The 223939-nt window shown below is 65.5% G+C and carries 205 protein-coding genes, 11 tRNA genes, 3 rRNA genes, 15 pseudogenes and 1 riboswitch (1 of these 235 only partly in view); of the genes and pseudogenes, 154 read left to right on the top strand and 80 right to left on the bottom strand.

All coding sequences use genetic code 11. The annotated features are described in order from the left end of the window. The 3 genes from ABKF58_RS04145 to ABKF58_RS04135 all read right to left on the bottom strand — a co-directional run. Positions 1–901, bottom strand: the 5' portion of a protein-coding gene (locus tag ABKF58_RS04145; protein WP_482583464.1) for a DUF3422 family protein. The gene continues 383 nt to the left of window position 1, outside the view; only the first 901 of its 1284 coding nucleotides appear in the window; it begins with the start codon at positions 899–901; the stop codon falls past the left edge of the window. 335 nt (positions 902–1236) lie between these two features. After that, positions 1237–2868: a methyl-accepting chemotaxis protein gene (locus ABKF58_RS04140; RefSeq protein ID WP_482583462.1), complete on the bottom strand. Its 1632-nt coding sequence runs from the start codon at positions 2866–2868 to the stop codon at positions 1237–1239. Positions 2869–2983: 115 nt separating this feature from the next. Continuing rightward, positions 2984–3415 carry a DUF721 domain-containing protein gene (locus ABKF58_RS04135; protein ID WP_008954753.1) on the bottom strand — a complete coding sequence of 144 codons (432 nt, stop codon included), beginning with the start codon at positions 3413–3415 and terminating at the stop codon, positions 2984–2986. Positions 3416–3585: 170 nt separating this feature from the next. Between ABKF58_RS04135 and secA the strand changes: the two genes are divergently transcribed. From secA to ABKF58_RS04120, 3 genes are all read left to right on the top strand, one after another. After that, positions 3586–6303 carry a preprotein translocase subunit SecA gene (gene secA, locus ABKF58_RS04130; protein WP_482583461.1) on the top strand — a complete coding sequence of 906 codons (2718 nt, stop codon included), beginning with the start codon at positions 3586–3588 and terminating at the stop codon, positions 6301–6303. A gap of 164 nt (positions 6304–6467) precedes the next feature. Continuing rightward, on the top strand, positions 6468–7241 hold the full coding sequence (locus ABKF58_RS04125) for a 3-hydroxybutyrate dehydrogenase (RefSeq protein ID WP_482583460.1): 774 nt from the start codon (positions 6468–6470) through the stop codon (positions 7239–7241). A gap of 202 nt (positions 7242–7443) precedes the next feature. After that, positions 7444–8364: a bestrophin family protein gene (locus tag ABKF58_RS04120; RefSeq protein ID WP_482583458.1), complete on the top strand. Its 921-nt coding sequence runs from the start codon at positions 7444–7446 to the stop codon at positions 8362–8364. Positions 8365–8511: 147 nt separating this feature from the next. Here ABKF58_RS04120 and aspA read toward each other — a convergent pair. Continuing rightward, positions 8512–9916 (bottom strand): annotated as a pseudogene (gene aspA, locus ABKF58_RS04115) (aspartate ammonia-lyase). A gap of 370 nt (positions 9917–10286) precedes the next feature. Continuing rightward, a complete protein-coding gene (locus ABKF58_RS04110) occupies positions 10287–11198 on the bottom strand; it encodes a LysR substrate-binding domain-containing protein (RefSeq protein WP_008954758.1) in 912 nt (303 codons plus the stop codon). A gap of 143 nt (positions 11199–11341) precedes the next feature. On the opposite strand from ABKF58_RS04110, the gene ABKF58_RS04105 reads away from it, so the two are divergent. From ABKF58_RS04105 to ABKF58_RS04015, 19 genes and pseudogenes are all read left to right on the top strand, one after another. Beyond that, the gene (locus ABKF58_RS04105) at positions 11342–11764 is read left to right on the top strand and encodes a hypothetical protein (RefSeq protein ID WP_482583457.1); all 423 of its coding nucleotides are present in this window, start codon (positions 11342–11344) and stop codon (positions 11762–11764) included. Positions 11765–12011: 247 nt separating this feature from the next. After that, positions 12012–12851: a CHASE domain-containing protein gene (locus ABKF58_RS04100; RefSeq protein ID WP_482583455.1), complete on the top strand. Its 840-nt coding sequence runs from the start codon at positions 12012–12014 to the stop codon at positions 12849–12851. After that, positions 12848–13528, top strand: coding sequence for a diguanylate cyclase domain-containing protein (locus ABKF58_RS04095; protein WP_482583453.1), 681 nt, complete (start codon positions 12848–12850; stop codon positions 13526–13528). The genes ABKF58_RS04100 and ABKF58_RS04095 overlap by 4 nt, the downstream gene beginning before the upstream one ends. Before the next feature lie 241 nt (positions 13529–13769). After that, positions 13770–13949 (top strand): DUF3460 family protein, encoded by a 180-nt coding sequence (locus ABKF58_RS04090; protein WP_008954761.1) that lies wholly within the window; start codon positions 13770–13772, stop codon positions 13947–13949. 69 nt (positions 13950–14018) lie between these two features. Further along, positions 14019–14684, top strand: a complete 666-nt coding sequence (locus tag ABKF58_RS04085) for a class I SAM-dependent methyltransferase (RefSeq protein WP_482583452.1) — start codon at positions 14019–14021, stop codon at positions 14682–14684. A 157-nt stretch (positions 14685–14841) separates the two neighbouring features. Then, a complete protein-coding gene (locus tag ABKF58_RS04080) occupies positions 14842–15210 on the top strand; it encodes a biopolymer transporter ExbD (RefSeq protein WP_232503510.1) in 369 nt (122 codons plus the stop codon). A gap of 638 nt (positions 15211–15848) precedes the next feature. Continuing rightward, complete coding sequence (locus tag ABKF58_RS04075) at positions 15849–16157, top strand: energy transducer TonB (RefSeq protein WP_482583451.1); 309 nt, start codon at positions 15849–15851, stop codon at positions 16155–16157. A gap of 28 nt (positions 16158–16185) precedes the next feature. Beyond that, a complete protein-coding gene (gene tolB, locus ABKF58_RS04070; RefSeq protein WP_482583449.1) occupies positions 16186–17472 on the top strand; it encodes a Tol-Pal system beta propeller repeat protein TolB in 1287 nt (428 codons plus the stop codon). Positions 17473–17597: 125 nt separating this feature from the next. Beyond that, positions 17598–18134 (top strand): peptidoglycan-associated lipoprotein Pal, encoded by a 537-nt coding sequence (gene pal, locus ABKF58_RS04065; RefSeq protein ID WP_482583448.1) that lies wholly within the window; start codon positions 17598–17600, stop codon positions 18132–18134. 166 nt (positions 18135–18300) lie between these two features. Then, positions 18301–19086 (top strand): tol-pal system protein YbgF, encoded by a 786-nt coding sequence (ybgF, locus tag ABKF58_RS04060; protein WP_482583447.1) that lies wholly within the window; start codon positions 18301–18303, stop codon positions 19084–19086. Positions 19087–19563: 477 nt separating this feature from the next. After that, complete coding sequence (purE, locus tag ABKF58_RS04055) at positions 19564–20052, top strand: 5-(carboxyamino)imidazole ribonucleotide mutase (protein ID WP_008954768.1); 489 nt, start codon at positions 19564–19566, stop codon at positions 20050–20052. Positions 20053–20074: 22 nt separating this feature from the next. After that, complete coding sequence (locus tag ABKF58_RS04050) at positions 20075–21181, top strand: 5-(carboxyamino)imidazole ribonucleotide synthase (protein ID WP_482583446.1); 1107 nt, start codon at positions 20075–20077, stop codon at positions 21179–21181. A 56-nt stretch (positions 21182–21237) separates the two neighbouring features. Next, entirely contained in the window at positions 21238–22116 is an 879-nt protein-coding gene (locus ABKF58_RS04045; RefSeq protein WP_008954770.1) for a phosphoribosylaminoimidazolesuccinocarboxamide synthase, read from the top strand. 267 nt (positions 22117–22383) lie between these two features. Then, positions 22384–22965 (top strand): GNAT family N-acetyltransferase, encoded by a 582-nt coding sequence (locus ABKF58_RS04040; protein WP_482583445.1) that lies wholly within the window; start codon positions 22384–22386, stop codon positions 22963–22965. Positions 22966–23002: 37 nt separating this feature from the next. Further along, positions 23003–23929, top strand: coding sequence for a lysophospholipase (locus ABKF58_RS04035; protein ID WP_482583444.1), 927 nt, complete (start codon positions 23003–23005; stop codon positions 23927–23929). Positions 23930–24131: 202 nt separating this feature from the next. Then, positions 24132–25220 (top strand): annotated as a pseudogene (locus tag ABKF58_RS04030) (MASE1 domain-containing protein); the annotation flags it as partial. Between the two features lie 67 nt (positions 25221–25287). After that, a complete protein-coding gene (locus tag ABKF58_RS04025; protein WP_482583443.1) occupies positions 25288–26565 on the top strand; it encodes a PAS domain-containing protein in 1278 nt (425 codons plus the stop codon). Between the two features lie 155 nt (positions 26566–26720). After that, positions 26721–27653 (top strand): annotated as a pseudogene (locus ABKF58_RS04020) (2,4-dienoyl-CoA reductase FMN-binding domain-containing protein); the annotation flags it as partial. 205 nt (positions 27654–27858) lie between these two features. Continuing rightward, entirely contained in the window at positions 27859–28743 is an 885-nt protein-coding gene (locus ABKF58_RS04015; RefSeq protein WP_482583442.1) for an FAD-dependent oxidoreductase, read from the top strand. Positions 28744–29004: 261 nt separating this feature from the next. Here the strand turns inward: ABKF58_RS04015 and xdhC are convergent, their stop codons facing one another. The 17 genes and pseudogenes from xdhC to gcl form a co-directional block, all read right to left on the bottom strand. After that, positions 29005–29988: a xanthine dehydrogenase accessory protein XdhC gene (xdhC, locus tag ABKF58_RS04010; protein WP_482583440.1), complete on the bottom strand. Its 984-nt coding sequence runs from the start codon at positions 29986–29988 to the stop codon at positions 29005–29007. Between the two features lies 1 nt (position 29989). Further along, positions 29990–33795 (bottom strand): annotated as a pseudogene (gene xdhB / locus ABKF58_RS04005) (xanthine dehydrogenase molybdopterin binding subunit). 466 nt (positions 33796–34261) lie between these two features. Beyond that, positions 34262–36598 (bottom strand): heavy metal translocating P-type ATPase, encoded by a 2337-nt coding sequence (locus ABKF58_RS04000; protein ID WP_482583439.1) that lies wholly within the window; start codon positions 36596–36598, stop codon positions 34262–34264. Between the two features lie 24 nt (positions 36599–36622). Further along, complete coding sequence (locus ABKF58_RS03995) at positions 36623–36898, bottom strand: DUF5676 family membrane protein (RefSeq protein ID WP_482583437.1); 276 nt, start codon at positions 36896–36898, stop codon at positions 36623–36625. Positions 36899–37018: 120 nt separating this feature from the next. After that, positions 37019–37426 (bottom strand): hypothetical protein, encoded by a 408-nt coding sequence (locus ABKF58_RS03990; protein ID WP_482583436.1) that lies wholly within the window; start codon positions 37424–37426, stop codon positions 37019–37021. 64 nt (positions 37427–37490) lie between these two features. Then, a complete protein-coding gene (locus tag ABKF58_RS03985; protein ID WP_482583435.1) occupies positions 37491–37766 on the bottom strand; it encodes a LysR substrate-binding domain-containing protein in 276 nt (91 codons plus the stop codon). Positions 37767–37869: 103 nt separating this feature from the next. Beyond that, positions 37870–38397, bottom strand: a pseudogene (locus ABKF58_RS03980) (LysR family transcriptional regulator); the annotation flags it as partial. 19 nt (positions 38398–38416) lie between these two features. After that, a complete protein-coding gene (locus ABKF58_RS03975) occupies positions 38417–39232 on the bottom strand; it encodes a thiazole synthase (protein WP_482583434.1) in 816 nt (271 codons plus the stop codon). 1 nt (position 39233) lies between these two features. After that, positions 39234–40670: a pyruvate kinase gene (gene pyk / locus ABKF58_RS03970; RefSeq protein ID WP_482583432.1), complete on the bottom strand. Its 1437-nt coding sequence runs from the start codon at positions 40668–40670 to the stop codon at positions 39234–39236. Beyond that, positions 40667–41086: a GlcG/HbpS family heme-binding protein gene (locus ABKF58_RS03965; RefSeq protein ID WP_236261593.1), complete on the bottom strand. Its 420-nt coding sequence runs from the start codon at positions 41084–41086 to the stop codon at positions 40667–40669. Before ABKF58_RS03965 ends, pyk begins: the two co-directional genes overlap by 4 nt. 209 nt (positions 41087–41295) lie before the next feature. Beyond that, positions 41296–42381, bottom strand: coding sequence for a glycerate kinase type-2 family protein (locus tag ABKF58_RS03960; protein WP_482583430.1), 1086 nt, complete (start codon positions 42379–42381; stop codon positions 41296–41298). A gap of 55 nt (positions 42382–42436) precedes the next feature. Next, positions 42437–42526: pseudogene (locus ABKF58_RS03955) on the bottom strand (glycerate kinase type-2 family protein); the annotation flags it as partial. Between the two features lie 52 nt (positions 42527–42578). Further along, positions 42579–43001: a DUF3830 family protein gene (locus tag ABKF58_RS03950; protein ID WP_008954788.1), complete on the bottom strand. Its 423-nt coding sequence runs from the start codon at positions 42999–43001 to the stop codon at positions 42579–42581. Positions 43002–43216: 215 nt separating this feature from the next. Then, positions 43217–44101, bottom strand: coding sequence for a 2-hydroxy-3-oxopropionate reductase (locus tag ABKF58_RS03945; RefSeq protein WP_482583428.1), 885 nt, complete (start codon positions 44099–44101; stop codon positions 43217–43219). A gap of 39 nt (positions 44102–44140) precedes the next feature. After that, positions 44141–44920 (bottom strand): hydroxypyruvate isomerase, encoded by a 780-nt coding sequence (hyi, locus tag ABKF58_RS03940; protein WP_482583427.1) that lies wholly within the window; start codon positions 44918–44920, stop codon positions 44141–44143. 27 nt (positions 44921–44947) lie between these two features. Then, positions 44948–45250, bottom strand: a complete 303-nt coding sequence (locus tag ABKF58_RS03935; RefSeq protein WP_482583426.1) for a thiamine pyrophosphate-dependent enzyme — start codon at positions 45248–45250, stop codon at positions 44948–44950. A gap of 88 nt (positions 45251–45338) precedes the next feature. Beyond that, a pseudogene (gene gcl, locus ABKF58_RS03930) lies at positions 45339–46715 on the bottom strand (glyoxylate carboligase); the annotation flags it as partial. 628 nt (positions 46716–47343) lie between these two features. Here gcl and ABKF58_RS03925 point away from each other — a divergent pair. The 3 genes from ABKF58_RS03925 (at position 47344) to puuE (ending at position 50702) form a co-directional block, all read left to right on the top strand. Beyond that, the gene (locus ABKF58_RS03925; protein WP_482583425.1) at positions 47344–48087 is read left to right on the top strand and encodes an aspartate/glutamate racemase family protein; all 744 of its coding nucleotides are present in this window, start codon (positions 47344–47346) and stop codon (positions 48085–48087) included. Between the two features lie 144 nt (positions 48088–48231). Then, positions 48232–49701: an NCS1 family nucleobase:cation symporter-1 gene (locus ABKF58_RS03920; RefSeq protein WP_482583423.1), complete on the top strand. Its 1470-nt coding sequence runs from the start codon at positions 48232–48234 to the stop codon at positions 49699–49701. A 65-nt stretch (positions 49702–49766) separates the two neighbouring features. Continuing rightward, positions 49767–50702 (top strand): allantoinase PuuE, encoded by a 936-nt coding sequence (gene puuE, locus ABKF58_RS03915; RefSeq protein ID WP_482583422.1) that lies wholly within the window; start codon positions 49767–49769, stop codon positions 50700–50702. A gap of 230 nt (positions 50703–50932) precedes the next feature. Here the strand turns inward: puuE and ABKF58_RS03910 are convergent, their stop codons facing one another. The 4 genes from ABKF58_RS03910 to ABKF58_RS03895 all read right to left on the bottom strand — a co-directional run bounded on the left by ABKF58_RS03910 (position 50933) and on the right by ABKF58_RS03895 (position 54518). Next, entirely contained in the window at positions 50933–51448 is a 516-nt protein-coding gene (locus ABKF58_RS03910; protein WP_482583421.1) for an AmiS/UreI family transporter, read from the bottom strand. 117 nt (positions 51449–51565) lie between these two features. Then, positions 51566–52069 carry an ureidoglycolate lyase gene (locus tag ABKF58_RS03905; protein ID WP_482583420.1) on the bottom strand — a complete coding sequence of 168 codons (504 nt, stop codon included), beginning with the start codon at positions 52067–52069 and terminating at the stop codon, positions 51566–51568. Further along, positions 52066–53103 carry an allantoicase gene (gene alc, locus ABKF58_RS03900; protein WP_482583419.1) on the bottom strand — a complete coding sequence of 346 codons (1038 nt, stop codon included), beginning with the start codon at positions 53101–53103 and terminating at the stop codon, positions 52066–52068. The genes ABKF58_RS03905 and alc overlap by 4 nt, the downstream gene beginning before the upstream one ends. An 83-nt stretch (positions 53104–53186) precedes the next feature. Then, positions 53187–54518, bottom strand: coding sequence for a C4-dicarboxylate transporter DctA (locus ABKF58_RS03895; protein WP_482583418.1), 1332 nt, complete (start codon positions 54516–54518; stop codon positions 53187–53189). A 551-nt stretch (positions 54519–55069) separates the two neighbouring features. Between ABKF58_RS03895 and ABKF58_RS03890 the strand changes: the two genes are divergently transcribed. Continuing rightward, complete coding sequence (locus ABKF58_RS03890; RefSeq protein ID WP_008954800.1) at positions 55070–55741, top strand: GntR family transcriptional regulator; 672 nt, start codon at positions 55070–55072, stop codon at positions 55739–55741. A gap of 216 nt (positions 55742–55957) precedes the next feature. Here the strand turns inward: ABKF58_RS03890 and ABKF58_RS03885 are convergent, their stop codons facing one another. Further along, the gene (locus tag ABKF58_RS03885) at positions 55958–57163 is read right to left on the bottom strand and encodes a urate hydroxylase PuuD (protein ID WP_482583417.1); all 1206 of its coding nucleotides are present in this window, start codon (positions 57161–57163) and stop codon (positions 55958–55960) included. A 2-nt stretch (positions 57164–57165) separates the two neighbouring features. Continuing rightward, the gene (gene uraH, locus ABKF58_RS03880; protein ID WP_008954802.1) at positions 57166–57519 is read right to left on the bottom strand and encodes a hydroxyisourate hydrolase; all 354 of its coding nucleotides are present in this window, start codon (positions 57517–57519) and stop codon (positions 57166–57168) included. 118 nt (positions 57520–57637) lie between these two features. Here uraH and uraD point away from each other — a divergent pair, with 118 nt between their 5' ends. Next, positions 57638–58156 carry a 2-oxo-4-hydroxy-4-carboxy-5-ureidoimidazoline decarboxylase gene (uraD, locus tag ABKF58_RS03875; protein WP_008954803.1) on the top strand — a complete coding sequence of 173 codons (519 nt, stop codon included), beginning with the start codon at positions 57638–57640 and terminating at the stop codon, positions 58154–58156. Between the two features lie 88 nt (positions 58157–58244). On the opposite strand, the gene ABKF58_RS03870 is transcribed toward uraD, so the two are convergent. Next, positions 58245–58991 carry a FadR/GntR family transcriptional regulator gene (locus tag ABKF58_RS03870; RefSeq protein WP_482583415.1) on the bottom strand — a complete coding sequence of 249 codons (747 nt, stop codon included), beginning with the start codon at positions 58989–58991 and terminating at the stop codon, positions 58245–58247. 231 nt (positions 58992–59222) lie between these two features. On the opposite strand from ABKF58_RS03870, the gene lhpI reads away from it, so the two are divergent. The 3 genes from lhpI to ABKF58_RS03855 all read left to right on the top strand — a co-directional run bounded on the left by lhpI (position 59223) and on the right by ABKF58_RS03855 (position 62603). Further along, positions 59223–60161, top strand: a complete 939-nt coding sequence (lhpI, locus tag ABKF58_RS03865) for a bifunctional Delta(1)-pyrroline-2-carboxylate/Delta(1)-piperideine-2-carboxylate reductase (protein ID WP_482583413.1) — start codon at positions 59223–59225, stop codon at positions 60159–60161. Continuing rightward, entirely contained in the window at positions 60158–61402 is a 1245-nt protein-coding gene (locus tag ABKF58_RS03860) for an NAD(P)/FAD-dependent oxidoreductase (protein WP_482583411.1), read from the top strand. Before lhpI ends, ABKF58_RS03860 begins: the two co-directional genes overlap by 4 nt. A gap of 82 nt (positions 61403–61484) precedes the next feature. After that, positions 61485–62603, top strand: coding sequence for a branched-chain amino acid ABC transporter substrate-binding protein (locus ABKF58_RS03855; RefSeq protein ID WP_482583410.1), 1119 nt, complete (start codon positions 61485–61487; stop codon positions 62601–62603). Positions 62604–62717: 114 nt separating this feature from the next. Here the strand turns inward: ABKF58_RS03855 and ABKF58_RS03850 are convergent, their stop codons facing one another. Further along, a complete protein-coding gene (locus ABKF58_RS03850; protein WP_014085704.1) occupies positions 62718–63212 on the bottom strand; it encodes a TlpA family protein disulfide reductase in 495 nt (164 codons plus the stop codon). A 119-nt stretch (positions 63213–63331) separates the two neighbouring features. Here ABKF58_RS03850 and ABKF58_RS03845 point away from each other — a divergent pair, with 119 nt between their 5' ends. The 5 genes from ABKF58_RS03845 (at position 63332) to ABKF58_RS03825 (ending at position 68044) form a co-directional block, all read left to right on the top strand. Further along, entirely contained in the window at positions 63332–64276 is a 945-nt protein-coding gene (locus ABKF58_RS03845; protein WP_482583409.1) for a carbohydrate kinase family protein, read from the top strand. Between the two features lie 92 nt (positions 64277–64368). Continuing rightward, positions 64369–65652 (top strand): glutamate--cysteine ligase, encoded by a 1284-nt coding sequence (gene gshA, locus ABKF58_RS03840; protein ID WP_014085706.1) that lies wholly within the window; start codon positions 64369–64371, stop codon positions 65650–65652. Positions 65653–65670: 18 nt separating this feature from the next. Then, the gene (gene gshB / locus ABKF58_RS03835) at positions 65671–66615 is read left to right on the top strand and encodes a glutathione synthase (protein ID WP_482583407.1); all 945 of its coding nucleotides are present in this window, start codon (positions 65671–65673) and stop codon (positions 66613–66615) included. Further along, positions 66603–67670 (top strand): FAD:protein FMN transferase, encoded by a 1068-nt coding sequence (locus ABKF58_RS03830; RefSeq protein ID WP_482583406.1) that lies wholly within the window; start codon positions 66603–66605, stop codon positions 67668–67670. Before gshB ends, ABKF58_RS03830 begins: the two co-directional genes overlap by 13 nt. Continuing rightward, a complete protein-coding gene (locus ABKF58_RS03825; protein WP_008954813.1) occupies positions 67667–68044 on the top strand; it encodes a diacylglycerol kinase in 378 nt (125 codons plus the stop codon). Before ABKF58_RS03830 ends, ABKF58_RS03825 begins: the two co-directional genes overlap by 4 nt. Positions 68045–68294: 250 nt before the next feature. On the opposite strand, the gene ABKF58_RS03820 is transcribed toward ABKF58_RS03825, so the two are convergent. From ABKF58_RS03820 to ABKF58_RS03800, 5 genes and pseudogenes are all read right to left on the bottom strand, one after another. After that, a complete protein-coding gene (locus tag ABKF58_RS03820) occupies positions 68295–68675 on the bottom strand; it encodes a hypothetical protein (RefSeq protein WP_482583405.1) in 381 nt (126 codons plus the stop codon). Between the two features lie 459 nt (positions 68676–69134). Further along, a complete protein-coding gene (gene topA / locus ABKF58_RS03815; protein ID WP_482583404.1) occupies positions 69135–71426 on the bottom strand; it encodes a type I DNA topoisomerase in 2292 nt (763 codons plus the stop codon). A gap of 150 nt (positions 71427–71576) precedes the next feature. Beyond that, positions 71577–72035, bottom strand: coding sequence for a Smg family protein (locus ABKF58_RS03810; RefSeq protein ID WP_482583403.1), 459 nt, complete (start codon positions 72033–72035; stop codon positions 71577–71579). Positions 72036–72077: 42 nt separating this feature from the next. After that, positions 72078–73179: pseudogene (gene dprA, locus ABKF58_RS03805) on the bottom strand (DNA-processing protein DprA). Next, entirely contained in the window at positions 73176–74210 is a 1035-nt protein-coding gene (locus ABKF58_RS03800; RefSeq protein WP_482583402.1) for a LysM peptidoglycan-binding domain-containing protein, read from the bottom strand. Before ABKF58_RS03800 ends, dprA begins: the two are co-directional and overlap by 4 nt. Positions 74211–74338: 128 nt before the next feature. Here ABKF58_RS03800 and def point away from each other — a divergent pair, with 128 nt between their 5' ends. The 8 genes from def (at position 74339) to ABKF58_RS03760 (ending at position 83035) form a co-directional block, all read left to right on the top strand. Continuing rightward, on the top strand, positions 74339–74842 hold the full coding sequence (gene def / locus ABKF58_RS03795; protein ID WP_014085713.1) for a peptide deformylase: 504 nt from the start codon (positions 74339–74341) through the stop codon (positions 74840–74842). 270 nt (positions 74843–75112) lie between these two features. Then, positions 75113–76033: a methionyl-tRNA formyltransferase gene (fmt, locus tag ABKF58_RS03790; RefSeq protein ID WP_482583401.1), complete on the top strand. Its 921-nt coding sequence runs from the start codon at positions 75113–75115 to the stop codon at positions 76031–76033. Positions 76034–76090: 57 nt separating this feature from the next. After that, the gene (gene htpX, locus ABKF58_RS03785; protein WP_014085715.1) at positions 76091–76945 is read left to right on the top strand and encodes a zinc metalloprotease HtpX; all 855 of its coding nucleotides are present in this window, start codon (positions 76091–76093) and stop codon (positions 76943–76945) included. A gap of 82 nt (positions 76946–77027) precedes the next feature. After that, positions 77028–78278 (top strand): 16S rRNA (cytosine(967)-C(5))-methyltransferase RsmB, encoded by a 1251-nt coding sequence (gene rsmB / locus ABKF58_RS03780; RefSeq protein ID WP_482583400.1) that lies wholly within the window; start codon positions 77028–77030, stop codon positions 78276–78278. Then, complete coding sequence (locus tag ABKF58_RS03775) at positions 78265–78834, top strand: DUF4390 domain-containing protein (protein ID WP_014085716.1); 570 nt, start codon at positions 78265–78267, stop codon at positions 78832–78834. The genes rsmB and ABKF58_RS03775 overlap by 14 nt, the downstream gene beginning before the upstream one ends. After that, the gene (locus ABKF58_RS03770; protein WP_008954824.1) at positions 78834–80942 is read left to right on the top strand and encodes a sensor histidine kinase; all 2109 of its coding nucleotides are present in this window, start codon (positions 78834–78836) and stop codon (positions 80940–80942) included. Before ABKF58_RS03775 ends, ABKF58_RS03770 begins: the two co-directional genes overlap by 1 nt. Beyond that, positions 80942–82213: a sigma-54-dependent transcriptional regulator gene (locus ABKF58_RS03765; RefSeq protein ID WP_014085718.1), complete on the top strand. Its 1272-nt coding sequence runs from the start codon at positions 80942–80944 to the stop codon at positions 82211–82213. The genes ABKF58_RS03770 and ABKF58_RS03765 overlap by 1 nt, the downstream gene beginning before the upstream one ends. Positions 82214–82264: 51 nt before the next feature. Continuing rightward, positions 82265–83035 carry a HesA/MoeB/ThiF family protein gene (locus ABKF58_RS03760; RefSeq protein WP_482583399.1) on the top strand — a complete coding sequence of 257 codons (771 nt, stop codon included), beginning with the start codon at positions 82265–82267 and terminating at the stop codon, positions 83033–83035. A 48-nt stretch (positions 83036–83083) separates the two neighbouring features. Here the strand turns inward: ABKF58_RS03760 and ABKF58_RS03755 are convergent, their stop codons facing one another. The 5 genes from ABKF58_RS03755 to ABKF58_RS03735 form a co-directional block, all read right to left on the bottom strand. Continuing rightward, positions 83084–83575 carry a TlpA disulfide reductase family protein gene (locus ABKF58_RS03755; protein WP_041702785.1) on the bottom strand — a complete coding sequence of 164 codons (492 nt, stop codon included), beginning with the start codon at positions 83573–83575 and terminating at the stop codon, positions 83084–83086. Continuing rightward, positions 83572–84018: an acyl-CoA thioesterase gene (locus ABKF58_RS03750; RefSeq protein ID WP_008954828.1), complete on the bottom strand. Its 447-nt coding sequence runs from the start codon at positions 84016–84018 to the stop codon at positions 83572–83574. Before ABKF58_RS03750 ends, ABKF58_RS03755 begins: the two co-directional genes overlap by 4 nt. Before the next feature lie 38 nt (positions 84019–84056). Further along, positions 84057–84431, bottom strand: a complete 375-nt coding sequence (locus ABKF58_RS03745; protein ID WP_482583398.1) for a VacJ — start codon at positions 84429–84431, stop codon at positions 84057–84059. Positions 84432–84448: 17 nt separating this feature from the next. Next, a complete protein-coding gene (locus ABKF58_RS03740; RefSeq protein WP_482583397.1) occupies positions 84449–85330 on the bottom strand; it encodes an energy transducer TonB in 882 nt (293 codons plus the stop codon). Positions 85331–85420: 90 nt separating this feature from the next. Further along, on the bottom strand, positions 85421–85885 hold the full coding sequence (locus ABKF58_RS03735) for a Dps family protein (protein ID WP_014085724.1): 465 nt from the start codon (positions 85883–85885) through the stop codon (positions 85421–85423). Between the two features lie 47 nt (positions 85886–85932). On the opposite strand from ABKF58_RS03735, the gene ABKF58_RS03730 reads away from it, so the two are divergent. Beyond that, a complete protein-coding gene (locus ABKF58_RS03730) occupies positions 85933–86226 on the top strand; it encodes a DUF167 domain-containing protein (protein ID WP_482583396.1) in 294 nt (97 codons plus the stop codon). A 36-nt stretch (positions 86227–86262) separates the two neighbouring features. Here the strand turns inward: ABKF58_RS03730 and ABKF58_RS03725 are convergent, their stop codons facing one another. Continuing rightward, positions 86263–86685 carry an FxsA family protein gene (locus tag ABKF58_RS03725; RefSeq protein WP_482583395.1) on the bottom strand — a complete coding sequence of 141 codons (423 nt, stop codon included), beginning with the start codon at positions 86683–86685 and terminating at the stop codon, positions 86263–86265. A 12-nt stretch (positions 86686–86697) separates the two neighbouring features. Here ABKF58_RS03725 and cutA point away from each other — a divergent pair, with 12 nt between their 5' ends. The 5 genes from cutA to ABKF58_RS03700 all read left to right on the top strand — a co-directional run bounded on the left by cutA (position 86698) and on the right by ABKF58_RS03700 (position 87991). Continuing rightward, positions 86698–87042: a divalent-cation tolerance protein CutA gene (gene cutA / locus ABKF58_RS03720; protein WP_482583394.1), complete on the top strand. Its 345-nt coding sequence runs from the start codon at positions 86698–86700 to the stop codon at positions 87040–87042. Positions 87043–87158: 116 nt separating this feature from the next. Further along, positions 87159–87234: transfer RNA gene (locus ABKF58_RS03715), tRNA-Lys, on the top strand. A 12-nt stretch (positions 87235–87246) separates the two neighbouring features. After that, positions 87247–87322 (top strand) — tRNA-Lys (locus ABKF58_RS03710). Positions 87323–87333: 11 nt separating this feature from the next. Beyond that, positions 87334–87409 (top strand) — tRNA-Lys (locus ABKF58_RS03705). A gap of 258 nt (positions 87410–87667) precedes the next feature. Continuing rightward, positions 87668–87991: a hypothetical protein gene (locus tag ABKF58_RS03700; RefSeq protein ID WP_482583393.1), complete on the top strand. Its 324-nt coding sequence runs from the start codon at positions 87668–87670 to the stop codon at positions 87989–87991. Between the two features lie 51 nt (positions 87992–88042). Here ABKF58_RS03700 and ABKF58_RS03695 read toward each other — a convergent pair whose 3' ends face one another. Both ABKF58_RS03695 and pyrE read right to left on the bottom strand, forming a co-directional pair. Continuing rightward, on the bottom strand, positions 88043–88636 hold the full coding sequence (locus ABKF58_RS03695; protein WP_008955843.1) for a DUF4124 domain-containing protein: 594 nt from the start codon (positions 88634–88636) through the stop codon (positions 88043–88045). A 2-nt stretch (positions 88637–88638) separates the two neighbouring features. Continuing rightward, complete coding sequence (gene pyrE / locus ABKF58_RS03690) at positions 88639–89283, bottom strand: orotate phosphoribosyltransferase (protein WP_008955844.1); 645 nt, start codon at positions 89281–89283, stop codon at positions 88639–88641. Positions 89284–89354: 71 nt separating this feature from the next. Here pyrE and ABKF58_RS03685 point away from each other — a divergent pair. Continuing rightward, a pseudogene (locus ABKF58_RS03685) lies at positions 89355–90130 on the top strand (exodeoxyribonuclease III). Continuing rightward, a complete protein-coding gene (locus tag ABKF58_RS03680; protein ID WP_482583392.1) occupies positions 90130–90726 on the top strand; it encodes an RBBP9/YdeN family alpha/beta hydrolase in 597 nt (198 codons plus the stop codon). Before ABKF58_RS03685 ends, ABKF58_RS03680 begins: the two are co-directional and overlap by 1 nt. 83 nt (positions 90727–90809) lie before the next feature. Here the strand turns inward: ABKF58_RS03680 and ABKF58_RS03675 are convergent, their stop codons facing one another. The 8 genes and pseudogenes from ABKF58_RS03675 to ABKF58_RS03640 all read right to left on the bottom strand — a co-directional run bounded on the left by ABKF58_RS03675 (position 90810) and on the right by ABKF58_RS03640 (position 103345). Continuing rightward, complete coding sequence (locus ABKF58_RS03675; protein ID WP_482583391.1) at positions 90810–91649, bottom strand: sulfurtransferase; 840 nt, start codon at positions 91647–91649, stop codon at positions 90810–90812. Between the two features lie 161 nt (positions 91650–91810). Then, positions 91811–92215, bottom strand: a complete 405-nt coding sequence (locus ABKF58_RS03670) for an HIT family protein (RefSeq protein WP_482583390.1) — start codon at positions 92213–92215, stop codon at positions 91811–91813. A 124-nt stretch (positions 92216–92339) separates the two neighbouring features. Then, positions 92340–93953 (bottom strand): methyl-accepting chemotaxis protein, encoded by a 1614-nt coding sequence (locus ABKF58_RS03665; protein ID WP_482583389.1) that lies wholly within the window; start codon positions 93951–93953, stop codon positions 92340–92342. A 150-nt stretch (positions 93954–94103) separates the two neighbouring features. Then, a pseudogene (locus ABKF58_RS03660) lies at positions 94104–94403 on the bottom strand (5-carboxymethyl-2-hydroxymuconate Delta-isomerase); the annotation flags it as partial. A gap of 191 nt (positions 94404–94594) precedes the next feature. Then, a pseudogene (locus ABKF58_RS03655) lies at positions 94595–98447 on the bottom strand (DUF3683 domain-containing protein). 406 nt (positions 98448–98853) lie between these two features. Beyond that, positions 98854–99852, bottom strand: coding sequence for a 4-hydroxythreonine-4-phosphate dehydrogenase PdxA (gene pdxA, locus ABKF58_RS03650; RefSeq protein ID WP_482583388.1), 999 nt, complete (start codon positions 99850–99852; stop codon positions 98854–98856). Continuing rightward, on the bottom strand, positions 99849–101135 hold the full coding sequence (locus ABKF58_RS03645; RefSeq protein ID WP_482583387.1) for a peptidylprolyl isomerase: 1287 nt from the start codon (positions 101133–101135) through the stop codon (positions 99849–99851). The genes pdxA and ABKF58_RS03645 overlap by 4 nt, the downstream gene beginning before the upstream one ends. Beyond that, a complete protein-coding gene (locus ABKF58_RS03640) occupies positions 101132–103345 on the bottom strand; it encodes an LPS-assembly protein LptD (protein ID WP_482583386.1) in 2214 nt (737 codons plus the stop codon). The genes ABKF58_RS03645 and ABKF58_RS03640 overlap by 4 nt, the downstream gene beginning before the upstream one ends. Positions 103346–103418: 73 nt before the next feature. On the opposite strand from ABKF58_RS03640, the gene amgK reads away from it, so the two are divergent. The 6 genes from amgK to ABKF58_RS03610 all read left to right on the top strand — a co-directional run bounded on the left by amgK (position 103419) and on the right by ABKF58_RS03610 (position 108292). Further along, on the top strand, positions 103419–104459 hold the full coding sequence (amgK, locus tag ABKF58_RS03635) for an N-acetylmuramate/N-acetylglucosamine kinase AmgK (protein WP_482583385.1): 1041 nt from the start codon (positions 103419–103421) through the stop codon (positions 104457–104459). After that, on the top strand, positions 104456–105157 hold the full coding sequence (gene murU, locus ABKF58_RS03630) for an N-acetylmuramate alpha-1-phosphate uridylyltransferase MurU (RefSeq protein ID WP_482583384.1): 702 nt from the start codon (positions 104456–104458) through the stop codon (positions 105155–105157). Before amgK ends, murU begins: the two co-directional genes overlap by 4 nt. After that, complete coding sequence (ruvC, locus tag ABKF58_RS03625; RefSeq protein WP_008955857.1) at positions 105154–105684, top strand: crossover junction endodeoxyribonuclease RuvC; 531 nt, start codon at positions 105154–105156, stop codon at positions 105682–105684. The genes murU and ruvC overlap by 4 nt, the downstream gene beginning before the upstream one ends. A 307-nt stretch (positions 105685–105991) precedes the next feature. Then, entirely contained in the window at positions 105992–106585 is a 594-nt protein-coding gene (ruvA, locus tag ABKF58_RS03620; RefSeq protein WP_482583383.1) for a Holliday junction branch migration protein RuvA, read from the top strand. Positions 106586–106588: 3 nt separating this feature from the next. Next, positions 106589–107335, top strand: coding sequence for an SDR family oxidoreductase (locus ABKF58_RS03615; protein WP_482583382.1), 747 nt, complete (start codon positions 106589–106591; stop codon positions 107333–107335). A gap of 177 nt (positions 107336–107512) precedes the next feature. Further along, on the top strand, positions 107513–108292 hold the full coding sequence (locus tag ABKF58_RS03610; RefSeq protein WP_482583381.1) for an NYN domain-containing protein: 780 nt from the start codon (positions 107513–107515) through the stop codon (positions 108290–108292). An 81-nt stretch (positions 108293–108373) separates the two neighbouring features. On the opposite strand, the gene ribB is transcribed toward ABKF58_RS03610, so the two are convergent. Then, a complete protein-coding gene (ribB, locus tag ABKF58_RS03605; RefSeq protein WP_482583380.1) occupies positions 108374–108991 on the bottom strand; it encodes a 3,4-dihydroxy-2-butanone-4-phosphate synthase in 618 nt (205 codons plus the stop codon). Between the two features lie 101 nt (positions 108992–109092). Beyond that, positions 109093–109240, bottom strand: a riboswitch (FMN riboswitch). A 78-nt stretch (positions 109241–109318) separates the two neighbouring features. Between ribB and ruvB the strand changes: the two genes are divergently transcribed. From ruvB to ABKF58_RS03590, 3 genes are all read left to right on the top strand, one after another. Further along, positions 109319–110353, top strand: a complete 1035-nt coding sequence (gene ruvB / locus ABKF58_RS03600; protein WP_482583379.1) for a Holliday junction branch migration DNA helicase RuvB — start codon at positions 109319–109321, stop codon at positions 110351–110353. Between the two features lie 21 nt (positions 110354–110374). Beyond that, on the top strand, positions 110375–111091 hold the full coding sequence (locus ABKF58_RS03595; RefSeq protein ID WP_482583378.1) for a glutamine amidotransferase: 717 nt from the start codon (positions 110375–110377) through the stop codon (positions 111089–111091). A gap of 131 nt (positions 111092–111222) precedes the next feature. After that, positions 111223–111615: a hypothetical protein gene (locus tag ABKF58_RS03590; RefSeq protein WP_008955864.1), complete on the top strand. Its 393-nt coding sequence runs from the start codon at positions 111223–111225 to the stop codon at positions 111613–111615. A gap of 79 nt (positions 111616–111694) precedes the next feature. Here ABKF58_RS03590 and proB read toward each other — a convergent pair whose 3' ends face one another. From proB to ABKF58_RS03575, 3 genes are all read right to left on the bottom strand, one after another. Then, positions 111695–112813, bottom strand: coding sequence for a glutamate 5-kinase (gene proB, locus ABKF58_RS03585; RefSeq protein WP_014085745.1), 1119 nt, complete (start codon positions 112811–112813; stop codon positions 111695–111697). An 87-nt stretch (positions 112814–112900) separates the two neighbouring features. Then, entirely contained in the window at positions 112901–114427 is a 1527-nt protein-coding gene (locus tag ABKF58_RS03580; protein ID WP_482583377.1) for a hypothetical protein, read from the bottom strand. A 69-nt stretch (positions 114428–114496) separates the two neighbouring features. Then, positions 114497–115846 (bottom strand): adenosylmethionine--8-amino-7-oxononanoate transaminase, encoded by a 1350-nt coding sequence (locus tag ABKF58_RS03575; RefSeq protein ID WP_482583376.1) that lies wholly within the window; start codon positions 115844–115846, stop codon positions 114497–114499. 290 nt (positions 115847–116136) lie between these two features. On the opposite strand from ABKF58_RS03575, the gene ABKF58_RS03570 reads away from it, so the two are divergent. The 4 genes from ABKF58_RS03570 (at position 116137) to ABKF58_RS03555 (ending at position 120343) form a co-directional block, all read left to right on the top strand. Beyond that, positions 116137–116577, top strand: a complete 441-nt coding sequence (locus ABKF58_RS03570) for a pilin (protein WP_482583375.1) — start codon at positions 116137–116139, stop codon at positions 116575–116577. Between the two features lie 162 nt (positions 116578–116739). Next, positions 116740–118461 carry a PglL family O-oligosaccharyltransferase gene (locus ABKF58_RS03565; RefSeq protein ID WP_482583374.1) on the top strand — a complete coding sequence of 574 codons (1722 nt, stop codon included), beginning with the start codon at positions 116740–116742 and terminating at the stop codon, positions 118459–118461. Between the two features lie 101 nt (positions 118462–118562). After that, positions 118563–118694 carry a hypothetical protein gene (locus ABKF58_RS03560; protein WP_482583373.1) on the top strand — a complete coding sequence of 44 codons (132 nt, stop codon included), beginning with the start codon at positions 118563–118565 and terminating at the stop codon, positions 118692–118694. Continuing rightward, entirely contained in the window at positions 118682–120343 is a 1662-nt protein-coding gene (locus ABKF58_RS03555; protein ID WP_482583372.1) for a PglL family O-oligosaccharyltransferase, read from the top strand. Before ABKF58_RS03560 ends, ABKF58_RS03555 begins: the two co-directional genes overlap by 13 nt. Positions 120344–120531: 188 nt before the next feature. Here ABKF58_RS03555 and rpoH read toward each other — a convergent pair whose 3' ends face one another. The 5 genes from rpoH to ABKF58_RS03530 form a co-directional block, all read right to left on the bottom strand. Beyond that, on the bottom strand, positions 120532–121395 hold the full coding sequence (gene rpoH / locus ABKF58_RS03550) for an RNA polymerase sigma factor RpoH (RefSeq protein ID WP_482583371.1): 864 nt from the start codon (positions 121393–121395) through the stop codon (positions 120532–120534). A 132-nt stretch (positions 121396–121527) separates the two neighbouring features. Next, complete coding sequence (gene ftsX, locus ABKF58_RS03545) at positions 121528–122436, bottom strand: permease-like cell division protein FtsX (RefSeq protein WP_482583370.1); 909 nt, start codon at positions 122434–122436, stop codon at positions 121528–121530. Then, positions 122433–123086: a cell division ATP-binding protein FtsE gene (gene ftsE / locus ABKF58_RS03540; protein WP_014085752.1), complete on the bottom strand. Its 654-nt coding sequence runs from the start codon at positions 123084–123086 to the stop codon at positions 122433–122435. The genes ftsX and ftsE overlap by 4 nt, the downstream gene beginning before the upstream one ends. A 225-nt stretch (positions 123087–123311) precedes the next feature. After that, on the bottom strand, positions 123312–124244 hold the full coding sequence (ftsY, locus tag ABKF58_RS03535) for a signal recognition particle-docking protein FtsY (protein ID WP_482583369.1): 933 nt from the start codon (positions 124242–124244) through the stop codon (positions 123312–123314). Then, positions 124241–124387: a hypothetical protein gene (locus ABKF58_RS03530; RefSeq protein ID WP_482583368.1), complete on the bottom strand. Its 147-nt coding sequence runs from the start codon at positions 124385–124387 to the stop codon at positions 124241–124243. Before ABKF58_RS03530 ends, ftsY begins: the two co-directional genes overlap by 4 nt. A gap of 72 nt (positions 124388–124459) precedes the next feature. On the opposite strand from ABKF58_RS03530, the gene ABKF58_RS03525 reads away from it, so the two are divergent. The 51 genes and pseudogenes from ABKF58_RS03525 to rplQ all read left to right on the top strand — a co-directional run bounded on the left by ABKF58_RS03525 (position 124460) and on the right by rplQ (position 160482). Continuing rightward, on the top strand, positions 124460–125830 hold the full coding sequence (locus ABKF58_RS03525; RefSeq protein ID WP_482583367.1) for a M16 family metallopeptidase: 1371 nt from the start codon (positions 124460–124462) through the stop codon (positions 125828–125830). Next, positions 125820–127139 (top strand): M16 family metallopeptidase, encoded by a 1320-nt coding sequence (locus ABKF58_RS03520; RefSeq protein WP_482583366.1) that lies wholly within the window; start codon positions 125820–125822, stop codon positions 127137–127139. The genes ABKF58_RS03525 and ABKF58_RS03520 overlap by 11 nt, the downstream gene beginning before the upstream one ends. A 228-nt stretch (positions 127140–127367) precedes the next feature. Continuing rightward, complete coding sequence (rsmD, locus tag ABKF58_RS03515; RefSeq protein WP_482583365.1) at positions 127368–127928, top strand: 16S rRNA (guanine(966)-N(2))-methyltransferase RsmD; 561 nt, start codon at positions 127368–127370, stop codon at positions 127926–127928. Between the two features lie 101 nt (positions 127929–128029). Continuing rightward, positions 128030–128281 (top strand): YfhL family 4Fe-4S dicluster ferredoxin, encoded by a 252-nt coding sequence (locus ABKF58_RS03510; protein WP_008955878.1) that lies wholly within the window; start codon positions 128030–128032, stop codon positions 128279–128281. Between the two features lie 152 nt (positions 128282–128433). Continuing rightward, positions 128434–128518: transfer RNA gene (locus ABKF58_RS03505), tRNA-Tyr, on the top strand. A gap of 55 nt (positions 128519–128573) precedes the next feature. Further along, positions 128574–128647, top strand: a tRNA-Gly gene (locus ABKF58_RS03500). A 22-nt stretch (positions 128648–128669) separates the two neighbouring features. Further along, positions 128670–128744 (top strand) — tRNA-Thr (locus tag ABKF58_RS03495). A 36-nt stretch (positions 128745–128780) separates the two neighbouring features. Continuing rightward, complete coding sequence (gene tuf / locus ABKF58_RS03490; protein WP_008955879.1) at positions 128781–129971, top strand: elongation factor Tu; 1191 nt, start codon at positions 128781–128783, stop codon at positions 129969–129971. A gap of 14 nt (positions 129972–129985) precedes the next feature. After that, positions 129986–130061 (top strand) — tRNA-Trp (locus ABKF58_RS03485). A gap of 68 nt (positions 130062–130129) precedes the next feature. Next, the gene (secE, locus tag ABKF58_RS03480; RefSeq protein ID WP_008955880.1) at positions 130130–130483 is read left to right on the top strand and encodes a preprotein translocase subunit SecE; all 354 of its coding nucleotides are present in this window, start codon (positions 130130–130132) and stop codon (positions 130481–130483) included. Positions 130484–130485: 2 nt separating this feature from the next. Further along, on the top strand, positions 130486–131019 hold the full coding sequence (nusG, locus tag ABKF58_RS03475) for a transcription termination/antitermination protein NusG (RefSeq protein WP_008955881.1): 534 nt from the start codon (positions 130486–130488) through the stop codon (positions 131017–131019). Positions 131020–131118: 99 nt separating this feature from the next. Continuing rightward, positions 131119–131550 carry a 50S ribosomal protein L11 gene (gene rplK / locus ABKF58_RS03470; RefSeq protein ID WP_008955882.1) on the top strand — a complete coding sequence of 144 codons (432 nt, stop codon included), beginning with the start codon at positions 131119–131121 and terminating at the stop codon, positions 131548–131550. Then, on the top strand, positions 131550–132245 hold the full coding sequence (rplA, locus tag ABKF58_RS03465) for a 50S ribosomal protein L1 (protein WP_008955883.1): 696 nt from the start codon (positions 131550–131552) through the stop codon (positions 132243–132245). The genes rplK and rplA overlap by 1 nt, the downstream gene beginning before the upstream one ends. A 161-nt stretch (positions 132246–132406) precedes the next feature. Then, positions 132407–132481, top strand: a tRNA-Thr gene (locus ABKF58_RS03460). A gap of 86 nt (positions 132482–132567) precedes the next feature. Next, positions 132568–133065 (top strand): 50S ribosomal protein L10, encoded by a 498-nt coding sequence (rplJ, locus tag ABKF58_RS03455; protein ID WP_008955884.1) that lies wholly within the window; start codon positions 132568–132570, stop codon positions 133063–133065. 36 nt (positions 133066–133101) lie between these two features. After that, positions 133102–133473 (top strand): 50S ribosomal protein L7/L12, encoded by a 372-nt coding sequence (gene rplL, locus ABKF58_RS03450; RefSeq protein WP_008955885.1) that lies wholly within the window; start codon positions 133102–133104, stop codon positions 133471–133473. A gap of 157 nt (positions 133474–133630) precedes the next feature. Next, positions 133631–137807, top strand: a pseudogene (rpoB, locus tag ABKF58_RS03445) (DNA-directed RNA polymerase subunit beta). A 60-nt stretch (positions 137808–137867) separates the two neighbouring features. Beyond that, a complete protein-coding gene (rpoC, locus tag ABKF58_RS03440) occupies positions 137868–142061 on the top strand; it encodes a DNA-directed RNA polymerase subunit beta' (protein WP_482583364.1) in 4194 nt (1397 codons plus the stop codon). A 161-nt stretch (positions 142062–142222) separates the two neighbouring features. Then, on the top strand, positions 142223–142594 hold the full coding sequence (gene rpsL, locus ABKF58_RS03435; protein ID WP_008955888.1) for a 30S ribosomal protein S12: 372 nt from the start codon (positions 142223–142225) through the stop codon (positions 142592–142594). Positions 142595–142701: 107 nt separating this feature from the next. Beyond that, positions 142702–143172, top strand: a complete 471-nt coding sequence (gene rpsG / locus ABKF58_RS03430; RefSeq protein ID WP_008955889.1) for a 30S ribosomal protein S7 — start codon at positions 142702–142704, stop codon at positions 143170–143172. Positions 143173–143199: 27 nt separating this feature from the next. Further along, positions 143200–145299 carry an elongation factor G gene (gene fusA, locus ABKF58_RS03425; protein WP_008955890.1) on the top strand — a complete coding sequence of 700 codons (2100 nt, stop codon included), beginning with the start codon at positions 143200–143202 and terminating at the stop codon, positions 145297–145299. Positions 145300–145372: 73 nt separating this feature from the next. Continuing rightward, complete coding sequence (gene tuf, locus ABKF58_RS03420; RefSeq protein ID WP_008955879.1) at positions 145373–146563, top strand: elongation factor Tu; 1191 nt, start codon at positions 145373–145375, stop codon at positions 146561–146563. Between the two features lie 14 nt (positions 146564–146577). Next, a complete protein-coding gene (gene rpsJ, locus ABKF58_RS03415; RefSeq protein ID WP_008955635.1) occupies positions 146578–146889 on the top strand; it encodes a 30S ribosomal protein S10 in 312 nt (103 codons plus the stop codon). Between the two features lie 144 nt (positions 146890–147033). Then, positions 147034–147678, top strand: coding sequence for a 50S ribosomal protein L3 (gene rplC, locus ABKF58_RS03410; protein WP_482583363.1), 645 nt, complete (start codon positions 147034–147036; stop codon positions 147676–147678). Beyond that, entirely contained in the window at positions 147678–148298 is a 621-nt protein-coding gene (gene rplD / locus ABKF58_RS03405; protein ID WP_008955637.1) for a 50S ribosomal protein L4, read from the top strand. The genes rplC and rplD overlap by 1 nt, the downstream gene beginning before the upstream one ends. Then, complete coding sequence (gene rplW / locus ABKF58_RS03400) at positions 148295–148597, top strand: 50S ribosomal protein L23 (protein ID WP_008955638.1); 303 nt, start codon at positions 148295–148297, stop codon at positions 148595–148597. The genes rplD and rplW overlap by 4 nt, the downstream gene beginning before the upstream one ends. A gap of 11 nt (positions 148598–148608) precedes the next feature. Beyond that, a complete protein-coding gene (gene rplB / locus ABKF58_RS03395) occupies positions 148609–149442 on the top strand; it encodes a 50S ribosomal protein L2 (RefSeq protein ID WP_014085761.1) in 834 nt (277 codons plus the stop codon). A 7-nt stretch (positions 149443–149449) separates the two neighbouring features. Further along, positions 149450–149728 (top strand): 30S ribosomal protein S19, encoded by a 279-nt coding sequence (gene rpsS / locus ABKF58_RS03390; protein WP_008955640.1) that lies wholly within the window; start codon positions 149450–149452, stop codon positions 149726–149728. A gap of 9 nt (positions 149729–149737) precedes the next feature. Next, on the top strand, positions 149738–150067 hold the full coding sequence (gene rplV / locus ABKF58_RS03385; protein ID WP_008955641.1) for a 50S ribosomal protein L22: 330 nt from the start codon (positions 149738–149740) through the stop codon (positions 150065–150067). Positions 150068–150077: 10 nt separating this feature from the next. Further along, positions 150078–150779 (top strand): 30S ribosomal protein S3, encoded by a 702-nt coding sequence (rpsC, locus tag ABKF58_RS03380; RefSeq protein ID WP_008955642.1) that lies wholly within the window; start codon positions 150078–150080, stop codon positions 150777–150779. Continuing rightward, entirely contained in the window at positions 150763–151179 is a 417-nt protein-coding gene (rplP, locus tag ABKF58_RS03375) for a 50S ribosomal protein L16 (RefSeq protein WP_008955643.1), read from the top strand. The genes rpsC and rplP overlap by 17 nt, the downstream gene beginning before the upstream one ends. Continuing rightward, on the top strand, positions 151179–151367 hold the full coding sequence (gene rpmC, locus ABKF58_RS03370) for a 50S ribosomal protein L29 (protein WP_008955644.1): 189 nt from the start codon (positions 151179–151181) through the stop codon (positions 151365–151367). The genes rplP and rpmC overlap by 1 nt, the downstream gene beginning before the upstream one ends. A gap of 1 nt (position 151368) precedes the next feature. Beyond that, on the top strand, positions 151369–151632 hold the full coding sequence (gene rpsQ, locus ABKF58_RS03365; protein ID WP_008955645.1) for a 30S ribosomal protein S17: 264 nt from the start codon (positions 151369–151371) through the stop codon (positions 151630–151632). A gap of 197 nt (positions 151633–151829) precedes the next feature. Next, positions 151830–152198 carry a 50S ribosomal protein L14 gene (gene rplN, locus ABKF58_RS03360; RefSeq protein WP_008955646.1) on the top strand — a complete coding sequence of 123 codons (369 nt, stop codon included), beginning with the start codon at positions 151830–151832 and terminating at the stop codon, positions 152196–152198. A 9-nt stretch (positions 152199–152207) separates the two neighbouring features. Further along, positions 152208–152522, top strand: coding sequence for a 50S ribosomal protein L24 (gene rplX, locus ABKF58_RS03355; protein ID WP_008955647.1), 315 nt, complete (start codon positions 152208–152210; stop codon positions 152520–152522). A gap of 9 nt (positions 152523–152531) precedes the next feature. After that, on the top strand, positions 152532–153071 hold the full coding sequence (gene rplE / locus ABKF58_RS03350; RefSeq protein ID WP_008955648.1) for a 50S ribosomal protein L5: 540 nt from the start codon (positions 152532–152534) through the stop codon (positions 153069–153071). Positions 153072–153075: 4 nt separating this feature from the next. Continuing rightward, entirely contained in the window at positions 153076–153381 is a 306-nt protein-coding gene (rpsN, locus tag ABKF58_RS03345) for a 30S ribosomal protein S14 (RefSeq protein WP_008955649.1), read from the top strand. Between the two features lie 13 nt (positions 153382–153394). Then, positions 153395–153788: pseudogene (gene rpsH / locus ABKF58_RS03340) on the top strand (30S ribosomal protein S8). Positions 153789–153800: 12 nt separating this feature from the next. After that, complete coding sequence (rplF, locus tag ABKF58_RS03335) at positions 153801–154334, top strand: 50S ribosomal protein L6 (protein WP_008955651.1); 534 nt, start codon at positions 153801–153803, stop codon at positions 154332–154334. 13 nt (positions 154335–154347) lie between these two features. Continuing rightward, positions 154348–154701, top strand: a complete 354-nt coding sequence (gene rplR / locus ABKF58_RS03330; RefSeq protein ID WP_008955652.1) for a 50S ribosomal protein L18 — start codon at positions 154348–154350, stop codon at positions 154699–154701. 13 nt (positions 154702–154714) lie between these two features. Further along, on the top strand, positions 154715–155233 hold the full coding sequence (gene rpsE / locus ABKF58_RS03325) for a 30S ribosomal protein S5 (RefSeq protein WP_008955653.1): 519 nt from the start codon (positions 154715–154717) through the stop codon (positions 155231–155233). Further along, complete coding sequence (rpmD, locus tag ABKF58_RS03320) at positions 155226–155411, top strand: 50S ribosomal protein L30 (protein WP_008955654.1); 186 nt, start codon at positions 155226–155228, stop codon at positions 155409–155411. The genes rpsE and rpmD overlap by 8 nt, the downstream gene beginning before the upstream one ends. Positions 155412–155414: 3 nt before the next feature. Further along, positions 155415–155849: a 50S ribosomal protein L15 gene (rplO, locus tag ABKF58_RS03315; RefSeq protein WP_008955655.1), complete on the top strand. Its 435-nt coding sequence runs from the start codon at positions 155415–155417 to the stop codon at positions 155847–155849. Between the two features lie 11 nt (positions 155850–155860). Further along, a complete protein-coding gene (secY, locus tag ABKF58_RS03310) occupies positions 155861–157180 on the top strand; it encodes a preprotein translocase subunit SecY (protein ID WP_008955656.1) in 1320 nt (439 codons plus the stop codon). A 23-nt stretch (positions 157181–157203) separates the two neighbouring features. After that, a complete protein-coding gene (gene infA / locus ABKF58_RS03305) occupies positions 157204–157422 on the top strand; it encodes a translation initiation factor IF-1 (protein WP_008955657.1) in 219 nt (72 codons plus the stop codon). A 36-nt stretch (positions 157423–157458) separates the two neighbouring features. Further along, the gene (gene rpmJ, locus ABKF58_RS03300) at positions 157459–157572 is read left to right on the top strand and encodes a 50S ribosomal protein L36 (RefSeq protein WP_011137711.1); all 114 of its coding nucleotides are present in this window, start codon (positions 157459–157461) and stop codon (positions 157570–157572) included. A 70-nt stretch (positions 157573–157642) separates the two neighbouring features. After that, positions 157643–158005: a 30S ribosomal protein S13 gene (gene rpsM, locus ABKF58_RS03295; protein WP_008955658.1), complete on the top strand. Its 363-nt coding sequence runs from the start codon at positions 157643–157645 to the stop codon at positions 158003–158005. A gap of 18 nt (positions 158006–158023) precedes the next feature. Then, complete coding sequence (rpsK, locus tag ABKF58_RS03290; protein WP_008955659.1) at positions 158024–158419, top strand: 30S ribosomal protein S11; 396 nt, start codon at positions 158024–158026, stop codon at positions 158417–158419. 18 nt (positions 158420–158437) lie between these two features. After that, entirely contained in the window at positions 158438–159058 is a 621-nt protein-coding gene (gene rpsD / locus ABKF58_RS03285; RefSeq protein ID WP_008955660.1) for a 30S ribosomal protein S4, read from the top strand. 22 nt (positions 159059–159080) lie between these two features. Further along, positions 159081–160064 carry a DNA-directed RNA polymerase subunit alpha gene (locus ABKF58_RS03280; protein ID WP_008955661.1) on the top strand — a complete coding sequence of 328 codons (984 nt, stop codon included), beginning with the start codon at positions 159081–159083 and terminating at the stop codon, positions 160062–160064. A 25-nt stretch (positions 160065–160089) separates the two neighbouring features. Beyond that, entirely contained in the window at positions 160090–160482 is a 393-nt protein-coding gene (gene rplQ, locus ABKF58_RS03275; protein ID WP_008955662.1) for a 50S ribosomal protein L17, read from the top strand. 65 nt (positions 160483–160547) lie between these two features. Here rplQ and ABKF58_RS03270 read toward each other — a convergent pair whose 3' ends face one another. Together ABKF58_RS03270 and ABKF58_RS03265 are read right to left on the bottom strand one after the other, a co-directional pair. After that, positions 160548–161462 carry a glutaminase gene (locus ABKF58_RS03270; RefSeq protein ID WP_482583362.1) on the bottom strand — a complete coding sequence of 305 codons (915 nt, stop codon included), beginning with the start codon at positions 161460–161462 and terminating at the stop codon, positions 160548–160550. 78 nt (positions 161463–161540) lie between these two features. Then, positions 161541–162338, bottom strand: a complete 798-nt coding sequence (locus ABKF58_RS03265; protein ID WP_482583361.1) for an MOSC domain-containing protein — start codon at positions 162336–162338, stop codon at positions 161541–161543. A 531-nt stretch (positions 162339–162869) separates the two neighbouring features. Between ABKF58_RS03265 and ABKF58_RS03260 the strand changes: the two genes are divergently transcribed. Then, on the top strand, positions 162870–164513 hold the full coding sequence (locus ABKF58_RS03260; protein WP_482583360.1) for a methyl-accepting chemotaxis protein: 1644 nt from the start codon (positions 162870–162872) through the stop codon (positions 164511–164513). Between the two features lie 45 nt (positions 164514–164558). On the opposite strand, the gene lnt is transcribed toward ABKF58_RS03260, so the two are convergent. The 7 genes and pseudogenes from lnt to ABKF58_RS03225 form a co-directional block, all read right to left on the bottom strand. Beyond that, positions 164559–166052, bottom strand: a complete 1494-nt coding sequence (lnt, locus tag ABKF58_RS03255) for an apolipoprotein N-acyltransferase (RefSeq protein WP_482583359.1) — start codon at positions 166050–166052, stop codon at positions 164559–164561. 3 nt (positions 166053–166055) lie between these two features. Then, on the bottom strand, positions 166056–166907 hold the full coding sequence (locus ABKF58_RS03250) for an HlyC/CorC family transporter (protein ID WP_482583358.1): 852 nt from the start codon (positions 166905–166907) through the stop codon (positions 166056–166058). 4 nt (positions 166908–166911) lie between these two features. After that, positions 166912–167418 (bottom strand): rRNA maturation RNase YbeY, encoded by a 507-nt coding sequence (gene ybeY, locus ABKF58_RS03245; RefSeq protein WP_482583357.1) that lies wholly within the window; start codon positions 167416–167418, stop codon positions 166912–166914. Further along, positions 167405–168376, bottom strand: a complete 972-nt coding sequence (locus ABKF58_RS03240) for a PhoH family protein (RefSeq protein ID WP_482583356.1) — start codon at positions 168374–168376, stop codon at positions 167405–167407. The genes ybeY and ABKF58_RS03240 overlap by 14 nt, the downstream gene beginning before the upstream one ends. A gap of 21 nt (positions 168377–168397) precedes the next feature. Further along, positions 168398–168694, bottom strand: coding sequence for a YciI family protein (locus ABKF58_RS03235; protein WP_008955670.1), 297 nt, complete (start codon positions 168692–168694; stop codon positions 168398–168400). A 64-nt stretch (positions 168695–168758) separates the two neighbouring features. Then, a pseudogene (miaB, locus tag ABKF58_RS03230) lies at positions 168759–170094 on the bottom strand (tRNA (N6-isopentenyl adenosine(37)-C2)-methylthiotransferase MiaB). Between the two features lie 23 nt (positions 170095–170117). Further along, positions 170118–170480, bottom strand: coding sequence for a hypothetical protein (locus tag ABKF58_RS03225; protein WP_014085770.1), 363 nt, complete (start codon positions 170478–170480; stop codon positions 170118–170120). Between the two features lie 220 nt (positions 170481–170700). Between ABKF58_RS03225 and ABKF58_RS03220 the strand changes: the two genes are divergently transcribed. Then, positions 170701–172233 (top strand): PAS domain-containing protein, encoded by a 1533-nt coding sequence (locus ABKF58_RS03220; protein WP_482583355.1) that lies wholly within the window; start codon positions 170701–170703, stop codon positions 172231–172233. Beyond that, positions 172118–173365: a putative bifunctional diguanylate cyclase/phosphodiesterase gene (locus tag ABKF58_RS03215; protein ID WP_482584328.1), complete on the top strand. Its 1248-nt coding sequence runs from the start codon at positions 172118–172120 to the stop codon at positions 173363–173365. The genes ABKF58_RS03220 and ABKF58_RS03215 overlap by 116 nt, the downstream gene beginning before the upstream one ends. Before the next feature lie 26 nt (positions 173366–173391). On the opposite strand, the gene ABKF58_RS03210 is transcribed toward ABKF58_RS03215, so the two are convergent. The 4 genes from ABKF58_RS03210 to antA form a co-directional block, all read right to left on the bottom strand. Next, entirely contained in the window at positions 173392–174402 is a 1011-nt protein-coding gene (locus ABKF58_RS03210; protein ID WP_008955674.1) for an AraC family transcriptional regulator, read from the bottom strand. Positions 174403–174492: 90 nt separating this feature from the next. Next, positions 174493–175524 carry an anthranilate 1,2-dioxygenase electron transfer component AntC gene (antC, locus tag ABKF58_RS03205; protein WP_482583354.1) on the bottom strand — a complete coding sequence of 344 codons (1032 nt, stop codon included), beginning with the start codon at positions 175522–175524 and terminating at the stop codon, positions 174493–174495. A gap of 16 nt (positions 175525–175540) precedes the next feature. Further along, positions 175541–176029, bottom strand: a complete 489-nt coding sequence (gene antB / locus ABKF58_RS03200) for an anthranilate 1,2-dioxygenase small subunit (RefSeq protein ID WP_482583353.1) — start codon at positions 176027–176029, stop codon at positions 175541–175543. Positions 176030–176032: 3 nt separating this feature from the next. Further along, positions 176033–177421, bottom strand: a complete 1389-nt coding sequence (gene antA, locus ABKF58_RS03195) for an anthranilate 1,2-dioxygenase large subunit (RefSeq protein ID WP_482583352.1) — start codon at positions 177419–177421, stop codon at positions 176033–176035. Between the two features lie 514 nt (positions 177422–177935). Between antA and ABKF58_RS03190 the strand changes: the two genes are divergently transcribed. From ABKF58_RS03190 to ABKF58_RS03165, 6 genes are all read left to right on the top strand, one after another. After that, a complete protein-coding gene (locus ABKF58_RS03190) occupies positions 177936–179045 on the top strand; it encodes a muconate/chloromuconate family cycloisomerase (protein WP_482583351.1) in 1110 nt (369 codons plus the stop codon). A 48-nt stretch (positions 179046–179093) separates the two neighbouring features. Beyond that, positions 179094–179384 (top strand): muconolactone Delta-isomerase, encoded by a 291-nt coding sequence (catC, locus tag ABKF58_RS03185; RefSeq protein ID WP_482583350.1) that lies wholly within the window; start codon positions 179094–179096, stop codon positions 179382–179384. Positions 179385–179494: 110 nt separating this feature from the next. Beyond that, positions 179495–180415 carry a catechol 1,2-dioxygenase gene (gene catA / locus ABKF58_RS03180; RefSeq protein ID WP_008953947.1) on the top strand — a complete coding sequence of 307 codons (921 nt, stop codon included), beginning with the start codon at positions 179495–179497 and terminating at the stop codon, positions 180413–180415. Positions 180416–180560: 145 nt separating this feature from the next. Next, entirely contained in the window at positions 180561–182147 is a 1587-nt protein-coding gene (locus ABKF58_RS03175) for a methyl-accepting chemotaxis protein (protein WP_482583349.1), read from the top strand. Between the two features lie 179 nt (positions 182148–182326). Next, positions 182327–183070 carry an IclR family transcriptional regulator gene (locus ABKF58_RS03170; protein ID WP_482583348.1) on the top strand — a complete coding sequence of 248 codons (744 nt, stop codon included), beginning with the start codon at positions 182327–182329 and terminating at the stop codon, positions 183068–183070. A gap of 205 nt (positions 183071–183275) precedes the next feature. Continuing rightward, positions 183276–185183 (top strand): diguanylate cyclase, encoded by a 1908-nt coding sequence (locus ABKF58_RS03165; protein ID WP_482583347.1) that lies wholly within the window; start codon positions 183276–183278, stop codon positions 185181–185183. Between the two features lie 258 nt (positions 185184–185441). On the opposite strand, the gene ABKF58_RS03160 is transcribed toward ABKF58_RS03165, so the two are convergent. Together ABKF58_RS03160 and ABKF58_RS03155 are read right to left on the bottom strand one after the other, a co-directional pair. Beyond that, positions 185442–185518: transfer RNA gene (locus ABKF58_RS03160), tRNA-Met, on the bottom strand. Positions 185519–185788: 270 nt separating this feature from the next. Continuing rightward, a pseudogene (locus ABKF58_RS03155) lies at positions 185789–186941 on the bottom strand (class I SAM-dependent methyltransferase). Between the two features lie 64 nt (positions 186942–187005). On the opposite strand from ABKF58_RS03155, the gene ABKF58_RS03150 reads away from it, so the two are divergent. The 18 genes from ABKF58_RS03150 to ABKF58_RS03065 all read left to right on the top strand — a co-directional run bounded on the left by ABKF58_RS03150 (position 187006) and on the right by ABKF58_RS03065 (position 206342). Further along, entirely contained in the window at positions 187006–187785 is a 780-nt protein-coding gene (locus ABKF58_RS03150) for a pteridine reductase (RefSeq protein ID WP_482584327.1), read from the top strand. A gap of 71 nt (positions 187786–187856) precedes the next feature. Then, the gene (ttcA, locus tag ABKF58_RS03145; RefSeq protein ID WP_482583346.1) at positions 187857–188819 is read left to right on the top strand and encodes a tRNA 2-thiocytidine(32) synthetase TtcA; all 963 of its coding nucleotides are present in this window, start codon (positions 187857–187859) and stop codon (positions 188817–188819) included. Positions 188820–188865: 46 nt separating this feature from the next. After that, positions 188866–189609 (top strand): polyamine aminopropyltransferase, encoded by a 744-nt coding sequence (locus ABKF58_RS03140; protein WP_482584326.1) that lies wholly within the window; start codon positions 188866–188868, stop codon positions 189607–189609. A 120-nt stretch (positions 189610–189729) separates the two neighbouring features. Then, complete coding sequence (locus ABKF58_RS03135; protein WP_482583345.1) at positions 189730–190794, top strand: Gfo/Idh/MocA family protein; 1065 nt, start codon at positions 189730–189732, stop codon at positions 190792–190794. Positions 190795–190855: 61 nt separating this feature from the next. Continuing rightward, on the top strand, positions 190856–191392 hold the full coding sequence (locus tag ABKF58_RS03130) for a DUF4337 domain-containing protein (RefSeq protein ID WP_008955704.1): 537 nt from the start codon (positions 190856–190858) through the stop codon (positions 191390–191392). Between the two features lie 18 nt (positions 191393–191410). Further along, complete coding sequence (locus ABKF58_RS03125) at positions 191411–191977, top strand: acyltransferase (protein WP_008955705.1); 567 nt, start codon at positions 191411–191413, stop codon at positions 191975–191977. Positions 191978–192028: 51 nt separating this feature from the next. Next, on the top strand, positions 192029–193126 hold the full coding sequence (locus tag ABKF58_RS03120; protein ID WP_482583344.1) for a DegT/DnrJ/EryC1/StrS family aminotransferase: 1098 nt from the start codon (positions 192029–192031) through the stop codon (positions 193124–193126). 13 nt (positions 193127–193139) lie between these two features. Then, the gene (locus ABKF58_RS03115; RefSeq protein ID WP_482583343.1) at positions 193140–194429 is read left to right on the top strand and encodes a lipopolysaccharide biosynthesis protein; all 1290 of its coding nucleotides are present in this window, start codon (positions 193140–193142) and stop codon (positions 194427–194429) included. After that, on the top strand, positions 194419–194949 hold the full coding sequence (locus ABKF58_RS03110) for an acyltransferase (RefSeq protein WP_482583342.1): 531 nt from the start codon (positions 194419–194421) through the stop codon (positions 194947–194949). Before ABKF58_RS03115 ends, ABKF58_RS03110 begins: the two co-directional genes overlap by 11 nt. Beyond that, the gene (locus tag ABKF58_RS03105; protein WP_482583341.1) at positions 194943–196160 is read left to right on the top strand and encodes a DegT/DnrJ/EryC1/StrS family aminotransferase; all 1218 of its coding nucleotides are present in this window, start codon (positions 194943–194945) and stop codon (positions 196158–196160) included. The genes ABKF58_RS03110 and ABKF58_RS03105 overlap by 7 nt, the downstream gene beginning before the upstream one ends. Continuing rightward, positions 196157–197221, top strand: a complete 1065-nt coding sequence (locus ABKF58_RS03100) for a glycosyltransferase (protein ID WP_014085791.1) — start codon at positions 196157–196159, stop codon at positions 197219–197221. The genes ABKF58_RS03105 and ABKF58_RS03100 overlap by 4 nt, the downstream gene beginning before the upstream one ends. Then, the gene (locus ABKF58_RS03095; RefSeq protein ID WP_482583340.1) at positions 197218–200025 is read left to right on the top strand and encodes a glycosyltransferase family 4 protein; all 2808 of its coding nucleotides are present in this window, start codon (positions 197218–197220) and stop codon (positions 200023–200025) included. The genes ABKF58_RS03100 and ABKF58_RS03095 overlap by 4 nt, the downstream gene beginning before the upstream one ends. Before the next feature lie 8 nt (positions 200026–200033). After that, positions 200034–201092, top strand: coding sequence for an acyltransferase family protein (locus ABKF58_RS03090; RefSeq protein WP_482583339.1), 1059 nt, complete (start codon positions 200034–200036; stop codon positions 201090–201092). A gap of 170 nt (positions 201093–201262) precedes the next feature. Next, entirely contained in the window at positions 201263–201907 is a 645-nt protein-coding gene (locus ABKF58_RS03085; RefSeq protein ID WP_482583338.1) for an alanyl-tRNA editing protein, read from the top strand. An 80-nt stretch (positions 201908–201987) separates the two neighbouring features. Next, the gene (locus tag ABKF58_RS03080) at positions 201988–203151 is read left to right on the top strand and encodes a DegT/DnrJ/EryC1/StrS family aminotransferase (protein ID WP_482583337.1); all 1164 of its coding nucleotides are present in this window, start codon (positions 201988–201990) and stop codon (positions 203149–203151) included. Continuing rightward, the gene (locus tag ABKF58_RS03075; RefSeq protein WP_482583336.1) at positions 203148–203786 is read left to right on the top strand and encodes a sugar transferase; all 639 of its coding nucleotides are present in this window, start codon (positions 203148–203150) and stop codon (positions 203784–203786) included. The genes ABKF58_RS03080 and ABKF58_RS03075 overlap by 4 nt, the downstream gene beginning before the upstream one ends. 2 nt (positions 203787–203788) lie before the next feature. Next, on the top strand, positions 203789–205693 hold the full coding sequence (locus ABKF58_RS03070; protein ID WP_482583335.1) for a polysaccharide biosynthesis protein: 1905 nt from the start codon (positions 203789–203791) through the stop codon (positions 205691–205693). A 40-nt stretch (positions 205694–205733) separates the two neighbouring features. Beyond that, positions 205734–206342, top strand: a complete 609-nt coding sequence (locus tag ABKF58_RS03065) for a DUF1294 domain-containing protein (protein WP_482583334.1) — start codon at positions 205734–205736, stop codon at positions 206340–206342. Between the two features lie 230 nt (positions 206343–206572). On the opposite strand, the gene ABKF58_RS03060 is transcribed toward ABKF58_RS03065, so the two are convergent. Then, a complete protein-coding gene (locus tag ABKF58_RS03060; RefSeq protein WP_482583333.1) occupies positions 206573–207784 on the bottom strand; it encodes a GGDEF domain-containing protein in 1212 nt (403 codons plus the stop codon). A 240-nt stretch (positions 207785–208024) separates the two neighbouring features. Here ABKF58_RS03060 and ABKF58_RS03055 point away from each other — a divergent pair, with 240 nt between their 5' ends. Beyond that, complete coding sequence (locus ABKF58_RS03055; protein ID WP_482583332.1) at positions 208025–209077, top strand: NADP(H)-dependent aldo-keto reductase; 1053 nt, start codon at positions 208025–208027, stop codon at positions 209075–209077. A 64-nt stretch (positions 209078–209141) separates the two neighbouring features. On the opposite strand, the gene ABKF58_RS03050 is transcribed toward ABKF58_RS03055, so the two are convergent. Together ABKF58_RS03050 and ubiD are read right to left on the bottom strand one after the other, a co-directional pair. Beyond that, positions 209142–209510 carry a YggL family protein gene (locus ABKF58_RS03050; RefSeq protein ID WP_008955722.1) on the bottom strand — a complete coding sequence of 123 codons (369 nt, stop codon included), beginning with the start codon at positions 209508–209510 and terminating at the stop codon, positions 209142–209144. Positions 209511–209661: 151 nt separating this feature from the next. Beyond that, positions 209662–211137 carry a 4-hydroxy-3-polyprenylbenzoate decarboxylase gene (gene ubiD / locus ABKF58_RS03045; protein ID WP_482583331.1) on the bottom strand — a complete coding sequence of 492 codons (1476 nt, stop codon included), beginning with the start codon at positions 211135–211137 and terminating at the stop codon, positions 209662–209664. Between the two features lie 149 nt (positions 211138–211286). Here ubiD and ABKF58_RS03040 point away from each other — a divergent pair, with 149 nt between their 5' ends. The 3 genes from ABKF58_RS03040 (at position 211287) to ABKF58_RS03030 (ending at position 214262) form a co-directional block, all read left to right on the top strand. Further along, entirely contained in the window at positions 211287–211886 is a 600-nt protein-coding gene (locus tag ABKF58_RS03040) for an OmpW/AlkL family protein (RefSeq protein ID WP_482583330.1), read from the top strand. An 89-nt stretch (positions 211887–211975) separates the two neighbouring features. Next, positions 211976–213031: a PLP-dependent cysteine synthase family protein gene (locus ABKF58_RS03035; protein ID WP_008955725.1), complete on the top strand. Its 1056-nt coding sequence runs from the start codon at positions 211976–211978 to the stop codon at positions 213029–213031. Positions 213032–213152: 121 nt separating this feature from the next. Continuing rightward, on the top strand, positions 213153–214262 hold the full coding sequence (locus tag ABKF58_RS03030) for a VanZ family protein (RefSeq protein WP_482583329.1): 1110 nt from the start codon (positions 213153–213155) through the stop codon (positions 214260–214262). Here the strand turns inward: ABKF58_RS03030 and ABKF58_RS03025 are convergent. After that, positions 214239–214871: a pyrimidine 5'-nucleotidase gene (locus ABKF58_RS03025; RefSeq protein ID WP_482583328.1), complete on the bottom strand. Its 633-nt coding sequence runs from the start codon at positions 214869–214871 to the stop codon at positions 214239–214241. The two genes, ABKF58_RS03030 and ABKF58_RS03025, sit on opposite strands and share 24 nt — an antisense overlap. Positions 214872–215280: 409 nt before the next feature. Between ABKF58_RS03025 and ABKF58_RS03020 the strand changes: the two genes are divergently transcribed. The 5 genes from ABKF58_RS03020 to rrf all read left to right on the top strand — a co-directional run bounded on the left by ABKF58_RS03020 (position 215281) and on the right by rrf (position 220499). Then, a 16S ribosomal RNA gene (locus tag ABKF58_RS03020) occupies positions 215281–216816 on the top strand. 92 nt (positions 216817–216908) lie between these two features. Continuing rightward, positions 216909–216985, top strand: a tRNA-Ile gene (locus tag ABKF58_RS03015). A gap of 11 nt (positions 216986–216996) precedes the next feature. Beyond that, positions 216997–217072 (top strand) — tRNA-Ala (locus ABKF58_RS03010). A 304-nt stretch (positions 217073–217376) separates the two neighbouring features. Next, positions 217377–220267 (top strand): 23S ribosomal RNA (locus ABKF58_RS03005). Between the two features lie 118 nt (positions 220268–220385). After that, a 5S ribosomal RNA gene (gene rrf / locus ABKF58_RS03000) occupies positions 220386–220499 on the top strand. Together the 16S, 23S and 5S rRNA genes with 2 tRNA genes alongside form the textbook arrangement of a ribosomal RNA operon. A 119-nt stretch (positions 220500–220618) precedes the next feature. Here rrf and pdxR read toward each other — a convergent pair. After that, a complete protein-coding gene (pdxR, locus tag ABKF58_RS02995) occupies positions 220619–222091 on the bottom strand; it encodes a MocR-like pyridoxine biosynthesis transcription factor PdxR (RefSeq protein WP_482583327.1) in 1473 nt (490 codons plus the stop codon). Positions 222092–222185: 94 nt separating this feature from the next. On the opposite strand from pdxR, the gene ABKF58_RS02990 reads away from it, so the two are divergent. Genes ABKF58_RS02990 through ABKF58_RS02980 form a run of 3 tightly spaced genes read left to right on the top strand, consistent with a single transcriptional unit; the run spans position 222186 to position 223877 of the window. Further along, entirely contained in the window at positions 222186–222593 is a 408-nt protein-coding gene (locus tag ABKF58_RS02990) for a rhodanese-like domain-containing protein (protein ID WP_482583326.1), read from the top strand. 47 nt (positions 222594–222640) lie between these two features. Then, positions 222641–223237 carry a GNAT family N-acetyltransferase gene (locus tag ABKF58_RS02985; RefSeq protein WP_482583325.1) on the top strand — a complete coding sequence of 199 codons (597 nt, stop codon included), beginning with the start codon at positions 222641–222643 and terminating at the stop codon, positions 223235–223237. Position 223238: 1 nt separating this feature from the next. Continuing rightward, the gene (locus ABKF58_RS02980; RefSeq protein WP_482583324.1) at positions 223239–223877 is read left to right on the top strand and encodes an FMN-binding negative transcriptional regulator; all 639 of its coding nucleotides are present in this window, start codon (positions 223239–223241) and stop codon (positions 223875–223877) included. Positions 223878–223939 lie beyond the last annotated feature (62 nt).

Genomic DNA, 223939 nt, shown 5'->3' with positions numbered 1-223939 from the left:
ATTCGTGGAACGGCTGCATGCCGGGCAGGCGGCTCTCGCGCAGCTCGCCGATGCGGCGCTCCACCAGCGAGTAGTAGGCGCGCGTGGCGGAAATGCGGTACTGGCTCTCCGAGATCAGCTGTTCGGCGCGCGTGGAGAGGTCTTCCAGCTCGGTGAGCAGCTGGGCGTCGCCGCTGTCCGGCTTGCCCATGCGCTCGGTCAGCGAGCGCAGCACCACGTCGAGCCGGTCGAGCTCGCGCATCTGCTCCTTGGCGATGGGTAGCGCCAACAGCGCCAGCATGCGGTAGGTCTCGATCTCGAACAGGCGCTGCAGCATGCGTCCGGACTGGTTCGGTCCCATTTCCTCGTCCAGCACCACGTAGCGCGAGAAGCCCTCCGGCAGGCGCGGGTCGGGGTGCAGCTGCAGGTCGGTGTAGGCGATGCCGTTGCCGTCGCCGATGCGCGAGCCGATCAACTCGCCGCCGCCGAACCAGCGCGCCGCGATCTCGTCCGGGGTGCTGGCCGAGCCGCCCTTGAGCAGCACCGCGTGCAGTGCCACCAGCACCGTGCCGGGCAGGCGGTCGAGCCAGCTCGAGGGCAGGCGGTCGAGCGCGGTGCGGTCGAAGGGCTCGGAAAAATCGCCGGAGAGGATGAAGGTGTAGCGCGCGAACTCGGCGTGTAGCGACCAGCGTACCGTCAGGTCGCCGGCATTCGCGGTGTAGTGCGCGGCGTGGCCGAGCGGGGCCGGCAGGGCCAGCATCTGGGCCAGCTCGGCCAGTGCCTCGCGCTGGCTGGCGTCGTCGTAGTCGTAGTACAGGGTCAGCGAGGTCAGCCGTGCCGGCGACGGAATCGAGGCGTAAGGGCGGGCGTGCGCCTCGTCGTTGAGCACGCGGCGCAGCGGGTGCGGGGTGAGGGTGAGCATGGTGGGTCCAATAGGCAAACGGTTTTAAAGATGCGTGGCGCATGTTTAAAACCGCTTGCCGTACAGCATACCTCAAGCGCGCGCCCGGCTGTCCACCACTTCCGTATTACTCCGCCGTCGCGGCCGGGTGTCGGGGTGGCGCGTACCGCAGGGGCACGAAAGCGCCGCCCTGCCGATCTGATGGCCAGTCCGAACTGCGCCTGTCCGGGCCGAGGCATGCGAGAGGGGCCTGATAATCCTCCGCGTCGTAAAGGAAACAGCCCCGCAAGCATCGCCTGCGGGGCTGTTGGATACAGTGGACCTTCACCTTGACGCCCCGGCGGGGCCGGGGGCGTTCAGACGCGGAAGCGCCGTACGCTGTGGCCGAGCTGGTGCGCCAGTTCGACCAGCTGCGTGACGCCGCCGGCGAGGTTTTCCGCCACCGCCGCGCTCTGCTCGGCGGCACCGGCCACGCACTCCATGCTGCCGGCGATGTCGCGGCTGGCGACGTGCTGTTGCTGCATGGCGCTGGCGATGCCCTGCGCCTGGTCGCGCGAGGCTTGCGCCGCGGTCTCGTTGCGCTTGAGGCCGTCGCCCACGCTCTCGACGTAGCGGCGGCTGCTCGCCAGCGCCGCCAGGCCTTCGGCGATGGACGCTTCCAGGGTGTGTGACTGGCTGTCGAGCAGCAGCGTGACGCGGTCGATCTCGTTGGCCGAAGCCGCCGACTTTTCCGCCAGCTTGCGCACCTCGTCGGCCACCACGGCGAAGCCGCGCCCCTGCTCGCCGGCGCGCGCCGCCTCGATCGCGGCGTTGAGCGCCAAGAGGTTGGTCTGGTCGGCGATGTCGCGCACCTCGCTGGTCATGCCGGCGATGTCGCGGCTCTTGGCGAGGAAGGCGCCGACCAGCTCGGCGGTGCGGCCCACCACCGCTTCCACCCGCCCCACCTCGTCCACCAGGGTGGCGAGCTGCGCCGTGCCCTGGCGGCTGCTCGCCAGCGCATGGTCCGCCGCCTGGTGCATGGCGTCGCTGACGTCGGCCACCGAAGCCACGCTGACCGACAGCTCCTCGATGGAACCGGCCGATTCGGACGAGGCCCGCGACTGCTCGCGCGCCGCGCCCAGGAGCTGTGCCGACATCTGCGCCAGCGTCTCGGCCAGCCGCTCCAGTTCGCCAGCGCTGTGTTGCACCGTCGCCACGCTGCTGGCGAGGTTGCCGCTCATCTGCTGCATGGCGCCCAGCACCTGGCCGGTCTCGTCGCGTCCTGCGGGCGGCAGCGTGACACTGAGGTCGCCGCCGGCGATGGCGCGTACCGCGCCGACCATGCGCCGCATCGGCACCGTGATGCCGCGGGTGATCAGCCAGCCGGCCAGCAGGCTCAGCAGGATGATGCCGCCGCCGGCGCCAAGGCCGATCCATTTGGCCTGGGCGTAGGCCCGCGCGGCGTCGTCCAGCGCGGCGCGCGTCCTGGCCTGTTCCGCGGCGATCAGCGCTTCCAGCGCCTCGCGCCAGGGGCGCACGGCGGGGATCAACTGCGCGTTCATCACCGCGATGGCGCCGGGCACGTCGTTGGCGAGCCCGAGCTGCATCATGCGGTCGATCACCGGTTCGGCCTGGCGGCGCTGGCGGGCCGCCTGCTCCAGCAGCGCCCGCTCCGCGGCGCCGGGGGTGTAGCGCTGCCAGTGTTGCTCCAGTTCGTGCAGCGTGGCGTCGTAGTCGCGGCGCGCCGTGGCCATCTTGGCGACGGCCTGACGCTTGCTGGGCTCATCCGGAAACATCACGGCGTCGCGGTAGACGGTGCGCTGGCTTTGCAGGTTGTAGGTAAGGCGGGTAGTCAGCTCGACGGTGCGGTTGTGGTCGAGCGCCACCTCGTCGAGATGATCGCGCAGTCGGCTAAGGCCGGTGAGCTGGACCGCCAGCAGCAGCGCCACCAGCAGGGTCATGCCGCCGAAGCCGAGTGCCAGCCGCTGGCCGATACGGAGATGGTTCATTTTCTTGAAGAGAGCCTGAAGCAAACAAAGAAAATGATTCTGGCATGCGCGGGCGCTGCGCCGGTTGACGCAGGTCAAGGGGGCGGTCTGGTCGGCGGGAGTGCGGCGGAAGGACTCAGCCGCGGCGGTGGTGCGCCAGCAGTCGCGACAGCGCCGCGCTTACCAGCGGGTTGCTGACGCTGGCGGCGGCTTCCTCGATGCGCTCCAGCGCCGCCGGGCTGATCGCCAGCGCCTTGGGCGGCTTGACCGGCGGCTTGAAGCGGATGTCGACCTTGACGCGGATCTTGCTCGCCGGATAGCCGCGGTCGGTCAGCGCCGGCAGCAGGCCCGGGCCGATCATCTTCAGCCGCGCCGCCACCACGCCGTTGTCGGCGTACACCACCAGCTCGCCGTCGCGGATGCGCACCGCGCGGCAGTAGTCGGAGAGGGGCGCCGGCAGCAGGCGGCGAAAGGCCGTGTCCAGCGCCATCAGCGCCTTGGCCTCGCTGGCCAGGCGCGACAGGCGGCTGTCCTGGCGGGCAATGTCGCGGAAAGAAAGACTGCTCATGGCGCGAATTCTAGCCGATTGCCGCCATGATGGGCGATTCGCGGCGCGTGCGACCGGTTTTTCCGGGGTTCCCTTGACGCGCCACAACTTTGCCCCCATTACGTGGTCAGTGCTTGTGCTACACTTTTCCCCATTTTTCCGGCCCGCTTGGCCTCTGGATTCGAAAACCGATGATTTCCACGCTTCTCAAGAAAGTGTTCGGTAGCCGTAACGACCGGCTGCTGAAGCAATACCGCCAGGTAGTGGCCCGTATCAACGCGCTGGAAGACGGCCTGCGCGCGCTGTCGGACGAAGACCTCGCCGGCAAGACCCCGCACTTCCGCCAGCGCCTCGCCAGCGGGGAAAGCCTCGACGCGCTGCTGCCGGAAGCCTTCGCGGTGTGCCGCGAGGCCTCGCGCCGGGCGCTCGGCATGCGCCACTTCGACGTGCAGCTGATCGGCGGCATGGTGCTCAACGACGGCAAGATCGCCGAGATGCGCACCGGCGAGGGCAAGACCCTGGTCGCCACGCTGCCGTCCTACCTCAACGCGCTCACCGGCAACGGCGTGCACGTGGTGACGGTCAACGACTACCTGGCCAGCCGCGACGCCGGCATCATGGCCAAGCTGTACAACTTCCTCGGCCTGACCGTGGGCGTGAACCTGTCGCAGATGCCGCACCACCTGAAGCAGGAAGCCTACGCCGCCGACATCACCTACGGCACCAACAACGAATTCGGCTTCGACTACCTGCGCGACAACATGGTGTTCAGCACCGAGGAGAAGGTGCAGAAGAAGCTGGCCTTCGCCGTGGTCGACGAGGTCGACTCGATCCTGATCGACGAGGCCCGCACGCCGCTGATCATCTCCGGCCCGGCCGAAGACAACGTCGAGATGTACCAGCGCATGAACGTGGTGCCGCCGCTCCTGGAGCGCCAGCAGGAAGAAGAGGGCGAGGGCGACTACTGGGTGGACGAGAAGGCGCACTCGGTGCTGCTGTCCGAGCGCGGTCACGAGCGTGCCGAAGAGATCCTGACCCAGATGGGCCTGCTGAAGGAAGGCGACAGCCTGTACTCGGCCACCAACATCACGCTGATGCACCACCTGATGGCCGCGCTGCGCGCCCACGCCCTGTACCACCGCGACCAGCACTACGTGGTGCAGGACGGCGAGATCATCATCGTCGACGAATTCACCGGCCGCCTGATGCCGGGCCGCCGCTGGTCCGAGGGCCTGCACCAGGCCGTCGAAGCCAAGGAAGGCGTGACGGTGAACCGCGAGAACCAGACGCTGGCCTCGATCACCTTCCAGAATTACTTCCGCCTGTACGGCAAGCTGTCCGGCATGACCGGCACCGCCGACACCGAGGCGTTCGAGTTCCAGAGCATCTACAACCTGGAAACCGTGGTGATTCCGACCAACAAGCCGATGATCCGCAAGGACGCGCACGACAAGGTCTACCGCACCGCGCAGGAGAAGTACGACGCCATCCTGGCCGACATCAAGGACTGCCACGAGCGCGGCCAGCCGGTGCTGGTCGGCACCACCTCGATCGAGAACTCGGAGCTGATCGCCGCCCTGCTGAGCCAGGCCAAGCTGCCGCACAACGTGCTGAACGCCAAGGAACACGCGCGCGAAGCCGACATCGTGGTGCAGGCCGGGCGTCCCGGCGTGATCACCGTCGCCACCAACATGGCCGGTCGCGGTACCGACATCGTGCTGGGCGGCAATCCGGAGCCGGAAATCCGCGCGATCGAGAACGACGAGAGCCTGTCCGAACAGGACAAGACCGCGCGCATCGCCGCCATCCGCAGCGAGTGGTCGCTGCGCCACGAGCAGGTGCTGGGCGCCGGCGGCCTGCACATCGTCGGCACCGAACGCCACGAGTCGCGCCGCATCGACAACCAGCTGCGCGGCCGTTCCGGCCGCCAGGGCGACCCGGGCTCCTCGCGCTTCTACCTCAGCCTGGAAGACCCGTTGCTGCGCATCTTCGCCTCCGACCGCGTGTCGGCGATCATGGAGCGCCTGAAAATGCCGGTGGGCGAAGCCATCGAGCACCCCTGGGTGAGCCGTTCCATCGAGAACGCCCAGCGCAAGGTGGAAGGCCGCAACTTCGACATCCGCAAGCAGTTGCTGGAGTACGACGACGTCGCCAACGACCAGCGCAAGGTGATCTACCAGCAGCGCAACGAAATCCTCGACGAGGAAGACGTCAGCGCCATCGTCACCAATATGCGCGAGGGCGTGCTGTCCGACCTGGTCGACCTGCACCTGCCGCCGGAATCGATGGAAGAGCAGTGGGACCTGCCGGGGCTGGAGAAGACCCTGGAGAGCGAGTACCAGCTCGAGGCCCCGGTGGCGGACTGGCTCAAGGCCGCGCCCAACCTCGACATCCCGGAAATCCGCGAACGCATCATCAAGCAGGCCGAGGCGATCTACCAGGCCAAGGTCGAGCTGGCCGGTGAGCCGGCGATGCGTCAGTTCGAGCGCTCGCTGGTGCTGCAGATGCTGGACAACCACTGGCGCGAGCACCTGTCGTCGATGGACCACCTGCGCCAGGGCATCCACCTGCGCGGCTACGCCCAGAAGAACCCCAAGCAGGAGTACAAGCGCGAGGCCTTCGAACTGTTTGCCGACATGCTCGAGCGCATCAAGAAGAGCGTGGTCAGCGTGCTGATGACGGTGCAAATCCGCAGCCAGGAAGACATGGACGCGGTCGAGCCGCACGAGCTGCCGGAGGTCGAACTGCAGCACGCCGAGCCGGGTTCGGCACTGGCCGCGGCGGACGACGAGAACAATCCGTACGCGCCGGCGGCACTGGCGGCGCAGGGCCTGCGCATCGGCCGCAACGACCCGTGCCCGTGCGGCAGCGGCCAGAAGTACAAGCAGTGCCATGGCCGCCTGGCCTGAGAGGTCGATCACCGCTGAGTCAGCGGGCTCGACCTGAGCGCAACAACAACGCGCCCGATGCTGCATCGGGCGCGTTTTTTCTTGCCTTGGCCGGCGCTGCCCTCGCTTAGCCACTGGCGCGATAGCGGCTAAGCTTGAGCCATCGCCACGAGAGGAGATCGTCCATGACCCGCACCGCCTTCATCACCGGTTCCACTTCCGGCATCGGCCTGGCCGTCGCCTGCCGTCTCGCCGCCAACGGCTGGGCCATCGGCCTGCATGGCCCGGCGACTCCCGAGCAGCGCGACGAGGCGCTGGGCATGGTGCGCCAGGCCGGCGCCGCCGACGCCGCGTTCTTCGACGGCGACCTGCGCGACCCCGCCGCGGTGCAGGGGTTGGCCGAAGCGGTGCAGCGCTGGCGTCCCGTCGACGTGCTGGTCAACAACGCCGGCATGCAGCACACCGCGAGCGTGGCGGCGATGCCGGCCGAGCTGTGGCAGGCCATCCTCGCCGTCAACCTGTCGGCCGCGTTCTTGCTGATGCAGGCGCTGCTGCCCGGCATGGCGGGGCGCGGCTGGGGGCGCGTGGTCAACATCGCCTCGGTGCACGGGCTGGTGGCGTCGGTCAACAAGGCGCCGTACGTGGCGAGCAAGTTCGGGCTGGTCGGGCTGACCAAGGTGGCGGCGCTGGAATACGCGCAGAGCGGGGTGACGGTGAACGCGATCTGCCCGGGCTGGGTGGAGACCGCGCTGATCGAGCCGCAGATCCAGGCGCGCGCGGCCGCCTTCGGCGGCGACCGTGACGCCGGCCTGAAGGCGCTGGTGCTGGACAAGCAGCCGTCCGGACGCATGAGCCAGCCATCCGACATCGGCGAGGCGGTGGCGATGCTCTGCGGCGACTGGGCGCACAACCTGACCGGGGTGGCGCTGCCGATCGACGGCGGCTGGAGCGCGCAGTAGCGGCCATCGCGCCACGTTGGCCGAAGCGCGTTGCCCTGCGTCTTCGGCCAACCTGACTGCCCCGGCCGCAAGGCTGTGGACAACTCTGTGGATGGCCTGAGGGTAAGCTGTGGAGCGGCGGTGGATGGTCAATACGACCAATGTTGCAGTGCACGAAAAGGCGATCCGGGGCTAGAATGGCGCTTTGCCCGCTGAACCCGCCATGATCGTCCGTCCTGCCTCGCCCTCCACTTTCTCCCTGTTATTTTCGATGCGCGGCTCGGTGGTGCCGGTGGTGTGGCGCCGCGTGCTGTTCACCGTCGGTGTCGCGGTGCTGGTGACGGTGGTGCACGGCACGCTGGGGCCGCTCAAGATCACCCTGACGCCGACGCCGTTTTCGCTGATCGGCCTGACCCTGGCGATCTTCCTCGGCTTTCGCAACAGCGTCAGCTACGACCGCTTCTGGGAAGCGCGCAAGCTGTGGGGCGAAGTGCTGGTGGTGACGCGCAACCTCGGCCGGCAGACCCTGACGCTGGTCGACCATCTCGAGGCGGAAGAGAAGAAAGTCCTGCTGTACCGGCTGGCGGCGTTCTCCCATGTCCTGCGCCACCAGCTGCGCGGCAGCGACCCGTCCGCCGACCTGGCCCGGCTGCTGCCGGCCGGCGAGTGCGCCGCGGTGCTGGCGCAGCCCAACCGCCCCAACATGCTGCTCGAGCGCATCGGCGCCGCCTACGCCGCGCTGGGCCGCGCGGGACGGGTGTCGCCGCAGCTGCTGGCCAACATCGACGAGCAGATTTCGCTGCTGTCGCACGCCTACGGCGGCTGCGAGCGCATCCGTCACACCCCGATCCCCTACGCCTACATCCTGCTGCTGCACCGCACCGTGCACCTCTACTGCTACCTGCTGCCGTTCGGCCTGGTGGACAGCGTCGGGGTGATGACGCCGCTGGTGGTGGGCATCGTGTCCTATACCTTCTTCGGGCTCGATACCCTGGGCGACCAGATCGAGGACCCGTTCGATACCCTGCCTAACGACCTGCCGCTCAACGCGCTGTGCCACACCATCGAAAGCAACCTGCTGATGCTGCTGAACGAGCCGCTGACCACCGCGCCGCAGCCGGACGCCAGCGGCGTGCTGCTGTAACTACCCCTGCGCGGTCTTGCGGCACCCCTCATCAGGGTCGCCGTGTTGTTCGCATCCTCCAGACAAAAAAGGGTTGCCCCGGAGGGCAACCCTGCAAGTTCTGCCATGGAGGCAGGTCGCTTCACACTCCATCCAAGGAGATGTCGGTTACAGCGTGACCCAGCGCGGTTGGGTCAGCGCGGCCGGATTGAGCACGGCGTCGAGCTGGTCGCGGCTCATCAGGCCGCGTTTCAGCACGATGTCGTAGACGCCGCCGCCGCTGGCGTGCGCTTCGGCCGCCACTTCGGTGGCCGCGGCGTAGCCGATGTAGGGGTTGAGCGCGGTGACCAGGCCGATCGAGTTTTCCACCTGGCTGCGCAGGAAGTCGCGGTTGGCGGTGATGCCCTTGACGCAGTTGTCGGACAGCGTGCGGCAGGCCTGGGTCAGGTGGTTCACGCTGCGGAACAGGCTGTAGGCGATGACCGGCTCGAAGGCGTTCAATTGCAGCTGGCCGGCTTCGGCCGCCATGGTCACGGTGAGGTCGTTGCCGATCACTTCGTAGGCGACTTGGGTCACCACTTCGGGAATCACCGGGTTGACCTTGCCCGGCATGATCGACGAGCCGGCCTCGGCGTGCCGGCAGGTTTATTTCGCCCAAGCCGGCGCGCGGGCCGGACGACAGCAGGCGCAAGTCGTTGCAGGTTTTGGAGAGCTTGACCGCGACGCGCTTGAGCACGCCCGAGAGCTGCACGAAGGCGCCGCAATCCTGGGTGGCTTCGATCAGGTTGGGCGAGGTGATCAGCTCCAGGCCGGTCAGCGCCGACAGCTGGCGGCACACCAGGGGGACGTATTCCGGGTGGGCGCAGATGCCGGTGCCGATGGCGGTGGCGCCGAGGTTGATTTCCAGCATCAGGCGCGAGGCTTCCTGCAGGCGCAGCTCGTCCTCGCCCAGCATCACCGCGTAGGTCTGGAATTCCTGGCCCAGCGTCATCGGTACCGCGTCCTGCAGCTGGGTGCGGCCCATCTTCAGCACGTCGCCGAACTCCTCGGCCTTGGCGGCGAACGATTCACGCAGCTCGGCCATCGCGGCCAGCAGCTGCTGCACGCCCCAGTAGGTGGCCAGACGCAGCGAGGTCGGGTAGACGTCGTTGGTGCTCTGGCACAGGTTGACGTGCTCGTTGGGGTGCAGGTGGCGGTACTCGCCCTTGGCGTGGCCCATCAGCTCCAGCGCGCGGTTGGCGATCACCTCGTTGGCGTTCATGTTGGTCGAGGTGCCGGCACCGCCCTGGATCACGTCCACCACGAACTGCTCGTGCAGCTTGCCGGCGCGGATTTCCTCGCAGGCGGCGACGATGGCGTCGGCGCGCGGGGCGTCCAAGAGGCCCAGCTCGCGGTTGCTCAGCGCGGCGGCCTGCTTGATGGCGGCCAGCGCCGCGATCAGGTTGACGTAGCCGGCGATGGTCTGGCCGGTGATCGGGAAGTTCTCGATGGCGCGCAGGGTATGCACGCCCCAGTAAGCATCGGCGGGTACGTCGCGGTCGCCGAGCAGGTCGTGTTCGCTACGAGTAGTCATGGGTTTTGTCGTTGTCGTGTTGTGGTAAGGGACAGGGCGCACTGTAGGCGAGGGCGGTGCCGGCTGGCCAATTCCGAATGCCGATCGCGTCATGCTTTTTTTGCATAACCTGGCCGGCGGCGGCCCGGATACTGGCGCTGGGGGATAAAGGCGCAGGGCAGGGGGTGGCCTGCCCGGGGCTTGTCGGTGAGGCGGCGGCAGTGCGCCGGATGGGTGGAGACACCATGGCCTTGTGAGCGCTGTGCTGCCTTGCTCCGCCAGTGTCGGAGCCCGTCGGCGATGGGGCGCTGCGCGTCACTCTTGCGACGCGAATCCCTGCGGACAGGTGCCGTTTGGGCAAGGTGTTGGGTTGTGGCTGGTGCGCCCGCTCTCAGATCGCCGGGTATTCGGTGGCGAGGTACTGCCAGAACGCTTCCAGCACCGGCCGGTTGCGCTTCTTGCTGCGATAGAGGCGCAGCTCCATGTCCACCCCCCAGCGCTCGTCGGCGGCCGGGGCGAGCTGGCCGTAGCGCACTTCGCGCGCCACCGCGCTTTGTGGCAGGAACGCCACGCCGTGCCCCTCCAGCACCATGTTCTTCAGCCCCTCGGCCATGTCGGTCTCGTAGCGCAGGTGCAGATGGCAGGGTTCCGGCGCATCGGCCAGGATCTGCTCGGTCATCAGCCGGAAGTAGGCGCTGGCGGCGTAGCCGAGGAAGGGCACGGGTGCGGCCGCGCTGCCGGGCAGGGCGAAGCGCGGCTGGCGCTGGCGGTCGGCGCGGGCGTAGGGGCGCAGCCGTTCCACGCCGAGCCGGAGCCCGAGGTAGCGGCCGTCCTCCAGTTCCACCGGCTGCTTGGGATGGTGGTAGCACATCAAGAGGTCGCTGCCGCCCTCGACGAAGGCCAGCAGGGCGTCGTGCACGTTGCTCGCCTGCAGCCGGCACGACAGTTGGCCGAAGCCCTGTTCCACCCGGCTCAGCCACTTGGGGAAGAACGAGAACGACAGCGTGTGGGGGACGGCGAACTCCAGCGTGTCTTCCGGCAGCGGGCGCATGCCCTGCAGCAGTGCCCGGGTGGCGTGGATCTGGTTGAGCATGGCGGCGGCGTGTTCGCGGAACACCTCGCCGGCCGGCGTGAGCCGCGTCGGGTACGAGGTGCGGTCGATCAGCTCGGTGCCGATCCAGCCTTCCAGGGCGCGGATGCGGCGCGAGAACGCCGGCTGGGTCAGGTGGCGCGCCTGTGCCGAACGGGTGAAGCTGGCGGTTTCCGCCAGCACCAGAAAATCCTCCAGCCATCGTGTTTCCATGCTCGTGCTCCAGCGTCCGGGGCGGTGGGAAAGAACGGGGTGCATGGTAGCACCGTGATGAACGATTGGTGCGCGTGGCGGTCTGTTGCCTGTTGTCCGCTTGCGCGGAGCAAGATCGTGAACCGGTTCCACAGGAGTGCGCCATGAATCCACCCCGCTTGACCCGTCTCTGCGCCGTCGTGCTGGCGCTGACGCTTGCCGCCTGCGCCACGCCCCAGACGGCGGGTGGCAAGCGTGCCGCCAGTCCGGCCCCGGCGCCCGCCGCCCAGGCCGCCGCCGTGCCACCGGCACCGAGTACCGCCCCCGCGCCGCGCCTTGCCGCGGCGGCCGACTGCATCCAGGGCGGGGCGCAGAAATGGGGTATTCCCGCCAATTACCTGACGCGGCAGACCCGCGCCGATGGCGGCATCGTGCTGACCCTGGTCAATCCGTATTCCGGCAAGCGCGGCCTGAGCATCGAGTTGACGCCGGATGGCCGCCACACCGAGGCCAATCTGGATGAAAACGGCACCGTGGTCTCGGCAAAGTGGCGCGGGCTGGTGAGCCGCTGTACCGACGGCGCCTGACCCGGCCGGGCGCGTTTTCATGACGTGCAGGCAATGTGCCTGCCTGGTCATGTCGTTGTCTTTAACGGTGCCGTTTGCGTGTTGGAAGCCGTGACGGCGCCCGGGGAGTCCGGTAGCATGTCGGCGCTCGCGGGACGGTCCGCGGCGTTCTGAACAGGGCTTCCCACGGGGAGCCCTATGGTTTTCCCGCCTGCCGTTCCCCTGTTTTCCGACTTCGCCCCGTTCTCTTGTTGGCAACACGATGAAGATGAAATGGTTGTATCCGGCTGCCTTGCTACTCTGGTTGGTGCTGTGCGCACTGATCGGGGTGGCGTTCGCCAGCCGTGCCGTTCATCAGGCCGAAAGCGAATTGGAGCGCGTCACCGGACGGCTCGCCGAGGACATCGCGCAGCGCCTGAACGCCACCGAGGCGCAGCTCGACAGTTACGCCGGCTTCTCGACCTTTGGCCAGCATCACGGGGAGCTGACCGAGCACAGCCTGCTGCTGCGCCAGTTCAAGCGCCATCGCGCGATTGTGCTGGGGCTGCGCGTGCGGCGCGTGAACGAGGACGAACGCGCCGCCTTCGAGCGTGAGTTGAGCGCCCGCCGCGGGCGCCCCGTCGCCATCCACGGCTACGACCCGGGACGCCAGCCGCCGCGCTACACGCTGGAGGGCGGCGGCTATTACCCGGTGGTATCGATGGTGCCGGCCGGCGAGTTGCCGCCACCGTTTTCGCCGGCCTTGGGCATGGACGTCAGCCGCGTCGATTTCCTCTACGACGCCCTGCGCCAGTCGCAGCGGCGCGAGCTGCCGGCGTTGTCGCGTCCATTCGCGCTGGGCGACGGCCGTCTGGGCTACCTGATCATCCGCCCCGCCGACGAGTTCGTGTTGCAGCCGGCGCCGGCGCTGTTGCCCGACCGCCAGTTCGTGGCGCTGGTGCTGCGCGTCGACGATCTGCTGCCGCGGCCCCTGAATCTCCCCCCGGGATGCGGGTGCAACTGTGGCATCAGCGCTACGGCCAGCAGGACCCGCAAGGGCGCTTCCTCGATACCGGCCGCGTGGCGCGGGGGCCATTCGAGACGCTGCTGTTTCCGAGCCTGGAGTTGAGCCGCAGCACCGGAGGTTCGACCCCGAGCCTGATGCTCAAGGTCAGCTGGCAGCTGGGCTGGGCGCAGATCGGGCTGTTCGAGTGGCTGGTCATGGCGCTGTTGGCGCTGGTGCTGCTGGCGGTGCTGTTGTTCGGCGTCAACAACCTGCTGCGCTGCCATGTCGACCGGGTCGCGCGTGAGCAGGAGCTGTTCCATCTCGCCAACCACGACGCCCTGACCGGGCTGGCCAACCGCAACCTGTTCGAGGACCGGTTGCAGCACGCCATCCGCCGGGTACGGCGCAACGGCAAGCGTCTGGCGCTGCTGCTGCTCGACATGGACCGCTTCAAGCCGGTCAACGATACCTACGGCCACGCTGCCGGCGACCGTGTGCTGCAGCTGATCGCGGCGCGTCTCAACGAGGTGCTGCGCGGCGAGGACACCGTGGCGCGGCTGGGCGGGGACGAGTTCGTGGTGCTGCTCGAGGACGTCGACGCCGATGCCGACGTGGCGCAGGTGCTCGAACGGCTGCAGCTGGCCCTGCAGGAACCGTACGACATCGACGGCGGCACGGTGACGCTGGGCGTCAGCATCGGCACCGCGTTTTATCCGGACGACGGCGACGCGATCGAGGGGCTGCTCGCGGTGGCGGACCGCACCATGTACAGCGCCAAGCAACGGGCGGCGGAGCGTTAGCGCTGCCAACGAGCGGCGCCGGCGCCCGCTCCCGCAGGCTGACGAGCTCAGGCCGGCTGCGTGCCGCCGGCGCACAGAGTCGGCATGGGTGCCTGAGGATGTCGCTTCGCTGCGCCGCGCTCTCCGCCGCCGGCCGTCGGCGCTCACGATGGGAAGGCGTAGCCGCCTATATGGAACAGACACTTATCCACAGGCCGGTTTTTGCAGTACAATGCCCGCCAACGATCCGAGGAAAGCCCGCATGTACCAGTCCGAATTCACCGATTTCATGACCCAATTTCTCGATAAGAACCCGCAAGTGGACAGCGAGCGCCGCGAGCTGCGCCTGACCTGGTGGGACCGCAAGGTCGATCTCGACGACCAGCGCCGCTGGAAAGAGGCGCGTGTGCCGCAGAAGCCCTACGTCTACCAGCCGGAGTGAGCCTGTCCCGGTCGTTCCCCGCTACGCCCGTGTTCACGGGCGTTTTGCCGTCTAGATGCCGTTCCTGACATGACCAGCCGCACCGTACCACTCGATACGCCCCTGCACGACTACCTGATGGAGATCGGCGTCACCGAACACCCGGTGATGGCCGAGCTGCGCGCCTTCACCGCCGGCCATCGCCTGGCCAAGATGCAGATCGCCCCGGAGCAGGGCCAGTTCATGGCCTGGCTGGCGCAGCTGATCGGCGCGCGGCGCTACCTGGAGATCGGGGTGTTCACCGGCTACAGCGCGCTGGCGGTGGCGCTGGCGATGCCGGACGACGGCGAGGTGGTGGCTTGCGACGTCAGCGACACCTTCACCGCCATCGCCCGCGAGTACTGGCAGAAGGCCGGCGTGGCCGGGCGCATCCGGCTGGTGCTGCAGCCGGCGTTGGCGACGCTGGAGGCGCTGTTGGCCGAAGGCCGCGCCGGCAGCTTCGATCTGGCCTTCATCGACGCCGACAAGCCGGCCTACCCGGACTACTTCGAGACGTGCCTGAAGCTGGTGCGGCCGGGCGGGGTGATCGCCATCGACAACATCTTCCTCAGCGGCCGCGTGGTTTCACCGCGCCCGGAAGACCCGCCCGGGGTGCACATCATGCACGCCTTCAACGCCGGCCTGAAGCACGACCCCCGCATCCGGCTCGCGGTACTGCCGGTGGGCGACGGCCTGACGCTGGCCACCCGCTTGTAATGCCGATCGGCTCCCCGGCTGAACTTTCCGCCGTGCGGGCCGGTCTTTACCGTTTCTGTCATCAAACCCCTGCGGCCGCGATGGTATCATCCGGCCTGACGCCGTTATTCGCTACGCTGCCATGCTCAATCGACGCCCCCGCCGCCAGATGAACCAGATGAACGTCGTGCCTTACATCGACGTGATGCTGGTATTGCTGGTGATTTTCATGGTCACCACGCCGCTGTTCACCCCCGGCGTGATCGACGTGCCGAGCGTGTCGCACGCCGCCGCGCTCAACGAGCAGCCGCTGGAGGTGATCGTCGAGGCCGACAAAACGATGCAGCTCAAGGCCGACGGCAAGGAAACGCCGTTGGCCGGCAAGGACGAGCTGATCGCGCGCTTGCACGAACTCAACGCCACCGAGCGCCCGGTCGCCATCACCGCCGACCGCGACCTGAAGTACGCCGAGGTGGTGGAGATCGCCGACGACCTGCACAAGGCCGGCATCAAGCGTGTGGCGCTGACGGTGAAACAGGGCAAATGATCGCCGTGGCCGAACAACGCAATTCACCGTGGCCGGTCGTCCTGTCGCTGCTGCTGCACGCCACGGTGGTGTTGCTGCTGGTGCTGGGCGGACTGAGTTCGAACGACAAGCCGCAAGACGCCCCGGTCGCCGTCGAACTGTGGAGTAGCGCGCCGCCGCCTCCGCCGCAGGCGCCGAGCGTGGCTGTGCCGCAACCTGCGCCCCGCCCGCAGCCGGCACCCCCAAGGTCGCGCCGGCGCCGGTCGAGCCGCCGCGCGCCGAGGTCAATCTCGGCGAGAAACGCAAGCCGCTGCCGCCGGTGAAGAAGCCGGAACCCAAGCCGGAGCCGAAACCCGCACCGAAGCCGGAACCGAAACCCGAACCGAAGCGCGAAGCCAAGCCGGAGGTGGTGAAGCAGGCCAAGCCGCAGCCGGCAGCCAAGCCGGTCGAGAAGGCACCGCCCGTGAAAACCGCCAAGGCCGACAGCGTGCCCGACAAGCATGCCGAGAAGAAGGCGGCGGCGCTGCCGCCGGGCAAGGGCAGCAAGGCGGCGCCGCGCTACAACCCGGAAGCCGACGACCTGCTGGCCGATCTTGGCAGCAGCAACACCACCAGGAAGGGCAACGCGCGCAGCGACCGAGGCCGGTCAGAAAACCGGCGTGGTCGGCGGTTCGGCCAACGGCACGTCGCTGAACCTGGACGGCTACGCCAGCAAGGTCCAGGCCAAGGTGAAGCCGCTGGTGCAGGTTCCGCCCGAGCTGTCGGGCAACCCCAAGGCGGTGGTGCAGGTGACGTTGCTGCCGTCGCTGGAGGTACGCGCGGTGCGCCTGCTGGCGTCGAGCGGCAACTCCGCCTACGACGAGGCGGTGCAGCGTGCGATCTGGGAGGCCAAGGTCTTCCCGTCGCTGCCGGCCGGCGCCAGCTTTACCGATTTCCGCCAGCTCAAGCTGGAATTCCGCCCCCATTGAGACCCCCATCGCACCACTGAGGAAGCCGATGCCCATCGTCAAAACGCTGATCCGAGCAATGTTGCTGCTGTGCCCGGCTGCCGCCGGCGCCGCCCGCGCCGACATGACCATCGAGATCGTCGGCGGCGGCGCCAACCGCCACGCCATCGCCGTGCTGCCGTTCCAGAACGAAACCACGCAGGTGCGCGAGGCGCTGACCCCGATCATCCGCAACGATCTCTTGCTCACCGGCGCGTTCCGCATGGTCGACCCGGCCAGCGCCGCCAACCCGGCGTTCGAGCCGGCGCAGATCAACTACCCGGCGTGGCGCGGCGCCGGTGCCCAGTCGCTCGCCATCGGCAAGGTCGAGGCGGCGGGCGGCCAGGTGAAGATCAGCTTCCGGTTGTTCGACGCCGCCCAGCAGAAGCAGCTGACCTCGGGCGAATTCACCGTGACGCCGGAGCGCTCGCGCGAAGTGGCGCACACCATCGCCGACATGATCTACGAGGCGATCACCGGGCAGAAGGGCATCTTCAACACTCGCATCAGCTACGTGCTCAAGTCCGGCCGCGACTACCTGCTGCAGGTGGCCGACATGGACGGCCGCGGCGCCCAGACCGTCCTGCGCTCCAAGGAACCGATCATCTCGCCGGCGTGGAGCCCTGACGGCGGCAAGATCGCCTACGTCTCGTTCGAGGCCAAGAAGCCGGTGGTGTGGGTGCAGAACCTCGTCACCGGCCAGCGCCGCATCGTCGCCAATTTCAAGGGCAGCAACTCCGCGCCGGCGTGGAGTCCGGACGGGCGTCAGCTCGCCGTGGTGCTGACCACCAGCGGCACCTCGCAGATTTACGTGATCGACGCCAACGGCGGCGGCGCGCGCCGCGTCACGCACAGCAACGCCATCGATACCGAGCCGGCATGGAGTCCGGACGGCAGCCAGCTCTACTTCGTCTCCGACCGCGCCGGCGGCCCGCAGATCTACGTGCAGCCGGTGGCCGGCGGCAGCGCGCGCCGCCTGAGCTGGGACGGCAGCTACAACGTCTCGCCCAAGGTGTCGCCGGACGGCCGCACCCTGAGCTACATCCGCCGCCAGGGTGGCCAGTTCCGCGTCGTGGTGCAGGACCTCGCCAGCGGCGACAACCGCGTGCTGTCGAGCGGCGCCTACAACGAGCGGCCGAGCTTCGCCCCGAACAGCCGCATGGTGCTGTTCGCCAGCGACGAGGGGGGCCGGAGCGTGCTGTACGCAGCCACCCCGGACGGCAGCAGCAAGGTGCGCCTCGCCGTGATCAACGGCGACGTGCAGGACCCGGCGTGGGGGCCGTTCAACCGTCCCTGAGGATTTTTTCCGGATATCGCGATGACGGGGGAACCCTGAACGGTTTTCCCTGTCCGCTATCAGTTAGCGGATTGCCTGTTGCGCAGTCGCTTGCCCACTTTGACCAATACCTTAGGAGTCATTGCATGAACCTGAAACACCTGCTGATCGGTACCGCCACCGTCGCCCTGCTGGCCGCCTGCTCCAGCACCAAGCCTCTGGAGACTGCCGCCCCGACCGAGAACGGCAGCGCCGGCGCCGGTCAGAGCGCCACCCTGCCGGCCGACACCGGTGCCGCCGGCCAGGGCTCCGTGGCTGTCGACCCGCTGAAGGATCCGAACAGCCCGCTGTCCAAGCGCAGCGTGTACTTCGACTTCGACTCCTCCGCCGTCAAGCAGAGCGAACAGCAGACCGTGGCCAACCACGCCGAGTACCTGAAGTCGCACCCGGCCCGCAAGGTGGTGATCCAGGGCAACACCGACGCGCGCGGCAGCCGCGAGTACAACCTGGGCCTGGGCCAGCGTCGCGCCGAGAGCGTGAAGAACGCCATGCAGGTTATCGGCGTCAAGGAAAACCAGCTGGAAGCCGTCAGCTTCGGCAAGGAAAAACCGAAGGCGACCGGCAACACCGAGGCCGATTACGCGCAGAACCGTCGCGCCGACATCGCCTACGACGGCGAGTAACCGCCTATATTCAGCTGGCGGGCGAGCCCTGGCGGCCTGAGTGTCGCCGCGGCGCGCAACAGGCGATGGCCTGGCCGTCATACTGGAATGGGTGCCACGTTGCTCCCCCCGGGCCGTTCCGGATGACGTATCCTGAGCGGCCCGATTGCCTTCAAGGAACACGATCATGAAACGGCTTGCCCTCGGTGCGCTGTTGCTGACCCTGCTGGCTGGCTGCGCCACCACCACCGAGCTGGACGACACCCGCAGCCGCCTGGAAGATACCCGGCGCCAGCTCGACCAGATCAATCGCCAGGCCAACACCCGCCTGACCGACGTCGAAACCAAGCTGTCCAACGACAAGCTGCTGGCGATGATCAGCGAGCTGGAAAGCCTCAAGGCCGAGCAGGCGCGCCTGCGCGGCGAGCTGGAAGTGCAGGGCTACAACCTGCAGAACACGCAGAAGCGCCAGAACGATCTCTACGCCGACCTGGACGCCCGCCTCGCCAAGCTGGAAGGCGGCGCACCGGCCTCGTCGGCCTCGCCGGCTTCGTCGGGCGCTACCGACGGCGCCGCGCCGAGCTCATCGGCGCCAGCGGCGACGCCGGCCAGCTCCGACTACGACAAGGCCATCGCCCTGCTGCGTAACCGCGACTTCCCGCACGCCACCGAGGCCTTGAAGCGCTTCATCGACCAGAACCCCGGCGCAGTGGAGGCGGTCGACGCCATGTACTGGCTCGGCGTCGCGCACGCCGCGCAGCGCCAGTACGATGCCGCTATCGACATCCATCGCCGTTTCGTCGAGCGCAATCCGAATCATCCCAAGGCCCCCGACGCCTTGCGCAACATCGCCAATTGTCAGCGCGACCTGGGCCAGGTCGACGTGGCCAAGGCGACCCTGCACCGCCTGATCAAGCTCTATCCGAAGAGCGCCGCGGCGGTGAAGGCCAAGGAGCAGCTCAAGCAGATGTGAGAGAGCTTGTGATTACGTTCACAAGTTCCGAGAATCGGCCCACAAATCTCCTGTATGCCTATGAGGTCAGGGCTCGTGTCCGCTGCGCGGACGATGTTTCGGGTGCGGTGCTGACCGCTGGCAGGCAAGGGGGCTGCGTCGCCAGCCCCCTTGCAACCCCAGTCGACCCCGACGGCCCGTGAATTCCCGCATGGTCCGGATGGGGCAAGGTGCCGCCGAACTCCATGCGTGCCAATCCATCGCTGGGCCGATCGGAGATTTGCTCAGCGGACGCATTTGCTAACGTCAAATCGCTCAAACCAGCGGCGGCTTAAAACCTTGCCCCATCCAGCCCAAGCGGCACGGGCCAACGGGGAGTGGGACGAGTCGCTTCGGTCTTGGCTTCTGTCGTTTCATTTGAATGCGAGAAAAGGTTCCGGCCTGACGCGGCATTCGGGTAAAATCCCGTTTTTTCCATACCTTACAGGCTCTTCCGCCATGATCGAAGTCGGTATCGTGATGGGTAGCAACAGCGACTGGGACGTCATGCAGAACGCCGCCCGCGTTCTCAAGGACTTTGGCGTCGCGTTCGAAACCCGCGTCGTCTCCGCCCACCGCACTCCTGACCTGCTGTTCGACTACGCCGCCAGCGCCGAAGCGCGCGGGCTCAAGGCGATCATCGCCGGCGCCGGCGGCGCCGCCCACCTGCCGGGCATGCTGGCCGCCAAGACCCACGTCCCGGTGCTGGGCGTGCCGGTGCCGTCCAAGTACCTGCGCGGCGAGGATTCGCTGCTGTCCATCGTGCAGATGCCCAAGGGCATCCCGGTGGCCACCTTCGCCATCGGCGAAGCGGGGGCCGCCAACGCCGCGCTGTTCGCGGTGGCGATGCTGGCCAATGCCGTGCCGGAACTGGCCGCGAAGCTGAAGGCCTTCCGCAAGAAGCAGGAAGACACCGTGCTGGCGATGACGCTGCCGGAGGTCGAATAATGGCGGCGATTCTCCCCCGGCGATGCTGGGCATTCTCGGCGGCGGCCAGCTGGGCAGCATGTTCACCGTGGCGGCCAAGACCATGGGCTACCGCGTGACCGTGCTCGACCCGGACGCCAGCGCCCCGGCGGCGCGCTTCGCCGACGTGCATTTGTGTGCGCCGTACAACGATCCGGACGCGCTGAAGACCTTGGGCGAAACCTGCGCCGCCGTCACCACCGAGTTCGAGAACGTCAACGCCGACGCCATGCGCACGCTGGCGCAGAAGACCCGCGTGTCGCCGTCCGGCGACTGCGTGGCGATCGCGCAGGACCGCATCGTCGAGAAGGGCTGGATCAACAAGGCCGGGCTGCCGACCGCGCCGTATCTCGCGATCGAGTCGGTCGAGGAGATCCAGGTCGATCTGACCCCGTACCTGCCCGGCATCCTCAAGACCGCGCGTCTGGGCTACGACGGTAAGGGCCAGGTGCGTGTGCAGACCGCCGACGAGGCGCGCGCCGCCTACGCCGACCTGGGCGGCCAGGCCTGCGTGCTGGAAAAGATGCTCGACCTCCAGCTCGAGGTCTCGGCCATCGTCACCCGCACCTCGCCGGCGCAGGTGGCGGTGTTTCCGGTAGCGGAGAACCGTCACGCCGGGGGCATCCTCGACGTCTCCATCGTGCCGGCGCGCATCGCGCCGGAACTGGCGGCGCAGGCGCAGGACATGGCCAAGAAGTTGGCCGAAGCGCTCGATTACGTCGGCGTGCTGGCGGTGGAGTTCTTCGTGCTCGCCGACGACACGCTGGTGGTCAACGAGATCGCGCCGCGCCCGCACAACTCCGGCCACTATACGCTGGATGCCTGCCTCACCGACCAGTTCCAGCAGCAGGTGCGCGCCATGTGCGATCTGCTGCCGGGCCGCACCGACCTGCTGAGTCCGGCGGTGATGGTCAACCTGCTGGGCGACAGCTGGCGCGAGGACGGCGGCGAGCCCAACTGGGCGGTGCTGGCCGAGGCGCCCAACGTCCATCTGCACCTCTATGGCAAGCAGCAGGCGCGTGCCGGCCGCAAGATGGGCCACTACACCGTGCTGTCGGCCAGCGCCGACGCCGCGCTGGAGCAGGCCGAGGCGCTCAAGGACACGCTGTAATCATCGGATTTCGGGCGCCCCGCCACGGGCGCCCGGCTTGTTTTCAAGGAAGCAACATGACCGGCATCACCACCACCAACCTCACCAGCCTGAAGAAGATCTACTCGGGCAAGGTGCGCGACCTGTACCAGATCGACGACAAGCGCATGCTGATGATCGCCACCGATCGCCTGTCGGCGTTCGACGTGATTCTCGACGACCCGATCCCGGGCAAGGGCCAGATCCTCACCGCCATCTCCAACTTCTGGTTCGAACGCCTCAAGGACCTGGTGCCCAACCACCTCACCGGCGATAAGCCGGAGGACGTGGTGAGCGCGGAAGACCTGCCGCAGGTGGAAGGCCGCGCCGTGGTGGCCAAGCGCCTGAAGGCGGTGCCGATCGAGGCGGTGGTGCGCGGCTACCTGGCCGGCTCCGGCTGGAAGGAATACCAGCAGTCCGGCACCGTGTGCGGCATCAAGCTGCCGGAGGGCCTCAAGGAAGCCAGCCAGCTGCCGGAACCGATCTTCACCCCGTCGACCAAGGCCGCCGTCGGCGACCACGACGAGAACATCAGCTACGAGCGCTGCGTCGAGATCATCGGCGCCGAGCTGGCCGAGAAGGTGCGCGACACCGCGATCACGCTGTACAAGGCGGCCGCGTTCTACGCCGCCACCCGTGGCATCATCATCTGCGACACCAAGTTCGAGTTCGGCCTGGACGAGGACGGCACGCTGACGCTGATGGACGAGGCGCTGACGCCGGATTCCAGCCGCTTCTGGCCGGCCGACAGCTACGTCGCCGGCAGCAACCCGCCGTCGTTCGACAAGCAGTTCGTGCGCGACTGGCTGGAAGCGTCCGGCTGGAACAAGCAGGCCCCGGCCCCGGCGGTGCCGCTGGACGTGCGCGAGAAGACCGCGGACAAGTACCGCGAGGCGCTGGAACGTCTGACGCGCTGAATCTACTGCATTAGGCGGCTACGCCTGCGGATCTTGAGCGCCGGCGGACTGCAGGCGATGCGGAATCCTCATGGACGACGTGTCCATTCCGGTCCCCGTGTTCCGGCGGCACTCAAGCTGCTTTGGCTCGCCAGCCTACTGCAGCAGATTTCCCCTTGGTGCCGAGTACTTTATGCCCCGCCAACCCGCCTCCCGGCGGGTTTTTTCATGGCTGCCAACGCGAGCCCTCTGTCATACTGGTGCGTGCCGCTTTCCGACGGAAACCCGATGACCGTGCTGCAACCCACCCTGTCCACCGCCCGCCTCTTGTTGATCCCGGCCGACCCCTCGTGGGCGCTGGCGCTGCTCGACTACCAGCACCGCAACCGCGAGCATCTGGCGCGCTGGGAGCCGCGTGGCGGAGACATGTTCTACAGCGAGCTGTACTGGACCATGCGCCTGCGCCAGCGCTGCCGTGACTGGCAGGACGGGCGCGGCGCGGCGTTCCTGCTGGTGCGCGAAAGCACGCCAGGGCGGGTAGCCGGCACCGTGACCCTGTCCAATATCGTGCGCGGCAGCTTCCAGGCCTGTCACCTCGGGTACAACCTGGACCAGGCTGAGCAGGGGCGCGGGCTGATGCACGAGGCGCTGCGGGCGGTCATCGCCTGTGCGTTCGAGACGCTGCAGCTGCACCGCATCCAGGCCAATTACCAGCCGGACAATGTGCGCAGCGCGGCGGTGCTGCGCCGCCTCGGCTTCGTCGTCGAGGGCCACGCCAAGGACTACCTGTTTCTCGACGGCGCCTGGCGCGATCACGTGCTGACGGCGCTGACCAACCCCGATTTCGACCCGGCGCGCATGCTGGCCTGAGCCGGCGGCGCGCCTTTGCCGTTCTGGAGCCCGGACGATGCAAGCCTTTACCCTCGACGCCGCCGACGGCGAAACGATCCGTGGCTGGTGTTGGCTGCCCGCCGCGGCGCCGCGTGCGGTGGTGCTGATCGTGCACGGCATGGGAGAGCACGCGGCCCGTTACAGGCGCTTTGCCGACAGCTTGGCCGAAGCCGGTTACGCGGTGTACGCGCACGATCAGCGCGGCCATGGCGAGCGGCCGCGGCGGCGCGGCTGGTTCGCCGCTGAACAGGGCTGGAACAAGGTGGTGGACGACGTCGATACGGTGCGCGCCCACGCCGCGGCGCGGCACCCCGGGGTGCCGCTGCTGCTGTTCGGCCACAGCATGGGCAGTTTCGTGTCGCGCGCCTACCTGCTGCGTCACGGCCAGGGCTTGGCCGGGCTGGTGCTGTCGGCCACCGGCTACCGCCAGGCCTGGCTGGCGCGGCTGATGCGCCGCGTCGCCGGCCTGGCGGGCCGGCTGGGGGGACGGCTGCAGCCGAACGCCTTCATGAGCCGGCTGGTGTTCGGCAGTTTCAACCTGTCGTTTCTGCCGGCGCGTACCGCGGTGGACTGGTTGAGCCGCGATGCGGCCGAGGTCGATCGCTACCTGGCCGATCCCTTGTGCGGCTTTCACTTTACCCCGGCGCTGTGGCAGGACCTGTTCGGCGGCATCATCGCGCTGGAGGCCGGCGAGCAGCGCGGCCGCAACCTGCCGCGTTGCCCGGTGCTGCTGATGACCGGCAGCCGCGATCCGGTCAGCCTGGGGCACTGGGCGCTGCGGCAGCTGGCGCGCCGCTACCGTCGCGCCGGGCTCGACGACATCACGCTGCGGGTCTACCCCGGCGGGCGTCACGAGATGCTCAACGAAACCAATCGCGAGGCGGTGACCGCCGACATCCTGGCCTGGATGGAGCGTGTCGGCGTGGCCGGACGGACCGGCTAGCGCGCCCGCGGGGCGGCTTGGTGTTCTCGTTCCGTCTCATCTATTCTTCATAATAGCTGCCGGGTATGCCGGTATTCATCATCACGCCCACCCTGGCACCGCCTGCTCCCGGCCGTGCGGGTTCGCGTGCGCCGGGAGAGTCGACTTGTCTACGCTGTCGCCACCCTCCGTTTCCACCTTTGTTCCGCTCCCGCGCCGGGGCATGGGGCTGTGTGCGCTGGCGATGGGGCTGGCCAGCCTGGCCCTGGCCTGGCTCGGCATCTGGCTGCTGCGCGGGCCGGGCGACGTGGCCGCGATCTGGCTGGTCAACGGTTTTGCCATGGCGGTGCTGGCGCGGGCTCCGGCGACCGCGCGTCTGCCCTTGGCGCTGGCCTTTCTCGTCGGGGTGGGGCTGGCCAATGTGCTGGCCGACAACACGCCGCTGCTGGCGTTCGGGCTGGGCCTCGCCAACTTGGCCGAGGTGGCGCTGGGGGCGCTGTTGCTGCGGCTCATCCATCATGGCGAACCCTTCCTGTCGTCGCTGCGCCTGACGGCGCTGAGCCTGCTGGCGGTCGGTCCGTGCGCCGCCGTGGTGGGGGCCAGTGCCGGCGCGCTGGTGGTGGCGCTGGAGCTGGGCGTGCCGTTTGGCACCATCTGGCCGAGCTGGTGGTTCGCCGACGGCATGGGCGCACTGGTGCTGGTGCCCTTGCTGCTGCTGAGCGACCGCTCGCGCTGGCGCCAACTGCTGGCTCCGACGAAATGGCTGCGCGTGCTGCCGCTGGCGCTGCTGGTGGCGCTGACCTGCTACGTGGGCGTGCGCTACCTGCCGTACCCGTTCATCTTCGCCGAGATTCCGCTGATCGCCAGCGCCATGCTGCTGGGCCTGTTCCCCGCGACCCTCCTGACCCTGCTCGCGGCGGCGCTGATCGTGGCCGCCACGCTGGATGCCCCGGAGATGGTGCTGGCCGGCTTGCAACGCTGGGGCCCGGCCGGGTTCAACCTGCCGCTGGCGGTGACGGTGTCGCTGCCGGTGATGGTGGGGGCGCTGATGGATGCGCTGGAGCGTCAGCAGACGGCGCTCGAGCTCAGCCGCAAGGAACTCAGCGACACCATGCAGGCGGCGGCGATCGGCATGGCGCTGGTGTCGACCAGCGGCCACTGGATCAAGGTCAACCCGGCGTTGTGCCAGCTGTTGGGCTACCGCGAGGAGGAATTGCTGCCGCTGACGTTCCAGGACGTCACCCATCCCGACGACCTGGAGCTGGACCTGGCCAACGTCCACGCGCTGCTGGAGGGGCGCGCCGACACCTATCGCATGGAAAAGCGCTACCTGCGCCAGGACGGCCGGGAATTGTGGGCGCAGCTGGCGGTGTTCTATCGTGCGCGACCGCGATGGGCGGCCGCTTTACTTCGTGGCCCAGGTGGAGGACATCGACCAGCTGAAGCGGGCCCAGGAAGCGCTGCGCGAGAGCGAGGCGCGCTGGAACTTCGCGCTGTCCGGCAGCGGCCAGGGGGTGTGGGACTGGGATCTGGTGAGCGGCACGGTGTTCTTTTCCGATACCTGGAAGAGCATGCTGGGCTATGCCCCGGGAGAGATCGGCCAGGATATCGAGGAGTGGTGGTCGCGCATCCACCCGCAGGACGAGGAATGGGTACGCGTGGTGCTGCAGCGCATCGCGCAGGGGCGCGATAGCCGTTACGCCATCGAGTACCGCCTGCTCGACAAGCGCCACAACGCCCTGTGGATCCACGACCGCGGCGTGGTGATCGAGCGCGACGCCGCCGGCCAGCCGCGGCGGCTGATCGGCACCCACACCGACATCAGCGCCAGGAAGCGCGACGAGGCCGAGCGCCGACGCCAGAGCGAGCGCATGGCGTTGGCGGTGGCGGCGGCGCGGGTGGGCATCTGGGAGTGGCACATCGGCAGCAACACCTTGATCTGGGACGAGCGCATGTACGAGTTGTACGGGCGCCAGCCCGGCGACGGCGATCCGCCGCTGGAGTACTGGTACAACAGCCTGCACCCGGACGACAGCGAGCGGGCGCTGCAGGAAGTGGTGCTGGCGCAACAAGGCAAGAAGCCGCTCGATACCGAGTTTCGCGCGCTGTGGCCGGACGGACAGGTGCGCCACATCCGCGCCCTGGCGACGGTGCGCTGCGACGAGTACGGCGTGCCGGTGGCGATGACCGGCACCAACTGGGACATCACCGAGCAGCGCCGGCTGGCCGATGCCCTGGCCGAGGAGAAGGAGCTGTGGCGCGTCACGCTGCACTCCATCGGCGACGCCGTGATCGCCACCGATACCACGCTCGTGATCAATTACATGAACCCGGTGGCGGAGCGGCTGACCGGCTGGCGCCAGGCCGAGGCGCGGGGGTGGCCGCTGAGCACGGTGTTGGTGCTGCGCGATCAGGCCAGCGGCCAGCCGCTGGCCGACCCGGTGGAAGCCTGCCTGCACCAGGGCCAGCCGGTGTTTCTCCAGCCCGGCGCGGTCCTGATCGGCCGCGATGGCCGGGCGGTGCCGGTGCTCGATTCGGCCGCCCCGGTGCGGGCCGGCAACGGCAGCGTCATCGGCGCCGTGCTGGTGTTGCAAGACCTGCGCGACCTGCCTCCTTCGCGGCCCGGCGCCATCCCCCCGCCGCCGCCCGCCCGCTGAGGCGCCCCCCGCCGTCGCGCCATCCCTCTCGGTCATTTGCCCCTGGCGCAGCAAGCCCGGTCAGGTGCTGGTTTGACAACTTACTTACTAGTAAGTATTGTCGTGGCACAGGCTAACACGATAAAAAACCGCCACACCAACACGAGGAATTTCCCATGACGGCTTACCCGCGGCTCTTGGCCCCGCTCGATCTCGGCTTCACCACGCTGAAGAACCGTGTGCTGATGGGTTCGATGCACACCGGACTGGAAGAGGCGCCGCAAGGCTTCGAGAAGATGGCCGCGTTCTACGCCGAACGGGCGCGCGGCGGGGTCGGGCTGATCGTCACCGGCGGCGTCGGCCCCAACCCGGAAGGCTGCGTGGCCGAAGGGGCGGCGATGCTGGCGCATGAAGCCGAGGTGCCGCAGCACCGCCTGGTGACCGAGGCGGTGCACGCCGAGGGTGGCAAGATCTGCCTGCAGATCCTGCATTCCGGCCGCTACAGCTTCCAGGAGCAGTGCGTGTCGGCCTCGCCGCTGATCGCGCCGATCAATTTCTACAAGCCGCGCGAGCTCTCAGAAGACGACATCTGGCGCACCATCGCCGACTTCGCACGCTGTGCCCGTCTGGCGCAGCAGGCCGGCTACGACGGCGTCGAGGTGATGGGCTCGGAAGGCTATCTGATCAACCAGTTCATCGCCCGTGCCACCAACCAGCGCAGCGATGGCTGGGGCGGCAGCTTCGACAACCGCATCCGCTTCGCCATCGAGACCGTCAAGGCGGTGCGCGCCGCCACCGGCCCCAACTTCATCATCATTTACCGCCTGTCGATGCTGGACCTGGTGCAGGACGGCAGCACCTGGGACGAGGTGGTGCAGCTCGCCAAGGCGATCGAAAAGGCGGGGGCCACGCTCATCAACACCGGCATAGGCTGGCACGAGGCGCGCGTGCCGACCATCGCCACCATGGTGCCGCGTGGCGGCTTCGCCTGGGTGACCAAAAGGCTGATGGGGCAGGTCGGCATCCCGCTGATCACCACCAACCGCATCAACACCCCGGAGGTGGCGGAAGAGATCCTCGCCAGCGGCTGCGCCGACATGGTGTCGATGGCGCGGCCGTTCCTGGCTGACCCGGAGTTCGTCAACAAGGCGGCGGCGGGGCGGGGCGACGAGATCAACACCTGTATCGGCTGCAACCAGGCCTGTCTCGACCACATCTTCCAGGGCAAGCTCACCAGCTGCCTGGTCAACCCGCGCGCCTGCCGCGAGACCGAGCTGAACCTCGGCGCCGGCGGCGACGCCGAAGCGACTGGCGGTGGTCGGCGCCGGCCCGGCCGGACTGGCCTGCGCCACCGCCGCCGCCGAACGTGGCCACGCCGTGACGCTGTTCGACGCCGCCGGCGAGATCGGCGGCCAGTTCAACGTCGCCAAGAAGATCCCGGGCAAGGAGGAGTTCCACGAGACGCTGCGCTACTTCGCGCGCCGCCTCGAGACGACCGGGGTGGCGGTGCGTCTCAACACCCGCGTGCAGGCGGACGACCTCGAGGACTTCGACGAGGTGATCCTCGCCACCGGTATCGCGCCGCGCCTGCCCGCCATCCCCGGCATCGAGCACCCGAAGGTGTTGAGCTACCTCGACGTGCTGAAACACGGCAAGGAGGTTGGCCGAAGCGTGGCGATCATCGGCGCCGGCGGCATCGGCTTCGACACCGCCGAGTTCCTCACCCACGAGGGCACGTCGAGCTCGCTGGATGCTGTGGCGTTCATGCGCGAGTGGGGCGTCGACATGTCGGGCGAGACGGCCGGCGGCCTCGCGCCGCAGGGGCCGCAGCCGCATCCCAGCCCGCGCCAGGTCTACCTGCTGCAGCGCAAGACCAGCAAGGTGGGCGAGGGACTGGGCAAGACCACCGGCTGGATCCACCGCGAGAGCCTGAAGATGAAGCGGGTGCAGATGGTGTCCGGGGTGAGCTACGACAGGATCGACGACGCCGGGCTGCACGTGACGATCAAGGGTGAGGCCCAGCTGCTGCCGGTCGACAACGTGGTGGTGTGCGCCGGGCAGGACCCGCTGCGCGAACTCGTGGCGCCGCTCCAGGCCATCGGCAAGACCGTGCACCTGATCGGCGGCGCCGACGTGGCGGCCGAGCTCGATGCCAAGCGCGCGATCGATCAGGGGGTGAGGTTGGCGGCGGTGATTTGAGCGCTTGCGAATAAGAGCCGCTAGCAAACCCCTCTTGGCGTTGTTGCGCGGCCTTGCCGTACTAGGTGTACTGTCTGCGGCCGCGCGCCTAGCCAAGACCGCTACGCTGGGGTTTGATAGCGGCTCTGCATCGCCCTCGTCCCGATTCCGGCCCTGTGATGCTCGCTACGATTTCTTGCGCAAGCTCGGCTGGTTTCCTTCTGGGTAGGTTGGGTTGAGCGGAGCGAAGCCCAACAATCCGCCTCGGAAGGGGACGATGGGTTACGGCATGGCCGCCTTCACCCATCCTACGGAATCGGTGGACTGCGTACTGTCACGCCAGCGCAGCAGCTGCGCCGCCACCGCGATGGCGATCGAGGTCGGGTCCTTGGCGCTGATGCCGGGCAGGCCGATCGGGCAGACCATGGCGGCGAGCCGTTCCGGCGCGATGCCGCGCGCGGCGAGGCGGTGTTCGAAGCGGGCGCGCTTGCTCTGCGAGCCGATCAGGCCGAAGAAGCCCACGTCGTCGCGGCGCAGGATGTGCCAGGCCAGTTCCAGGTCGAGGTCGTGGCGGTGCGTCATCACCAGGTAGGCGCTGCCGGGTGCGGCGCGCGCCACTTCCTCCGTTGGCTCGTCGCTGACGATCGCGTCTACGTTGTCCGGCAGCGGGGCGGCGAAGGCGTCTTCGCGCTGATCGATCCAGCGGGTATGCAGGTCGCTGCCCGCCAGCACCCGCACCAGCGCCTGGCCGACATGGCCGGCGCCGAACAGCGCCAGCTCCCGGCGCCAGGCGCGGTAGCGCTGCTGCCAGTGCCCGTCGTCCGCGCCGCCGGACAGCCGCGTGGTGCTGTCGCCTTCCGTTTCCACCGTCCAGTCCGAACCCGCTGCGCCGGCGGCCAGCGCGCGCGCCAGCGTGGCGCCCTGGCGTAGCGCCTCGGCACGCCGGCGCCAGGCGTCGCGTTCACGTGCCGCAACGCGTTCGAACAGCAGCCACACCACGCCGCCGCAGCACTGCCCCAGGCTCGGCCCGAGGGCAAAGCGCAGGACCTCTGGCGCTTGTGGCGCGCTGAGCAGGCGGGCGCGGGCGTGGGCGATGGCTTCCCATTCCAGATGGCCGCCGCCCAGGGTGTCGGCGCTGTCCGTCAGGTTCAGCGCGAGCGTGGCGCCGGCTTCGCGCGGCGCCGAGCCGGCCACCTTGAGCACGCTCACCAGCTCGGCGTCGCCGTCGGCGAGCAGGGTGGGCAGGGCGGCGAGCCAGGGCGGCATGTCAGGCTCCCGGGCGGTAGCCGATGGCGTCGAGCGCATCGAGCACCGCCTGCGGCGTGGCCGGGGCGGCGAGCGGCACGCGCTGGCCCGGCGCGGCGCAGTAGCCCAGGGCGTCGCGGATGGCGAAGAACACCGACAGCGCCAGCATCAGCGGCGGCTCGCCCACCGCCTTGGAGTGGTGCAGGCCTTCCTCGATGTTGGCGTTGTCGAACAGCGTGACCGTGAAGTGCTCCGGCACGTCGTAGGCGGTGGGAATCTTGTAGGTGGACGGCGCGTGCGTGGCGAGCCGCCCGTCCGGCTGCCAGCAGAGCTCCTCGCTGGTGAGCCAGCCCATGCCCTGCACGAAGCCGCCCTCGATCTGGCCGCGGTCGATGGCCGGGTTCAGCGAGCGGCCGACGTCGTGCAGGATGTCCACCGCCAACAGCCGCGTCGCCCCCGACAGCGTGTCCACCGCCACCTCGCTCACCGCCGCGCCGTAGGCGAAGTAGTAGAACGGCCGGCCCTGGCGCGTGTCGGCATCGTAGTGGATCTTGGGCGTGCGGTAGAAGCCGGCCTCCCACAACGGCAGGCGGCGGCGGTAGGCCAGCGTCACCAGTTCGCTGAAGTCGAGCCGGTGTTCGCCGGAGCAGACCTGTCCCCCTTGAATTCGACCGTGGCGGCGTGGCAGCCGTAGAGCACGGCGAACAGCGCGGCCAGCCGGGTGCGGATCGCCCCGGCGGCCTGGCGCGCGGCCTGGCCGTTGAGGTCGGCGCTGGAGGAGGCGGCGCTGGCCGAGGTGTTGGGCACCTTGGCGGTGTCGGTGGCGCCGATGCGCACCCGCTCCAGCGGCAGCCCCAGTTCCTCGGCCACCACCTGCTGCACCTTGATGTGCAGGCCCTGGCCCATCTCGATGCCGCCGTGGCTGACCAGCACGCTGCCGTCGAGGTAGACGTGCACCAGCGCGCCGGCCTGGTTGTAGTGGGTGGCGGTGAAGGCGATGCCGAACTTGACCGGGGTCAGCGCCAGGCCGCGCTTGAGCACGGGGCTGGCGGCATTGAAGGCGGCGATGGCGTGGCGGCGTTCCGGGTAGTGGCTGTCGCGTTCCAGCTGGTCCACCAGCTCCGGCAGCACGTTGTCCGCCACGGTCATGCCGTAGTGCGTGGTGTCGCGCGGCGCCGCGCCGTAGAAGTTGGCGCGCCGCACCACCAGCGGGTCGCATTGCAGGGTGCGCGCGATGTCGTCGAGCACGCTCTCGATGGCGAACATGCCCTGCGGCCCGCCGAAGCCGCGGAAGGCGGTATTCGACACGGTGTGGGTTCTGAGGCGCAGGTTGTGCAGCGTCACCGCGTCCAGGTAGTAGGCGTTGTCGACGTGGAACAGCGCGCGGTCGTTGACCGGGCCGGACAGGTCGGCGGAATGGCCGCAGCGCGCCGCCAGGGTCAGCTCGAGGCCGTGCAGGCGGCCGCTGTCGTCGAAGCCGGCGTCGTAGTCGTAGGCGAAGTCGTGGCGCTTGCCGGTGACGGCGATGTCGACGTCGCGGTCCAGGCGCAGCTTGACCGGGCGGCCGGTGCGCTGCGCCAACAGCGCCGCCAGGCAGGCCCACTGCGCCGACTGCGTTTCCTTGCCGCCGAAGCCGCCGCCGATGCGGCGGCACTCGACCGTCACCGCGTGCGCCGGCAGCCCGAGCGCCTCCGCCACCAGTTGCTGCATCTCGCTCGGGTGCTGGGTGGAGCAGTAGAGCTGCAGGCCGCCGTCGTCGCGCGGCACGGCGTAGCTGACCTGCCCCTCGAGGTAGAAGTGCTCCTGGCCGCCCACGCTCAGCTGCCCCTGCAGGCGGTGCGGCGCCTGTTGCAGGGCGGCCGCGGCGTCGCCGCGTTGCATCTCCACCGGCGGCAGCACGTAGTCGGCGGCGGCGCGCGCGCTGGCGATGTCGAGGTGCGCCGGCTGCGTCTCGTATTCGGCCCACGCCAGCCGTACCGCGCGCCGCGCGATCTCGACGCTGTCGGCGGCGACGGCGAACAAAGGTTGGCCGAAGAAGCTCACCTCGCCCGCGCACAGGATCGGGTCGTCCGGCTCGATCGGGCCGCAGCTGGTGCCGTGGCACAGGTCGGCGGCGGTGAGCACGGCGCGCACGCCCGGCAACTGCCGCACCGTGTCGAGATCGAGCGCGCTGAGCCGGCCGTGGGCGACCTCGGCGCAGCCGAGCGCGGCGTGCAGCGTGCCGGGCAGTTCCGGCAGGTCGTCGGTGTAGCGGGCTCGGCCGGTGACGTGCAGCCGGGCGCTGTCGTGCGCATAGGGCAGGCCGACGTGGTCGTGCGCGGGCGGTGGTGGCGTGCTCATAGGGTTTCCTCCGGCGCGGGCAGCGCGATCGGCTCCAGCTCGTCGAGCCGCAGTGGCGTCATCCCCTGGCTGTCGAGCCAGTGCCCGCCACAGCAGCCGGCGTGCCAGGCGCTGGCGGTGGTCGGCGCGGCCGCGCAGGTCCGACAGCGGCGAAAAGTCGTGCTGCAGTTCGTTCATCGCCGCCTCCACCGCCACCGCATTCCACGGCCGCCCGATCAGCGCCGCCTCGGCCTGGGACGCGCGTGCCGGCACCGCCGCCATGCCGCCCAGGGCCAGTCGGGCGTCCTGCACCACGTCGCTGTCGTCGCGCGTGATGGCCAGCGCCAGGAACACCGTGGCGATGTCCTGTTCGTAGCGTTTGGACGCCTTGTAGGCGCGGATGAACGGGGCAGCGTTGGATGGCCTACGGCGCGGTACCAGTACGGCGCGCACGAACTCGCCCGACGCCAGGGCGTTGTGCTGGTAGCCGAGGTAGAAGTCTTCCAGCGCCAGCTCGCGTTCGGCGCCGAGCCGGTGCAGCCGCAGCCGTGCCCCCAGCGCGATCAGCGCCGGCATCGAATCGCCGATCGGCGAGCCGTTGGCGACATTGCCGGCCAGGGTGGCGGCGTTGCGGATCGGCGGCGAGGCGAAGCGCCGCGCCAGTTCGGCCAGCTCCGGGTACTCGGCCACGAGCGCGGCGAAGGCGTCGGTCAGCGTCACCGCGGCGCCGATGCGCAGCCACTCGGGATCGTGCTCGATGGTTTTCAGCTCGTCCACGTGCGCCAGCGCAATCAGCTCGGGCAGCTCGTGCAGCTGTTTGGTGACCCACAGCCCGAGATCGGTGCCGCCCGCCAGCAGCCGCGCCTCGGGGACGGCGGCGTACAGTTCCGCCAGCTCGGCCAGGGTGCGGGGGCTGCGCAAGCGGGCGCCGCCGGCGCGGTAATCGAGCGCCGGGGCCGTGGCCAGCGCCTGCAAGGCGGCGACGATCGGCTCCGGGTCGGGCAGGCAGGGCGGCGCGGCGCAGGCGGCGACGCCGGCGTCGATGATGGGGCGGTAGCCGGTGCAGCGGCACAGGTTGCCGGACAGCGCGTCGATCACCTCGGCGCGCCCGGCGCCGGGGTGCTGGCTGGCGAGCGCGAACAGCGACATCACGAAGCCCGGGGTGCAGAAGCCGCATTGCGAGCCGTGCTGCTCGACCAGCGCCCGCTGCACCGGGTGCAGCCCGTCCGGTGCCAGCGCGGCGAGGTCCTCCACCGTCAGCAGCGCCTTGCCGTCGAGCGCCGGCAGCAGCATCAGGCAGGCGTTGACGTTGCGCCAGAGCAGCTTGCCGTGGCGCAGCTCGCCCACCGCCACGGTGCAGGCGCCGCAGTCGCCCTCGGCGCAGCCTTCCTTGCTGCCGGTGGCGTGCCGCTCGTCGCGCAGGAATTGCAGGACGGTGCGGGTGGGGGGCTGCTGCTGCACCCGCACGATGTCGCCCTGGTAGTAGAACTGGATCGGCCGTTGTTCCATGCTGTGCTGTCCGCTGGGCTGCCGGGCGGCGGCCCGGTTTCTATAAAGATAGTCGGGCAGGCGAGGCTTGCCAGCTCGGGGCGCTGCCCGGCCCGGCTGCCGGGCGGCGGGTCAGTGGGGGACAGCGCCTCGGTAAACGTCGTGCGCCGTACCCGGCAAAAGATGAGCCACACCACCCGCACGGGACAAGCAACAGCGCCAGCGCCATGGCCAGCGTCGCCGGCGCGACGCCATGGACGTAGAGCACGCCGCCCGCCACCGCGACCGAGAGCGCGGCGCAGCCCAGGTAAGTCAGCCGTTTCATCGCCATGCCCTCCTGCGCTAAGAACCTGTTCCCGCTCTTGCTGCGCATCTCTGATCGGGGCTCATGTGCTGCTCGGAATCCTCATGTACTGCAGTACATTCCGGTTCCTGCGCTGCTCTTCACCCCGCTGAGGGCTGCTCGCGACAGATCGTGAACAGGTTCTCAGAGCCCGATACGCGCCCGCTTGAGCAGCGCCGAGTTGACGATCACCGACAGCGAACTGAGCGCCATCGCCGCCGCGGCCAGGATGGGGTTGAGCAGGCCCAGCGCCGCGACGGGAATCCCGATGCTGTTGTAGATGAAGGCCCAGAACAGGTTCTGCTTGATCTTGCCCATGGTGGCGCGCGACAGCTGGATGGAGGCCACCACGTCGCGCACGTCGTTCCGGATCAGGATGATGCCGCCGGTCTCCTTGGCCACGTCGGAGCCGGAGCCGATGGCGATGCCGATGTCGGCGGTCGCCAGGGCCGGCGCATCGTTGACGCCGTCGCCCACCATCGCCACCACCTCGCCCGCGTCGCGCAGCTGGCGGATCACCTTGGCCTTGTCCTCCGGCAGCACCTCGGCGATCACCTGCTCGATGCCGATCTGCCGGGCGATCGCCTCGGCGGTGCGCCGGTTATCGCCGGTCAGCAGCACGACCTTGATCCGCCGCGCCGCGAGGGCGGCCACGGCCTGCGCGGCCTCCGGCTTGAGCGTGTCCGCCACGGCGATCACGCCGATCAGGCGGCCGTTGTCCCCTACCAGCATGGCGGTCTTGCCGTCCGCCTCCAGGCGCGCCAGGGTCTCTGCCGCCGCGTCGATCGCGATGTTTTCCCGGGCGAACAGGCGGCGGTTGCCGAGCAGCACCGTGCGGCCCTCCACCACGCCCTGGATGCCGTGGCCGGCGATGCCGGTGATGGCGCCGGCCGGCGGCAGCGACAGGCCGCGCTGCCGTGCCGCCCTCACCATGGCCTGCCCCAGCGGGTGCTCCGAGCCGGTTTCCACCGCGGCGGCCAGAGCCAGCACCTGCGCCGCGTCGTGAGTGTCGAATGGCACGATATCGGTGACGTTCGGCTCGCCGCGCGTCAGGGTGCCGGTCTTGTCGAACACGATGGTGGTGAGCTTTTCCGCCCGCTCCAGCACCTCGCCGCCGCGGATCAGGATGCCGCCGTCCGCCCCCTTGCCGACGCCGACCATCAGCGCCGCCGGCGTGGCGATGCCCAGCGCGCACGGGCAGGAAATGATCAGCACCGCGATGAAGGCCAGCAGCCCTTGCGGGAAGTGGCCGGCCAGCCACCAGCCCAGGAAGGCGAGCACGGCGACGCCGACCACCGCCGGCACGAAATAGCCGGTGACGGTGTCGGCCAGGCGCTGGATCTGCGCGGTGCTGGCCTGGGCCTCTTCCACCATGCGGATGATCTGCGCCAGCGCGGTGTCGGCGCCGATGCGGGTGGCGCGGAAGGCGAACACGCCGGCGCCGTTCAGGGTGCCGCCGATCACCGGTGCGCCGGGGCGCTTCGCCACCGGCATCGATTCGCCGGTGAGCATCGACTCGTCCACGTTGGACTGCCCTTCGATCACCTCTCCGTCGGTCGGCACCTTCTCGCCGGGCTTCACCAGCACCGTTTCGCCCACCATGATGCTCTCGGCCGGGATGTCCGTTTCCACGCCGTCGCGCCGCACGTGCGCCGTGGCCGGCTTGAGGTCGAGCAGATGGCGCACCGCCGCCGACGACTTCTTCTTGATGATCTCCTCCATGTAGCGCCCGAGCAGCACGAAGGCGATGATCACCGCCGACACTTCGAAATAGACGTCGCGCTCGGCCACCTTGACCGGCAGGATGCCCGGGAAGAACAGCACCGCCACGCTGTAGAAGTAGGCCACCGAGGTGCCCAGCGCGATCAGGAAATCCATGTTGATGTTGCGGGTGCGGATGGCGTTCCAGGCGCCCTTGTAGAAGCTCCAGCCGCCGATGAACTGCACCGGCGTGACCAGCAGGAACAGCCACATGCCCCAGGTCAGCCAGGGCAGGGCCGGAATCGGTGCCCACGACAGCAGCGTGGCGCCGGCGGCGAGCGCCAGGAAGGCGCCGGCGCGCAGCATCGCCAGCGCCAGCACGCCGGTCAGCGCGATGGTGACCCGCGTCTTCATCGCCTTCAGTTCGTGCTCGGGCGACTCGAAGGTGCGCAGGCAGCTGTCGCTGCAGAAGTAATAGGTGCGGCCGCCGCGCTGGGTGCTGAGCGCGCTGGCCTTGTCCACCAGCATGCCGCAGATCGGGTCCTTGGCGCGGCCGCTGGCTCCGCTCGCTGCGGCCGGTGGCATCGCCGCGGCCGCGGGCGGGGGCGTGCTGGCGCCGCCGGTGGCGCTATCGGGGGCGTAGCGCTCCGGCGCGGCGGCGAACTGCTGCTGGCAGTGCGCCGAGCAGAACCAGTAGCGTTGCCCGCGGTACTCCTGGCTGGACTGGGCCGTGGCCGGGTCGATCTGCATGCCGCAGACCGGGTCGCTGACGCGTGCCATCGTCATTCTCCTTTCATTGCGCCGCTAGCGGCGGCCGTGCAGCCGCGTGTGCAGCCACGCGAACACCGTGCCGACCACGAAGCCCCATACCGTCAGCACGACCAGCGGGTAGAGGAAGACGGCGAGCGTGAACGGGGCTGGGCTGGCCAGCTTGTGAAAGTCGAGGCCGTGGAACAGGGCGTTGAGGAAGTCGATGCCCTGCACGGGCCACTGCCGGTAGAGAAGGGCGCACACGATGTAGCTGAACGCCATGGTGAGGGCCAGGGCGAGGCCGGTTTTCCAAGGGGGGAACAGGGCCATGGCAGACTCCTTGCCTGGTGAGGGTGGCAACAGGCCGGGCGGCGCCACGCATCGTCGCGGCATGAGCTTGCCGCCGACGGCAACACAGCACGCGCTCCGGTCATCCGGAGGGCGCGGACGCTACTGGTTGAAACGCTGGAACAACCGGAGCAGGAAGGAAGGGGGCGGGGCGGCCGGCCACGCCGCCCGGCGCGGCCGGGAGGCCTGGCCGTGGCGGCAGAGGGGCGGGAGGATCATGGGCAGCAGCAGCCACAGCAGCAGCACGGGGGTCGCCAAGGGAGCGGCCGGCGCCGGCTGGGAGGCGCTGGTCGCGCTGCCCAGGCTGGCGCACCAGGACTGGCAGGCGGCGTGGTGCGAGGCCGGCGCCGGAGCGGGCGCGTCCGACGGGGCGGCGTTCAGGACGGCCGGGCCCGCCGCCAACGGTTGCTCGGCCAGGCAGCCCTCGAGAGCGCCCGCCGCGCAGGCAAATACCCACAGCGCCAGCAGCAGGCGGCAGAGGAGCTGCAGGGGGCGGCGGGAGAGGAACATGGCGGGGCCATCGGCAGAGGGGTTTCCCTCACTATAGACACCGCGGCGGCGTGCATCGCGCCGTCTATCGTTCCCAATAGCCGGGGGTGTTGTAGGTCTTTTTCAGGTAGTCGATGAAGAAGCGCACCTTGGCCGGCAGGTGGCGCTGTTGCGGGTAGACCGCCTGGATGTCGTAGGCCGGCACCGCGAACGCGTCGAGCACGGTGACCAGTTCGCCGCGCTTCAGCTCGCCCTCGATCTCCCAGGTGGAGCGCCAGCCGATGCCCAGCCCCTGCTTCACCCAGTTGTACAGCAGCTCGCCGTCGTTGCAGTCCAGGTTGCCGCCGACCTTTACCGCCACCAGCCGGCCGTCCTTCAGGAAGGACCAGCCGCGCGGCTGGCCGCCCTGCAGGTTGAAGGCCAGTGCAGTTGTGCTGGGCCAGGTCTTCCAGGCTGTGCGGGACGCCGTGCTGCGCGAAGTACGCCGGCGTGCCGCACACCACGCGGCGGTTGCTGGCCAGTTTCACCGCGACGTAGTTGGGGTCGGTGACCTCGCCGATGCGGATCGCCATGTCGTAGCCCTCGCGCACCAGGTCGACCACGCTGTCGGTGAGGTTGAACGAGAGCTTCAGGTCGGGGTAGAGGGTCTGGAAGGTCTGGCCGAGCGGCGCCACGTGGCGGCGCCCGAACGCCGCCGGCGCCGACACCACCAGGTGGCCGCGCACCAGGTTGCGTCCGGCCAGCAGCGAGGATTCGATGTCGTCAAAATCCTTGAGCAGCTGGCGCGCCTGGTCGAGGAACTGCTCGCCGAGGTCGGTGAGGTGTAGGCCGCGCGTGGAGCGGTGCATCAGCTTGACGCCCAGGCGATCCTCCAGGCTGTCGAGGCGGCGCCCCATCACCACCGGCGTCACCCGCTCGGCCTGCGCCGCGGCGGCGAAACTGCCTTTTTCGGCCACCAGCACGAAGCTCTTGAGTTCCGTGTATCGGTCCATCCTCACCTCTCCTCGGGGGCTAGCGGCTTCGGCCAACCGCGATCAGGCCGTCGCCGGGCGAACTGGGCGAGGCCGCGTAATGCTTCATCGGCATGCGTCCCGCCTCGTGGGCGAGCCGTCCCGACGCCACGGCCAGGCGCATCGCCCGCGCCATGGCGACCGGGTCGCGGGCCTGGGCGATGGCGGTGTTCATCAGCACGCCGTCGCAGCCCAGCTCCATGGCGATGGCGGCGTCGGAGGCGGTGCCCACCCCGGCATCCACGAGCACCGGGATGGAGACGGCGTCGATCACGAGGCGCACGTTCCAGGGGTTGAGGATGCCCATGCCGGAACCGATCAGGCTGGCCAGCGGCATCACCGCCACGCAGCCGATATCTTGCAGGCGGCGCGCCTGGATCGGGTCGTCGGCACAATACACCATCACCTGAAAGCCGTCACGGACCAGCACCTCGGCGGCCCGCAAGGTTTCCGGCATGTTGGGGTAGAGGGTGCGCTCGTCGCCCAGCACCTCCAGCTTCACCAGCGCGTGGCCGTCCAGCAGCTCGCGCGCCAGGCGCAGGGTGCGCACCGCATCTTCTGCGGTATAGCAGCCGGCGCTGTTGGGCAGGTAGGTGTAGCGCTCCGGCGGCAGCACCTCCAGCAGACTGGGGGCCGCCGGGTCCTGGCCGAGGTTGGTGCGGCGCACGGCGACGGTGACGATCTCCGCCCCCGAGGCTTCCACTGCCTGCCGCGTTTCCTCCAGGCTGCGGTACTTGCCGGTGCCCACCAGCAGGCGCGAGGCGTAGGCCCGGCCGGCGATGACGAGCGGCTGCGGGGTGTTGTCCTGCGGTGCCATGTCAGCCTTCCCCTGCCACGCCGCCGGGCAGGTGCACCACGTGCAGCAGGTTGGTGCTGCCACGTTGGCCGAAGGGAATGCCGGCGATCACCACCACGGTATCGCCGGGCGCCGCGACCTGCTCGCGCAGGGCGGCGTCGCTGGCGTGGGCGATCATCTCGCCCACGTCCTGTACCTCGTCGAACGGCACCGGATGGACCCCCCAGACCAGGGCCAGGCGGCGCGCGGTGGCGAGCTGCGGGGTGAGCGCCAGGATCGGCGCCACCGGGCGCTCGCGGCTGGCGCGCAGCGCGCTGAAGCCGGAGGAGGTGAAGGCCACCGTGGCTGCGGGCTGCAGCAGCTCGGCGACGCGGCGCAGGGCGCAGCAGATGGCGTCCGGGGTGTTGGGCCGGGCCGGGGTGTGGCCGGCCGCCAGTTCGTGGCGCCAGGCCGGGTCGTGCTCCACCTCGGCGATGATGCGGTCCATGATGGCGACCGCCTCCACCGGGTACTGGCCGGAGGCGGATTCGGCCGACAGCATCACCGCGTCGGCGCCCTCGTACACCGCGGTGGCGACGTCGGAGGCTTCGGCGCGGGTCGGCACCGGGGCCACGATCATCGACTCCAGCATCTGGGTGGCCACCACCACCGGCCGGCCGGCGGCGCGGGCGGCGCGCACGATGCGCCGCTGCAGCACCGGCACCTGCTGCGGCGGCAGTTCCACCCCGAGGTCGCCGCGCGCCACCATGACGCCGTCGGCCAGCGCCACGATTTCCTCCAGATGCTCGATGGCGGCCGGCTTTTCCAGCTTGGCCATGATCCAGGCCTGGTTGCCGATCAGCGCGCGCGCCTCGGCGATGTCCTCGGGGCGCTGCACGAAGGACAGCGCCACCCAGTCGACTCCCAGTTCCAGGCCGAAGGCGAGGTCGGCGCGGTCCTTCGCCGTCAGCGGCGAGATCGGCAGCACCACGCCGGGCACGTTCACCCCCTTGCGGTCGGACAGCGTGCCGCCCACCAGCACCGTGGTGTCGGCGAAGTCGGGGCCGAAGGCCTCGACGCGCAGGCGCAGCTTGCCGTCGTCGAGCAGCAGCTCGGTGCCGACCTCGAGCGCGGCGAAGATTTCCGGGTGCGGCAGGGTGGCGCGGCCGGCGTCGCCCTCGGCGGGGTCGAGGTCGAGGCGGAAGCGGGCGCCGGGCTCGAGCAGCGCCTTGCCGCCGGCCATGCGGCCGATACGCAGCTTGGGGCCTTGCAGGTCGAGCAGCACGCCGATCGGGCGGCCGAGTTCCTGCTCGACCTCGCGGATCAGGCGCAGGCGTGCGGCGTGGTCCTCGTGGCTGCCGTGGCTGAAATTGAGCCGGAACACGTCGGCGCCGGCTTCGGCCAACGTGCGGATGCGCTCGAGGGTGGAACTCGCCGGCCCGAGCGTGGCGAGGATGCGGGCACGACGCTGGCGTCTCATGCGACCTCCCACTGGCCGATGACGGCGGCCACCCCGGCGCGGGCGACCTGGGCGTCCTCGCCGGCCTTGACGCCGGAAACCCCGACCGCGCCGATCACCTGGCCGCCGACGACGATCGGCTCGCCGCCTTCCAGCGGCACCACCGGCATCGCCAGCGCGGCGAAGCGGCCGTTGTTCACCATCTCCTCGAACGCCTTGCTCGGCTTGCCGCTGAGCACGCAGGTGCGCGCCTTTTCCGGCGCCACCGCGGCGCTCATCAGCGGCGCGCCGTCCATGCGCTGCAGCCACAGGGCGTGGCCGCCAGCGTCGCACACCGCGATGCTGACCGCCCAGCCTTGTGCCGTCGCCTCGGTTTCGGCGGCGGCGGCGATACGCTTGACCTCGTCCAGGGTCAGTGCCTTGGTGTCTCTCATCATCAGTCTCCTCTTCGAGTCCATCCCATTAGGCGGCTGCGCCTTCGCAGTTTGAGCGTCGGCGGACTGCGTGCGAATTTTCAATTCGCTCAGCGATGCGGAATCCTCATGTACTCCGTGTACATTCCGGTTCCTGCGCTCCGGCGACACTCAACCTGCCTTGGCTCGCTCACCTACTGGAATAGACTTTGTAGTTAATAATGGCTTGCCGCTCAGGTGAGCAGGATGGCGCGGAAGTCGTTCACATTGGTCAGCGTCGGGCCGGTGATCAGGGCGTCGCCCAGCGCTTCGAAGAAGCCGTGGCCGTCGTTGTCGTCGAGGCGGTCGCGCGGGCGGATGCCGGCGGCCCAGGCGCGCGCGAGGGTGTCGGGGGTGATGAAGGCGCCGGCGATCTCCTCCTGCCCGTCGACGCCGTCGGTATCGCCCGCCACGGCGTGGATGCCCGGCGCGCCGTTCAGCGCCACCGCCAGCGACAGCAGGAACTCGACGTTGCGGCCGCCGCGGCCCTGGCCGCGCACCGTCACCGTGGTCTCGCCGCCGGACAGCAGCACGCACGGCACCGCCGCCGGCTGGCCGCGGTGCTTCACCTGCAGCGCGATGCCGGCCATGACCTTGCCGACGTCGCGCGCCTCGCCCTCGATGCTGTCGCCGAGGATCAGCGCCGGCAGCCCGGCTTCGGCGGCGACCGTGGCGGCGGCCTCCAGCGCCATCTGCGGCGTCGCCACCAGGTGGGTGGTGACGCGCGCCAGGCGGTCGTCGTCCGGCTTGACGGTCTCGCCGTCGCCGGACTCCAGCAGGCGGCGCGCGCCGGCGGGCAGGGCGATGCCGTAGCGGCGCACGATCTCCAGCGCGTCGGCGCAGGTGGTGGGGTCGGCCACCGTCGGGCCGGAGGCGATGTCCATCGGGTTGTCGCCGGGGACGTCCGAGATCAGCAGGTTCACCAAGCGCGCCGGATGGCAGGCGGCGGCGAGCCGTCCGCCCTTGATCGCCGAGAGGTGGCGGCGCACGCAGTTCATTTCGGCGATCGTGGCGCCGGAGGTCAGCAAGGCGCGGTTGATGGCCTGCTTGTCCTCCAGGCTGACGCCGTGGCCCGGCAGCGGCAGCAGCGATGAGCCGCCGCCCGAGATCAGGCAGATCACCAGGTCGTCGGGCGTCAGGCCGCGCACCGTGTCCAGCAGGCGGCCCGCCGCGGCCAGCCCGGCGGCGTCCGGCACCGGGTGGGCAGCTTCGACGATCTCGATGCGCTGGCACGGCACGGCGTAGCCGTAGCGCGTCACCACCAGTGCCGGCAAGCTCACCCGGCCAGTGCCGCTCCAGCGCTTGGGCCATGGCGGCCGACGCCTTGCCGGCGCCGATGACGATGGTGCGGCCGCGTGGTGGTTCCGGCAGGAAGGGAGGTATGCAGTGCTCCGGCTGGGCGGCGTTGACGGCGGCGGCGAACATCTTCGCCAGCAGGTCGCGGGGAGGCGTGTTCATCGGCGGGTGTCCTTTGCTATCAGAGCTCACCGAGGTCGGTGAAACGGATCGGCTGCGCGCCTTTCCACAGCACGGTGCGGCCCATGTCCATCAACTGATCGGCGCCTTCGACCACGGTCAGGAAGTGGTTGCCGGCCAATTGGCCCATCTTGCTGGCGAACTGGCTGCTGCCGTAGGCGAACAGGATCTCGGTTTCGGAAAAGCCGCCCGGGTAGAGCAGCAGGTCACCGCGCGAAGGGTGGCTGGTGTGGTTCTCGAAGCCGAGCCCGGTGTCGAAGTCGCCGAGCGGCACCCACACCGCCTCGCCGCTCCAGCGCGAATGGATCACCTGGTTGGAGAAGGGCAGCAGCTTCAGGAAGGCGGCGCAGGTGCGCGGCGCGGCCTCCTCTTCCAGCCGCGCGACGAAACGGTAGGAACCGACATCGATGGACAGGTAACGCATGGGGTCTCCTGGGGGCTATGGGGCCGGTCGATGCCGGCCCTTCTTGGAACCTGTTCACGATCTTGCCGCGCATCCCTGATCGGGGCTCATGTGCACGCAGTGATTGGCTCAGCGATCGGGAATCCTCATGTACTGCAGTACATTCCGGTTCCTGCGCTGCTCTTCACCCTGCTGAGGGCTGCTCGCGACAGATCGTGAATAGGTTCTTACAACACTTATTGGCCGATCTCGAAGTTGGCCAGCTTCTCCAGCGCGCGCACCATCGCCGAATGATCCCAGCCGGCGCCGCCGTGCGCCGCGCAGGCGTTGAACAGCTCCTGGGCGGTGGCGGTGTTGGGCAGCGACACGCCGAGCTGGCGGCCGGTGGTCAGCGCCAGGTTGAGGTCCTTCTGGTGCAGCTCGATGCGGAAGCCCGGCTCGAAGGTGCGCTTGACCATGCGCTCGCCGTGCACCTCCAGGATGCGCGAGTTGGCGAAGCCGCCCATCAGCGCCTGGCGCACCTTGGCCGGGTCGGCGCCGGCCTTGGCGGCGAGCAGCAGCGCCTCGCCCACCGCCTCGATGGTGAGCGCCACGATGATCTGGTTGGCCACCTTGGTGATCTGGCCGTCGCCGTTGCCGCCCACCAGGGTGATGTTCTTGCCCATCAGCTCGAACAGCGGAAGGACCGTGGCGAAGGCGGCCTCGCTGCCGCCCACCATGATGGTCAGCGTCGCCGCCTTGGCGCCGACTTCGCCGCCGGATACCGGCGCGTCGAGGTACTCGCAGCCGAGCTCGTTGATGCGGCGGGCGAACTCCTTGGTGGCCACCGGCGAGATGGAACTCATGTCCACCACGATCTTGCCGGCGCTGAGGCCGGCGGCGACGCCGTTGGCGCCGAACAGCACGTCTTCCACGTGCGGGGTGTCGGGCACCATGGTGATGACGATGTCCGCCTGGCGCGCCACTTCGGCGCCGTTGGCGCAGACCCTGGCGCCGGCCTCGAGGATGGCCCCCGGGGTGTGGCCGCGGGTGTAGGTGAAGACGGTGTGCCCGCCGGCGATGAGGTGGCCGGCCATGGGGGCGCCCATGATGCCAAGGCCGATGAAACCGATGTTTGCCATGATGTAGTCTCCTGTTATGTTCCGGTTCTCTGCTGGGGGTCAGGCGACAAGGGCCTTGATCCAGCCCAGCCCGTCGCGGGTGCTGCTGGCGGGCTTGTACTCGCAGCCGATCCAGCCGTCGTAGCCGAGCTGGTCGATGTGACGCAGCAGCCACGGGTAGTTGATCTCGCCGCTGCCCGGCTCGTGGCGGCCGGGGTTGTCGGCGAGCTGGATGTGGGCGATGCGCGGCAGGTATTTCGCGATGGTGCCCGCCAGTTCGCCCTCCATGCGCTGGGCGTGGTAGATGTCGTACTGGATGAACAGGTTGTCCGAGCCCACCGCGTCGAGGATCGCCGCCGCCTGGGCGGTGCGGTTGAGGTAGAAGCCGGGGATGTCCCAGGTGTTGATCGGTTCGATCAGCAGGCGCAGGCCCGCCCGCTGCAACTGAGCGGCGGCGAAGCGCAGGTTGGCGACGAAGGTCTCCTGCAGCGTGTCCTGCGGCACCCCGGCCGGGGCGATGCCCGCCAGGCAGTTGAGCTGGGTGCAGCCCAGGGCGCGGGCGTAGTCGATGGCGCGGCCGACGCCGTCGCGGAACTCGTCGACCCGGTCCGGATGGCAGGCGATGCCGCGCTCGCCGGCTTCCCAGTCGCCGGCGGGCAGGTTGTGCAGCACCTGCACCAGGCCGTGGCGCGCCAGCTGCTCGGCCAGGACCTCCTTGGCGAAGGCGTAGGGGAAGAGGTACTCGACCCCCTGGAAGCCGGCCTCGGCGGCGGCCTGGAAGCGCTCGAGGAAAGGCAGCTCGGTGAAGAGCATGGTGAGGTTGGCGGCAAATTTCGGCATGGTGTCCTCCTGATGTCTGGGCGCGGCTCAGTCGAGCAGCGCGATGGCGGTCGGGGCGTCGGCGCCGCGGGCGGCCAGTTCTTCGAACTCGTTGACGGCGTTGATCTCGGTGCCCATCGAGATGTTGGTGACGCGTTCCAGGATGATCTCCACCACCACCGGCACGCGGAACTCTTCCATCCAGGCGCGGGCCTGGGCGAAGGCGGGCTGGATTTCCTCCGGCCGGCGCACGCGGATCGCCTTGCAGCCGAGGCCCTCGACCACGGCCACGTGGTCCACGCCGTAGCCTTCGGTCTCGGGAGCGTTGATGTTCTCGAAGGCCAGCTGCACGCAGAAGTCCATGTCGAAGCCGCGCTGGGCCTCGGCGGATCAGCCCCAGGTAGGCGTTGTTCACCACCACGTGCAGGTAGGGCAGCTTGAACTGGGCACCGACGGCCAACTCCTCGATCATGAACTGGAAGTCGTAGTCGCCGGAGATCGCCACCACCTTGCGCTCGGGGTCGGCGGCGCACACGCCCAGCGCGGCCGGGATGGTCCAGCCCAGCGGGCCGGCCTGGCCGCAGTTGATCCAGTGGCGCGGCCGGTAGACGTGGAGGAACTGGGCGGCGGCGATCTGCGACAGACCGATGGTGCTGACGTAGCAGGTGTCGCGGCCGAAGGCGCGGTTCATTTCCTCGTATACCCGTTGCGGCTTCATCGGCACGGCGTCGAAGTGGGTCTTGCGCTGCAGCGTGCGCTTGCGGTCCTGGCACTCGGCGACCCAGGCGCTGCGGTCGGGGAGCCAGCCGGCCAGCTTCATCCCCCGCGCCACTTCCAGCAATTGGTCGAGCGCCGCGCCGGCGTCCGAGACGATGCCGTAGTCGGGGCCGAACACCCGGCCGATCTGGGTCGGCTCGATGTCGATGTGCACGAAGGTGCGGCCTTCGGTATAGACCTCCACCGAGCCGGTATGGCGGTTGGCCCAGCGGTTGCCGATGCCGATCACGAAGTCCGACGCCAGCATTGTGGCGTTGCCGTAGCGGTGTGAGGTCTGCAGGCCGACCATGCCGGCCATCAGCGGATGGTCGTCGGGGATCGTGCCCCAGCCCATCAGGGTGGGGATCACCGGCACGCCGGTGAGCTCGGCGAATTCCTGCAGCCGCGCCGCGGCGTCGGCGTTGATCACGCCGCCGCCGGCGACGATCAGCGGGCGTTGGGCGGCGTTGAGCATGGCCATCGCCTTCTCGGCCTGTGCACGCGTGGCGGCCGGCTTGTGCAAGGGCAGGGGCTCGTAGGTTTCGATGTCGAATTCGATCTCGGCCATCTGCACGTCGAAGGGCAGGTCGATCAGCACCGGGCCGGGACGGCCGGAGCGCATGATGTGGAAAGCCTGCTGGAACACGCGCGGCACCAGCGCCGGCTCGCGCACCGTCACCGCCCACTTGGTGACCGGCTTGGCGATAGATTCGATGTCCACCGCCTGGAAGTCCTCTTTGTACAGGCGGGCGCGCGGCGCCTGGCCGGTAATGCACAGGATAGGTATCGAATCCGCCGACGCCGAATACAGGCCGGTGATCATGTCGGTGCCGGCCGGGCCGGAGGTGCCGATGCACACCCCGATGTTGCCGGCGCGCGCGCGGGTGTAGCCCTCCGCCATGTGCGAGGCGCCTTCCACGTGGCGCGCCAGCACGTGCTGGAAGCGGCCATCCTTCTTCATGGCCGAATAAAGGGGATTGATGGCGGCGCCGGGTACGCCGAACACGGTGGCAACACCTTCCTTGCGCAATACCGCCGCGGCGGCATCCACTGCTCTCATTCGGGCCATTTGTCTTCCTCCTGGGGTGGGTTTGCTTGACTGATGGTCACAGCATAGGGAGAAAGACTAAGTGGTTGAATTGCCGGGGGTCTCGGTTCTGTCGATACTTTTAGTATTTACTCGCCCGGCCGCGCCTCCCCGTGTCGGTGAAAACGCCGGTGCTGCTGTCGCGCACCGTGAACGCCGTGCGGCCGCCTTGCCGCCGCAGGCGTCGTCCTGCAGCGGGAGGCGTCCTGCGATGCGGGGCGCCCGCCCTTGCTGGCGATACCGCTCCAGCGCGTGCTGTCGGGGCGAGCGCTGTCATCGCAGGAAAGTGAGGCGTGTGCGTACAAAAATTGTATACGTATATAACTGAAATTGTTTTTAGTTGATGCTGGGTAGGCGGCTTGCGGCGTGTCTGCAGCAGGCTGGCCTCGAGCGCAGCGCAAGGCAGGAGGTGCGCACCGGCAACGCGTATCGTAGGTAACTATTGTATGTACACAAAAAATCATTGAATTGTGTACAAGGCAATTCTAGACTGTTGGCAACGATGGGCCGTCCGAGCTTGTCCCACTGGAAGGCGGAAGATGGGAAAACCGGCTTTCGCCGACCGAGGACGGGCTCCCGCCTACATACCAAGGAGACAACCATGCTGATACGCGTCATCAACCCCAATACCACCCGCAGCATGACCGAAAAGATCGGCGCGTCTGCCCAGCGCGTGGCCGCGCCCGGCACGCGCATCGTCGCGGTGAACCCGGACAGCGGTCCGGTCTCGATCGAGAGCCATTTCGACGAGGCGATCAGCGCGGTCGGCGTCGCCGAGGAGGTGCGCAAGGGCGAGCGCGAAGGGGCCGACGCCTACGTCATCGCCTGTTTCGGCGATCCGGGGCTGCTCGCCGCGCGCGAGCTGACGCGCGCCCCAGTGATCGGCATCGCCGAGGCCGCCTTTCACCCGGCGACCATGATCGCGACGCGCTTCTCGGTAGTCACCACGCTCGGGCGCACCGGCATCATCGCCGAGCACCTGCTGCAGTCCTACGGTTTCGCCCACCACTGCCGGCGCGTGCGCGCGGCCGAGATCCCGGTGCTCGACCTCGAGGACGACGGCGCCTGCGCGCTCGAGCGCATCGTGGCGGAATGCCGCCGCGCCAAGGCCGAGGATGGCATCGGCGCGATCGTGCTGGGCTGCGGCGGCATGGCCGATCTCGCCGACGAGATCCGCGAGGCGGTCGGCCTGCCGATCGTCGAAGGCGTCACCGCCGCGGTGAAGCTTGCCGAGACGCTGGTGAGCCTCCGGCTCGGCACCAGCAAGCACGGCGATCTGGCCTTCCCACCCGCGAAGCGCTTCACCGGGCAGTTCGAACACCTGAGCGCCCAGCCGGGTTCCTGAGCCTCTCCCGCCGAGGCTGTCGTCAACGGGGCCAGCATTTGCCGTCTCCGCCGTCTATTAACAACGGTATGAGCCTGCACGCGTCAGCGTGCCGGCCCCGGCCCCATCGGCACCACGACGACGCATCGCGAGGAGGAACCCTTCATGACCACCACCGCCCACAGCGCCACCCGCAGCACTCCGCAACCGGTCATCACCGGCGCCGACCCGCGCCTCTACAACGACGACCTCGCGCCGGTGCCGCAGAGCGCGCGCACCTGGAACGGCTACAGCATCTTCGCGATGTGGATGTCCGACGTGCATAGCGTGGGCGGCTATACCTTTGCCGCGAGCCTGTTCCTGCTCGGGTTGTCGGGCTGGCAGGTGCTGGCGGCGCTGACGCTCGGCATCCTGCTGGTCAACCTGCTGATGAACTGGGTCGGCAAACCCAGCCTGGTGCACGGCATCCCCTTCCCGGTAATGGCGCGCGTGAGCATGGGCGTGATGGGGGCGAACCTCGCGGCGGTCATCCGCGGCGTGGTCGGCATCGTGTGGTACGGCGTGCAGACCTACTTCGCCTCCAAGGCGGTGGCGACGCTGGTGCTGCTGTTCTTCCCCGGCGCCGTGGCGCTGCGCGACACAAGCTTTCTGCGGCTCGACCTGCTCGGCTGGGCCTGCTTCATGTTCATGTGGTTCTTCCAGCTGGTGATCTTCCAGCGCGGCATGGAAACGATTCGCCGATTCGTCGATTTCTGCGGCCCGGCGGTGTATGTCGTGATGTTCGTGCTGATGGGCTGGATTCTGTCGCAGGCCGGCCTCGGCGCGCTCGACCTGACGCTCGGCGACAAGGTGCTCAGCGGCAGCGAATCGGTCACCGCGATGGGCAGCGCGGTGCTGCTGGTGGTCAGCTACTTCGCCGCGCTGCTGCTCAACTTCGGCGACTTCTCGCGCTTCGGCAAGAACGAGCGCCAGATGAAGATCGGCAATTTCCTCGGCCTGCCGGTGAACTTCATCGTGTTCTCGATCATCACCGTGATCGTGACCGCCGGCAGCTCGACGGTGTTCGGCGCGATGATCATGGACCCGGTCGACATCGTCTCGCGCATCGACAACAAGGTGGCCGTGGTGATCGGCAGCCTGACCTTCGTCGTCGCCACGATGGGCATCAACATCGTCGCCAATTTCGTCTCGCCGGCCTACGACATCGCCAACCTCTTCCCCAAGCACGTCGACTTCAAGCGCGGCGGGCTGATCGCGTCGATCCTCGCGGTGCTGGTGTGTCCGTGGATCTTCGTCGACAGCCCGAAGGCGATCACGGTCTTCGTCAGCGTGTTCGGCTCCATCCTCGCCCCGCTGTACGGCGTGATGATGGCCGACTTCTACCTCGTCAAGAAGCAGGTGGTGCAGGAGGCCGAGCTGTACACGATGGCGCCCACCGGGCGCTATCACTACGACGGCGGCTGGAACAAGGTCGGCCTGGCGGCGCTCACGCTGTCCGGCACGCTGTCGGTCGGCTGGGAGCTGGCGACGCAATTTTTCCATCTGTTGCCCGAGAACAACTTCGGCTGGGTGATCGGCGCGCTGGCCGGCGCGCTGATCTACCCGGCAGCGATGCGCGCCGCGCGGCGCACCTGAGGCAACGGCAATCATGACACCGGGCACCGCATGGTGCCGGGCGCGCAACAATGCAGGAGAAACACATGGCCATCACCAAGGATTACCCCCGCGACCTGGTCGGCTACGGTCGCAACCCGCCGTACGCCAACTGGCCCGGCCGCGCCCGCGTCGCCGTCCAGTTCGTGCTGAACTACGAGGAGGGCGGCGAGAACTGCGTGCTGCACGGCGATCCGGCGAGCGAACAGTTCCTGTCCGAACTCTTCAGCCCGCCGGCCTTCCCGGACCGCCACATGTCGATGGAAGGCGTCTACGAATACGGCTCGCGCGTCGGGGTGTGGCGCTTCCTGCGCGAATTCGAGCGGCGCGGCCTGCCCTTGACCGTGTTCGGGGTCGCCATGGCGCTGGAACGCCACCCCGAGGTCACCGCGGCCTTCCGCGAGCTGGGGCACGAGATCGCCGGTCACGGCTGGCGCTGGATCCACTACCAGAACGTCGACGAGGCGACCGAGCGCGAGCACCTGCGCATCGGCATGGAGATCATCGAACGCCTCACCGGCGAGCGCGCGCTGGGTTGGTACACCGGGCGCGATTCCCCCAATACCCGCCGCCTGGTGGCCGACTACGGCGGCTTCCTGTACGACTCGGACTACTACGGCGACGATCTGCCGTTCTGGATGGAGGTGCAGAAGACCGACGGCGCGACGGTGCCACAACTGATCGTGCCCTACACCCTCGACACCAACGACATGCGCTTCTCCCTGCCGCAGGGCTTCTCGCACGGCGACGAGTTCTTCGACTACCTGCGCGACGCCTTCGACGTGATGTACGCCGAAGGCGACGAGCGTCCGGCGATGATGTCGGTCGGCATGCATTGCCGGCTGCTCGGCCGTCCGGGACGCTTCCGCGCCCTGCAGCGCTTCCTCGACCACATCGAGAAGCACGACCGGGTGTGGGTGTGCCGCCGCGTCGACATCGCCCGCCACTGGCATCAGCATCATCCCTACGCGCCGCAGGGCTGAGTTCCCGCCGTCGAAAGGAAAAAGCCGGCCGTCGCGAGACGGGCCGGCTTTGTTTTGGCCTGCGGGCGGCGTCGGGTGCCGTTGTCCTTAGAACCTGTTCACGATCAGTCGCGAGCAGCCCTCAGCGGGGTGAAAAGCAGCGCAGGAACCGGAATGTACTGGAGTACATGAGGATTCCGAGCAGCACATGAGCCCCGATCAGGATGCGCAGCAAGATCGTGAACAGGTTCTTAGCGCATTGCCCCGGTCAGGAGCAGGTAGCCCGGCAGCCAGCCGGTCAGCACGCCCTGGACGATGGCCATGCCGGCGGTGAGCCCGGCCACCGGTTTCTGCAGCGCCAGCAGCAGGAAGAACAGCAGCCACAGCACGGCCCACGCCAGCCAGGACAGGCCGAACCACCAGTCCCAGGTGGACGCGGCAAGGCGCAGGGTATCCACCGCCACCGGCAGCGCGGTGATCGCCACGAACAGGCTGAACCAGCCCAGTCCGCGGCCGTCGGCGCCGTTGTGGCGGTTGATGGCGACCCACAGGTAGGTGAAGGAAAACAGCAGGGAGAGGGCGCCCGCCTTGATCGACGCGGCGTTAGCCCCCTCGCCGAAGGCGAGCTTGAGGGCCACCAGCAGGGTGAGGCCGCCGGCGAACAGGTTGATCACGGAGATCTCCCTGTCGCCGATGCGGCCCAGCATCCACAGCCCGTTGAGAATCAGCACGGCTCCTACGTAGAGGAGCGCCAGACCGAGCAACATGGCGCGCTACCTTTCGCGGTTCGGCCAACCTGCGCCCGGAGCGCCCCCGCCTTGGCGGGCGGGGCTGGCGCGGACGCCGTCGGCAACGATGTCAGGCATGATCGGTGCTCCCGCTGCTCAGGCCACGCCGGGAATCACCCCGACGGTGTCGAGCTGGACTTCGTCGCAGTTGTGGCCGGGGCCGCTGCGGTCCACCACCAGGAAGTCGCACACCGCGTCGAGCGCCAGCAGCGGGTGGTGCCACACCCCGGTGCGGTAGTTGACGCCCTGGTCGGCGCGGGCGAGGAAGACCCGCAGGTCTGCCGCCGCCGGAGGCGCTCCCGCCGGGGCCACCACCACCAGGTAGGGGCGGCCGGACAGGGGAATGAAGGCCTGGCTGCCCAGCGGGTGGCGCTCCATCATCTCCACCCGGAACGGCAGCGCGCGCGGCTGGCCGCGAAAGATGGACACGATGGCCCGGCCCTCGGGCCCCGGCTCGACGCTGGCCAGGTCGTGGTAGCGCTCGGTGTTGCCGCCGTTGATGGGGAAGTGGCGCACCGCCTCCGACGCCTCGATGACGTCGCCGAAGGGGGCGAAGGCTTCCCGGCTGAGCGGCTCCACCCTGAGGTCGAGGGTCTTCATTTGGCCACCCGGCCCCACAGGCGCAGGCGCGAGACGCCGCCGTCGGGGAAGATGTTGAGGCGCACGTGCGTCACCGGGCCGAGGCTGGCCAGGTCGGTGAAGGTGTGCACCGCGTCCATCGACAGCTTCTGCTCTGGCAGCAGCACCGGCCAGAACATGCTCTGGGTGGTGGCGGACTGGTCGGTGCCGCCGCTGACGAAGGCCGCCTGCAGCGAGAAGGCATCGGGATAATTGCCTTTGTAGAAGGCGGTATCCAGCTCGATCTTCTCGATGATGCCGGGCGCGCCCAGTTCCAGCACGCACCAGTCGTTGCCCGGTTCGCGGCGGCGGCGGGTCTCCCAGCCGTCGCCCATGTTCAGGCCGCGGCCGGGCAGCAGCATATTGCTGGCGGAGGAACCGAAGCTGGCGTCGTTCCAGGCCACCGGGCGGCCGCCGTTTTCCAGCGCGACGAGGTCGACCAGCTGGTCCGGGCCGGCGCTCTCCAGGCCGCCTACCGGCTGGCCGTACACGCGCAGGCGGGCGATGCCGCCGTCCGGGTAGATGTTGACGCGCAGGTGGGTCCAGACGTCGCCGTTGGCGCATTGCAGCAGGTGATGGCTATTGGGGCCCAGCGCGGTGGCGGGCAGGATCTCGGTCCAGGCGGCGGCCTTCAGCGCTTCCACGTCGTCGCTGGCGGACACGGTGGCCTCGATCGACACCGCCGGCGGGTAGTTGCCGGTGAAGTGGCTGGTGTCCACGTCGAAACCGCGGATCACGCCCTTCACGCCGAGCTTCACCAGCGCCCAGTCATAGCCGGCCACACGCTTGCGGCGCGACTCCCAGCCATCCATCCACTTGCCGTTCTCGTCGAACTTGCCGGGAACGAACTGGGCCGGTTCCGGGTTGAGCATGCGCGAGACGTCGGCGAAGAAATCGTCGGACGCGTACAGGGCCTGGGCGCCCAGGCGCGGGTTGGCGAGGTCCACCGAGCGGCGCGCCCAATCGGGCAGCTCGGCGGGCGGGGCGATGACGGTGGGTCCGGTGGCGTGGGCCATGATGGGTTCTCCTTGCAGTGTTCAGTGAAAGTTCGTGAGGGACGCGCCGGCTTGGCGTGTCCCTCGGGGTGTCGAGCGCTCGATCAGAGGCGTGTCTGGGGCGCGGCTTCGGCCAACATTTCGGCACGGGCCGGGGCGCGCAAATCGACCTTGATTTCGCCGTTGAGCACCTGGGTGGCGCGTTCGCGGTCGATATCCTTTTCCCACACGCCGACCACCACGGTCGCCACGCAGTTGCCGATCATGTTGGTCAGCGCGCGCGCCATGCCCATGAACCAGTCCACCGACAGTACCAGCACCAGGCCGATGGCGGGTATGGCCGGGATGGCGCTCAAGGTGGCGGCCAGGATCACGATGGCCGAGCCCGGCACGCCGTGGGCGCCCTTCGAGGTCACCAGCGAAATGGCGAGGATGGTGAGGAGGTCGGTCAGCGACAGCGGCGTGTTGGTGGCCTGGGCGATGAACACCGCGGCCAGGGTCAGGTAGATCGAGAAGCCGTCGAGGTTGAAGGAGTAGCCGGTGGGGATCACCAGGCCCACGGTCGAATCCTTCACCCCCATCAGCTCGAGCTTGCGCATCACCTGTGGCAGCACGGCGTCGGACGAGGCGGTGCCCAGCACGATCAGCAGTTCCTCGCGCAGGTAGCCCAGCAGCTTGAAGATGTTGAAGCCGGCCAGGCGCAGGATGATGCCGAGGATGCCGACCACGAAGATGCTGCAGGTCAGGTAGAACAGCGCCACCAAGAGGCCGAGCTGCTTGAGCGAGCCGATGCCGTACTTGCCGACGGTGAAGGCGATGGCGCCCATCACGCCCAAGGGGGCGAGCTTGACGATGAAGCCGATCAGTTTGAAGAACACCTGGCCGAGGTGGTCGATGGCGACGGTCACCGGGCGGCCGCGCTCGCCGAGCGCCGCGACGGCACAACCGAACAGGATGGCGATCAGCAGCACCTGCAGGATGTCGCCCTTGGCGAAGGCGTCGCCGAAGGTGGCGGGAATGAGCTTCATGATGAAGTCCACCGCCGTCAGGTGGCCCACCTGGGACACCCGCTCGCTATAGTCGGCCAGCGCCGAGGCATCGAGGGTGTGGGGGTCGATGTTCATGCCCGCGCCCGGCCGCAGGGTTTCGGCCAGCAGCACGCCCAGCGCCAGGGCGAAGGTGGTGACGATCTCGAAGTAGAGCAGGGCCTTGACGCCGACGCGGCCGACCTTCTTCAGGTCGCCGGTGCTGCAGATGCCGTGCACCACGACGCAGAACACCAGGGGCGCGACCAGCATCTTGATGAGCTTGATGAAGCCGTCGCCCATCGGCTTGAGCTTGGTGGCGAAATCGGGCCAGACGATGCCGACGATCACGCCGAGAATCAGGGCGATGACGACTTGCCCGAACAGGGTCTTATGGAAGCGTTTGTACATGGTTCACCTCGCAAACCGGATCGAAAGGGGGTTGCCGTGCGCAACCGGGGTCTTGTCGAAGGGATGACGGGAGGGGGTGAGTTCCATGCTCACGGGGTTGTTGCGCAACGCCGCGGTGGCGGCATGCGCTGCTCTTGTTCGGGCCATCTGCTTCTCCTTGGTGTAAATAATTATTAGCTTGGTTGGGACAGCTTAGGGATAAAGCGCAAGCGCTTGAATTCCCTCCGGCATCGGTTCTGTCGATAGTTTTGCTATCGACTCCCGGCCGGTAGGCCTCTCCTCCCGAGCCGGCCGGGAGGGGGTGCTGAGCCACCTGGTGCTTGCCGAAGCGGGACGGATTCCGCGTCGGACGACTCACCGTTACCCGCCGGCCGGAGTACAGCGGCACCGGGGACGTGGTGTTATATTCTTTCTGACATGTTAGTTTGAATTTTTCGAGTTTTGCAACAAAAATGTCTTTATGGGTTTGCTTGGTGTGGCAGGTGGAATTTGCTGCCGGCGAAGCCTGATGTGACAATTGCCGCTCGACGAAATGGATGGGGACGAGAAACATGCAGGAGCCTGAAGGTTTGCTCTTGGCCGACAAGGCCTTCCTGGCGCTGCGGGAGCTGCTGACCGGCGGTGGCCTGCGGGCCGGGCAGTTCGTCTCGATGTCGGACCTGGTCGGGGTGATCGGGCTGCCGCTGGCGCCGGTGCGCGAAGCGGTCAAGCGCGCCGAGTCGGCCGGTTACGTCCGCGTCCTGCCCAAGCGCGGCGTGGCGGTGATGGAGGCGACGCCGGAGCTGGTGCGCGAGTGCTTCCACCTGCGCACCGTCTTCGACCAGGAGGGCGCCCGGCTGCTGGTGCGCCGGCACGCCGCGGACACGCTCGGCGAACTGCGGCAAAAGCATCAGCAGGTGCTCGACGCCGCGCGCGCCGGCATCACGCCCTCGCTGCAGCGCGAGGCGATGGCGGTGGACTGGGCCTTGCACAGCGCCCTGTCCAATGTTCTCGACAACGCCAGCATCCGGGAGATCTACGCACGCAACCGCGATCGCATCCTGGTGATGCAGCATTCCCGCCCGCTGCTGCCCGACCGCATCGTGCCGGCGATGCAGGAGCACCTGGCGATCATGGATGCGATCGCCGGCGGCGACGAGCAGGAGGCCGCCGGCCAAGTGCGCAACCATTTCCGCCAGACGCTGCGCTGGTGGGGCATCATCGACGCGGCCGAGGCGTCCTGAGTGTGACCAGCGCGCCGCTGCCCGCTTCGGCGGACGGCCCGCTTGCCGCTGGTGTCGCCACTCCTCCGTCCCTCCTTACCCACTTCCCCCGCGCCGCGGTCGCCAAGGCGGAGCCCGCGCTCCGGCCATGCCGTGTCGCTGGTCGGTCCCGCCGGCCCAGGTTGGCCGAAGCCGCTGCGGCCGGGTTCTCCGGGGCCCGGGGCGCCGGGCCGGCGCTCAGTCCGGCGCCCCGGCGGCGGCCCATTCGACGACCAGGCGGCGTTCGGCGTCGGTCATGTGCGTCAGGTTGCCGAGCGGCATGGTCCTGCTTTGCACTTGCGCGGCCAGGCGCGCGGCGTTGCGCTTGATCTCGGCCGGTTCGTCCAGCCGCACCCCGGCCGGCGGTGCCGAAAACCCGGCAAAGCTCGGCCGTGCGGCATGGCAGGCGACGCAGCGCTGCGCCAGGATGGCGCGCACCTGCTCCAGGTTGGCCGAAGACCGTTTTTCCCCGGCCGACAGCACGCCGGACAGCACGCCGGACGGCGCGCCGGCCAGCGCCACCAGCAGCAACAGCGCCACGCCGGCGGCGGGAAAGCGCCAGTCGACGATGCCACGGTGGCGCAGGTTGAAGAAGTGGCGGATCAGCACCCCGGCGGCGCCGATGCCGGCCAGCAGCGCCCAGCCGTAGCGGTGGCCGTAGGTGAAGGCGAAGTGCGGGCTGATCATGATGAACAGCACCGGCAGCGTGAAGTAGTTGTTGTGCACCGAGCGCTGCTTGCCGCGCCGTCCCGGCTCCGGGTCCGGCGTTTCGCCGCGTGTCAGGGCCGCCACCATGACGCGCTGGCCGGGGATGATGACGAAGAACACGTTGCCGGCCATCAGCGTGCCGATCACCGCGCCGCAGAGCAGATACACCGCGCGCGCCGCGAACAGCTGCGACAGCCCCCAGGCCAGTGCCACCAGCAGCAGGTAGACGCTCAGACCGAGCCTGCCGTCACGCCGTCCGAGCGGGCTGCGACACAGGCCGTGGTAGACCAGCCAGGCCCCGCCCAGCGTCAGCAACGCCACGGCCACCGCCAGCGCCGGGCTCAAGCGCGCCACGGCGCTATCGACCAGCATCACCTCGGCGCGCGCCAAATACAGCAGCGCCAACAGCGCGAAGCCCGACAGCCAGGTGGTGTAGGCCTCCCACTTGAACCAGTGCAGCCTGGACGGCAGCACGGCTGGAGCGACCAGGTACTTCTGCGGGTTGTAGAAGCCGCCGCCGTGCACCGCCCACAGCTCGCCGCCGACGCCGCGCCGCTGCAGTTCCGGGTCGGTGGGCGGGGTCAGGTGGTTATCGAGCCAGACGAAGTAGAACGACGCCCCGATCCACGCCACCCCGGCCACGAAGTGCAGCCAGCGCAGCAACAGCGCCAGCCAGTCGAGCAGGTAGGCAACCACGCTCAGCTCCCGCGGTAGCTGCTGTAGCCGTACGGCGCCAGCAGCAGCGGGATGTGGTAGTGCGCCGTGGTATCGCTGATGCCGAAGCGGATCGGCACCACGTCGAGGAAGGGCGGGTCGCCCAGGGCATGGCCCTGCGCGCGCAGGTAGTCGCCGGCGGCGAAGTGCAGCTCGTACACCCCCGGCTGCAGCGCCGCGCCTTCCAGCAGCGGGGCATTGCAGCGGCCGTCGGCGTTGGTGCGGGTAACCAGCAGCCGGCGTGGTTGCAGGCCGTCGATGCGGTACAGGCTCACGACCAGCCCGGCGGCGGGGCAGCCGCGCGCGGTATCGAGCACATGCGTGGTGAGACGGCCCATGGTGTGGCCTTTCTGTCGGTCATGACGATGCTGTCGGGAAAGCAGCGCAGTGGCCAGCTTCTATTATGGTTATAACCGCATGGTGATGATTCGCCGCGTTGGCGGCAGGAAGGACGCCATGGATAGCCCTGACAACCGGCGCTGGACGCCGGCGGACTTGTCGGCCCTGGAGCGCGACGCTTTCGTCGCCGCGCTCGACGGCGTGTTCGAACAGACGGCGTGGGTGGCCGAGCGCGCCTGGGAACAACGCCCGTTCAGCACGCGCTTTGCGCTGTGGCAGGCGCTGGTGTCCGCCATGCTGTCAGCCTCCCACGAGGAACAGCTGGCGCTGATCCGCGCCCACCCCGAACTGGGTACACGTGCCCCGCTGAGCGCGGCCTCGGGCGGCGAGCAGCAGGCCGCCGGCCTGCGCCAGGAGAGCGCCGACACCGCGCGGCTGGCCGAACTCAACGCCCACTATCGCGCGCGCTTCGGCCATCCCTTCATCGTCGCCGTGGCCGGGCTCGGCCGGGACGACATCCTCGCCCAGCTCGAGCAGCGCCTGCACGACCCCCCGCAACAGGAATTCGCCCGCTGTCTCGGCGAGATCGGCCGCATCGCCGCGCTGCGGCTGGCGCAGCGGGTGAGTAGTGCTTAGGCGTGCCGCCTCCGCCCCGCGGAGGCGTCCTTTCCCCGGTGAGGGGGCCGTCTGCAGGCAGCGGCTGCGCGGGTGGGCGTGCGGCCGGCTAGGCCGGCGTTTTCGGCGGCGAGGCGTCGCCGGTGGAAATGTCCCGGCCCACCCGACGCAGATGCTGCTCGACGTAGAAGGCCGCCGCCTGCTCGTCGCCGCTGACGATCGCCTCGTAGATCAGCTGGTGTTCCGCCACGTACAGGCTGATGCGTTCCTCGTCGTAGATCCCGTCGTCACGCAGCCGCTGCCACAGCGGCTGCTCCATGGCTTTCGCGATTTCGTCGGCGATGCGCACCATCAGCACATCGCCGGTCATCACGGCCAGCTGGCGATGGAACAGCCGGTCGCTCTCGCTCCACAGCGCCTGCTGTGCCTGGATGTCGATGTTCTTGACGTTCTTCATCAGCGCCAGGTAGTGCTCGGCCTTGTCGTCGCGCTGTCCGCGTCGTGCTGCCAGCCGCGCGATGGCGGGCTCCAGCAGCAGCCGCACCTCCAGCGTTGACAGCGGGCTGTCGTCGGCGCGTCGGTCCGTGTCGGCGAGCTGGGCCTGCTGCAGCCGCTGCAAGGCATCGGCACAGACGTAGGTGCCCGAGCCGCGGCGCGTCATCACCAGCTGCTGGTTCTGCAGCGACCCGATGGCCTCGCGTACGGCGGGGCGGCTGACGCGGAAGCGTGCCGCCAGCTCGCGCTCCGACGGCAGGCGGGATTCCGGCAGGAATTCGCCGTTGGTGATGCTGTGCTGGATTTGCTCGGCCACCTGCTGGTAGATCGGGCGCGGCTGGAAGTGGTTGGTCTCTTGCATGGTGGTCACTCAAATTGGTCTAAAAGCGGACATGAGTGTTGCGTATTGGTGACAAAGTTTACCAAATTCCCTGACGATGACGCGATAGGGTTGTGCCTTGCGTGGCTAATTGGTAATTTTTTTGACATAAACAGTGTGGTTGCTGTCCTACATCTGGCCAGTTTTGGATGGTTGATGTGAAAGCAACCAAAATCTGGTCGAAATTCTACCAATTCAGAGGTCTGACGCCCCATGAGCATGTCGACACCGCTACCGGTTCTCTCCGCCCGCCAAACCGCCGAGCTGTTGCCCTTCGATTCCTTGTGCCACGTGCTGGCGGACGCCGCCGAAGAGTACCAGGCCGGTCGCATCAGCAGCCCGGAACGCCAGGTGCTGCCGTTACAGGGGGAGGGCGTGCTGCTCTCGATGCCGGCCTCCGCCCACGATGTCGCCATGCACAAGCTGGTCAACGTCTGCCCGCACAACAGCCGCCACGGCCTGCCCACCATCCACGGCGTGGTCAGCGTCTACGACGCCGCCAGCGGCGTGCCGCTGCTGATCCTGGACGGGCCGACCGTCACCGCACGGCGCACCGCGGCGGTTTCGATGCTGGCGATGCGCTCGCTGCAAGAGGCGCCTCCGCGCCACGTTGCGCTGATCGGCACCGGCAAGCAGGCGGCCGGCCATGCCGAGGCGCTGGCGGCGCTGTATCCGGGACTGCGCGTCGACGTGCATGGCCACCAGAGGGCGGCCGCCGAGGCGTTCTGCCGCGAGCACGGCACGCTCGGCCTGGATCTGCAGCCGGCCACGGGGGACGTGGCCGAGGCGGCGCAAGTGGTGATCATGCTGACCACCAGCAAGGTTCCGGTGTACGACCAGCCGGCGCGTCCCGATCGTCTGCTGATCGGGGTCGGCGCCTTCCGTCCCGACATGGCCGAGCTGGGGCCGCACGCCATCGCCGGCAGCCAGCTGTTTTCCGACGACCCGGTCGGCGCGCGCCACGAGGCCGGGGATCTGATCCAGGCCGGGATCGACTGGTCCACCGTGGCGTCGCTGGCCGACGCCGTGGCCGGACGCTTCGACGCGGCCCGCCCGCGCCTGTTCAAGAGCGTCGGTACCGCCGCCTGGGATCTGGCGGCGGCGCGATGCGCGCTGGCCAACTGGCGCCTCGGCGTAGGCGAGGGGGCATGAGCCGCGCCGACGTCATCGTGGTCGGCGCCGGCGTGGTCGGCATCGCCAGCGCGCTGCAACTGCGCCTGGCCGGGCTCGACGTGCTGTTGCTCGACCGCGATCCGCCGGCGTCCGGCACCTCGTCCGGCAACGCCGGGGCGCTGGCGGTGAGCGAGGTGCTCCCGCTCGCCGAGCCCGGCGTGCTGCGCCAGGTGCCACGTTGGCTGCTCAATCCGCTCGGCCCGCTGGCGGTACGCTGGCGCCATCTGCCGGGTCTGATGCCGTGGCTCGGCCGCTTCGTGCTGGCGAGCCGGCCAGCGCGGGTGGCGGCGCTGAGCCGGCAGCTGGGACAGCTGCTGGCCCGGGTGAACCAGGACTACGCCCCGCTCATCGCCCGCTGCGGTCTGGAAGGGAGCTGGCGTCGCCACGGCGCACTGGCGCTCTATCCCGATCAGGGCGCCCTGCAGGCCGACCTGGCGCGCTGGCAGCGGCGCGGCGAGCAGGGCGTGCGCTGGCGGCGCTGCGACAAAGACCAACTGACACGGCTGGAGCCGGCCTTGCGTGCGCCGTGGCAGCAGGGGGTGCTGATTCCCGACTGGTCGCACGTGGACGATCCCTACTTGTTCAGCCTCGGCCTGTTCCAGCAGTTCCTGCGCGAAGGCGGCCGGTTCCTGCAGCAGCCGGTGACGGCGCTGCGTCAGCAGCACGGCGCCGTCAGCGGCATCACCCTGGCCGACGGCCGCGCGCTGAGCGCGGGGCAGGTCGTGGTGGCGAGCGGCGTGTGGAGCGACCGTTTCGCACGCCAGGCTGGCCAGGCGCTGCCGCTGGAGAGCGAGCGCGGCTACCACCTGACCCTGCCCAGGGCCGGCCGTCCGCTACGGCATTTCCTGCTCAACGCCAGTGAAAGCTTCGTCATCCTGCCGATGGCCGACGGCGGCCTGCGCCTGGCCGGCACCGTGGAACTGGCGCACCGCGACGCGCCGCCGGACTACCGTCGCGCCCACCTGCTGCTGGACAAGGCGCAGGCCATGCTGGGCGAACTCGGTACCGAGGGCATGAGCGCCTGGATGGGCAACCGCCCGTCGGTGCCGGATACCGTGCCGGTGATCGGCCCGTCCTCGCACCTGCGGCAACTGTTCTTCGCCTGCGGTCATGGCCATCTCGGCCTGACCCTCGCCGCCACCACCGGCGCGCTGCTGCGCGACCACCTCACCGGGGTGGCGGCCATTCCGCCAGAGTTCTGGCCCGACCGGTTTCGTTAGCGGCCCGGTCGGTGCCAACGCTGTCGCAATCAAGCTGTTGCTGTGCCCTTGTCGATTCAACAACCTCATCAGGATGCAAAACATGAAACACACCCTGCTCGTTACCCTGCTGGCCCTGGGGGGCATCAGCGCCGCTTCTGCCGCCGAGGTGGTGAAAATCGGTTTCATCGGCCCCTTGACCGGGCCGGACGCCCACTGGGGCAAGGACAACCAGAACTGTGCCCAGCTCGCCGTCGACACCCTCAACCGCAGTGCGCTGAGGATCAACGGCCAGCCGGTGCAGTTCGAACTGGTATCGCAGGACGACCAGGAAGACCCCAAGCAGTCCACCCTGGCCGCGCAAAAACTGCTGGATGAAGAAGTGAAGGCGGTGGTCGGCCCGTTCACGTCGGGCACCACCATTCCCGCCGCGCGCATCATCAACCAGGCCGGTCTGCCGCAGTTCTCGGTGGCGGTTAACGCCACCTACACCAACCAGGGCTACGGCAACGCCTTCCGCCTGAGCGCGGTGGACACCCGCATGGGACCGGCTATCGCCCAATACGCGCTGAGCGAATTGAAGGCCAAGCGCATCGCCATGATCGACGACCGCACCGCCTATAGCCAGGGCCTGGCCGACAAGTTCGAGGCCGAGGCCAAGCGCCTGGGGGCGCAGGTGATCCGCCGCGAATACACCACGCCGGGGCAGAACAACTTCAGTCCGATCCTGACCACGATCCGTGCCGCCAAGCCGGACCTGCTGTTCGTTGCCATGTCCGACAGCCGGGCGGCTCCCCTGGCGCTGCAGATGAAGCAGCTCGGCCTGTCCACCAAGGTGCTCAGTGGCGACATGATCCAGACCGATAACTTCATCAAGCTCTCCGGCAGCAACAGCGAAGGCTTCATGGCGGCGGTGGCCGGCAACGTGCTGGAAAAGCGCAGCCAGGGCCAGGACTTCATCAAGCGCTATCAGGCCAAGTACGGCAAGCCGCCCTTGTCCTACGGCCCGCAGCACTACGACGCGGTGATGCTGGTGGCGAAGGCCATGCAGCAGGCCAACAGCACCGAGCCCGGCAAGGTCACGGCGGCGCTGAAAAAGATCAGTTACGAGGGGGTGAACGCCAGCTACCGCTTCGATAGCCGTGGCGACCTGATCCAGGCGCCGATCACCGTCTATCAGGTGCGCCAGGCCAAGTGGGCGCCGGTCAAGGTGACCTTCTGAGATTTTCCCTGTTGTTGTCAGCTTGTGCCCGGCCTAGGCCGGGCTTTTTTTCGTCGTGGCGGCAGGTCGGGCGACGAGGCCCGGCACGGGGGCCAAGGGATCGTGAACAGGTGCCTAGAGATGCGGCTCGACCGCCTGCAGCAGGGTCTGTTCCGACAGCTTGCCGATCAGCGTGGCGACCTGCTTGCCGGAGCGGTCCAGCACCACGGTGTAGGGCAGGCCGCCGGCCGGGTTGCCGATGGCGCGCATCAGGTCGAGCGTGTTGCCGTCGCCCAGCACGATGGGATAGCTCACCCGGGTCGTGCGCAGGTAATTGCCGACCGACACCTTGTCGTCGAGCGCCACGCCGACCACCTCGACGCCGCGCGGCGCCAGGCGGGTGCGCACGGCGTTGAGCATCGGCATCTCCTCGCGGCAGGGCGAACACCAGGTGGCCCAGAAATTCACCACGGTGACCTTGCCCTTGTACTGGGTGAGCGCGGCGTTCTTGCCGGCCAGGTCGGTGAAGCGGGCGCGTTCCAGCGCTGGGTTGGCGGCGGCCGGCAGCGCTGTCAGCAGCGCGGCGCACAGTAGCGGCAGCACGCCGCGGCGCAGAGTGGTGGGTGTCATCGGATCATCCTGTAAAAACGTGGCAACAGCTTGGAGCGGGCGGCGCAGCCAGGGTTCGCCACGGGGGAGGGCGGTGTTTCGTGCTACACTTAAACGCTTGATTTCATAGCGGAGCCGGCATGTCCATCCTCGTCTGCGGATCGCTCGCCTACGATACCCTGCTGACCTTCGAAGACCGTTTCGACCAGCATATCCTGGCAGACCAGCTGCACAAGATCTCCACCACCTTCCGCGTGCCGACGATGCGCCGCGAGTTCGGCGGCTGCGCCGGCAACATCGCCTACAACCTCGCCTTGCTGGGCGAGCGGCCGCTGGTGATGGCCACGGTGGGCGAGGACTTCGACCCCTACCGCGAGCATCTGGCGTGCCTCGGCGTGGCGGACCGCCATATCCGCACCGTTCCCGGCCAGTATACCGCGCAATGTTTCATCATCAGCGATAGCGGCGGCAACCAGCTGATGGCGTTCCACCCCGGCGCGATGGAGCACGCCACCGACAACCACCTGTGCGAGGTCGAGAGCCCGGTGGAGCTTGCCATCGTGGCGCCGTCGGGCTACCACGGCTGCCTGCAGCACTGCCGCGAGCTGGCCGAGGCCGGCATCCCGTTGGTGTTCGATCCCGGCCAGGAGCTGCCGCTGTTCTCGCGCACCGAGCTGCGCGCGCTGGTCGAAATGGCCAGCTACGTCACGCTCAACGACTACGAAGCCGAACTGATGCGCGAGCGCGCCGGGCTCACGCTGGACGACATGCGCCGTCAGGTGCGCGCGCTGTTCATCACGCGCGGGGCCGAGGGGGCGGAGATCCACGTCGGCGACACGCTGCTCCCCATCCCGGCGGTGCCGCTGGACGGCCCCGCGCTCGACCCCTCCGGTTGCGGCGACGCCTTCCGCGCCGGCCTGCTGTATGGCATCCGGCACGGTCTCGACTGGCATCTGACCGGCCGCCTAGCCAATCTGTTGGGCGCCATCAAGGTGGTCAGCCGCGGCGCGCAGAACCATGTCTTCGATTGGGCCGGGCTGAAAGAGCGCTACCAGGCGGCCTATAACGAAGCATGGCCGGACTGAGCCCGCGCCGCTCCGCCACCCAGGGTTGAATAAGGCGCCTGTCATCCCCACCATTGTGCAATTCGACCCAAGATCATCCCAAAGGGGAAGACATGACCGTTCCTTACCTGTCCACCGCCCTGAAGGGCCCGTTGCTGGAGCTGGAAAGCCGCATCCTCGGCGCCCAGCCCCATATCGAGCACTGGTTCCGCAGCCAGTGGCACGCCCACCAGGTGCCGTTCTACGGCTCGGTCGACCTGCGCAACAGCGGCTTCAAGCTGGCCCCGGTGGACATGAACCTGTTCCCCGGCGGTTTCAACAACCTCAACCCGGAATTCACCCCGCTCGCGGTACAGGCCGCCACCAGCGCGGTGGAGAAGGTGTGTCCGGAAGCCAAGAACATCCTACTGATCCCGGAGAACCACACGCGCAACACCTTCTACCTGCAGAACGTGGCGGCGCTGGTGCACATCTTCGAGCAGGCCGGCCTCAAGGTCCGGTTGGGCTCGCTCAACCCGGAGATCACCGAGCCGACCGAACTGACCGCCGCCAACGGCGCCACGGTGCGGCTGGAGCCGATCGAGCGCCGCGGCAACCGCCTGGTGCTGGCCGACGGCTTCAGCCCGTGCGTGGTGCTGCTCAACAACGACCTGTCGGGCGGCGCGCCGGACATCCTGCAGAACCTGGAACAGACCCTGCTGCCGCCGCTGCACGCCGGCTGGGCGGTGCGGCGCAAGACCCACCATTTCAAGGCCTACGACCAGGTCGCGGACGATTTCGCGCGCCTGATCTCGATCGACCCGTGGCTGATCAATCCCTACTTCAACGCCACCAAGGGGCTGGATTTCCAGTCGCGCCAGGGCGAAGAAGCGCTGGCCGACAGCGTTTCCGGCCTGCTCGACAAGATCCGCGTCAAGTACCGCGAGTACGGCATCACCCATGATCCGTTCGTGATCGTCAAGGCCGACGCCGGCACCTACGGCATGGGCGTGATGAGCGTGAAGTCGCCGGACGAGGTGATCGGCCTCAACCGCAAGGCGCGCAACAAGATGGCGGTGGTGAAGGAAGGGCTGGAAGTGTCCGAGGTGATCGTGCAGGAAGGCGTGTACACCTTCGAGACGGTCAACGCCGCGGTGGCCGAGCCGGTGGTGTACATGATGGACCGCTTCGTCATCGGCGGCTTCTACCGCGTCCACACCGGGCGCGGCGTCGACGAGAACCTCAACGCGCCGGGCATGCACTTCGTGCCGCTGTCGTTCGAATCGGCCTGTCTGCCGGACAAGAGCGGCACCCCGGACTGTCCGCCCAACCGGTTCTATTCCTACGGCGTGATCGCCCGCCTGGCGCTGTTGGCCGCCTCGCTGGAGCTGGAAGCCACCGACCCCGACAACGCCTGAGCGCACTGGATCCCGCCTATGAAAATCCTGTTCATCGCCGACCCGCTGGACCACTTCAAGATTTACAAGGACACCACCTTCGCCATGATGGAGGAGGCGGCGCGACGCGGCCATGCGCTGGCGGTGGCCGAAGCGCGTCAGCTGTCGGTGGAAGGCGGACGGCTGCTGGTGGACGCGCGCGGCCTGACCCTCACCGGCGACAAGCACGACTGGTTCCGCCTCGCCGAGGTGCAGCGCCAGCCGCTCACCGCGTTCAGCGCGGTGATCATGCGCAAGGACCCGCCGTTCGACATGGAGTACCTGTACGCCTCGCAGCTGTTCACGTTGGCCGAAGCCCAGGGCGTCAAGGTGTTCAGCAGCGGCCAGGCGCTCAGGGACTACAACGAGAAGCTGGCGATCCTGAATTTCCCCGACTGCATCGCGCCGACCCTGATCTCCGGCGAGTCGGCCCGCCTGCGCGCCTTCGTGCGCCAGCACCAGGACGTCATCCTCAAGCCGCTCGACAGCATGGGCGGCGACAGCATCTTCCGCGTCACGCCGGACGACCCCAACCTGTCGGTGATCCTGGAAACCATCACCCAGCGCGAGACCCGCACCGTGATGGCGCAGCGTTTCATCCCGGAAATCCGCGACGGCGACAAGCGCATCCTGGTGATCGACGGCGTGGCGGTGGACTACTGCCTGGCGCGCATCCCGATGGCCGGCGAAACGCGCGGCAACCTCGCCGCCGGCGGTCGCGGCGAGGCGCGCCCGCTCACCGCGCGCGACCGCGAGATCGTGGCGGCGGTGGGGCCGGAACTGCAGCGGCGCGGCATCCTGTTCGCCGGTCTCGACGTCATCGGCGACTACCTCACCGAAGTCAACGTCACCAGTCCCACCTGCTTCCGCGAGATCATGGATCAGACCGGCATCAACGTCGCCGGGCTGTACATCGACGCGCTGGAGCGGCGGTGCGCGCACTGATCTCGCGGCTTCGGCCAACCTGTCTGGCCCTGTGTCTGCTGATCGGGCTCGCGGCGTGCAGCCGCGAGCCCGAACCGTTCCGCCAGGAAAGCTACGTGTTCGGCACGCGCGTCGAGGTCACCGTGCTGGGCGAGCCGGAGGCCCGCGCCCAGGCCGCGGTGGCGCAGGCCATGGCCGAACTCGACCGCCTGCACCTGCGCCTGCACGCCTGGAAGGGCAACGGCGAGCTGGTCGCCATCAACCGCGCCCTGGCGCGCGGTGAATCGGCGCCGCTGGCGCCCGACCTCGCCGAGCTGCTGCGCGCCGCGCAGCGCGACGAGGCGCTCTCCGACGGCCTGTTCTCGCCGGCGTTGGGCGGGCTGGTGGCGCTGTGGGGCTTCCACGCCGACAGTTTCGCCCCGGTCACGCCCGACCCGGCGGCGCTCCGGCAACTGGTCGAGGCCCGCCCGCGTATGGCCGACCTGAGCCTCGCCGACGGCCGCATCGCCAGCCGCAACCCGGCGGTGCAGCTCGATCTGGGCGGCATCGCCAAGGGCTGGGCGCTCGACCGGGTGCGCAACCAGCTCAAGGCCGCCGGTGTCCGTGCCGCGCTGATCAACATCGGCGGCAACGTCATCGCGCTGGGCAAAAAGCCGGACGGCACGCCGTGGAAGGTCGGCATCCAGCACCCGCGCCGCAACGAGGCGATGGCGGTGGTGGAGCTGGCCGACGGCGAGGCGGTGGGGACCTCGGGCGATTACCAGCGCTACTTCGAGCTGAACGGGCGGCGCCACTGCCACCTGATCGACCCGCGCGACGGCAGCAGCGACTGCCGCGCCCAGGCCGCCACCGTGGTGGTGGCGCCGGCCGCCGACGCCGGCCTGCGCTCCGATGTCGCCACCAAGCCGATTTATCTTGCCGACACCGCGCGCGCTTCTTACTATGCCAGCCGCTTCGGCATCCGCGACGTGCTGCTGGTCGATGGCCACGGCGAGGTCTGGCTGTCGCGCTCGATGCAGGCACGCCTGCACTGGCTGGGCGAAGCGCCACGTATCCATCTTCTGGGAGCCGCATGAAGCTGCAGGAAAGCCCGTTCAAGGGCAAGACCGGAATCACCCGGCTGATCAACGCCTTCGGGTACTCGCTGGACGGTCTCAAGGCCGCCTTTCGCCACGAGGACGCGTTCCGCATGCTGCTGCTGCTGGCCGTGATCCTGATCCCGCTGGCCTTCGTCATCCACGCCAGCGCGCTCGAGCGCGCCCTGCTGGTGGCCAGCTCGCTCGCCACGCTGATCATCGAGCTGCTCAATTCGGCGGTGGAGGCGGCGGTCGACCACACCTCGCTGGAGCGTCATCCGCTCGCCAAGCGCGCCAAGGACATGGGCAGCGCGGCGCAGCTGATCGGTCTGGTCAACCTGGCCGTGGTGTGGGGGCTGGTGCTGTTCGGCTGACAAGGTTGGCCGAAGCACGGGACAAAACGGCAGCATGCCTGGTGGCGCGCTGCCGTTTTTGCATTGGGCGGGACGGGAGCCTGTTTCAGTGGGAGAGCGAGCCAAAGCAGGTTGAGTGCCGCCAACGCACAGGAACCGGAATGTACACGGAGTACATGAGGATCATGGCTGAGCGAATCAGAGATTCGCACGCTCAGAGCATTGCCGGCGCTCAAGATGCAAGGGCGCAGCCGCCTAATGGATCAGGCTATCAATCGTCGAGGCGGCGGTACAGGTAGCCCGGCGTCACCCGGATCATGCCCGGGCCTTCCTTGACCTCGCCCTGCTTGCCGACCAGGAGCCAGCGCGAGTCGCGCGCGATCAGGTAGCGGTACACCGGCTGGCCGGCGTAGTAGAACAGCAGCTCGCGGCCACGAAAGGCATCCAGCGGCAGCAGCGGGCGTTCGTGCTGCATCAGGAACATCGCCAGCGCGTGGCTGTCGAGTGCCGCCAGCTGCTCGCGGTCGGCCACCATCATGCCGCAGAACGTGACGAGCAAGGAGACGGCCAGCAGCGGCCAGGTCGCGGAGGCGAAAGCCAGCAAGGTCAGCACGGCGCTGCCGGTGAAGTAGAAGCTGCTGTCGGCTTTCATGATCCGCCCTTTACCTCCAGCCCGCCTTGCAGGCACTGCGGCACAACACCCACCCCGGACAAACCGGGGAACGGGTACCCCGCCCTGTCTGCGCCGTGCCCGAAGCGTCGCCAGCGCCGCCGCAACCGCATTCCAGTGCGGCTTGCGGACATCTGCTCGAGGCGCTGCGGCTGTCAGTTGGAATGCGCGCGGCGTTCTGGCCCAATGGAAACGCCGCCTGGGGGCAGGCGGCGTTTTGCCCCGGAGGGCATTCCGGTCCGTCGCAGGTACCGTACTCGCCAGAACGAATCTGGCAGTGAAATCGGGCTGACTTCGCCCTTGACTCGAAGTATAAGCATTGCGCCGGGAAATGCTGAATAAAAGCCGGTGCCGGGTTATGACGAACGGGCGATATCGCGGGCCGACCGGGAATGAAAAACGCCACCTGGCGGTGGCGTCGGGGGTGAGGGCGGATGTGGCTCAGGCTTCCTTGGCTTCCGGCGGGGCGATCACCTCGCTGTAGCCACACTCCTTCTGCGGGCAGACCTTCTCGGTGCCGCGCCGCTTGGTGGTCTTGATGGTCAGGATCGGCCAGTGGCACTTCGGGCAGGGCTCGGCCACCGGCGGGTTCCAGGTGGCGTACTTGCACTTGGGATAGGTATTGCAGCTGTAGAACAGCTTGCCGTAGCGGCTCTTGCGCTCGATCAGGCTGCCCGTCTTGCATTCCGGGCAGGTCACGCCGGTGTCGCGCGGCTTTTCCAGCGGTTCGATGTGCTTGCACTTGGGGTAGTTGGCACAGCCGATGAACTTGCCGTAGCGGCCCTTCTTGATGTGCAGCGCGCCGCCGCATTCCGGGCAGGTGCGCCCCTCGATCACCGTCGGTTCTTCCGCCGCCGCCGCCGCGCTCTCGGCGGTCTCGCCGATGTCGCGGGTGTAGTCGCACTCGGGGTAGCCGGTGCAGGCGATGAAGCGGCCGCGCTTGCCGAACTTGATCTGCAGCGGCTTGCTGCACTTCGGGCAGGCCTCGTCCAGGCTCTCGGTGGTGACCTCGGCGCGCGACAGGCTTTCCTTCTCGCTCAGCTGCTTGGCCAGCCCCTTCCAGAACGTCTCCATCACCGGCACCCACTCGCGCCGGCCGTTGGCGATCTCGTCGAGCTGGTCTTCCAGCTTGGCGGTGAAGTTGTAGTCGACGTACTGGCCGAAGTGCTCGGTGAGGAACTTGTTGACGATCTCGCCGGTGTCGGTCGGCAGGAAGCGCTTCTTGTCGAGCACCACGTACTCGCGGTCCTTCAGCGTGGAGATGATGCTGGCGTAGGTGGACGGACGGCCGATGCCGAATTCTTCCAGCGCCTTGACCAGACTGGCCTCGGAGAAGCGCGGCGGCGGCTGGGTGAAGTGCTGTTCGCCGTAGAGTTTGTCCACCGGCAGCACGTCGCCCACCTCCAGCGCCGGCAGCTTGGCGTTGTCTTCGTCCTCGGCGTCGTCGACGTCTTCCTCGTACACCGCGAGGAAGCCGGCGAAGGTCTGCACCTGGCCGGTGGCGCGGAACACGCCCTCGCCGACGGTGATGTCGACGCTGGTGGTGTCGAACTTGGCCGGCGCCATCTGGCAGGCCAGGGTGCGCTTCCAGATCATCTCGTAGAGCTTGAACTGGTCGGTGGTCAAGAACGGCTTCATCGCCGCCGGGGTGCGCTCGATCGAGGTCGGGCGGATCGCCTCGTGGGCTTCCTGGGCGTTCTTCGACTTGTTCTTGAAGGTGACCGGGGCCTTGGGCAGGAAGGCCGGTTCGAACTGGCTCTCGATGTAGCCGCGGATTTCGGTCAGGGCCTCGTTCGACAGTACCACGGCGTCGGTACGCATGTAGGTGATCAGACCGACCGTGCCTTGGCCGATGTCGACGCCCTCGTACAGCTGCTGCGCCGTGCGCATGGTGCGGTCGGTGGTCATGCCGAGCTTTCGCACCGCCTCCTGCTGCAGCGTCGAGGTGGTGAACGGCGCGGCCGGGTTGCGGGTTTTCTTCTTCTTGTCGACGTTGCTGACGGTGGCCGGGTGACCGGCGAGCCGCGCCAGCGTGTCGGCCTGGATGGCCTCGCTCGGGATGTCGAACTGGTCGAGCTTGTTGCCGCCGAGCTCGAACAGCTTGGCGCCGAACTTCTGCCGGCCCTTGTGGCTGTCGAGGTGGATCGACCAGTATTCCTGCTCGGTGAAGGCGCGGATCTCGTTCTCGCGCTCGCAGATCAGGCGCAGCGCCGGGCTCTGCACGCGGCCGGCGGACAGCCCGCGGCGGATCTTCTTCCACAGCATCGGCGACAGGTTGAAGCCGACCAGATAGTCGAGCGCGCGGCGCGCCTGCTGCGCGTCGACCAGCTCCTGCGAGATGTCGCGCGGGTTGGCGATGGCGTCGAGCACCGCGTTCTTGGTGATCTCGTGGAACACCACGCGCTGCGCGGTCTTGCCCTTCAGCAGCTTCTTGTTGTTGAGGATCTGCACCAGGTGCCAGGAAATGGCCTCGCCTTCGCGGTCCGGGTCAGTTGCCAGATAGATGTGATCGGCCTCGGCCACCGCCTGGGTGATGGCGTCCACGTGCTTGGCGTTGCGCGGGATCAGCTGGTACTTCATGGCGAAGTTCTTGTCCGGGTCGACCGCGCCGCTTTTCGGCACCAGGTCGCGGACGTGGCCGTAGGAGGCGAGGACTTCGAAGTCCTGACCCAGGTATTTTTTCAGCGTTTTGGCCTTGGACGGCGACTCAACGATCAATAGGCTCGAGGGCATGTTTTGTTCAATCGTGAACCCGGCAGTCCCGGGCTGACATCTTGTGTATCTATCAAATAAAACAAGAGCGCAAGGGGGCGCTCTTGTCGGACGTGTCGTTAAGGCGTCGGAAGGGCGCGATGGTAAGCCTGTCGCAACGCCGTGACAAGCTCATTGCATGGTCGGTTCGCCGTTCACCACGTCGAGCAGCTCTTCGCCGAGCAGGATCGGCAGCTCGGCCTTCTGCACCCACAGCACCAGCAAGGTGACCAGTTTGGCCGAGGCGACGTTGACCTCGTCGTCGGGCATCGCCAGCAGGCGGTCGATCACCATCTCGCGCTGCGCCGGGGAGAGGGCGCCGTGGTGCTCGAGGAACTGCAGCAGGCCGCGCACTTCGGTCGGCAGGCGTTTCTGTTCGCTGTCGCTGTAGACGCGCAGGCCGTAGGACTCGTCCATCGCGGCGAAGGCACCCTCGTTGATGTTGCAGAGGATGTCGAGCCAGTCGAGGGCGTCGTTGATGTCGGTGTCCTCGAAGCCGGCGGCGGCGAGCGTGCGCATCACGCCTTCGCGGTCGTTGCAGGCTTCGGGGTCCTGGTATTCTTCAAACAGATAGGCAAGAACGTCAAACATGGTGCAGAGACTTTTAAGGATGCTGGCAGGGCGCGTCCCGCTTCAGGACAGGCGCTGGAAACGACCGCCCGGCAGGCTTGCCACCCGGCCTTCCAGTTCCAGCTCGAGAAGCATCGCGTAAACCTCCCCCGCCGTCAACTCGAGCCGCGCCGCCAGGCTGTCGACGTCGACCGGATCGTAGCCCAGCTGGACCAGCAGCGGCGTCTCCGCCACCACCGTTGCCGTGCCGTCCGCCACCGCCGTGTTGGTGCTGGCCGCCCCTGGTGCGTCGGGGGCGGGGCGGCCGATTTCGTCCAGCACGTCGTCCACCGTTTCCACCAGCTTGGCGCCGTCCTTGATCAGGCGGTGGCAGCCGCGCGCCTGCGGGTTGTGGATCGAGCCGGGAATCGCCAGCACCTCGCGCCCGACCTCGGCGGCGAGGCGCGCGGTGATCAGCGAGCCGGAGTTGACGTTGGCCTCGACCACCGAGGCAGCCGCGGCTGAGCCCGGCGATGATGCGGTTGCGGCGCGGGAAGTTGTGCGCCAGCGGTGCCGTGCCGAGCGGGAATTCCGACAGGATCAGGCCGCCTTCGGCCAACTGGTGGGCGAGCTGGCGGTGGCTGGCGGGGTAGACCCGGTCGATGCCGGTGCCGATCACCGCGATGGTCGATGCCGCCGTGCCCAGCGCGCCACGGTGGGCGGCGCCGTCGATGCCGCTGGCTAGCCCGCTGACGATGGTGTAGCCGGCCTGCGCCAGGCCGTGCGCGAACTCCTCGGCGGTCTGCCGGCCCTGCGGTGTGGCGTGGCGGCTGCCGACCATGGCCAGCATCGGGCGCGCCAGCAATTCGCGCCGGCCCCGGCCGAACAGCAGCGGCGGGGCGTGGCCGGCCTCGGCCAGCGCGGTGGGGTAGTCGTGATCGGCCAGGGCCAGCAGGAAACAGCCCGGCGCGTCGGCCCAGGCCAGCGCCGCCTCCACGTCGGCTGTCGCCACGCGGCCCGCCAGGGCGCGCGCCGCCTCGTCACCGAGACAACGCTGCAACTGCGAAAGGTTGGCCGAAGCCGCGGCGGCGGCGCTGCCGAAGGTGTCGATCAGGCGCAGCACGCCGACCGGGCCGATGCCCGGGGTCAGCGCCAGCAGCGCCCAGTCGGCGCGCTCGCGGCTCATTCCTCGTCCGGCGTGCGCACCACGTCGCCCACGCCGATCGGCACCGCGCTCTCCATCACCAGGCCGTAGGCGACGCGGTTGAACACGCGGTAGACGAACAGCGAGCCGGCTTTCTCGGTCGGCAGCAGCACCTTGGTCTCGCGGTTGTCCGGCGTCGTGACCTTGACCAGGCTGCCGTTCTTGAGGATGTCGAGCACGTGGCCGGTTTCCAGGCCGTCACGTTGTCCCAGGTTGATCGCCACGTTGTAGTACTGGGCCGCGCCGGCGACGCCGTTGGGGGTGGAGATGATCTTGCCCTGCACCATCTTTTCGGGCGGATGCGGCACGTAGCTGACGAAATAGTCGCGCGGCGCCTTGACCAGGCGGTCGCCGACCAGGATTTCCTCGGCCACCTTGCGCACCCGCAACGACTGTACCTGGTCGCCCATCTTCTCGACCGCCAGATCGCCGCCGTAAGTCACCTCGTAGCCCAGCGTCTCGCCGCTGTCCGGATCGCGCAGCGGCTTGTTGGGGCGGTACGACTGCCAACTGCCGCCCTGGTCGAGCCCCATGGCGTAGGCGCGGTCGCCGCTGCTCATCGCCACGTGTTCGTCGCTGCCGGCGACCAGGCGCGGTGCACGCGAGAAGCTGTCGATATCGACGATCAGCGGGCGCGACAGGAAGGGCTCGATGGCCTTGGCCGGGATGCTCGGCAGGGCGCGGTCCTGGTCCTCGATGCGCACCTGCGGCGACAGCTTCACCTCGCGGCGGTTGCGCTCCAGGCCGAGGCGCGGCTGACCGTTGACCCAGGTCAGCACCAGCACGTCGCCGGGGTAGATCAGGTGCGGGTTCTTCACTTCGTCGCGGTTCATCTGCCACAGGCGGGGCCAGTTCCACGGCTTTTTCAGGTAGCGGCCGGAGATGCCCCACAGCGTGTCGCCTTTGACCACCACGTAGCGCGCCGGGGCGTCAGGGCGCAGCGTCAGCGTGTCGGAAAAGGCCGGTGCCGCAAGGCCCAGAGCCAAGACTAGCGATATAATGCTTTTGCGCATGGAAAATGCCCCAATATTCATGGACGGGCGCGCCATTCCCGGCGCCCTCGAAGTAACGATATCTGCGTCAGACAGGTCTATTATCGACATGCTGATGGCAAAACTACAATCTGGAGTAACGGAATTAGATGGCGCTGCTAACTATTCTGCATTACCCGGACGAGCGTCTGCACAAAGTCGCGCGTCCGGTCGGCGCGGTGGACGAGCGCATCCGCCAACTGATCGACGACATGGCCGAGACCATGTACGAATGCAATGGCATCGGCTTGGCGGCCACCCAGGTCAACGTGCATGAGCGCGTGGTGGTGATCGATGTCAGCGAAGAGAAGTCGGCCCTGACCGCTTTCGTCAACCCGGAAATCGTCGAGCGTCGTGGCGATACCGTGTACGAAGAAGGCTGCCTGTCGGTGCCCGGCATCTACGACAAGGTGCACCGCTCGGAGTGGGTGCGGGTGCGCGCGCTCGACCGCAACGGCGAGCCGTTCGAGATCGAGACCGACGGCCTGTTGGCGATCTGCATCCAGCACGAAATCGACCATCTCGACGGCAAGGTGTTCGTCGACTACCTGTCCCAGCTCAAGCAGAGCCGCATCAAGGCCAAGATGAAGAAGCGCGAGAAGCACACGCTGTAAGAATCTGTCCCGATCTTGCTGCGCGTCCCTGATCGGGGCTCAGGTGCACTGCGTGCGAATCTATCGCCGAGCCAATCGAAGATTGGCACGCAGGGATTCGCTCAGCGATCGGAAATCCTCATGGACTTCATGTCCATTCCGGTTTCTGTGCTGCTCTTCACCCCGCTGAGGGCCGCTCACGACAGATCGTGAACAGATTCCAGGCCCGACCCGCGTTGGCCGAACCCCGGGGACACGCACACCGTGTCCCCTCGTTTTTGCAGGAATGCCATGAAACTGATTTTTGCCGGCACCCCGGAATTCGCCGCCGCCGCCTTGCAGGCCCTGCTCGACGCCGGGCACGACATCCCGCTGGTGCTGACCCAGCCCGACCGCCCCGCCGGGCGCGGCATGAAACTCAAGCCGAGCCCGGTCAAGGCGCTGGCGCTGCAGCACGGTCTGCGCGTCGAGCAGCCCTTGACGCTGAAGACCCCGGAAGCGCAGGCGCTGATCGCCGAGGTCGGCGCCGAGGTGATGGTGGTGGCCGCCTACGGTCTGCTGCTGCCGCAGGCGGTGCTCGAGCTGCCGGCGCAAGGCTGCCTCAACATCCACGCCTCGCTGCTGCCGCGCTGGCGCGGCGCGGCGCCGATCCAGCGCGCGCTGCTGGCGGGCGACAGCGAAACCGGCATCACCATCATGCAGATGGACGTCGGCCTCGATACCGGCGCCATGCTGTCGGTGCATCCGCTGCCGATCGCCGCGGACGAAACCGCCGCCACGCTGCACGACAGGTTGGCCGAAGCCGGCGCTCGCGCCATCGTCGACACCCTGGCGCGGCTCGACGAGATCAACCCGGTGGCGCAGCCGGAAGAAGGCGTGACCTACGCCCAGAAGCTCTCCAAGGCCGAGGCCGAGGTCGACTGGAGCCAGCCGGCGACCGACATCGCCCGTGCCATCCGCGCCTACAACCCGGTGCCCGGCGCCTTCACCCGTCTCGCCGGCGAACCCCTCAAGCTGTGGCTGGCCTCCGCCGAGGAAGGCCGCGGTGAGCCGGGCACGGTCCTGTCGGCCGACGCCGACGGCGTGCGCGTGGCGGCGGGGAGCGGCGTGGTGCGGCTCACCCAGCTGCAGGCTGCCGGCGGCAAGCGCCTGGCGGCACGCGACTTCGTTGCCGGCCGGCCGGATCTGACGGGGACCCGGCTCGGGGCTTGATATTCCAAGCCGGTGAACCATATCTAGGGTGGTGGATAACGCAAGGAGGCTGTGGCCATGACTTTCAACTGGTTCAAGACGACGCTGCTGATGGCCGCCATCGTGGCGCTGTTCGGCGTCATCGGAGCCATGATCGGCGGCAAGAGCGGCATGCTGCTGGCGCTGCTGTTCGGTGGCGCGATGAACGTCTTCGCCTACTGGAACTCGGACAAGATGGTGTTGCGCATGTACAACGCGCAGGAGGTCGATGCCCAGAGCGCCCCCGAGCTGTACGGCATGGTGGCCGAACTGGCGGGCCGCGCCGGGCTGCCGATGCCGCGCGTGTACGTGATCCATGAAGACCAGCCCAACGCCTTCGCCACCGGGCGTGATCCGGAGCACGCGGCGGTAGCGGCCACCACCGGCATCATGCGCATGCTCGACTACCGCGAACTGCGCGGCGTGATGGCGCACGAGCTGGCGCACGTGCGGCACCGCGACACGCTGATCTCGACCATCTCGGCCACCATGGCCGGCGCCATCTCGGCGCTCGCCAACTTCGCCATGTTCTTCGGCGGGCGCGACGAAGAGGGCCGTGCGGTCAACCCGATCGCCGGCATCCTGGTCGCGCTGCTGGCCCCCCTGGCCGCCAGCCTGATCCAGATGGCGATCTCGCGCGCGCGTGAATTCGAAGCCGACCGCGGCGGCGCCGAGATTTCCGGCGAACCGCTGGCGCTCGCCGCGGCGCTGCGCAAGATCGAGTACTACGCCCAGGGGCTGCCGATGCCCGCCGCCGAGGCGCATCCGGAGACCGCGCAGATGATGATCATCAATCCGCTCTCCGGCGGCGGCATGGACTCGCTGTTCCGCACCCACCCGCATACCGAGGAGCGCATCGCACGCCTCAACGAGATGGCGCGCGGCGGCGTCTAGCCGTATCATTCCGCGCAAACCGACCTACCCCGGGCCACAGCCGTGATACGCGGCTGTGGCCGGTTTTTTGGAACTGACCGCAATGCATCGAATCCAGCTCCTGGCCGCCGGCCTGCTCGAAAAAGTCGAAGGGGGCCGTACCCTGACCGAGGCCCTGGCCGACGCCCAGCGCCAGGCGCCCGATCTCACGCCGGCCGAGCGCGGCGCGCTGCAGGACATCGGCTACGGCGTACTGCGCCACCTGGCCGAGTGGCGTCGCGTGCTGCGCCAGCTGCTGCCCAAGCCCTTGCCCGAGCCGCAGCTGGAGCGTGTGCTGATCGTTGCCCTGCATCAGCTGGAATACACCCGTGCCGCTCAGTACGCCGTGGTCAACGAGGCGGTGACGCTGGCCGGACGGCTGGCGCGCGGGCGGTTCAAGGGGCTGGTCAACGCCGTGCTGCGCAACTACCTGCGCCAGCGCGACGAATTCAAGGCCGCCGTGGCGGCCGACGACGAGGCCCGCTACAACCACCCGCGCTGGTGGATCAAGGCCGTGCGGCGCCACTACCCGCAGGACTGGCAAGCCATTCTCGACATGGACAACCAACATCCACCGATGACCCTGCGCGTCAACCGCCGCCATATCGAACCGGCTGCCTACCTGCAGCGCCTGCGTGACGCGGGCATCGAGGCCGAGTGCCTGGGCGAGGAGGCGATCCAACTCGCCCGCCCGGTCGGCGTGCGCGAACTGCCCGGCTTTGCCGACGGCGACGTCTCGGTGCAGGACCAGGGTGCGCAGCAGGCGGCGTACCGGCTCGACCTGCATAACGGTCAGCGCGTGCTCGATGCCTGCGCCGCGCCGGGCGGCAAGACCTGCCACATGCTGGAACTGGCCGACCTCGACGTCACCGCGCTCGATGTCGACGAAACCCGGCTGGAGCGGGTCGCCGACAACCTTGCCCGCCTTCAGCTCTCGGCTCGCCTCGTCGCCGCCGACGCCGGCGATACGGCGAGCTGGTGGGACGGGGTGCCGTTCGATCGTATCCTGGCCGACGTGCCGTGTTCCGCCAGCGGCGTGGTGCGCCGTCATCCCGACATCAAATGGCTGCGCCGCCCTGGCGATTTCGCCGAGCTGGCGCGGCAGCAATCCGCCCTGGTCGATGCGCTCTGGCCGCTGCTCGCCAGCGGCGGCAAAATGCTATACGCTACCTGCTCGATTTTTCCCGAGGAGAACCGCGAACAGCTCGCGGCCTTCCTCGCGCGACATGCGGATGCGGTATGCCTCGACGACCAACAACTGCTCCCCAGCGAGCAACATGACGGCTTCTATTACGCGCTGCTTGCGAAGCGCTAGCCTTCTTATCTGGCTGATCGCCTGTGCCGTCCTGCCGGCATGGGCCGATTCCATTTCGGCCACCCGCTCCGAGGCCGAACTCCTCGATGGCCAGCTCGCCGTCAGCACCCGCTTCGACATCAAGCTCACCCCCGGCCTCAGCGATGCGCTGACCCAGGGGGTAGCGCTGCCGTTCCGTCTGGAATTCGAGCTGACCCGTCCGCGCAGCACAGCCTACCTGCTTAACGTCCGGGAGTGGTTCGAGCCGCATGCCGAGCTGCACTTCAAGATCGCCTACCAGTCGCTGACCAGCCGTTACCGCGTCAGCATCGGCAGTCTGTCGCGCTATTACGCGACGCAGGCCGAGGCCCTGAGCGCGCTCGGCGCGATCCACGGCTGGCGCGTGCTTGAAGCGGGGACGCTGAGCGGCGTGCCGGCCGACAAGGTCAAGGGGCGGGTGCGGCTGATGCTCGACATCGGCCAGCTGCCCAAGCCGTTCCAGCTCAACGCGCTGGGCAGCGCCGACTGGTCGCTGGGCTCGGGCTGGATCGATCTGAATGTGAAGGAAGGCGGCTGATGCGCTACGCCATGATCGCCATGGCCACCTTCGCCGCCATCCTGCTCTACCTCTTGGCGCTCGCTACCGGCAACACCTCCAAGCTGGCCGAGTACTACTGGTGGGTGTTCGGCATCAACGCGCTGCTCTTGGTGGCGCTGCTGGGCGTGGTCGGGCGCCAGCTGGTGCGCCTGCGGCGCCGGGTCAAGGGCCGCGTCTTCGGCGCCAAGCTGACCCAACGCCTGGTGATGATGTTCGCCGTGGTGGCGTTGGTACCCGGCCTGCTGGTGTATACCATCTCGACCCAGTTCCTCTCGCGCAGCATCGAGAGCTGGTTCGATGTGCGCGTGGAGTCGGCGCTGGATCGCGGGCTGGAGCTCGGGCGCAACGCGTTGGGCTACGTGCTGCAGGACGTCGGGCGCAAGGCGCGGGTGGTGCAGGACGATATCGACGCACTGCCGGACAGCGGTCTGCCGGCACGGCTGGAGCGGTTGCGCGAACAGCTTGGCCTCAACGAGGTTGCCATCTTCAACCGTCAGGGGCAGTTGCTGGCGTTCGCCAGCGGCGATCTGGCCGGGCTGCCGCAAACCCCTTCGCGCGAGGCCTTGCGTACGCTGCGGCCGCGCCAGCCGGTGCAGACCATCGAGAACGATCGGCGCAACCAGCTTGCGCTCAAGGTGCTGATGGCCTACCACGACCGGCATGATGAAACCCGCGTGATGCAGGTGATCCAGGCCGCGCCGGAAAGCATCGCCCACGATGCCGAGCTGATCGACACCGCCCGTGCCGACTATCGCCAGCTGCTGCTCTCGCGCGACGGCCTGCGCACCTTCTATACCCTGACCTTGACGCTGGCCTGTCTCTTGGCGCTGACCGCCGCGCTGGCGTTCGCGCTGTGGTTGTCGGAGCGGCTGTCGGCGCCGCTGTCCGAACTTGCGGCGGGGACCCGCGCGGTGGCGCAGGGCGACTTCTCCAAGCGCCACCCGGTGTACCGGCGTGACGAACTGGGCATTCTCACCACCATGTTCAACCGCATGACCCAGCAGCTCGACGAGGCGCGCCAACTGGCCGACGAGAACCGACTCAAGCTGGAGTCGGGCAAGCTCTACCTGGAAAGCATCCTGGTCAACCTGCGTGCCGGGGTGATGGCGTTCGACGACGGCTGGCGCCTGCGTGCCGCCAATACCAGTGCTTCGCGCATCCTCGGCGTGGACTTTGCCGAGTTGGCCGAAGCCCCGTTCCGCGAGTGGACCCGCTTGGTGCCGGCACTGGTGCCGCTGGTCGACAACGTCTGTGAGCATGCCGACAGCGAGCGCCAGCCCGAGTGGCAGACCCAGCTCGATTACACTACCGCGCAAGGGGAGCGTATCCTGCTGGTACGGGGGGCGCGCTTGCCGGAGGGTTCAGGCAGCGGCTACGTGGTGGTGTTCGACGACATCACCGAACTGGCACGGGCGCAGCGCGACGCCGCCTGGGGCGAGGTCGCCAAGCGTCTGGCGCACGAAATCCGCAACCCGCTGACGCCGATCCAGCTCGCCGCCGAGCGCCTGGCGATGAAGCTGGCCGACAAGCTGGAAGGCAGTGATGCCGATCTTCTGCGTCGAGCCACCGACACCATCGTCAAGCAGGTGTCCGCGCTCAAGGGCATGGTCGACGCCTTCCGCGACTACGCCCGCTCGCCGCGCATCAAGCTGGTGGCGCTGGATTTGAACCAGCTGGTACGCGAGGTGATGACGCTGTACGAATCCAATGCCGCTGTTAAGATGACGTTGTCTGAACAACCATTGATGATCATGGGGGATGCCGCCCTGTTGCGCCAAGTGTTGCATAATCTGCTGCAGAATGCGCAGGATGCGGTCCTTGACGTTGACATCCCGATGATTCACATTAGCAGCCGACAAGAAGGAAGAAGCGCGATCGTCTGCGTGCAGGACAACGGGGCCGGCTTCCCAGCCGACATCCTGCCGCGCGCGTTCGAGCCGTATGTGACCAACAAGCCCAAGGGTACAGGCCTTGGGCTGGCAGTGGTGAAGAAAATCATAGAGGAGCACCATGGTCAGATCGCACTGGGAAATGCCGGGCAGCAGGGCGCACGGATACTTCTCACCCTGCCATTGCTGGAGGCCTAATGCGTAGCAGCGACATTTTGATTGTGGATGACGAAATCGGCATCCGCGAACTGCTTTCGGAAATACTGCAGGACGAAGGGTACACCGTCGCCTTGGCCGAGAACGCCGAGGTGGCGCGACAACTGCGCAACCAGACCCGTCCGGCGCTGGTGCTGCTGGACATCTGGATGCCCGATTGCGACGGCGTGACCCTGCTCAAGGAGTGGGCCAAGTCCGGTCAGCTCAACATGCCGGTGGTGATGATGTCCGGCCACGCCAGCATCGATACCGCCGTCGAGGCCACCCGTATCGGCGCCTTCGATTTTCTCGAAAAACCGATCGCCCTGCAGAAACTGCTCACCACCGTGCAGCGGGCCGTCAAGTACGGCGACATGCAGGTCAACACCTCGCTCAACCTCGACAAGCTGGGAAAGAGTGAGCCGATCCAGGAGTTGAAACGTCAGCTCGAGCGGGTGGCCAAGGTCAAGTCGCCGGTGCTCCTGACTGGCGAGCCCGGGTCGGGCTTCGAGCTGGTCGCCCGGTTCTTCCACCAGGGCAATACCCCGTGGGTGACGCCGGCCAAGCCGGAGCAACTCGCCGACGCCCCGCTGGAACTCTTGCAGAAGGCCAACAACGGCGTGCTGTTCCTGCCCGAGATCGGCCAGTACAACCGCCGTATCCAGCAAGGGCTGCTGTTCCTGCTCTCCAAGCTGGACCGCTTCAACGTGCGCCTGTTGTGCTCGTGCAGCCGTCCGTTGCAGGAACTGCTGGTCGACCCGGAGTGCGACAACCGCCTGTTGACCACGCTCTCCAGCGTGATCGTGCCGATTCCGCCGCTCAGGGAGCATGCCGAAGACATCATCTTCATCGCCGAACAGATTCTTACCGAGCTGGTGGAATCCAAGCAGGTGTCGACGCACAAGCTCACCACTGCGGCGCTCAACGCACTGCGCCAGTACGACTGGCCGGGCAATCTCGAGCAGCTCAGGAGCATCATCAAGAGCTTGGCGCTGACGGCAGAATCGGTGGATATCGATGCACCCGAAGTCAACAAGGTGCTGGCGCAATTCCGTCACGAGAAGCCGGCGGCAGAGGAAACCGGCTTCGACTTCAACATGCCGTTGCGCGAATTGCGCGAGCAGCTGGAGCGTCGCTACTTCGAGTACCATATCTCGCTGGAAAACGGCAATATGAGCCGTGTGGCGCAGAAGGTCGGCCTCGAGCGTACCCATCTGTATCGCAAGCTCAAACAGCTCGGTATCAAGTTCGCGCGCAAGACCGCAGAAGAGTAATCCCCGACCGCCGGCGCTCCCGGCGGTTTCCCTGGCAGAATCGACCCCCCCATGACCGAACTGAGTGACCAGGCGCTGTTGCGCTACAGCCGGCATATCCTGTTGCCGGAACTCGATATCGCCGGGCAGCAGGCCCTGCTTGGCGCCCGTGCGCTGATCGTCGGCGCCGGCGGGCTGGGGTCCCCGGTGGCCCTGTATCTGGCCAGTGCCGGGGTGGGGCAGCTCACCATCGCCGACGACGACGTGGTCGAGCTGACCAACTTGCAGCGCCAGATCGTCCATGACATGGCAAGTCTCGGCCGCAACAAGGCGGATTCGGCGGCCCAGCGCATGCTGGCCCTCAATCCCGAGGTGATGGTGCGCGTCATCGGCGAGCGCCTCTCCGGCCAGGCCTTGGCCGACGAGGTGGCGCGCCACGATGTGGTGCTCGATTGCTCCGACAATTTCGCTACCCGCCATGCCGTCAACAGTGCCTGCGTGGAAGCGGGGGTGCCGTTGGTGTCCGGTGCCGCGGTGCGCTTCGACGGCCAGCTTGCCGTGTTCGATACCCGCCAGCCGGCCTCGCCGTGCTACCACTGCCTGTTCCCGGAAGAGGGCGAGGCCAACGACGGTCCGTGCGCGACCTTTGGCGTGCTCGCGCCGTTGGTCGGTGTGATCGGCAGCCTGCAGGCGGTGGAGGCCATCAAGCTACTAGCGGGGATTCCCGTCGCGTTGGGGCGGCTCACCCTGTACGACGCGCTGGAGAGTTCATTCCGCAGCATGAAGGTGCCGCGGGATCCGGCCTGCCCGGTCTGCTCCGGACGAAGCGCCGGTTCCGAATGAAAAAACCCGCCGGGAGGCGGGTTTTTTCATGGACACAGGCCAGGTGGTTCAGGACTGGAGCTGTTTCTCGATCAGCTGACGCACTTCCTTGAAGTCCATCACGCCGACGTAACGCTTGATGATGTGACCCTGCTTGTCGATCAGCATTGTGGTGGGGGCCAGCTGGATTTCACCAAAGGCCTTGGCGATGCTGCCTTGGGGGTCCAGTGCCACGAAGAACGGTAGCTGGTTCTTCTCGACGTAAGTCTTGACGTAGTTGGGGGGGTCGTAGCTCATCGCCACCGCCACGGTTTCAAAGCCGCGCGGCGCATACTGCTGGTACATCTTCTTGATTTCCGGCATTTCTTCGACGCAGCCGGGGCAACTGGTCGCCCAGAAGTTGACCAGAACCACCTTGCCCTTCAGCGAGCTGGTGCTGAGCTGTTGTCCCGTTATCGAGGTGTACTGCACTTCGGGAGCGCGGTCCTTGTTGAACAGCATGGTGTAGGCCAGCAAGCCGGCTACCAGCACCAGTGCCAACGCCATCAAACCTTTTTTCATGCCTTGTCTGTTCCGGTAATAGAAGCGAAAAGCGCTTGTTGGTCTTGCATCGCGGCCAGAAGTTCCTTGAGGTGGCCTTCCAGCGGTACCGCCTTGTCCAGCTTGGCATCGTACACCACGAAGGTGACGTCCGCCTCGGCCACGAGGGTTTCGGTGCCGGCCAGTTTCACCGCCTGATGCATCACCGCGCTGCGGTGGCCAATCGTCTTGACCGAAGTCTCGATGGCCAGCTCTTCGCCCATCGTCGCGGCGCGACGATAGTTGATATTGATGTTGACCACGACCAGCGCCAGTCCCGACTGCAGAAACCACGGCAAATCGCCGCACTCTTCGAAGAAGGTCCAGCGCGCTTCCTCGAGGAACTCGAGGTAGCGCGCGTTGTTGACATGGCTGTACAGGTCGAGATGGTAGCCGCGCACCTTGATGCGGGTGATGTGTTTCATCGCTTTGCCTTTATCGTGGAGCGGCCCGGCGGGGCGCTTCAGGCGTCCTGACCGAGGTCGAAGGGAACGAATTCGGCACGTTCCAGCGGCTTGTCGACGATGTCAGACAACACCGAGTGGATCTCCAGCTGGAACCACTCCTGGAACAGCTCCAGCGTCAGCGGAGTCGGCCACAGCGACTCGTCGTCGCACCAATCGGCCAGCTCGGCCTGGAACAGCTGCTGATACTGCTCCAGCACGGCCTGTTCGGCCGCGTCGTAATCATCGGCGCAGGGAATCAGCAGGGCGTTGCAATCACGGGTCAACGACGCCAGCGTGACGTTGTCGTTCAGCTCGCCCGGTAGTTGCTTGAGCCAGTCGAGAAAGGGAGGGCGCGGCCGGATGATGGCGACGCTGCGGTTGACTTCGTACATGACGATCCTTGTTCGGGTTAAGGGCTTGCCAGACGGCTATCCTGGGTGAACGCCCAGCGGCGCACGATTTCCAGCGCGCTGTATTTTTCCGCCAGCGATGGCGGGAAGGGGGCAAACGGGGCGGAGAGTCGGACGATATTCTTGGCGGCGTTGTCGAGCACATCGTGCCCGGAGCTGCGCCGCACGGTGACCGAACGCAGCGTGCCGTCGGCGTTGACCACGACGGTCAGCTCCAGCGAGCCGAAAATCTGCTGACGGCGAGCCTCGTCCGGGTAGTTGAGGTTGCCGATACGCTCCACCTTGAGGCGCCAGTCGTCAACGTAGCGAGCCCATTCCACGCCACGCGCCGTGATGCCGTAGACCCCCTTGGTGCGGCCGCTCTCGTCCGGACGGTTGACGGTGTCGTCATCCCCCTGCTGTCGTGCCACCACGCTCGCCTGGGCCAGCAGGGCCTGGGCGGTGATCGGGGGTGATGGTGGGGAGGATGGGGCCGGCGTGCGCACCGGGGCCTGCTTGTCGTTGGTGGGCGCCGTGAGCCGCTCGTTGGCCGCAGGGGGTTGCGGCGCGGCGGCGACGGCCTCTTGTTGATGGCGGGCCGGACCGGCGGTGCCAGGTGCTATGCGCTCGGGAACGTGACTCGCCAGTTTGCCAGGGGCCGGGGTATTGCCGGCGCCGACGGTGTTCTGTTCGGCCAGGCGCAGAGTGGGCGGGGGCGTTTTCTGGGGGCTTCCGCCAGCTTGATGCTGATGGTGCTGGTTTCCGGCAAGGGAATGGGACGGATCCAGGTGATGCGGCCGGCAGCGAACAGCAGCACATGCACCAGCACCGACACGGCCAGGGTGACGGTGAACAGCCAGGAACTGGCCGGCGGGCTGGGGGTGGCGCAGGTTACGGGGCATGGCGGCATTTTCTCACTGCGACCGAGTGTAGCATGCCGATACGACCGCGCGCCTCGCCTTGCGCGGCGGTGTCGCACGCACCCGACAGGATCAGGCTTCCAGCAGACTGCGCAGCATCCAGGCCGTCTTCTCGTGTACTTGCAGGCGCTGGGTCAGCAGGTCGGCTGTCGGTTCGTCGCTGGCTCGCTCCACCACGGCGAAAATGCTGCGCGCGGTACGGCACACGGTTTCATGGCCCTCGACCAGCTGGGTGATCATGTCCTGGGCTCGCGGTACTCCGCTGGCCTCGGCGATCGAGGTCAGCCGGGCGTATTCGCTGTAACTGCCGGGGGCGTAGTGGCCGAGGGCGCGGATGCGCTCGGCGATCATGTCCACGGCCAGCGACAGCTCGTTGTAGTGCTGCTCGAACATCAGGTGCAGGGTCTGGAACATCGGACCGGTGACGTTCCAGTGAAAATTGTGGGTTTTCAGGTAGAGCGTGTAGGTATCGGCCAAGAGGCGAGAAAGTCCCTGGGCGATGTCCTGGCGGTCTTGTTCGTTGATGCCGATATCCATGCTGATCCTCCTGTATGATGCCCGGTCGTCATGTCCCGAAAGAAGTGATGAAAACCTGGCTGAGCTGTAAAGACAGTGTGATTCGACTCACCCTGCATGTGCAACCCGGCGCGAAAAAGACCGATCTGGCCGGCGAGCATGGCGGGGCGCTTAAACTGCGCTTGGCCGCTCCTCCCGTCGAGGGCAAGGCGAATGCGATGTTGCTGGCCTGGCTGGCGGAGCGTTTCGAGGTGCCCAAACGCGACGTCGTGCTGCTGAGCGGTGACAAAAGCCGGCACAAGATCGTCGAGATCAGGCTGGGGCTGGACGAGGCTGCGGTCCTGGCTCGCCTCGGCCTGTAGTCTCACAGCCGTGGCTGGGGCCGATTGCCGTGGGCCTCAGTGCAGGTGATGAGAGCGATCCTTCGGCTCATCCACTCGAGTGTACTCGCCATCGATCACGTTGTCGGCAGCCGACGGCGGCATGGTGGGCCGTTTGATCGAGGGGCCCTTCAGCGGTAGCAGCAGCAGGAGTGCCAGGATGTCGCTGATCACGCCGGGGATCAGGAACAGCACGCCGGCCAGCAGGTAGCGCAAGGGCCACAGCAGGCTATAGAGTGGGATACGGTCGCCCTGGTGCATCAACGAGCCCAGTGTCAGCAACGCGCCCAACTGCTGGTTGCGCAGCATGGCGATGCCGATGAGCGCGGAGACGATGATCCACAGCATGGTGACGCCGCCCCCCCAGGCGTCGGTCATGGCCACCAGGGTGGCGATTTCCGCGAAGGGGTATAACAGTAGTAACAGTAAGAGTCCGCGCATCGAGTTCAACTTATGTCAGAAAATAAATGCTTGCTGGTGTTATGTAACACGCCCGACCATGCCACCGCCAGTCGGATCGCCCGGCAGTTGGTGGAGGAACAACTGGCCGCCTGCGTCAACATTCTGCCCGCGGTGCAGTCGCTGTACCGCTGGCAAGGACGGATCGAAGAGGCGAGCGAGGTGCCGCTGCTCGTCAAGACCACACAGCAGGCTTATGCCGGGCTGGAACGTCGGCTGGTGGAGCTGCATCCTTACGAGGTACCGGAAATCGTGGCCTGCGACATCGCCAGCGGTCTGCCCGCCTATTTAACATGGGTGGCAGGGGAGGTACTTTCAAGTACAGGACGCGGAACGTAAGTCCGTAACATGGCGGGAGGCGCTTGCCAACAGGATGAAACTGTAGAATCTTTCTGGTAATAGCCAGAAAATCGTTGACAGCGTGTAGTGGGCTATTTATAGTGTCGCTCTCTCGGGGGTCGTTAGCTCAGCTGGTAGAGCAGCGGACTTTTAATCCGTTGGTCGCAAGTTCGAATCTTGCACGACCCACCACCGAGGCTCGATGGGTCGTTAGCTCAGCTGGTAGAGCAGCGGACTTTTAATCCGTTGGTCGCAAGTTCGAATCTTGCACGACCCACCATCGACGCCGAAGGGTCGTTAGCTCAGCTGGTAGAGCAGCGGACTTTTAATCCGTTGGTCGCAAGTTCGAATCTTGCACGACCCACCAGATGCCGAAAACAAAAAGCCTAGTCGATCAGACTAGGCTTTTTGCTTTTTAACCCCGCAGATTGGTGTCACGCGTTGTGACGCTGTCAGCCATACCCGCAGCACGCAGACCTTCAATCTTCCATGAGCGCGCTCACTGCCTGATTTGTCCACAGCGAGATTTGGCCATCAGGCAATGTCGGCACGCGACGCCTTGGCATTGTTATGTCATTAGCTACTGTCGCATAATTCCGCGATATTCCCGTTAGAGAGAGTTGTCATGTTGAAGCGCACTGCTGCCTGCCTGTTGTTGTTGTCTGGACTGGTCTGGGCCCAGACGCCGGAAGAGGAGGTGCTGTCGGCCCAGATGGCGTACCAGCAGGCGAGCCGCAGCGCCGACGCGGCGCAGCGGCGTCTGGACGCGGCACAGCAAGCCAAAAAGCTGGCCGAGGCACGGCTGGCGGACGCCCAGAACGAACTGCAGCGGCGCGAGAAGGAAGTGGGCGAGGCGTCGGCTGCCGCGGAGAGTGCGGCGCGCCAGTTGCAGGCCTCCGAGAAAAATCTGAAACAGGCCTGGCAGCACAAGGAAGGCGCCTTGCGCTGACGGCGCGCATCAAAAAAGGAAGGGGGCGTCAGTGCGCCCCCTTCGTTGCGATCAGTGCTGGGTGAGCTGGCGGTAGCGTTCCAGGTCCGCCTGCATCTTCTTGGCCTGGCTGGCGATTTCGCTCTGCCGGCTGCTGATGGCGGCATCGAGGTTGGCGGCTTGCTGGCGCAGTACCCCGAGGTTGGCCGTCAGGGTGGGCTGGGGCGGCTTGCCGCCTTTCTGCAGCGCCTCGATCTGGCGCGTCTGCTGGGCGATGTTCTGCTGCAGCGTTTTGCGGTCGGCCAGCAGGCCGTTGAGTATGCTCTGCTGCACGGCGAGTTGTCTTTCCCGTTCGCTGCGCAGTTCGTCTGCCGACTGGTAGCTTTCGACGAGCCCCTTGTCGTAGCGGGCCTGGTAGCGCTGGCGCGCCGCCTCGGCCTGGCTGGCCGCTTCGCGAGCCTCGCGCGCCGTGCGCTCCTGGGGCGTTTCCACCGAGTGCGTGACGTTGCCTTGACGGTTGAGTTCGACCAGGCCGCGCGGCGTCTGCAGCGGCGGGGCATCGCTGTAGTGAACCTTGCCGGATTCGTCGACCCATTTGTAAAGCGTGCCGCCGGCCAGGGCGGTTAGCGGCAGCAGGGCGAGCAGTAGTCCGGCAAGACGTGGCATGATCAGTCGTTCACTCCATATTGGGCGCGATAGGCGCGTACGGCGTCCAGATTGGCCGCCAGCTCGGGGCTGTCTTCGAGGAAGGCCAGCAGGTCTTTCAGGGTGGCGATGGCGACCACCGGCAGGCCGTAGGCCTGTTCGACTTCCTGCACCGCGGACAGGGCGCCGCTGCCGCGTTCCATGCGGTCGAGCGCAATGGCGACCCCGACCGGTTCGGCGCCGGCGTCGCGGATCAGCTTGACCGACTCGCGCACCGAGGTGCCGGCGGAGATGACGTCGTCGATGATCAGCACGCGGCCCTTGAGCGGGGCGCCGACCAGCACGCCGCCTTCGCCGTGGTCTTTGGCTTCCTTGCGGTTGTAGGCGAAGGGCACGTTACGGCCGGCTTCGGCCAGCGCCATCGAGGCACCGGCAGCCAGTATGATGCCCTTGTAGGCCGGGCCGAACAGCATGTCGAATTCGACCTTGCCGTTCATTATCGCTTTTGCATAAAAACGCGACAAGTTCAATGTGGACAGACCATCGTTGAACAGGCCGGCGTTGAAGAAATAGGGTGATTTCCGACCCGCCTTGGTGGTGAATTCGCCGAACTTCAGTACCTGCTTGTCCAGCGCAAAACGAATAAAATCCTGGCGGAAATCGCTCATATCGACCTCTTTGAAACATTAACCATTTGAAAAACCTGCCTTTGGCGGGAAGGATAACACGGGAGACTGTCTTGCTTCGAATCGTTTCGGCCAACCTCAACGGCGTCCGCTCGGCGGACAAGAAGGGCTTTTTCGACTGGCTGGCCGGCAGCCAGGCCGACCTGGTGTGCGTGCAGGAGCTGAAGGCGCAGCCGGGCGATCTGTCGCCGCGCATGCAGGCCCCGGACGGCCTCACCGGCTATTTCCACTGCGCCGAGAAGAAGGGCTACAGTGGCGTGGGCATCTACTCGCGCCACGAGCCGGACGCGGTGGTGGAAGGCTTGGGCATCGACTGGATCGATGCCGAGGGGCGTTACCTGCAGCTCGATTTCGGCGAGCTGTCGGTGGTGTCGCTGTACCTGCCGTCGGGCTCCAGCTCGGACGAGCGCCAGCAGGTGAAGTTCGACTTCCTCGACGTGTTCATGCCGCACCTGAACGAACTGCGCGCGGCCGGGCGCGATATCGTGATCTGCGGCGACTGGAACATCGCCCACAACGAGATCGACCTGAAGAACTGGAAGGGCAACCTGAAGAACTCGGGCTTCTTGCCCGAGGAGCGCGCCTGGATGGGCGAGTTGCTCGGGGAGGGGGCTGGCACGACGTGTGGCGCCGGCTTTATCCCGAGGTGCCCGGCTACACCTGGTGGAGCAACCGCGGCCAGGCCTACGCCAAGGACGTCGGCTGGCGTATCGACTACCATATCGTTACGCCGTCGATGATGGAGCGCGCGCGCGCGGCGGCGGTGTACAAGGACGAGAAGTTTTCCGATCATGCTCCGCTGATCGTGGACTACGACAGGACGCTGTGATGTTCGACGACGAGGATATCTTCCTGCTCACGGTGCCGGGCTGGGGCAATTCCGGCCCGCAGCATTGGCAGACGTTGTGGGAGCGCAGCTACCCGCTGGCGCGCCGCGTGGAGCAGGAGAACTGGCTGTACCCGGAGCGCGACGCCTGGGTGGCGGCGCTCGCCCGTACGCTGGACGAGATCGACGGCAAGGTGGTGATCGCGGCGCACAGCCTGGGCTGCCACACCGCGGTGGCCTGGCTGTTGTCGGCGTCGCTGCTGGAACAGCGCAAGGTCAAGGGGCTGTTGCTGGTGGCGCCGCCGGCGCTGCCGATTACGCCGGAACGCGCGCTGGCCAGCGGCGAATTGCCGGCGGGGGCGCCGCTACCGGATTTCTCCGGTTTCGGCCAACCTTGGGCGCAGCGCCTGCCGTGCCCGGCGATCATGGTGGCTAGCCACGACGACCTGTTCTGCGAGTTTGCCGAAGCCGAGCGCATGGCCCAGGGCTGGGGGGTGACGCTGGTGGATGCCGGCCACGTCGGCCACATGGGCAGCACCGCGGGGCTGGGTAGCTGGCAGGAGGGGCAGCGCTTGCTGCAGCGGCTGATGCTGGCGTAGGGTGGGGCGAGCCCTCCTGGTGCCGGAGCCAGCAAAAAGCCATCCAGGGTGAAGCGGATGGCTTTTTTTACATCTTGGCAGGCTCAGCGTTCCACCGGCCGAGTGGGGTCGCTGCACCATTCGCTCCATGAGCCGGGATAGAGCCGGCTGCCGGTGAGGCCGGCGTGCTCCATCGCCAGCAGGTTGACGCAGGCGGTGACGCCGGAGCCGCACTGGTGCACCACCTCCGACCAGTCGTCACGCGCACCCAGCAACGCAATCCATTCCTGTTTCAACCTGTCCTTGTCCTTGAAGCGGCCGTCTTCGTCCAGGTTGCGCATGAAGAAGCGATTCAGCGCGCCGGGGATGTGGCCGCCGACGGGATCCAGCGTCTCGCCCTCGCCGCGGTAGCGTTCCGGGGAGCGGGCGTCCACCAGCACGAAGGCGGGTTCGCGCAGGTTGGCGGCCACCGCGTCGACTTTGACAGCCTGCGCCAGCGCGGGGTGGCTGATGTAGCGCTGGGTGTGGCGACGCGGCACGTCCCGCGTCAGTTCCCCCCCGATCGCCAGCCAGGCCGGCAGCCCGCCGTCAAGCACGGCGACGGCTTCATGCCCCAGCCAGCGCAGCAGCCACCGGGCGCGCGCGGCGAACATGCCGCCGGCGTCGTCGTACACCACCACCTGCCTGCCCGGCTTCACGCCGCAGGTACCGAGATCGACCGCGAGACGCTGCCCTTCGGGCAAGGGATGGCGACCGTTGCGGCCGGTTTTGGCCCCGGACAGGTTGTAGTCGAGGTTGAGATAGTGGGCACCGGGGATGTGCCCCTTGTTGTAGGCGTGATGGCCATGATCAGGGTCGCTGAGCTGGAAGCGGCAATCCAGCACGACGCGCTCGGCTGCCGGCAGGGCGGCGAGTTCGCTGGCGGAAATCAGCGTGGTAAACATGATGGCTCTCCATAAAGGGGGCACGGGGAAGACGTGGGGGAGGCGGCTGACGGCAGTGTCGCGCCCCGCTGGAACGAGCGGCGGACCGAGCTGCCAAAGACTCGACGATCAGCCTACCCAGAGCGGCGGGGTGGCGGCCAGCCGGGCGTCATGGCCGAGCCTCAGGGGACGGGGTTGAGTGCGGCGATCAGCTTGTGCGCCAGGTCCGGCTGGCCATGGTCGGCGCCGCTGCGGCGCGCCCCGGCCCAGATCGGACTGGGGAAATGGGCATCGTTCTGGAAGCGTGGGATCACGTGCCAGTGCAGGTGCGGCACCATGTTGCCGAGGCTGGCCAGGTTGATCTTGTCCGGCTTCATCACCTGGCGCACCGCGACCTCGGTGCGCAGCAGCCAGTCGAACAGGTGCTGGCGGTCGGCGGCGGCGAGGTCGCTCATTTCCTTGACGTGGGCCTTCCAGATGACGCGACAAAAACCCGGATAGCCGGGTTCGTCGACCAGCACCACCCGCAGGCGATCGTCCTCGAACAGGATGTTGCCGGCCGGCGAGGAGCAGAGTTCACAATACATGTCGGGGGAATCCGCGCTAAAAATTGAATGAGGGGAATGCTTCATTGTAGCGGCCGGCATCGCCGGCCGCTGTCGTACCGCGCCACACGACGGCTGCCGGGTGGGGCTCGGTGTCCGGCAGGGGTTACAGCCGGTAGGCGCTGACCACCTGGCGCATGCGTCCGGAGACCTCTTCCAGGCGCTCGGCCAGCGCCGCCGCCTGGGTCGCCGCGCTGCTGTTCTCCTCGGCCATGCGCGCCACCTGTTCCACCTGCTGGGCGATGGTGGTGGTCGCTTCGCCCTGTTCGCGGATCGCGGCGGTGATCTCGGCCACCAGCCGCACGCTGTGGCCGGACGACTCGGAGATGCTGCCCATCGACTGCTGCGCCGAGTTGGCGCCGGAGACGCCCTGTTCCACACGCGCCACGGCGTGCTGCATGCGCTCGACCGCGCTGCCCGACACGTTCTGGATGGCGCCGATGATGGTGCCGATTTCCTGCGTCGAGGCGGCGGTGCGTTCGGCCAACTTGCGTACCTCGTCGGCCACCACGGCGAAGCCGCGGCCCGACTCGCCGGCGCGCGCCGCCTCGATGGCGGCGTTGAGCGCCAGCAGGTTGGTCTGGTCGGCGACGTCGCGGATGACGTTGATCACCGAGGCGATCTCCTTGCTCTTGGCGTCGAGCTGGCGGATGTCTTCGGCGGCGGTGTCCACCGCGGCGGCGATGGAATGAATGTCGCTGACGGTCTGGCCGATCACCTGGCGCCCGCTCTCGGCGCGGTCGCCGGCTTCGCTGGAGAGCTGGCGGGCTTCGCCGGCGCGTTCCGCGACGTGGCTGATGCTGACGGTCATTTGCTCCACCGAGGCGGCCATGTGCGAGGACGACTCGCTCTGCGCCCCGGAACTCTTGGCGACCTGCTGCGAGGCGCCGAGCAGTTCGGACGAGGTCTGGCCCACTTCCTGCACGCCGGTTTGCAGGTTGCGCAGACTGTCCTGCAGGCGGGCGATGAGCTGATTGAAGGCACGCAGGGTCTGGCTGACTTCGTCGTTGCCGTGCACTTCGGCGCGGCGGGTGAAGTCGAGAGAGGATTCGATGGCGCTGATGGTGCCCTGGGCGTTGGCCAGCCCGACGCTGATCTGGCGGGCGATCAGCCAGCCCAGCAAGCCGGTCAGGAGCAGGATCGCCAGCACGGCGCCGCCGACGATGAGCTTGGCCTGCTGCACGGTATTGTCGGCGCTGTCGGAGCGCTGCTGGGCCTGTTGCACCTTGTATTCCAGTTCCTGGTTGAGCGCGGCCACGGTCTGGTCACCCAGTACCTTGAGCTGGTTGAGCTTGGCGTAGGCTTCGTCCTTGCGGTACAGGCCGGACAGTTCCACGGCCTTGTCCGCTTCCTTCAGATAGCCTTGCAGCGAGTTGGAAGAGGCCTTGAACAGGGCGAGGTCGCGCTCGTCGCTGCCGATCAACCCCTCGTAGTCCTTGAGCGCCTTGTTCAGCGCTTGACGCTGCTGCTTGAGCACGCTGTCCAGCTGCTGGATCTGGTTGGAGTCGGTGGTCAGGATGTGGTTGAGGATGCTGGTGCGCATCGCCAGCAATTCGATGATGACATTGTCCAGCTTGCGCAGGCTGGGGATGGTGTCTTCGTTGACGGTCTTGAGGCTCTGGTGAACGGTGCCCAACTGCTGCAGCGCCATACCCCCGATGAAGACGCTGCCGATGATGGCGGCTGCGATCAGGATCATCAGCCGGTGTGCGATTTTCATTCTCTCCCCTTTATTGTCGTGACGGTGCGGTGGACCGTCCGCGGGCCAGTATAGGCCATCTGCATGGTGTAATGAAGGGATTACCCAGGGGGCGGGAACGGCGCCCGGCGCGGCGGCGCCGGGTGATCTCGAGCAGGGGCCGGGCTGGATTCAGTCGCCGATAACGGCCTTGCTGTAGCTGGCACGCTCCATGTCGCGGACTTCGACGCTCAGCTGCACTTCGGCGCCGGGCAGCGTCAGTCCGGCGCGCTGCAGCACCGCCAGCAGACTGGCGGACAGCCCCTGTTTGCACTCCGGGGTGCGTCCGGAGAGGAGCGCCAGCGTGACGTGAGCAAAGGCGCGTGGCGCGGGTTCGATGCCGATGCGGTAGTGCTCCAGCCGGCAGGCCCGGCTCTTGATGTCGTTTTCAGCGAATTGTCCGGACTCGACCAGTTGGCGGTTGAGCGCCAGCAGGGTGCGGTCGGCGTCGAGCGTGGTGAGGTTGCTGCTGTAGTCGAGCGTGAGGTGCGGCATGCGGCGGCTCCGGGTGGGGGAAAATGTCATGATAGACGAGCCAGGCGCTCGGCGGGGCGGTGAGCGGCGGGGGGCGTCGACAATAAAAAAGCGGCCCTGGCAGGCCGCTTTTTCCTGGCGCGGAGCGCTTACAGCAGCACCCGCTCGATGCCGCCGTTGCGCGCCTTCTCGACGTACTCGGGCATCCAGTTTTCGCCCAGCACGTGCTTGGCGATCTCGATCACGATGTAGTCGGCCTCGGTGCCGGTGTCCTCGCCGTAGCGCGACAGGCCCTGCAGGCAGGACGGGCAGGAGGTCAGCAGCTTCACCGGTTTCTCCTGCGGCTGGCCCTCGGTCAGGAGCGCCAGGTCCTTCTCGATTTCTTCCTGCTTGCGGAATTTCACCTGGCTCGAGATGTCCGGGCGGCTCACCGCGAAGGTGCCCGATTCGCCGCAGCAGCGGTCGTTGAGCTTGACGCCGCCGCCGAGCAGGCTGTTGGCCACGTCGAGCGGCTGGTAGGCCTTGATCGGGGTGTGGCAGGGGTCGTGGTACAGGTACTTCTGACCGCTCACGCCGTCGAGCTTGACGCCCTTCTCCATCAGGTACTCGTGGATGTCGAGGATGCGGCAGCCCGGGAAAATGTCCTCGAAGCGGTACTGCGTCAGTTGGTCGTAACAGGTGCCGCAGCTCACCACCACGGTCTTGATGTCGAGGTAGTTGAGCGTGTTGGCCAGGCGGTGGAACAGCACGCGGTTCTCGGTGGTGATCTGCTCGCCCTTGTCGGCGTGGCCGGCCGAGGTCTGCGGGTAGCCGCAGCACAGGTAGCCCGGTGGCAGCACGGTCTGGGTGCCGACGTGCCACAGCATCGCCTGGGTGGCGAGGCCGACCTGGCTGAACAGGCGCTCCGAGCCGCAGCCGGGGAAATAGAACACCGCCTCGGCGTCTTCCGCCACCTGCGGGTTGCGGATCACCGGCACGACGTTCGGATCCTCGACGTCGAGCAGGGCGCGCGCGGTCTTCTTCGGCAGGCCGCCCGGCATCGGGCGATTGATGAAGTGGATCACCTGCGCCTTGATCGGCGCCTTGCCGAGCGTGGCGGGCGGCTGCTCCTTCTGCTTGCCGATCAGGCCGAACTTCTTGGCCGAGGTTGTGGCCGAGCCGCTGCGCCTTGTAGCCGATGTCGATCATGCCGACGCGCATCGCCTTGATGGTGGCGGGGTCCTTGACGGTGAGGAAGGTCATGCCGAGCGCGGTGCCGGGGTTGAACTTCTTGTTGCCGGTCTTCCTGAGGAAGTTGCGCATCGCCACCGAGACGTCGCCGAAGTCGATCTTGACCGGGCATGGCTTGACGCAGCGGTGGCACACGGTGCAGTGGTCGGCCACGTCGGACAGCTCGTCAAAGTGCTTGAAGCTGACGCCACGGCGGGTCTGTTCCTCGTAGAGGAAGGCTTCGGTGAGCAAACCGGTGCCGAGAATCTTGTTGCGCGGGCTGTACAGCAGGTTGGCGCGCGGCACGTGGGTGGAGCACACCGGTTTGCACTTGCCGCAGCGCAGGCAGTCCTTGACCGAGGCGGAGATCTGGCCGATGTCGGACTGCTCGAGGATCAGCGATTCGGCACCCAGCAGCTCGAACGACGGGGTGTAGGCGTTGGACAGGTCGGCGCCCGGCAACAGCTTGCCGCGGTTGAAGTGGCCGTTGGGGTCGACCTGCTGCTTGTAGGCGGCGAACGGCGCCATTTCCTCGGCGGTGAGGAATTCCAGCTTGGTGATGCCGATGCCGTGCTCGCCGGAGATCACGCCGTCGAGGCCGCGCGCCAGCGCCATGATGCGCGCCACGGCGTGGTGCGCGGTCTGCAGCATGTCATAGTCGTCGGAGTTGACCGGCAGGTTGGTGTGCACGTTGCCGTCGCCGGCGTGCATGTGCAGCGCCACGAACACGCGGCCGCGCAGCACCTTCTGGTGGATGGCCTTGATCGCGGCCAGGATCGGCGCGTCGGTCTTGCCGGAGAACAGCGTCTCGAGGTCGGCCAGCAGTTCCTGCTTCCAGCTCACGCGCAGCTGGAAGTCGCGCATCGCGATGAACACCGAGGCGGGGTTGGCCGAAGCCTCTTCCAGCGGGGCCTCCGGCCACTGCGTGCGGTAGTCGGCGAGCGGCGCGTCGAGGTGGTCGAGCAGCCACTGCCAGCGCGTACGCACGGCGCTGATTAGCTCCAGCGCGCTCTGGCGGCGCTCGCCGATCAGCTCGTCGGCCGACACCGCGCTGTTCTCGGCATCCACCGGCAGGCGGCCGTGGAAGTACTCGGTGAGCTGGTCCAAGAGGCGCACCTTGTTGGCGATCGACAGCTCGATGTTGATGCGCTCGATGCCGTCGGAGTAGTCGCCCAGGCGCGGCAGCGGAATCACCACGTCTTCGTTGATCTTGAAGGCGTTGGTGTGCTTGGCGATGGCGGCGGTGCGGGCGCGGTCGAGCCAGAACTTCTTGCGCGCCTCGGCGGTGACGGCGATGAAGCCTTCGCCGGCACGGGCGTTGGCAAGCTTGACCACGTGGCTGGCGGTTTCCGCCACGGCGTTCTCGTCGTCGGAGACGATGTCGGCGATCAGCACCATCTTCGGCCGACCCTTGGACTTGGCCTTGGTGGCGTAACCGACGGCGCGCACGTAGCGCCAGTCGAGGTGCTCCAGGCCGGCCAGCTGCACGCCGGCCGCCAGACCGGCGCCGCCGGCCTTGAAGTAGTCGGTGATCTCGACGATGGCGGGGGTGGCCTGCGCCACGGTGCCGAAGAATTCCAGGCAGACGGTGCGCGCGTGCTTGGGCATGCGGTGCAGCACGAAGCGCGCGCTGGTGATGATGCCGTCGCAGCCTTCCTTCTGGATGCCGGGCAGGCCGGCGAGGAACTTGTCGGTGACGTCCTTGCCCAGGCCGACCTTGCGGAAGGTACGGCCGGGGATCGCCAGCTCGCGACTCTCCAGCACGGTCTGGCCGTCGTCGGCCAGCTTGCTGATGCGGAAGGTGGCGGTGTCGATGTCGTGGATCTTGCCGAAGTTGTGGCCGAGGCGTTCGATGAACAGCCAGTTGCCGTCCGGGTCGACCATCTTCCACGAGGCCAGGTTGTCGAGCGCGGTGCCCCACAGCAGCGCTTTCTTGCCGCCGGCGTTCATCGCCACGTTGCCGCCGATACAGGAGGCGTCGGCCGAGGTCGGGTCGACCGCGAACACCACGCCGGCGGCGTGGGCGGTTTCCTCGACGCGGCGCGTCACCACGCCGGCGCCGCACTGGATGGTGGGGTGGCGGCCGGTGAGGCCGGGCAGGGTGATGTACTCGACGCCGTTGTGGCGGTCGAGCTTCTCGGTGTTGATCACCGCCGACAGGCGGTCGAGCGGCACGGCGCCGCCGGTGTAGCCGGTGCCGCCGCCGCGCGGGATGATGGTGAGGCCGAGTTCGATACAGGCCTTCACCAGCGGGGCGATCTCGGCCTCGCTGTCCGGGCACAGCACCACGAACGGGTATTCGACGCGCCAGTCGGTGGCGTCGGTGACGTGCGACACGCGCGCCAAGCCGTCGAACAGGATGTTGTCCTTGCGGGTGTGACGCGTCAGGCGCTTGAGGATGCGCGCACGCAGCTCGCGGGTGTCGTTGAACTGCTGCTCGAAGCGGGTCACGGCGTTGCCGGCGGCGGCCAAGAGCTGGCCCACCTTGTCGTTGCCGACGCGGCGCTTTTCCACTTCGGCGAGGCGATGGCGCATCGCCCCGGTCAGCGCCGCCAGGCGTTTGGGGTTGTCGAGCAGGTCGTCGACCAGGTAGGGGTTGCGGTCCACCACCCAGATGTCGCCCAGCACCTCGAACAGCATGCGGGCGGAACGGCCGGTCTTGCGCTCGCCGCGCAGCGATTCCAACAGCTGCCACATGTCCTCGCCCAAGAGGCGGATCATGATTTCACGGTCGGAAAAAGAGGTGTAGTTGTAGGGAATCTCACGTACGCGCTGGTGGGCGGTGGCGTTCATCGTGCTCTGGACTCGACAAGGTTTTGGATAATAACGACAAATTTTACCGCAATTGCTGCGCCGCGAAAAATGCCGCTCACGTCATGGTTATAGCGTCGTCGGCTATATGCGGCTGAATTGGCGATTGTCGGACAATGCGTACCTCGGGTTGAGGGGGTGGGGAGGCTCGCGATGCCACGGAGGCGGAGCGTCCTGGCGCTTGAGCTGCGTGCCGCGGGCGGCGTGGCGTGACGGCCGGCGCACCGCGTCGTGGTTCGTCCCTGGCCGGGAATGACACGGCGGCGAGACGCTGTTCTAGCGCTGCACCCGGCAAAGCCCGGCCACCACCGCAAAAAGACCTTGAACAGGCATCTAAGATGCAGGCGAAGGGCCGGGGTTCAGGCCCGGCCACTCTCCCGGCGACGCCTTATCGGGCCGGGCCTGGTGCGGCGTGGCGGGCGGCCAGGGTTTCGGCCAGCGCCAGCGCCTCGAACAGGCTGCCGGGGTCGGCACGGCCGCTGCCGGCGAGATCCAGCGCGGTGCCGTGGTCGACCGAGGTGCGGACGATGGGCAGCCCCAGCGTGACGTTGACGCCCTGGCCGAAGCTGGCGTGCTTGAGCACCGGCAGGCCCTGGTCGTGGTACATCGCCAGCACCGCGTCGGCCTGGGCCAGCTTGTCGGGGTTGAACAGCGTGTCGGCCGGCAGCGGGCCGATCAGGTGCATGCCGTCGGCGCGCAGCGTGGCCAGCACCGGTTCGATCACCTCGATTTCCTCGCGCCCCAGGTGGCCGCCTTCGCCGGCGTGCGGGTTGAGCCCGGCCACCAGGATGCGCGGGGCGGCGATGCCGAACTTGCCGACCAGGTCGGCGTGCAGGATCTGCAGCACCTCGCTCAAGAGCGCGGGGGTGAGGGCGTCGGGCACGGCGCGCAGCGGCAGGTGGGTGGTGGCGAGCGCCACGCGCATGCCGCCGCCGACCAGCATCATCACCACGCGCGGGGTATGGGTCTGCTCGGCGAGGTACTCGGTGTGGCCGGAAAACGGCACGCCGGCGTCGTTGATCACGCCCTTGTGCACCGGTGCCGTGACCATGGCAGCGAACTCGCCCGCCATGCAGCCGGCGATGGCGGCATCCAGGGTGGCGAGCACGTAGCGGCCGTTGGCGGCGTCGAGCACGCCGGGACGGCTCGGGGCCGCGAGCGGCACGTGCAGCACTTCCAGCGTGCCGGGCGCCGGCGCGGCCTCGCGCCGGTAGTCGGCCAACGTGAGCGGCAGACCCAAGAGACGCGCCCGTTCGGCCAGCAGCGTGCGGTCGGCGATGACCACGCGTCGGCTGGCGCCGGGGGCTTCGGCCAACCTCAAGACCAGCTCGGGGCCGATGCCGGCCGGTTCGCCGGCGGTGATGGCGATGACGGGCGGGCGGCTCACTTTTCTTCCAGGCGGTCGTCGACGAAGGCCGAGTCCCGCAGCTGGCGTACCCAGTCGAGGTAGGCCTCGTCGATCTTGCGCGCGCGGATCTGCTGCTTGACCATCATCTTCTCGCGATCCTGCGCCACGTCCTGGGTGCGCTTGCCTTCGACCTTGATCAGGTGCCAGCCGAACGGCGAGCGCACCGGCTGGGACACGGTATTCAGCGGCAGCGAGGTCATGGCCTGTTCGAAGGTCGGGACGGTGTCGCCGAGGTTGACCCAGCCCAGGTCGCCGCCGCGGGTGTTGCTGGCGTCTTCGGAGTAGAGCTTGGCCATTTCCTCGAAACTCGCCCCGCGCTCGATACGATCGCGGATCTGCAGCAGGCGCGTCTTGGCGTCGGCTTCGGAGACCGCCTCGTTGGTGCGCAGCAGGATGTGGCGCACGTGGTACTGCTCGACCATCAGCGGGGTATCGGCGCTGCGCTTTTCCTGCAGCTGGAAAATGAAGAAGCCTTGCTGGCTGCGGATCACGGTGGTGTGGCTGCCGGGTTGCATGGTTTCCAGCAGCTTGGTGAAGTCGAGCGGCAGGCTGGAGGCCGGACGCCAGCCCAGGTCGCCGCCCTTGAGGCCGTTGGGGGCGTCGGAGTAGGCCGCCGCCACCTTGGCGAACGGCTGGCCGGCGTCCAGCTCGGCCAGCGCCTTGTGCGCCTTTTGCGACTGGGCGTCGATCTGCTTGGCATCGGCACGCTCCGGCACGCTCACCAGGATGTTGGCCAGGCGATATTCGGAACGGTTGGCGGTCTGCTCGCTCTTCAGGACCTGCTCGACCTCGGTGTCGCTGACGTTCACGCGCGACTCGACTTCGCGCTCCTTGAGGCGGGACAGCAGTATCTGGCGGCGGATCTGCTCGCGGAAGGTGTCGAAGGTGACGCCTTCCTTGGCCAGCTGTGTCTTCATCGCCTCGAGCGTCAGCTTGTTCTGGCTGGCCAAGCGCTCCAGCGTCTGCTGCAGTTCGTCGTCGCTGACGCGTACGCCGTTGCTGGTGGCGTACTGCACCTGCACCTCTTCGGTGATCATCTGTTCCAGCACCTGGCGCGCCAGGACGTCGGGGGCCGGAGGCGTGACCTTGCGCGCCTCCAGTTCCATGACGGTGTCTTTGACACGTTTTTGCAGGTCGCTCTCGGTGATGGCGCCCTTGTTGACGACCGCGACGATGCGGTCCACCGCGCGTACCGGGGCCGCGTAGGCCGTGCCGAGGGTGGTGGCAATCAACAGGGCAAGCAGGGTTTTCTTCATGGTCATTGGCGTATGTCGTTGATTTTGCTGTAGCCGGGGATGGCCAGTCGCAGGGTGTCGAGCGGGTTGCTGCCGATACCGCCGAGGTCTTTCAGCTCGAGTTGCAGGAAGACGGCATTCTTGGTCGCCGTGCTGGAAGACACGTAGCGTTGGCCGACCACGCGGGCGGTCCAGCAGCCGTCGTTGTACTCGAAGCCGGCCAGTTGTTCCAGCGGCTTCTTGTCTTGCAGCGAGTAGTTATAGCGCGCCACGGCGTACCACTTCTTCGCCAGCGGCCACTGCCCGGCGATATCGACCTGGCGCAACGGGCCGGGAGTGCCGTCGGTACTGCCGACATCGGTGGAGCGGTCGTAGCGGTAGCGGATGCTGGCGGTCTTGCCGGGCGTGGGGGTGTAGAACAGCTGCAGGTTGTACTGCTCGGTCTTGCTGAGCTCCTGGTTGTGCTGGTACAGGCTGTCGAAGCGCCAGCTCGGGGTGAGCTGGCCGGCCGCGCTGAACAGCAGGTCCGAGCTCTGGGTGCTGCGCTCGGAGGTGGTGCCGTCCAGCGTCAGGTTGTCCCGGCTGAAGTAGAACACCTGCCCCACCGACAGCCGCAGTTGTTCGCTGCCGGTCTTGTCGTCGAGGTAACGGGTGGAGAGCGCCGCGGTGAGCTGGTTGGCGCCGTTGATGCGGTCGGAGCCGGAGAAGCGGTTCTCGTTGAACAGCTGGGCAAAATCGATGCTGTTCTCCGAGCTGTCGAAGTTGGGCAGGTCGTTCTGCTGCTTGCTCGGGATGTTCAGGTAGTAGAGGCGCGGCTCCAGCGTCTGGATGTAGTTGCTGCCGAACAGCGTGGTGGGCCGCTCGAAGTAAAGGCCGCTATCGGTGCTGAAGATGGGCAGGGTGCGCGTCACCTCGCGCGCTTGTTCGCTGCCGAAATTGTCCAGGCTGTAGCGGGTGTAGTGCACGCCGAGCTTGGGACGGAGATAGCCCCAGCTCTGGTCCAGCGACCAGGTCACGCTGGGGTAGCTGACCAGGCGGCTGCCTTCCTGCTTGGTGGGGTGGGTGAAGCGGGTCAGCTCGGCCTGCAGGTTGGCCGACAGGCCCGCCCCCAGTTCCTGGTTGGCGCTGGCGGTGAGCTGTGGCAGCCGGGCGTAGGGCACGTCGACCGGGGTGGTCGATTCCTGCAGCGTCTGGTAGCGCTGTGCCTTGAGCTGGGCGTTGAAGGTGCCGCTGTCCCACTCCGAGCCGTAACCGAGCCAGGCTTCGCGTACCAGGTTGGTTCCGGAGGCGATGTCCTGGCGGCTGCCGAAGTCGTTGAAGTAGTCGTCGTCGGAAACGTAGTTGGCGTTGTAGCCCAGGTTGAAGCCGGAGCCGAGGTTTTGCGAGTGCTTGGCACTCCAGGCGTAGCGGCTGCGCCCGGCCTCGTGGTCGTCCGGTATCTGCGTGGTGGCGATCTCGCCCTTGTAATCCGGCTGCAGGTAGCGGAATTCGGCGCCGAGCATGGCGCCGCGCTTGTCGTTGTAGCCTGGCGTGATCGTGGCGTCGTAGTTGGGCGCGATGTTCCAGTAGTAGGGGATGCTCAGTTCGGTACCGTTGCTGCCGGTCTTGAACGTGGGCGTCAGCACGCCGGACTTGCGGCCGCCGTCGAGCGGGAAGTCGATCCAGGGCGTGTACAGGATCGGTACGCCCTGGAATTCGAGCCGGGCGTTGTGGGCTTCGCCGACGTTGCTGCCGTAGTCGAGGTCGATGCTGGAGGCCTTGAGGTACCAGGAGTCGTCGCCCGGGCTGCAGGTATTGGCGCGCGCCTGCAGCAGGCGGTACTTGTCGCGGCCGAGGAATTCGGCGCGCTCGCCGTTGCCGCGGAAGGTGCGCAGGCCCTCGGCGGCAGCGAAGTCGGGCTGTTCGGCGGTGCCGGTGCGGTTGGCCAGGTCGTAGTCGAGCTGGGTGCCGGAGACGCGGCTGCTGGATTGAGTCAGCGTGAAGTGATCGCCGGCGCGGGCGCGGTTCTTGGCCTGGTAGTACTCCAGCCAGTCTGCGGTGAGCGTCTGGTCGTCACGGCGTACCACCACGTTGCCGCGGGCCTTGATTTCGGTGTCCATCTGGCCGCTGAGTTCGTCGGCGCTGAGCTGGGTCTGACCGGCTGCGGGCGCGGTGTTCAGTTCTTCTGCCTGGACCGACGAGAGGGAGAACGCGGCGGCGAGCGCCAGCGTCAGCGGGGTGGGTTGTAAACGTGCCATGCACAAAGCCATATCTCGGGGGCAATCAGCGGTATAAAATCGCACAATTCTATCAGCACCGCAACGAACCGACATGCAACGATTGGAACTGCTCAAAGGCTGGCTCGCCGGCCTCTATCCCGACACCGAGCTGACGGTGGAGTTCGCCGCCGCCGACGCCGACTTCCGCCGCTACTTCCGCGTCACCCTGCCGGATGGCACGAGCCGCATCGTGATGGATGCGCCGCCGGACAAGATGAACACCGACGCCTACGTCCAGGTGCGCGAGCTGTTCGCCATGGTGAACGTGCCGGAAATCCTGGTGCGCGACCGCGAGCAGGGTTTCATGCTGCTGGAGGACCTGGGGCGCGTGACCTATCTCTCGGCGCTCTTGCACGACGAGCGTCCGGTGGTGCACCAGCATCTGCTGCTGGAGGCCATCGATACCCTGATCGAGCTGCAGCAGGCGAGCCGCCCAGGTGTGTTGCCGGAATACGACGAGGCGCTGCTGATGCGCGAGCTCAACCTTTTCCCGGAGTGGTTCTGTGCCAAGGAGCTGGGGCAGCCGCTCAACTATGCCCAGCGTCAGCTGTGGGATGCCGGCGTCAAGGCGCTGCTGCCGGCACTGCTGGCGCAGCCCAAGGTGTTCGTGCACCGCGATTTCATCGTGCGCAACCTGATGCTGACCCCGGGCAAGCCCGGCGTGCTCGATTTCCAGGACGCGGTGTACGGTCCGATCAGCTACGACCTGGTGTCGCTGCTGCGCGACGCCTTCATCGAGTGGGACGAGGCCTTCGTGCTCGACTTGGCGGTGCGTTACTGGGAGAAGGCGCGTGCCGTCGGCCTGCCGGTGCCGACCGAGATCGACGCTTTCTGGCGCGACGTGGAGTGGATGGGGGTGCAACGCCATCTCAAGGTGGCCGGCATCTTCGCCCGTCTCTATCACCGCGATGGCAAGGACAAGTACCGCGGCGAGATTCCGCGCTTCCTCAAGTACCTGAAGAAGACCACGCGTCGCTACCAGGAACTCGCCCCGCTGTACCAGCTGCTGGTGCAGCTGGTAGGCAAGGACGAGGACGACGACAGCGTCGGTTCGCTGTTCAGCGCCACCCGCCTCGTGGCGGACGACGAATGAAGGCGATGATCCTGGCCGCCGGGCGCGGCGAACGCATGCGCCCGCTCACCGACCACACCCCGAAGCCCTTGCTGCCGGTGGGCGGCGAGCCGCTGATCGGCTGGCATATCAAGCGCCTGCGCGCGGCCGGCATCACCGAGCTCGTCATCAACCACGCCTGGCTCGGCGAGCGCATCGAGGCGGCGCTGGGCGACGGCGCGGCCTACGGCGTGGGCATCGCCTACTCGCGTGAAGGCACCGCGCTGGAGACCGCCGGCGGCATCGCCACCGCCTTGCCCTTGCTGGGTGACGCGCCGTTCATCGTGGTCAACGGCGACGTGCTGACCGATATCGATTTCGCCGCCCTGGCCGACGCCGCGGCACGGCTCGATGGCCGCGAGGCGCTGGCTCACCTGTTCCTGGTGCCCAACCCGCCGCACCATCCGGGCGGCGACTTCGGCTTGCTGGCCGATGGCCGGCTGTCGGCCAGCCCGGCCGACGGCGAGGCGCTGACCTTCTCCGGTATCGCCGCCTACCATCCCGCGCTGTTCGCCGCCACGCCGCCGCACCAGCCGGCCAAGCTGGCGCCGCTGCTGCGCGCGGCGATGGCGCAGGGCCGGGTCAGCGGCGCGCGCCACGACGGGCTGTGGCTCGACGTCGGCACCGTCGAAAGGTTGGCCGAAGCCGACGCCATCGCGCGCGGCTGGGACGGGCGGTGAGTCGACGCATCCTCGGCATCGACCCCGGCAGCCGCATCACCGGTTTCGGCGTCATCGACGTCATCGGCCAGCAGCGCCACTACGTCGCCTCGGGCTGCATCCGCACCCCGCAGGGCGCGCCGCTGGCCGAGCGCATCAAGGTCATCGTCGACGGCCTGTTCGGCGTGGTCGACACCTACCGGCCCGGCGAGGCCGCGGTGGAGCAGGTGTTCGTCAACGTCAACCCGGCCGCCACGCTGATGCTGGGACAGGCGCGTGGCGCGGTACTGGCGGCGCTGGTATTGAAGCAGCTGACGGTGGCGGAGTACACCGCGCTGCAGGTCAAGCAGTCGGTGGTCGGCCACGGCAAGGCGCCCAAGGAGCAGGTGCAGGCGATGATCGTGCGCCTGCTGAACCTGTCCGGCACGCCGCAGGCCGACGCCGCCGACGCGCTGGCGGTGGCGCTGGCGCACGCCAACCACAGCCACGCCGCCGTCGCCGCCTTCACCCGTCAAGGTCTCAGGGTCAAAGGCGGCCGGCTGGCCTGAGTTCTTGTGAATAAATCTGCTGCGCGTCCCTGATCGGGACTCATGTGCCCTGCGTGCGAATCTATTGCCGGGCACATCGAAAGATGTGCAGACAGCGATTCGCTCAGCGATGCGGAATCCTCATGGACTCCAGTCCATTCCGGTTCCTGTGCTGCTCTTCGCCCCGCTGAGGGCCGCTCGCGACGATTTCTTTCGCAAGCTCTGAGAACAGGCCCCGCCGCGGCCGGCTCAACAAGCCGTGCCGACTGTGGCAGCATGACGGCTTGACGCCGGTCTTCGGCCAACCTTCTCTCATTCTGGACACCCCATGATCGGACGCCTCACAGGTCAACTCATCGAAAAACTCCCGCCGCAGATCGTGGTGGACGTCGGCGGCGTCGGCTACGAAGTCGACGTGCCGATGAGCACCTTCTACCTGTTGCCCGCGCTGGGCGAGAAAACCACGCTCTATACCCACCTGGTGGTGCGCGAGGACGCCCACCTGCTGTTCGGCTTCGCCAGCAAGGGCGAGCGCGAAACCTTCCGCCAGCTGATCAAGGTCGGCGGCATCGGCGCCAAGATCGCGCTGGCCATCCTGTCCGGGTTGAGCGCCGACGAACTGGCGCTGGCGGTGGCCAGCGAAGACCTCAAACGCCTCTCCAGCGTCCCCGGCATCGGCAAGAAAACCGCCGAGCGCCTGGTGCTGGAACTGCGCGGCAAGCTCGCCACCGGCGGCGCCGTGACCACACCGGGCGGCCTGCCGTTCGCCACCACACCGGACGACAAGAGTGACATCGTCAACGCCTTGCTGGCGCTGGGCTACAACGACAAGGAAGCCGCCGCCGCCACCAAGGGCCTGCCGCCCGAGGTGACGGTGAGCGACGGCGTGCGCCTGGCGCTCAAGAGCCTGATGAAAGGGTGAGTCATGGACCAGGTGCTGCTGGTGACCGGCGGCGGGCGGGGCATCGGCGCGGCCACGGCCCGGCTGGCGGCCCGCCGCGGCTACGCGGTCGCGGTGAATTACCACCGCCACGCCGACGCGGCGCAAGCCGTGGTGGATAGCATCGTGGCCGAGGGCGGCAAGGCGGTGGCGATTGCCGCCAGCGTGGCCGACGAGGTGGACGTGCTGCGCCTGTTTTCCGAAACCGAGGCGAGCCTGGGGCCGTTGACGGCGCTGGTCAACAACGCCGGCGTGCTGGAGCGGCAGATGCGGCTGGACGAAATGAGCGTGGCGCGCTGGCAGCGCATCCTGGCCACCAACGTGCTGGGACCGCTGCTGTGCTGCCGCGAGGCGGTGAAGCGGCTGTCCACGCGCCATGGCGGGCAAGGCGGCGCCATCGTCAACGTCTCGTCCGCCGCGGCGCGGCTGGGCTCGCCCAACGAATACATCGACTATGCTGCCAGCAAGGGCGCCGTGGATACGCTCACCGTGGGGCTGGCCAAGGAGGTCGCGGCCGAGGGCATCCGCGTCAACGGCGTGCGTCCCGGCTTCATCTATACCGAGATGCATGCCGACGGCGGCGAGCCGGGCCGGGTCGAGCGCGTCAAAAGCGCGGTGCCGATGCAGCGCGGCGGCCAGCCGGAAGAGGTGGCCGCCGCCATACTGTGGCTGCTGTCCGAGGAAGCCTCGTTCACCACCGGCCACCTGCTGGACGTGGCCGGCGGACGCTGAAAGCCTGCCCCCGATCTGCTGGTCTTCATTCGATTTGCGGCGCTGGGGCGCTACGGCATTGACCCCGATTCGGGGAGGCGCATTGACTGCATGTCAACTCCGCTTCCTCCGCCATTTTTGCCTTGTCTCGCGCTAGCTCGCGAGATCGTGAACGGGCTTTAACAACAAGGAGCCGATATGGCCAACGTCGCGGTACTGATCGACGCCGACAACGTCTCGCCGGGCTGGATCGAAGACGTGCTGGAAGAGGCCGGCAAGCTCGGCGTGCTGGCGCTCAAGCGCGTCTACGGCGACTTCAGCCGTCACGACAAGGCCTGGCGCGAGCTGTGCGCGCGCTTCGCCATCCATCCCATCCAGCAGTTTCCCAACACCAAGGGCAAGAACGCGTCGGACATCACGCTGGTGATCGACGCCATGGACATGCTGCACTCGGGGCGTTACCAGAGCTTTTGCCTGGTCTCCAGCGACAGCGACTTCTCGCGCCTGGCCACCCGTCTGCGCGAGGACGGGCTGGAGGTGTGGGGCTTCGGCGAGGAGAAAACGCCATCGGCCTTCGTCAACGCCTGCAGCAAGTTCGTCTACGTCGAAGTGCTGGGCCGGGTCGACGAGGTCAAGACGGACGAGGTGGCGCTCAAGGGGGACGAGGCCGGCCGCGGCACCGCCAAGTCGCCGCAGCCGGCCCGTGTGCTGCGCCCGCTCGACAAGAAGCTGCGCGCCCAGTTCCAGAAGGGTATCGAGAGCATGGACGACGATGAAGGCTGGGCCGACCTGGGCGGCGTGGGCAGCCTGCTCGGGCAGTGGATGCCGGACTTCGACCCGCGTAATTACGGCTTCGCCAAACTGTCGGACCTGGTGGTGAAGTCAGGCTGGTTCGAGGTACACAAGGCCAGCAGCGGCCGGGGCGGGGTGTCGATCCGGCTGAAACCGGGCAATGGTGCGAAGAAGGCCGGCAAGTAATACCAGGCCGGCTCCGGCCTGAAAAAACCGCAGCGCTGCCCGTGCTGCGGTTTTTGTTTGCGGCCACCGTTGGCCGTGGCCTCAGTGGTGTTCGCGTTCCAGCCATTCCACCAGTTCCGCCACCGTCAGTTGCGGCAGCTGGTGTTGCGCGGCGTAGGCGTCCAGTGCGGCGCCGCGCATCATGCTGCCGTCCGGGTTCATCAGCTCGCACAGCACGCCGGCCAGCCGCGCCAGCTCCACCGCGGACTCGGTATGGCCGCGCCGTTCGCGTACGCCGCCGGCGCGGGCGACCAGCGGGTAGACATGGCCGGGGCGGGCCAGGTGCTCGGGGCGTGCGGCGGGGGCGATGGCGGCGCGGATGGTGGTGACGCGGTCGGTGGCGGAGACGCCGGTACTCACGCCTTCTGCCGCCTCGATGCTGACGGTGAAGGCCGTGCCGTAGCGGCTGCCGTTGTTGGCTACCATCGGCGGCAGCTGCAGGCGGGCGGCGTGTTCCGGCGTCAGGCACAGGCAGACGATGCCGCTGCAATCGCGGATCAGGCGCGCCATCTCCGGTACCGTCAGCGCGTCGGCAGCGAGGATCAGGTCGGCTTCGTTTTCGCGGTCGTGATCGTCGGCCACGATCACGGGCTTGCCCTGGCGCAGGGCATTGAGCGCGGCGTGGACGCGCAGGGAAAGGATGTCGGTATGGGTGTTCATGGAAACGGTCCTCAAGATGCTGGGTTGAGAAACACGCCTCCGGGCTGAAGGTTGTCGCAGGCAAATGCCCACGGAACCGCGTGCGCGCACGGCACGGCGGTGTTCATCTTCTTTCATCCGGACTGTTACCGTCGGCTCTGGCATCACACCAGATCTGCTGACCTTTTGCCGGGGAGGCAAAAGCGCTCGCGGGCTCGGCCCTGGGGCCATACCGCCGGTGGGGAATTGCGCCCCGCCCTGAAGACGTTGCCTGTGACCAACGCTGGCCGCAAGCGGGGCACAGTATAGCAGTGGTAACATCGCAGGATTGATGTTCAAGACCATGCCATGATCGAAACCGACAACCTGATCGGCGGCGCGCCCGAGCGCCGACTCGTCACCCAGCAGTCGCTGTCCGCGCAGGAAGAAGCGCTGGAGCGCGCGCTGCGCCCCAAGGCGCTCGACGACTACGTCGGCCAGAAGAAGGCGCGCGAGCAGCTGGAAATCTTCATCGAGGCGGCGAAGAAGCGCGGCGAGGCGCTCGACCACGTGCTGCTGTTCGGCCCGCCGGGCCTCGGCAAGACCACGCTGGCGCACATCGTGGCGCGCGAGATGGGCGTCAACCTGCGCCAGACCTCGGGCCCGGTGCTGGAGCGCGCCGGCGACCTGGCGGCGCTGCTGACCAACCTCGAACCGCACGACGTGCTGTTCATCGACGAGATCCACCGCCTCTCGCCGGTGGTGGAGGAAATCCTCTACCCGGCGCTGGAGGACTACCAGATCGACATCATGATCGGCGAAGGTCCGGCGGCGCGCTCGGTCAAGATCGACCTGCCGCCGTTCACCCTGGTCGGCGCCACCACGCGCGCCGGCATGCTCACCAACCCGCTGCGCGACCGCTTCGGCATCGTCGCGCGCCTCGAGTTCTACACCCCGGAAGAGCTGACGCGCATCGTCAGCCGCTCGGCCGGCCTGCTCAACGTGCAACTGGGCGAGGATGGCGCGTTCGAGGTGGCCCGGCGTTCGCGCGGCACGCCGCGCATCGCCAACCGTCTGCTGCGCCGCGTGCGCGACTACGCCGAGGTCAAGGCCGACGGCGTGGTCACCGCCACCGTGGCCGACGCCGCATTGGCCATGCTCGACGTCGACCCGGCCGGGCTCGACGTGATGGACCGCAAATTGCTTGCCGCCATCCTGGAGAAGTTCGCCGGTGGCCCGGTGGGACTCGACAACGTGGCGGCGGCGATCGGCGAGAGCTCCGACACCATCGAGGACGTGATCGAACCCTACCTGATCCAGCAGGGCTATTTGCAGCGTACCCCGCGCGGCCGCATGGCGACGGCGCAGGCCTACCAGCACTTCGGCCTGCCGTTGAAGGACTGAGCCCCGGCGAGAGCAAGCGACATGAGCGAGAAACTGATCATCAAGACCGGCAGCACCCTGCCCACGTTGGCCGAAGAGCAGGGCGATTTCGAAGACTGGATTCGCCGCGAGCTGCCCGACGCGGCCGACTGGCGCGTGGTGAACGTGGTCGCCGGCGAGGCGCTGCCGCCGCCGCAACACTGCGCCGGTGCGGTGATCACCGGCTCGCCGGCCATGGTCAGCGAGCGCGCGGCCTGGAGCGAGGCCACCGCCGCCTGGCTGCGCGCCGCGCACGCCGCGCGCGTGCCGCTGTTGGGCATCTGCTACGGCCACCAGCTGCTGGCCGACGCCCTGGGCGGCGAGGTCGGCTACCATCCGCACGGACCGGAAGCCGGCGCGGTCGAGGTGGAACGGCTGGCGGCGGCGGACACCGACCCGCTGCTGGGGGCGCTGCCGGCGCGCTTTTCGGCCAACGTGATCCACTGGCAGACCGTGCTGCGCCTGCCTCCGGGCGCGGTGGCGCTGGCCGGCAACGCCTTCGAACCGCACCAGGCGTTCCGCTTCGGCTCGGCCTGGGGGGTGCAGTTCCACCCCGAGTTCGACCAGCGCGCCATGCGCCGCTACCTCGAGCTGCTGCATGACCGGCTATGCGCTGCCGGACGCGATCCGCAGGCCCTGCTGGCGCAGGTGCGGCCGACGCCGGAGGCCGCCGGTCTGCTGGCGCGTTTCGCGGCCAGTCTGGTTGCGGCGGCGGCCTGAGAGGGCGCCGGGTGGCGAGGGCACGGACCCCGCCACCGCTTGGCCGCGGTGTTTCACCGTGACATCGAATCCACCGTACTGAGCACGTACAATGCGTGCCAGTCATGACGACTGACAACAAGGGGAATTTCATGTTCTTTGTATTGCTGGCGACAACGTTCCTGGTGGCGCTGGCCACCTCGCTGATCACCGCCAAGTTTTTCGATGGCGCGGTCAACCGCATTCTCAGCCGCATCGTCGGTGATGAAATGGCCGACGCCTGGCGCAAGTACCTGCTGTTTGCCATCGTGGTGGTCGGGGTCTCCGGCGGGGTGCGGCTGTGGGAGCTGGAAAAGTACGTCACCGCCAACCGCGAATCGGCGGCGCTGGAACTCAACGGCATGCGCTGGACGCTGGAAATCTACCGCACGCTGATCGAAACGCTGCAGTCGGTGGCGTGGATGATGCTGCTGTTCTTCCTGTGTTCGATGATCGCCTACGTCATCGTGCGCGCCATCGAACTCAAGCACGGCGCCCAGGAGTAGTTAGCCGGTCGTGAATACGACAAGGCCCCTGTCCGCGAGGCGCAGCAGGGGCCTTGTGCCTTCTCTGGTTCCTGGATCGTTACAGCGCCACCATGTTGTCGCGGTGGATCAGCTCCGGCTCCACCAGGTAACCCAGGATGCCCTCGATGGCGCGCGTCGGTTTCTGCATGATCAGCCGTGCCTCGTCCGAGCTGTAGTTCACCAGGCCGCGCGCCACTTCCACGCCGCTCTCGTCGACGCAGGCCACCGCCTCGCCGCGCAGGAAATCACCCTCCACCTTCAGCACGCCGATCGGCAGCAGGCTGCTGCGCTTCTGCCGCACCGCCAGCGCCGCGCCGCTGTCGAGCACCAGCCGCCCGGTCAGGATCAGGTGGTCGGCCAGCCACTGCTTGCGCGCCGTCATGCGGCTGGTCGGCGCCAAGAGCTGGGTGCCGATGGCCTCGCCGTCGGCCAAGCGCGACAGCACGTTGAGCTCACGGCCGCAGGCGATCACCGTGGCGGCACCGCTGCGCGCCGCACGCTTGGCGGCGAGAATCTTGGTGAGCATGCCGCCGGTGCCGACGCTGCTGCCGGCGCCGCCGGCCATCGCCTCCAGCTCCGGGGTGCCGGCCACCGCCTCGTGCACGAACTCGGCGTCCGGATTCTTGCGCGGGTCGGCGGTGTAGAGGCCCTGTTGGTCGGTCAGGATCACCAGCGCATCGGCCTCGATCAGGTTGGTGACCAGCGCGCCCAGCGTGTCGTTGTCGCCGAAGCGGATCTCGTCGGTCACCACGGTGTCGTTCTCGTTGATGATCGGCACCACGTTGAGATTGAGCAGCGAGGTCAGCGTGGAACGGGCGTTGAGATAGCGGGTGCGGTCGGTCAGGTCCTCGTGGGTCAGCAGCACCTGGGCGGTTTGCAGGCCGAATTCACGGAAGGCGCTCTCGTAGGCCTGGCACAAGCCCATCTGGCCCACCGCGGCGGCGGCCTGCAGCTCGTGCACGGCCTTGGGGCGGCTGCTCCAGCCCAGGCGCTGGCAGCCTTCGGCGATGGCGCCGCTGGAGACCAGCACCACCTGCTTGCCGCGCCGCTTGAGGTCGGCGATTTCGGCTGCCCAGCGCGCCAGCGCCGCCAGGTCCAGCCCTTTACCGTCGTTGGTGACCAGGCTCGACCCGACCTTGACCACCAGGCGACTGCCCGCATGAATGACCGATTGCATGAAACCCCACTCGCCACGAAGAAATCAGGTCCGCCAGTATGCCGCAACTTGCGCGCTATCCGAAAGGGCGCCGCTCGCCGGGCCGGCTCACAGATCCTCGCTGCGGCGGTACTCCATGGCCTGGTAGAACGGGGTCTGCAGTTCGACGCGGGTGACGCGGATGCGGGTTTCGCCGTGGTTGTCGCGCAGCACGAATTCGCGCAGTCGCGAGAACGGGCGGCCCGGCATCACCAGCAAGGCCGGGCGTCCGAGGCGCGGTTGTGCCGGCAGGTGCAGCGCCGGCTGGAACACGTCGTCCTGGTGGGTGATGGTGGGCAGCACCTCGACCGCTTCCGGCGCCGGCCCGAGCAACTCCACGCCGCATTCCACGTCGTTGCCGCCGAGCGGCGCCGCCGCCCAGCGCACCGCGCACAACAGGCGATTGTCCGGCTGCAACTGCGGCGCGAGCAGCAGCAGCTCGCCGGTCCGCAGCGGTTGCTCCTGCGGGTTGCCGCGCAGCAGAAAACCGAGCTGGCTCTGGTTGACGGCCTGGAACAGTGCCGGTGGAGCCGGCCGGCCCAGCACCGGTATCGGGCTATCCTCCACGGGCTCCACCGGGGCCGGTCGCAGCGTCAGCCAGATCGGCAACAACTGGGCGGTGAGGCTCAGCCATTGCTGGACCGGCTGGCGCGGCTGGCGTCGCCGCCTCGGCTGCGTCCACTCTTCGGCCAGCTTGCGCGCCACCTCCACGGTGAGGTCGGCGGGGATGGCCGCTTCGCTCGCCAACTGGCGCGCCAAGCCATCCGGCTGTTGCAGGGCGTCGATGATGTCGTTCAGATAGACCCAGAATTCGCCGCTCGCGGCCACTTGGGGTTTGAGCGGCAAGAAGTGGGGCGGGTCGTCACGAGCCGGGTCGACCTGGTAGCCGAAGCCCTGTGTCTTGGTGAGCCCGGTCAGCGGGATCAGCTCGATGCGCGGTGCCAGCCGGAAGATCAGCCGCTTGGCCGCCGCGATTTCGTTGTCGCCCAGATGCTTGCCGTCGGTCAGCCCCATCAGCAGTATCTGCCGATACACCACGGCGATGCTTTCCGCCGGGGCATGGCGGCGCTCCTGCCAGCCCGATTCCTCGGCGAGCTGGTAGAGCTGGTGGCAGTCGTGCCAGAAGTGGAGTGGCAGGTCGCTATAGCACTCCATGGCTAGTGTGACTTGCATGCGCGCGGTCAACAGGGCGAGGCACAGCAACTCCACCTTGGGCTGGTCGCGTTCCAGCAGTGAGCGCTTTTCCAGTCGCTCCACCAGGGTGCGCTTGAAGCCGGCGAACAGTGCATCGAACAGCGCCATGCCAAGGCGCGCCGCCTGGCGCGCCTTGGTCGAACTGACCACCTCGTCGCTGACGATCTGGGTTTCCAGTGCCGGGAAGAAACGATCGAGCGCCGCCAGGTAAAGCTTCAGCAGCTTGTGCCGGGTGCCGACCGCCACCTGGGTGCGGCTCAGGCTTTGCAGGGCGCCCAGCAGCAAGTGCCCGCATTCGTCGAGGCGAGTGTAGGGGAGGCGATCCAGCCAGTCGGCCACGCTGTCCGGCTGCAGGTCGACCAGCTTGGGGTCCATCAGATTATCCGGTAGGCGCAGTTGCATGGCCCTAGCCCCATGTCAATGGTAGGGTGATCTTGCAATGCTATTGGTATCGGTCGGCCTTGGCAATCGTTATGGCAGCGGCGGCGTGGCGCGTTCCGGCCTTTGCCCGGACTGCTGCAGCTCATCCAGCGTGTCGAGCGTGGCCTGGCACAGCAGCGTCATCTCCTCCGCCTCGATCACGTAGGGTGGCATGAAGTACACCGTGTTGCCGATCGGCCGCACCAGGCAGCCGCGCTGCAGCATGGCGGAGAAGAATGCCACGGCAAAATCGCTGCGCGCCGTATCGACCTCGAACGCCCAGATCATGCCCTGTTGGCGGAACTGGCGTACCTGTGGGTGGGCGCGCAAGGGGGCGAGCAGGGTATTGAAGCGCGCGGCCTTTTCCCGGTTGCGCGCCAGCACATCTTGCTGCTCGAACAGGTCGAGCACCGCCAGCGCGGCGCGGCAGGCCAGCGCGTTGCCGGTGTAGCTGTGCGAGTGCAGGAAGCCGCGAGCCACCTCGTCGTGGTAGAAGGCCTGGTAGACGCTCTCGGTGGTCAGCACGCACGACAAGGGCAGGAAGCCGCCGGTGATGCCCTTGGACAGGCACAGGAAATCCGGGCGGATGCCGGCCTGCTCGCACGCGAACAGCGTGCCGGTGCGGCCGAAACCCACGGCGATCTCGTCGGCGATCAGGTGCACCTGGTAGCGGTCGCACAGTCGGCGCGTTTCCTCCAGATAAGCAGGGTGGTACATCGCCATGCCGGCGGCACCTTGCACCAGCGGCTCGACGATCAGCGCGGCGATGCTGTCGGCCTGCTTGGCCAGCACGTTCTCCAGCGCCCGCGCGGCGCGGCGCGCCACATCCTCCGCTGCCTCGCCGGGCTGTGCCTGCCGGGCGTCCGGTGTCGGCACGCGGATGCCGGCCTTCAGCAACGGCGCGTAGGTCGACGAAAACAGCGGCACGTCGGTCACCGCCAGTGCGCCGACGGTTTCGCCGTGATAGCTGTTCTCCAGACTGAGAAAGCGCGTCTTGTCCGGCCGGCCGCTGTTCTGCCAGTAGTGGAAGCTCATTTTCAGCGCGATTTCCGTGGCGCTGGCGCCGTCCGAACCGTAGAAGGCGTGGCCGAGGCCGGTGAGCTGGCTCAGCCGCTCCGACAGCTCGATCACCGGGCGGTGCGTGAAGCCCGCCAGCATCACGTGCTCAAGGGAGTCGAGCTGGTCCTTGATCGCCGCCTTGATCGCCGGATGGCCATGCCCGAACAGGTTCACCCACCAGGAACTGACCGCATCCAGGTAACGATTGCCGTCGAAATCTGTCAGCCATACCCCTTCGGCACTGGCGATCGGCACCAGCGGCAGCGCTTCGTGGCGTTTCATCTGGGTGCAAGGGTGCCACACGGCCTGTCGGCTGCGCGCCAGCCAGTCTTGGTTGCTCATCGGGAGATGCTCTGTGCAATGTTCAATGCACGCGATGCTAGCACAGCCTCGGGGCGGAAGAGTGCGGGGCGAGGTGACGAAAAACGGCACTTTCTGTCGTGTGCCGTCCATGCTTGACGGCGGGCCTGGTGTTGGACTAGCCAAAATTCAAGGGCTTGGCTGGGCTGGCATGCAGATTGCAAGAATGGCCCTCGAAACGGAGTGACACGGACCAGAAATCGGCCGAAGGCTCCTTCAGCGCAGTCTGGCCGATGTCGGCCTTGATATTCAACTAACTTGGGGGTTCAACGATGAACAAATCCATGCAGCAGGGCTTTACCCTGATCGAACTGATGATCGTGGTCGCGATCATCGGTATTTTGGCCGCTTTGGCAATTCCGGCGTATCAGGATTACGTTGTTCGTTCCAAGGTTTCGGAAGGTCTGGAAATGGCCTCGTCGGCTAAAGTTACCGTGGCTGAGAACTCGGCAAACGGATCTGCCGACCTTGGGCAGGGCTATTCCTTCGGGGGCGCGACCGCCAATACTCAGTCTATTGCTGTAGCGAGCACGACCGGGGTTATTACCGTTACCATGACTTCGGCGGTCAAGAACATCGTGTTCAGCCTGACGCCGCAGGCCAGCGGTGCTGCCATCAGCGCGGGTACGGTGCCGTCTGAAAAACTGACTTGGCTGTGTGCCCCGGCAGACAGCGCCAACAACAAATACATGCCTTCGTCTTGCCGCAGCTAAGACTGTCTTTATTGAAAAGAGGGTGCTAGGCACCCTCTTTTTTATTTGGGGAACTCCGTGCAAAGACTGCCAACGCTACTGCTTGTTCTGGCCATTGTGTTGCCACTATTCAGCTGGTTGCACTATAGCCCCCTGCCTGACTGGTGGACTGATACCACCTGCATGGTATTGATTGCTCTAGCGTGGTTGGTACGTTTTCTGTTGCCACAGGCAGAGGCTGTGCCAGCAGGATTTCCATTGGCGCTTGTATTGGCCTTGGGCTGGCTGGTGGTGGCGATATTGTTGCCAGCGGGTAGCCATCAGGGAGGTCTTCTACTGGCAATGAAGGCATCTGGCTTCCTGGTCATGGCCTTTGCAGGAGGGTGCTTGGCATATAGCGAAGCACTGCGACACGGCAGGCAGCAATTTCTGCTGCTGCTTGCATGGGGTTTGCTGCTGGCCGCATTGACTCAAGCGACGCTTGGCCTGCTTCAAATGTTTGGTGTTGCCAGTTTGGGTCAAGGTTATGTGTTCTATTATCCCAATCAGCCAGGCTCTATGGTCCCTTTCGGCAATATCGCCCAGCGTAATCTGTTTGCGCATTTCCTGGGGTGGGGGATGCTGGCTGGTTGCTACTTAGTGGCGTGCAAACGTCTGCATGGAACAATTGGGCTACCAGCATTGGCCTTCCTTTCCTTGTTGATGGCATGGTCTGGATCCCGCCTGGTGCTGGCTTATGCTGGTGGTTTTGTTTTGCTTGCTGGACTTTGGTGGCTCCGGGCCCGCCTGGATCAAACCGTTCAGCGCTTTGCCCTAACGTTGATCGCGGCCACGCTGCTGATTATGCTGGCCCAGTTGTTTAATCACGAATTAGTAGGACTTATTCGCTCATCGGGTGCAGATATCCAAGTTGTTAGCGGGGCTGACCGTCTGTTGGATGCTGGCTTTGGGGCTAGGCGCCGTATTGAGTGGAGTAAGGCTTGGCAGGTGCTACAGGCTCATCCGTTATTCGGCGCAGGGTTTGGCAGCTATGCTTGGCAAAGTACGTGGTACGAAGCTTATGGTGGTTATCCCAAGGTTGTGGAAAGTGCGTTGTTCACGCACTCCCACAGTTTGATTTTCCAACTGATGGCGGAAACTGGCTGGATCGGATTGCTGGGGGCCTCTGCTATTCTGCTGTACTGTCTATGTCCCTATCTGCACAAGGAGGAGGCGACTCCCGATAATTTGCTGCTGAGCGGTATCGTGATGATCACTCTCGGTCATTCCCTGTTTGAATACCCGCTTTGGTATATGCCTTTTCTAACTGGCTTTGCCATCGTTTTAAGTCTGGCCCCGGGAAGGACTCTGCAAATTACCATCCGCCCCTTGATCCGAAATGTACTTGTGCTTTCCATTTGCTTGGGTGCCATAGTGTATGGGGTTACAGGGGTGCCGATGTTCTGGCGATTGGTGTACTGGCAAGTACCTTCAGGTATGGAGGACGAAGATAATGCCCGTATGCGCCAGCTGATTCCCTACCGGCAAAATCCGCTTTGGGCCACTGATGTCGATCTGGTTCTAAGCAATTATCTAGTCCCGTCGCGGCAGCAGTTGCCAACTCAATTGATGCTGTTCAGCGAAATGGCTCATTACCGGCCCTACTTTGAGGTGCTAGTTAAACTGGCTATGCTCGAAGCTTTGGACCAACAACCCGGCAAAGCACAGGCAACAATGTCAATGGCTCTGGCGGCTTTTCCCGATCTGGCAGGAAAAGCGAATCTGATGCTTTCCAGTTCAACGGAACCCGAATATGTACCCCTGAAGAACATGGTGGACAGGGCGTTGGTCGCCTACCGTCAAGGCGGTGCCGCCGCTGCTGCCAGCGCAGTGTCTAAAGCTGAGTATCGCCAGCCACTGTTCTGAATTGCTTCAGTACTGCGCCAAAGCCGGGCTTCCTTCCCGGCTTTTTCCTTCCCCGCCGCTTTGCGCTATGCTGCGCGCTTGTGTTCACTGACCCGACCCCCATGCTTTCTTCCCGACTGTTTCCCCGGCTCGCCCTGCTGAGTGTCTGCCTGATCGCCATCGTGCCGTTCGCCTCGCGCTTCCACTACGTGCCCTTGCCGCAGTGGTGGGGGAGATCAACGTGGTCTGGCTGACCGTGCTGGCGGCGGTGCTGTTGCTGCCCGGGACGCCGGCCTTGTTCGGTCGCGTGCCGCGCGCGGCCTGGTGGGCTTTGCTGGCGGCGCTGTGCTGGGGGTTGCAGCCGTGGCTGGCGCCGGTGCTGTTCCCCGGCATGAACTGGGCCACGGCGCTGGCCTGGGCGTGCATGGCCTTGCTGGCCTGTGTCGTGCTGGCGTTGCGTGAGCACTTCGGCCAACGTGAGCTGACCGTCTGGCTGGCCTGGGCCTTGCTGGCCGGGGCGCTGCTCCAGTCGCTGATCGGCATGGCGCAACTGACCGGGCTGGCCGAAGCCACAGGGGGGCTGCTGTTCTACGACCACGCCCATCCGACCAGCAACATCTTCGGCCACATCGGCCAGCGCAACCAGTTCGCCCATTACCTGATGTGGGGCGTGCTGGCGGGGTGTTATCTGCACGCCGCCGGGAAATTGCCGGCACGCTGGCTGTGGGGGCTGGTGGCATGGCTGGCGCTGTTGCTGGCCTGGGCCGGCTCACGCACCATCCTGCTCTACCTGCTGGCGCTGTCGGTGTTGGCGCTGATCTGGCACTGGCGTATCGGCGACACGGCTTCGCGGCGCCTGCGCAACGTGCTGTGGATCAGTTGCATATTGATCCTGGCGGCGCAGTTCCTGCTGCCGTGGGTGAACCAGCTGGTGTCGCTGCTGAGTCATGAAAGTGTGGGCGGGGCCTCGGGGCTGGAGCGGCTGGCGGCCAACGGCGACAGCATGGGCTCGCGCCGCTTCGCCGAGATGCACAAGGCCTGGCTGGTGTTCCGCTCGCATCCGCTGTGGGGCGTGGGCTGGTCGCAGTTCGCCGCCGAGAGCGTGCGGTTGCAGCCGCTGCCGCAGTTTGCCGCCGCCGGCTTCAATAGCGGGTTGTTCACCAATGCCCATAACCTGGTGCTGCAGCTGTTGGCGGAGATGGGCGGGCTGGTGACGCTGCTGGTGCTGGGGGGCTTTGTCTGGGCGGTGTGGCCGTATTTCCGCGAGCGGGCCGAACTGGAACACGTTCTGCCGTTGGGCGGTATGACGGTGACGCTGATCCACAGCCTGCTGGAATACCCGTTGTGGTACCTGTACTTCCTCGCCGTACTGGTGATCTTCGTGGCACTGGCGCCGGGACCGGGTGCCCGCCTGCCGCGCCTGGCAAGGTTGCCGCTGTGGCTGGGGGTGGCGGCATTGGGCTGGCTGTCGCTGACGGGGCTGACCCGCTACGACGAGCTGCTCGGGTTGTATACGCCGCTGGCCAACGCCAAGGCCAACGAAACGCGCGTGGCGCGGTTGGCTGAGATCGTCGAGACCGAACCGCTGTTCGCCTTCCACGCGCTCAACACGCTGGACAATTACCTGCAGCCGATGCGCGAGCAGCTGCCGCAAAAGCGGCGCTGGCTGACACGGCTGGCGGCGTTCCGTCCCTATCCGGACGTGTTGCTGAAGAAGGCCCAGCTGGAGGCGCTGGCGGGGGACGAAGGCGCTGCCGAGGCGACGCTCGGCTCCGCGCTGGCGTCGTTCCCCACCTACGCTCCCTCGTTCCTGAGCGAACTCGATCCGCGTGAGCCCGCTTGGGCCGGGCTGAGGCGGGTCACCGAGGCGGCGCGGCAAAAGCTGCCCCCGCAATACCGCTGAAGCGGCGGCTTCGCAGGGGGGCTGGGTACGAAGTCCGGAGCGTCGCATACCCGTCACTGAAGCGCATGGTTTGATGGGGCACAGCGCAAACGTCTTCACCCTTCCTACGGGCTACTACCCCGATTTACGCCGTGACAAGCAAAACGCCCCGCTGTGCGGGGCGTTGTCGTGTTCCATGATCAGGAGCTTCAGGCCTCGATGGTGGCCCGCTCGCTCAGCGCGGCTTTCATCTTGGTCAGTGCCTTGGCCTCGATCTGGCGGATACGCTCGGCCGAGACGCCGAACTCGGCGGCCAGTTCGTGCAGCGTGGCGCCACTGTCGTCGGCCAGCCAGCGCGCTTCGATGATGCGGCGGCTGCGGGCGTCGAGCGAGGAGAGGGCCTGCTCCAACCCGGCGGTCTGCAGGTGGTCGAAGGCTTTCTTCTCCAGCTGGCGCGTCGGCTCGTGGTCGGAGTCGGCCAGCCAGTCGATCGGGGCAAAGCCCTCGTCGTCGTTGTCGTCGGCCAGCAGGGCCACGTCCTGGCCGCTCATGCGGGTTTCCATCTCCCGCACTTCTTCCGGCTTGACGCCGAGGTCGTCGGCGATGACGCGCGCTTCGCTGTCGGTCAGCGCGGCAAAGCTTTTCTTCATGCTGCGCAGGTTGAAGAACAGCTTGCGCTGCGGCTTGGTGGTGGCGACACGCACCAGGCGCCAGTTGCGCAGGATGAATTCGTGGATTTCGGCCTTGATCCAGTGTACGGCGAAGGAGAACAGGCGTACGCCGCGGTTCGGCTCGAAGCGTTTCACCGCCTTCATCAGGCCGATATTGCCTTCCTGGATCAGGTCGGCTTGCGGCAGGCCGTAGCCGGCGTAGCCGCGGGCAATCGATACCACCACGCGCAGATGCGACAGCACCAGCTTTTTGGCCGCCTCCAGATCGTTCTGGGCATGCAGGCGGTTGGCCAGCTCGTTCTCTTCTTCTGCGCTCAACAGCGGCACGCTGTTCACGATCTGGATGTACTGCTCCAGGCTGCCGCTGGACGAGGGGACGGGCAAGGCGAACGTTGCGGTCATGGATTAACTACCTCCTTGATGGGTAGTGCAATGCTAGCACTCGCATTGGTCGAGTGCCAGCAGCAAAAAGTTCCAGTGGCGATGTATTTTTCAATCGGCCCGATAGCCGGCCTCTTTCGCCGTGAGGGACGCCTAGTGCGGCTCGATCTGACGCAGGTGATGATTGGACGCCAGCCGTGCGCCGAGCATCGCCAGTATGCCGGTGGCGGCGAGCATGGCCAGCAGTTCGAACGGTGTCAGCGTGCGCAGTTCCAGCCGTTCGTTGTAGAGCTGGGCAAATTCGCGTACCGCCGGGTTGGCCGTGGCCACCAGCCAGCTGGTCAGCCCCCAGGCGATCAGCCCGGCCAGGATGCCCTGCCACAAGGCGTGGTAGAGGAAGGGGCGGCGGATGAAGTTGTCGCTGGCGCCGATCAGCTTCGACACCTCGATCTCGTCGCGGTGCGCCAGAATCTGCATGCGGATGGTGTTGTGCGTTACCAGCACCAGGGCGAGGCCGAGCGCGGCGCCGAGAAACAAGGTCAGGTGGCGCACTAGTTCGACCATGCCGTAGAGGCGCTTGGCCCAGCTGGCGTCGAACTGGGCGGACTCGACCATCGGCAGGCCCGACAGCTCCTTCTGCAGCATTTCCAGCTCGCCGGGCTCGAGCGTCACCGGGGTGACCACGAAGGCGTCCGGCAGCGGGTTGCTGTCCAGGTCGGCCGCCAGGCCGTCGAGGCCGTTGCGCTTTTCCAGCCCGGCCAGCGCCTCGGCCTTGCTGACGAAGCTGACCGATTTCACCTTGGGGTTGCCGGCGAGCGAGCTTTTCACCGCGGCGAGGTCGGCGTCCTCGGCCGACAGTTCCATGAACAGCGAAATTTGCGGTGTGGCGGTGAGCTTGCCGACCCAGGCCTGGGTGCTCTCGATGCCGAGGTACAGTGCCAGCGGCAGCGCCAGCGCCACCGACAGCATCAGCAGGCTGAGCAGGCTGCCGAACGGCTGGCGCAGGATTTTGACCAGCGCCTGGCGGGCGCTCAAGAAGTGCAGGTAGAGAAAGTGCTTCATGCGGCGAACTGTCCTTCTCTCAGGCGGATGATGCGGCGTCCGTAGTCTTCCATCAGCGTCTCGTCGTGGGCCGAGATCACCACGGTGACGCCGACCTGGTGGAACGACTTGAACAATTCCATGATGTCGAGCGCGTAGGCGCGGTCGAGGTTGGCCGAAGGCTCGTCGGCGAGCAGGATGGACGGCCGATGCACCACGGCGCGGGCGATGCACAGCCGTTGCTGTTCGCCGCCGGAGAGGTGGATCGGCATCGCCTTCTCCTTGCCCAGCAGACCGACCTTGTCGAGCGCGGCGCGCACGCGTTTGGCGGCATCGCGGCGGTCGAAGCCGATGATGTTGAGCGGCAGCATGACGTTGTCGAACACCGGGCGGTCGAACAGGATCTTGTGATCCTGGAACACCAGGCCGATGTGCTGGCGCACGTAAGGCAGCTGGCTCGGACGCAGCTTGCTGAGGTTCTGGCCGTTGACCAGCACACCGCCGCTGGTGGCGCGTTCGATGCCGGCGATCAGCTTCAGCAGGGTGGATTTGCCGGCACCGGAGTGGCCGGCCAGGAACACCATTTCGCCGCTGTCGATGGCAAACGAGAGATTCTTCAGGGCCTCGTTACCCCCGGGGTAGCGCTTGGTCACCTGGTCGAACTGGATCATGCGGAAGAGTCCCCTTGCGGATAGATTAATTGGCCGAAGCCAGGCTGGATACAGAGCCATTCCAGCCGGCGAGCAAGCCAGGGCAGGGTGAGTGTTGCCGGTGCGCGGGAAGCGGAATGGCCACGGGATACGTCAGGATTCCGCCTCGCCGAGCGCATCGGAAGAGGCGCACGCGGTCCTCCGGCCCTCACGATGCCAGGGCGGAGCCGCCCGATGGAGCGGCTCTCAGTCGAACAGCGCGTCAACGTAGTCCTTGGCATTGAACGGGCGCAGGTCGTCGATGCTTTCGCCGACGCCGACAAAGCGCAGCGGCACCGGGTTCTGCTTGGCGATGGCGGCGATCACCCCGCCCTTGGCGGTGCCGTCGAGCTTGGTCAGGATCAGCCCGGTCAGGCCGAGCGCCTCGTCGAACACCTTCACCTGGTTGATGGCGTTCTGGCCGATGTTGGCGTCCAGCACCAGCATCACCTCGTGTGGCGCTTCCGGCAGGGCCTTCTGGATCACCCGCTTCACCTTCTTGATCTCTTCCATCAGGTGCAGCTGCGTCGGCAGGCGCCCGGCGGTGTCGGCCAGCACGATGTCGATGCCGCGCGCCTGCGCCGCCTTGATGGCGTCGAAACAGACCGCGGCCGAGTCGCCGCTCTGCTGGGCGATCACGGTGACGTTATTGCGCTCGCCCCAGGCGATCAGCTGCTCGCGCGCGGCGGCGCGGAAGGTGTCGCCGGCGGCCAGCAGCACCGACTTGCCCTGCGACTGGAAGTACTTGGCCAGCTTGCCGATGCTGGTGGTCTTGCCAGCGCCGTTGACGCCCGCCATCATGATGACATAGGGTTTGCGACCGGCGATGTCGAGCGGCTGCTCCAGCGGACCGATCAAGTCGTTCAACGAGTCCTTCAGCGCCCCCTTCAGTTCGGCGGCATCCTTCAGGCCCCGGAGCGAGACGCGCTCGCGCACGTCCTTGAGCAGGTGCAGGGTGGCGTCGACGCCCATGTCGGCGGTCAACAGCACCGTCTCTAGTTCGTCGTACAGGTCCTCGTCGATCTTGCCGCCGCCGAACAGGCCGGCCAGCGACTTGCCGAGCTTGTCGCGGGTTTTCGACAGGCCGGCCTTGAGCCGCTCGGTCCAGCTCGGTTTTTTCGGCGGCGCAGCCTCGGTCACGACCGGCGCGGTGACGGCGGGTTCCGGGGCCGGGGGGCGTCGGCGATGTGGGTCTCGGCGATGGCGGTGGCGTTGGTGGCGGGTGTTTCACTGCTGGCCGGGGTGGCCGGCGGCGCAGACTTCTTCTTGAAGAAACTAAACATGCTGGGCTGTAGTCAACTTATGGCATCGGATGGACCAAATTGTATCCTCAAATCAGGCATAGGGCAGATTCCGTGATTTCTAGAACCCTCTCGACTGTTGCGGGCGTGGTGTTTCTCGGGGTGTGCGGCGTGGTTTCGGCCGAACCCGTCGAGGCCGTGCTCGACAACGGCATGAAAATCGTGGTGCAGCGCGACGAGCGCGCGCCGGTGGCGGTATCGCAGCTGTGGTACCGCGTCGGCAGTGTGGACGAGGTCAACGGCCGCACCGGGCTGTCGCACCTGCTGGAACACATGATGTTCAAAGGCACGCCGACGGTGCCGGCCGGCGAATTCAGCCGCCTCATTGCCCAGGCCGGGGGGAAGGACAACGCCTTCACCTCGCGCGACTACACCGTCTACTTCCAGCAGCTGGCCGCCGACAAGCTGCCGCTGGCGCTCAAGCTGGAGGCGGATCGCATGCACAACCTGTCGTTCAAGGACAGCGATTTCACCAGCGAACTGCAGGTGGTCAAGGAAGAGCGGCGCATGCGCACCGACGACCAGCCGGCCGGCATCATGGCCGAAACCCTGTTCGCCAACGCCTTCGTCGCCAGCCCGGTGCGCTACCCGGTGATCGGCTGGATGGACGACCTCGATCACATGAAGCCGGACGACCTGCGCCAGTGGTACCGCCACTGGTACGGCCCGAACAACGCCACGCTGGTGGTGGTGGGCGATGTCGATCCGCAGGCGGTGATCGCCGAGGCGCGCCGCCAGTTCGGTGCGCTCAAGCCGGTGGCGCTGCCCGAGCGCCGGCCGCAGCTCGAGCCGGAACAGAAGGGCGGGCGCCGGGTCAGCGTCAAGGCGGTGTCGCCGCTGCCCTCCCTGACGCTGGCGTGGCAGGTGCCGCGGCTGGAGAAGGTCGATGCGCAGCGGCCGTATGCCTTATATATGTTGTCGGCGATTCTCGACGGCCAGGCCGCGTCGCGCCTGCCGCGCCGCCTGGTGCGCGAGCAGCGCGTCGCCACCGAGGTGTCGGCCGACTACGACATGCTCGGCCGCGGCGGGGCCCTGTTCACGCTCAGCGGGGTGCCGGCCCAGGACAAGACCCTGGCGCAACTGGAACAGGCCCTACGCCAGGAAATCGCCCGCATCGCCCGCGACGGTGTCAGCGAGCGCGAGCTGGAACGCGTGCGACTGCAGCTGCAGGCCGGGCGCATCTACGAGAAGGATTCGATGTTTGCCCAGGCCATGCGGATCGGCAACCTGGAAAGCATCGGCTTCTCCTGGCGCGACGACGCCACCATCGACGCCAATATCGCCAAGGTCAGCGCGCGGCAGGTGCAAGAGGCCGCCCGCACGCTGGTCGACGACCATCTGACTGTCGTGACGCTATTGCCGCAGCAGGGAGAGACGCCGCGTACGCCGGCCATGCCACAAGGGGATCAGACTCATGTCCGTTAAACTGCGCAAAAGCGTGATCGGCTGGCTGGCCGCCTCCATGCTGCTGAGTGGCATGGCGCAGGCGGTGACCATCCAGCACTGGAACAGCGCCCAGGGGGCCCGCGTCTACTTCGTCGAGGCCCATGCCAACCCCATCGTCGACCTGCGCGTCGAGTTCGACGCCGGCAATCGGCGCGAAGACCCGGCCAAGCCCGGCGTCAGCGACATGACCGCCAGCCTGCTCGACGCCGGCACCGCCAAGCGCAGCGAAGAACAGTTGCGCGAAGCGCTGGCCGATATCGCCTCGTCGCTGTCGGCGTTCGCCGAACTCGAGGGGGCCGGTATCACGCTGCGCACCCTGGCGCGTCCGGCGGTGCGCGAACAAGCCGTGGCGCTGGCGGCGGACGTGCTGGCCCGGCCCGTTTTCCCCGCGGCCATCCTCGAGCGGGAAAAGGCGCGCACCATCGAAAACCTGCGCCAGGAAGAGAACGACGCCGGTTTCCTGGCGCAGCGCGAGCTGACCCGGCAGATGTACCCGCAGCATCCCTACGGCATCAACGCCCGGGTGTCCGCGGCATCGCTCAAATCGATCACCCGCGCCGACCTGCTGGCGTTCTGGCGCAGCCACTACCAGCCGCGCTACGCCGTGGTGTCGATCGTCGGCGACCTGAGCCGGGCGGAAGCCGAAAGGTTGGCCGAAGAACTGCTCGCGGGGCTCGCCAACCGCCCGGGCAGCCTGCCCGCCATGCCGCCGGTGGCATTACCGCCCGCCGGCAAGACGGTCAAGCTGACCCATCCCGGGGCGCAGACCCACATGGCGCTGGGCATGCCGGTGATCACCCGTGACGATCCGGATTACTTCCCCCTGCTGGTCGGCAATTACGCGCTGGGCGGCGGCGGCTTCGACGCCCGGCTGATGAAGGAAGTGCGCGACAAGCGCGGCCTCACCTATGGCGTCAGCAGCAACTTCAGCCCGTATCAGCGCGCCGGCGAATTCGCTATCGGGCTCTCCACCCGCAACGACCAGGCCGCGACTGCCCTTAAGGTCACGCGTGACACGCTGCAACAGTTCATCGAGGAGGGACCGAGCGCGGCCGAGCTGGAGCAGGCCAAGGCCAACATCATCGGAGGCTTCCCCTTGCGCTTCGATAGTAACGGCAAGCTGCTGGGCTATCTCGGCGTGATCGGTTTGTACCAGCTGCCGCTGACTTTCCTCGACGATTACGTGAAGCACGTCGCGGCGGTCACGCCAGAACAAGTACGCGATGCCTGGCGACGTCGTATCCACCCCGAGCAAATGGCGACGGTCATCGTTGGGCCGAATTCCTGACCGTTACCAACGTGGCTGCTCCCGCCTGCGCACGGCCAGGGCCGGCGGAGGGGGCAAGCAGGGGCGCTGTGGGCGTCGCCGGCTGTGTCGATCGAGACCGGGCCCCAGTCCTTGCCGGTTGGCGATGTCGTCCCTTGATCGTCCACGCAGCGGTTAACTGATTAAAATTAAGGCGCCGAGCACCGGATCACGGTAAACTCTGCGCCTTGATTTTTTTACCGCTTTACCATGAGTCAAGCCAGAAACCAAGTTCGGATCATCGGTGGCGACTACCGTCGCCGGCAATTGTCGTTCCCCGACGCCGAAGGCCTTCGGCCAACCCCCGACCGCGTGCGCGAAACCCTGTTCAACTGGCTTGGACAGGAGCTGGACGGGCTCAACTGCCTCGATCTGTTCGCCGGCAGCGGCGCGCTGGGTTTCGAAGCCGCCTCGCGCCGGGCGCGGCGCGTGGTCATGGTGGAAAAATCGCGCAAGGTCGCCGACAGCCTCAAGGCCAATCGCCAGCTGCTCACGGCGCAGTCGGTCGAGGTCGTGGTGATGGATGCGCTGCATTACCTCAAAAGCTGCCGCGAGCGCTTCGACCTGGTGTTTCTCGATCCACCCTACCGTTCCGAGCTGCTCGAGCAAATCCTGCCGCTGCTGCCCGCCGTGCTCGCTGACGATGCGCGAGTCTACGTCGAGGCGGCCAGTTGGCCCGGACTCGACGGCTGGCAACGGATAAAAGAAGGCCGCGCCGGCCTGGTCCATTACGGGCTGCTCGGGTGGGACCGGCCAGAAGCAAGCCTGTAGCCCGCCGCGCCGGAGCTCGCTATATCCATATAACAGTGAGGACTTGCGGGCCGGCAAGCCGGGTGACAGAATTCAAACATGAAATACTTGAGGAAAATACTATGTCTTTGATGATTACTGACGAGTGCATCAACTGCGACGTCTGTGAGCCGGAGTGCCCGAACAACGCCATCTCGCAGGGCGAGGAAATCTACGAGATCGACCCCAACCTGTGTACCCAGTGTGTCGGCCATTACGACGAACCGCAGTGCCAGCAGGTCTGTCCGGTCGACTGCATTCCGCTGGATCCGAACCGCCAGGAAACGCAGGACGAGCTGTATCAGAAGTATCTGCGCATCAGCGGCAAGGCCTGATGCGACGCTAAGTGCCTGATGCGAAAAGAGAAGGGTTCGGTGGCAAGTCATGCCGCCGGACCCTTCGGTTTTTTATTTGCAAGAAAATGCGGTTTTTTCAAAAAAGGTGTTGACGGCCTTCGGAGCTGTCTATAATATTCGGGTCTCTTTCAGGAGGGATTCCCGAGCGGTCAAAGGGATCAGACTGTAAATCTGACGGCTCTGCCTTCGAAGGTTCGAATCCTTCTCCCTCCACCAGAATACTTTTAAACGTCTTGGCGGCGTGTAGTAAAGTCGTCCGTGATCGTGATGGGCGGGTGTAGCTCAATGGTAGAGCAGAAGCCTTCCAAGCTTACGACGAGGGTTCGATTCCCTTCACCCGCTCCAGGCGTTATATGTCAGTTTTAGGGCCCATGTAGCTCAGGGGTAGAGCACTCCCTTGGTAAGGGAGAGGTCGGCAGTTCAATTCTGCCCATGGGCACCACCCGCTTAATTTGTTTCGGATTCAGGAAATTTTGCCATGGCTAAGGAAAAGTTTGCGCGGACTAAACCGCACGTAAACGTCGGCACCATCGGTCACGTTGACCATGGTAAAACTACGCTGACCGCCGCTATCACCACCATTCTGTCGAAGAAGTTCGGTGGCGAAGCCAAAGACTACTCCCAGATCGATAGCGCGCCGGAAGAAAAGGCTCGTGGTATTACCATCAATACCGCGCACGTAGAATACGAAACCGAAAACCGCCACTACGCCCACGTAGACTGCCCGGGCCACGCCGACTATGTGAAGAACATGATCACCGGTGCTGCCCAGATGGATGGCGCGATCCTGGTGTGCTCGGCCGCTGACGGTCCGATGCCGCAAACCCGCGAACACATCCTGCTGTCCCGTCAGGTAGGTGTACCGTACATCATCGTCTACCTGAACAAGGCAGACCTGGTGGACGACGCCGAGCTGCTGGAACTGGTGGAAATGGAAGTGCGTGACCTGCTGTCGTCCTACGACTTCCCGGGTGACGATACCCCGATCATCATCGGCTCCGCTCGTCTGGCGCTGGAAGGCGACCAGTCCGAATACGGCGAACCGTCGATCTTCCGTCTGGCCGACGCGCTGGACAGCTACATCCCGACCCCGGAACGTGCGGTAGACAAGCCGTTCCTGCTGCCGATCGAAGACGTGTTCTCGATCTCCGGCCGTGGCACCGTGGTGACCGGTCGTGTTGAGCGCGGCATCGTCAAGGTCGGTGAAGAGCTGGAAATCGTGGGCCTGAAGGCCACCGCCAAGACCACCTGCACCGGCGTGGAAATGTTCCGCAAGCTGCTGGACCAAGGTCAGGCTGGTGACAACGTCGGCGTGCTGCTGCGCGGTACCAAGCGTGAAGACGTTGAGCGTGGCCAGGTTCTGGCCAAGCCGGGTTCGATCACCCCGCACACCAAGTTCTCTGCTTCGGTCTACGTACTGAGCAAAGAAGAAGGCGGCCGTCACACCCCGTTCTTCGCCAACTACCGTCCGCAGTTCTACTTCCGCACCACCGACGTGACCGGCGCTGTTAGCCTGGCCGAAGGCGTGGAAATGGTAATGCCGGGTGACAACGTGGAAATCACCGTGGAACTGATCGCTCCGATCGCCATGGAAGAAGGTCTGCGCTTCGCCATCCGCGAAGGTGGCCGTACCGTCGGCGCCGGCGTCGTTGCCAAGATCATCGCTTGATCTGAAAAGGTTTTAGGCCAGTAGCTCAATTGGTAGAGTATCGGTCTCCAAAACCGAGGGTTGGGGGTTCGAGACCCTCCTGGCCTGCCAATTAAGACCAGCCGGCGCTTGCGCGCCGGTTGGTCTTTTGTCGCATTCACGCAGAGAAAATCCCGCACATGGAAATGCAAGACAAAATCAAGCTGGCACTGGCAGGGCTGATCGTCGCTGTCGGTATTGTTGGCTTTTACATGATTCCGGAAACCCAGGGTGTGCTGCGGGTGCTGGCCTTTGTGGTCAGTCTGGCTGCGGCGGCTGCCGTGGTGTGGACTTCGGCGACCGGCAAGGCCTTCGTCGGCTACGCCCAGGAGTCGGTGGCGGAAGGTCGCAAGGTGGTATGGCCGACACGCAAGGAGGCCCTGCAGATGACGGGCCTGGTGTTCGTGTTCGTATTGATCCTGGCGTTATTCATGTGGCTGGTCGACTCGGGGTTGTCCTGGCTGTTCTATGACGTGCTTCTCGGTCGAGGTTAATAATGGCTAAGCGTTGGTATGTGGTGCATGCCTATTCGGGTTTTGAAAAGAGCGTGCAGAAGGCGCTGCGAGAGCGTATCGAGCGCTCCGAGGTAGCTGACCTGTTCGGTCAGGTGCTGGTGCCGGTAGAGGAAGTGGTTGACGTCAAGAATGGCCGCAAGTCCATCTCGGAGCGCAAATTCTTCCCTGGCTACGTGCTGGTCGAAATGGAAATGACCGATGAAACCTGGCATCTGGTGAAGAGCACGCCGAAAGTCACCGGCTTCGTTGGTGGTACCGCCAACCGCCCGGCTCCGATTTCCAAGAAGGAAGTCGAGTCGATCATGCAGCAAATGCAGGAGGGCGTGGAAAAGCCGAAGCCGAAGGTGTTGTTCGAGGTCGGCGAGAGGGTGCGAGTCATCGATGGGCCGTTCAACGACTTCAATGGTTCGGTCGATGAGGTGAACTACGAGCGCAACAAGATTCGCGTTTCGGTGCAGATCTTCGGGCGTGAAACACCGGTTGAGCTGGATTTCAACCAGGTAGAAAAGCTGTAATTCTGCTTGGCAGTTTGTTGGAGGGCATGTATAATCATGCCCTTTCGTCTGGGAAGCGGGCGCCTCGCCTGCGTTACTACCCGTATTAGGAGCTAAATCGTGGCAAAGAAGATTGTCGGCTATATCAAGCTGCAAGTGCCCGCTGGTAAAGCCAACCCGTCGCCGCCGATCGGTCCGGCGCTGGGTCAGCGTGGTCTGAACATCATGGAATTCTGCAAGGCGTTCAACGCCCAGACTCAAGGCGTCGAGCCGGGTCTGCCGATTCCGGTTGTGATCACTGCCTACGCGGATAAGTCCTTCACCTTCGTGATGAAGACTCCGCCGGCAACCATCCTGCTGAAGAAGGCCGCTGGTATCCAGAAGGGTAGCCCGAAGCCGCATACCGACAAGGTGGGTACCGTTACTCGCGCCCAGCTGGAAGAGATCGCCAAGACCAAGTCCCCGGACCTGACCGCTGCCGATCTGGATGCTGCCGTGCGCACCATCGCCGGTTCCGCTCGTTCCATGGGTCTGAAAGTGGAGGGTGTGTAATGGCTAAGGTTTCCAAGCGCCTGAAGGCTCTGAATGCCAAGATCGACGCCAACAAGCTGTACGCTGTTGACGAGGCTCTGTCGCTGGTAAAAGAAGCGGCTACCGCCAAGTTCGACGAGTCGATCGACATCGCCGTGAACCTGGGTGTGGATCCGCGTAAATCCGACCAGGTCGTGCGCGGCTCCGTGGTGCTGCCGCGCGGTACCGGTAAGTCGGTGCGTGTTGCCGTGTTTGCTCAAGGCGCCAACGCCGAAGCCGCCAAGGCTGCCGGTGCTGAAATCGTCGGTTTCGACGATCTGGCCGAGCAAATCAAGGCTGGTCAGCTGGACTTCGACGTTGTTATCGCTTCTCCGGATGCGATGCGCGTGGTCGGTCAACTGGGTCAGATCCTCGGTCCGCGCGGCCTGATGCCGAACCCGAAGGTGGGTACCGTGACCCCGAACGTTGCCGAAGCCGTGAAGAACGCCAAGGCCGGTCAGGTTCAGTACCGTACCGACAAGGCAGGTATCATTCACGCTACCATCGGCCGTGCTTCCTTCGAAGCCGAAGCCCTGCGTGAAAACCTGTCCGCTCTGGTCGACGCCCTGGTGAAAGCCAAGCCGGCTGCTTCCAAGGGCCTGTACCTGCGGAAAATCGCCGTATCCAGCACCATGGGTGTTGGTGTGCGCGTAGATACCAGCACCGTCAACGCTTAATGCGATGGTGCGGCAAACCTCTGGGTTTGCCATGACTTTGGGCCGGCGGGCGTTTCGCCCGCCGGATTGTCAAAGACCGTAGGAGCCGCAAGGCTTAATCGTCGCAAGACATCCTGCGCAGACGGTGTGCCCGAGTAGAAGGCTGTCAAAACGTCTTACGGGCCCATGTAGCTCAGGGGTAGAGCACTCCCTTGGTAAGGGAGAGGTCGGCGGTTCAATTCCGCCCATGGGCACCATCAGATAGTTCTGCTGTGTCTCCTGAACAGGTCGCCGCTGCAAAGCGGAGCGGTTCGCCGCTTCATTTCAGACTAGGAGCTAGACCTTGAGTCTCAATCTTGAAGATAAAAAGGCGGTAGTGGCCGAAGTATCTGCCCAACTGGTAGATGCCCAGACCCTCGTTATCGCCGAATATCGTGGCATCGAGGTTGGTAGCATGACCCAACTCCGTGCGAAAGCACGTGAGAACGGTGTGTATCTGCGCGTTCTGAAGAACACGCTGGTGCGTCGCGCCGTGGCCGACACCGCCTTCGCGGGCCTGGCTGACCAGATGGTCGGTCCGCTCGTGTACGGTATTTCGGCTGACCCGGTTGCTGCTGCCAAGGTGCTGCAACAGTTCGCCAAGCAAGATGACAAAATCGTCATCAAGGCAGGTTCTTACGATGGCAAGGTGCTGGACGCCGCTCAGGTAGCTGAGCTGGCCTCGATCCCGAGTCGCGAAGAACTGCTCAGCAAGCTTCTCTACGTTCTGCAAGCTCCGATGGCCGGCTTCGCCCGCGGCCTGGCAGCCCTTGCCGAGAAGAAGCAAGCCGAGGCGGCTTAATCAATCTGACTTATTCCGAATTCAGGAGAATTTCACATGGCAATTACCAAAGAAGACATCCTCGAGGCCGTTGGCGCCCTGACCGTTATGGAACTGAACGACCTGGTTAAGGCGTTCGAAGAGAAGTTCGGCGTTTCCGCTGCTGCCGTTGCCGTTGCCGGCCCGGCTGCTGGCGGCGCTGCCGCTGCTGAAGAGAAGACCGAATTCGACGTGATCCTGTCCGCTGCTGGCGACAACAAGGTCAACGTGATCAAGGTTGTACGTGCTATCACCGGTCTGGGCCTGAAAGAAGCCAAGGATCTGGTAGACGGCGCTCCGAAGGCTGTGAAGGAAGGCGTATCCAAGGCTGAAGCCGAAGAAGTGCTGAAGCAGCTGACCGAAGCCGGTGCTAAGGCTGAAGTGAAGTAATCTTCCTGACCGGAAGATGAGTGAGGCTGGCGGAGAAATCCGCCAGCCTTATTGCGCTTGTGATTGGCCGACACGAAGAAAGTAAAAGCCAGCAATCAATGCGTGCGTGGCTGCTGACTTTTGATTTCTTGCGCCACCCCATCTCGATGGAGACTCTATGAGTTATTCGTTTACTGAGAAGAAGCGTATTCGTAAGAGCTTTGCGAAACGCGACAGTGTTCTCGATGTCCCATTCCTGTTGGCGACCCAGATCGATTCGTACACCGAATTCCTCCAGCTGGGCGTGCCTATCGACCAGCGCAAGGAGGCTGGGCTGCAGGCGGCATTCAATTCGATTTTCCCGATCGTGAGCCACAACGGCTATGCCCGTCTGGATTTCGCACACTATATTCTTGGTGAGCCCCCGTTCGATGTTCAGGAGTGCCAGCTGCGCGGCATCACCTACGCGTCGCCGTTGCGCGCGCGTATTCGCCTGACTATCCTGGACAAGGAGTCCTCCAAACCGGTGGTGAAGGAGGTGCGCGAGAATGAAGTTTACATGGGCGAAATTCCGCTCATGACCACTAACGGGTCCTTCATCATCAACGGTACCGAGCGGGTTATCGTCTCCCAGCTGCACCGTTCCCCGGGCGTGTTCTTCGAGCACGACCGCGGCAAGACGCATTCCTCGGGTAAGCTGCTGTTCTCGGCACGCGTGATTCCTTACCGTGGCTCCTGGCTCGATTTCGAATTCGATCCGAAGGATCACCTGTACTTCCGTATCGACCGTCGCCGCAAGATGCCGGTGACCATCCTGCTGAAGGCGCTGGGCTACAACGAAGAGCAGATTCTCTCCGAGTTCTACAATACCGATACCTTCTATCTCGGCAACGACGGCGTCCACATGAAAGTGGTGGCGGACCGCCTCAAGGGTGAAGTAGCCAAATTCGATATCGTGGCGCCGGACGGCAAGCTGATCGTCGCCAAGGACAAGCGCATCACCGCCAAGCATATCCGCGACATCGTCGCGGCCAACCTCGACCGTATCGAAGTACCGTCCGATGCGCTGTTGGGCAAGATGCTGGCACGCGCCGTGGTGAATACCGACAGTGGCGAAGTGATTGCCCGTGCCAACGAGGAAATCAGCGAAGAGATACTGGCCAAGCTGGCACTCGCCGAGATTCCGCAGGTTGACGTTCTGTTCACCAACGACCTGGACCAGGGCTCCTACATTGCGCAGACGTTGCGCGTGGACGACATCCAGGATCGGCTGCAGGCGCGCGTAGCGATCTACCGCATGATGCGCCCGGGCGAACCGCCGACCGAAGACGCTGTCGAGCAGCTGTTCCAGCGCCTGTTCTTTAGCCCGGACACCTACGATCTGTCGCGCGTGGGCCGGATGAAGTTCAACACCCGCACTTATCAGTACAAGTTCGACGACAAGACCCCGGAGTGGTTCAAGACGTTGATCGGTGAGAAGTTCGCCGAGCGTCGCGACGTGGCCGACGCCACGCTGACCACCGAAGACATCGTGTCGGTGATCGCCATCCTGTGCGAACTGAAGAACGGCCGTGGCGAGGTGGACGATATCGATCACCTGGGTAACCGTCGCGTGCGTTCGGTGGGTGAACTGGCCGAGAACCAGTTCCGCGCCGGTCTGGTGCGTGTCGAGCGTGCGGTCAAGGAGCGCCTGAACCAGGCCGAGTCCGACAACCTGATGCCGCACGACCTGATCAACGCCAAGCCGGTGTCGGCCGCGATCAAGGAGTTCTTCGGCTCGTCGCAGCTGTCGCAGTTCATGGACCAGACCAACCCGCTGTCGGAAATCACCCACAAGCGCCGCGTTTCGGCCCTGGGCCCGGGCGGTCTGACCCGCGAACGCGCTGGCTTCGAAGTGCGCGACGTACACCCGACCCACTACGGCCGTGTGTGCCCGATCGAAACGCCGGAAGGTCCGAACATCGGTCTGATCAACTCGCTGTCGGTCTATGCCCGTACCAACGAGTTCGGCTTCCTGGAAACCCTGTACCGCAAGGTGATCGACGGCAAGGTGACGATGGAAATCGATTACCTGTCGGCGATCGAGGAAGGCCGTTACGTCATCGCCCAGGCCAACGCCGAGCTGGACAGCGACGGTACGCTGATCGACGAACTGGTGACTTGCCGCGAGAAGGGGGAAACCATTCTGGCGACGCCGGACCGCGTGCAGTACATGGACGTGGCCACCGGTCAGGTGGTGTCGGTCGCGGCCTCGCTGATTCCGTTCCTCGAACACGATGACGCCAACCGTGCCCTGATGGGCGCCAACATGCAGCGTCAGGCCGTGCCGTGCCTGCGCCCGGAAAAGCCGTTCGTCGGTACCGGCATCGAGCGCTCGGTTGCGGTCGACTCGGGCACCACCGTGGTGGCGCGCCGTGGCGGCGTGGTCGACTACGTCGATGCCAACCGTATCGTGGTCCGCGTCAACGACGAAGAGGCCTTGGCCGGTGAAGTTGGTGTGGACATCTACAACCTCACCAAGTTCACGCGCTCCAACCAGAACACCAACATCAACCAGCGCCCGGTGGTGAAGATGGGCGACAAGATCGCCCGCGGCGACGTGGTGGCTGACGGTGCTTCGACCGACCTCGGCGAACTGGCGCTGGGTCAGAACATGACCATCGCCTTCATGCCGTGGAACGGCTACAACTTCGAGGACTCGATCCTGATCTCGGAGAAGGTGGTGGCCGAAGACCGCTACACCTCGATCCACATCGAAGAGCTGTCGGTCGTCGCGCGCGATACCAAGCTGGGGCCGGAAGAAATCACCCGCGACATCCCGAACCTGTCCGAGCGCATGGCCGGCCGTCTGGATGATTCCGGCATTGTCTACATCGGCGCCGAAGTGGAAGCCGGCGACGTGCTGGTGGGCAAGGTAACGCCGAAGGGCGAAACCCAGCTGACCCCGGAAGAGAAGCTGCTGCGTGCGATCTTCGGCGAGAAGGCGTCCGACGTGAAGGATACCTCGCTGCGCGTGCCGACCGGCATGACCGGCACCGTGATCGACGTGCAGGTGTTCACCCGTGAGGGCATCGAGCGCGACAAGCGCGCCCAGTCGATCATCGACGCCGAACTGAAGCGCTACCGCCTCGACCTGAACGACCAGCTGCGTATTTTCGACAATGACGCCTTCAGCCGTATCGAACGCCTGATCATGGGCAAGGTCGCCAATGGTGGTCCGAAGCGTCTGGCCAAGGGCACCGCGATCGATCGCGAATACCTGGACGGCTTGCCGTCCAAGCACGACTGGTTCGACATCCGCATGGCCGACGAAGACATCGCCAAGCAGCTCGAGCTGATCAAGGAAAGCCTGGCGCAGAAGCGTGAAGAATTCGACCTCAAGTTCGAAGACAAGAAGCGCAAGCTGACCCAGGGCGACGAGCTGCCGCCGGGCGTGCAGAAGATGGTCAAGGTTTACCTCGCCGTGAAGCGCCGCCTGCAGGCCGGTGACAAGATGGCCGGTCGTCACGGTAACAAGGGTGTGGTATCGCGCATCCTGCCGGTGGAAGACATGCCGTACATGGGCGATGGCCGTCCGGTCGACATCGTGCTGAACCCGCTGGGCGTACCGTCGCGTATGAACATCGGTCAGATCCTGGAAGTGCACCTGGGCTGGGCCGGCAAGGGTATCGGCGAGCAGGTCAACCGCATGCTGCAGTCGCAGCGTGCCGTGGCCGACATTCGTGGTTACCTGGAGCGCGTCTATAACCAGACCGGCAAGCCGGAAGAGATCGCCGCGATGAGTGACGCGGAAATCCTCGACCTAGCGAGCAACCTCGGCCAAGGGCATGCCGTTCGCCACGCCGGTGTTCGACGGTGCCAAGGAAGCCGAGATCAAGATGATGCTGGATCTGGCCTATCCGGACGAGGACCCGCAGACCGATCTGCTGGACTTCAACGAGTCGAAGACGCAGATGACGCTGTTCGACGGCCGCTCCGGCGAAGCCTTCGATCGCAAGGTCACGGTCGGCGTGATGCACTACCTGAAGCTGCATCACCTGGTCGACGACAAGATGCATGCCCGTTCCACCGGTCCGTACTCGCTGGTGACCCAGCAGCCGCTGGGTGGTAAGGCGCAGTTCGGTGGCCAGCGCTTCGGTGAGATGGAAGTGTGGGCGCTGGAAGCCTACGGCGCCGCCTACACCCTGCAGGAAATGCTGACCGTGAAGTCCGACGACGTGACCGGTCGTACCAAGGTGTACGAGAACATCGTCAAGGGCGAGCACAAGATCGACGCCGGCATGCCGGAGTCCTTCAACGTGCTGGTGAAGGAAATCCGCTCCCTCGGCCTCGACATCGACCTGGAACGTTATTAATTAGGATTGCCGCGCTTCGGCCAACCTTGGCCGAAGCGCGGTCTCCTGACTGGAGACGCAATGAAAGCTCTGCTCGACCTCTTTAAGCAAGTTACGCAAGAAGAAGAGTTTGATGCGATTAAGATCGGCATCGCTTCACCGGACAAGATCCGTTCCTGGTCCTACGGTGAGGTCAAGAAGCCTGAAACCATCAACTATCGTACCTTCAAGCCGGAACGCGACGGGCTGTTCTGCGCCCGCATCTTCGGGCCGGTGAAGGACTACGAATGCCTGTGCGGCAAGTACAAGCGTCTCAAGCATCGCGGCGTGATCTGCGAGAAGTGCGGCGTTGAAGTCACCCTGTCCAAGGTGCGCCGCGAGCGCATGGGCCACATCGAACTGGCCAGCCCGACCGCACACATCTGGTTCCTGAAGAGCCTGCCGTCCCGCCTGGGCATGGTGCTCGACATGACCCTGCGCGACATCGAACGCGTTCTGTACTTCGAAGGCTTCGTGGTCACCGACCCGGGCATGACCCCGATGCAGCGCGGCCAGTTGCTGACGGAGGAAGACTTCCTCGACAAGGAAGACCAGTACGGCGACGACTTCAAGGCCATGATGGGCGCCGAGGCCGTGCGCGAACTGCTGCGCAGCCTGGACCTGAACAACGAGATCGAGACCCTGCGCCGCGAGCTCGAGGCCACCAGTTCCGACACCAAGATCAAGAAGATCGCCAAGCGCCTGAAAGTGCTGGAGGCCTTCTTGCGTTCCGGCATGAAGCCGGAATGGATGATTCTGGAAGTGCTGCCGGTGCTGCCGCCGGAACTGCGTCCGCTGGTACCGCTGGACGGTGGCCGTTTCGCCACTTCCGACCTGAACGATCTGTATCGCCGTGTCATCAACCGTAACAACCGTCTGAAGCGTCTGCTGGAACTGCGCGCGCCGGACATCATCGTGCGTAACGAGAAGCGCATGCTGCAGGAATCGGTTGACTCGCTGCTCGACAACGGTCGTCGCGGCAAGGCCATGACCGGTGCTAACAAGCGTCCGCTGAAGTCGCTGGCCGACATGATCAAGGGTAAGGGCGGTCGCTTCCGTCAGAACCTGCTGGGTAAGCGCGTCGACTATTCCGGTCGTTCCGTGATTACCGTGGGTCCGACCCTGCGTCTCCACCAGTGCGGTCTGCCGAAGAAGATGGCACTGGAACTGTTCAAGCCGTTCATCTTCCACAAGCTCGAAGTGCTGGGCTTGGCCTCCACCATCAAGGCCGCCAAGAAGCTGGTTGAGCAGGAAGTGCCGGAAGTCTGGGACATCCTCGAAGACGTCATCCGCGAACATCCGGTATTGCTGAACCGTGCGCCGACGCTGCACCGTCTGGGTATCCAGGCGTTCGAGCCGGTGCTGATCGAAGGCAAGGCGATCCAGCTGCACCCGCTGGTCTGCGCGGCGTTCAACGCCGACTTCGACGGTGACCAGATGGCCGTTCACGTGCCGCTGTCGCTGGAAGCACAGATGGAAGCCCGCACCCTGATGCTGGCCACCAACAACGTGCTGTCGCCGGCCAACGGCGAGCCGATCATCGTGCCGTCGCAGGATATCGTGCTGGGTCTGTACTACATGACCCGCGACAAGGTGAACGGCAAGGGCGAAGGCATGGTGTTTGCCGACACCAAGGAAGTGCACCGCGCCTACGAAACCCGCCAGGTTGAGCTGGCTACCCGCATCACCGTGCGTCTGCGCGAGTGGGAAAAGGACGAGCAGGGCGAGTTCCAGCCGGTGATCAAGCGCTACGACACCACCGTCGGCCGCGCGCTGCTGTCGGACATCCTGCCAAAGGGCCTGCCGTTCGAACACATCAACAAGGCGCTGAAGAAGAAAGAAATCTCGAAGCTGATCAACGCTTCGTTCCGTCGTTGCGGCATCCGCGACACGGTAATCTTCGCCGACCAGCTGATGTACACCGGTTTCGCTTTCTCCACCCGCGGCGGCATCTCGATCTGCGTCGACGACATGCAGATCCCGGCCAAGAAGGTCGAGCTGCTGGGCGAAGCCCAGAAGGAAGTGAAAGAAATTGAAGAGCAGTATCGTCAAGGTCTGGTGACCAACGGCGAACGCTACAACAAGGTCGTGGACATCTGGGGTCGTACCGGCGACAAGATCGCCAAGGCGATGATGGACGACCTCTCCACCCAGAAAGTGCTGGACAAGGAAGGCAAGGAAGTCGACCAGGAGTCCTTCAACTCTATTTACATGATGGCCGACTCCGGTGCCCGGGGTTCCGCGGCACAGATCAAGCAGCTGGCCGGTATGCGGGGCCTGATGGCGAAACCGGACGGTTCGATTATCGAAACGCCGATTACTGCCAACTTCCGCGAAGGTCTGACGGTACTGCAGTACTTCATCTCGACCCACGGTGCCCGTAAGGGTCTGGCGGATACCGCGTTGAAGACCGCCAACTCCGGTTACCTGACTCGTCGTCTGGTCGACGTGACGCAGGATCTGGTGGTGATTGAGGACGATTGCGGCACCACCAACGGCTTTGTGATGAAGGCGGTATTGCAGGGCGGTGACGTGATCGAAGCGCTGCGCGACCGTATTCTCGGCCGCGTTACCGCCAGCGACGTAGTCGATCCGTCCACCAGCGAGACCGTGATCGAAGCCGGCACGCTGCTCGACGAGTATCTGGTCGAAATGATCGATAGCCTGGGCATCGACGAAGTCAAGGTACGTACCGCCATCACCTGCGACACCCGCTACGGTCTGTGCGCCAAGTGCTACGGTCGCGATCTGGCACGCGGCAAGCGCGTCAACGCCGGCGAGGCAGTCGGTGTGATCGCCGCCCAGTCGATCGGTGAACCGGGTACCCAGCTGACCATGCGCACCTTCCACATCGGTGGTGCGGCATCCCGTTCGGCCGCGGCCAGCCAGGTGGAAGGTAAGTCCAACGGTACCGTGCGCTTCTCCAGCCAGATGCGCTACGTGGCCAACAATAAGGGCGAGCTGATCGTCATCACCCGCTCCGGCGAAGTGGTGATCCACGACGACATCGGCCGCGAGCGCGAGCGTCACAAGGTGCCGTACGGTGCCACGCTGCTGGTCAACGACGGCATGGTGATCAAGGCCGGCGCCGTACTGGCCACGTGGGACCCGCACACCCGTCCGATCATCACCGAGTATGCCGGCCGCGTGAAGTTCGAGAACGTGGAAGAGGGCAACACCGTCGCCAAGCAGACCGATGAAGTAACTGGCCTGTCGACGCTGGTGGTGATCGATCCGAAGCGCCGTGCCGGTTCGCAGTCCAAGATGCTGCGTCCGCTGGTGAAGCTGCTCGACGAGTTCGGCAACGAAGTGAAGCTGGCCGGTTCCGATTCGTCGGTCTCGATCACCTTCCAGGTCGGCGCCATCATTACCGTGCGCGACGGTCAGGAAGTGGGCAAGGGCGAGGTACTGGCGCGTATTCCGCAGGAATCGACCAAGACCCGCGACATTACCGGTGGTCTGCCGCGAGTGGCCGAGCTGTTCGAAGCGCGTTCGCCGAAGGACGCCGGCATGCTGGCCGAAGTGACCGGTACCGTTTCGTTCGGTAAGGACACCAAGGGCAAGCAGCGCCTTATCATCACCGATCTGGACGGCAACGGCTTCGAGAGCCTGATCCCGAAAGACAAGCACGTCCTGGTGCACGATGGTCAGGTGGTGAACCGCGGCGAACTGATCGTCGACGGTGCCGTCGATCCGCACGACATCCTGCGCCTGCAGGGTATCGAGGCGCTGGCGCGCTACATCGTCCAGGAAGTGCAGGAAGTGTATCGTCTGCAGGGTGTGAAGATTAACGACAAGCACATCGAGGTGATCATTCGCCAGATGCTGCGTCGCGTCGTCATCACCGATTCGGGCGATACCGACTTCATCCAGGGCGAGCAGGTCGAGCGTGCTGAAGTACTGGCGAAGAACGACGAGATGTTGGCCGAAGGCAAGGAACCGGCGCATTACGACAACGTGCTGTTGGGTATCACCAAGGCCTCGCTGTCGACCGACTCCTTCATCTCGGCAGCGTCGTTCCAGGAAACCACGCGCGTGCTGACCGAAGCGGCGATCATGGGCAAGAAGGACGACCTACGTGGCCTGAAGGAAAACGTGATCGTCGGTCGTCTGATTCCGGCCGGTACCGGTCTGGCCTACCACCGCAACCGTCGCCGTCATGCGCCGGGCGGCGAGGGCGGGGCCGACCAGCAGCTGCTAGAACCGCAAATGGAGACGCTCGAAGGCAACGAGTAATCGCCTGCTGTTGCTGAAGTGTTGAAAAAACGCTGTCCTTTCAACGGTTAACGTTGGAAGGCAGCGTCTTTTCATTGACGCTGCAAGACTGCTTAAAATATAATCCTCCGTCCTTCTGGGCGGCATGTTGCCGTCCATGACTCAACAAGGAACTGATAGTAATGCCAACCATCAACCAACTCGTGCGCAAAGGCCGCCTCGCTGAACAAGCGAAGAGCAAGGTGCCGGCGCTGGAGGCCTGCCCGCAGAAGCGCGGTGTGTGCACCCGTGTTTACACCACGACCCCGAAAAAGCCGAACTCCGCACTGCGTAAAGTGTGCAAGGTTCGTCTGACCAACGGTTTCGAAGTGATTTCCTACATCGGTGGTGAAGGCCACAACCTGCAGGAACACTCCGTGGTGCTGATCCGTGGCGGTCGTGTAAAAGACTTGCCAGGTGTGCGTTATCACACCGTTCGCGGTTCGCTGGATACCGCTGGCGTGAAAGACCGTAAGCAGTCCCGTTCCAAGTACGGTGCCAAGCGTCCTAAGTAAGTCGCTAGCCTCGGAACGTGAACGGCGGTGACATACCGTCGAGTAAGTGGTTGCTCCACTGGGCGCCATGAGCATCAAGCTCAACTGAATTGATTTAAGGAATTACCATGCCAAGACGCAGAGAAGTCCCCAAGCGCGAAATCCTGCCGGATCCGAAGTTCGGTAGCCAGGATCTCTCCAAATTCATGAACGTCGTGATGATCGACGGCAAGAAATCCGTTGCAGAGCGCATTATCTACGGCGCGCTGGACCAGATTGAAAAGAAAACCGGCAAGAATGCCATTGAAGTGTTCAATACCGCACTGTCCAATGCCAAGCCGGTTGTCGAAGTGAAGAGCCGCCGCGTAGGTGGTGCAAACTATCAGGTTCCAGTTGAGGTGCGTCCGGCACGCCGTATGGCGCTCGCTATGCGCTGGTTGCGCGATGCAGCCCGCAAGCGCGGTGAAAAATCCATGGACCTGCGTCTGGCCGGTGAACTGATCGACGCGGCCGAAGGCCGTGGCGGCGCCATGAAGAAGCGTGAAGAAGTTCACCGCATGGCCGAAGCCAACAAGGCGTTCTCGCACTTCCGTTTCTAAGTTAAACCCACCGAGAAGGTTTTGGCCGTGGCTAGGAAAACTCCTATCGAGCGCTACCGTAACATTGGTATCAGCGCTCACATTGACGCCGGTAAGACCACTACTACCGAGCGCATTCTGTTTTACACCGGTGTGAACCACAAGATTGGTGAAGTTCACGACGGCGCCGCCACCATGGACTGGATGGAGCAAGAGCAGGAGCGTGGTATCACCATTACCTCCGCCGCTACCACCACGTTCTGGAAGGGTATGGGCCTGCAGTATCCGGAGCACCGCTTCAACATCATCGACACCCCGGGACACGTGGACTTTACCATCGAGGTAGAGCGTTCCATGCGTGTGCTGGACGGTGCCGTGATGGTTTACTGCGCGGTGGGCGGTGTGCAGCCGCAGTCGGAAACCGTATGGCGTCAGGCCAACAAGTACCAGGTTCCGCGTATCGCCTTCGTGAACAAGATGGACCGTCAGGGTGCCAACTTCTTCCGTGCCGTAGAACAGGTGAAAACCCGTCTGCGCGGCAACCCGGTGCCTATCGTGGTGCCGATCGGTGCCGAAGATGGCTTCGAGGGTGTGGTTGACCTCTTGAAGATGAAGGCCATCATCTGGGACGAAGCGTCCCAGGGCATGAAGTTCGAATACGGTGAGATCCCGGCCGACCTGGTTTCCGTAGCCGAAGAATGGCGCGAGAAGATGGTTGAAGCCGCTGCTGAAGTCAGCGACGAGATGATGGACAAGTACTTGGGCGGCGAAACGCTGACCGAGGAAGAGATCGTCGACGGCCTGCGTCAGCGTACCCTGCGCTGCGAAATCCAGCCGATGCTGTGCGGTTCTGCGTTCAAGAACAAGGGTGTACAGCGCATGCTGGACGCCGTGATCGATCTGCTGCCGAGCCCGCTGGACGTTCCGCCGGTGCCGGGCGAGCTGGACGACGGCACCCCGACCACCCGCAAGGCCTCCGACGACGAGCACTTCTCGGCTCTGGCATTCAAGCTGATGAACGACCCGTACGTCGGTCAGCTGACTTTCTTCCGCGTCTACTCGGGCGTGGTGAAGTCCGGCGACACCGTGCTGAACACGGTCAAGGGCAAGAAAGAGCGTATCGGTCGTATCGTGCAGATGCACGCCAACGACCGTAAAGAGATCGAAGAAGTTCGCGCCGGCGACATCGCCGCTGCCATCGGTCTGAAAGAAGTCACCACCGGCGAAACCCTGTGCTCGCTTGATGCTCCGCTGATTCTGGAACGCATGGAATTCCCGGACCCGGTGATTCACGTTGCCGTTGAGCCGAAGACCAAGGCCGACCAGGAAAAGATGGGTGTTGCCCTGAACCGCCTGGCCAAGGAAGACCCGTCGTTCCGCGTGCGTACCGACGAAGAATCCGGCCAGACCATTATTTCCGGTATGGGTGAGCTGCACCTGGAAATTCTGGTTGACCGCATGAAGCGCGAATTTGGCGTGGAAGCCAACGTCGGTGCCCCGCAGGTGGCCTACCGTGAAACCATCACCAAGACTGTTACTGACGTGCAGGGTAAGCATGCCAAGCAGTCTGGTGGTAAGGGTCAGTACGGTGATTGTACGATCACTCTGGAACCGTCCGGCGAAGGTCAGGGCTACAAGTTCATCGACGAGATCAAGGGTGGTGTGATTCCTCGCGAATTCATTCCTTCCGTTGACAAGGGTATCCGTAACTCGCTGAACAACGGTATTTTGGCTGGGTTCCCGGTGGTTGACGTGACTGTACGTCTGACTTTCGGTTCCTACCACGATGTCGACTCTTCGCAGATCGCCTTCGAACTGGCTGGTTCTATTGCATTCAAGGAAGCCATGCGCCGTGCCGGTCCGTGCATCCTCGAGCCGATGATGGCCGTGGAAGTGGAAACGCCGGAAGAGTACATGGGCGACGTGATGGGCGACCTGAACCGTCGTCGTGGCATCGTTCAGGGTATGGATGACGACGGCCTGGGTGGCAAGAAGATCAAGGCTGAAGTACCGCTGGCCGAGATGTTCGGTTACTCGACCGACCTGCGTTCGGCAACCCAGGGTCGTGCTACGTACTCCATGGAGTTCAAGCACTACTCCGAGGCGCCGAAGCACGTCGCTGATACCGTCATGAACGCAAAGAAGTAATGCGCGCTGAGGTTGGCTGAAGTCCTCTTCGGCCAACCTGATCTGTTGTTCTTTAATTAAGGAATTTTGCAAAATGGCAAAAGAAAAGTTTGCGCGGACTAAACCGCACGTAAACGTCGGCACCATCGGTCACGTTGACCATGGTAAAACTACGCTGACCGCCGCTATCACCACCATTCTGTCGAAGAAGTTCGGTGGCGAAGCCAAAGACTACTCCCAGATCGATAGCGCGCCGGAAGAAAAGGCTCGTGGTATTACCATCAATACCGCGCACGTAGAATACGAAACCGAAAACCGCCACTACGCCCACGTAGACTGCCCGGGCCACGCCGACTATGTGAAGAACATGATCACCGGTGCTGCCCAGATGGATGGCGCGATCCTGGTGTGCTCGGCCGCTGACGGTCCGATGCCGCAAACCCGCGAACACATCCTGCTGTCCCGTCAGGTAGGTGTACCGTACATCATCGTCTACCTGAACAAGGCAGACCTGGTGGACGACGCCGAGCTGCTGGAACTGGTGGAAATGGAAGTGCGTGACCTGCTGTCGTCCTACGACTTCCCGGGTGACGATACCCCGATCATCATCGGCTCCGCTCGTCTGGCGCTGGAAGGCGACCAGTCCGAATACGGCGAACCGTCGATCTTCCGTCTGGCCGACGCGCTGGACAGCTACATCCCGACCCCGGAACGTGCGGTAGACAAGCCGTTCCTGCTGCCGATCGAAGACGTGTTCTCGATCTCCGGCCGTGGCACCGTGGTGACCGGTCGTGTTGAGCGCGGCATCGTCAAGGTCGGTGAAGAGCTGGAAATCGTGGGCCTGAAGGCCACCGCCAAGACCACCTGCACCGGCGTGGAAATGTTCCGCAAGCTGCTGGACCAAGGTCAGGCTGGTGACAACGTCGGCGTGCTGCTGCGCGGTACCAAGCGTGAAGACGTTGAGCGTGGCCAGGTTCTGGCCAAGCCGGGTTCGATCACCCCGCACACCAAGTTCTCTGCTTCGGTCTACGTACTGAGCAAAGAAGAAGGCGGCCGTCACACCCCGTTCTTCGCCAACTACCGTCCGCAGTTCTACTTCCGCACCACCGACGTGACCGGCGCTGTTAGCCTGGCCGAAGGCGTGGAAATGGTAATGCCGGGTGACAACGTGGAAATCACCGTGGAACTGATCGCTCCGATCGCCATGGAAGAAGGTCTGCGCTTCGCCATCCGCGAAGGTGGCCGTACCGTCGGCGCCGGCGTCGTTGCCAAGATCATCGCCTAATCGGAAAGCCCAAGATGCAAAGCCAAAAAATCCGCATTCGCCTGAAAGCTTTCGATTACAACCTGATCGACCGCTCCGCCCAGGAAATCGTTGAAACCGCCAAACGCACTGGCGCCGTGGTTAAAGGCCCGGTTCCGCTGCCAACCAAGATCGAGCGTTTCAACATCCTGCGTTCGCCGCACGTGAACAAGACTTCCCGCGACCAGCTGGAAATTCGCACTCACCTGCGTCTGATGGATATCGTTGACCCGACCGACAAAACCGTGGACGCGCTGATGAAGCTCGACCTGCCGGCCGGCGTCGATGTGGAAATCAAGCTGCAGTAAGCACGAGGGTTTGGCTGTCGCAGGTCTAAGTGCTTGCGATAGTTGAATTTTCTGTGATACATTAGCGGACTCGCCATTTTGGCGAGTCCGCTTTTGTTTTTATGAGCCGGTCAATCGTAATCGGCCCTGCAAAAGGAAATAAACATGAGTTTAGGTCTTGTCGGTCGCAAAGTCGGCATGACCCGCATTTTTGCCGAAGATGGTGCTTCCATCCCGGTAACTGTGCTGGACATGGCTGCCAATCGCGTCACGCAAATCAAAACCGCCGAAGTTGATGGCTACGAAGCTGTTCAGGTGACCTACGGTTCCTGCAAAGCCAACCGCGTCAACAAGGCTGAAGCTGGTCACTTTGCCAAGGCAGGCGTTGAAGCCGGTCGTGGTCTGGGTGAGTTCGTTCTGGGCGCTGAACAGCTGTCGCAGTTCAAGCCGGGCGATGCCATCACCGTCGAAATCTTCCAGGTGGGTCAACTCGTTGACGTTACCGGTACCTCCAAGGGTAAAGGTTTCTCCGGTGTGATCAAGCGTCACAACTTCTCCTCCAACCGTGCTTCCCACGGTAACTCGCGTTCGCACAACACTCCGGGTTCCATCGGTCAAGCGCAGGATCCGGGTCGTGTACTGCCGGGTAAGCGCATGGCTGGTCAGTATGGTAACGTGCAGAGCACCGTGCAGCGCCTGGAAATCGTCCGCATCGATACCGAACGTCAACTGATTCTGGTCAAGGGTGCAGTTCCGGGTGCCACGAACGGTGATGTCGTCGTTCGTCCTAGTGTGAAGGCGGGTGCGTGATGGAATTGAAGGTTATCAATGTACAAGGTCAGGCTGTAGAAGGCCTGCAAGCTTCCGAAGGTTTGTTCGGTCGCGAATACAATGAAGCTCTGGTCCATCAGGTGGTTACTGCGTTCTTGGCTAATGCCCGTAGCGCCAACCGTGCCCAGAAGACCCGTGCTGAAGTGAAGCACTCCACCAAGAAGCCGTGGCGTCAAAAGGGCACCGGTCGTGCCCGCTCCGGTATGACTTCCTCGCCGATCTGGCGTGGTGGTGGTCGCACCTTCCCGAACAGCCCGGACGAGAACTTCTCGCACAAGGTAAACCGCAAGATGTTCCGTGCCGGTATGGCCGCGATTCTGTCGCAGCTGGTTCGTGACGAGCGTCTGATCGTTGTCGACAACTTCGCGGTTGAAACGCCGAAAACCAAAGAGTTCGTCGGCCTGGTTAAGTCCATGGGGATCGAACAGGGTCTGTTCATCACCAACGAAATGGATGAAAACCTGTATCTGTCGTCGCGCAACCTGCCGAATGTGCTGGTGATCGAGACTCAGCAAGTTGATCCGTACAGCCTGCTGCGTTTCAAGAAAATCGTGATCACTCGCGACGCCGTGAAGCAACTCGAGGAGCAGTGGGCATGAATCAGGAACGTTTGTTGCAAGTAATCCTTGCTCCGGTTGTTTCCGAGAAGAGCACTCTCGTCTCCGAGAAAAACCAGCAAGTCGTGTTCCGCGTCGCTAGCGATGCTACCAAGCCGGAAATCAAAGCGGCTGTCGAGATGCTGTTCAATGTAAAAGTTGATGGCGTTTCCACCGTGAACGTCAAGGGCAAGGTCAAGCGCTTTGGTCGTACTTTCGGCCGTCGCAAGGACTGGAAAAAGGCTTACGTCAGCCTGGTAGCCGGTCAGGAAATCGACCTGACTGCGACTGCAGCTGAGTGAGGAGATAGAGCATGCCTATCGTTAAAGTAAAACCGACTTCCGCGGGTCGCCGTGCCGTAGTCAAGGTGGTTCACCCTGACCTGCACAAGGGTGCTCCGCTCGCCGCCCTGGTCGAAAAGAAGAATTCGACCGCCGGCCGTAACAATAACGGCCACATCACCGTACGTCATCGCGGTGGTGGTCACAAGCAGCACTATCGCATCGTCGACTTCCGTCGCAACAAGGATGGTATTCCGGCCAAGGTTGAGCGTATCGAATACGATCCGAACCGTACCGCGCATATCGCCCTGCTGTGCTACGCCGATGGCGAGCGTCGCTACATCATCGCGCCGCGCGGCGTGAAGGTTGGTGCCGTGCTCTTGTCCGGTGCTGAAGCTCCGATCAAGGCCGGCAACTGCCTGCCGATCCGCAATATTCCGGTCGGTACCACCATCCACTGCGTAGAACTGCAGCCGGGCAAGGGTGCCCAGATGGTGCGTTCCGCAGGTGCTTCCGCCATGCTGCTGGCGCGCGAAGGCGTTTACGCCCAGCTGCGCCTGCGCTCCGGCGAAATCCGCAAGGTGCATGTCGATTGCCGTGCCACCGTAGGTGAAGTGGGTAACGAAGAGCACAGCCTGCGCAAGCTTGGCAAGGCCGGTGCAACCCGTTGGCGTGGTATCCGTCCGACCGTTCGTGGTACTGCCATGAACCCGATCGATCACCCGCATGGTGGTGGTGAAGGTCGTACGGGTGAAGGCCGTGTGCCGGTTAGCCCGTGGGGCACGCCGACTAAGGGCTTCCGTACCCGTCGCAACAAGCGTACCGACAATATGATCGTACGCCGTCGCTATTCCACTAAAGGGTAATTGACATATGGCACGTTCGCAGAAAAAAGGCCCGTTTGTTGATCTGCACCTTCTGAAGAAGGTGGACGCGGCGCGTGCGACCAGTGATAAGCGTCCGATCAAGACCTGGTCGCGTCGTTCGACCGTCCTGCCGGATTTCATTGGCCTGACTATCGCTGTACACAACGGTCGCACCCATGTGCCGGTTTATGTTTCCGAAAACATGGTCGGTCATAAACTGGGCGAATTCTCCCTGACTCGTACCTTCAAGGGCCATGCCGCCGACAAGAAGGCGAAGAAGAGGTAAGGTGAAGCGATGAGAGTATCTGCACATTTGAACACCGTCCGCCTGTCGGCACAGAAGTGCCGTCTGGTGGCCGATTTGATCCGCGGCAAGTCCGTTGATCAGGCCCTGAACATCCTGGCGTTCAGCCCGAAAAAAGGCGCCGTGATTGTCAAGAAAGTGCTGGAGTCGGCTATCGCCAACGCCGAGCACAACGAGGGTGCCGATATCGACACCCTGAAGGTGGCTGCCATCTTCGTTGACAAAGGTCCGAGTCTGAAGCGTTTCGCTGCCCGTGCAAAAGGCCGTGGCAACCGTATCGAAAAGCAGACTTGCCATATCACGTTGACCGTGGGCAACTAAGGGGTAAGCAATGGGTCAGAAGATTCATCCGACGGGTTTCCGTCTTGCCGTTAACAAGAACTGGTCTTCCAAGTGGTTCGCGAACTCGCATGATTTCGCCGATATGCTCAAGCAGGATATCGACGTTCGCGCCTTCCTGAAGAAGCGTCTTGCTAACGCATCCGTGGGTCGTGTCACCATCGAGCGCCCGGCCAAGTCCGCCCGCATCACCATTCACAGTGCCCGTCCGGGTGTTGTGATCGGCAAGAAAGGCGAGGACATCGAGGTTCTGAAGAAAGAACTGCAGAAGCGCCTGGGCGTGCCGGTGCACGTGAACATCGAAGAAGTCCGCAAGCCAGAAATCGATGCTCAAATCATCGCCGACGGTATCGCCTCGCAGCTGGAAAAGCGCGTGATGTTCCGTCGTGCCATGAAGCGTGCCATGCAGAACGCCATGCGTATGGGTGCTCAGGGCATCAAGATCATGAGCTCGGGCCGTCTTAACGGCATCGAAATCGCACGTACCGAATGGTACCGCGAAGGCCGCGTGCCGCTGCACACCCTGCGTGCCGACGTTGACTACGCTACTTCGGAAGCCAACACCACGTACGGCATCATCGGTATCAAGGTATGGGTTTACAAAGGTGAGCTGAAGCCGGGTCAGGTTCAGGCCGCTCCGGTTGCCACCGAGAAGAAAACGAGAAAGGGTCCGCGCAATGCTGCAGCCAACTAGACTCAAGTACCGCAAACAGCAGAAAGGCCGTAACACCGGCATCGCTACTCGTGGTAACAAAGTCAGCTTCGGTGACTTTGGCCTGAAGGCTATCGGTCGTGGCCGTCTGACTGCTCGTCAGATCGAGGCGGCTCGCCGTGCGATGACCCGTCATATCAAGCGTGGCGGCCGTATCTGGATTCGTATTTTCCCGGACAAGCCGATCAGCTCCAAGCCCGCCGAAGTCCGTATGGGTAACGGTAAGGGTAGTACGGAATACTACGTGGCTGAAATTCAGCCTGGCAAGATGCTGTATGAAATGGATGGCGTTGCAGAAGAGCTCGCTCGCGAAGCCTTCCGTTTGGCCGCAGCCAAGTTGCCGATCCCGACTGTGTTTGTGACTAGACAGGTAGGTCAGTAATGAAAGCGTCCGAACTGAGAGCAAAGACTGATGCCGAGCTGAAGGTGGAACTGCTGAGCCTGCTGAAGGCACAGTTCGCGCTGCGCATGCAGCACGCCACCCAACAGCTTGCCAAGAGCAGTGAGCTGAAGAAAGTGCGTCGCGACATCGCTCGTGTTCGCACCGTTCTGAAAGAAAAGGCGGCTTGATATGAGCGAAACCAAAGTCGTACGTACGCTGACCGGTAAAGTGGTTAGCGACAAGATGGATAAGACTGTAACCGTACTGGTCGAGCGCAAGGTTAAGCACCCGATCTACGGCAAAATTATCCGCCGTTCCAAGAAGTTCCACGCACACGACGAGAACAACGAGTTCCGTGCCGGCGATACCGTTGTCATCAGCGAGTCCCGTCCGCTCTCGAAGAGCAAGTCGTGGGTTGTGACTGCCCTGGTCGAGAAAGCTCGCCAGGTGTAACGCTTGCAGAGGGGCTCGCCCCTCTGTATAATGGCCACTTCCCTGTCCATTCGGGCAGGGGTCGCCCTTTACGGGGTCCAAAACTGGCCGTTTGATACGCCGCAGATTTTTCTGTGGCGTTTCGTCTAACTGAACGCCGAAAAGCCGGCTGAAGGTTGACGAAAGTGACGGGTTAAGTTGGATAGAAAGGTAATCAAATGATCCAAATGCAGACCATGCTTGAGGTCGCTGACAACACCGGTGCGCGCTCTGTTATGTGCATCAAGGTGCTGGGCGGTTCCAAGCGTCGCTATGCAAGTGTTGGCGATATCATCAAGGTGAGCATCAAGGATGCTGCTCCCCGTGGTCGCGTCAAGAAAGGCGATGTGTACAGTGCTGTCGTGGTTCGCACGGCCAAGGGTGTACGTCGTCCGGACGGCTCGCTGATCAAGTTCGATGGCAACGCCGCCGTACTGCTGAACAACAAACTTGAGCCGATCGGCACTCGTATCTTCGGGCCGGTAACGCGTGAACTGCGTACCGAGCGCTTCATGAAGATCGTTTCGCTCGCTCCAGAAGTGCTGTAAGGAGGACGCATGCGCAAAATTCGTAAGGGTGATGAAGTCGTAGTAATCACCGGCAAGGACAAGGGTAAGCGCGGCACCGTTCTTCGTGTTCTGGACGAGAAGGTCGTTGTCGAAGGCGTGAATGTTGCTAAGAAGCATCAGAAACCGAATCCGGTTCGTGGTGTGGCTGGTGGCATCGTTGAAAAGACCATGCCGGTTGATGTGTCCAATGTGGCCATCTTTAACCCGGCTAGCCAGAAGGCTGATCGCGTAGGCTTCAAGACTCTTGAAGACGGCCGCAAGGTGCGCGTATTCAAGTCCAATGGCGAAGTTATCGGGGCCTAAGGAGTCAACATGGCACGTTTCTACGATTTTTACAAAGAAAGCGTAGTGCCTGAGCTGGTAAAACAGTTCGGCTACAAGTCGATCATGGAGGTTCCCCGCATCGAGAAAGTCACCCTGAACATGGGTGTAGGCGAAGCGGTGGCCGACAAGAAGGTGATGGAGCACGCCGTAGGCGACCTCGAGAAAATCGCAGGTCAGAAGGCTGTTGTGACCACGGCGCGTAAATCGATCGCCGGCTTCAAGATCCGCGACGCTTATCCGATTGGCTGCAAGGTAACGCTGCGCCGTGAGCGCATGTACGAATTCCTTGATCGCCTGGTGACCATCGCACTGCCGCGTGTGCGTGACTTCCGTGGCGTGTCCGGCAAGTCTTTCGACGGCCGTGGCAACTACAACATGGGCGTTCGCGAACAGATCATCTTCCCGGAAATCGAGTACGACAAGATCGATGCGCTGCGTGGGATGAACATCACCATTACCACCACGGCGAAGACTGACGAAGAAGCCCGCGCACTGCTGGCTGCGTTCAAGTTCCCGTTCAAGGGTTAAGCACATGGCAACACTTGCACTGATTAACCGTGAAGAGAAGCGCGCCAAGCTGGTCGCCAAGTTCGCCAGCAAGCGTGAACAGCTCCTCGAAATCATCAACAACCAGAGCCTCTCGGAAGAAGAGCGTTTCGCTGCACGTCTGAAACTTCAGCAACTGCCGCGTAACGCCAGCCCGGTTCGCCAGCGTCGTCGCTGTGCTGTTACCGGTCGTCCGCGTGGCGTCTTCCGTAAATTCGGTCTGGGTCGCAACAAACTTCGTGAAATCGCCATGAAAGGCGAGATCCCGGGCGTTGTGAAGGCCAGCTGGTAATAGGAGATACAGAATGAGCATGCATGATCCTATTTCCGATATGTTGACCCGCATCCGCAACGCTCAGCGTGCTTCCAAGGCTGCCGTATCCATGCCTTGCTCCAAGCTGAAGGTTGCACTGGCCCAGGTGCTGAAGGATGAAGGTTATATCGAAGACTTCGCCGTAGCCGGCGAAGAAAAAGCCCGTCCTGGATATCCAGCTCAAGTACTATGCCGGTCGTCCGGTTATTGATCGCATTGAGCGCGTATCCCGTCCTGGCCTGCGTGTTTACAAAGGCTCCACCGAGATCCCGAAAGTCATGAACGGTCTGGGTGTTGCAATTGTATCCACCTCCAAAGGTCTGATGACTGATCGCAAGGCCCGCGCAGCCGGTATCGGCGGCGAGCTTCTCTGCATCGTGGCGTAAGGAGAGGGTTGAATGTCTCGCGTAGCAAAGAATCCCGTAGCGATCCCGGCCGGTGTTGAAGTCAAGTTCAACGCCACCGAGGTGAGCGTCAAGGGCGCTCTTGGCACCCTCAGCACCGCTTTGTGCGGTGAGGTTGAAGTGAAACTGGATAACAACCAGCTGACCTTCGCGGCCAAGAACGACAGCAAGTTCGCACGTGCCATGTCTGGCACGTTGCGCGCCCTGCTCAACAACATGGTGAATGGTGTCAGCAAAGGCTTCGAGAAGAAGCTGACCCTGGTCGGCGTGGGCTATCGTGCCCAGGCTCAGGGTGATGCCGTCAACCTGTCTCTTGGTTTCTCGCACCCGGTTTCCCACAAGATGCCGGCCGGTGTGAAAGTGGAAACCCCGACTCAGACCGAGATCCTGATCAAGGGCGCTGACAAGCAGCTCGTTGGTCAAGTCGCTGCCGAAATCCGTGCCTACCGCTCCCCGGAGCCGTACAAGGGCAAGGGCGTACGCTATGCCGACGAGGTCGTGGTTCTGAAAGAGACCAAGAAGAAGTAATTGAGGCCCTGACATGGACAAGAAACAAGCTCGACTCCGCCGTGCACGCAAAACCCGTGCCCGGATTGCGGAGCTCAAGATGGTGCGCCTTTCTGTATACCGCACCAACTGCCACATTTACGCTCAGATCATTGATGAGACTGGTAGTCGTGTGCTGGCCAGCGCTTCCACTCTGGAAGCCGAAGTGCGCTCTGATCTTTCCAATGGTGGCAACCAGGCCGCTGCAGCCGTAGTCGGCAAGCGGATTGCCGAGAAAGCTAAGGCAGCTGGCATCGAAAAAGTCGCTTTTGACCGCTCTGGTTTCCAATACCACGGCCGTATCAAAGCGCTGGCCGATGCAGCTCGCGAAAGCGGCCTCGTATTCTAATTCGGAGTGAAGAATGGCTAAGCACGAAATGGAAGATCGTGGCGACGGTCTGATCGAGAAAATGATCGGCGTCAACCGCGTCACCAAAGTGGTGAAGGGCGGCCGTATCATGGCTTTCTCCGCTCTCACCGTAGTTGGTGATGGCGATGGCGGTATCGGCATGGGTAAGGGCCGTTCCAAGGAAGTGCCGGTTGCAGTGCAAAAGGCAATGGAATCGGCTCGCCGCAACATGGTGAAGATTCCCCTGAAGAACGGTACCCTGCATCACACCGTAATTGGTAAGCACGGTGCTACCACCGTGTTCATGCAGCCTGCCAAAGAAGGTACCGGTGTAAAGGCCGGTGGCCCGATGCGCGCGATCTTCGACGCGATGGGTGTTCGTAACGTGTCCGCCAAGGTGCACGGTTCGACCAACCCGTACAACGTCGTACGCGCAACCCTGGACGGTCTGAACAAGATCTTCGTTCCTTCGCAGATCGCCGCCAAGCGTGGCCTGACTGTCGAGGAAATCCTGGGGGTGGAGCATGAGTAACGCCAAGACTGTCAAGGTGACTCTGGTGAAGAGCCTGATCGGTCGCCTGGAATCCCACAAGGCCTGCGCTCGTGGTCTGGGTCTGAAGAAGATCAACCAGACTGTCGAAGTGCTCGATACGCCTGAAAACCGTGGCATGATCAACAAGATCAGCTACTTGTTGAAAAGCGAGGGCTAAGCGATGTTGCTGAATACCATTAAGCCGGGCGCGGGCGCGAAACACGCCAAGCGTCGCGTTGGCCGTGGCATCGGCAGCGGTCTGGGCAAGACTGCTGGTCGTGGTCACAAGGGCCAGAAGAGCCGCGCAGGTGGCTTCCACAAGGTCGGTTTCGAAGGCGGTCAGATGCCGCTGCAGCGCCGCCTGCCGAAGCGTGGCTTCAAGTCCCTGTCCGCCGGCAAGACTGCTGAGGTTCGTCTGTCCGAACTGAATCAGTTGCCGGTTGATGAAATTGATTTGCTCGCCCTCAAGCAAGCCGGCATCGTTGCCACCCAGGCCCTGGTGGCCAAGGTGGTGCTGTCTGGCAAGGTTGAGCGTGCTCTGAAGTTGCGTGGCGTGGCCGTGACGGCCGGCGCTCGCGCAGCTATCGAAGCCGCTGGCGGCAGTATCATTGAATAAGGCGCACGTACGTGGCGAATACTTCTCTAGTCTCTAATGGCAACAAGTTTGCCGATCTGAAGCGGCGTGTGCTGTTCCTGATCGGTGCACTGATCGTTTACCGCATTGGTGCGCATATACCTGTACCCGGTATCAACCCTGCCGAACTAGCGAAGTTGTTCCACACGTCGCAAACGGGCCTCCTCGACATGTTCAACATGTTCTCGGGCGGGGCCCTTTCCAGATTTACGGTATTTGCCATTGGCATTATGCCGTACATCTCGGCCTCTATTATTCTGCAGTTGGGCTCGGAAATCGTTCCGATGCTCAAGGAGCTTAAGAAAGAGGGCGACGCTGGACGTCGTAAGATAACCCAGTACACACGTTACGCGACTGTTTTGCTGGCGACTTTCCAAAGTTTCGGCATTGCAGTGATGCTTTATAAGCAGCCTAACCTGGTGGTGACTCCTCAGTGGGAGTTTTACCTGACGACTGTGGTTACGCTGGTAACCGGCACCATGTTCCTGATGTGGCTTGGTGAGCAGATGACTGAGCGCGGTATCGGCAACGGTATTTCGCTGATCATCTGTGCCGGTATTGCCGCCGGTGTACCTGCCGCCATCGGTAAAACACTGACCCTGACCAGTCAGGGTTCGTTGCCGATCCTGTTTGCCATTGTGTTGTTTGCATCGGTGATTCTGGTGACTTACCTGGTCGTGTTCGCCGAACGCGGTCAACGTAAGGTGCTGGTGAACTATGCCAAACGACAGGTTGGCAATCGCGTCATGCAGGGCCAGAGCACGCATATGCCGCTCAAGCTCAACATGGCAGGGGTGATCCCGCCGATCTTTGCTTCCAGCATTATCCTGTTCCCGGCTACCGTCATCGGCTGGTTCGGCAACACGGAAGGCATGGGCTGGCTGAAGTCCGTTGCAGACAAACTGCATCCGGGCCAGCCGATCTATGTCCTGCTGTATGCAACGGCGATCATTTTCTTCTGTTATTTCTACACGGCCTTGGTGTTCAACCCCAAGGAGACGGCAGACAATTTGAAGAAAAGTGGTGCCTTCATCCCGGGGATTCGTCCAGGTGAGCAGACTTCGCGTTACATCGAGAAGATCATTCTGCGGCTGACGTTGATCGGTGCGATCTATATCACGTTGGTTTGCCTGTTGCCTGAGTTCCTGATCCTGAAGTGGAATGTTCCGTTCTACTTTGGTGGGACCTCGCTGTTGATCATCGTCGTTGTGACGATGGACTTCATGGCTCAGGTTCAATCCTACATTTTGTCGCACCAGTACGAGAGTTTGCTGAAGAAAGCCAATTTCAAAGGCAATGCTCTTACCCGCTGATATACGAGTTCACACTGGGTTATATGGCTAAGGAAGATACCATTCAGATGCAGGGCGAGGTCCTGGAGACGTTGCCGAACGCAACCTTCAGGGTCCAGCTTGAGAATGGACACGTAGTGCTCGGGCATATTTCCGGGAAGATGCGGATGCACTACATCCGCATCCTTCCTGGCGATAAGGTCACGGTGGAGTTGACTCCCTATGATCTGTCCCGTGCCCGAATTGTGTTCCGTGCAAAATAATGCACTCGCTCTTTTTAGAGATTGAAAGGAACTGACATGCGAGTTCAGCCTTCGGTAAAGAAAATTTGCCGTAACTGTAAAATTATCCGTCGCAACCGTGTTGTTCGCGTGATCTGCACGGATCCCCGTCACAAGCAAAAACAAGGCTAATATTTGTTAGCCCGCGTTTTGCGTGATACAATCGCAAGCTTTTCAAGGTCTTAAGGCTTAAGGAAAGAGTATGGCCCGTATTGCAGGGGTAAACATCCCCAACCATGCGCATGCCGTTATCGGCCTGCAGGCTATTTACGGCATCGGTCAAACTCGTGCTCAGCAAATTTGCGCTGCAGCAGGTGTTGTTACCTCCACGAAAGTGAAGGATCTGACCGACGCCGAAATGGACAAACTGCGTGAAGAAGTAGCCAAGTTCACCGTTGAAGGTGATCTGCGCCGCGAAATCACCATGAGCATCAAGCGTCTGATGGACATGGGCTCTTACCGTGGCATGCGCCATCGTCGTGGCCTGCCGTGCCGCGGCCAGCGTACTCGCACCAATGCTCGTACCCGCAAAGGTCCGCGCAAGGCGATCGCCGGCAAGAAGTAATCTTAAGGAACACAGATAATGGCTAAAGCAAACACAGCTGTCCGTGTACGCAAAAAAGTGCGCAAGTCTGTTAGCGAAGGTATCGTGCACGTGCACGCTTCGTTCAACAACACGATCATCACTATCACCGACCGTCAAGGCAATGCTTTGTCTTGGGCTACCTCTGGCGGCGCTGGTTTTAAGGGCTCGCGCAAGAGTACACCCTTTGCTGCTCAGGTAGCAGCGGAGCACGCTGGTAAAGTTGCCCAAGAATACGGTGTGAAGAACCTCGAAGTTCGTATCAAAGGCCCGGGCCCGGGTCGTGAATCTGCCGTTCGCGCGCTCAACGCGCTGGGTTTCAAGATCACCAGCATCTCCGACGTGACGCCGGTGCCGCACAACGGCTGCCGTCCGCCCAAGAAACGTCGTATTTAATTCGGAGAGTGTGAGAACATGGCACGTTATATTGGCCCGAAATGTAAACTCGCGCGTCGCGAAGGTACCGACCTGTTCCTGAAGAGCGCGCGTCGTGCACTGGATTCCAAGTGCAAACTGGACAGCATTCCTGGTCAGCATGGCGCTCGCAAGAGCCGTCTGTCTGATTATGGTGTCCAACTGCGTGAAAAGCAGAAGATCCGCCGCATTTACGGCGTGCTCGAGCGCCAGTTCCGCAACTATTTCGCCGAAGCTTCGCGCCTGAAGGGCTCGACCGGCGAAAACCTGCTGAAACTGCTGGAATCCCGCCTCGACAACGTCGTATACCGCATGGGCTTTGGCTCCACCCGCGCCGAAGCGCGTCAGCTGGTGAGCCACAAGGCCATCGTGGTGAACGGTCAAGTTGTGAACATCCCATCCTTCCAGGTGAAGGCTGGTGATGTTGTTGCCATCCGCGAAAAAGCCAAGAAACAGGCCCGTATCGTTGAAGGCCTGGCTCTGGCCGAGCAGGGTGGTTTCCCGTCTTGGGTTTCTGTTGACCCCAAGAAGATGGAAGGTGTTTTCAAGTCGGCTCCGGAGCGTTCCGAACTGGCTGGCGATATCAACGAACAGCTCGTTGTGGAATTCTACTCCAAGTAATCGCTAGCTCTAGGGAATGACTATGCAAAACAGCGCTTCGGAATTTCTTAAACCGCGACTCATCGATGTGCAGCCGGTTTCGGCTACTCACGCGCGTGTATCGATGGAGCCGTTTGAACGCGGTTATGCCCATACTCTGGGTAATGCCCTGCGTCGCATTCTGCTCTCCTCGATGCCGGGTTTTGCACCGACCGAAGTCACTATCGCTGGCGTTTTGCATGAGTATTCCGCTCTTGATGGCGTTCGCGAGGATGTCGTTGACATCCTCTTGAACCTCAAGGGCGTGGTGCTTAAGCTGCATGGTCGTGACAGCGTCGTTCTTACTCTCAAAAAAGAGGGTGAGGGCGCTGTTCTGGCTGGCGATATCGAGTTGCCGCACGATGTTGAGGTGATCAATCCGGATCACGTCATCTGCCATCTGGCAGCTGGCGGCAAGATCGATCTGGAAGTGAAGGTCGAGAAGGGTCGTGGTTACCAGCCGGTTAGCGTTCGCGTTAACCAGGACGATAACCGCGCCATCGGTACCATTCAACTGGATGCTTCCTTCTCTCCTGTTCGCCGGGTGAGCTTTGGTGTGGAAAGCGCCCGCGTTGAGCAGCGTACTGACCTGGATCGCCTGGTGCTCGATATCGAGACCAACGGTGTGATCGAACCTGAGCAAGCCGTGCGTAACGCCGCGCGCATCCTGATGGATCAGCTGTCGATTTTTGCTGATCTGCAAGGTACTGCGGTTGAAGAAGTCGTTGAAAAGGCGCCGCCGATCGATCCGATCCTGCTGCGTCCGGTCGACGATCTTGAACTGACGGTTCGTTCGGCTAACTGCCTGAAGGCCGAGAACATTTACTACATCGGTGACCTGATTCAGCGTACCGAGACCGAGCTTCTGAAGACCCCGAACCTCGGCCGCAAGTCCCTGAATGAGATCAAGGAAGTTCTCGCGTCCAAAGGCCTGACTCTCGGCATGAAGCTGGAAAACTGGCCGCCGGCAGGGCTGGAAAAACCGTAAGGTTTGAGATTAAAGGACATTAACAATGCGTCATCGTTATAGCAATCGTAAACTGAACCGCACGACTAGCCACCGTCTGGCTATGCTGCGCAACATGGCTAACTCGCTGCTGCGTCACGAAGTCATCGTGACCACGCTGCCGAAGGCCAAGGAATTGCGCCGTGTGGCTGAGCCGCTGATCACGCTGGGCAAGAAGCCGTCGCTGGCAAACCGCCGCTTGGCTTTCGACCGCACGCGTGACCGCGACATCGTGGTAAAACTCTTCGACGTACTGGGTCCGCGCTACACCGCCCGCAATGGCGGTTATGTTCGCATCCTGAAGTACGGCTTCCGCAACGGCGACAACGCTCCGATGGCTCTGGTTGAGCTGCTGGATCGTCCGGAAGATGCGGTAGCAGTGGAAGAAGAAGCCGAGTAACCTTCGGGTGCTCTGAATAAAAAAGCCAGCGCAAGCTGGCTTTTTTATTTTCCGCTTCGCGAAGGCTAGAAAATGGATAGCCCGGTGCGGGTGGTGAAACGGTCGAGCGCTTCCAGCCCGATCAGCGAATTGCCCTGGCTGTCGAGCGCCGGGCTCCACACCGCCATGCTCAGCTTGCCGGGGATGACCGCCAGGATGCCTCCCCCCACGCCGCTTTTGCATGGTAGCCCGACCCGGTAGGCGAATTCACCGGCGGCGTCGTAGGTCCCGCAGGTGAGCATGATGGCGTTGACCTGCTTGGCCTGGCTGCGGCTCAGGCGCTGCTGGCCGCTGACCGGGGAGAGGCCGTGGTTGGCGAGGTAGAGGCCGGCGCGGGCGAGTTCGGCGCAGCTCATGGTGATGCTGCAGCTGTGGAAGTAGCTGTCTAGCGTGCGCTCTACCGGATTGACCATGTTGCCGTAGCTTTTCATGAAGTGCGCCAGTGCGGCATTACGGTCGCCGTGCTGTTGCTCGGACTGCGCCACCTCGAGATCGAAGGCGAGGTCGTCGGCGCCGCTTTCCTGACGCAAGAAATCCAGCAGCACCGCCTTGGCTTCGCCATACAGCGAGTTGGCGAGATCGGTCACCACCAGCGCACCGGCGTTGATGAAAGGATTGCGGGGAATGCCGTTCTCGTTTTCCAGCTGGATCAGCGAGTTGAAGGGGTTGCCTGACGGTTCCTTGCCAACGCGGGTCCACAAGTTGTCGCCAAGACGTCCCAGCACCAGCGACAGCATGAATACCTTGGACAGGCTCTGAATCGAGAACCGGGTGTCGCCCTGGCCGGTGGAGTATTGCTGGCCGTCGAGCGTGGCGATGCTGATGGCGAACTGCTGTGGGTTGATCTTGGCCAGGGCGGGGATGTAGTTCGCCACCTTGCCCAGTCCGAAATAGGGGGCGATGTCCTGCGCTATTTCATCGAGGAGGGTCTGATAATCCATGTGTCTTGTGTTGTCAGGGTGTGTTGTCGTTGGCGGCCCTGTGGCGGGCTCTTGTCGGCCCCCTCTCTGGAGTTGCCGTCAGAAAGTATAGCGTAGCTCAAGCACCTCGAAGGGGTCGCCCAGCTGCAGGATCCCTTCGTTGCGGGGTACCAGGTTGACGCCGAAGCAGATGCCCTCGGGCAGCTGGCGAGTCTTGATCAGGGTGGCAAGGGGCTCGCCGTCTGGCGACGGCATGCCGTTGTCAGGATTGACCGTGGTCAGGGTGCAGCGGGTGCAGGGTTTGGCGACGTCGAAGATCACCGCGCCGATGCGTACCACCTTCCAGTCGTCTTCTTCGTAGGGCGTGGCACCGCTGACAACCAGGTTGGGGCGGAAGTGGCGCTGGGTGACCGGCTGGGGCAACTGGGTGTTGAGTTCGTCGAGCGAGCTCTGGTTGACCAGCAGGTAGGGGTAACCATCGGCAAAGGACAGGCCGTGTTCGCTGGTCTTCTGCTTGCGATGGGAGTGGCGCCCCAGCCACAACAGGCGGCAGGGAATACCGAGGTAGCGGCTGAACCAGGCGTCGGTCCGCGGCGAGCCATGATAGGCGGTGAAATGGTCTTTCCAGACGCTGGTAGCGCTGGGGGTGTCGAATTCGGTGGCGAGCGCGGCGACGGGGGCCATGTCCGGGGCCTGGAACAGGAGGGCGCCGGGAATCGGCGTGCAGCGGATCGTGAGCAGTTGGGGATAGTCGCGTGCGGTAATGAAGCGCCCGGCCTCATCGGTCAGCAGCCACTCACGGTCGTGCAGCAAGCCCTGCCACGAGGCAAACGCCCGGGTGTACGGAATGCCGCGGGCGGATTTGAGGGGGTGGACGTACATGCTGGCCAGTTGCACGGATCTGCTCCTTAGGAATGTGCGTTGCTGCGGGGTGAATGGGGCCTGCCTAGCGTGCTCGGCTGCGGTGATGCCGGGCGTGGGTTGGCCATGGCCTGGCTGCTGTGTGGGCATCGGTCCGGTTTGGCCGCTTTCTTGCGATAGGGTTGTCGCGTCTCGCCGGATGACGTCATGGCGTTGGCTTCATGGCGCCTGGCCCGACCGGGCGGGTGCTGCCTGCGAGGTTAGCAGGCCGGAGCGCGCTCGGGTAGCGTGATCGGCATCCAGGCGGTACCGGCAGGTACCAGGCGGCTCAAGAATCCTCCTGCCAGGCCGATCAAGAAGGGGAGGTGACGCTCTGGCGCCTCGTGGCCGGCTGTCCCTGATCCGGCTCCAGGTGGCTGACGAGTGGGGTACTAGGGTTTTTCCTGAGAGCCTATGCTGAAGGCTTAGTAGTATCCTGAGGGGGGCTGACTGCTGCCAGGCAGCCTCCGATGTACCCGGCGGCCAGGGTTGGCCGAAGCCGTGTGCCGGCATAACCAGGGGAGAACAATGAAACAAGCAAATCATGGCTGGAGTCTGCGGGCAAGGTTGCTGGGGCTGCTGGGCCTGGTGGCCGTGCTGGTCTGTGTGCAGGGTGGCTGGAGCCTGCTCAGTGAGCGTGACAGCCTGCTGCAGGATCGCAAGGACAAGGTGCGCAATCTGGTCGAGGCGACGGTGGCGGTGGTGGCCAACTACGAGCAGAAGGCTGCCAGCGGGGCGCTGAGCGAAGCGCAGGCCAAGGCGTTGGCGGCGGCGGCGCTCAATGCCATTCGCTACGATGGCAAGGAGTACTTCTTCGCTTACGACCAGAATATGGTGTACGTGGCGCATGGCGCGCGCCCCGACAAGATCGGCCAGAGCGCCCACGGCATGAAAACGCCGGAAGGCGTCGACCTGGCAGCGCTGTTTCTGAAAACCGTGCAGGAGGGGCAGGGCAAGGGTTTTGCGCCTTACGTCTGGGACAAGCCGGGCTCCACGACGCCGCAGCCGAAGATATCGTACCTGACGGTAACGCCGGGCTGGCACTGGATGATCGGCACCGGGCTGTACCTGGACGATCTCGACGCGGCCTTCCAGCGGGCGCTGCTGGGCCTGGTGTTGCGGGTCGGCGTGGTGCTGGCGTTGCTGCTCGGGGGCGGGCTGCTGCTGGTGCGCAGCGTGCTGCGTCAGCTCGGCGGCGAGCCGGCGGCGACCGCCGCCATCGTGCGCCGTATTGCCGACGGCCAGCTGGATGCCTCGATTGCGCTCGCTCCGGGCGACCGCGACAGCCTGCTGGCGGCGGTGGCCGACATGCAGTCGCAGTTGCGCCAGCTGGTGCAGCGGATTGCGGAAGGGGCCAATACCATGTCCGGCATGAGCTCCCGGATCGCCGGTAACGCCGAGTCGGTGGCGCAGTCCTCGGGGCAGCAGAGCGGCGCCGCGACGTCGATGGCGGCTTCGGTGCAGCAGATGACGGTGAGCATCAACCAGATTGCCGAGCATGCGCAGGACGCGCGCCAGCTATCGCAGGCTTCCGGCACGCTGTCGCGTGAGGGTGGGGAGGTGATCGCCAGCGCGGTGGGCGAGATGCAGCGCATCAACGAGTCGGTGGACCAGGCGGCGTCGAGCATCGGCGAGCTGGCCCAGAAGACCCAGACCATCTCCAGCATCATGCAGGTGATCAAGGATATTGCCGATCAGACCAATCTGCTGGCGCTCAACGCGGCGATCGAGGCCGCGCGTGCCGGGGAGAGCGGACGCGGTTTTGCCGTCGTGGCCGACGAGGTGCGCAAGCTGTCGGAGCGTACCGCCCAGGCTACCCAGGAAATTGCCGGCATGATCGATGAAATTCGCCTGACTTCGGATGCTTCGCACAGCACCATGGCCGAGGCGGTACTACGCGTGAAGAGCGGGTTGCAGCTGGCGGAGCAGGGCGGTGAGGCGATTGCGCGCATCCGCGACAGCGCCCAGCAGGTGGTGCTGGTGGTGAACGATATTTCGCACTCGCTGAAGGAGCAGAGCGAGGCGAGTCAGGGGATTGCCCGCCACGTCGACGATATCGCGCAGAGCGCGGCGGTCAATGCCGACGCCTCGCTGGCGGCGTCGCATGCGATCGAGGAACTGCATGCACTGGCCGATACCCTGCGCGATCAGGTGGCGCGGTTCCGCTGGTAAGCGCGCTAGTCGCTGCGAGTAGGCCCGGCCAATGCCGGGCCTTTTTCATGCCTGTTGCCCGCGCTGGCGACGCCCGATCAGGATGGCCAGCATCAGCAGCAGGGCGGCCAGCAGCAGGACCGGGCGGTTGCCGTACTGCATGTAGGGGGTCAGTCCAGTGCGTCCCTGTACCATGCCGGACAGCACCTGGCGCGTGAACGGGGCGGCAATCGAGCCGATTTCGCCATCGGCGTGGATGATCGCGGTCATGCCGGTGTTGGTGGCGCGCAGCATCGGCCGCCCGGTTTCCAGCGCCCGCGTCTGCGATAGCTGAAGATGCTGGCTGGCGGCGTCGCTCTGGCCGAACCAGGCCAGGTTGCTGACGTTGGCGAGCAGGGTGGCCTTGGCGGCCGGGCCGATCAGCTCCTCGCCGAAGCTGTCTTCGTAGCAGACGTTGAACGCCACCTGCTGGCCGGCCATGGCGATCGGCGGCTGGTCGGCGCCGCCGCGGCTGAAGCCGGAGAGTGGCATGTTCATGAAGCGGTAAATCCAGCTGGTGATGCCCGGCAGCGGGATGAACTCGCCGAACGGCACCAGATGGTTCTTGGCGTAGTACGGCAGCCCCGGCGTGGTCGGGGCGATGACGGCGTTGAGGTAGCCGCGGCCGTCGTCGGTGCGGCGCGGCACGCCGAAGGCCAGGGCCATTTGGTTGCGCTCGGCGGTGGCCGCGAGCAGGCCGAGGAAGCCGGGGGGCAGTTCGTCGAGGAACACGGGCAGGGCGGTTTCCGGCAGGATCATCAGGTCGGCGCGGGTGTTGGCGACCTGGCGATAGTAACTGGTGAGGGTGTATTCGTAGATCGCCGGATCCCACTTCAGGCTCTGCGGGATGTTGCCCTGGGCCAGCGCCACGCGCAGCGGTTTGCCCACGGGCCGGGTCCACTCGATCGCCTTGAGTTGCTGGCCGCCGGCCCAGCACGCGGCGATCGTCAGCAGCAGCGCCAGGCGCCAGCGGTTGGCGAGGCGGGGCAGCACGATCAGGGCGCCGGCGCTGAACGCCACCAGCAGGGTGACGCCGTAGACGCCGGACACGGCGGCGTAGCCCGCCAGCGGGCTCTCGGTAATCTGGGAGTAGCCGGCGGTGCCCCAGGGGAAGCCGGTGAGCATCCAGCCGCGCAGCCATTCGGCCAGGGTCCAAAGAGCCGGGAACAGCACCAGCCAGCGCATGGCGGGGCGGCGGTCGATGCGGCAGGCGAGCCACAGCGCGAGGCCGGGGTAGAGCGCGAGGTAGGCCGGCAGCAGCGCCGTCATCGGCGCGGCGAGCCAGAACGGCATGCCGGCGATGTCGTGCAGGCTGTAGTAGATCCAGTGGAAGTTGGCGGTGTAGGCGGCGACCCCCCAGCTGTAGCCGAGCCAGAAGGCGCGCTGGGGGCGGCGTTGGGCCAGTTCGGCGAGCGCCGCTAGGGCGAGCGGCATCAGCCAGAACAGGCGGTAGGGGGCGAAGGCGAACAGCGTGGCGGCGCCGGCGAGCGCGGCCACGAGCAGGAGCAGTAAGGTGCGCATGGGTCAGGGTGTGAGCGGCTGGTCCTGGGTTTGCAGGCGTTCGACCAGCAGGGTGTGCAGACGGCGGCCGTCGGTGCGGATCACGGTGAAGCGCAGGTCGTCGCTTTGCACCGTTTCGCCGCGTTTGGGCAGGTGGCCGAACAGCGAGATCACCAGGCCGCCGATGGTATCGACGTCGTTGTCGGCAAAACCGGTATCGAAGTAGTGGTTGAAGTCGGCGATCTCGGTCAGCGCCTTGACGCGGTAGCGTTGGCCACGCACCGGGATGATGTTGTCGGCGCTGTCGTCGTTGTCGTATTCGTCCTCGATGTCACCGACGATCTGTTCGATGACGTCTTCGATGGTGACAAGGCCGGCGACGCCGCCGTATTCGTCGACCACGATGGCCATGTGGTTGCGCGTGGTGCGGAAGTCGCGCAGCAGCAGGTTGAGCGGCTTGGATTCCGGGACGAACACCGCCTGGCGCAGGATGTCGGCCAGCTTGAAGGTGGCGGGCTGGTGGAAGTAGCGCAGCAGGTCCTTGGCGAGCAAGATGCCCTGCACGTCGTCCTTGTCGTCACCGATCACCGGGAAGCGCGAGTGCCCGGTCTCGATGACGAAGGGCAGCAGCTTCTCCACGGTTTCATCGTGCCGGACCACGTCCATCAGGCTGCGCGACACCATGACGTCGCGCACGGTCAGTTCGCTGACCGACAGCACGCCCTCGATCATGCCGAGTGCTTCGGCGTCGAGCAGGTCGCGCTCGAAGGCCGAGTGCAGCAATTCGACCAGTTCCTTGCGGTCTTCCGGCTCACGCAGCAGCAGCGTCGACAGGCGCTCCAGCCAACCGGGTCTGCTCTTGCTGGAATCGTCCATGGTGTCAGGTTTTCTCCGCCGCGTAGGGGTCCGGATATCCTAGCTTGGCGAGAATGGCGGTTTCAAGCGCCTCCATGACCTCGGCCTCGTCGTCGTCTTCGTGGTCGTAGCCCTGCAGGTGCAGCATGCCGTGCACCGTGAGGTGGGCGTAGTGGGCCGCGAGCGGGGTGTCCTGTTCGGCGGCTTCGCGTGCCACCACCGGCACGCACAGCACCAGGTCGCCGAACAAGGGCATGCCGGGGAGGGTTTCGCCTTCGTTGAGGGCGAAGCTCAGCACGTTGGTGGCGTAGTCCTTGCCGCGGTAGTCGCGGTTGAGGGCGCGGCCTTCCTCGCTCTCGACCAGCAGCAGGCTGATCTGCGCTTTCTGCACGTCGGCCTGCAAGGCGGCGCGGGCCCAGCGTTGCAGGTCGGCGGCGCGGGGCAGGTCGGCGGCGTCGCTGCGGATATCCAGCGTCAATTCCAGGCGTTCGGCCAACCTTTGTCGCAGCGGGGTGCGCTTAGCTCTTTTCATCGGACTTGCTTTGCGTGAGTTCTTTCAGTTGATGGGCGTCGTAGGCGTCGACGATTTTCTGCACCAGCGGGTGGCGCACCACGTCATCGCTCTGGAAGTGATGGAAGTGGATGCCGCGCACGTGGCTCAGGATGCGCTCGACCTCGACCAGGCCGCTTTTCTGGTGGCGTGCCGGGTCGATCTGGGTGATGTCGCCGGTGATCACCGCCTTGGAGCCGAAGCCGATGCGCGTCAGGAACATCTTCATCTGTTCCGGCGTGGTGTTCTGTGCCTCGTCGAGGATGATGAAGGCGCTGTTCAGCGTGCGGCCGCGCATGTAGGCGAGCGGGGCGATCTCGATCAGGTTCTTCTCGAACAGCCGGGTCACCTTGTCGAAGCCCATCAGGTCGTAGAGCGCGTCGTACAGCGGGCGCAGGTAGGGGTCGACCTTCTGCGCCAGGTCGCCGGGCAAAAAGCCCAGCTTCTCGCCGGCCTCGACCGCCGGGCGCACCAGCACGATGCGCTTGATGGCGTCACGCTCCATGGCGTCCACCGCGCAGGCGACGGCGAGGTAGGTCTTGCCGGTGCCGGCCGGGCCGATGCCGAAGGTGATGTCGTGCTGCTGGATGGCCTTGATGTAGCTGTTCTGGCGCGGCGTGCGGCCGCGCAGGTCGCCACGGCGCGTCGCCAGCACCGGCGCTTCTTCTTCCGGCGTGGCGGCATGCTGGCGAACCTCGACCAGGCCAAGCTGGATGTCGTCGATCGACAGCTCCTGTTTTTCGGCCTGCAGGTAGAAACGGGTCAGTGCGGTGGCGGCATCCGCGGCGCGCGAGCCGCGGATGCGGAAGCCCTCGCCGCGGCGCTGGATCACCACGTCCAGCCCGGTTTCGATCTGCTTGAGGTTTTCGTCGAGCGGGCCGCACAGGCGCGCCAGGCGTTCGTTGTCGATGGGGTTGAAGCTTAGCTGTTCGGTTTGCAAGGGGGATCGGCTCCGCGGCGTTCAGCCGGGCAGGGGCTCGCGCAAGGCGTCGAGGTCTGCCGCGGTCAGGGTCGGAATGAATTCGGTGATGTCGTACTGGGCCAGGCCGGCCTGCGCGAACGGGTCTTCGGCCAACCTTTGTTCCAGCGCGGCCCGTTCACCGCGCGCCAGGATCACGCCGCCGTTGCGCGGCACCTTGCGCCCCGAGGCCAGGAAGGCGCCGTCGGCGTAGCCGCGTTGCAGCCAGGCGACGTGGGCGTCGAGCAGGGCGTCGACGGCGGAGAGCGGGGCGGTGTAGCTGAGGGAGACGATGAACATGGTTGGCCGAAGCGTGAATGGTATGGTTTAAGGATACGCCCGGCATGGGCCGGGCGGAACTCCTTCAGACGGTTTCGGTGGTCACGATTTCGCCCGCCAGCGAGTGCGGGCGCGCCTCGGTGATGCGCACCTCGATCATCTGGTTCAACAGGCGCGGGTTGCCGATGAAGTTGACGACGCGGTTGTTCATGGTGCGTGCCGCCAGCATGTTCGGGTCCTTCTTCGACACCGCTTCGACCAGCACCCGTTGCACCGTGCCGACCATGCTCTGGTTGATGGCGAAGCCCTTGGCCTCGATCACCTCGTTCAAGGCTTCGAGACGGCGCACCTTCTCTTCGTGCGGCGTGTCGTCCGGCAGATTGGCGGCCGGGGTGCCGGGACGCGGGCTGTAGATGAACACGAAGCTGAAGTCGAACTCGAGGTCCTTGACCAGCTTGAGCGTGGAGTTGAAGTCTTCCTCGGTCTCGCCGGGGAAGCCGACGATGAAGTCGGACGACAGGCACAGGTCGGGGCGGATGGCGCGCAGCTTGCGGATGATCGACTTGTATTCCAGCGCGGTGTAGCCGCGCTTCATCGCCATCAGCACGCGGTCGCAGCCGCTTTGCACCGGCAGGTGCAGGTGCGACACGAGCTTGGGCAGCTTGGCGTAGCAGTCGATGATGCGCTGGCTGAATTCGCGCGGGTGGCTGGTGGTGAAGCGGATGCGCTCCACGCCCGGCACTTCGTGCACGTATTCCAGCAGCAGCGCGAAGTCGGCGATCTCACCGTCGGCCATCAGGCCGCGGTAGGCGTTGACGTTCTGCCCCAGCAGGGTGATTTCCTTGACGCCCTGGGCGGCGAGGCCGGCGATTTCGGTCAGCACGTCGTCGAACGGGCGCGATACTTCCTCGCCGCGGGTGTACGGCACCACGCAGAACGAGCAGTACTTGGAGCAGCCTTCCATGATCGAGACGAAGGCGGCGCCGCCGTCGACCTTGGCGGGCGGGATGTGGTCGAACTTCTCGATCTCGGGGAAGGAGATGTCGACCTGGGCCGCGCCGCTGTCCTGCTTGGCGCGGATCAGCTCGGGCAGGCGGTGCAGGGTCTGCGGGCCGAACACCACGTCCACGTAGGGCGCGCGCTTGACGATGGTGTCGCCTTCCTGCGACGCCACGCAGCCGCCGACGCCGATGATCAGATCGGGCACTGGCGTCCTTCAGCGGACGGATGCGGCCGAGATCGGAGAACACCTTTTCCTGCGCCTTTTCGCGCACGCTACAGGTGTTGAACAGAATGACGTCGGCCTCTTCGGGGTTGTCCGTCTTGACCATGCCTTCGGCGTCACCGAGCACGTCGACCATCTTGTCGGAGTCGTACTCGTTCATCTGGCAGCCGAAGGTCTTGATATATACCTTCTTCATGGCAACAGCGATTCCAGCTAGGGTTATGGCCGGGCCAGGGTGCGCAGATCGTCGTCCGTCAGTACCCAGATCCGGTTGATGGCGCCTGACATATCGACCGTCACCCCCACGCGCCGGCCCACCAGTCCCGGCAGCTGGCCGGTCAGCAGGAAGCGGTTGTTCTCGTCGAGGATGCGTACGCCGGGCGCCAGCGGATAGGCGGTGCCGGACGGGATGAAGAGTCCGGTGAGTGCCTGCAGCCAGGAGCGCTCGGCCGCGAAGCTGATCTGCGCGCTGTCGGCGGCGTTGATTTCTCCGACTTGCAGGGTGGCGGGCAGCACGCGGCCGGCCAGGGCGCTCTGGGCGCACAGCAGGGTGACGAGGAGGGCGAGGAGTCGTGTTTTCATAGGCAAATGAACATGTTGCGCGAGTCTACCATAGACTCCCCGGAGGGAGGCGCCGGCCCGTGGCAAAGCGGGGTTTTTCCTGTCGGTCAGGATGGTTGCCGCTCGCGCCGCAACGGCAAGAGCAGCGCGCCGGCGGGCTTGTCCCATTATAATGCCAAGTACATGACGCGCCGGGATAGGGCTGGCGCGTTCCCCCTATCCTTCCCCGACCTGGAGCCCCATGACTCACCAGCGCCAAGCGCTGCGCCTGTCCGGTACGTTCGCCCTGGCGGGCGTGCTGTGGATCGTGCTCAGCGACCGTTTCCTGGCCTCGCTGCCGGTCAGCACGCAGACCCTGATGATGCTGCAGACCTACAAGGGGATGGGCTTCGTCGCCGGCATCTCGCTGCTGCTCTACTACCTGGTGCGGCGTGCCTTGAAGTCGCAGGCACAGCTGCTGGTCCAGCTGCGGCGCAACCAGGCGCTGTTCCAGGAGGCGCAGCTGAGCGCGCAGCTGGGCAGCTGGGAATACGACAGCGCGCGCCGCGAGTTCCTCTGGAGCGGCGCCGCCCGGCAGCTGCTGGGGCTGCCCGCCAGCGAGACGCGCACGGAGCGCGGCACCCTGCTGCAGCGGGTGGCGGCGGGCGATCGCGCGCGGGTCGCGACGGTGCTCGATGCGATGTTGGCCGAAGGCAGCGGCAGCGTCGAGTTCTGCCGTGCCGGCACCGGCGCGGCGCCGGTGTGGCTGCGGCTGCACTACCAGGTGCATCTCGACGAGGAGGCGCCCGGCCTGGTGCTGGGGGTGCTGCAGGACATCAGCGTCCAGAAGGCGCAGGACGACGCCTTGCGCGAGCGCGAGCAGCTGTTTCGCGGCACCTTCGAGCAGGCGGCGGTGGGGATCGCCCACCTCGGGCTCGACGGCCACTGGATCCGCGTCAACCAGCGCTTGTGCGACATCCTCGGCTACTCGCGCGAAGAGCTGCTGCGGCTGACCCTTCAGGACATCACCCATCCCGCCGACCAGGACAGCGATCTGGCGATGACGCGACGCCTGCTCGGTGGCGAGGTTCCCAGTTTTTCCATCGAGAAACGCTATCGGCAGCGGCGCGGCCAACTGGTCTGGGCTAATCTCACCGCGGCGCTGATGCGCGATGAAGGCGGGCGGCCTGAATATTTCATCTTGGTGGTGGAGGACATCTCGGCGCGCAAGCAATCGGAAGAGGCCCAGCAGCTTGCGCTGACGGTGTTCGACAGCATGCTCGAGGGCGTGATCATTACCGACCACCATCGCCGCATCCTGGCGGTGAACGCCGCCTTTGGCGAGATCACCCGCTACCCGGTGGAGGCCCTGCGGGGACGGACGCCGCCCTTGTGGCGCACCGCGCACCAGGATGCCGCGTTCTACCGCCGCATCTGGCGGCAGCTGCTCGCGAGCGGGCGCTGGGAGGGGGAGCTCTGGCATCGCAAGCGGGACGGCACGCCGTTTCCGCTGTGGCTGTCGATCAGCTGCGTGCGCGACGAGCAGGGCCGGCCGCGCCAGTACGTCTTCGTGTTCAATGACATCAGCCAGCTCAAGGACAGCCAGGAGCAGCTGGAGCGCACTGGCGCATTACGATCCCCTCACCGGGCTGCCCAATCGTCACCTGGCGCTGGCCCGGCTGGAGCACGCCCTGGAGCGGGCCCGGCGTCATGCCTTCCCGCTCGCGGTGATGTTCATCGATCTCGACCGCTTCAAGACCATCAACGACAGCCTCGGGCATCAGGCGGGCGATGAGCTGCTGGTGGCCATCGCGCAGCGCCTGCATCAGCGGCTGCGTCAGGAGGATACGCTGGCGCGCCTGGGGGGCGACGAGTTCCTGGTGGTGATCGAGGAGGCGCCGGTGCAGCAGGTCGCCAGCATTGCGCACGCCTTGCTCAAGGTGGTCGATCAGCCTTTCAACTTCTCCGGCGGGGGCGAGGCCTACGTCGGCGCCAGCATCGGCATCAGCCTCTACCCCGGCGACGGGCGCAGCGCCAGCGAGCTGATCCGCAACGCCGATGCCGCGATGTACCTGGCCAAGGCCCAGGGCAGCAACGCGTACCGCTTCTACACCGAGTCGCTGACGCGCGCCGCCAACGAGCGACTGAGCATGGAAACCAGCCTGCGCCGGGCGCTGCGGCGCGAGGAGTTCGTGCTGCACTACCAGCCCCTGGTCGAGCTGGCGAGCGGCAGGGTGCTGGGGGCCGAGGTGCTGGTGCGCTGGCAGCCGCCGGGGGCGGCGCTGGTGCCGCCGTCGCGCTTCATCCCGCTGGCCGAGGAGACCGGGTTGATCGTCCCGCTCGGCGACTGGGTGTTGCACGAGGCGTGCCGCCAGGGCAAAGCCTGGCTCGACGCCGGGCTGCCGCTGCTGCTGGCGGTCAACCTCTCGCCGCGGCAGTTCCTGCGTCACGATCTGGTCGGCCAGGTGCGCAAGGCGCTGCAGGGCAGCGGGCTGCCGCCGGCGCAACTGGAACTGGAGCTGACCGAGGGGGCGCTGATGGAACAGGCCGAGCAGGCAGTGAAGACGCTGAATGCGCTCAAGCGCCTCGGGGTGAGCCTGGCCATCGACGACTTCGGCACCGGCTACTCCTCGCTGGCCTACCTCAAGCGTTTCCCGCTCGACAAGCTGAAGATCGATCGCAGCTTCGTGCGCGACCTGCCGCGCGACAGCAGCGATGCCGAGATCGTCACCACCATCATCGCCATGGTGCGCAACCTCAAGCTCGAGGCGTTGGCCGAAGGGGTGGAAACGCCGCAACAGCTGGCGTTCCTGCGCCAGCTGGGGTGCGACAGCGGCCAGGGCTACCTGTTCAGCCCGCCGCTGCCGGCGGAGGCGTTCGAGCGCTGGCTGCGCGATGGCCGCGGTGTGATCGCGCCGCCGCCCTGAGGCGGGGAGGGGGCGGCCGGGTGGCGCTAGCGCCGCCCGATGCGGCTCAAGGTCTGCGACGGCGTTTCGTCGAACAGTTTCCGGTAGTCGCTGGAGAAGCGTCCCAGGTGGGTGAAGCCCCAGCTCATGGCGATGCTGGAGATATTGCGGCCGGAGCGGTCCGCCAGGATGTCGCGCCGCACCGCCTCGAGCCGGAATTGCTTGAGATAGGCGATCGGCGCCAGGCCGAAATGGCGCTTGAAGCCCTCGAACAGCTTGAAGCGCGACACGCCCGCCACGCGCTCGATGTCCTCCAGGTTCAAGTCCTCGTGCGCGTTTTCGTGGATGTATTGCCGGGCGCGCGTCAGATAGTGCGGACAGGACGGCGCCAGCATGCTGGCCAGTTCGTCCGAGTAGTTGTGCGGCTGCGACAGCAGCAGCCCCTTGATCAGGGCGTGCTCCAGGTCGTTCGCCATGTAGAGGTGGCTGAACAGCTTGCCAGTGCGCTCCATCTCGCTCAGCAGGTATTTGACCATGCGCCACCAGGCGGCCTGATCGCCGCTATGGGCATCCATGCCTGCCTGGAAGGTCAGCGGGGCATCGAGCGGGCGTTGCAGCAGGTTTTCCAGCACCTTGCGCAGGGCCGGGCGCGGGATGGCCACCAGGATCTTGCGGCAGTTGCCGGCGATGGTGAGGGCCTGGTTTTCATGCGGCTGCAAGATCAGGCCGTTGTTGCTGTCGGACAGCAGCAGGCGGCCTTCCGCCGACAGTTCCTGCTCGCCCACCAGCGGCAGGCTGATGCTGTAGCAGTTGAGCGGGGTATCCTCGCGCACGACCACGGTGACGTCGGTGCCGTACTCGACATAACCGAGCGAGGTGGCCATCGAGCGCAGCACGTTGCCGGCGTGGTGAAACTGCAGCCGTTGCGGGCAGCTCACTTCCAGCCCGTGCGGGCCGCAGATGCCGGCCATCCAGTCGCGCGCGCCGTCCAGGTCGTTACGCAGCGCGTGTATGCCAAGACAATCGCACTCGGCTTGCGTTTGCTTCTGTTCGCTCATGGCCACCCTCCGCCTACGCCTAGCATAGGGAATTTGGACGCAATTTCATAGACTTGGGCCGTACCCGCCAGGACGGGCACGGCCAGGGTGTCAGCGGCTGGTGTTGCTGTCGCTGAACTTCTCGTAGTAGAGGCGGGCGTCTGCCAGGCCCTGCGCGTCCAGCCACTGCTTGATCGCCTCGACCATCGGCGGCGGGCCGCACAGGTACATGTCGAAGGGGCGGGCGGCCAGCCAGCGGCGGTCGAGATGCTCGGGGATCAGCCCGGTCTTGCCCGCCCACTCTGGCGAGGGGTTCATCACCACGATCTGGTACGAGAAATCGGCGATGCGCTCGGCGTAGCCCGCCAGTCGTTCCAGTTCGCACAGGTCGCGCGCGTTGCTCACGCCGTAGTAGAGCCGCACCGGCTGGCCGCAGCCGCCCTGTTCGGCCAACTCGTCGAGCATGCCGAGGAAGGCCGACAGCCCGGTGCCGCCGGCCACCATCACCAGCGGCCGCTCCACCTGGCGCAGGTAGAAGGCGCCCAGCGGGGCTTCGAATTCGATGGTCTGGCCCGGTTGGCAGCGCTCGCGCAGGTAGTCGCTCATCGCGCCGTTGGGCAAGAGGCGGATCAGGAACTGCAGCTGGTTGCGCGGGTTGGGGCGGTTGGCGAACGAGTACGAGCGCCAGGCGCCGCTGCCCGGCACCTGCAGCCGCGCGTACTGGCCGGGCAGGAAGTCCAATTGCTGCGGGTAGGCGCTGGCGTCCAGGTGCAGGATCGCGGTGGTCTCGGACACCTGCCGTACCCCGCTCACGTTGGCCGAAAGCAGGCGGGTGCCGCCGGCGTGGCACAGGCTGGAGTTGAAATCGAAGTAGAACGAGGCGTCCGACTGCACCCGCGTCTGGCAGGTCAGCACCTTGCGGGCGGCGAGATCCGCCGCCGACAGGGTCTCCTCATCGACGTAGTCCTGGCTGTAGCGGCCTGCTTCGCAGCGGCCCTGGCAGGTGCCGCACACGCCTTCGCGGCAGTCGAGCGGGATGTTCACCCCGTGGCGCAGCGCGGCGTCGAGCAGAACTTCGTTGGGCCGGACGTCGAAGAACAGCGTTTTGCCGTCGGCAAAACTGAAGGCGACTTTGTGGCTCATGGCAGGGTCCTCCCGCTTACAGATGGTAGAAATCCAGCACCGCGTTGATGGTGTCGTTGAGCAGCAGCACGTGTTTCCGGACGATCTTCCAGCTCTCGCCCTCGGGGCGCAGCCGGTAGGTGACGCGGCCGAAGAAGTGCTCGGCGACGCCGTGGCGGCTATAGAAGGTGGTCCAGTTGGCCTTGACCTCGAGCTGGCCGTCCGGATGCTCGTCGATACGCACGTTACTGATCTGGTGCAGGGTGCGCGGCAGCGGCGTGGAAGCGGCCGACTTGCCGGTGCGCAGGCGGAACACGCGGTCTTCCAGGCCGGAGCGGTTACGGTAATAGATCAGCGACATGCCGCGCTTGGGGTCGGTGGTGTACTCGTGTTCGGAGTCCCACTGCGGCACGTGGAATTCGCTGTCTTCATCGAACAGATCGAGGTAGGCGTCCCAGTCCTGCGCGTCGCACAACTCGGCCTTGCGGTAAAGGAACTGTTCGATCGCATGCTGTCGTTGGCTCATGGTTCAAATCTCCTTGCTGTCGTTGCACTTCTGCTGCAGGCCCTTGAGCAGGAACTCGCGCCAGGCGCCGTGCTGGTTGACGTAGAGGCCTTCGTGGGTCAGTTCGGTGCCGGTCAGCACCGGCTGGATGCCCAATAGCTCGCTGTTCGGCGTGGCGCCTTGCAGCCACTTGTGGTGGCCGCGCGAAATGTCGTTCCAGCGCTCCAGGCGGGCCTGGAAGCCACGCTGCTGTTCGCGGAATTCCACCAGGTCGTCCGGCGTGCCCATGCCGGAGACGTTGAAGAAATCCTCGAACTGGCGGATGCGGTTTTCGCGGTCCAGGTCCGATTCGCCCTTCACGCCGATGCACTGGCTGATGATCTCGGTCTTGTTCCAGGCCACCGGGCGCACAATGCGCAGCTGCGAGCTGATCTGGTCCATGAAAAACAGGCTGGGGTAGATGTTGAGGTTGCGCAGGCGGTGCATCATCCATTCCGCCTTGGCCTGGCCGTGTTCCTCCACCAGGCGCGGCATCACGCTGGCGTAGCCGGGGCGCACCACCGGGTTGGGCATGTCGCTGAACAGCACGCTGTGGCCGTTCCGGAACGAGAACCAGCCGTCGTCGGTCTCGGCGTCGCCGGCGCCGAGCTTGCTGTAGTCGAGCGTGCCGCTGCCTGCCTCGCCCTTTTGCGCGTTGGCTCCCTGGCGGTGCTGCACCGTGGCCACGTAGTTGTAGTGCACGGTGCTGACGTGGTAGCCGTCCAGGCCGTTCTCGTTCTGCAGCTTCCAGTTGCCGTCGAAGGTATAGGTGGATTTGCCCGGCAGCACTTCCAGTTCGCCGGTGGGGGACTGCGCCACCATCATGTCGAAGAAGACGCGCGCATCGCCCAGGTAGTCTTCCAGCGTGTCGCGGCCGTTGGCGTCCAGGCTGATGAAGATGAAGCCCTTGTAGCTCTCGATGCGCGCCTTCTTCAGGCCGCGCGCGGACTTGTCGAAGTCCTCGCCGTATTCGCCCGGCGCCTTCACCTTCAGCAGGCGGCCGTCGTTCTTGTAGCACCAGGCGTGGAACGGGCAGGTGAAGGTGGATTGATTACCCTTGCTCAGGCGCGTCAGCGTGGCGCCGCGGTGCTGACAGGCGTTGATCATGGCGTTCAGTCCGCCGTTGCCGTCGCGCGTCACGATCATCGGCATGCGGCCGGCGCGCAGGGTGATGAAGTCGTGCGGGTTGGGGATTTCGCTTTCATGGCAAGCGTAGATCCAGTTCTTCTCGAAGATGAATTCCATCTCCAGCTCGAACAGTTCCGGCTCGGTAAACATCTCGCGCGCCATCCGGTACACGCCTTCCGCGGGTCGGAAGTCCAGACAGCCGCCGATGAATTCTTGCCATTGCGATGGGGTTTTTGCCGTGCTCATGATCAGTTCTCCTCCTGCCTTGTGATGGTCTTTTAATCACGCTAAGACCACGGCGATTGAATACCTGATCGGGGGGCGGGGCTATCCGGCTACTTGGCGTTCGCTATCCGTTTTTTTGGGCCGTCCTGCCGTCCTCCCCTCCTTGAGCGCTTCCGGTGCGTGTTCATGCCATCCGGGAGGTAGCCCCGTCGCTGCCCGCGCCGCACGGGCGCGTCCTTTGTCCTTCTCCTCTTCGCCGTCGTCCGCAAAAAAAGCGGATAGCCATTGACCAGTAGCCGGATAGCTCCCCGGCGCCAACGGGTATTCAATCGTCTCCAGCCAGAGCGCACCTCGCAACGGCCCGCGCCGGGCTTTGCTACGGGGTAGCGGGCGGAAGCGCAGGGCAGACGGGTTGATCGCCAAATGGATACCTTCCAGGTATCGGTCTGATGCTAAAACAGTATTGGATGGTGAAAAAATAACCTAATAAGCTGCTGTTTCAGTTGGTAATTTTAGCGATTGATACTTTAAAGACATGATCAGATCCATCGAGACCATCCTGGTCGATGTGCCCACCATCCGCCCGCACAAGTTGTCGGTGGCCACCATGAACACCCAGACCCTGGTGCTGGTGCGCGTGCAGTGCGAAGACGGGATCAAGGGCTGGGGTGAGGCGACCACCATCGGCGGCCTGAACTACGGCGACGAGAGTCCCGAGAGCGTCAAGGTCAACATCGACACGCACATCGCCCCGCTGCTGATCGGTCAGGAGGCGCGCAACGTCGCCGCGACGATGGCGCGGGTGCGCAAGGTCATCCAGGGCAACCGCTTCGCCAAGTGCGCGCTGGAAACCGCGCTGCTGGACGCCCAGGCGCGCCGCCTCGGCATCCCGCTGTCCGAACTCTTGGGCGGCCGCCTGCGCGACGCGCTGCCGGTGGCCTGGACCCTGGCCAGCGGCGACACCGCCCGCGACATCGCCGAAGCCGAGAGCATGCTCGAGCAGCGCCGCCACCGCATCTTCAAGCTCAAGATCGGCCTGCGCCCGGTGGCCGACGACGTCAAGCACGTGCTCGCCATCAAGAAGGCGCTCGGCGACGCGGTGAGCGTACGCGTCGACGTCAACCAGGCCTGGAGCGAACTCGACGCCGTCAACGGCATCGCCGCGCTGCAGGACGGCGGCGTCGACCTGATCGAACAGCCGGTGCGCGCCGAGAACCGCGCCGGGCTGGCCCGCCTGGCGCGCCAGTTCGCGGTGCCGGTGATGGCCGACGAATCGCTGCACGGCCCGCTCAGCGCCTTCGAGTTTGCCAAGGACGCCGACGCCGACGTGTTCGCGGTCAAGATCGCCCAGTCTGGCGGCCTGATCCCGGCCAAGCAGGTGGCCGATATCGCCCAGCTCGCCGGCATCGGCCTGTACGGCGGCACCATGCTGGAAGGCGCGGTCGGCACCGCCGCCTCGGCCCACGTCTTCGCCACCTTCGGCGAGCTCGCCTTCGGCACCGAACTGTTCGGCCCGCTGCTGCTGACCGAGGAAATCCTCGTCGAGCCGCTGCAGTACCGGGATTTCATGCTGCAGGTGCCGACCGGACCGGGCCTGGGCATCCAGATCGACCGGGACAAGCTGGCCACCCTGCGCCGGAAATAAATGACTCGCCGGGTTTCACCAAAAGATCAACAGGAAAGGATGGACGAGATGCTGTTCCACGTACGCATGGAAGTGAATCTGCCGCCCGCGATGCCGGCCGCCGAGGCCGCCGCGCTGAAGCAAGTCGAGAAGGAACAGGCGCAGGCGCTGCAGCGCGCCGGCAAGTGGCGCCACCTGTGGCGCGTCGCCGGGCAGTACGCCAACGTCAGCGTCTTCGACGTCGAGAGCGTCGACGAACTGCACCAGCTGGTATCGACCCTGCCGCTGTTCCCGTACATGACGATCGAGGTCACGCCGCTGTGCCGCCACCCCTCGTCGATCCGCGACGACGACCGCTAAGCCCCGAACCCCCACCCATTCAGCCCGAGACAAGGCCGTGAAATGCGTTCGGCCGGTTGAACGGAATGCCACAACGCATTGGCACGACGATATAAATGAGGAGTAGAGACATGACACACGCAGAAATCGACGCCCTGGTAAAAAGCTTCCTGGTCGACACCGCCACCGGCGAAGTCAACCCGCGCGTGCAGCAGATCGCGGTGCGCCTGACCAGCGACCTGTTCAAGGCCATCGAAGACCTCGACCTCAGCCCGAGCGAAGTCTGGAAAGGCCTGGAGTACTTCGCCGAAGCCGGCGCCACCCACGAACTGGGGCTGCTGGCCGCTGGCCTGGGCCTGGAGCGCTTCGTCGACATCCGCATGGACGAAGCCGAAGCGAAAGCCGGCCTCACCGGCGGCACCCCGCGCACCATCGAAGGCCCGCTCTACGTCGCCGGCGCGCCGAAGTCGGAAGGCTTCGCCCGCATGGACGACGGCAGCGAGGTGGAGCAGGGCGAAGTGCTGTTCATGCAGGGCACCGTGTACGACGCCGACGGCAAGCCGCTGCCGGGCGCCCAGGTCGAAGCGTGGCATGCCAACCTGATGGGCAACTACTCGTTCTTCGACAAGAGCCAGTCGGACTTCAACCTGCGCCGCACCATCGTCACCGACGCCAACGGCCGCTACCAGTTCCGCAGCATCATGCCGATGGGCTACGGCTGTCCGCCGCAAGGCACCACCCAGCGCCTGTTGAACCTGCTCGGCCGCCACGGCCGCCGTCCGGCGCACATCCACTTCTTCGTGACCGCCGCCGGCCACCGCAAGCTGACCACGCAGATCAACATCGACGGTGACGACTACCTGTGGGACGACTTCGCCTTCGCCAGCCGCGAGGGTCTGGTGCCGGCGGTGAACCGCATCACCGACGCGGCCGAGATCGACAGGAAGGGCCTGCAGAAGCCGTTCGCCTCGATCGACTTCGACTTCCGCCTCAACGGCGAAACCGCGGCCGCGCCGACCACCGAAGTCGAACGCAAACGCGCCAGCGCCTGAAGCGGGCGGGCGAAGAGCAACCGGGTGGTTCGTCAGAGCCCCCCGGTTTTTTGCCGTCGCCAACCCGGCTGGCCGGATCGGCTTATCCGAACCGGCCGGCACGGCACCCGCGCGAGTCCTTTCCCCGAACACCTAGTGGTACAGCATGCGAAACAATCTGCCGATCACCGATCACGAAGTGGCGCTCGATCCCCGCTGCCCGATCGTGACGAAAACCGATCTACAGGGAAAAATCCTGTACGCCAACCCGGAGTTCATGCGCATCAGCGGCTTCGCCGAGGAGGAGCTGCTGGGCCAGGACCACAATATCGTCCGGCACCCCGCCATGCCGGTGCAGGCGTTCGCCGATCTGTGGGCAACCATCCGGCGCGGCCAGACCTGGCAGGGCCTGGTGAAGAACCGCCGCAAGGACGGCGGCTTTTATTGGGTCAAGGCCCACGTCTCGCCGCTGCACGAGCAGGGGCGGCATGTCGGCTACATGTCGGTGCGCACGGCGCCGAGCGCGCTGGAAAAGCAGCAGGCCGAGCAGTTGTACCGCGCGCTCGAACGCGGAGCGGCGGCGTTTCCGGCCACGCCGCCGCTGCAGGCCCGCGCGCTGTCGTTCTGGCTAGCGGCGGCGCTGCTGGTGATGATGGCGGGCGTGCTGGGCGGCCTGTGGCTCGATCGTTCTCTGGCGCTGGCGCTCAATCTGGCGAGCATCACGCTGGCGGGCGGACTGCTGTTCTACGCGCTGCGGCAAGCCCGGCGCTCCGGCCGTCTCGTGCTGGCGGCCCTGGCCCAGTGGCGGGAGGGGCGCCTCGATCAGTCCGTTGTCCCGAGCGGCCCGCGCGAGTTCCAGCACATGTTCGCCGCGCTCGAGTCCACCCGGCTCCATCTGCAGGCGGTGGTGTCGGACGTGGTGGCGGTCAACCATCGCATCGACCGCACCTCGACCCATATCGAAACGGAAACCCAGCAGCTCTACCAGCAGAACACCCAGATCGCGCAAGGGGTGGCGCAGATCGCCGCCGCCATGGAGCAGCTGGCGGTATCGATCCAGGAAATTTCCACCATGACGCAAGAGGGCTCGGCGCACGCCAAGCGCAGCAGGGCGCTGGTGGCGGCGGGCAACCGTTTCATCGACGAATCGAAGTCGGCGATGGACGAGGCCGCCGGTGGCGCCTCAACGACCAATGCCGCGGTGCAGGAGCTGGAGGGCATTTCGGAGGACATCGGCTCGATCACCGACATCATCCAGAGCATCGCCCAGCAGACCAATCTGCTCGCCCTCAACGCCGCCATCGAGGCCGCGCGCGCCGGCGAGCAGGGACGCGGCTTTGCAGTGGTGGCCGACGAGGTGAGACAGTTGGCCGAAAACACCGCCGACAACACCGTCAACATCCGCGCCTCCATCGCACTCCTGAAAGAGAAAATCGCGCACATCATCGACGGCCGCCAGGCCGTCGGCGCCTGCATCAAGCGGGTGCAGCACAACATCCAGCAAACCGTCGACAGCCTGCAGCAGATCGATCAGGCCAGTGCCGGTCTGGAAACGGTCACCGCGGCCATCGCCAACTCGCTGCAACAGCAATCCAGCGCCTCGGCGGAGGTCGCGCAGAGCATGGAAAGCCTGGGCGCCGCCTCCGAGCAAAGCACGGTGAACATCGTCAAGAACCGCGAGATCGCCGCCGCCTTGCACGGCTTGTCCCGGGCGCTGACGAAATTGCTGGCCGACTTCGAGAAGAACCGATGAGTGCCGCCGCCATGCCTTCGTCCAGGCCAGAAACAGCGGCGCCGGGGCGAGTTGAGCCGGGCGACGCCATGAATCGTGCCGCCGTTGGTGATGTGGGAGGCGAAATGGCCGACAGCGCGCCGGGGCGGTCCGGGCCGGCGCGTCCGGACGCGCCCCGCGTTTTCCCTGAGCCGCCCGCCATGCACGATACCGATACGCCGTTCGAACGCGGCCTGGCGGTGATACAAGCCTTCGACCCGTGCGGCACGCCCTTGTCGGTGAGCGAGATCGGCCAGAAGACCGGCATACCGCGCGCGTCGGTCGCCCGCTGCCTGTATACCCTGCAGCAGCTCGGTTTCGTGCGCCCGAGCGCAGACAAGCGCTTCGCGCTGACGCCGAAAATCCTGACGCTGGGTTTCGATGCGTTTGCGTCCGTCCCGTTGCCGCGTGCCGCGCAGGCGGTGCTCAATCATCTCGCCGAGCTGACCGGCGAGAGCTGCATGCTGCTGGTGCCCGACCGGGGCGAGATGCTGTGTCTGGCCGAGGCCCCAGGCCATTTCTTCCACCACAGCCGCTTCGCCACGGGGGCGCGGGTGCCGATGACGTGCACCGCGTCGGGGCGGGTCATCCTGAGCGAGCTGGAGCCGGCGGCGCGCGACGCCCTGCTCGACGCCCCGCGACCACGCCACACCCCGCATACCGTGGTCGAGCGCCAGGCCCTGCAGCGGCTGCTGCCGGCGATTCGCAGCCAAGGCTATGCCTGGTGCGACCAAGAGTTCGAGCTGGGCCTGTGTACCTTGTCGGTGCCGATCCGCGATGACCTCGACGCCGCCCGGGCCACGCTCTGCCTGCACGTGCCGGCCTGCCGGGGGCGGGGCACGAGCTGCCGCAGCGCTACCTGGAGCCGCTGCGCGAGGCGGCGTGGGAGCTGTCGCTGCTGCTGAAATAGGCCGGGGCTGGTCGACTAAAATTCGGAAATCATCTTCAAGATGTCACAGGCATGCTACTTGTTTGAGGCAGCAATCTGGCGTCTAATCAGGTGACTCTCCCTCTTTTTCGTTGGCTGGCTTATCAATGCCATATGAACCTCGATTAAGTTCAGCCCGGACTATCTCCCACCCGCTTTCGATCCTGGCCATCGTGGGGCTCATGGTCGCGTTGCTCTGGTTTGTTCTCATCGCGGAACAAGACCGTAATCACGCCGATGTCGAGCGTCATGCCAAGACCGAGTCCGCCAATCTTGTCCGGGCCTTCGGGGAACACGTCGTTCGCACCTTCAACGAGGTCGACGAAGCGCTGCTGATCCTGCGCCAGTCATGGCTTGATGACCGATCCGATTTCGACCGGAAAGTCCAGTTGCTCCAGTCCACCTACCCCAAGTCACTGCTGGTCCAGGTCGCGGTCATCGGCCCGGACGGAAAGCTCGCGTATTCCAATCTGGACCCGCACGCGAAACCGGTCGATCTGAGTGACCGTGAGCATTTCCGGGTGCATCGTGACAGCAGCCAGGACCGGCTTTATATCAGCAAACCCGTCAAGGGGCGCATCTCCAGCCGCTACAGCATACAGGTAACCCGCCCCATCCTGGAGGAGCATGGCCACTTCGAGGGGGTGCTGGTCATCTCTCTCAGCCCCGACTACTTCGGGCAATTTTTTGCATCGATCGACCTCGGCCCACGTGGCTCTATCGGGCTGGTCGGAACGGACGGCATTTTCCGCGCGCGCGGAAGCAATCGGAAACTGGATAACCAGGCTGTCGGCACGGCGGTGCCTCCCGATCGTCCGTTTTTGCGCCCAAGTGCTCCTGCGCAAGGGAGCTTCGAAGCACTGAGTTCGATCGATGGGGTCGACCGGCTGGTGACGTATCGACGCCTGGATGACTATCCGATGGTCGTATCGATAACCCAGCCCGTCGAGGACATTTTCGCCGCGCATGAACAGCGCTGGTTCCGCTACCGCCTGCTCGCCGCTGTCATCTCGCTGTCCATGGTCCTGGGCGGTGCGCTGCTGGCCCGTGCGCTTTACATTCAACGTCAATTCCGCAGCCGATTGCTGTTCGTCAACGACAGCCTGCGTATTCTGAACGATATCGCCACCCAGTCGGGCGACACCCTGCAAGAGCAACTGCAGAAAGCCCTGGAACTTGGGTGCCGTCACCTTGGGGTTGAATTTGGCATCGTCAGCCATGTGCATGGAGGCCGCTACCGTGTCGAAAGCTGCTGTACGCCGCCGTCTGCCAACCTGAAGGCCGGCGATGAATACGAGCTCTCGCAGACCTGCTGTTCGATCACGCTTGATCGCGCGGATGTGGTGGCGATCCACCATATGAGCGATTCCGAGTATGCGGGCCACCCCTGTTTCGATGCCTTCAAACGGGAGTGTTATATCGGCACCCCGACGTGGGTCGGCGGCGAACTCTATGGCACCGTCAATTTTTCCTCTACGAAACCCTATGGCCGAACGTTTGATCGCAGCGATATCGAATTCCTGCGCTTGTTGGGGCGCTGGGTCGGCAGCGCCATTGCCGAGGACAGATCGATCAGCACGCTGAGATCCATCGCGACAACGGACGAACTGACGGGTGTGATGCGCCGAGGCCACTTTACGGAGATTGCCGAGAAAGAATTCGGTCGGACGAAGCGCTATGGGGGTCGACTGTCGATGTTCCTGATCGACCTCGACTACTTTAAACGCATCAATGACAGCTTCGGCCACTATGGTGGTGATGAAACCCTGAAGCGCGTCGCCATTGTTTTTCAGCAGGTGCTCAGGGGCAGCGACATTCTCGGCCGCCTTGGCGGGGAGGAGTTCGCCGTTCTGTTGCCCAACACCCCGGAGTCCGAAGCGAAAGAGGTGGCCGAGCGCCTGCGCCATGAAGTCGAAGAGAGCACGATTCAAGCGCTGAGCGGAGAAATTCGCGTGACCATCAGTATCGGTGTTGCAGAACTTGCCGCCGAGGACGACTTCACGGCCATCTACAATCGCTGCGATGCCGCGCTTTATGAGGCGAAGCGGCGGGGCAGAAACTGCGTCGTGGCAAAAGGTGTATGTCTGTAAGAAGGGGGCATTGGCAGCCCCGGCGGCCGGCCTGGAGAACCTGTCGGAGGAAGACGGCAACGTGGCAGGCTGATCTGTCGCCGTGCAGGGAGGAGCAGCGGAAAGTGTAGACGCGAACTGCCGCTCTGCGTCGTGCAGACCAAGTAAGGACAGGAATCGGTATGGATCGATGCGGAGCTTGAATGCCGACACGACGCCTACCGCAAGGCAGAAAAGCAAAAGGCCAACTCGTTTGAGTTGGCCTAAGGCTTTAATTGGTGGTGGCGAATCAGGGACTCGAACCCCGGACCTGCGGATTATGATTCCGTCGCTCTAACCGACTGAGCTAATTCGCCACGCTGCTTCGTTGCTTGTTGCGTCGAAGTGGGGCGAACTATACCGGGGCTGTTTGGGGCTGTCAACAGCTGGGGCGTATTTTTTGCCGAAACGCTTAGAACCTGTCTCCGATCTTGCTGCGCGGTCCCCGATCGGGGCTCAGGTGCACTGCGTGCCAATCTTCGATTGGCTCAGCGATCGGGAATCCTCATGGACCACGTGTCCGTTCCGGTCCCTGTGCTGCTCTTCACCCCGCTGAGGGCCGCTCGCGACAGATCGGGGGCCGGTTCTTACAGGGCGTGGCAGCGGTCGCCCTCGGTGAGGCCGATCCAGTCGATGCTCACCCCCTTGCCGAAGCCGATCACCTTGAACAGTTCACCCATCTCGTTGGGCGAGAGCAGCTTCTGCACCGCCGCGACGCGCGGGGCGTAGTGGGCGACGTCGTCCGGATCGAGCTGTTGCAGCAGCGCGGTGATGCCGGCGTTGACCAGGAACTGCGCCTGCGTGGTGTAGCCGATCAGGTCGAGCCCGGCGTCGGTGCCGGCCAGCGCCACGGCGGTGAAGTCGACGTGGCAGGTCAGGTCCATCAGGCCGGGCAGGTAGAACGGGTCGTCCACGGTGTGGTGGCGGTAGTGGCCGATCAGCGTGCCCATGTGGCGCTGCGGGTGGTAGTACTCGCGTTCGGGGAAGCCATAGTCGATCAGGAGGATGGCGCCGCGGACCAGGCGCGCGGCCAGGGTGGCGATGAAGGCGCGGTTGGCCGAGGCTGACTTCCGACAGGTAGCCGGCCGCCTCGGGGGGCAGCGCGGCGGCCACGGCGGCGAGGCGGGGATCTGCGATGGGGCGGTCTTCCCAGGCGAAGGCGCCGTCGCGCACGGTGACGCCGCGCTGTTGCGGCGTCGGGGTCCAGTGCAGCAGCTCGCAGGGCATGGCGTCGAGCACTTCGTTGCCGATGATGACGCCGTCGAACTGTTCCGGCAGCTCGCTCAGCCATTCGACGCGCCCGGCGAGGTGCGGCAGGGCTTCGGCCAACGTTTGCCGCTGGCGCTCGACCAGGTCGGCGGAGAGGTCGATGATGGCGTAGCGGGCGGGCAGTTGGCCGAGCGCTTCCAGCTCGGTGAGAATGTCGACGGCGAGACGGCCGGTGCCGGCGCCGAATTCGTAGAGCGTGCCGCCGGTCTGCGGCAGCAGCTCGGCCAGCTGGCGCGCCAGGGTGCGGCCGAAGTAGGGCGACAGCTCGGGCGCGGTGACGAAGTCGCCGGCGGCGCCGAACTTGCGGCTGCCGGCGCTGTAGTAGCCGAGGCCGGGGGCGTACAGCGCCAGCTCCATGTAGCGCGAGAACGGAATCCAGCCGTCGTGGGCGGCGATCTCGGCGGCGATGTGGCGGGAGAGCTCTTGGCTGACGGCCAGGGCGGCGGCGTCGGGGGCGGGTAACTGGGTCATGGCGTGGCTTGCGGTAGAATTGGGCGAATTGTCGGCCAATTCCGCCGTGCCGGAAAGGGGCGGGATGGGCGGCGACGCGACAGACAAGGGGAGTGGGGCGATGGGCGAGGGCAAGGTGGTGCTGATTACCGGCGGCGCGCGCCGGGTGGGAGCGGGCATTGCCCGTCATCTGCACGCGGGGGGCTCGCGGCTGGTGTTGCATTACCGCGGTTCGCGCGCCGAGGCGGAAAGCCTGGCCCTGGAGCTGAACGCGGTGCGGCGCGGTTCGGTGGTGCTGGTGCAGGCCGACCTGCACGATATCGCCGGGCTGCCGCGCCTGGTGGAGACCGCGCTCGAGGCGTTCGGCCGGCTCGATGGGCTGGTCAACAACGCCTCCAGCTTCTTCCCCTCCGGCATCGGCCATATCGACGAGGCGGTGTGGTACGACCTGATGGGCAGCAACCTGAAGGCGCCGCTGTTTCTGGCGCAGGCCGCCGCGCCGTATCTGAGAGCGAGCGGCGGCGCCATCGTCGGCATCGTCGACATCCACGCCGAGCGGCCGATGAAGTCGCACGTGGTGTACAACCTGGCCAAGGCCGGCCATGCCCAGCTGATCCGCAGTCTGGCGATCGAGCTGGCACCCGAGGTGCGCGTCAACGGCGTGGCGCCGGGCAGCAACCTCTGGCCGGAGGGCGAGTCGTTCTTCGACGAGGAGCACAAGCGCCGCATCGAGGCGAGCATTCCGCTGGCGCGCATCGGCACGCCGGAGGATATCGCGCGCGCGGTGAAATTCCTGCTGTTCGACGCCGCTTACGTCACCGGCCAGGTGCTGGCGGTGGATGGTGGCAGGAGCGTGGTGTTGTAGTGTCGGCCATGACAGGCGCCCCCGATTCGCGCTAAAATCGCCTGTTTTTCAATTTCTTAGCTGTTCCTTCCATGTCCGATATCCAAACCCTCGACGCCAAGGCGCAGAAGGCGCTGTTCGAGGCCAACAAGCTGGCCAAGCGGCTGCGCCACCACGTCGGCGACGCCATCAACGATTTCAACATGATCGAGCAGGGCGACCGCGTCATGGTCTGCCTGTCCGGCGGCAAGGACAGCTTCGCCCTGCTCGACATCCTGCTCGGGCTGCAGAAGTCGGCGCCGATCGATTTCTCCATCGTCGCGGTCAACCTCGACCAGAAGCAGCCGGGCTTTCCCGAACACGTGCTGCCGGAGTACCTGACGGCGATCGGCGTCGAGTACCGCATCGTCGAGGAAGATACCTACTCCATCGTCAAGCGCGTGATCCCCGAGGGCAAGACCACCTGCAGCCTGTGCTCGCGCCTGCGCCGCGGCATCCTGTACCGCGTGGCCGACGAGCTGGGGGCGACCAAGATCGCGCTCGGCCACCATCGCGACGACATGCTGCATACCTTGTTCCTCAACATGTTCTACGGCGGCAAGCTGAAGTCGATGCCGCCCAAGCTGGTGAGCGACGACGGCCGCCACATGGTGATCCGCCCGCTGGCGTACTGCCGCGAGAAGGACCTGGAGCGCTACGCTACGCTGCGCGAGTTCCCGATCATCCCGTGCAACCTGTGCGGCTCGCAGCCCAACCTGCAGCGCCAGGTGGTGAAGGAGATGGTCAACGACTGGGACAAGCGTTTCCCGGGCCGCCTGGAGAGCATGTTCCGCGCGCTGCAGAACGTGGTGCCGTCGCACCTGGCCGACACCGGCCTGTTCGACTTCGCCGGGCTCAAGACCGGGGACGCGCCGTTCGCTGACGGCGACACCGCCTTCGACAAGGAAGAATTCCGCGATCCGCCGCTGCCGGGCGACGACGAGTTGGCCGAAGCGCCGCGCCGCACCATCAGCATCCTCGATTCCCGTCCGAAGGAGACCTCCTGTGGCGGGTAGAGCGCGTCATCCGTTCCGCCGCCGCGTGCGCGACGGCGTGGACGCCATGCCGGAGGTGGAAATCTCCGAGGTGGACGGCATCCGTTCGCTGCACCTGGGCTCGGAGACGGTGCAAAGCTCGATGGACGTGGACGACCCGGTGCGGCTGGTGCTGTCGTACAGCCGCGCCATGATGGGCTTTCTGCTGTTCAATCCGGAGCCGCGCCACATCCTGCAGATCGGCCTGGGCGGCGGCTCGTTCGCGCGCTACATCGACTTCTACCTGCGTGATGCCAAGAGCGTGGCGGTGGACATCAACCCGCAGGTGATCAATGTGGCGCGAGCCTTCTTCGAGCTGCCGGAAGAGGGCGAGCGCTTCGAGATCGTCGAGGCCGACGGCGCCGACTACGTCAAGATCTTCCGCGGCTCGACCGACGCCATCCTGGTGGACGGCTTCGACGGGCTGCAGATCGTCGACGCGCTGACCACCGAGGCGTTCTTCGAGGACTGCAAGCGCGCGCTGGCGCCGGACGGCGTGTTCGTCGCCAACTGGTGGAGCGGCGACAAGCGCTACCACCAGTTCGTGGAGCGCCTGCTCGGGGTGTTCGAGGGGCGGGTGCTGGAGCTGCCCTCGGCCAGTCACGGCAACGTGGCGGTGATGGCCTTCGCCGGTTCGCCGGCGCTGACGCGTTTCGAGGGCCTGAAAAAACGCGCCGAGGAACTGGAGGCGCGCTTCGGGCTCGAATTTCCGGAGTTCGTCAGCCGGCTCAAGTCGACCAATCAGCATAGCGACAACCGCCTGCTGATTTAATAGAGGCTGGCGTATAATGACGCCGGTGTGGCGGGGCGGCGCTGGCCGGCCTGTCACGCCACCGGATCGATGTGGGCGGCCCTGGCCGCCCTTTGCCTTTTCCAGAAAGACCAGAACACCATGCAAGCTGCCCATCAGGCCCCGATCACCGACCGCAAGATCCGCTTCGCGCTGGTCGGTTGCGGCCGCATCGCCCAGAACCACTTTGCCGCGCTGGAGAAGCACGCCGAGCGCGCCGAATTGACCGACGTGTGCGACATCGACCCGGCGGCGCTGGCCGCCGCGGTGGCGCGCACCGGCGCGCGCGGCCACGCCAGCCTGGCCGCGCTGCTGGCCGAGACCCGGGCCGACATCGTGATCCTGACCAGCCCGTCCGGGCTGCATCCGGCGCAGAGCATCGAGTGCTCCGAGGCCGGCTTCCACGTCATGACCGAGAAGCCGATGGCGACGCGCTGGGAGGACGGCCTGGCCATGGTGAAGGCCGCCGACCGCGCCGGACGCCGCCTGTTCGTGGTCAAGCAGAACCGCCGCAACGCCACGCTGCAGCTGCTCAAGCGCGCCATGGAAGAGAAGCGCTTCGGCCGCCTCTACATGGTCAACGTCAACGTGTTCTGGACCCGGCCGCAGGAGTACTACGACTCGGCGGCCTGGCGCGGCACCTGGGAGTTCGACGGCGGCGCCTTCATGAACCAGGCCAGCCATTACGTCGACCTGCTGGACTGGCTGATCGGCCCGGTGGAGAGCGTACAGGCCTACACCGCGACGCTGGCGCGCAACATCGAGGTGGAGGACACCGGCACCGTCAGCGTCAAGTGGCGCTCGGGCGCGCTGGGCAGCATGAACGTGACGATGCTGACCTATCCCAAGAACCTGGAAGGCTCGATCACCATCATCGGCGAGAAGGGCACGGTGCGCGTCGGCGGCGTGGCGGTGAACGAGGTGCAGCACTGGGAGTTCGCCGAGCCGCATCCGATGGACGACGAGATCCAGAGCGCCAGCTACGCCACCACCAGCGTGTACGGCTTCGGCCACCCGCTCTACTACGACAACGTGATCAACGTGATGCAGGGCAAGGCCGATCCGGAGACCGACGGGCGCGAGGGCCTGAAGTCGCTGGAATTGCTGATCGCGATGTATCTGTCGGCGCGCGACGGCCGCCGCGTCAGCCTGCCGCTCGACTACTGATTCCAGTGGCCCGCCGCCGGCGGGCCGCTCCCGTTTTCACCGTGTTACCCGAAGCAACATCATGGCGGACGAAAAGAAAGAACCCTGGCTCAATTATCTGGCGCTGACCACCGTCATCCTGGCGGTGTGCGCCACGCTGTCCACCTTCAAGGGCGGCAGTTTCTCCACGCGCAGCGTCATCACCCAGGCCCAGGCCTCGGACCAGTGGGCCTATTACCAGGCCAAGAGCATCAAGAGCAACCTCTACGAGATGGAGCGCGACCGCCTGCAGCTGGCGCTGGACAACCTGCCGCCGCAGGTCGAGCCGACGGTGCGCGAGCGCTACGCCAAAACGCTGCAGCAGGCCGCCGAGCGCGCCGCGCGCTACAACCAGGAGCGCAAGGACATCGAGCAGAAGGCGCGCACCCTGGAGGCCGAGCGCGACAGCGCGCAGCGCCAGGGCAAACCGTTCGGCATGGCGGTGATCTTCCTGCAGGTGGCGATCCTGATCTCCTCGATCGCCGGCCTGTTCAAGAAAAAGGCCGTCTGGCTCGCCGCGCTGCCGGTGGCCCTGCTCGGCCTAGTGTTTTTCGTCGACGGTTTTTTCCTGTTTTTCTGATTGCGTGAGGGCACCCGCATGACCTATCTCGTTCACCCCACTTCCATCGTCGACGACGGCGCCACCATCGGCGCCGGCACCCGCATCTGGCACTGGGCGCACATCTGCGCCGGCGCGGTGATCGGCGAGCGCTGTTCGTTCGGCCAGAACGTGTTCGTCGGCAACGACGTCATCATCGGCGACAACGTCAAGGTGCAGAACAACGTGTCGATCTACGACGCGGTGACGCTGGAGGACGACGTGTTCTGCGGCCCCTCCATGGTGTTCACCAACGTCAACAACCCGCGCAGCCACGTCAGCCGCAAGCACGAGTACCGCCGCACCCTGGTGAAGAAGGGTGCCACCATCGGCGCCAACGCCACCGTGGTGTGCGGCCACACCATCGGCGAGTACGCCTTCATCGGCGCCGGCGCGGTGGTGACGCACGACGTGCCGGCCTACGCGCTGATGGTCGGCGCCCCGGCCTACCGCATGGGCTGGATGTGCGCCTGCGGCGAGCGCCTGTCGGACATGATCGGCGAGCACGCCTGCCCGGGCTGCGGCACCAACTACGACATCGGCGGCAATCACTGCACGCCGTTCTGATCCCCAGCAAGGCTTCGGCCAACGTTGGCCGAAGCCCGAGGAACGATTCCGATGAGCATTCCGTTCATTGACCTGAAAGCGCAGTACCAGCACCTCAAGGCCGACATCGACGCGCGTATCCACGCCGTGCTCGACCACGGCCAGTACATCATGGGGCCGGAAGTGGCCGAGCTGGAGCGCGAGCTCGCCGCCTACGTCGGCGTCAAGTATTGCGTCGGCGTGGCCGACGGCACCACCGCGCTGCTGATCGCGCTGATGGCGCTGGGCATCCAGGCCGGCGACGAGGTGATCACCACGCCGTTCACCTTCATCGCCACCGGCGAGATGATCGCGCTGCTCGGCGCCACACCGGTGTTCGTCGACATCGACCCGGACAGCTACAACCTCGACCCGGCCAGGATCGAGGCGGCGATCACGCCGAAGACGCGTGCCATCATGCCGGTGAGCCTCTATGGCCAGTGCGCCGACTTCGACGCCATCAACGCCATCGCCGCCAAGTACCATCTGCCGGTGATCGAGGACGGCGCGCAGAGTTTCGGCGCCACCTACAAGGGCAAAAAATCCGGTGCGCTGTCGACCATCGGCTGCACCAGCTTCTTCCCGAGCAAGCCCTTGGGCTGCTACGGCGACGGCGGCGCCTGCTTCACCGACGACGACGCGCTGGCCAAGGCGATGCGCGAGATCCGCGTGCACGGCCAGGACCGCCGCTACCACCACCCGGTGATCGGCCTCAACGGCCGCCTCGACACGCTCCAGGCCGCGGTGCTGCTGGCCAAGCTGCCGAGCTTCCCGGCCGAAGTCGCGGCCCGCGAGCGCATCGGTGCACGCTACTCCGAACTGCTCAAGGACGTCGCACGCGTGCCCAGGTTGGCCGACGGCTGTTCCAGCGTGCATGCCCAGTACACCATCGAGGTGGACCGGCGCGACGCGGTGGCGGCCACGCTCAAGGAGTTGGGCGTGCCCACCGCGGTGCATTACCCGATCCCGCTGCACCTGCAGCCGGCCTTCGCCGCGCTCGGCCAGGGCGTGGGCAGCTTCCCCGTGGCCGAAGCCGCCGGGCAGCGCGTCATGAGCCTGCCGATGCACCCCTTCCTCGACGAGCCCACGCAGGATGCCATCGTCGCCGCCGTGAAGAAGGCGCTGGCTTGAGCGCTGCCGAGCGATGCTGAAAGGCGCCGTACAACGGCTGGTAGCCGGCGGCTTCGCCCGCAACGTGGCGACGCTGACCGGCGGCGCGGCGCTGGCGCAGCTGTTGCCGCTGGTGTTCGCGCCGCTGTTGACGCGGCTCTACAGTCCGGACGATTTCGGCCTGCTGGCGGTGTTTTCCGCCTGGCTCTCCAATCTGGCGGTGATCGCCACCGCGCGCTACGACATGGCCATCGTGCTGCCCAAGGACGAGCGCGACGCCGAGCGCCTGATGACGCTGGCGCTGGCGATCAACCTGGCGCTGCTGGTCGTGCTCACCGCGCTGCTGCTGCCGGCGCACGGCTGGATCGCCGCCACGCTCGGCGCGCCGGCGCTGGCGCCGTGGCTGCTGGTGTTGCCGGGCGGGGTGTGGCTGGCGGGCAGCCTGCAGGCCTGGACCAGCTGGAACAACCGTCAGCGCCGCTACCCCGCCAACGCCCAGGGCCGGGTGATGCAATCGCTCGGGGTGACTCTGGCGCAGCTGGGCGCCGGTTGGGCCGGGCTGGGCTTTGCCGGCCTCATCGCCGGCTCGCTGGCGGGGCAGGCGCTGGCGCTGCTGGCGCAGGCGCGCGCCGATCTGGCTACGCGCCTGACCTGGCTGCGCGGCCACCGCCGCGCCGAACTGGCCGCGCTGGCGCGGCGCTACGCCGAGTTTCCCAAGATCAATACCCCGCACGCCTTCGTGGTGGCGTTCCAGGATTCGCTGATGCTGGCCCTGCTGACCTCGCTCGCCGGGCACGCCGTGGTCGGCCAGTACGCGCTGGTGCTGCGCGTGCTGAAGCTGCCGGCGGCGTTGCTGGGGCAGGCGGTGTCGCAGGTGATCTTCCGCGACCTGGCCGAGGCGCACGCCCACGGCCGCGCCATGACGCCGCTGTTGGCGCGCGCGCTGGCGGTGCTGGCCGGCGCCGCGCTGCTGCCGTTCGGGCTGTTGCTGGTGGCGGCCGAGCCGCTGTTCGGCTGGGTGTTCGGCGCCGGCTGGCGCGAGGCCGGGGTGATCGCGGCGACGCTGGTGCCGTACCTCGCGGCGGCCTTCGTCGCCGGGCCGTGCTTCATGGTGCCGATGGTGATCGGACGCCAGCGCGCCTCGTTCCTGTTCGTGCTGGCCGGCGTGGTGGTGAACATGGCGGCGTTCGCCGCGGTGTTCGTCGCCAGCCGTGACGCCCTGCTGGCCTTCAAGGTGATGTCCGGGGTGATGTCGCTGTATTTCGCGGCCTACGTGGCGTGGATCTTCCGCCTGTTGCGCCGCCTGGAGACTCATGGTGCTTGAACGATTGCTGCTGCGCCTGTACCGGCTGTGGCCGCGGCTGCGCGGCGCGCGCCTCGCGCCCGGGGCGCGCGTGCACCCGAGCGCGCGGGTGACGCGCTGGAGCGCGCTGTCGCTGGGCAAGAACGCGCTGCTGTACTGGCGCGGCGACGCCCTGATCGGCCTGCACGGCCGGCTCACGCTGGGCGCCGACAGCCACCTCGCGCCGTACTTCTACCTGCTGATCGGCGACCATCACCTGTATTTCGGCCACAACGTCGCGGTGGGGCCGCGCAGCCTGTTCTTCTGCCACTCCAACGGTATTCCGGCCGACGTGCCGGTGACGCCGTTCACCGAGTGCCACGTCGACGGCGACATCCGCGTCGGCGACAACGTGTTCATCGGCGCCGGCTGCATCGTGCTGCCCGGCTGCGAGATCGGCGACAACGTAGTGCTGGCGGCGGGCTCGGTGGCCAAGGGCCGGCTCGAGTCGGGCTGGCTCTACGCCGGGGCGCCGGCGAAACAGGTGCGCCGGCTGTGCTGACCGCCAACTCGCTGACGCTCCCCATGCTGCTGACCGCGCTGCCGCGCCTGGTGGCCGGCCGCACCGCGCTGCGCCGCCGCCTGCGCGACGAACTGGCGCGCTTGTTCGGCGTCGACGCGCGGCGCATCGTGCTGACCGACACCGGCCGTGCCGCGCTGGCGCTGCTGCTGCGCGCGCACGGCGTCGGTGCCGGCGACGAGGTGATCGTGCCGGCCTACACCTGCGTGGTGGTGCCGAACCAGATCCCGGCGCTGGGCGCCACGGTACGCTGGCTCGACGTCTCGGCCGCCACGCTGGGTTTCGACTGGAGCCGGCTCGACGCCGCCATCGGCCCGGCCACGCGCGCGGTGATCGTGCCGCACAACTTCGGCCCGGCCTGCCGCGTGCCGGACGCGCTGCGCCTGCGCCACCCGCGCGTGGTCTTCCTCGACGACGCCGCGCACGGCTTCGCCTCGCAGTGCGACGGGCAATGGCTGGGGACGTACCACGACGGCGCCTTCTTCAGCTTCGAATACTCCAAGAACCTGAGCGGCGGCATCGGCGGCTTCGCCTTGCTGCCGGAGGGCCTGGCGGCGGAAGAACCGCCGGCCGAGCCCGGCGCGCTGGATCAGCTGCGCCTGCTGGCCACCTTGACCGGCCATCTGCTGGCGGCGCGCTGCGCGCTGGCCGGGCGCGTCTGGCTGGCCCTGGCGCGCCGCGTGGGGCTCATCTACCGCTCGTCCGACGCCGAGGTGGCCGACGGCGTGGCGCACCCGCCGCGCGCGCTGCCGGCGCTCTCGGCGGCCTTGCTGCTGCCGCAATTGGCGGCGCTGCCGGCGCTGCTGCGGCACAAGCAAAGGTTGGCCGAACACTACCGCGCCGCGCTGTCCGCCGTGCCCGGCCTGACGCTGTGGCCGGGCGCGCCCGGCGCGCACTGGGTGCGCTACCCGTTCGCGCTGCCGCAGCCGGTGTCCGACAAGGCGGCGCTGGCGCGGCGCCTGAGCGCGGCATGCGGGCTCGCCATCGGCGTGTGGTTCGACGACGTGATCCACCCGGCGGGCTCGTTCCGCCACGGCTACCTCGCCGGCAGCGCGCCCGAGGGCGAGCGCCTCGCCGCCACGGTGCTGAACCTGCCGATGAACGTCGCCATCGCCTGCGACGCCGCGCTCGACGCCCGGCTCGCGCGGCTGGCGGCGGCGCTCGCCGCTTACCTGAAGGAAACCGCCGCATGAAGCTGCTGCTGATCGGCTCGGCCTCGGTGCACACCTTCCGCTACCTCGCCGGCATCGCGCCGCACGTGGCCGAGGTGCACCTCGTCACCAGCGGCGAGCTGCCCGAGCACTACCGTCCGGCCAACCTGGGGCAGGTGCTCGCCGTGGATTTCAGCCTCAAGGCGCTGGCGACGGCGCGGCGCATCGCCGCGCTGATCGACGAACTGCGCCCCGACATCGTGCACGTGCACCAGGCCAACAGCGTGGCCTGGCACGCGCGCCGCGCCCTGGCCGGCAAGGACGTGCGCTGGGTGCTGACCACCTGGGGCTCGGACGTGCTGCTGCTGCCGCAGCAGAACCGGCTGATGAAGGCGATGGTGGCGGCCAACCTGGCGGCGGCGGACGCGGTGACCTCCGATTCGCTGCACATGGCGGCGGTGATCCGCACCCTGGCGCCGGTGCAACGCCTCGACGTGCTGAACTTCGGCATGGACGCGCTGCCGGAGGCGCCCGATCTGGCCGCCAAGCCGAAGAACGTGCTGTCGTGCCGGCTGCACAAGAAGCTCTACCGCGTCGACGCCATCCTCAAGGGCTGGGCCGAGGTCGAGGCCGACCCGGCCTGGGACGACTGGACGCTGACCGTGGCCGCCAGCGGCGAACAGAGCGACTGCCTGAAAGGGTTGGCCGAAAGCCTCGGCCTGCGCCGCGTCCACTTCACCGGCTTCGTGCCGGCGCCGGTGCTGGCCGGGCTGTATCGCGCGGCGCGCGTGTTCGTCAGCGTGCCGGAGTCGGACGCCACCAGCATCAGCCTCTTGGAGGCGATGGGGCACGGCTGCCTGCCCATGCTGTCCAACCTGCCGGCCAACCTGGAATGGGTGCTCGACGGCGTCAACGGCGCCATCGTGGAAGACGTGGCGCGCCTCGGCGATGCCCTCAAGGCCACGCTGCGCCGCGCCAGTGACGATGCCGCGCTGGCGGAGGCGGCAGCGCTCAACCGCCGCCTGATCGCCGCCAAGGGCCTGCACCAGGACAATATGCGCCGCTTTGCGGCGATCTATCACGATTTGCTGGGAACCCGATGAGAGTCTGCCATCTCACCAGCGCCCACCCGCGCTACGACATCCGCATCTTCGTCAAGGAGTGCGCCACGCTGGCGCGTGCCGGCCACGACGTCACGCTGATCGTGGCCGACGGACTGGGCGAGGAAATCCGCGACGGTGTGCGCATCCACGACGTCGGCCCCAAGAGCGGCGGACGCCTCTCGCGCATGACCGGCACCGTGGAACGCGTCTACCGCGCCGCGCTGGCGCTTAAGCCCGAGGTGGCGCACTTCCACGACCCCGAGCTGATCCCGGCCGCGCTCAAGCTGCGCCGCGCCGGCATCAAGGTGGTGTACGACGTGCACGAGGACGTGCCGCGCCAGGTGCTGGCCAAGCACTGGATTCCCGGCGCGGCGCGGCCCTTGGTGTCGAAGGGGGTGGAGCTGCTGGAACACTACGCCGCACGCCGCTTCGACGCCATCGTCGCCGCCACGCCGCTGATCCGGCGCCGCTTCGCCGCGCTCGGCGCGCGCGCCATCGACGTCTGCAACTACCCGATCCTGGCCGAGCTGGTGCGCGACACGCCGTGGGAGGCGCGCCGCAACGAGGTGTGCTACCTCGGCGGCATCAGCCGCACGCGCGGCATCGCGCCGATCATCACGGCGCTGCCGTCCACCGCCTCCCGCCTCAACCTGGCTGGGCTGTGGAGCGAGACCGAACTCAAGGCCGAACTGCAGCAGCAGCCGGGCTGGGCGCGCGTCAACGATCTGGGCGTGCTCGACCGCGCCGGCGTGGCCGAGGTGCTGGCGGCGAGCAAGGTCGGCCTGGTGACGCTGCTGCCGACGCCGAGCTACGTCGAGTCGCTGCCGATCAAGCTGTTCGAGTACATGGCCGCCGGCCTGCCGGTGATCGCCAGCGATTTCCCGCTGTGGCGCGACATCGTCGACGGCGCCGGCTGCGGCCTCTTGGTCGACCCGAACGACGCCGCCGCCATCGCCAGCGCCATCAACCTGCTGCTGGCCGACGACGAGCGCGCTCACGCCATGGGCGAGGCCGGCAAGGCGGCGGTGCTGGCGCGCTACAGCTGGGCCGCCGAGGGCGACAAGCTGGTGGCGCTCTATCGCGAGCTGGCCGGGGTGCGGCATGAAGCGCTATCGCCAGTTGCTCGACCACCTGCACGCGCTGGCGCTGGGGCCGACCCTGCTGCTGTTCGGCCTGCCCTTGGGCAGCCTGCTCTACGGCCTGCAGCAACATACCTTCCGCCCGCTGCTGTGGGCGGCCTATTGCCTGGCGGCGATGCTGATGCTGATCGCGCCGATGTGGCTGTTCCGCCGCAGGCTCGCCGCCTGGATGGCCGACGACTTTGCCGGCTGGCGCCACGAGCGTGCGCGCGGCAAGTGGGCGTTCGCGCTGCGTCTGGGCCTGGTTTGGCGCGGTCTGCCGCTGGCGCTGTTCAGCCTGACCATGCTGATGCTGGGCTACGCCAAGCTGCCAACCCCGGCCGACGTGCTGTTCAACCTGGTGAGCTGGGGTGTCGCCGGCGTGGTGTTCACCAGCATGGACTGGAACGCCATGGAGCGCGCCTTCCGCCGCCGCCACCCAACCGACTGAAACCGACCGTGCGCATCCTCTACATCAACCATTACGCCGGCAGCCCGAAGCACGGCATGGAATTCCGCCCCTACTACCTGGCGCGCGAATGGGTCCGGGCCGGGCACGAGGTCAACCTGGTCGCGGCGGACTACTCGCACCTGCGCCAGCACAACCCGACGTTGGCCGAAGCCGACCGCGACGAGGACATCGACGGCATCCGCTATACCTGGTGCAAGACGCCGCCTTACGAGGGCAACGGCCTCAAGCGCGTGATCAACATCTTCCGCTTCCTCGGCCGGCTGATGGGACTGTCCGGGCGCTACCTCAAGGAATGGAAGCCGGACCTCGTGATCGCCTCGTCGACCTACCCGCTCGACACCGTGCCGGCGGCATGGATCGCGCACAAGACCGGCGCGCGCCTGGCGTACGAGGTGCACGACCTGTGGCCGCTGACGCCGGTCGAGGTGGGCGGCATGTCGCCCAAGCACCCGTTCATCCGCCTGCTGCAGTGGGCGGAGGACTTCGGCTATAAAAAGGCCGACACCGTGATCTCGATGCTGCCGTGCGCGCGCGACTACATGGTCGAGCACGGCATGGACCCGGCCAAGTACGCGGTGGTGCCCAACGGCGTCGACGTCGCCGAGTGGCAGGGCGAGCCTGCGCCGTTGCCGGCCGGGCACGTCCAGGCCCTGGCCGCGTTGAAGGAGCAAGGTCGCTTCATCGTCGGCTACGCCGGCGGCCACGGCCTCGCCAACGCGCTCGATTTCCTGCTCGAGGCGGCTTCATTGCTGCAACAGAATCCGGTCAGCTTCGTGCTGGTGGGCGACGGCCCGGACAAGGCGGCTCTGCAGGCGCGCGCGGCCGAGCTGGGGCTGGCCAACGTCCACTTCCTGCCGGCGATTCCGAAACGCGCGGTGCCGGCCTTCCTGGCCCGCTGCGACGCGTTGTTCATCGGCTGGCGCCGCCTGCCGATCTACCGTTTCGGCATCAACCCCAACAAGCTGTTCGACTACCTGATGGCCGGCAAGCCGGTGATCCACTCGGTCGAGGCCGGCAACGACCTGGTGCGCGAGGCCGGCGCCGGCATCAGCGTCGGCGCCGAAGACCCGGCCGCCATCGCCGACGCGGTGCGGCGCATGCTGGCGTTGCCGGCGGCCGAGCGCCAGCGCATGGGCGAGGCGGGCCGCGCGCACGTGCTGGCCCAGCACGATTACGCCGTGCTGGCGCGGCGCTTCCTCGCCGCCTGTCGCTGAGGCCCGCCATGAGCCAGCCGCACGTCCGCTTCGACTTCGCCGACGCCCTGCGCGGCCTGGCGATGCTCGCCGTGGTGCTGTTCCATTACACCCAGATTTTCTGGTTCAGCCGCGAGCGCGTCGGCCAGATCCTCGATCTCGCGCCGCTCGCCGGCTACCCCGGCGCCTCGCTGGCGCTGCCGGTCAACCTGGGCGCGGTCGGCGTCGGGCTGTTTTTGCTGCTCTCGGGGCTGCTGATCCCGTTGTCGCTGGGCCGGCAGGGCGCGGCGCGCTTCGCCGTGACGCGGCTCACGCGCATCTACCCGACCTACTGGGCCGGCCTCGCCGTCACCGTGCTGGCGCTGTGGCTGGCGAGCCGGCTGGGCGACGCCCCGTTCGCGGTGAGCGGGCGCGACGTGCTGGGGCACGCCAGCATCGCCTTCCAGGACATGCTGGGCGGGCGCAACATCGACCCGGTGATGTGGACGCTGAAGGTCGAGTTGTGGTTCTACGCGCTGCTGGGCAGTGCGTTCGCGCTGACGCGCCGCCGCCTGAAGGGGGCGATCTGGCTGCTGCTGCCGATCCTGGCCTTGCTGTGCCGCGGACCGGCATGGGGGACGGCGTGGCACGCCGCGCAGTATTATCTGGCTCCGGTGGTGTGCTACTTTCCGCTGATGTTCGCCGGCAGCTGGTGCTATTTCTGGCTGACCGGCCAGGCCTCGCGGCGTGAAACGGCCATCATGGCGACGCTGATGCTGGCGCTGTTCGTCTGGTTCACCGGCTGGCACTCGCTGGCGCTCTACCTGAGCTACGCTGTCGGCATCGTCCTGTTCGCGCTCGGCGTGCTGCGCCCGGCGTGGTGGCGGAACCGGCTACTGGCGCGCGTCGGTGCGGTCAGCTACGCCTGGTACGTGTGCCACTCCATCGCCGGCTACGTGACGATGACCGCGCTGGCGCGGCTGGGCCTGCCGTGGTGGCTGCTGGTGCTGGCGGCGCTCTGCGTCACCTGGTGGCTGGCGGTGGCGATCAACCGCTGGGTCGAGCTGCCGACGCAGCGCTGGGGCAAGCGGCTGGCGGAACGCTGGTAACGGGAGTCGGGTAGATGAGTAGGATGGGGGCAGCGCAGCGCAACCCATCACCTCGGCGATACAACGGGAATGACGGGGTGCGGCGGGAACGTCTTCACCCATGCTACGGGCTACGCCAGGCATGGTTTGGCGCGGCAGCGACCAGGATCAGGGCCGGGAAGGAGGCGACGATGACTGACAAGGTGTTCTGGCGGGAGCCCTACCGCACGGCGCTGATCACCCGCGTCGCGCGCGTCGACGGGCTCGACGTGGTGCTCGAGGCGACGCTGTACTTCGCCGAATCGGGCGGGCAGGAGAGCGACACCGGCACCATCGGCGGCTACCGCGTGCTGGCGGCGCGCTGGCAGGGGCGGGACCTGGTCTACACCCTGCCGCCGGGGCACGTGCTGGAGGAGGGCGACACGGTGACGGTCGAGATCGACTGGCCGCGCCGCTACGCCCTGATGCGGCTGCACTTCGCCGCCGAGATCGTGCTGGAACTGGTGACGCAACGTCTGCCCGCCATCGGCAAGATCGGCGCGCACATCGGCGAAGACAAGGCGCGCATCGACTTCACCTGGCACGAGCCGCTGACGCCGCTGCTGCCCGAGCTGATGCGCGAGGCGCAGGCCGTGATCGACGCCGACGCCCCCATCGTCAGCGCCTTCTCCGACGAGGCGGCCGAGCGCCGCTACTGGGAAGTCGCCGGCTTCGGCCGCGTGCCGTGCGGCGGCACGCATCTTAAGTGCACCGGCGAGGTCGGAGTGTTGCGCCTCAAGCGCAAGAACGTCGGCAGCGGCAAGGAACGCATCGAGATTTACGCGGCACCGCGCTGACGACACCGACGCAAGACAAGACATGACAGCGGCGGCCTCCGCGAGGCGTGGGCCGCCGCAGAGCAACAAGGCTAGAGATTATGAGCGAACAGAAATTCCTCCCCTTCGCCCTGCCCGACATCGGCGAAGAAGAAATCAACGAAGTGGTCGACGCGCTGCGGTCCGGCTGGGTCACCACCGGTCCCAAGACCAAGCAGTTCGAGGCCGACTTCGCGCACTTCCTCGGCGGCGGCGTCGAGGCGATCGCGGTCAATTCCGCCACCGCCGGCCTGCATCTGGCGCTGGAGGCGGTCGGCATCGGCCCCGGCGACGAGGTGATCGTGCCGAGCTACACCTTCACCGCCACCGCCGAAGTGGTGCGCTACCTCGGCGCGCATCCGGTGGTGGTCGACGTCGATCCGGTCACCCTCAACATCAGCCCGGCGGCGATCCGCGCCGCGCTCACCGCCAAGACCCGCGCGATCATGCCGGTGCACTTCGCCGGTCTCGCCTGCAACATGGACGCCATCCTCGCCATCGCGCGCGAGCACGGCCTCAAGGTAATCGAGGACGCCGCGCACGCCCTTCCTACCACCTATAAGGGGCAGCTGATCGGCACGCTGGGCTCCGACGCCACGGTGTTCAGCTTCTACGCCAACAAGACCATGACCACCGGCGAGGGCGGCATGGTGGTGTCGAAGGACAAGGACCTGATCGCGCGCTGCAAGGTGATGCGCCTGCACGGCATCAGCCGCGACGCCTTCGACCGCTACGTGTCCAAGACCCCGGCCTGGTTCTACGAGGTGGTCGCGCCGGGCTTCAAGTACAACATGCCGGACATCGCCGCCGCGATGGGCCTGCACCAGTTGAAGAAGATCGGCCGCTTCCATCAGCAGCGCGAGGCGATGGCGGCGCGCTACGACCGTGAGCTGGCCGGTCTGCCGCTGATCCTGCCGGCGCGCCCGGCGCTGGCCACCGACCAGCACGCCTGGCACCTCTACCCGGTGCGCCTGAAGCCTGAGGCCGGTGTCAGCCGCGACGATTTCATCGTGCGCATGGCGGAGAAGGGCATCGGCTGCTCGGTGCACTTCATCCCGCTGCACCGCCACCCGGTATGGCGCGACGACTACCAGCTCAAGAACGCCGACTTCCCGGTGGCCGACGCCGCCTTCGAGGCCGAGGTGACGCTGCCGCTCTATACCCGGATGAGCGAGGCCGACCAGACGCGCGTGATCGCGGCGGTCAGAGAGATTCTCGGCGCATGAGCGGGTCCGTCTTGCCGGCCTCCGGCCGCCCCGGCTCGATGGGCGCCAAGCGGCTGTTCGACCTGATCGCTGCCGGCGCCGGCCTGGCCTTGCTGGCGCCGCTGCTGCTGGCGATCGCGCTGTGGATCAAGCTCGATTCGAGGGGGCCGGTGTTCTTCCGCCAGGAGCGGGTGGGGCGCTTCGGCCAACCTTTCCGCATCCACAAGTTCCGCACCATGCGCGTCGACGCCGAGCGCCACGGCCAGCTCACGGTGGGGAGCGATGCGCGCGTCACCGGCGCCGGGCGCTTCCTGCGCAAGTCCAAGCTCGACGAGCTGCCGCAGCTGATCGACGTGCTGCTGGGCGACATGAGCCTGGTCGGCCCGCGCCCCGAGGTGCCGCGCTACGTGGCGCACTATCCGGCGGCGGTGAAGGCGCTGGTGCTGTCGGTGCGCCCCGGCATCACCGACTGGGCGTCGATCCGCATGATCGACGAGAACGACATCCTCGGCGCCGCGGCCGATCCGGAACGCGCCTACCTCGACGAGGTGCTGCCGCAGAAGCTCGATTATTACGTACGCTACGCGCAAAGCCACACTCTGGCCGGCGACGTGTGCATCATCCTCGCCACCCTGAAGAAGATCGTCCTGCGCTGACCATGATCGACAAGCTGCTTTCCTTCTCGCGCCATCACAAGATGGCGCTCCTGATGCTGATGGACGCGCTGCTGCTGCCGCTGGCGCTCTACAGCGCGGTGGTGCTGCGCTTGGGCGGGGTGTGGGACCCCAAGCTCACCCCCTACCTGTGGATCTTCGTGGTGCCGCCGTTGTGGGTGATCCCGATTTTCATCAAGCTGGGGCTCTATCGCGCGGTACTGAAATACCTCGACGACAAGATCGTCTACACCGTGTGCTACGGCGTCAGCCTGGCGGTGCTGGTGCTGGCGGCGGTGATCGTGATGGCGCGCATCGGGCCGTTCCCGCGCTCGTCCATCGTCATCTTCTGGGTGTTCGCCATGGCCTACATCGGCGGCAGCCGCTTCCTGCTGCGCGGCCTGGTGCGGCGCATCGACGCCGTGGACAGCCCACGCGAGCACGTCATCATCTACGGCGCCGGGCGCGCCGGCATCCAGCTGATGCTGGCGCTGCAGGCCGGGCGCGAGTACCGGCCGATGGCCTTTGTCGATGACAACCCGGCGCTGTGGCGCCACACCTTCCGCGGCCTCGCGGTGCACGCCCCGGCCGAGCTGCCGGCGCTCCTGGCCGACACCGAGGCCAAGGCCATCCTGCTGGCTTTGCCGTCGGTGAGTCGCGCGCGCCAGCGCGAGATCCTGGAGAAGCTGGAGTCGCTGCACGTGCCGATCAAGCGCCTGCCCGGCATGGCCGAGCTGGTGTCGGGCGAGGTGCGGGTGGAGGAACTGAAGCGGGTCGACATCGAGGACCTGCTCGGGCGCGACCCGGTGCCGCCGCGCCCGGAACTGCTGGCGCGCAACATCGAGGGGCGCGTGGTGATGGTCACCGGCGCCGGCGGCTCGATCGGCTCCGAGCTGTGCCGCCAGATCGTGCGCCAGCGCCCGGCGCGCCTGATCCTGTTCGAGCTGTCGGAGTTCGCGCTGTACGCCATCGACCAGGAGCTCAAGGCCCTGGCACCGCAGCTGGAATGCCTGCCGCTGCTGGGCTCGGTCACCGACTACGAGCGGCTGTTCCGCGTCATCGACGGCTTCGGGGTGCAGACGGTGTTCCACGCCGCCGCCTACAAGCACGTGCCGCTGGTCGAGCACAACCCCTTGGCCGGCATCCGCAACAACGCCTTCGGCACCGACGTCTGCGCCCAGGCGGCCGAGGACGGCGGGGTCGATACCTTCGTGCTGATCTCGACCGACAAGGCGGTGCGCCCGACCAACGTCATGGGCGCGACCAAGCGCCTGGCCGAGCTGTGCCTGCAGACGCGCCACGCGCGCGGCAGCCGCACGCGCTTCGTCATGGTGCGCTTCGGCAACGTGCTGGGCAGCTCGGGCTCGGTGGTGCCGCTGTTCAAGAAGCAGATCGCCGCCGGCGGCCCGGTCACCGTCACCCACCCCGAGATCACGCGCTACTTCATGACCATCCCCGAGGCGGCGCAGCTGGTGATCCAGGCCGGCGCCATGGGCGAGGGCGGCGACGTGTTCGTGCTCGACATGGGCGAGCCGGTCAAGATCGCCGAGCTGGCGCGGCGCATGGTCCACCTCTCCGGGCTCACGGTGAAGGACGAGAGCCGCCCGGACGGCGACATCGAAATCCGCTTCAGCGGGCTGCGCCCCGGCGAAAAGCTGTACGAGGAGTTGCTGATTGGCGACAACGTGCTGCCGACCGACCACCCGCGCATCCTGCGCGCGCAGGAATACCACCTCGACGAGGACGTGCTGACCGGTCTGCTGCAGCGCCTGCGCGACGCCTGCCTGCACCACGACGCCGACGCCGCCTTCCTCTTGCTGCAGCAGGCGGTGCACGAGTTCCAGGCCGCCGAGCGCACGCGCGACTGGCTGGCGGAACAGGCTGCCAGCGGCGTGGGGCCGGCGCGCTGACGGCGGACGGCAGATTCGGTTCGACAGACAGGGGGCAGGGGTGCGTTTTCAAGGCAGGCTCACGCGCTGGGACGACGCGCGCGGCTTCGGCTTCATCACCCCCAACGGCGGCGGCGCTGAGGTGTTCGTGCACATCGGCGCTTTCGGCACGGTGCCGCGCCGTCCCGCCGCCCATGACCTGGTCAGCTACCGCCAGGACTACGACGAGCGTCGCCGGCCACGCGCCGTGGAGGCGAAGCTGGTCGGCGTGACGCCTCGCCAGCAAGGGCAGGGGGCCGGCGGACTCGGGCTGGTCTGCACGGTGGCGGGCGTGTTCTTCCTCGGGCTGTGGCTGGCGCTTCTGGCCGGCCGGCTGCCGCCCTGGCTGGTGCTGGGCTACGCCGGCCTGAGCCTGGCCAGCTTCGTGCTGTACTGGCACGACAAGACGTCGGCGCAACGCGGCCAGTGGCGCACCCCGGAACGTCAGTTGCACCTGCTGGCCCTGCTCGGCGGCTGGCCCGGCGCGCTGGTCGCCCAGCGTGCCTTCCGCCACAAGTCCAGCAAGGCATCGTTCCGTCGCGTCTACTGGCTCACGGTCGGGCTCAACCTCGCCGGCCTGGGCTGGCTGCTGCTGAAGGGGCCGGCACTGGGGGCGTTGTCGCCGGGCTGAGTGGCGCTCGGCAAACCCTGCCGGCGGCGCTCCGCTCGCGTGCGAATCTTTCGATCCGCCCCGCACACACGTGCCGTCCGGCGGGTACTGTACGCGGCAGCGCCCCTTGTCGGAACCGTTGTGCTGGGTTGCGTTAGCGCCGCTAGCGGCGTTCACGGATGAAAAAGGTTGGCCGAAGCCGCTGTTGACGGGCTTCGGCCAACCTTTTGCCGTGGGGACTCCGCCGCGGCTTACACCGGCTGCGTCCGCAGCTCCGGCACGTCGACTGGTGCCGCGGCGGCCCGCGCCCCGTCATCCGCCGCGACGACGCGGTCGCGGCCCTGCTGCTTGGCGCGGTACATGCGGGCGTCGGCGATCTCCACCAGTTGCTGCCAGCTTGCCGCCTGGTCCGTCTGGCTCTCGGCCAGCCCGATGCTGGCGGTCAGCGGCGAGCCATCCGGACGCTGCCCGAGACCGTGCCGGCGCAGTCGCGCCAGCGCCTGTTGCGCCTGCTGGCGGTCGGTTTCCGGCATCAGCAGCAGGAATTCCTCGCCGCCCCAGCGCGTCAGGATGTCGCCGTGGCGCAGCGTGTCGTCGATGGCCTGCGTCAGGCTCTGCAAGGCGCGGTCGCCGGCTTCGTGGCCGTGGCGGTCGTTGATGCTCTTGAAGTGATCGAGGTCGATGAAGGCCACCGACAGCGGACGGCGCGCACGTTGCGCCAGGGTGAACTGCAGGTCGAGCATTTCCTCGGCGCTGCGGCGCGAGAAGCAGCCGGTCAGGGTGTCGCGCACCGCCTGGTTGACCAGCGCGATCATGAAGGCGAGCTGGCTCATCGACGCCAGCGTCGCCACGGCGCTGATCAGCGTCAGCAGCCAGAACGCGCCGCTGAACGAGGGCCAGTCGATCACCTGCCATTGCAGCAGCCAGGCCAGCCCGTCCGCGATCAGGATCGGCGAGGCGAAGGTGGCGCTTTCCAGCAGCGTCAGCGGAAAGATGGCGAAGCCCGCCAGCAGCACGAACGGCAGGAAGGCGTAGCCGGTGCCGATCGCCGCCGACAGCCCCTGCAGGTGGTAACGCGTCAGCAGCAGGTGCGAGGCGATGTAGAACAGGGTCGGAATGGCAAACAGCGTTGCCATGGCGCGGTAGGCGTGGCGCAGGGTACCGTCGCTGTGGTGGCCGAAGACCAGCCAGGCGAAGGCGACGGTGGCCATCAGGCGCATCCCGGCCAACTTGGCCGCCAGCTCCATCGGCAGCGCCACCACGTCGACCGCGATCCACAGCGGGGTAAGCAGGGCGAACAGCATGGCGAACAGGCGCGCCCGGTTGATGATGATCACGGCGCGGCGCTGCGCCATCAACGGCATGTGCTGCTGCGGGCTGATCAGCCATTCCGTTTCGTGCACGGTCAGTTCGCCGGGGAGCAGTCCCAGCAGGCGTTGCCACAAGGAGAGGGTGAGCTTCATCGTTGGGCACTCCGGGTGGTAAGCCGATCATTCTAGAGTGCCGTATCCGGAATGCTATTTGTCATAGATCAAGCCGGTGGCGATGCCTGCCCGGAACCGGCTGTCGGCGTGGCGTTTTGGCATCAGTCCGGCCGGCCGGTCGGCGCGCATGGCCAAGACGCCGACCGGCCGCGGTGTGCGTCGCCCGCCGCGCGTCGCATAATCGGGCCATCTCCCTCCCGACAGCGAAGGATTCACGCGATGGAATACCGCCCACTCGGCCGCAGCGGCCTCCAGGTCAGCCTCATCGGTCTCGGCACCATGACCTGGGGCGAGCAGAACAGCGAAGCCGACGCCCACGCCCAGCTCGACCTGGCGCTGGAGCACGGCATCAACCTGATCGACGCCGCCGAAATGTACCCGGTGCCGCCCAAGCCCGAGACGCAGGGACTGACCGAGCGCTACATCGGCAGCTGGCTCGCCAAGGGCGGGCGCCGCGACCGCGTGCTGCTCGCCACCAAGATCGCCGGCCCGGCGCTGCAGCCGCACAACCCGCGCCACATCCGCGGCGACGCCAACCACTTCGACCGCGCCAACCTTATCGCCGCGCTCGACGGCAGTCTCAAGCGCCTGCAGACCGACTACATCGATCTCTACCAGCTGCACTGGCCGGACCGGCATACCAACACCTTCGGCCGCCTGGGCTACCCCTGGCTCGACGGGCCGGACGGCGCGGTCGCCCCGGAAGAGACGCTGGCGGTGCTGGCCGATCTGGTGCGGGCCGGCAAGATCCGCCATCTCGGCCTCTCCAACGAAACGCCGTGGGGCGTGGCGCGCTTCCAGCAGGCCGCCGAGCGCCTCGGCCTGCCGCACATGGTCAGCATCCAGAACCCCTACAACCTGCTCAACCGCAGCTACGAGATCGGCCTGGCCGAATTCTCGCATCGCGACGGCATCAGCCTGCTGCCGTACTCGCCGCTCGCCTTCGGTGTCCTCTCCGGCAAATACCTCGACCAGGCCCGCCCGGCCAACGCCCGGCTCACGCTGTTCGACCGCTTCACGCGCTACACCCGGCCGCAGGCGCTGGCGGCGACAGCAGACTACGTGACGCTGGCGCGCCGGCACGGCTTGTCGCCGGCGCAGATGGCGCTGGCCTTCGTCAATTCGCGCCCCTTCGTCGCCAGCAACCTGATCGGTGCCACCACGCTGGCACAGCTGGAAGAGAACATCGCCAGCGCGTCGCTACGGCTCGACGACGAGGTGCTGGCCGGCATCGAGGCGATCCACGAGCGCTACCCCAACCCGGCGCCGTGAGCCGCGGACGTAGAAAAAGCAAAAGCCCGCTGATGCGGGCTTTTGTGCTTGGAGCGGGGCAGGCTCAGGCGGCGTGCCACAGGTCGATCAGCTCGCTCGCTTCCAGCGCCTTCACTTCGCTGCGGGCCTTGAGCCAGCCGGCCAGCTCGCCGCGCAGTTCCTCGCCGATCTTCACCGCGCCCACCGGGAACACCACCCCTTCCAGGTTGCAGCGGCCGTCGAAGTGGCCGCCGAAGCTCACGCCGGCCTCGTCCACGCGCGTCAGCCAGGCGTCGAGCAGGGCATCCTGACCTTCGCTGCTGAGATCGTCGGCCAGGGTGGCCACCAGGTGGAAGCCCAGTTCTTGGTAGTTGCCCACGCGCATCTTCTTGCACTGGCGGTTGTTGAGGCGCTTCAGGCGCTGGGCGGAATTCGGGTTGCGTACATCGCTCATGTCTAGACTCCTAGTATGGGGAAAACCGGGCATGGTAACAGATATAGAGTGCAGGGCTTAGCGGCTGTTCCGGTCGGCTCTCCTGCCGGGGCTGCCGGCAGCGCCGGGGCCGGAGGCGCAGACCGTCCCTCCGCCTCCCCGCCGCGCCCGCTTACAGCCCCAGCTCGTCCCACAGCTTATCGACGCGCTGTTTCACCGCTGCGTCCATCACGATCGGCGTGCCCCACTCGCGCTGCGTTTCGCCTGGCATCTTGTTGGTGGCATCGAGCCCCATCTTGCCGCCCAGGCCGGAGATCGGGCTGGCGAAGTCGAGGTAGTCGATCGGCGTGTTCTCGATCAGCACCGTGTCGCGCACCGGGTCCATGCGCGTGGTGATGGCCCAGATCACCTCGCGCCAGTCGCGAGTGTTGACGTCGTCGTCCACCACCACGATGAACTTGGTGTACATGAACTGGCGCAGGAAGCTCCAGCAGCCCATCATCACGCGCTTGGCGTGGCCGGGGTACTGCTTCTTGATCGACACCACCGCCATGCGGTACGAGCACCCTTCCGGCGGCAGGTAGAAATCGACGATCTCGGGAAACTGCTTCTGCAGGATCGGCACGAACACCTCGTTCAGCGCCACGCCCAGCACCGCCGGCTCGTCCGGCGGTTTGCCGGTGTAGGTGCTGTGGTAGATCGGGTTCTCGCGCATGGTGATGCGCTCGATGGTGAATACAGGAAAGCGGTCCTGCTCGTTGTAATAACCGGTATGGTCGCCGTACGGCCCTTCCAGCGCGGTATCGTCCGGATAGATGTGGCCTTCCAGCACGATCTCGGCGCTGGCCGGCACCTGCAGGTCGGAACCGATGCATTTCACCAGCTCGGTGCGGCTGCCGCGCAACAGGCCGGCAAACTGGTATTCGGACAGCGTGTCCGGCACCGGCGTCACCGCGCCCAGGATGGTGGCCGGGTCGCAACCCAGCACCACCGCCACCGGGTAGGGCTGGCCCGGGTTGGCGGCGCGGAATTCGCGGTAGTCCAGCGCGCCGCCGCGGTGTGCCAGCCAGCGCATGATCACGCGGTTCCTGCCGATCACCTGCTGGCGGTAGATGCCGAGGTTCTGGCGTTTCTTGTTGGGGCCGCGCGTTACCGTCAGCCCCCAGGTAATCAAGGGCGCCACGTCGCCCGGCCAGCAATGCTGGATCGGCAGGCGTCCCAGGTCGACCTCGGCGCCTTCCCAGACGATCTGCTGGCACGGCGCCTTCTTCACTTCCTTCGGCGCCATGTTGAGGACCTGCTTCAACAGCGGCAGCTTGTCCCAGGCATCCTTGAAGCCCTTGGGCGGTTCCGGCTCCTTGAGGTAAGCCAGCGTCTTGCCGATCTCGCGCAATTCGCCGATGTCCTCCGCCCCCATGCCCATTGCCACCCGGCGCGGGGTGCCGAACAGGTTGGCCAGTACCGGGTAGTCGAAGCCGTGGCCGTCGCGTACCGGCTGTTCGAACAGCAGCGCCGGGCCGCCGGCCTTCAGCACCCGGTCGCCGATCTCGGTCATCTCCAGATGGGTCGAGACCGGCACGCGGACGCGCTTGAGTTCCCCCTCGCGTTCCAGTTGGGCAATAAAATCGCGCAAATCGACATATTTCATGACGTGACCATGATCTAGCTCAAAAAACCATAATTAGAGTGTGGTTAATCTTACCTCCGAAGACGTCGCACGCTACTGCCGGTAGGCGGCAAAGTCAACGGTAGCAGATCGGGCGATCAGCAATCCACCAACCATCTTTGGAGAAAACCATGAAAAAACTTGCTATTGCCGTGATCGCCGGGCTGGTATCCGCCAGTGCCTTTGCTGCCCAAGGGGACATCCTGGCGCGTTTCCGCGTCATCAACATCGACCCGGACGTGAAGACCAGTGGTGTGGTGGCGGATGTGCACGCCGACGTCGACAAGCAGACCGTGCCGGAACTCGACTTCACCTACATGATCACCAACAACATCGGTGCCGAACTGATCCTGGCCACCGCGCGTCATGAAGTGACCTCCGATCTGGGCTCGCTGGGCAAGATCAACCACCTGCCGCCGACCCTGACGCTGCAGTACCACTTCAACCCGGAAGGCCAGATCCGCCCCTACGTCGGCGCCGGCATCAACTACACCCGCTTCTACAATAACGATCTGCATCTGCCGGACGGCACCAAGGTCAACGTTGACAAGAACAGCTGGGGTGGCGCCCTGCAGGTCGGCACCGACATCGCCGTCAACAAGGACTGGTTCGTCAACCTGGACGTGAAGAAGATCTACATCAAGACCGATGTCAGCGCCGCGGGTGCCGATCTGGGCACCCTGAAGATCAACCCGTGGGTGTTCGGTCTCGGCGTCGGCACCAAGTTCTGATCGCCAGACGGCAAGGCGCACCGCGTGGTGCGCCTTTTTTGTTGTGGCAACGGTAAAATAACCATTTTATGCCGTTGCGGAATTCCTCCATGTCCAACTGGGTTGCCCAAGCTGTCCGCCAGATCGAGGCGGACTTCCATCGTTCCAGCGATACCCATCTGATTCCGCTGGCCATTCCGGCTCTGCCGCAGATCCAGCTGTATTTCAAGGACGAGTCCACGCATCCCAGCGGCAGCCTGAAGCATCGCCTGGCCCGCTCGCTGTTCCTGTACGGGCTGTGCAACGGCTGGATTCGCCAGGGCACGCCGATCATCGAGGCCTCGAGCGGCAGCACGGCGGTCTCCGAAGCCTACTTTGCCCGTCTGCTCGGCCTGCCGTTCATCGCCGTCATGCCCAAGGGCACCTCGGCCGAGAAGGTCAAGGCGATCGAATTCTACGGCGGACGCTGTCATCTGGTGGACGATCCGGCCACCATTTACGACGAATCGCGCCGCCTGGCCCATGAGCTTGACGGCCATTACATGGACCAGTTCACCTACGCCGAGCGCGCCACCGACTGGCGCAGCAACAACAATATCGCCGAAACCATCTTCCAGCAGATGGCGCTGGAACCCCATCCTGTCCCGACATGGATCGTCTGCGGCGCCGGTACCGGCGGTACCTCGGCCACCTTCGGCCGTTACGTGCGCTATCAGAAGCTGGCTACCCAGCTGTGCGTGGTCGATCCGGAAAATTCGGTGTTCTACGACAGTTATCAGAGCGGCAACCGTGATTGCCGCTGCGAGGGCGGTTCCGGCGTCGAGGGCATCGGCCGCCCGCGCGTCGAGCCATCGTTCATCCCGACGGTGATCGACCGCATGATCCGCGTGCCCAACGTCGCCAGCTACGCCGCCATCCATTTCCTGCAGGAAGTCCTCGGCCGCCGCTGCGGCGGTTCCACCGGGACCAATTTCTTCGGCGTGTGCGAGCTGGTGACACAGATGGTGGCAGAAGGGCGCAGCGGCTCGGTGGTGACGCTGATCTGCGACGACGGCAACCGCTACCTCAACAGTTATTACGACAACGCATGGCTCGCCGCGGGCGGTTTCGACATCGCGCCGTGGCTGACGCGCTATCGGCGCTTCTTCGAGACGGGGCGCTGGTGAGGATTGGGCGTAAAGAGCAGATGGAGGGCAAGGTTGGCCGAAGTCCGGCTGGCCGCAGGCAAATGACGAGCGATAATGACGTTATGCATGAACAGACTCGGTTGAGCGAACGGGGCGTCTCATGTTGACACCCATACGCCATGGCGTACCGCAGCGGGCCCATATCGCCCGCTATCTGGCCCTGCTGCTGTTCGTCGTGATCGTGTTCGCCAGCTTGTACCCGTTCACAGGCTGGAGCTACAGCGGCCGCCCCCTGCTTGAGTTCCTGTTTTATCCGTTGCCGTACTACTTCCGCCTGTTCGACAACCTCGCCAACCTGGTGGTCTACATTCCCTACGGGTTTGGACTGGCGCTATCGTTCCGACCCCGCTGGCTGGGCTGGGTTACGGCGCTGCTGTTGTCGGGGCTGACCAGCTTCACGATGGAATTCATCCAGCAGTTCCTGCCGGAGCGCGTCGCCTCCAATCTGGACATGCTCTACAACGTCGCGGGTGCCTTCATTGGCGCCACGCTGGCGGTCAGCCCGCTGTTTCGCCACGCCTGGCACCATGTCTGGCGCTGGCGCCAGCGCTATTTCGTCGCCAGTGAACCCGCCGACTACGCGCTGGCCTTGATGGCGCTCTGGTTCCTCACCCAGCTCAATCCCTCCATCCCGCTGTTCGGCGTCGTGGTCATGCCGCTGGGCCTGCCGCAGCCCTTCATCTCGCCGCTCGACAACCCGTCACTGTTCCTTTTCCTGCTCGAAGCCGGCGGAGCCATGCTGCACCTGACCGCCACACTGCTGTTCGTCACCAGCTTCCTGAGCAAGCGGCGCTATATCGCCCGCAGCGTCACCACCGTCGTCGTGCTGGCCGTCTTCCTCAAGATGCTGGCTGCCGGGATGCTGCTCAAGCCGTTCGCTTTCTTTGAATGGATCAACAGCAACGTGCTGGCAGGCCTGGGGGCCGGGTTCCTGCTGGTGTGGCTGCTCACCCGCTTCGGTCGGGGGGTACAGCTGGTCGTGGCGCTGCTGGCGCTGCTGGCGACGCAAGTGATCTCCGCTCTTTGGCCGCTGTCCGCCAACGAACTCGACATGCTCACGCTGTTTCGCTGGGGCTACGGCCACCTTGCCAATATGAACGCGCTGGTGGAGTTCCTGTCGCGTCTCTGGCCGCTGGCGGCGGCACTCTGCCTGATCGGCGCCCTCTGGAACGTGCGACACATGCCGTCACTGCAGGCCAAGCCGAAGTAACTCCCCCAACTGGCGGATGTGCACATCGACATAGGATGGCCGACGCGCGCTAGGGCTGATCCACACCGTGCGCATCCCCAGGCGCTTGGCCGCCTTCAGATTGGCCAGCGAATCTTCCACCATGATGCATCGGGCCGGGTCCAGGCCTTCGCGCTGCAGCACGGTACGGAACGACCGAGGATGTGGCTTGGGCTGCAGATCCAGCCGCTCCACGCCATAGACGCTGGCGAAGTGCCGCCTGATCCGCATCCTCCTCAGAACACCCTCTACATAATGCTGTGGTCCGTTGGACAGCAAGATCTTGCGGCCGGGCAAGCGGCGTAGCAGTGCTGCCGTCTGTGCCTGCCAGACCAGCAACGTTTCCAGTTCGCTCATGGGGTGGGTGTCGCGCAGAAAGGTCTGCGGCGCGATGCCATGATGTTGCTCCAGGCCTTTCAGCGTCGCACCGTATTGTCGCCAGTAGCGTTGTCGCAGCTCCGTCGCGCTGTCTTCACTCATGCCCAGGTGGCGCATGATGAATTCGGTCATGCAACGATTGATATGTGGAAACACCGCTGCCGAGGCGTGGTGCAAGGTGTCGTCCAGATCAAAAATCCAGGTGGGCTTCAAGGTGTTATTCCGTCTCGGTGCAGATTCTGACTAGGAATTATGGACTGATTCGCCGCTTTATCGGGTCATCGGCATCGGTTCCGCAGACCGAATCACCCAGTTATGAGAGGCGCTTCGGGTGAGGGGCGAAAATTCTTACGCCTGAAATGCTCTTTGAAAACAGGTTATTGTGATCATTTTGCCCGGTTTCTGTCACTTTTCTGCAAAAAGGCGTTGACGGGGTGGGGGTCGGGGCGTATAGTTCGCCTCCTCAGCTGACGCAGCGACGGAAACGACGCAGTTGGCACCGCTCTTTAACAAACAGAATAACCGATAGGTGTGAGTGCTCGGCAAAGCCGACACTTGCACTGCAAGACAGGAAATACCTGATATTTCTTTGATCTTGCGTGCCAAAAATTGCTATGAGATTGAACTGAAGAGTTTGATCCTGGCTCAGATTGAACGCTGGCGGCATGCTTTACACATGCAAGTCGAACGGTAACAGGGGCTTCGGCCCGCTGACGAGTGGCGAACGGGTGAGTAATGCGTCGGAACGCACCGAGTAATGGGGGATAACGCAGCGAAAGCTGTGCTAATACCGCATACGCTCCGAGGAGGAAAGCAGGGGATCGTAAGACCTTGCGTTATTCGAGCGGCCGACGTCTGATTAGCTAGTTGGTGGGGTAAAGGCTCACCAAGGCGACGATCAGTAGCGGGTCTGAGAGGATGATCCGCCACACTGGGACTGAGACACGGCCCAGACTCCTACGGGAGGCAGCAGTGGGGAATTTTGGACAATGGGCGCAAGCCTGATCCAGCCATGCCGCGTGTCTGAAGAAGGCCTTCGGGTTGTAAAGGACTTTTGTCCGGGAGCAAATGCCGGTGGCTAATATCCACTGGAGCTGAGAGTACCGGAAGAATAAGCACCGGCTAACTACGTGCCAGCAGCCGCGGTAATACGTAGGGTGCAAGCGTTAATCGGAATTACTGGGCGTAAAGCGTGCGCAGGCGGTTGTGTAAGTCTGATGTGAAAGCCCCGGGCTCAACCTGGGAACGGCATTGGAGACTGCACAGCTAGAGTGCGTCAGAGGGGGGTAGAATTCCACGTGTAGCAGTGAAATGCGTAGAGATGTGGAGGAATACCGATGGCGAAGGCAGCCCCCTGGGATGACACTGACGCTCATGCACGAAAGCGTGGGGAGCAAACAGGATTAGATACCCTGGTAGTCCACGCCCTAAACGATGTCAATTAGCTGTTGGGGGTTTGAATCCTTGGTAGCGTAGCTAACGCGTGAAATTGACCGCCTGGGGAGTACGGCCGCAAGGTTAAAACTCAAAGGAATTGACGGGGACCCGCACAAGCGGTGGATGATGTGGATTAATTCGATGCAACGCGAAAAACCTTACCTGCTCTTGACATGTCCGGAACCTCGCAGAGACGCGAGGGTGCCCGAAAGGGAGCCGGAACACAGGTGCTGCATGGCTGTCGTCAGCTCGTGTCGTGAGATGTTGGGTTAAGTCCCGCAACGAGCGCAACCCTTGTCATTAGTTGCCATCATTTAGTTGGGCACTCTAATGAGACTGCCGGTGACAAACCGGAGGAAGGTGGGGATGACGTCAAGTCCTCATGGCCCTTATGAGCAGGGCTTCACACGTCATACAATGGTCGGTACAGAGGGTCGCCAAGCCGCGAGGTGGAGCCAATCTCATAAAACCGATCGTAGTCCGGATCGCACTCTGCAACTCGAGTGCGTGAAGTCGGAATCGCTAGTAATCGCAGATCAGCATGCTGCGGTGAATACGTTCCCGGGTCTTGTACACACCGCCCGTCACACCATGGGAGTGGGGGATACCAGAAGTGGCTAGGATAACCTTCGGGAGTCCGGTTACCACGGTATGCTTCATGACTGGGGTGAAGTCGTAACAAGGTAGCCGTAGGGGAACCTGCGGCTGGATCACCTCCTTTCTAGAGAAGGGCCGAGTCGAGTACTCACAGCCTATCGGTTATTCGCGTTAAGGGCATAGTTGGTCTGCGAAAGCGGATCGACGAAGGCAACTGGGTTTGTAGCTCAGCTGGTTAGAGCACCGTCTTGATAAGGCGGGGGTCGTTGGTTCGAGTCCAACCAGACCCACCATTTGACCTGTTGGGGGATTAGCTCAGTTGGGAGAGCACCTGCTTTGCAAGCAGGGGGTCGTCGGTTCGATCCCGTCATCCTCCACCACTCGACAGTGCAAACAAAAACGAACTCGATGAGTTTGGTTCTGTTTGCGTTGTTCGCGTGCCGCGCAAGCGGCTCAGCAAAAACGCCCGATCTTTAACAAACTGAAGAAGCCGAATTAACAAGACGGCGAGAAATGAGATGAAGTTAACTCTTCATCGAGTGACTTGCTGACTTTGGGTAATTTGATTGTATCTGTGCCATGTCGCCATATCAAAAGGGGCGGTGTGGTACGTCGCACAAACATTCACTGTCGTGGACGTGCTTGAGAGAACCGCAAGGGACTCCCAGGTCACTGAAATGATAGGGTCAAGCGACTAAGTGCATCTGGTGGATGCCTTGGCGATCACAGGCGATGAAGGACGTGTAAGCCTGCGAAAAGCTTCGGGGAGCTGGCAATAGAGCGATGATCCGGAGATATCCGAATGGGGAAACCCACCTAGCAATAGGTACTCCTTGCTGAACACATAGGCAAGGTAGAGCGAACGCGGAGAACTGAAACATCTAAGTACCCGCAGGAATAGAAATCAACCGAGATTCCGTCAGTAGTGGCGAGCGAACGCGGAACAGCCTGTACGTGTTATGGATTGTGTTAGTGGAAGGCCCTGGAAATGGCCGCCATAGTGGGTGATAGCCCCGTACACGAAAACGCATTCCAAGGACTAGGCGTACGAGAAGTAGGGCGGGACACGCGAAATCCTGTCTGAAGATGGGGGGACCATCCTCCAAGGCTAAATACTCGTGATCGACCGATAGTGAACCAGTACCGTGAGGGAAAGGCGAAAAGAACCCCGGGAGGGGAGTGAAATAGAACCTGAAACCGGATGCATACAAACAGTGGGAGCCTCGCAAGGGGTGACTGCGTACCTTTTGTATAATGGGTCAGCGACTTACGTTCAGTAGCGAGCTTAACCGAATAGGGGAGGCGTAGGGAAACCGAGTCCGAATAGGGCGCTTTAGTTGCTGGGCGTAGACCCGAAACCGAGTGATCTATCCATGGCCAGGATGAAGGTGCGGTAACACGCACTGGAGGTCCGAACCCACTAGTGTTGCAAAACTAGGGGATGAGCTGTGGATAGGGGTGAAAGGCTAAACAAACTCGGAGATAGCTGGTTCTCCCCGAAAACTATTTAGGTAGTGCCTCATGTATCACTTCCGGGGGTAAAGCACTGTTATGGCTAGGGGGTCATTGCGATTTACCAAACCATGGCAAACTCTGAATACCGGAAAGTGCGAGCATGGGAGACAGACGGTGGGTGCTAACGTCCATCGTCAAGAGGGAAACAACCCAGACCGCCGGCTAAGGTCCCAAATGATCAGTTAAGTGGTAAACGAAGTGGGAAGGCCTAGACAGCCAGGATGTTGGCTTAGAAGCAGCCATCATTTAAAGAAAGCGTAATAGCTCACTGGTCGAGTCGTCCTGCGCGGAAGATGTAACGGGGCTCAAACTGATAACCGAAGCCGCGGATTTGCACGTAGGTGCAGATGGTAGGGGAGCGTTCTGTAGGTCTGTGAAGGTGTGTCGTAAGGCATGCTGGAGATATCAGAAGTGCGAATGCTGACATGAGTAGCGATAAAGCGGGTGAAAAGCCCGCTCGCCGAAAGCCCAAGGTTTCCTACGCAACGTTCATCGGCGTAGGGTGAGTCGGCCCCTAAGGCGAGGCTGAAAAGCGTAGTCGATGGGAAACGGGTCAATATTCCCGTACTTTCGTATAGTGCGATGTGGGGACGGAGAAGGTTAGGTCAGCCAGGTGTTGGATGCCCTGGTTCAAGCCGGTAGGTGGAAGGAGTAGGCAAATCCGCTCCTTTGTTAACACCGAGACGTGATAACGAGGTTCTACGGAACCGAAGTGACTGATACCACGCTTCCAGGAAAAGCCACTAAGCTTCAGCTATACGAGAACCGTACCGCAAACCGACACAGGTGGGCAGGATGAAAATTCTAAGGCGCTTGAGAGAACTCAGGAGAAGGAACTCGGCAAATTGATACCGTAACTTCGGGAGAAGGTATGCCTCTTAAGGTGTAGGACCTCGCGTTCGAAGCCTCGAGAGGTCGCAGAGAATCGGTGGCTGCGACTGTTTATCAAAAACACAGCACTGTGCCAACACGAAAGTGGACGTATACGGTGTGACGCCTGCCCGGTGCCGGAAGGTTAAGTGATGGGGTGCAAGCTCTTGATCGAAGCCCCGGTAAACGGCGGCCGTAACTATAACGGTCCTAAGGTAGCGAAATTCCTTGTCGGGTAAGTTCCGACCCGCACGAATGGCGTAACGATGGCCACACTGTCTCCTCCTGAGACTCAGCGAAGTTGAAATGTTTGTGAAGATGCAATCTCCCCGCTGCTAGACGGAAAGACCCCGTGAACCTTTACTGTAGCTTTGCATTGGACTTTGAACAGACTTGTGTAGGATAGGTGGGAGGCTATGAAACCAGGACGCTAGTTCTGGTGGAGCCGTCCTTGAAATACCACCCTGGTGTGTTTGAGGTTCTAACCTTGGTCCGTGATCCGGATCGGGGACAGTGCATGGTAGGCAGTTTGACTGGGGCGGTCTCCTCCCAAAGTGTAACGGAGGAGTTCGAAGGTCACCTAGGTACGGTCGGAAATCGTGCTGATAGTGCAATGGCATAAGGTGGCTTAACTGCGAGACCGACAAGTCGAGCAGGTGCGAAAGCAGGACATAGTGATCCGGTGGTTCTGAATGGAAGGGCCATCGCTCAACGGATAAAAGGTACTCCGGGGATAACAGGCTGATTCCGCCCAAGAGTTCACATCGACGGCGGAGTTTGGCACCTCGATGTCGGCTCATCACATCCTGGGGCTGTAGCCGGTCCCAAGGGTATGGCTGTTCGCCATTTAAAGTGGTACGTGAGCTGGGTTCAAAACGTCGTGAGACAGTTTGGTCCCTATCTGCAGTGGGCGTTGGAAGTTTGACGGGGGCTGCTCCTAGTACGAGAGGACCGGAGTGGACGAACCTCTGGTGTACCGGTTGTCACGCCAGTGGCATTGCCGGGTAGCTAAGTTCGGAAGAGATAACCGCTGAAAGCATCTAAGCGGGAAACTCGCCTGAAGATGAGACTTCCCTGAGGGCTTGACCCTCCTGAAGAGTCGTTCGAGACCAGGACGTTGATAGGTCGGGTGTGGAAGCGCTGTGAGGCGTGAAGCTAACCGATACTAATTGCTCGTGAGGCTTGATCCTATCATTTGAGTGGCTTGGGCCACGCGGTGAATAGAGTGTGCGACGTACAATCGATTACCCAATTCGAAATGGAAGCTGAGAGGCTTCCAGGCTTCTTCCAGTTTGTTGACAGTTTATGTCTGGCGGCCTTAGCGAGGTGGTCCCACCCCTTCCCATCCCGAACAGGACCGTGAAACGCCTTAGCGCCGATGATAGTGCGGCATTGCCGTGTGAAAGTAGGACACCGCCAGACTCCCCTTACAAAAGCCCAGCTCATCCGAGCTGGGCTTTTTGCTTTGCACCGGCGGAATGCGTCCTCCACCGCGTGCACCTTCCCCCGCCTCTCCGCAGACGGCAAGAAAAAAGGCCGGATCACCGGCCTTGGTGCTGCATTTCCTGTTCGAACAATTCCGCCATCCGTCGTGCTGCACGGCACAACTCGGCTTCCGGCACCCCGGCGTATCCCAGTACCAGTCCCCGCCGTGTGGCCGGTCCCCAGAAATGCCGGGCGAGCGGACGCAGCCATAGTCTTTCGCGCGCGGCGACGGCGCTCAGCTGCTGCTCGTTCACCGTATCCGGCAGGCTGGCGACCAGGTGCATGCCGGCCTCGCCGGGGGAGAGCGGCAGCTGTTCACCCAGGCGCTGGTGCAGTGTTTCGCGCAGCAGTGTCTGGCGGATCTGGTAGAGCTCGCGCATGCGCCGGATGTGGCGCGCAAAGTGGCCTTCGGCGATGAAGTCGGCCAGTGCCGCCTGTATGGCGTAATGTCCTTCTCGGTATAAGCGGGCGTAGCTGGCGCGGAACGGATCGATCAGGGCTTCCGGCAGAACTAGATATCCCAGGCGCAGGCCGGGATACATGACCTTGCTGAAGGTGCCAAGATAGATTACGGCACCACCGTTGGCCAGCCCCTGCAGTGAGGCGAGCGGCTGCGAGTGGTAGCGGAATTCGCTGTCGTAGTCGTCCTCGACGATCCAGCTGCGGTGGGCTTCGGCCAACTTCAGTAACTCCAGGCGCCGTCCCAGCGTCATCACCACGCCACTGGGGTATTGGTGCGACGGGGTGGCATAGATCAGCCGTGGAGCGCGCGCGGGAGGGGCCAGGGCCGGGTTCAATCCTTCTGCGTCGACCGGAACCGGCACGATGTCGAGGCCGGCGGCGGTCATCGCCGCCTGCGCCCCGGCGTAACCGGGCTCTTCCAGCCAGACCGTGTCACCCGGATCGGCCAGCAGGCGGGCGCACAGTTCCAATGCCTGCTGGGCGCCCTGAGTGATCACGATCTGTTCCGGACGGCACAGTACCGAGCGTGACTGGCGCAGGTAATCGCACAGCACCTCGCGCAGCGCCGGCAGCCCGCCATCGTGGCAGTAGCCGAGCCAGTCGAGGCAGGGCTGCTTGTTGTGGCGCGACAACAGACGTTGCCATTGCTGCTGGGGGAAGGCGTCCAGTGCCGGGACGCCCGGTGCGAAGGCGCCGAGCACGCCTTGCGGCAGATTGCTGTGGCGACTCAGTTGCTCGCCGCGCTGGCTGAGGCCGGGCAGGCGGGCTTCTGCCGCGGGTGACGGTGAGTCGCGCCCGGTGAAGACATCCGAGATGTAGGTGCCCGAGCCGTGCCGGCTCTCCAGGTAGCCTTCGGCCTGCAGCTGGTCGTAGGCCGCGAGCACGGTGTTGCGCCCCAGTCGCAGCTCGCGTGCCAGCTGGCGCGAGGCCGGCAGGGTGCTGCCGCCCGATAGGCGTCCCTGGCGGATCCAGTCGCGCAGCTGATGATAGAGCTGGCGGTGCAGCGCTGCGCTGCCCTCGCGTTGGAGGACTTGCTGCAGGGCGTCGACGATCCAATCGCTGCTCAAGGTGGTTCCTTCATCGATAACAAAGTGGTTCTTTTGACGGGATGACTTTGCCTGTAGCCTGACTCCATGTCCACTCTGGGAAGAGGAGTCCGAGATGCTGATGGATCCGTGTGCGTTTTATGCGGCCAAGCTGGCCTACGAGATCGATTCGGCCGATGTCTACGCCATGCTGGAGCGTGGCGAACCGCTGTTGCTGATCGACGCCCGCTCGGCCGATGCCTATGCCCGCGAGACCCTGCCCGGTGCGCTCAGCCGGCCGCATCGGCTGATGACGGCGGAGAGCACCGCGGGTCTGCCGCGCGACCGCCTGCTGGTGACGTTCTGCGACGGCATCGGCTGCAACGCGTCGACCAAGGGGGCGCTGAAGCTGGCGGAGCTGGGGTTCCCGGTGCGCGAACTGATCGGCGGTGTCGATTGGTGGAAGCGCGACGGCTATGCGACCGTGACCGGCGAGCTGACCCGGCAAGCCGGGCCGAGCGGTCCGGCGGCCTGCTCATGCTGAGGGTGGAGCCATGAAGCGCTTTGATACGTGGTTGAAGGGAGCATGCAATGAGGTTCTGTGAGCCGATCACCTTGAATGGACGGTACGCCCGGCTGGAGCCGCTGACGCTGGAGCACCATGATGGTCTGGCGGCAGCGGTCCGCGACGGGGAGTTGTGGCGTTTGTGGTATACCGCGATCCCGACCCCGGACGGCATGCGCGCCGAGATCGAGCGCCGTCTGACGCTGTGGGAGCAGGGCAGCATGCTGCCGTTCGCGGTACGCCGACTCGACAGCGGCGAGCTGTGCGGCATGACCACCTTCATGAATGTCGAACAGGAACGGCGGCGCGTCGAGATCGGTTCGACCTGGTACGCGCAGAGCGCGCAGCGCACGGCGATCAATACCGAGTGCAAGTTGATGCTGCTCGCGCATGCCTTCGATGCGCTGGGCTGCATCGCGGTGGAGTTTCGTACCAGCTGGATGAACCAGGCGTCGCGTGCGGCGATCGCCCGGCTCGGGGCCAAGCAGGATGGCATCCTGCGCAATCACCAGCTGCTGGGCGACGGCGTTTACCGCGACACCGTGGTGTTCTCGATCATCGACCAGGAGTGGCCGGCGGTGCGGCAGCACCTGCGTTTCAAGCTGGATAGCCGGGAGGCGTGAGATGTACCTGCCCAAACATTTCGAGGCCCCGAGCACGGAGGCCATGCACGAGCTGATGCGCATGGCTCCGTTGGCCACGCTGGTTGCGTCGACGGCGGCGGGGCTCGAGGCTAACCACATCCCGCTGCTGTGGTCGCCCGATCCGGCCCCGTCGGGCTGCCTGCGCGGCCATGTCGCGCGCGCCAACCCCTTGTGGCGCAACGTCACGGGGGAGTGCGAGGCACTGGTGGTCTTCCACGGCCCCGACGCCTATGTGTCGCCGGGCTGGTATCCGAGCAAGCGCACGGACGGCAAGGCGGTGCCGACCTGGAACTACGTCGCGGTGCACGCCTACGGTCGGCTGCGCGTGATCGACGACCGGGACTGGCTGCGCGAAAAGCTGACGCTGCTGACGGCCGAGCACGAAGCCGGCATGGCGTCGCCCTGGCAGTTGAGCGATGCCCCGGCCGACTACATCGACAAGCTGTTGGCGGCGGTGGTCGGCATCGAGATCGTCGTCAGTCGGCTGGAAGGCAAATGGAAGGCGAGCCAGAACCAAGCCGCGGCCAACCGGGCGGGCGTGGCCGCCGGGCTGGCGGCGAGCGGCGACGCCGGAGCGGCACGGATGGCGGCGCTGGTGGTGGCGGGAACGGCGCGCTGAGCGAGCGGGCTGGAGAGGTCGATAGGTTTCACCGCTGGCTCGGCTCGGAGTAAAATACAACG

The sequence above is a fragment of the Pseudogulbenkiania sp. AW2-16 genome (assembly GCF_056824575.1).
The sequence above is the reverse complement of the archived record's forward strand: the minus strand, read 5'-3'. Positions and strand labels throughout refer to the sequence as shown.

Excerpts from the sequence above, each read along its gene's own strand:
- ABKF58_RS03170 (WP_482583348.1), top strand. The coding sequence starts at position 182,327 with ATGCACGATACCGATACGCCGTTCGAACGCGGCCTGGCGGTGATACAA.
- ABKF58_RS04080 (WP_232503510.1), top strand. The coding sequence starts at position 14,842 with ATGAACGTCGTGCCTTACATCGACGTGATGCTGGTATTGCTGGTGATT.
- ABKF58_RS03755 (WP_041702785.1), bottom strand. The coding sequence starts at position 83,575 with ATGAAAAAAGGTTTGATGGCGTTGGCACTGGTGCTGGTAGCCGGCTTG.
- ABKF58_RS03125 (WP_008955705.1), top strand. The coding sequence starts at position 191,411 with ATGACCTATCTCGTTCACCCCACTTCCATCGTCGACGACGGCGCCACC.
- ABKF58_RS03810 (WP_482583403.1), bottom strand. The coding sequence starts at position 72,035 with ATGTTTGACGTTCTTGCCTATCTGTTTGAAGAATACCAGGACCCCGAA.
- ABKF58_RS03845 (WP_482583409.1), top strand. The coding sequence starts at position 63,332 with ATGTCCATCCTCGTCTGCGGATCGCTCGCCTACGATACCCTGCTGACC.
- ABKF58_RS03850 (WP_014085704.1), bottom strand. The coding sequence starts at position 63,212 with ATGACACCCACCACTCTGCGCCGCGGCGTGCTGCCGCTACTGTGCGCC.
- rplC (WP_482583363.1), top strand. The coding sequence starts at position 147,034 with ATGAGTTTAGGTCTTGTCGGTCGCAAAGTCGGCATGACCCGCATTTTT.
- rpsQ (WP_008955645.1), top strand. The coding sequence starts at position 151,369 with ATGAGCGAAACCAAAGTCGTACGTACGCTGACCGGTAAAGTGGTTAGC.
- ABKF58_RS04120 (WP_482583458.1), top strand. The coding sequence starts at position 7,444 with ATGATCGTCCGTCCTGCCTCGCCCTCCACTTTCTCCCTGTTATTTTCG.
- ABKF58_RS03130 (WP_008955704.1), top strand. The coding sequence starts at position 190,856 with ATGGCGGACGAAAAGAAAGAACCCTGGCTCAATTATCTGGCGCTGACC.
- rpmD (WP_008955654.1), top strand. The coding sequence starts at position 155,226 with ATGAGTAACGCCAAGACTGTCAAGGTGACTCTGGTGAAGAGCCTGATC.
- ABKF58_RS03095 (WP_482583340.1), top strand. The coding sequence starts at position 197,218 with ATGAGAGTCTGCCATCTCACCAGCGCCCACCCGCGCTACGACATCCGC.
- rplQ (WP_008955662.1), top strand. The coding sequence starts at position 160,090 with ATGCGTCATCGTTATAGCAATCGTAAACTGAACCGCACGACTAGCCAC.
- secA (WP_482583461.1), top strand. The coding sequence starts at position 3,586 with ATGATTTCCACGCTTCTCAAGAAAGTGTTCGGTAGCCGTAACGACCGG.
- rpoH (WP_482583371.1), bottom strand. The coding sequence starts at position 121,395 with ATGACCGCAACGTTCGCCTTGCCCGTCCCCTCGTCCAGCGGCAGCCTG.
- ABKF58_RS03220 (WP_482583355.1), top strand. The coding sequence starts at position 170,701 with ATGACTCACCAGCGCCAAGCGCTGCGCCTGTCCGGTACGTTCGCCCTG.
- ABKF58_RS04105 (WP_482583457.1), top strand. The coding sequence starts at position 11,342 with ATGAATCCACCCCGCTTGACCCGTCTCTGCGCCGTCGTGCTGGCGCTG.
- purE (WP_008954768.1), top strand. The coding sequence starts at position 19,564 with ATGATCGAAGTCGGTATCGTGATGGGTAGCAACAGCGACTGGGACGTC.
- rplN (WP_008955646.1), top strand. The coding sequence starts at position 151,830 with ATGATCCAAATGCAGACCATGCTTGAGGTCGCTGACAACACCGGTGCG.
- rplE (WP_008955648.1), top strand. The coding sequence starts at position 152,532 with ATGGCACGTTTCTACGATTTTTACAAAGAAAGCGTAGTGCCTGAGCTG.
- rplF (WP_008955651.1), top strand. The coding sequence starts at position 153,801 with ATGTCTCGCGTAGCAAAGAATCCCGTAGCGATCCCGGCCGGTGTTGAA.
- rpsC (WP_008955642.1), top strand. The coding sequence starts at position 150,078 with ATGGGTCAGAAGATTCATCCGACGGGTTTCCGTCTTGCCGTTAACAAG.
- ABKF58_RS03725 (WP_482583395.1), bottom strand. The coding sequence starts at position 86,685 with ATGCGCGGACTCTTACTGTTACTACTGTTATACCCCTTCGCGGAAATC.
- ABKF58_RS03280 (WP_008955661.1), top strand. The coding sequence starts at position 159,081 with ATGCAAAACAGCGCTTCGGAATTTCTTAAACCGCGACTCATCGATGTG.
- ABKF58_RS03640 (WP_482583386.1), bottom strand. The coding sequence starts at position 103,345 with ATGGCACGTTTACAACCCACCCCGCTGACGCTGGCGCTCGCCGCCGCG.
- rpsE (WP_008955653.1), top strand. The coding sequence starts at position 154,715 with ATGGCTAAGCACGAAATGGAAGATCGTGGCGACGGTCTGATCGAGAAA.
- ABKF58_RS02980 (WP_482583324.1), top strand. The coding sequence starts at position 223,239 with ATGTACCTGCCCAAACATTTCGAGGCCCCGAGCACGGAGGCCATGCAC.
- rplP (WP_008955643.1), top strand. The coding sequence starts at position 150,763 with ATGCTGCAGCCAACTAGACTCAAGTACCGCAAACAGCAGAAAGGCCGT.
- rsmB (WP_482583400.1), top strand. The coding sequence starts at position 77,028 with ATGCATCGAATCCAGCTCCTGGCCGCCGGCCTGCTCGAAAAAGTCGAA.
- gshB (WP_482583407.1), top strand. The coding sequence starts at position 65,671 with ATGAAAATCCTGTTCATCGCCGACCCGCTGGACCACTTCAAGATTTAC.
- ABKF58_RS03165 (WP_482583347.1), top strand. The coding sequence starts at position 183,276 with ATGGTCGCGTTGCTCTGGTTTGTTCTCATCGCGGAACAAGACCGTAAT.
- ABKF58_RS03680 (WP_482583392.1), top strand. The coding sequence starts at position 90,130 with ATGTTCGACGACGAGGATATCTTCCTGCTCACGGTGCCGGGCTGGGGC.
- fmt (WP_482583401.1), top strand. The coding sequence starts at position 75,113 with ATGAAACTGATTTTTGCCGGCACCCCGGAATTCGCCGCCGCCGCCTTG.
- ABKF58_RS03110 (WP_482583342.1), top strand. The coding sequence starts at position 194,419 with ATGGTGCTTGAACGATTGCTGCTGCGCCTGTACCGGCTGTGGCCGCGG.
- rplO (WP_008955655.1), top strand. The coding sequence starts at position 155,415 with ATGTTGCTGAATACCATTAAGCCGGGCGCGGGCGCGAAACACGCCAAG.
- antB (WP_482583353.1), bottom strand. The coding sequence starts at position 176,029 with ATGAGCCAACGACAGCATGCGATCGAACAGTTCCTTTACCGCAAGGCC.
- ABKF58_RS02990 (WP_482583326.1), top strand. The coding sequence starts at position 222,186 with ATGCTGATGGATCCGTGTGCGTTTTATGCGGCCAAGCTGGCCTACGAG.
- ABKF58_RS03060 (WP_482583333.1), bottom strand. The coding sequence starts at position 207,784 with ATGAAGCTCACCCTCTCCTTGTGGCAACGCCTGCTGGGACTGCTCCCC.
- rpsL (WP_008955888.1), top strand. The coding sequence starts at position 142,223 with ATGCCAACCATCAACCAACTCGTGCGCAAAGGCCGCCTCGCTGAACAA.
- rplV (WP_008955641.1), top strand. The coding sequence starts at position 149,738 with ATGAGAGTATCTGCACATTTGAACACCGTCCGCCTGTCGGCACAGAAG.
- rplW (WP_008955638.1), top strand. The coding sequence starts at position 148,295 with ATGAATCAGGAACGTTTGTTGCAAGTAATCCTTGCTCCGGTTGTTTCC.
- rpsM (WP_008955658.1), top strand. The coding sequence starts at position 157,643 with ATGGCCCGTATTGCAGGGGTAAACATCCCCAACCATGCGCATGCCGTT.
- ABKF58_RS03700 (WP_482583393.1), top strand. The coding sequence starts at position 87,668 with ATGTTGAAGCGCACTGCTGCCTGCCTGTTGTTGTTGTCTGGACTGGTC.
- alc (WP_482583419.1), bottom strand. The coding sequence starts at position 53,103 with ATGGCCCACGCCACCGGACCCACCGTCATCGCCCCGCCCGCCGAGCTG.
- rpsS (WP_008955640.1), top strand. The coding sequence starts at position 149,450 with ATGGCACGTTCGCAGAAAAAAGGCCCGTTTGTTGATCTGCACCTTCTG.
- cutA (WP_482583394.1), top strand. The coding sequence starts at position 86,698 with ATGTCAGAAAATAAATGCTTGCTGGTGTTATGTAACACGCCCGACCAT.
- antC (WP_482583354.1), bottom strand. The coding sequence starts at position 175,524 with ATGAGCCACAAAGTCGCCTTCAGTTTTGCCGACGGCAAAACGCTGTTC.
- ABKF58_RS04100 (WP_482583455.1), top strand. The coding sequence starts at position 12,012 with ATGAAATGGTTGTATCCGGCTGCCTTGCTACTCTGGTTGGTGCTGTGC.
- proB (WP_014085745.1), bottom strand. The coding sequence starts at position 112,813 with ATGCAATCGGTCATTCATGCGGGCAGTCGCCTGGTGGTCAAGGTCGGG.
- ABKF58_RS03895 (WP_482583418.1), bottom strand. The coding sequence starts at position 54,518 with ATGTACAAACGCTTCCATAAGACCCTGTTCGGGCAAGTCGTCATCGCC.
- rplD (WP_008955637.1), top strand. The coding sequence starts at position 147,678 with ATGGAATTGAAGGTTATCAATGTACAAGGTCAGGCTGTAGAAGGCCTG.
- ABKF58_RS03990 (WP_482583436.1), bottom strand. The coding sequence starts at position 37,426 with ATGTTCCTCTCCCGCCGCCCCCTGCAGCTCCTCTGCCGCCTGCTGCTG.
- ABKF58_RS04035 (WP_482583444.1), top strand. The coding sequence starts at position 23,003 with ATGCAAGCCTTTACCCTCGACGCCGCCGACGGCGAAACGATCCGTGGC.
- pal (WP_482583448.1), top strand. The coding sequence starts at position 17,598 with ATGAACCTGAAACACCTGCTGATCGGTACCGCCACCGTCGCCCTGCTG.
- ABKF58_RS04135 (WP_008954753.1), bottom strand. The coding sequence starts at position 3,415 with ATGAGCAGTCTTTCTTTCCGCGACATTGCCCGCCAGGACAGCCGCCTG.
- ABKF58_RS03120 (WP_482583344.1), top strand. The coding sequence starts at position 192,029 with ATGAGCATTCCGTTCATTGACCTGAAAGCGCAGTACCAGCACCTCAAG.
- ABKF58_RS04040 (WP_482583445.1), top strand. The coding sequence starts at position 22,384 with ATGACCGTGCTGCAACCCACCCTGTCCACCGCCCGCCTCTTGTTGATC.
- rpoC (WP_482583364.1), top strand. The coding sequence starts at position 137,868 with ATGAAAGCTCTGCTCGACCTCTTTAAGCAAGTTACGCAAGAAGAAGAG.
- htpX (WP_014085715.1), top strand. The coding sequence starts at position 76,091 with ATGACTTTCAACTGGTTCAAGACGACGCTGCTGATGGCCGCCATCGTG.
- ABKF58_RS03055 (WP_482583332.1), top strand. The coding sequence starts at position 208,025 with ATGGAATACCGCCCACTCGGCCGCAGCGGCCTCCAGGTCAGCCTCATC.
- secE (WP_008955880.1), top strand. The coding sequence starts at position 130,130 with ATGGAAATGCAAGACAAAATCAAGCTGGCACTGGCAGGGCTGATCGTC.
- ftsX (WP_482583370.1), bottom strand. The coding sequence starts at position 122,436 with ATGAAGCACTTTCTCTACCTGCACTTCTTGAGCGCCCGCCAGGCGCTG.
- ABKF58_RS03510 (WP_008955878.1), top strand. The coding sequence starts at position 128,030 with ATGTCTTTGATGATTACTGACGAGTGCATCAACTGCGACGTCTGTGAG.
- ABKF58_RS03030 (WP_482583329.1), top strand. The coding sequence starts at position 213,153 with ATGTTGACACCCATACGCCATGGCGTACCGCAGCGGGCCCATATCGCC.
- ABKF58_RS03080 (WP_482583337.1), top strand. The coding sequence starts at position 201,988 with ATGAGCGAACAGAAATTCCTCCCCTTCGCCCTGCCCGACATCGGCGAA.
- ABKF58_RS03580 (WP_482583377.1), bottom strand. The coding sequence starts at position 114,427 with ATGCAACTGCGCCTACCGGATAATCTGATGGACCCCAAGCTGGTCGAC.
- rpsD (WP_008955660.1), top strand. The coding sequence starts at position 158,438 with ATGGCACGTTATATTGGCCCGAAATGTAAACTCGCGCGTCGCGAAGGT.
- ABKF58_RS03035 (WP_008955725.1), top strand. The coding sequence starts at position 211,976 with ATGTCCAACTGGGTTGCCCAAGCTGTCCGCCAGATCGAGGCGGACTTC.
- ABKF58_RS04125 (WP_482583460.1), top strand. The coding sequence starts at position 6,468 with ATGACCCGCACCGCCTTCATCACCGGTTCCACTTCCGGCATCGGCCTG.
- hyi (WP_482583427.1), bottom strand. The coding sequence starts at position 44,920 with ATGCCGAAATTTGCCGCCAACCTCACCATGCTCTTCACCGAGCTGCCT.
- ABKF58_RS03250 (WP_482583358.1), bottom strand. The coding sequence starts at position 166,907 with ATGGACGATTCCAGCAAGAGCAGACCCGGTTGGCTGGAGCGCCTGTCG.
- ABKF58_RS03855 (WP_482583410.1), top strand. The coding sequence starts at position 61,485 with ATGAAACACACCCTGCTCGTTACCCTGCTGGCCCTGGGGGGCATCAGC.
- ABKF58_RS03590 (WP_008955864.1), top strand. The coding sequence starts at position 111,223 with ATGTTCTTTGTATTGCTGGCGACAACGTTCCTGGTGGCGCTGGCCACC.
- ruvA (WP_482583383.1), top strand. The coding sequence starts at position 105,992 with ATGATCGGACGCCTCACAGGTCAACTCATCGAAAAACTCCCGCCGCAG.
- pyrE (WP_008955844.1), bottom strand. The coding sequence starts at position 89,283 with ATGAGCGATTTCCGCCAGGATTTTATTCGTTTTGCGCTGGACAAGCAG.
- xdhC (WP_482583440.1), bottom strand. The coding sequence starts at position 29,988 with ATGCCGCCCTGGCTCGCCGCCCTGCCCACCCTGCTCGCCGACGGCGAC.
- ABKF58_RS03530 (WP_482583368.1), bottom strand. The coding sequence starts at position 124,387 with ATGTTTAGTTTCTTCAAGAAGAAGTCTGCGCCGCCGGCCACCCCGGCC.
- pyk (WP_482583432.1), bottom strand. The coding sequence starts at position 40,670 with ATGAGACGCCAGCGTCGTGCCCGCATCCTCGCCACGCTCGGGCCGGCG.
- ABKF58_RS03820 (WP_482583405.1), bottom strand. The coding sequence starts at position 68,675 with ATGAAAGCCGACAGCAGCTTCTACTTCACCGGCAGCGCCGTGCTGACC.
- uraH (WP_008954802.1), bottom strand. The coding sequence starts at position 57,519 with ATGGGCCGTCTCACCACGCATGTGCTCGATACCGCGCGCGGCTGCCCC.
- ABKF58_RS03610 (WP_482583381.1), top strand. The coding sequence starts at position 107,513 with ATGGCCAACGTCGCGGTACTGATCGACGCCGACAACGTCTCGCCGGGC.
- ABKF58_RS03570 (WP_482583375.1), top strand. The coding sequence starts at position 116,137 with ATGAACAAATCCATGCAGCAGGGCTTTACCCTGATCGAACTGATGATC.
- ABKF58_RS03950 (WP_008954788.1), bottom strand. The coding sequence starts at position 43,001 with ATGCGTTACCTGTCCATCGATGTCGGTTCCTACCGTTTCGTCGCGCGG.
- ABKF58_RS03870 (WP_482583415.1), bottom strand. The coding sequence starts at position 58,991 with ATGCAAGAGACCAACCACTTCCAGCCGCGCCCGATCTACCAGCAGGTG.
- catC (WP_482583350.1), top strand. The coding sequence starts at position 179,094 with ATGCTGTTCCACGTACGCATGGAAGTGAATCTGCCGCCCGCGATGCCG.
- rplB (WP_014085761.1), top strand. The coding sequence starts at position 148,609 with ATGCCTATCGTTAAAGTAAAACCGACTTCCGCGGGTCGCCGTGCCGTA.
- rplR (WP_008955652.1), top strand. The coding sequence starts at position 154,348 with ATGGACAAGAAACAAGCTCGACTCCGCCGTGCACGCAAAACCCGTGCC.
- ABKF58_RS03595 (WP_482583378.1), top strand. The coding sequence starts at position 110,375 with ATGAGCGAGAAACTGATCATCAAGACCGGCAGCACCCTGCCCACGTTG.
- ABKF58_RS03615 (WP_482583382.1), top strand. The coding sequence starts at position 106,589 with ATGGACCAGGTGCTGCTGGTGACCGGCGGCGGGCGGGGCATCGGCGCG.
- infA (WP_008955657.1), top strand. The coding sequence starts at position 157,204 with ATGGCTAAGGAAGATACCATTCAGATGCAGGGCGAGGTCCTGGAGACG.
- ABKF58_RS03975 (WP_482583434.1), bottom strand. The coding sequence starts at position 39,232 with ATGGCACCGCAGGACAACACCCCGCAGCCGCTCGTCATCGCCGGCCGG.
- rpmJ (WP_011137711.1), top strand. The coding sequence starts at position 157,459 with ATGCGAGTTCAGCCTTCGGTAAAGAAAATTTGCCGTAACTGTAAAATT.
- tolB (WP_482583449.1), top strand. The coding sequence starts at position 16,186 with ATGCCCATCGTCAAAACGCTGATCCGAGCAATGTTGCTGCTGTGCCCG.
- rsmD (WP_482583365.1), top strand. The coding sequence starts at position 127,368 with ATGAGTCAAGCCAGAAACCAAGTTCGGATCATCGGTGGCGACTACCGT.
- ABKF58_RS03260 (WP_482583360.1), top strand. The coding sequence starts at position 162,870 with ATGAAACAAGCAAATCATGGCTGGAGTCTGCGGGCAAGGTTGCTGGGG.
- ABKF58_RS03575 (WP_482583376.1), bottom strand. The coding sequence starts at position 115,846 with ATGAGCAACCAAGACTGGCTGGCGCGCAGCCGACAGGCCGTGTGGCAC.
- ABKF58_RS03235 (WP_008955670.1), bottom strand. The coding sequence starts at position 168,694 with ATGTTCATCGTCTCCCTCAGCTACACCGCCCCGCTCTCCGCCGTCGAC.
- rpsN (WP_008955649.1), top strand. The coding sequence starts at position 153,076 with ATGGCAACACTTGCACTGATTAACCGTGAAGAGAAGCGCGCCAAGCTG.
- topA (WP_482583404.1), bottom strand. The coding sequence starts at position 71,426 with ATGCCCTCGAGCCTATTGATCGTTGAGTCGCCGTCCAAGGCCAAAACG.
- ABKF58_RS03665 (WP_482583389.1), bottom strand. The coding sequence starts at position 93,953 with ATGAAAATCGCACACCGGCTGATGATCCTGATCGCAGCCGCCATCATC.
- ABKF58_RS03905 (WP_482583420.1), bottom strand. The coding sequence starts at position 52,069 with ATGAAGACCCTCGACCTCAGGGTGGAGCCGCTCAGCCGGGAAGCCTTC.
- rpsG (WP_008955889.1), top strand. The coding sequence starts at position 142,702 with ATGCCAAGACGCAGAGAAGTCCCCAAGCGCGAAATCCTGCCGGATCCG.
- nusG (WP_008955881.1), top strand. The coding sequence starts at position 130,486 with ATGGCTAAGCGTTGGTATGTGGTGCATGCCTATTCGGGTTTTGAAAAG.
- ABKF58_RS03150 (WP_482584327.1), top strand. The coding sequence starts at position 187,006 with ATGGGCGGCGACGCGACAGACAAGGGGAGTGGGGCGATGGGCGAGGGC.
- ABKF58_RS04110 (WP_008954758.1), bottom strand. The coding sequence starts at position 11,198 with ATGGAAACACGATGGCTGGAGGATTTTCTGGTGCTGGCGGAAACCGCC.
- ABKF58_RS03730 (WP_482583396.1), top strand. The coding sequence starts at position 85,933 with ATGAAAACCTGGCTGAGCTGTAAAGACAGTGTGATTCGACTCACCCTG.
- tuf (WP_008955879.1), top strand. The coding sequence starts at position 128,781 with ATGGCTAAGGAAAAGTTTGCGCGGACTAAACCGCACGTAAACGTCGGC.
- rplL (WP_008955885.1), top strand. The coding sequence starts at position 133,102 with ATGGCAATTACCAAAGAAGACATCCTCGAGGCCGTTGGCGCCCTGACC.
- ABKF58_RS03735 (WP_014085724.1), bottom strand. The coding sequence starts at position 85,885 with ATGGATATCGGCATCAACGAACAAGACCGCCAGGACATCGCCCAGGGA.
- rplA (WP_008955883.1), top strand. The coding sequence starts at position 131,550 with ATGGCTAAGGTTTCCAAGCGCCTGAAGGCTCTGAATGCCAAGATCGAC.
- gshA (WP_014085706.1), top strand. The coding sequence starts at position 64,369 with ATGACCGTTCCTTACCTGTCCACCGCCCTGAAGGGCCCGTTGCTGGAG.
- ABKF58_RS03090 (WP_482583339.1), top strand. The coding sequence starts at position 200,034 with ATGAGCCAGCCGCACGTCCGCTTCGACTTCGCCGACGCCCTGCGCGGC.
- ABKF58_RS03175 (WP_482583349.1), top strand. The coding sequence starts at position 180,561 with ATGCGAAACAATCTGCCGATCACCGATCACGAAGTGGCGCTCGATCCC.
- tuf (WP_008955879.1), top strand. The coding sequence starts at position 145,373 with ATGGCAAAAGAAAAGTTTGCGCGGACTAAACCGCACGTAAACGTCGGC.
- ABKF58_RS03040 (WP_482583330.1), top strand. The coding sequence starts at position 211,287 with ATGAAAAAACTTGCTATTGCCGTGATCGCCGGGCTGGTATCCGCCAGT.
- ABKF58_RS04140 (WP_482583462.1), bottom strand. The coding sequence starts at position 2,868 with ATGAACCATCTCCGTATCGGCCAGCGGCTGGCACTCGGCTTCGGCGGC.
- uraD (WP_008954803.1), top strand. The coding sequence starts at position 57,638 with ATGGATAGCCCTGACAACCGGCGCTGGACGCCGGCGGACTTGTCGGCC.
- ubiD (WP_482583331.1), bottom strand. The coding sequence starts at position 211,137 with ATGAAATATGTCGATTTGCGCGATTTTATTGCCCAACTGGAACGCGAG.
- ABKF58_RS04085 (WP_482583452.1), top strand. The coding sequence starts at position 14,019 with ATGACCAGCCGCACCGTACCACTCGATACGCCCCTGCACGACTACCTG.
- murU (WP_482583384.1), top strand. The coding sequence starts at position 104,456 with ATGAAGGCGATGATCCTGGCCGCCGGGCGCGGCGAACGCATGCGCCCG.
- ybgF (WP_482583447.1), top strand. The coding sequence starts at position 18,301 with ATGAAACGGCTTGCCCTCGGTGCGCTGTTGCTGACCCTGCTGGCTGGC.
- lhpI (WP_482583413.1), top strand. The coding sequence starts at position 59,223 with ATGAGCATGTCGACACCGCTACCGGTTCTCTCCGCCCGCCAAACCGCC.
- ABKF58_RS03670 (WP_482583390.1), bottom strand. The coding sequence starts at position 92,215 with ATGTATTGTGAACTCTGCTCCTCGCCGGCCGGCAACATCCTGTTCGAG.
- ABKF58_RS03920 (WP_482583423.1), top strand. The coding sequence starts at position 48,232 with ATGACCACCACCGCCCACAGCGCCACCCGCAGCACTCCGCAACCGGTC.
- ABKF58_RS03210 (WP_008955674.1), bottom strand. The coding sequence starts at position 174,402 with ATGAGCGAACAGAAGCAAACGCAAGCCGAGTGCGATTGTCTTGGCATA.
- ABKF58_RS03965 (WP_236261593.1), bottom strand. The coding sequence starts at position 41,086 with ATGATGAGAGACACCAAGGCACTGACCCTGGACGAGGTCAAGCGTATC.
- ABKF58_RS03135 (WP_482583345.1), top strand. The coding sequence starts at position 189,730 with ATGCAAGCTGCCCATCAGGCCCCGATCACCGACCGCAAGATCCGCTTC.
- amgK (WP_482583385.1), top strand. The coding sequence starts at position 103,419 with ATGCAACGATTGGAACTGCTCAAAGGCTGGCTCGCCGGCCTCTATCCC.
- ABKF58_RS03945 (WP_482583428.1), bottom strand. The coding sequence starts at position 44,101 with ATGGCAAACATCGGTTTCATCGGCCTTGGCATCATGGGCGCCCCCATG.
- ttcA (WP_482583346.1), top strand. The coding sequence starts at position 187,857 with ATGTCCGATATCCAAACCCTCGACGCCAAGGCGCAGAAGGCGCTGTTC.
- ABKF58_RS03890 (WP_008954800.1), top strand. The coding sequence starts at position 55,070 with ATGCAGGAGCCTGAAGGTTTGCTCTTGGCCGACAAGGCCTTCCTGGCG.
- ABKF58_RS03995 (WP_482583437.1), bottom strand. The coding sequence starts at position 36,898 with ATGGCCCTGTTCCCCCCTTGGAAAACCGGCCTCGCCCTGGCCCTCACC.
- ABKF58_RS03140 (WP_482584326.1), top strand. The coding sequence starts at position 188,866 with ATGCCGGAGGTGGAAATCTCCGAGGTGGACGGCATCCGTTCGCTGCAC.
- catA (WP_008953947.1), top strand. The coding sequence starts at position 179,495 with ATGACACACGCAGAAATCGACGCCCTGGTAAAAAGCTTCCTGGTCGAC.
- ftsE (WP_014085752.1), bottom strand. The coding sequence starts at position 123,086 with ATGATCCAGTTCGACCAGGTGACCAAGCGCTACCCCGGGGGTAACGAG.
- ABKF58_RS03800 (WP_482583402.1), bottom strand. The coding sequence starts at position 74,210 with ATGCGCAAAAGCATTATATCGCTAGTCTTGGCTCTGGGCCTTGCGGCA.
- ABKF58_RS03070 (WP_482583335.1), top strand. The coding sequence starts at position 203,789 with ATGATCGACAAGCTGCTTTCCTTCTCGCGCCATCACAAGATGGCGCTC.
- def (WP_014085713.1), top strand. The coding sequence starts at position 74,339 with ATGGCGCTGCTAACTATTCTGCATTACCCGGACGAGCGTCTGCACAAA.
- ABKF58_RS03760 (WP_482583399.1), top strand. The coding sequence starts at position 82,265 with ATGACCGAACTGAGTGACCAGGCGCTGTTGCGCTACAGCCGGCATATC.
- ruvB (WP_482583379.1), top strand. The coding sequence starts at position 109,319 with ATGATCGAAACCGACAACCTGATCGGCGGCGCGCCCGAGCGCCGACTC.
- ABKF58_RS03520 (WP_482583366.1), top strand. The coding sequence starts at position 125,820 with ATGTCCGTTAAACTGCGCAAAAGCGTGATCGGCTGGCTGGCCGCCTCC.
- ABKF58_RS03225 (WP_014085770.1), bottom strand. The coding sequence starts at position 170,480 with ATGAAAACACGACTCCTCGCCCTCCTCGTCACCCTGCTGTGCGCCCAG.
- ABKF58_RS03825 (WP_008954813.1), top strand. The coding sequence starts at position 67,667 with ATGAAGCTGCAGGAAAGCCCGTTCAAGGGCAAGACCGGAATCACCCGG.
- puuE (WP_482583422.1), top strand. The coding sequence starts at position 49,767 with ATGGCCATCACCAAGGATTACCCCCGCGACCTGGTCGGCTACGGTCGC.
- ABKF58_RS03050 (WP_008955722.1), bottom strand. The coding sequence starts at position 209,510 with ATGAGCGATGTACGCAACCCGAATTCCGCCCAGCGCCTGAAGCGCCTC.
- ABKF58_RS03740 (WP_482583397.1), bottom strand. The coding sequence starts at position 85,330 with ATGCCCCGTAACCTGCGCCACCCCCAGCCCGCCGGCCAGTTCCTGGCT.
- ABKF58_RS04050 (WP_482583446.1), top strand. The coding sequence starts at position 20,075 with ATGCTGGGCATTCTCGGCGGCGGCCAGCTGGGCAGCATGTTCACCGTG.
- ABKF58_RS04090 (WP_008954761.1), top strand. The coding sequence starts at position 13,770 with ATGTACCAGTCCGAATTCACCGATTTCATGACCCAATTTCTCGATAAG.
- ABKF58_RS03560 (WP_482583373.1), top strand. The coding sequence starts at position 118,563 with ATGCTTTCTTCCCGACTGTTTCCCCGGCTCGCCCTGCTGAGTGTCTGC.
- rpsJ (WP_008955635.1), top strand. The coding sequence starts at position 146,578 with ATGCAAAGCCAAAAAATCCGCATTCGCCTGAAAGCTTTCGATTACAAC.
- ABKF58_RS03695 (WP_008955843.1), bottom strand. The coding sequence starts at position 88,636 with ATGCCACGTCTTGCCGGACTACTGCTCGCCCTGCTGCCGCTAACCGCC.
- ribB (WP_482583380.1), bottom strand. The coding sequence starts at position 108,991 with ATGAACACCCATACCGACATCCTTTCCCTGCGCGTCCACGCCGCGCTC.
- rpsK (WP_008955659.1), top strand. The coding sequence starts at position 158,024 with ATGGCTAAAGCAAACACAGCTGTCCGTGTACGCAAAAAAGTGCGCAAG.
- rplX (WP_008955647.1), top strand. The coding sequence starts at position 152,208 with ATGCGCAAAATTCGTAAGGGTGATGAAGTCGTAGTAATCACCGGCAAG.
- ABKF58_RS04000 (WP_482583439.1), bottom strand. The coding sequence starts at position 36,598 with ATGGCACGCGTCAGCGACCCGGTCTGCGGCATGCAGATCGACCCGGCC.
- lnt (WP_482583359.1), bottom strand. The coding sequence starts at position 166,052 with ATGCGCACCTTACTGCTCCTGCTCGTGGCCGCGCTCGCCGGCGCCGCC.
- ABKF58_RS03075 (WP_482583336.1), top strand. The coding sequence starts at position 203,148 with ATGAGCGGGTCCGTCTTGCCGGCCTCCGGCCGCCCCGGCTCGATGGGC.
- ABKF58_RS03645 (WP_482583387.1), bottom strand. The coding sequence starts at position 101,135 with ATGACCATGAAGAAAACCCTGCTTGCCCTGTTGATTGCCACCACCCTC.
- ABKF58_RS03770 (WP_008954824.1), top strand. The coding sequence starts at position 78,834 with ATGCGCTACGCCATGATCGCCATGGCCACCTTCGCCGCCATCCTGCTC.
- ABKF58_RS03190 (WP_482583351.1), top strand. The coding sequence starts at position 177,936 with ATGATCAGATCCATCGAGACCATCCTGGTCGATGTGCCCACCATCCGC.
- ABKF58_RS03675 (WP_482583391.1), bottom strand. The coding sequence starts at position 91,649 with ATGTTTACCACGCTGATTTCCGCCAGCGAACTCGCCGCCCTGCCGGCA.
- ABKF58_RS03100 (WP_014085791.1), top strand. The coding sequence starts at position 196,157 with ATGAAGCTGCTGCTGATCGGCTCGGCCTCGGTGCACACCTTCCGCTAC.
- ABKF58_RS02985 (WP_482583325.1), top strand. The coding sequence starts at position 222,641 with ATGAGGTTCTGTGAGCCGATCACCTTGAATGGACGGTACGCCCGGCTG.
- antA (WP_482583352.1), bottom strand. The coding sequence starts at position 177,421 with ATGAGCACGGCAAAAACCCCATCGCAATGGCAAGAATTCATCGGCGGC.
- ABKF58_RS03565 (WP_482583374.1), top strand. The coding sequence starts at position 116,740 with ATGGTATTGATTGCTCTAGCGTGGTTGGTACGTTTTCTGTTGCCACAG.
- ABKF58_RS03085 (WP_482583338.1), top strand. The coding sequence starts at position 201,263 with ATGACTGACAAGGTGTTCTGGCGGGAGCCCTACCGCACGGCGCTGATC.
- rpmC (WP_008955644.1), top strand. The coding sequence starts at position 151,179 with ATGAAAGCGTCCGAACTGAGAGCAAAGACTGATGCCGAGCTGAAGGTG.
- ABKF58_RS03115 (WP_482583343.1), top strand. The coding sequence starts at position 193,140 with ATGCTGAAAGGCGCCGTACAACGGCTGGTAGCCGGCGGCTTCGCCCGC.
- ABKF58_RS03765 (WP_014085718.1), top strand. The coding sequence starts at position 80,942 with ATGCGTAGCAGCGACATTTTGATTGTGGATGACGAAATCGGCATCCGC.
- ABKF58_RS03745 (WP_482583398.1), bottom strand. The coding sequence starts at position 84,431 with ATGTACGAAGTCAACCGCAGCGTCGCCATCATCCGGCCGCGCCCTCCC.
- ybeY (WP_482583357.1), bottom strand. The coding sequence starts at position 167,418 with ATGAAAAGAGCTAAGCGCACCCCGCTGCGACAAAGGTTGGCCGAACGC.
- ABKF58_RS03750 (WP_008954828.1), bottom strand. The coding sequence starts at position 84,018 with ATGAAACACATCACCCGCATCAAGGTGCGCGGCTACCATCTCGACCTG.
- ABKF58_RS03910 (WP_482583421.1), bottom strand. The coding sequence starts at position 51,448 with ATGTTGCTCGGTCTGGCGCTCCTCTACGTAGGAGCCGTGCTGATTCTC.
- ABKF58_RS03860 (WP_482583411.1), top strand. The coding sequence starts at position 60,158 with ATGAGCCGCGCCGACGTCATCGTGGTCGGCGCCGGCGTGGTCGGCATC.
- ABKF58_RS03270 (WP_482583362.1), bottom strand. The coding sequence starts at position 161,462 with ATGGATTATCAGACCCTCCTCGATGAAATAGCGCAGGACATCGCCCCC.
- ABKF58_RS03925 (WP_482583425.1), top strand. The coding sequence starts at position 47,344 with ATGCTGATACGCGTCATCAACCCCAATACCACCCGCAGCATGACCGAA.
- ABKF58_RS04045 (WP_008954770.1), top strand. The coding sequence starts at position 21,238 with ATGACCGGCATCACCACCACCAACCTCACCAGCCTGAAGAAGATCTAC.